The organism is Nocardioides sp. Kera G14 (assembly GCF_020715565.1).
Classification (GTDB): domain Bacteria; phylum Actinomycetota; class Actinomycetes; order Propionibacteriales; family Nocardioidaceae; genus Nocardioides.
This window is the reverse complement of record NZ_CP085839.1, coordinates 1-226580: the sequence shown is the minus strand read 5'-3', so window position 1 is coordinate 226580 and position 226580 is coordinate 1. Positions and strand designations below refer to the sequence as shown.

Annotated in this window: 219 protein-coding genes, 2 tRNA genes, 1 other RNA gene, 4 pseudogenes and 1 riboswitch (1 of these 227 running past the window's edge); of the genes and pseudogenes, 63 read left to right on the top strand and 163 right to left on the bottom strand. The window is 69.7% G+C overall.

The window, feature by feature from the left end:
* The 11 genes in view from LH076_RS01130 to LH076_RS01080 are tightly spaced (at most 56 nt apart) and all read left to right on the top strand, a layout consistent with a single transcriptional unit that may run on beyond the window.
* Positions 1 to 408 carry the 3' portion of an SRPBCC domain-containing protein gene (locus LH076_RS01130; protein ID WP_415753138.1) on the top strand. 192 nt of this gene lie to the left of the window's left edge, so the window shows 408 of its 600 coding nt (coding positions 193-600); its start codon lies off the left edge, out of view; it ends in the stop codon at positions 406 to 408.
* Complete coding sequence (locus tag LH076_RS01125) at positions 405 to 1253, top strand: HpcH/HpaI aldolase family protein (RefSeq protein WP_227782137.1); 849 nt, start codon at positions 405 to 407, stop codon at positions 1251 to 1253. Before LH076_RS01130 ends, LH076_RS01125 begins: the two co-directional genes overlap by 4 nt.
* Before the next feature lie 25 nt (positions 1254 to 1278).
* On the top strand, positions 1279 to 2349 hold the full coding sequence (locus tag LH076_RS01120) for an amidohydrolase family protein (protein ID WP_227782136.1): 1071 nt from the start codon (positions 1279 to 1281) through the stop codon (positions 2347 to 2349).
* Between the two features lie 56 nt (positions 2350 to 2405).
* Positions 2406 to 4058: a thiamine pyrophosphate-binding protein gene (locus tag LH076_RS01115; protein WP_227782135.1), complete on the top strand. Its 1653-nt coding sequence runs from the start codon at positions 2406 to 2408 to the stop codon at positions 4056 to 4058.
* 50 nt (positions 4059 to 4108) lie between these two features.
* Positions 4109 to 5023, top strand: a complete 915-nt coding sequence (locus LH076_RS01110) for a hypothetical protein (RefSeq protein ID WP_227782134.1) — start codon at positions 4109 to 4111, stop codon at positions 5021 to 5023.
* A complete protein-coding gene (locus LH076_RS01105) occupies positions 5020 to 5940 on the top strand; it encodes a hypothetical protein (protein WP_227782133.1) in 921 nt (306 codons plus the stop codon). Before LH076_RS01110 ends, LH076_RS01105 begins: the two co-directional genes overlap by 4 nt.
* Entirely contained in the window at positions 5940 to 6803 is an 864-nt protein-coding gene (locus tag LH076_RS01100; protein ID WP_227782132.1) for an amidohydrolase family protein, read from the top strand. The genes LH076_RS01105 and LH076_RS01100 overlap by 1 nt, the downstream gene beginning before the upstream one ends.
* Positions 6804 to 6856: 53 nt before the next feature.
* Positions 6857 to 7936, top strand: coding sequence for an ABC transporter substrate-binding protein (locus LH076_RS01095; RefSeq protein ID WP_227782131.1), 1080 nt, complete (start codon positions 6857 to 6859; stop codon positions 7934 to 7936).
* Positions 7937 to 7976: 40 nt separating this feature from the next.
* A complete protein-coding gene (locus LH076_RS01090) occupies positions 7977 to 9749 on the top strand; it encodes an ABC transporter permease (RefSeq protein ID WP_227782130.1) in 1773 nt (590 codons plus the stop codon).
* A gap of 29 nt (positions 9750 to 9778) precedes the next feature.
* Entirely contained in the window at positions 9779 to 10924 is a 1146-nt protein-coding gene (locus LH076_RS01085; protein ID WP_227782129.1) for an ABC transporter ATP-binding protein, read from the top strand.
* Positions 10921 to 12210 (top strand): MFS transporter, encoded by a 1290-nt coding sequence (locus LH076_RS01080; protein ID WP_227782128.1) that lies wholly within the window; start codon positions 10921 to 10923, stop codon positions 12208 to 12210. The genes LH076_RS01085 and LH076_RS01080 overlap by 4 nt, the downstream gene beginning before the upstream one ends.
* Here LH076_RS01080 and LH076_RS01075 read toward each other — a convergent pair.
* A complete protein-coding gene (locus LH076_RS01075) occupies positions 12180 to 12866 on the bottom strand; it encodes a GntR family transcriptional regulator (protein ID WP_227782127.1) in 687 nt (228 codons plus the stop codon). The genes LH076_RS01080 and LH076_RS01075 overlap by 31 nt on opposite strands.
* Before the next feature lie 157 nt (positions 12867 to 13023).
* Here LH076_RS01075 and LH076_RS01070 point away from each other — a divergent pair, with 157 nt between their 5' ends.
* Positions 13024 to 13482: an RrF2 family transcriptional regulator gene (locus LH076_RS01070; RefSeq protein ID WP_227782126.1), complete on the top strand. Its 459-nt coding sequence runs from the start codon at positions 13024 to 13026 to the stop codon at positions 13480 to 13482.
* Between the two features lie 96 nt (positions 13483 to 13578).
* Here the strand turns inward: LH076_RS01070 and LH076_RS01065 are convergent, their stop codons facing one another.
* The 29 genes and pseudogenes from LH076_RS01065 to LH076_RS00925 all read right to left on the bottom strand — a co-directional run bounded on the left by LH076_RS01065 (position 13579) and on the right by LH076_RS00925 (position 41651).
* Positions 13579 to 14529 (bottom strand): sulfate/molybdate ABC transporter ATP-binding protein, encoded by a 951-nt coding sequence (locus LH076_RS01065; RefSeq protein ID WP_227782125.1) that lies wholly within the window; start codon positions 14527 to 14529, stop codon positions 13579 to 13581.
* A gap of 5 nt (positions 14530 to 14534) precedes the next feature.
* Positions 14535 to 15350, bottom strand: a complete 816-nt coding sequence (locus LH076_RS01060) for a sulfate ABC transporter permease (RefSeq protein WP_227782124.1) — start codon at positions 15348 to 15350, stop codon at positions 14535 to 14537.
* Positions 15343 to 16134, bottom strand: coding sequence for a sulfate ABC transporter permease subunit CysT (cysT, locus tag LH076_RS01055; RefSeq protein WP_227782123.1), 792 nt, complete (start codon positions 16132 to 16134; stop codon positions 15343 to 15345). Before cysT ends, LH076_RS01060 begins: the two co-directional genes overlap by 8 nt.
* Complete coding sequence (locus LH076_RS01050; protein ID WP_227782122.1) at positions 16131 to 17171, bottom strand: sulfate ABC transporter substrate-binding protein; 1041 nt, start codon at positions 17169 to 17171, stop codon at positions 16131 to 16133. Before LH076_RS01050 ends, cysT begins: the two co-directional genes overlap by 4 nt.
* A 20-nt stretch (positions 17172 to 17191) precedes the next feature.
* A complete protein-coding gene (gene rarD / locus LH076_RS01045; RefSeq protein ID WP_227782121.1) occupies positions 17192 to 18100 on the bottom strand; it encodes an EamA family transporter RarD in 909 nt (302 codons plus the stop codon).
* Positions 18097 to 19104: a polyprenyl synthetase family protein gene (locus tag LH076_RS01040; RefSeq protein WP_227782120.1), complete on the bottom strand. Its 1008-nt coding sequence runs from the start codon at positions 19102 to 19104 to the stop codon at positions 18097 to 18099. Before LH076_RS01040 ends, rarD begins: the two co-directional genes overlap by 4 nt.
* 15 nt (positions 19105 to 19119) lie before the next feature.
* Positions 19120 to 20700, bottom strand: coding sequence for an NADH-quinone oxidoreductase subunit NuoN (gene nuoN, locus LH076_RS01035; protein WP_227782119.1), 1581 nt, complete (start codon positions 20698 to 20700; stop codon positions 19120 to 19122).
* Positions 20697 to 22184, bottom strand: coding sequence for an NADH-quinone oxidoreductase subunit M (locus LH076_RS01030; protein WP_227782118.1), 1488 nt, complete (start codon positions 22182 to 22184; stop codon positions 20697 to 20699). Before LH076_RS01030 ends, nuoN begins: the two co-directional genes overlap by 4 nt.
* A complete protein-coding gene (gene nuoL / locus LH076_RS01025) occupies positions 22181 to 24043 on the bottom strand; it encodes an NADH-quinone oxidoreductase subunit L (RefSeq protein WP_227782117.1) in 1863 nt (620 codons plus the stop codon). The genes LH076_RS01030 and nuoL overlap by 4 nt, the downstream gene beginning before the upstream one ends.
* Before the next feature lie 12 nt (positions 24044 to 24055).
* Complete coding sequence (gene nuoK, locus LH076_RS01020; RefSeq protein ID WP_227782116.1) at positions 24056 to 24349, bottom strand: NADH-quinone oxidoreductase subunit NuoK; 294 nt, start codon at positions 24347 to 24349, stop codon at positions 24056 to 24058.
* Complete coding sequence (locus LH076_RS01015; protein ID WP_227782115.1) at positions 24346 to 25035, bottom strand: NADH-quinone oxidoreductase subunit J; 690 nt, start codon at positions 25033 to 25035, stop codon at positions 24346 to 24348. Before LH076_RS01015 ends, nuoK begins: the two co-directional genes overlap by 4 nt.
* A gap of 32 nt (positions 25036 to 25067) precedes the next feature.
* Positions 25068 to 25514, bottom strand: a pseudogene (gene nuoI / locus LH076_RS01010) (NADH-quinone oxidoreductase subunit NuoI); the annotation flags it as partial.
* Positions 25512 to 26618, bottom strand: a pseudogene (gene nuoH / locus LH076_RS01005) (NADH-quinone oxidoreductase subunit NuoH); the annotation flags it as partial. The pseudogenes nuoH and nuoI, both read right to left, overlap by 3 nt.
* Positions 26615 to 28870: an NADH-quinone oxidoreductase subunit NuoG gene (gene nuoG, locus LH076_RS01000; protein ID WP_227782114.1), complete on the bottom strand. Its 2256-nt coding sequence runs from the start codon at positions 28868 to 28870 to the stop codon at positions 26615 to 26617. The pseudogene nuoH and the gene nuoG, both read right to left, overlap by 4 nt.
* Complete coding sequence (gene nuoF, locus LH076_RS00995) at positions 28867 to 30210, bottom strand: NADH-quinone oxidoreductase subunit NuoF (RefSeq protein ID WP_227782113.1); 1344 nt, start codon at positions 30208 to 30210, stop codon at positions 28867 to 28869. The genes nuoG and nuoF overlap by 4 nt, the downstream gene beginning before the upstream one ends.
* A complete protein-coding gene (gene nuoE / locus LH076_RS00990) occupies positions 30207 to 30818 on the bottom strand; it encodes an NADH-quinone oxidoreductase subunit NuoE (protein WP_227782112.1) in 612 nt (203 codons plus the stop codon). The genes nuoF and nuoE overlap by 4 nt, the downstream gene beginning before the upstream one ends.
* Positions 30815 to 32158, bottom strand: coding sequence for an NADH-quinone oxidoreductase subunit D (locus LH076_RS00985; protein ID WP_227782111.1), 1344 nt, complete (start codon positions 32156 to 32158; stop codon positions 30815 to 30817). The genes nuoE and LH076_RS00985 overlap by 4 nt, the downstream gene beginning before the upstream one ends.
* Positions 32155 to 32577 (bottom strand): annotated as a pseudogene (locus LH076_RS00980) (NADH-quinone oxidoreductase subunit C); the annotation flags it as partial. The gene LH076_RS00985 and the pseudogene LH076_RS00980, both read right to left, overlap by 4 nt.
* 71 nt (positions 32578 to 32648) lie before the next feature.
* Complete coding sequence (locus LH076_RS00975; protein ID WP_227782110.1) at positions 32649 to 33203, bottom strand: NuoB/complex I 20 kDa subunit family protein; 555 nt, start codon at positions 33201 to 33203, stop codon at positions 32649 to 32651.
* 4 nt (positions 33204 to 33207) lie between these two features.
* Positions 33208 to 33567: an NADH-quinone oxidoreductase subunit A gene (locus LH076_RS00970; RefSeq protein WP_227782109.1), complete on the bottom strand. Its 360-nt coding sequence runs from the start codon at positions 33565 to 33567 to the stop codon at positions 33208 to 33210.
* 196 nt (positions 33568 to 33763) lie between these two features.
* A complete protein-coding gene (locus LH076_RS00965; protein ID WP_227782108.1) occupies positions 33764 to 34453 on the bottom strand; it encodes a demethylmenaquinone methyltransferase in 690 nt (229 codons plus the stop codon).
* A gap of 2 nt (positions 34454 to 34455) precedes the next feature.
* A complete protein-coding gene (locus LH076_RS00960) occupies positions 34456 to 35052 on the bottom strand; it encodes a hypothetical protein (protein WP_227782107.1) in 597 nt (198 codons plus the stop codon).
* 16 nt (positions 35053 to 35068) lie between these two features.
* Positions 35069 to 36319, bottom strand: a complete 1251-nt coding sequence (locus LH076_RS00955) for an isochorismate synthase MenF (RefSeq protein ID WP_227782106.1) — start codon at positions 36317 to 36319, stop codon at positions 35069 to 35071.
* A 23-nt stretch (positions 36320 to 36342) separates the two neighbouring features.
* Positions 36343 to 36627 carry a YciI family protein gene (locus LH076_RS00950; protein WP_227782105.1) on the bottom strand — a complete coding sequence of 95 codons (285 nt, stop codon included), beginning with the start codon at positions 36625 to 36627 and terminating at the stop codon, positions 36343 to 36345.
* A gap of 38 nt (positions 36628 to 36665) precedes the next feature.
* Positions 36666 to 37304 (bottom strand): MBL fold metallo-hydrolase, encoded by a 639-nt coding sequence (locus tag LH076_RS00945; RefSeq protein ID WP_227782104.1) that lies wholly within the window; start codon positions 37302 to 37304, stop codon positions 36666 to 36668.
* A 36-nt stretch (positions 37305 to 37340) separates the two neighbouring features.
* Positions 37341 to 37982 (bottom strand): hypothetical protein, encoded by a 642-nt coding sequence (locus LH076_RS00940; protein ID WP_227782103.1) that lies wholly within the window; start codon positions 37980 to 37982, stop codon positions 37341 to 37343.
* Positions 37979 to 39607 (bottom strand): 2-succinyl-5-enolpyruvyl-6-hydroxy-3-cyclohexene-1-carboxylic-acid synthase, encoded by a 1629-nt coding sequence (menD, locus tag LH076_RS00935; RefSeq protein WP_227782102.1) that lies wholly within the window; start codon positions 39605 to 39607, stop codon positions 37979 to 37981. The genes LH076_RS00940 and menD overlap by 4 nt, the downstream gene beginning before the upstream one ends.
* Entirely contained in the window at positions 39604 to 40539 is a 936-nt protein-coding gene (locus LH076_RS00930) for an o-succinylbenzoate synthase (RefSeq protein WP_227782101.1), read from the bottom strand. The genes menD and LH076_RS00930 overlap by 4 nt, the downstream gene beginning before the upstream one ends.
* Entirely contained in the window at positions 40536 to 41651 is a 1116-nt protein-coding gene (locus tag LH076_RS00925; protein ID WP_227782100.1) for an AMP-binding protein, read from the bottom strand. Before LH076_RS00925 ends, LH076_RS00930 begins: the two co-directional genes overlap by 4 nt.
* Before the next feature lie 85 nt (positions 41652 to 41736).
* Between LH076_RS00925 and LH076_RS00920 the strand changes: the two genes are divergently transcribed.
* Positions 41737 to 42609, top strand: a complete 873-nt coding sequence (locus tag LH076_RS00920) for a 1,4-dihydroxy-2-naphthoate polyprenyltransferase (RefSeq protein WP_227782099.1) — start codon at positions 41737 to 41739, stop codon at positions 42607 to 42609.
* Between the two features lie 70 nt (positions 42610 to 42679).
* On the opposite strand, the gene LH076_RS00915 is transcribed toward LH076_RS00920, so the two are convergent.
* The 14 genes from LH076_RS00915 to LH076_RS00850 form a co-directional block, all read right to left on the bottom strand.
* Positions 42680 to 42934 (bottom strand): DUF4229 domain-containing protein, encoded by a 255-nt coding sequence (locus LH076_RS00915; protein WP_227782098.1) that lies wholly within the window; start codon positions 42932 to 42934, stop codon positions 42680 to 42682.
* A complete protein-coding gene (ccsB, locus tag LH076_RS00910) occupies positions 42931 to 43953 on the bottom strand; it encodes a c-type cytochrome biogenesis protein CcsB (protein ID WP_227782097.1) in 1023 nt (340 codons plus the stop codon). The genes LH076_RS00915 and ccsB overlap by 4 nt, the downstream gene beginning before the upstream one ends.
* Positions 43950 to 45557, bottom strand: coding sequence for a cytochrome c biogenesis protein ResB (locus LH076_RS00905; RefSeq protein ID WP_227782096.1), 1608 nt, complete (start codon positions 45555 to 45557; stop codon positions 43950 to 43952). Before LH076_RS00905 ends, ccsB begins: the two co-directional genes overlap by 4 nt.
* Positions 45539 to 46297, bottom strand: coding sequence for a cytochrome c biogenesis CcdA family protein (locus LH076_RS00900; RefSeq protein ID WP_227782095.1), 759 nt, complete (start codon positions 46295 to 46297; stop codon positions 45539 to 45541). Before LH076_RS00900 ends, LH076_RS00905 begins: the two co-directional genes overlap by 19 nt.
* The gene (locus LH076_RS00895) at positions 46294 to 46884 is read right to left on the bottom strand and encodes a TlpA disulfide reductase family protein (RefSeq protein ID WP_227782094.1); all 591 of its coding nucleotides are present in this window, start codon (positions 46882 to 46884) and stop codon (positions 46294 to 46296) included. Before LH076_RS00895 ends, LH076_RS00900 begins: the two co-directional genes overlap by 4 nt.
* 11 nt (positions 46885 to 46895) lie before the next feature.
* Positions 46896 to 47561: a histidine phosphatase family protein gene (locus LH076_RS00890; RefSeq protein WP_227782093.1), complete on the bottom strand. Its 666-nt coding sequence runs from the start codon at positions 47559 to 47561 to the stop codon at positions 46896 to 46898.
* Entirely contained in the window at positions 47558 to 48892 is a 1335-nt protein-coding gene (hemL, locus tag LH076_RS00885) for a glutamate-1-semialdehyde 2,1-aminomutase (protein WP_227782092.1), read from the bottom strand. Before hemL ends, LH076_RS00890 begins: the two co-directional genes overlap by 4 nt.
* Before the next feature lie 78 nt (positions 48893 to 48970).
* A complete protein-coding gene (locus LH076_RS00880) occupies positions 48971 to 50215 on the bottom strand; it encodes a lytic transglycosylase domain-containing protein (protein WP_227782091.1) in 1245 nt (414 codons plus the stop codon).
* Positions 50216 to 50332: 117 nt separating this feature from the next.
* Entirely contained in the window at positions 50333 to 51337 is a 1005-nt protein-coding gene (gene hemB, locus LH076_RS00875) for a porphobilinogen synthase (RefSeq protein WP_227782090.1), read from the bottom strand.
* A gap of 13 nt (positions 51338 to 51350) precedes the next feature.
* A complete protein-coding gene (locus LH076_RS00870) occupies positions 51351 to 52946 on the bottom strand; it encodes a uroporphyrinogen-III synthase (RefSeq protein ID WP_227782089.1) in 1596 nt (531 codons plus the stop codon).
* Between the two features lie 16 nt (positions 52947 to 52962).
* Positions 52963 to 53898 carry a hydroxymethylbilane synthase gene (hemC, locus tag LH076_RS00865; RefSeq protein WP_227782088.1) on the bottom strand — a complete coding sequence of 312 codons (936 nt, stop codon included), beginning with the start codon at positions 53896 to 53898 and terminating at the stop codon, positions 52963 to 52965.
* Positions 53895 to 55214 (bottom strand): glutamyl-tRNA reductase, encoded by a 1320-nt coding sequence (locus tag LH076_RS00860; protein ID WP_227782087.1) that lies wholly within the window; start codon positions 55212 to 55214, stop codon positions 53895 to 53897. The genes hemC and LH076_RS00860 overlap by 4 nt, the downstream gene beginning before the upstream one ends.
* Entirely contained in the window at positions 55211 to 55873 is a 663-nt protein-coding gene (locus tag LH076_RS00855; RefSeq protein WP_227782086.1) for a redox-sensing transcriptional repressor Rex, read from the bottom strand. The genes LH076_RS00860 and LH076_RS00855 overlap by 4 nt, the downstream gene beginning before the upstream one ends.
* 62 nt (positions 55874 to 55935) lie before the next feature.
* Positions 55936 to 56187 (bottom strand): glutaredoxin family protein, encoded by a 252-nt coding sequence (locus LH076_RS00850; protein ID WP_227782085.1) that lies wholly within the window; start codon positions 56185 to 56187, stop codon positions 55936 to 55938.
* A gap of 119 nt (positions 56188 to 56306) precedes the next feature.
* On the opposite strand from LH076_RS00850, the gene LH076_RS00845 reads away from it, so the two are divergent.
* The 3 genes from LH076_RS00845 to LH076_RS00835 all read left to right on the top strand — a co-directional run bounded on the left by LH076_RS00845 (position 56307) and on the right by LH076_RS00835 (position 59350).
* The gene (locus LH076_RS00845) at positions 56307 to 57185 is read left to right on the top strand and encodes an HAD family hydrolase (protein WP_227782084.1); all 879 of its coding nucleotides are present in this window, start codon (positions 56307 to 56309) and stop codon (positions 57183 to 57185) included.
* A 118-nt stretch (positions 57186 to 57303) separates the two neighbouring features.
* On the top strand, positions 57304 to 58080 hold the full coding sequence (locus LH076_RS00840) for a sigma-70 family RNA polymerase sigma factor (protein ID WP_227782083.1): 777 nt from the start codon (positions 57304 to 57306) through the stop codon (positions 58078 to 58080).
* A 130-nt stretch (positions 58081 to 58210) separates the two neighbouring features.
* Positions 58211 to 59350, top strand: a complete 1140-nt coding sequence (locus tag LH076_RS00835; protein ID WP_227782082.1) for a DUF5667 domain-containing protein — start codon at positions 58211 to 58213, stop codon at positions 59348 to 59350.
* 4 nt (positions 59351 to 59354) lie between these two features.
* On the opposite strand, the gene LH076_RS00830 is transcribed toward LH076_RS00835, so the two are convergent.
* The 10 genes from LH076_RS00830 to LH076_RS00785 all read right to left on the bottom strand — a co-directional run bounded on the left by LH076_RS00830 (position 59355) and on the right by LH076_RS00785 (position 67425).
* Positions 59355 to 60569, bottom strand: coding sequence for a lysophospholipid acyltransferase family protein (locus tag LH076_RS00830; protein ID WP_227782081.1), 1215 nt, complete (start codon positions 60567 to 60569; stop codon positions 59355 to 59357).
* A complete protein-coding gene (locus LH076_RS00825; protein WP_227782080.1) occupies positions 60566 to 61633 on the bottom strand; it encodes an NAD-dependent epimerase/dehydratase family protein in 1068 nt (355 codons plus the stop codon). The genes LH076_RS00830 and LH076_RS00825 overlap by 4 nt, the downstream gene beginning before the upstream one ends.
* A gap of 84 nt (positions 61634 to 61717) precedes the next feature.
* On the bottom strand, positions 61718 to 61819 hold the full coding sequence (locus tag LH076_RS00820; RefSeq protein ID WP_017933175.1) for a 30S ribosomal protein bS22: 102 nt from the start codon (positions 61817 to 61819) through the stop codon (positions 61718 to 61720).
* 17 nt (positions 61820 to 61836) lie between these two features.
* On the bottom strand, positions 61837 to 62037 hold the full coding sequence (locus LH076_RS00815) for a helix-turn-helix domain-containing protein (protein WP_227782079.1): 201 nt from the start codon (positions 62035 to 62037) through the stop codon (positions 61837 to 61839).
* 168 nt (positions 62038 to 62205) lie between these two features.
* Complete coding sequence (locus tag LH076_RS00810; RefSeq protein ID WP_227782078.1) at positions 62206 to 63408, bottom strand: acetoin utilization protein AcuC; 1203 nt, start codon at positions 63406 to 63408, stop codon at positions 62206 to 62208.
* A gap of 9 nt (positions 63409 to 63417) precedes the next feature.
* Complete coding sequence (proC, locus tag LH076_RS00805) at positions 63418 to 64203, bottom strand: pyrroline-5-carboxylate reductase (RefSeq protein ID WP_227782077.1); 786 nt, start codon at positions 64201 to 64203, stop codon at positions 63418 to 63420.
* Positions 64204 to 64219: 16 nt separating this feature from the next.
* Positions 64220 to 64957, bottom strand: coding sequence for an ABC transporter permease (locus LH076_RS00800; RefSeq protein WP_227782076.1), 738 nt, complete (start codon positions 64955 to 64957; stop codon positions 64220 to 64222).
* Positions 64954 to 65667 carry an ABC transporter ATP-binding protein gene (locus LH076_RS00795; RefSeq protein WP_227782075.1) on the bottom strand — a complete coding sequence of 238 codons (714 nt, stop codon included), beginning with the start codon at positions 65665 to 65667 and terminating at the stop codon, positions 64954 to 64956. Before LH076_RS00795 ends, LH076_RS00800 begins: the two co-directional genes overlap by 4 nt.
* A gap of 5 nt (positions 65668 to 65672) precedes the next feature.
* Complete coding sequence (locus tag LH076_RS00790; protein ID WP_227782074.1) at positions 65673 to 66479, bottom strand: sugar phosphate isomerase/epimerase family protein; 807 nt, start codon at positions 66477 to 66479, stop codon at positions 65673 to 65675.
* A gap of 7 nt (positions 66480 to 66486) precedes the next feature.
* Entirely contained in the window at positions 66487 to 67425 is a 939-nt protein-coding gene (locus LH076_RS00785) for a Ppx/GppA phosphatase family protein (protein WP_227782073.1), read from the bottom strand.
* 54 nt (positions 67426 to 67479) lie between these two features.
* Between LH076_RS00785 and LH076_RS00780 the strand changes: the two genes are divergently transcribed.
* Positions 67480 to 67887, top strand: coding sequence for a TIGR03618 family F420-dependent PPOX class oxidoreductase (locus LH076_RS00780; RefSeq protein ID WP_227782072.1), 408 nt, complete (start codon positions 67480 to 67482; stop codon positions 67885 to 67887).
* On the opposite strand, the gene LH076_RS00775 is transcribed toward LH076_RS00780, so the two are convergent.
* Positions 67888 to 68661, bottom strand: coding sequence for a hypothetical protein (locus tag LH076_RS00775; RefSeq protein ID WP_227782071.1), 774 nt, complete (start codon positions 68659 to 68661; stop codon positions 67888 to 67890).
* 118 nt (positions 68662 to 68779) lie between these two features.
* Between LH076_RS00775 and LH076_RS00770 the strand changes: the two genes are divergently transcribed.
* Both LH076_RS00770 and LH076_RS00765 read left to right on the top strand, forming a co-directional pair.
* Entirely contained in the window at positions 68780 to 69436 is a 657-nt protein-coding gene (locus tag LH076_RS00770) for a VOC family protein (protein ID WP_227782070.1), read from the top strand.
* A 10-nt stretch (positions 69437 to 69446) separates the two neighbouring features.
* Positions 69447 to 70163 carry a class I SAM-dependent methyltransferase gene (locus LH076_RS00765; RefSeq protein WP_227782069.1) on the top strand — a complete coding sequence of 239 codons (717 nt, stop codon included), beginning with the start codon at positions 69447 to 69449 and terminating at the stop codon, positions 70161 to 70163.
* Between the two features lie 9 nt (positions 70164 to 70172).
* Here the strand turns inward: LH076_RS00765 and LH076_RS00760 are convergent, their stop codons facing one another.
* Entirely contained in the window at positions 70173 to 71192 is a 1020-nt protein-coding gene (locus LH076_RS00760; protein WP_227782068.1) for a LacI family DNA-binding transcriptional regulator, read from the bottom strand.
* 127 nt (positions 71193 to 71319) lie between these two features.
* Here LH076_RS00760 and radA point away from each other — a divergent pair, with 127 nt between their 5' ends.
* On the top strand, positions 71320 to 72771 hold the full coding sequence (gene radA / locus LH076_RS00755) for a DNA repair protein RadA (protein ID WP_227782067.1): 1452 nt from the start codon (positions 71320 to 71322) through the stop codon (positions 72769 to 72771).
* Positions 72772 to 72791: 20 nt separating this feature from the next.
* Here radA and disA read toward each other — a convergent pair whose 3' ends face one another.
* Both disA and LH076_RS00745 read right to left on the bottom strand, forming a co-directional pair.
* The gene (gene disA / locus LH076_RS00750; protein ID WP_227782066.1) at positions 72792 to 73868 is read right to left on the bottom strand and encodes a DNA integrity scanning diadenylate cyclase DisA; all 1077 of its coding nucleotides are present in this window, start codon (positions 73866 to 73868) and stop codon (positions 72792 to 72794) included.
* Between the two features lie 28 nt (positions 73869 to 73896).
* Positions 73897 to 74772, bottom strand: coding sequence for a hypothetical protein (locus LH076_RS00745; RefSeq protein WP_227782065.1), 876 nt, complete (start codon positions 74770 to 74772; stop codon positions 73897 to 73899).
* An 82-nt stretch (positions 74773 to 74854) separates the two neighbouring features.
* Between LH076_RS00745 and LH076_RS00740 the strand changes: the two genes are divergently transcribed.
* Positions 74855 to 75715 (top strand): A/G-specific adenine glycosylase, encoded by an 861-nt coding sequence (locus LH076_RS00740; protein WP_227782064.1) that lies wholly within the window; start codon positions 74855 to 74857, stop codon positions 75713 to 75715.
* Between the two features lie 3 nt (positions 75716 to 75718).
* Here the strand turns inward: LH076_RS00740 and LH076_RS00735 are convergent, their stop codons facing one another.
* From LH076_RS00735 to folP, 12 genes are all read right to left on the bottom strand, one after another.
* Positions 75719 to 78301 carry an ATP-dependent Clp protease ATP-binding subunit gene (locus tag LH076_RS00735; RefSeq protein ID WP_227782063.1) on the bottom strand — a complete coding sequence of 861 codons (2583 nt, stop codon included), beginning with the start codon at positions 78299 to 78301 and terminating at the stop codon, positions 75719 to 75721.
* A 120-nt stretch (positions 78302 to 78421) separates the two neighbouring features.
* Complete coding sequence (locus LH076_RS00730; protein WP_227782062.1) at positions 78422 to 78748, bottom strand: histone-like nucleoid-structuring protein Lsr2; 327 nt, start codon at positions 78746 to 78748, stop codon at positions 78422 to 78424.
* Positions 78749 to 78799: 51 nt separating this feature from the next.
* Positions 78800 to 79582, bottom strand: a complete 783-nt coding sequence (locus LH076_RS00725) for a type III pantothenate kinase (RefSeq protein WP_227782061.1) — start codon at positions 79580 to 79582, stop codon at positions 78800 to 78802.
* Positions 79583 to 79590: 8 nt separating this feature from the next.
* The gene (nadC, locus tag LH076_RS00720; protein WP_227782060.1) at positions 79591 to 80496 is read right to left on the bottom strand and encodes a carboxylating nicotinate-nucleotide diphosphorylase; all 906 of its coding nucleotides are present in this window, start codon (positions 80494 to 80496) and stop codon (positions 79591 to 79593) included.
* On the bottom strand, positions 80493 to 82151 hold the full coding sequence (locus tag LH076_RS00715; RefSeq protein WP_227782059.1) for an L-aspartate oxidase: 1659 nt from the start codon (positions 82149 to 82151) through the stop codon (positions 80493 to 80495). Before LH076_RS00715 ends, nadC begins: the two co-directional genes overlap by 4 nt.
* Positions 82152 to 82179: 28 nt before the next feature.
* Complete coding sequence (gene panC / locus LH076_RS00710) at positions 82180 to 83061, bottom strand: pantoate--beta-alanine ligase (RefSeq protein WP_227782058.1); 882 nt, start codon at positions 83059 to 83061, stop codon at positions 82180 to 82182.
* A complete protein-coding gene (locus LH076_RS00705; protein ID WP_227782057.1) occupies positions 83058 to 83972 on the bottom strand; it encodes a Rossmann-like and DUF2520 domain-containing protein in 915 nt (304 codons plus the stop codon). Before LH076_RS00705 ends, panC begins: the two co-directional genes overlap by 4 nt.
* A gap of 176 nt (positions 83973 to 84148) precedes the next feature.
* Positions 84149 to 84706, bottom strand: coding sequence for a hypothetical protein (locus LH076_RS00700; RefSeq protein WP_227782056.1), 558 nt, complete (start codon positions 84704 to 84706; stop codon positions 84149 to 84151).
* A gap of 52 nt (positions 84707 to 84758) precedes the next feature.
* A complete protein-coding gene (locus LH076_RS00695) occupies positions 84759 to 85241 on the bottom strand; it encodes a DUF3180 domain-containing protein (RefSeq protein ID WP_227782055.1) in 483 nt (160 codons plus the stop codon).
* A 6-nt stretch (positions 85242 to 85247) separates the two neighbouring features.
* Positions 85248 to 85817 (bottom strand): 2-amino-4-hydroxy-6-hydroxymethyldihydropteridine diphosphokinase, encoded by a 570-nt coding sequence (gene folK, locus LH076_RS00690; protein WP_227782054.1) that lies wholly within the window; start codon positions 85815 to 85817, stop codon positions 85248 to 85250.
* Positions 85810 to 86193: a dihydroneopterin aldolase gene (gene folB, locus LH076_RS00685; RefSeq protein WP_227782053.1), complete on the bottom strand. Its 384-nt coding sequence runs from the start codon at positions 86191 to 86193 to the stop codon at positions 85810 to 85812. Before folB ends, folK begins: the two co-directional genes overlap by 8 nt.
* Positions 86190 to 87017 (bottom strand): dihydropteroate synthase, encoded by an 828-nt coding sequence (gene folP, locus LH076_RS00680; RefSeq protein ID WP_227782052.1) that lies wholly within the window; start codon positions 87015 to 87017, stop codon positions 86190 to 86192. The genes folB and folP overlap by 4 nt, the downstream gene beginning before the upstream one ends.
* A 143-nt stretch (positions 87018 to 87160) precedes the next feature.
* On the opposite strand from folP, the gene LH076_RS00675 reads away from it, so the two are divergent.
* The gene (locus LH076_RS00675) at positions 87161 to 89404 is read left to right on the top strand and encodes a methyl-accepting chemotaxis protein (protein ID WP_227782051.1); all 2244 of its coding nucleotides are present in this window, start codon (positions 87161 to 87163) and stop codon (positions 89402 to 89404) included.
* Between the two features lie 54 nt (positions 89405 to 89458).
* Here LH076_RS00675 and folE read toward each other — a convergent pair whose 3' ends face one another.
* From folE to LH076_RS00645, 6 genes are read right to left on the bottom strand one after another with little or no spacing between them, the layout of a single operon-like run.
* Positions 89459 to 90073 (bottom strand): GTP cyclohydrolase I FolE, encoded by a 615-nt coding sequence (folE, locus tag LH076_RS00670; protein ID WP_227782050.1) that lies wholly within the window; start codon positions 90071 to 90073, stop codon positions 89459 to 89461.
* Positions 90074 to 90076: 3 nt separating this feature from the next.
* Positions 90077 to 92113: an ATP-dependent zinc metalloprotease FtsH gene (gene ftsH / locus LH076_RS00665; protein WP_227782049.1), complete on the bottom strand. Its 2037-nt coding sequence runs from the start codon at positions 92111 to 92113 to the stop codon at positions 90077 to 90079.
* Positions 92114 to 92148: 35 nt separating this feature from the next.
* Positions 92149 to 92700 carry a hypoxanthine phosphoribosyltransferase gene (gene hpt, locus LH076_RS00660; RefSeq protein WP_227782048.1) on the bottom strand — a complete coding sequence of 184 codons (552 nt, stop codon included), beginning with the start codon at positions 92698 to 92700 and terminating at the stop codon, positions 92149 to 92151.
* The gene (gene tilS, locus LH076_RS00655; RefSeq protein WP_227782047.1) at positions 92682 to 93662 is read right to left on the bottom strand and encodes a tRNA lysidine(34) synthetase TilS; all 981 of its coding nucleotides are present in this window, start codon (positions 93660 to 93662) and stop codon (positions 92682 to 92684) included. The genes hpt and tilS overlap by 19 nt, the downstream gene beginning before the upstream one ends.
* Positions 93659 to 94699: a zinc-dependent metalloprotease gene (locus LH076_RS00650; RefSeq protein ID WP_227782046.1), complete on the bottom strand. Its 1041-nt coding sequence runs from the start codon at positions 94697 to 94699 to the stop codon at positions 93659 to 93661. The genes tilS and LH076_RS00650 overlap by 4 nt, the downstream gene beginning before the upstream one ends.
* A gap of 33 nt (positions 94700 to 94732) precedes the next feature.
* Positions 94733 to 95224 carry an inorganic diphosphatase gene (locus LH076_RS00645; protein ID WP_321573723.1) on the bottom strand — a complete coding sequence of 164 codons (492 nt, stop codon included), beginning with the start codon at positions 95222 to 95224 and terminating at the stop codon, positions 94733 to 94735.
* Positions 95225 to 95282: 58 nt separating this feature from the next.
* Between LH076_RS00645 and dacB the strand changes: the two genes are divergently transcribed.
* Positions 95283 to 96662, top strand: a complete 1380-nt coding sequence (gene dacB, locus LH076_RS00640) for a D-alanyl-D-alanine carboxypeptidase/D-alanyl-D-alanine-endopeptidase (RefSeq protein WP_227782045.1) — start codon at positions 95283 to 95285, stop codon at positions 96660 to 96662.
* A 3-nt stretch (positions 96663 to 96665) separates the two neighbouring features.
* Here the strand turns inward: dacB and LH076_RS00635 are convergent, their stop codons facing one another.
* The 6 genes from LH076_RS00635 to LH076_RS00610 all read right to left on the bottom strand — a co-directional run bounded on the left by LH076_RS00635 (position 96666) and on the right by LH076_RS00610 (position 104713).
* Positions 96666 to 98630 carry an acyl-CoA dehydrogenase gene (locus LH076_RS00635; RefSeq protein WP_227782044.1) on the bottom strand — a complete coding sequence of 655 codons (1965 nt, stop codon included), beginning with the start codon at positions 98628 to 98630 and terminating at the stop codon, positions 96666 to 96668.
* A 14-nt stretch (positions 98631 to 98644) separates the two neighbouring features.
* The gene (locus LH076_RS00630; protein ID WP_227782043.1) at positions 98645 to 99694 is read right to left on the bottom strand and encodes a phosphatase PAP2 family protein; all 1050 of its coding nucleotides are present in this window, start codon (positions 99692 to 99694) and stop codon (positions 98645 to 98647) included.
* Between the two features lie 10 nt (positions 99695 to 99704).
* Positions 99705 to 101285: an ABC transporter permease gene (locus tag LH076_RS00625; RefSeq protein ID WP_227782042.1), complete on the bottom strand. Its 1581-nt coding sequence runs from the start codon at positions 101283 to 101285 to the stop codon at positions 99705 to 99707.
* Between the two features lie 10 nt (positions 101286 to 101295).
* On the bottom strand, positions 101296 to 102348 hold the full coding sequence (locus tag LH076_RS00620; RefSeq protein ID WP_227782041.1) for a thiamine ABC transporter substrate binding subunit: 1053 nt from the start codon (positions 102346 to 102348) through the stop codon (positions 101296 to 101298).
* A riboswitch (TPP riboswitch) is annotated at positions 102339 to 102445 on the bottom strand. (Overlaps the previous gene by 10 nt.)
* 6 nt (positions 102446 to 102451) lie before the next feature.
* A complete protein-coding gene (locus LH076_RS00615) occupies positions 102452 to 103519 on the bottom strand; it encodes an MBL fold metallo-hydrolase (protein WP_227782040.1) in 1068 nt (355 codons plus the stop codon).
* Between the two features lie 138 nt (positions 103520 to 103657).
* A complete protein-coding gene (locus tag LH076_RS00610) occupies positions 103658 to 104713 on the bottom strand; it encodes a PLP-dependent cysteine synthase family protein (RefSeq protein ID WP_227782039.1) in 1056 nt (351 codons plus the stop codon).
* 22 nt (positions 104714 to 104735) lie between these two features.
* Between LH076_RS00610 and mqo the strand changes: the two genes are divergently transcribed.
* Together mqo and LH076_RS00600 are read left to right on the top strand one after the other, a co-directional pair.
* The gene (gene mqo, locus LH076_RS00605; protein ID WP_227782038.1) at positions 104736 to 106199 is read left to right on the top strand and encodes a malate dehydrogenase (quinone); all 1464 of its coding nucleotides are present in this window, start codon (positions 104736 to 104738) and stop codon (positions 106197 to 106199) included.
* A gap of 66 nt (positions 106200 to 106265) precedes the next feature.
* The gene (locus tag LH076_RS00600) at positions 106266 to 106712 is read left to right on the top strand and encodes a DUF2231 domain-containing protein (protein ID WP_227782037.1); all 447 of its coding nucleotides are present in this window, start codon (positions 106266 to 106268) and stop codon (positions 106710 to 106712) included.
* 90 nt (positions 106713 to 106802) lie between these two features.
* Here LH076_RS00600 and LH076_RS00595 read toward each other — a convergent pair whose 3' ends face one another.
* The 6 genes from LH076_RS00595 to LH076_RS00570 all read right to left on the bottom strand — a co-directional run bounded on the left by LH076_RS00595 (position 106803) and on the right by LH076_RS00570 (position 113099).
* Entirely contained in the window at positions 106803 to 107732 is a 930-nt protein-coding gene (locus tag LH076_RS00595; RefSeq protein WP_227782036.1) for an aldo/keto reductase, read from the bottom strand.
* A gap of 53 nt (positions 107733 to 107785) precedes the next feature.
* Positions 107786 to 109411, bottom strand: coding sequence for a PucR family transcriptional regulator (locus LH076_RS00590; protein ID WP_227782035.1), 1626 nt, complete (start codon positions 109409 to 109411; stop codon positions 107786 to 107788).
* A 32-nt stretch (positions 109412 to 109443) separates the two neighbouring features.
* Positions 109444 to 110568: an o-succinylbenzoate synthase gene (menC, locus tag LH076_RS00585; RefSeq protein WP_227782034.1), complete on the bottom strand. Its 1125-nt coding sequence runs from the start codon at positions 110566 to 110568 to the stop codon at positions 109444 to 109446.
* Positions 110565 to 111398: a GNAT family N-acetyltransferase gene (locus LH076_RS00580; protein ID WP_227782033.1), complete on the bottom strand. Its 834-nt coding sequence runs from the start codon at positions 111396 to 111398 to the stop codon at positions 110565 to 110567. The genes menC and LH076_RS00580 overlap by 4 nt, the downstream gene beginning before the upstream one ends.
* Positions 111389 to 112525, bottom strand: coding sequence for a M20 family metallopeptidase (locus tag LH076_RS00575; RefSeq protein ID WP_227782032.1), 1137 nt, complete (start codon positions 112523 to 112525; stop codon positions 111389 to 111391). The genes LH076_RS00580 and LH076_RS00575 overlap by 10 nt, the downstream gene beginning before the upstream one ends.
* A gap of 97 nt (positions 112526 to 112622) precedes the next feature.
* A complete protein-coding gene (locus LH076_RS00570) occupies positions 112623 to 113099 on the bottom strand; it encodes a GNAT family N-acetyltransferase (protein ID WP_227782031.1) in 477 nt (158 codons plus the stop codon).
* Between the two features lie 71 nt (positions 113100 to 113170).
* Between LH076_RS00570 and LH076_RS00565 the strand changes: the two genes are divergently transcribed.
* A complete protein-coding gene (locus LH076_RS00565; protein ID WP_227782030.1) occupies positions 113171 to 114115 on the top strand; it encodes a GGDEF domain-containing protein in 945 nt (314 codons plus the stop codon).
* 26 nt (positions 114116 to 114141) lie between these two features.
* On the opposite strand, the gene LH076_RS00560 is transcribed toward LH076_RS00565, so the two are convergent.
* Together LH076_RS00560 and LH076_RS00555 are read right to left on the bottom strand one after the other, a co-directional pair.
* A complete protein-coding gene (locus LH076_RS00560; RefSeq protein WP_227782029.1) occupies positions 114142 to 115236 on the bottom strand; it encodes a sensor histidine kinase in 1095 nt (364 codons plus the stop codon).
* Positions 115229 to 115894 carry a response regulator transcription factor gene (locus tag LH076_RS00555; protein ID WP_227782028.1) on the bottom strand — a complete coding sequence of 222 codons (666 nt, stop codon included), beginning with the start codon at positions 115892 to 115894 and terminating at the stop codon, positions 115229 to 115231. Before LH076_RS00555 ends, LH076_RS00560 begins: the two co-directional genes overlap by 8 nt.
* Before the next feature lie 90 nt (positions 115895 to 115984).
* On the opposite strand from LH076_RS00555, the gene LH076_RS00550 reads away from it, so the two are divergent.
* The gene (locus LH076_RS00550) at positions 115985 to 116632 is read left to right on the top strand and encodes a VanZ family protein (protein WP_227782027.1); all 648 of its coding nucleotides are present in this window, start codon (positions 115985 to 115987) and stop codon (positions 116630 to 116632) included.
* Here LH076_RS00550 and LH076_RS00545 read toward each other — a convergent pair.
* The 7 genes from LH076_RS00545 to topA form a co-directional block, all read right to left on the bottom strand.
* Entirely contained in the window at positions 116596 to 116883 is a 288-nt protein-coding gene (locus LH076_RS00545; RefSeq protein WP_227782026.1) for a hypothetical protein, read from the bottom strand. The two genes, LH076_RS00550 and LH076_RS00545, sit on opposite strands and share 37 nt — an antisense overlap.
* Positions 116884 to 116948: 65 nt before the next feature.
* Positions 116949 to 117021: transfer RNA gene (locus LH076_RS00540), tRNA-Thr, on the bottom strand.
* Positions 117022 to 117138: 117 nt separating this feature from the next.
* Positions 117139 to 118734, bottom strand: coding sequence for an alpha/beta hydrolase (locus tag LH076_RS00535; protein WP_227782025.1), 1596 nt, complete (start codon positions 118732 to 118734; stop codon positions 117139 to 117141).
* A complete protein-coding gene (locus LH076_RS00530) occupies positions 118731 to 119888 on the bottom strand; it encodes a DNA polymerase III subunit delta' (RefSeq protein ID WP_227782024.1) in 1158 nt (385 codons plus the stop codon). Before LH076_RS00530 ends, LH076_RS00535 begins: the two co-directional genes overlap by 4 nt.
* An 82-nt stretch (positions 119889 to 119970) precedes the next feature.
* A complete protein-coding gene (gene tmk, locus LH076_RS00525; protein WP_227782023.1) occupies positions 119971 to 120621 on the bottom strand; it encodes a dTMP kinase in 651 nt (216 codons plus the stop codon).
* Positions 120622 to 120631: 10 nt separating this feature from the next.
* The gene (locus LH076_RS00520) at positions 120632 to 121471 is read right to left on the bottom strand and encodes an alpha/beta fold hydrolase (protein ID WP_227782022.1); all 840 of its coding nucleotides are present in this window, start codon (positions 121469 to 121471) and stop codon (positions 120632 to 120634) included.
* Positions 121468 to 124167, bottom strand: coding sequence for a type I DNA topoisomerase (gene topA, locus LH076_RS00515; protein ID WP_227782021.1), 2700 nt, complete (start codon positions 124165 to 124167; stop codon positions 121468 to 121470). Before topA ends, LH076_RS00520 begins: the two co-directional genes overlap by 4 nt.
* A gap of 86 nt (positions 124168 to 124253) precedes the next feature.
* Between topA and LH076_RS00510 the strand changes: the two genes are divergently transcribed.
* Positions 124254 to 125009, top strand: coding sequence for a hypothetical protein (locus LH076_RS00510; RefSeq protein WP_227782020.1), 756 nt, complete (start codon positions 124254 to 124256; stop codon positions 125007 to 125009).
* Between the two features lie 16 nt (positions 125010 to 125025).
* Here the strand turns inward: LH076_RS00510 and LH076_RS00505 are convergent, their stop codons facing one another.
* Complete coding sequence (locus tag LH076_RS00505; protein ID WP_227782019.1) at positions 125026 to 126495, bottom strand: methyltransferase; 1470 nt, start codon at positions 126493 to 126495, stop codon at positions 125026 to 125028.
* Between the two features lie 38 nt (positions 126496 to 126533).
* Positions 126534 to 126863: an STAS domain-containing protein gene (locus tag LH076_RS00500; RefSeq protein ID WP_227782018.1), complete on the bottom strand. Its 330-nt coding sequence runs from the start codon at positions 126861 to 126863 to the stop codon at positions 126534 to 126536.
* A gap of 22 nt (positions 126864 to 126885) precedes the next feature.
* Here LH076_RS00500 and LH076_RS00495 point away from each other — a divergent pair, with 22 nt between their 5' ends.
* Positions 126886 to 129189 carry a DEAD/DEAH box helicase gene (locus LH076_RS00495; protein ID WP_321573722.1) on the top strand — a complete coding sequence of 768 codons (2304 nt, stop codon included), beginning with the start codon at positions 126886 to 126888 and terminating at the stop codon, positions 129187 to 129189.
* Between the two features lie 9 nt (positions 129190 to 129198).
* Positions 129199 to 129480 carry a hypothetical protein gene (locus tag LH076_RS00490; RefSeq protein ID WP_227782017.1) on the top strand — a complete coding sequence of 94 codons (282 nt, stop codon included), beginning with the start codon at positions 129199 to 129201 and terminating at the stop codon, positions 129478 to 129480.
* A 16-nt stretch (positions 129481 to 129496) separates the two neighbouring features.
* Here the strand turns inward: LH076_RS00490 and LH076_RS00485 are convergent, their stop codons facing one another.
* From LH076_RS00485 to ssd, 7 genes are read right to left on the bottom strand one after another with little or no spacing between them, the layout of a single operon-like run.
* Positions 129497 to 129811 carry an Rv3654c family TadE-like protein gene (locus LH076_RS00485; protein WP_265333826.1) on the bottom strand — a complete coding sequence of 105 codons (315 nt, stop codon included), beginning with the start codon at positions 129809 to 129811 and terminating at the stop codon, positions 129497 to 129499.
* Between the two features lie 16 nt (positions 129812 to 129827).
* The gene (locus tag LH076_RS00480) at positions 129828 to 130169 is read right to left on the bottom strand and encodes a TadE family type IV pilus minor pilin (protein ID WP_415753305.1); all 342 of its coding nucleotides are present in this window, start codon (positions 130167 to 130169) and stop codon (positions 129828 to 129830) included.
* Between the two features lie 11 nt (positions 130170 to 130180).
* Complete coding sequence (locus LH076_RS00475; protein WP_227782014.1) at positions 130181 to 130345, bottom strand: DUF4244 domain-containing protein; 165 nt, start codon at positions 130343 to 130345, stop codon at positions 130181 to 130183.
* Between the two features lie 51 nt (positions 130346 to 130396).
* On the bottom strand, positions 130397 to 131134 hold the full coding sequence (locus LH076_RS00470; protein WP_227782013.1) for a type II secretion system F family protein: 738 nt from the start codon (positions 131132 to 131134) through the stop codon (positions 130397 to 130399).
* Complete coding sequence (locus tag LH076_RS00465; RefSeq protein ID WP_227782012.1) at positions 131131 to 131919, bottom strand: type II secretion system F family protein; 789 nt, start codon at positions 131917 to 131919, stop codon at positions 131131 to 131133. The genes LH076_RS00470 and LH076_RS00465 overlap by 4 nt, the downstream gene beginning before the upstream one ends.
* Positions 131916 to 133064, bottom strand: a complete 1149-nt coding sequence (locus tag LH076_RS00460; protein WP_227782011.1) for a TadA family conjugal transfer-associated ATPase — start codon at positions 133062 to 133064, stop codon at positions 131916 to 131918. Before LH076_RS00460 ends, LH076_RS00465 begins: the two co-directional genes overlap by 4 nt.
* Positions 133061 to 134086 (bottom strand): septum site-determining protein Ssd, encoded by a 1026-nt coding sequence (gene ssd, locus LH076_RS00455; RefSeq protein WP_227782010.1) that lies wholly within the window; start codon positions 134084 to 134086, stop codon positions 133061 to 133063. The genes LH076_RS00460 and ssd overlap by 4 nt, the downstream gene beginning before the upstream one ends.
* A gap of 114 nt (positions 134087 to 134200) precedes the next feature.
* Between ssd and LH076_RS00450 the strand changes: the two genes are divergently transcribed.
* The gene (locus tag LH076_RS00450) at positions 134201 to 135004 is read left to right on the top strand and encodes an HAD family hydrolase (protein WP_227782009.1); all 804 of its coding nucleotides are present in this window, start codon (positions 134201 to 134203) and stop codon (positions 135002 to 135004) included.
* Positions 135005 to 135304: 300 nt separating this feature from the next.
* On the opposite strand, the gene LH076_RS00445 is transcribed toward LH076_RS00450, so the two are convergent.
* Entirely contained in the window at positions 135305 to 136021 is a 717-nt protein-coding gene (locus LH076_RS00445; RefSeq protein WP_227782008.1) for an oxidoreductase, read from the bottom strand.
* Between the two features lie 25 nt (positions 136022 to 136046).
* On the opposite strand from LH076_RS00445, the gene LH076_RS00440 reads away from it, so the two are divergent.
* Positions 136047 to 136934 carry a class I SAM-dependent methyltransferase gene (locus LH076_RS00440; RefSeq protein ID WP_227782007.1) on the top strand — a complete coding sequence of 296 codons (888 nt, stop codon included), beginning with the start codon at positions 136047 to 136049 and terminating at the stop codon, positions 136932 to 136934.
* Positions 136935 to 137042: 108 nt separating this feature from the next.
* On the opposite strand, the gene LH076_RS00435 is transcribed toward LH076_RS00440, so the two are convergent.
* The 13 genes from LH076_RS00435 to LH076_RS00375 form a co-directional block, all read right to left on the bottom strand.
* The gene (locus tag LH076_RS00435) at positions 137043 to 137471 is read right to left on the bottom strand and encodes a globin domain-containing protein (RefSeq protein WP_227782006.1); all 429 of its coding nucleotides are present in this window, start codon (positions 137469 to 137471) and stop codon (positions 137043 to 137045) included.
* Positions 137472 to 137539: 68 nt separating this feature from the next.
* Positions 137540 to 138259, bottom strand: coding sequence for a sirohydrochlorin chelatase (locus LH076_RS00430; RefSeq protein WP_227782005.1), 720 nt, complete (start codon positions 138257 to 138259; stop codon positions 137540 to 137542).
* Positions 138256 to 139374 (bottom strand): uroporphyrinogen-III synthase, encoded by a 1119-nt coding sequence (locus LH076_RS00425; RefSeq protein ID WP_227782004.1) that lies wholly within the window; start codon positions 139372 to 139374, stop codon positions 138256 to 138258. Before LH076_RS00425 ends, LH076_RS00430 begins: the two co-directional genes overlap by 4 nt.
* Complete coding sequence (gene nirD / locus LH076_RS00420) at positions 139367 to 139702, bottom strand: nitrite reductase small subunit NirD (protein ID WP_227782003.1); 336 nt, start codon at positions 139700 to 139702, stop codon at positions 139367 to 139369. Before nirD ends, LH076_RS00425 begins: the two co-directional genes overlap by 8 nt.
* Positions 139699 to 142305 (bottom strand): nitrite reductase large subunit NirB, encoded by a 2607-nt coding sequence (nirB, locus tag LH076_RS00415; RefSeq protein WP_227782002.1) that lies wholly within the window; start codon positions 142303 to 142305, stop codon positions 139699 to 139701. Before nirB ends, nirD begins: the two co-directional genes overlap by 4 nt.
* Complete coding sequence (locus tag LH076_RS00410; protein ID WP_227782001.1) at positions 142305 to 143753, bottom strand: FAD-dependent oxidoreductase; 1449 nt, start codon at positions 143751 to 143753, stop codon at positions 142305 to 142307. Before LH076_RS00410 ends, nirB begins: the two co-directional genes overlap by 1 nt.
* A gap of 67 nt (positions 143754 to 143820) precedes the next feature.
* Positions 143821 to 145875 (bottom strand): molybdopterin oxidoreductase family protein, encoded by a 2055-nt coding sequence (locus tag LH076_RS00405; RefSeq protein ID WP_227782000.1) that lies wholly within the window; start codon positions 145873 to 145875, stop codon positions 143821 to 143823.
* Between the two features lie 76 nt (positions 145876 to 145951).
* Positions 145952 to 147214 carry an HNH endonuclease signature motif containing protein gene (locus tag LH076_RS00400; protein ID WP_227781999.1) on the bottom strand — a complete coding sequence of 421 codons (1263 nt, stop codon included), beginning with the start codon at positions 147212 to 147214 and terminating at the stop codon, positions 145952 to 145954.
* Positions 147215 to 147331: 117 nt separating this feature from the next.
* Complete coding sequence (locus tag LH076_RS00395) at positions 147332 to 148870, bottom strand: MFS transporter (RefSeq protein ID WP_227781998.1); 1539 nt, start codon at positions 148868 to 148870, stop codon at positions 147332 to 147334.
* A gap of 97 nt (positions 148871 to 148967) precedes the next feature.
* Positions 148968 to 150689 (bottom strand): monocarboxylate uptake permease MctP, encoded by a 1722-nt coding sequence (mctP, locus tag LH076_RS00390; protein WP_321573721.1) that lies wholly within the window; start codon positions 150687 to 150689, stop codon positions 148968 to 148970.
* Positions 150686 to 150949, bottom strand: coding sequence for a DUF3311 domain-containing protein (locus LH076_RS00385; RefSeq protein WP_227781997.1), 264 nt, complete (start codon positions 150947 to 150949; stop codon positions 150686 to 150688). The genes mctP and LH076_RS00385 overlap by 4 nt, the downstream gene beginning before the upstream one ends.
* A 51-nt stretch (positions 150950 to 151000) precedes the next feature.
* Positions 151001 to 151510 carry a VTT domain-containing protein gene (locus tag LH076_RS00380; RefSeq protein WP_227781996.1) on the bottom strand — a complete coding sequence of 170 codons (510 nt, stop codon included), beginning with the start codon at positions 151508 to 151510 and terminating at the stop codon, positions 151001 to 151003.
* On the bottom strand, positions 151503 to 152120 hold the full coding sequence (locus LH076_RS00375; protein ID WP_227781995.1) for a CDP-alcohol phosphatidyltransferase family protein: 618 nt from the start codon (positions 152118 to 152120) through the stop codon (positions 151503 to 151505). Before LH076_RS00375 ends, LH076_RS00380 begins: the two co-directional genes overlap by 8 nt.
* A 38-nt stretch (positions 152121 to 152158) precedes the next feature.
* Here LH076_RS00375 and LH076_RS00370 point away from each other — a divergent pair, with 38 nt between their 5' ends.
* The 6 genes from LH076_RS00370 (at position 152159) to acs (ending at position 158671) form a co-directional block, all read left to right on the top strand.
* Positions 152159 to 153247, top strand: a complete 1089-nt coding sequence (locus LH076_RS00370) for a sensor histidine kinase (RefSeq protein ID WP_227781994.1) — start codon at positions 152159 to 152161, stop codon at positions 153245 to 153247.
* On the top strand, positions 153244 to 153978 hold the full coding sequence (locus LH076_RS00365) for a LytR/AlgR family response regulator transcription factor (protein ID WP_227781993.1): 735 nt from the start codon (positions 153244 to 153246) through the stop codon (positions 153976 to 153978). Before LH076_RS00370 ends, LH076_RS00365 begins: the two co-directional genes overlap by 4 nt.
* A complete protein-coding gene (locus tag LH076_RS00360) occupies positions 153975 to 154331 on the top strand; it encodes a hypothetical protein (RefSeq protein WP_227781992.1) in 357 nt (118 codons plus the stop codon). The genes LH076_RS00365 and LH076_RS00360 overlap by 4 nt, the downstream gene beginning before the upstream one ends.
* Positions 154332 to 154338: 7 nt before the next feature.
* Positions 154339 to 155862 (top strand): cation acetate symporter, encoded by a 1524-nt coding sequence (locus tag LH076_RS00355; RefSeq protein WP_227781991.1) that lies wholly within the window; start codon positions 154339 to 154341, stop codon positions 155860 to 155862.
* 174 nt (positions 155863 to 156036) lie between these two features.
* Positions 156037 to 156669: an acetate uptake transporter gene (locus tag LH076_RS00350; RefSeq protein ID WP_227781990.1), complete on the top strand. Its 633-nt coding sequence runs from the start codon at positions 156037 to 156039 to the stop codon at positions 156667 to 156669.
* Between the two features lie 13 nt (positions 156670 to 156682).
* A complete protein-coding gene (gene acs, locus LH076_RS00345) occupies positions 156683 to 158671 on the top strand; it encodes an acetate--CoA ligase (RefSeq protein ID WP_227781989.1) in 1989 nt (662 codons plus the stop codon).
* A 61-nt stretch (positions 158672 to 158732) separates the two neighbouring features.
* Here acs and LH076_RS00340 read toward each other — a convergent pair whose 3' ends face one another.
* Entirely contained in the window at positions 158733 to 159332 is a 600-nt protein-coding gene (locus tag LH076_RS00340; protein WP_227781988.1) for a hypothetical protein, read from the bottom strand.
* A gap of 123 nt (positions 159333 to 159455) precedes the next feature.
* Between LH076_RS00340 and LH076_RS00335 the strand changes: the two genes are divergently transcribed.
* On the top strand, positions 159456 to 160073 hold the full coding sequence (locus LH076_RS00335; protein ID WP_227781987.1) for an SRPBCC family protein: 618 nt from the start codon (positions 159456 to 159458) through the stop codon (positions 160071 to 160073).
* Positions 160074 to 160124: 51 nt separating this feature from the next.
* On the opposite strand, the gene LH076_RS00330 is transcribed toward LH076_RS00335, so the two are convergent.
* Complete coding sequence (locus tag LH076_RS00330) at positions 160125 to 160898, bottom strand: nucleoside phosphorylase (RefSeq protein ID WP_227781986.1); 774 nt, start codon at positions 160896 to 160898, stop codon at positions 160125 to 160127.
* A gap of 201 nt (positions 160899 to 161099) precedes the next feature.
* Here LH076_RS00330 and LH076_RS00325 point away from each other — a divergent pair, with 201 nt between their 5' ends.
* Complete coding sequence (locus tag LH076_RS00325; protein ID WP_227781985.1) at positions 161100 to 162236, top strand: sensor domain-containing diguanylate cyclase; 1137 nt, start codon at positions 161100 to 161102, stop codon at positions 162234 to 162236.
* Here LH076_RS00325 and LH076_RS00320 read toward each other — a convergent pair.
* The gene (locus LH076_RS00320; protein ID WP_227781984.1) at positions 162202 to 163209 is read right to left on the bottom strand and encodes an agmatine/peptidylarginine deiminase; all 1008 of its coding nucleotides are present in this window, start codon (positions 163207 to 163209) and stop codon (positions 162202 to 162204) included. The two genes, LH076_RS00325 and LH076_RS00320, sit on opposite strands and share 35 nt — an antisense overlap.
* A gap of 87 nt (positions 163210 to 163296) precedes the next feature.
* Between LH076_RS00320 and nhaA the strand changes: the two genes are divergently transcribed.
* Positions 163297 to 164577 carry a Na+/H+ antiporter NhaA gene (gene nhaA / locus LH076_RS00315; RefSeq protein ID WP_227781983.1) on the top strand — a complete coding sequence of 427 codons (1281 nt, stop codon included), beginning with the start codon at positions 163297 to 163299 and terminating at the stop codon, positions 164575 to 164577.
* Between the two features lie 16 nt (positions 164578 to 164593).
* Positions 164594 to 164785 (top strand): hypothetical protein, encoded by a 192-nt coding sequence (locus tag LH076_RS00310; protein ID WP_227781982.1) that lies wholly within the window; start codon positions 164594 to 164596, stop codon positions 164783 to 164785.
* On the opposite strand, the gene LH076_RS00305 is transcribed toward LH076_RS00310, so the two are convergent.
* Together LH076_RS00305 and LH076_RS00300 are read right to left on the bottom strand one after the other, a co-directional pair.
* The gene (locus LH076_RS00305) at positions 164751 to 166613 is read right to left on the bottom strand and encodes a vWA domain-containing protein (protein ID WP_227781981.1); all 1863 of its coding nucleotides are present in this window, start codon (positions 166611 to 166613) and stop codon (positions 164751 to 164753) included. The two genes, LH076_RS00310 and LH076_RS00305, sit on opposite strands and share 35 nt — an antisense overlap.
* 50 nt (positions 166614 to 166663) lie before the next feature.
* Positions 166664 to 167029: a DUF192 domain-containing protein gene (locus LH076_RS00300; RefSeq protein ID WP_227781980.1), complete on the bottom strand. Its 366-nt coding sequence runs from the start codon at positions 167027 to 167029 to the stop codon at positions 166664 to 166666.
* A gap of 59 nt (positions 167030 to 167088) precedes the next feature.
* Between LH076_RS00300 and LH076_RS00295 the strand changes: the two genes are divergently transcribed.
* The 4 genes from LH076_RS00295 to LH076_RS00280 all read left to right on the top strand — a co-directional run bounded on the left by LH076_RS00295 (position 167089) and on the right by LH076_RS00280 (position 170180).
* Complete coding sequence (locus LH076_RS00295; protein WP_227781979.1) at positions 167089 to 167490, top strand: hypothetical protein; 402 nt, start codon at positions 167089 to 167091, stop codon at positions 167488 to 167490.
* Positions 167491 to 167677: 187 nt separating this feature from the next.
* On the top strand, positions 167678 to 168997 hold the full coding sequence (locus LH076_RS00290; protein ID WP_227781978.1) for a hypothetical protein: 1320 nt from the start codon (positions 167678 to 167680) through the stop codon (positions 168995 to 168997).
* Entirely contained in the window at positions 168994 to 169554 is a 561-nt protein-coding gene (locus LH076_RS00285; RefSeq protein ID WP_227781977.1) for a hypothetical protein, read from the top strand. Before LH076_RS00290 ends, LH076_RS00285 begins: the two co-directional genes overlap by 4 nt.
* On the top strand, positions 169551 to 170180 hold the full coding sequence (locus LH076_RS00280; protein WP_227781976.1) for a hypothetical protein: 630 nt from the start codon (positions 169551 to 169553) through the stop codon (positions 170178 to 170180). Before LH076_RS00285 ends, LH076_RS00280 begins: the two co-directional genes overlap by 4 nt.
* Positions 170181 to 170193: 13 nt before the next feature.
* Here LH076_RS00280 and LH076_RS00275 read toward each other — a convergent pair whose 3' ends face one another.
* The 11 genes from LH076_RS00275 to LH076_RS00225 form a co-directional block, all read right to left on the bottom strand.
* On the bottom strand, positions 170194 to 170832 hold the full coding sequence (locus tag LH076_RS00275; protein ID WP_227781975.1) for a pilus assembly protein TadG-related protein: 639 nt from the start codon (positions 170830 to 170832) through the stop codon (positions 170194 to 170196).
* An 83-nt stretch (positions 170833 to 170915) separates the two neighbouring features.
* On the bottom strand, positions 170916 to 171119 hold the full coding sequence (locus LH076_RS00270) for a hypothetical protein (RefSeq protein WP_227781974.1): 204 nt from the start codon (positions 171117 to 171119) through the stop codon (positions 170916 to 170918).
* A 115-nt stretch (positions 171120 to 171234) separates the two neighbouring features.
* On the bottom strand, positions 171235 to 171909 hold the full coding sequence (locus LH076_RS00265; protein WP_227781973.1) for a response regulator: 675 nt from the start codon (positions 171907 to 171909) through the stop codon (positions 171235 to 171237).
* Positions 171906 to 173063 (bottom strand): sensor histidine kinase, encoded by a 1158-nt coding sequence (locus tag LH076_RS00260; RefSeq protein ID WP_227783555.1) that lies wholly within the window; start codon positions 173061 to 173063, stop codon positions 171906 to 171908. The genes LH076_RS00265 and LH076_RS00260 overlap by 4 nt, the downstream gene beginning before the upstream one ends.
* Positions 173063 to 173971, bottom strand: a complete 909-nt coding sequence (locus tag LH076_RS00255; protein WP_227781972.1) for a type II secretion system F family protein — start codon at positions 173969 to 173971, stop codon at positions 173063 to 173065. Before LH076_RS00255 ends, LH076_RS00260 begins: the two co-directional genes overlap by 1 nt.
* On the bottom strand, positions 173968 to 174888 hold the full coding sequence (locus tag LH076_RS00250; RefSeq protein WP_227781971.1) for a type II secretion system F family protein: 921 nt from the start codon (positions 174886 to 174888) through the stop codon (positions 173968 to 173970). The genes LH076_RS00255 and LH076_RS00250 overlap by 4 nt, the downstream gene beginning before the upstream one ends.
* Positions 174879 to 176252, bottom strand: coding sequence for a CpaF family protein (locus tag LH076_RS00245; RefSeq protein ID WP_227781970.1), 1374 nt, complete (start codon positions 176250 to 176252; stop codon positions 174879 to 174881). The genes LH076_RS00250 and LH076_RS00245 overlap by 10 nt, the downstream gene beginning before the upstream one ends.
* Complete coding sequence (locus LH076_RS00240; protein ID WP_227781969.1) at positions 176249 to 176584, bottom strand: TadE/TadG family type IV pilus assembly protein; 336 nt, start codon at positions 176582 to 176584, stop codon at positions 176249 to 176251. The genes LH076_RS00245 and LH076_RS00240 overlap by 4 nt, the downstream gene beginning before the upstream one ends.
* The gene (locus tag LH076_RS00235) at positions 176581 to 178176 is read right to left on the bottom strand and encodes an AAA family ATPase (RefSeq protein ID WP_227781968.1); all 1596 of its coding nucleotides are present in this window, start codon (positions 178174 to 178176) and stop codon (positions 176581 to 176583) included. The genes LH076_RS00240 and LH076_RS00235 overlap by 4 nt, the downstream gene beginning before the upstream one ends.
* On the bottom strand, positions 178173 to 178892 hold the full coding sequence (gene cpaB, locus LH076_RS00230; RefSeq protein ID WP_227781967.1) for a Flp pilus assembly protein CpaB: 720 nt from the start codon (positions 178890 to 178892) through the stop codon (positions 178173 to 178175). The genes LH076_RS00235 and cpaB overlap by 4 nt, the downstream gene beginning before the upstream one ends.
* The gene (locus LH076_RS00225; protein WP_227781966.1) at positions 178889 to 179611 is read right to left on the bottom strand and encodes a hypothetical protein; all 723 of its coding nucleotides are present in this window, start codon (positions 179609 to 179611) and stop codon (positions 178889 to 178891) included. The genes cpaB and LH076_RS00225 overlap by 4 nt, the downstream gene beginning before the upstream one ends.
* Before the next feature lie 174 nt (positions 179612 to 179785).
* Between LH076_RS00225 and LH076_RS00220 the strand changes: the two genes are divergently transcribed.
* Positions 179786 to 180382 (top strand): hypothetical protein, encoded by a 597-nt coding sequence (locus LH076_RS00220; RefSeq protein ID WP_227781965.1) that lies wholly within the window; start codon positions 179786 to 179788, stop codon positions 180380 to 180382.
* Here the strand turns inward: LH076_RS00220 and LH076_RS00215 are convergent.
* On the bottom strand, positions 180356 to 182242 hold the full coding sequence (locus LH076_RS00215) for a vWA domain-containing protein (RefSeq protein WP_227781964.1): 1887 nt from the start codon (positions 182240 to 182242) through the stop codon (positions 180356 to 180358). The genes LH076_RS00220 and LH076_RS00215 overlap by 27 nt on opposite strands.
* Positions 182243 to 182300: 58 nt before the next feature.
* Here LH076_RS00215 and LH076_RS00210 point away from each other — a divergent pair, with 58 nt between their 5' ends.
* Positions 182301 to 182705 carry a phage holin family protein gene (locus LH076_RS00210; RefSeq protein WP_227781963.1) on the top strand — a complete coding sequence of 135 codons (405 nt, stop codon included), beginning with the start codon at positions 182301 to 182303 and terminating at the stop codon, positions 182703 to 182705.
* A 9-nt stretch (positions 182706 to 182714) separates the two neighbouring features.
* A complete protein-coding gene (locus tag LH076_RS00205) occupies positions 182715 to 184403 on the top strand; it encodes an amidase (protein WP_227781962.1) in 1689 nt (562 codons plus the stop codon).
* Here the strand turns inward: LH076_RS00205 and LH076_RS00200 are convergent, their stop codons facing one another.
* Genes LH076_RS00200 through nth form a run of 4 tightly spaced genes read right to left on the bottom strand, consistent with a single transcriptional unit; the run spans position 184404 to position 187592 of the window.
* Positions 184404 to 185576: a MarP family serine protease gene (locus LH076_RS00200; protein WP_227781961.1), complete on the bottom strand. Its 1173-nt coding sequence runs from the start codon at positions 185574 to 185576 to the stop codon at positions 184404 to 184406.
* Positions 185573 to 186286 carry an NUDIX hydrolase gene (locus LH076_RS00195; RefSeq protein ID WP_227781960.1) on the bottom strand — a complete coding sequence of 238 codons (714 nt, stop codon included), beginning with the start codon at positions 186284 to 186286 and terminating at the stop codon, positions 185573 to 185575. The genes LH076_RS00200 and LH076_RS00195 overlap by 4 nt, the downstream gene beginning before the upstream one ends.
* The gene (locus LH076_RS00190) at positions 186283 to 186885 is read right to left on the bottom strand and encodes a TlpA family protein disulfide reductase (protein ID WP_227781959.1); all 603 of its coding nucleotides are present in this window, start codon (positions 186883 to 186885) and stop codon (positions 186283 to 186285) included. Before LH076_RS00190 ends, LH076_RS00195 begins: the two co-directional genes overlap by 4 nt.
* Positions 186885 to 187592, bottom strand: coding sequence for an endonuclease III (gene nth / locus LH076_RS00185; protein ID WP_227781958.1), 708 nt, complete (start codon positions 187590 to 187592; stop codon positions 186885 to 186887). Before nth ends, LH076_RS00190 begins: the two co-directional genes overlap by 1 nt.
* Positions 187593 to 187667: 75 nt before the next feature.
* Here nth and LH076_RS00180 point away from each other — a divergent pair, with 75 nt between their 5' ends.
* A complete protein-coding gene (locus LH076_RS00180; RefSeq protein ID WP_227781957.1) occupies positions 187668 to 188390 on the top strand; it encodes a Crp/Fnr family transcriptional regulator in 723 nt (240 codons plus the stop codon).
* A gap of 48 nt (positions 188391 to 188438) precedes the next feature.
* On the opposite strand, the gene LH076_RS00175 is transcribed toward LH076_RS00180, so the two are convergent.
* Genes LH076_RS00175 through LH076_RS00160 form a run of 4 tightly spaced genes read right to left on the bottom strand, consistent with a single transcriptional unit; the run spans position 188439 to position 190543 of the window.
* Positions 188439 to 189242 (bottom strand): MBL fold metallo-hydrolase, encoded by an 804-nt coding sequence (locus LH076_RS00175; protein WP_227781956.1) that lies wholly within the window; start codon positions 189240 to 189242, stop codon positions 188439 to 188441.
* Positions 189239 to 189928: an NUDIX hydrolase gene (locus tag LH076_RS00170; RefSeq protein ID WP_227781955.1), complete on the bottom strand. Its 690-nt coding sequence runs from the start codon at positions 189926 to 189928 to the stop codon at positions 189239 to 189241. Before LH076_RS00170 ends, LH076_RS00175 begins: the two co-directional genes overlap by 4 nt.
* A 4-nt stretch (positions 189929 to 189932) precedes the next feature.
* Positions 189933 to 190391, bottom strand: coding sequence for a RidA family protein (locus LH076_RS00165; protein ID WP_227781954.1), 459 nt, complete (start codon positions 190389 to 190391; stop codon positions 189933 to 189935).
* Entirely contained in the window at positions 190388 to 190543 is a 156-nt protein-coding gene (locus LH076_RS00160; protein ID WP_227781953.1) for a DUF4177 domain-containing protein, read from the bottom strand. The genes LH076_RS00165 and LH076_RS00160 overlap by 4 nt, the downstream gene beginning before the upstream one ends.
* A gap of 34 nt (positions 190544 to 190577) precedes the next feature.
* Here LH076_RS00160 and LH076_RS00155 point away from each other — a divergent pair, with 34 nt between their 5' ends.
* From LH076_RS00155 to LH076_RS00145, 3 genes are read left to right on the top strand one after another with little or no spacing between them, the layout of a single operon-like run.
* Entirely contained in the window at positions 190578 to 191033 is a 456-nt protein-coding gene (locus tag LH076_RS00155; RefSeq protein ID WP_227781952.1) for a nuclear transport factor 2 family protein, read from the top strand.
* Positions 191030 to 192031, top strand: coding sequence for an ArsA-related P-loop ATPase (locus LH076_RS00150; RefSeq protein WP_227781951.1), 1002 nt, complete (start codon positions 191030 to 191032; stop codon positions 192029 to 192031). Before LH076_RS00155 ends, LH076_RS00150 begins: the two co-directional genes overlap by 4 nt.
* Positions 192028 to 193182, top strand: coding sequence for an ArsA family ATPase (locus LH076_RS00145; protein ID WP_227781950.1), 1155 nt, complete (start codon positions 192028 to 192030; stop codon positions 193180 to 193182). Before LH076_RS00150 ends, LH076_RS00145 begins: the two co-directional genes overlap by 4 nt.
* A gap of 25 nt (positions 193183 to 193207) precedes the next feature.
* On the opposite strand, the gene LH076_RS00140 is transcribed toward LH076_RS00145, so the two are convergent.
* Positions 193208 to 193510 carry a WhiB family transcriptional regulator gene (locus LH076_RS00140; protein WP_227781949.1) on the bottom strand — a complete coding sequence of 101 codons (303 nt, stop codon included), beginning with the start codon at positions 193508 to 193510 and terminating at the stop codon, positions 193208 to 193210.
* Positions 193511 to 193691: 181 nt separating this feature from the next.
* Here LH076_RS00140 and LH076_RS00135 point away from each other — a divergent pair, with 181 nt between their 5' ends.
* Positions 193692 to 195923 carry a transglycosylase domain-containing protein gene (locus LH076_RS00135; RefSeq protein ID WP_227781948.1) on the top strand — a complete coding sequence of 744 codons (2232 nt, stop codon included), beginning with the start codon at positions 193692 to 193694 and terminating at the stop codon, positions 195921 to 195923.
* On the opposite strand, the gene LH076_RS00130 is transcribed toward LH076_RS00135, so the two are convergent.
* Complete coding sequence (locus LH076_RS00130; RefSeq protein ID WP_227781947.1) at positions 195920 to 196378, bottom strand: GatB/YqeY domain-containing protein; 459 nt, start codon at positions 196376 to 196378, stop codon at positions 195920 to 195922. The genes LH076_RS00135 and LH076_RS00130 overlap by 4 nt on opposite strands.
* Before the next feature lie 26 nt (positions 196379 to 196404).
* Between LH076_RS00130 and LH076_RS00125 the strand changes: the two genes are divergently transcribed.
* The 5 genes from LH076_RS00125 to LH076_RS00105 all read left to right on the top strand — a co-directional run bounded on the left by LH076_RS00125 (position 196405) and on the right by LH076_RS00105 (position 199303).
* Positions 196405 to 197334 carry a metallophosphoesterase gene (locus LH076_RS00125; RefSeq protein ID WP_227781946.1) on the top strand — a complete coding sequence of 310 codons (930 nt, stop codon included), beginning with the start codon at positions 196405 to 196407 and terminating at the stop codon, positions 197332 to 197334.
* Positions 197335 to 197367: 33 nt separating this feature from the next.
* Positions 197368 to 197441: transfer RNA gene (locus tag LH076_RS00120), tRNA-Pro, on the top strand.
* A gap of 76 nt (positions 197442 to 197517) precedes the next feature.
* The gene (locus tag LH076_RS00115; protein WP_321573720.1) at positions 197518 to 197889 is read left to right on the top strand and encodes an FAD-dependent oxidoreductase; all 372 of its coding nucleotides are present in this window, start codon (positions 197518 to 197520) and stop codon (positions 197887 to 197889) included.
* Complete coding sequence (locus LH076_RS00110; RefSeq protein WP_227781945.1) at positions 197790 to 198926, top strand: flavin monoamine oxidase family protein; 1137 nt, start codon at positions 197790 to 197792, stop codon at positions 198924 to 198926. Before LH076_RS00115 ends, LH076_RS00110 begins: the two co-directional genes overlap by 100 nt.
* Positions 198923 to 199303, top strand: a complete 381-nt coding sequence (locus LH076_RS00105) for a nitroreductase family deazaflavin-dependent oxidoreductase (RefSeq protein ID WP_227781944.1) — start codon at positions 198923 to 198925, stop codon at positions 199301 to 199303. Before LH076_RS00110 ends, LH076_RS00105 begins: the two co-directional genes overlap by 4 nt.
* A 25-nt stretch (positions 199304 to 199328) precedes the next feature.
* Here the strand turns inward: LH076_RS00105 and LH076_RS00100 are convergent, their stop codons facing one another.
* The gene (locus LH076_RS00100; protein ID WP_227781943.1) at positions 199329 to 200777 is read right to left on the bottom strand and encodes an MDR family MFS transporter; all 1449 of its coding nucleotides are present in this window, start codon (positions 200775 to 200777) and stop codon (positions 199329 to 199331) included.
* Between the two features lie 35 nt (positions 200778 to 200812).
* Between LH076_RS00100 and LH076_RS00095 the strand changes: the two genes are divergently transcribed.
* Complete coding sequence (locus LH076_RS00095; RefSeq protein ID WP_227781942.1) at positions 200813 to 201412, top strand: TetR/AcrR family transcriptional regulator; 600 nt, start codon at positions 200813 to 200815, stop codon at positions 201410 to 201412.
* On the opposite strand, the gene LH076_RS00090 is transcribed toward LH076_RS00095, so the two are convergent.
* Positions 201402 to 201944 carry a C40 family peptidase gene (locus tag LH076_RS00090; RefSeq protein WP_227781941.1) on the bottom strand — a complete coding sequence of 181 codons (543 nt, stop codon included), beginning with the start codon at positions 201942 to 201944 and terminating at the stop codon, positions 201402 to 201404. The two genes, LH076_RS00095 and LH076_RS00090, sit on opposite strands and share 11 nt — an antisense overlap.
* 309 nt (positions 201945 to 202253) lie before the next feature.
* The gene (locus LH076_RS00085; protein ID WP_227781940.1) at positions 202254 to 203426 is read right to left on the bottom strand and encodes an alpha-hydroxy-acid oxidizing protein; all 1173 of its coding nucleotides are present in this window, start codon (positions 203424 to 203426) and stop codon (positions 202254 to 202256) included.
* A 174-nt stretch (positions 203427 to 203600) separates the two neighbouring features.
* Between LH076_RS00085 and LH076_RS00080 the strand changes: the two genes are divergently transcribed.
* Positions 203601 to 205022, top strand: coding sequence for a hypothetical protein (locus LH076_RS00080; RefSeq protein ID WP_227781939.1), 1422 nt, complete (start codon positions 203601 to 203603; stop codon positions 205020 to 205022).
* Positions 205023 to 205353: 331 nt separating this feature from the next.
* On the top strand, positions 205354 to 206676 hold the full coding sequence (locus LH076_RS00075) for a HEAT repeat domain-containing protein (RefSeq protein ID WP_227781938.1): 1323 nt from the start codon (positions 205354 to 205356) through the stop codon (positions 206674 to 206676).
* Here LH076_RS00075 and LH076_RS00070 read toward each other — a convergent pair.
* The 3 genes from LH076_RS00070 to LH076_RS00060 all read right to left on the bottom strand — a co-directional run bounded on the left by LH076_RS00070 (position 206666) and on the right by LH076_RS00060 (position 217115).
* Entirely contained in the window at positions 206666 to 210496 is a 3831-nt protein-coding gene (locus LH076_RS00070) for a helix-turn-helix domain-containing protein (protein ID WP_227781937.1), read from the bottom strand. The two genes, LH076_RS00075 and LH076_RS00070, sit on opposite strands and share 11 nt — an antisense overlap.
* 283 nt (positions 210497 to 210779) lie before the next feature.
* Positions 210780 to 213212, bottom strand: a complete 2433-nt coding sequence (locus tag LH076_RS00065; RefSeq protein ID WP_227781936.1) for a beta strand repeat-containing protein — start codon at positions 213210 to 213212, stop codon at positions 210780 to 210782.
* 282 nt (positions 213213 to 213494) lie between these two features.
* Positions 213495 to 217115 (bottom strand): carboxypeptidase regulatory-like domain-containing protein, encoded by a 3621-nt coding sequence (locus LH076_RS00060; RefSeq protein ID WP_227781935.1) that lies wholly within the window; start codon positions 217113 to 217115, stop codon positions 213495 to 213497.
* 134 nt (positions 217116 to 217249) lie between these two features.
* Between LH076_RS00060 and LH076_RS00055 the strand changes: the two genes are divergently transcribed.
* Positions 217250 to 217930: a hypothetical protein gene (locus LH076_RS00055; protein WP_227781934.1), complete on the top strand. Its 681-nt coding sequence runs from the start codon at positions 217250 to 217252 to the stop codon at positions 217928 to 217930.
* 100 nt (positions 217931 to 218030) lie between these two features.
* On the opposite strand, the gene LH076_RS00050 is transcribed toward LH076_RS00055, so the two are convergent.
* From LH076_RS00050 to LH076_RS00005, 10 genes and pseudogenes are all read right to left on the bottom strand, one after another.
* Entirely contained in the window at positions 218031 to 219083 is a 1053-nt protein-coding gene (locus LH076_RS00050; protein WP_227781933.1) for an aspartate-semialdehyde dehydrogenase, read from the bottom strand.
* 1 nt (position 219084) lies between these two features.
* Positions 219085 to 220380 carry an aspartate kinase gene (locus tag LH076_RS00045; protein ID WP_227781932.1) on the bottom strand — a complete coding sequence of 432 codons (1296 nt, stop codon included), beginning with the start codon at positions 220378 to 220380 and terminating at the stop codon, positions 219085 to 219087.
* A gap of 11 nt (positions 220381 to 220391) precedes the next feature.
* On the bottom strand, positions 220392 to 220994 hold the full coding sequence (locus LH076_RS00040) for a DUF5063 domain-containing protein (protein WP_227781931.1): 603 nt from the start codon (positions 220992 to 220994) through the stop codon (positions 220392 to 220394).
* 19 nt (positions 220995 to 221013) lie between these two features.
* On the bottom strand, positions 221014 to 221610 hold the full coding sequence (recR, locus tag LH076_RS00035; protein ID WP_227781930.1) for a recombination mediator RecR: 597 nt from the start codon (positions 221608 to 221610) through the stop codon (positions 221014 to 221016).
* Positions 221611 to 221621: 11 nt separating this feature from the next.
* Positions 221622 to 222002, bottom strand: a complete 381-nt coding sequence (locus LH076_RS00030) for a YbaB/EbfC family nucleoid-associated protein (protein WP_227781929.1) — start codon at positions 222000 to 222002, stop codon at positions 221622 to 221624.
* 141 nt (positions 222003 to 222143) lie between these two features.
* A pseudogene (locus LH076_RS00025) lies at positions 222144 to 224117 on the bottom strand (DNA polymerase III subunit gamma and tau); the annotation flags it as partial.
* A 9-nt stretch (positions 224118 to 224126) separates the two neighbouring features.
* The gene (locus LH076_RS00020; RefSeq protein WP_227781927.1) at positions 224127 to 224477 is read right to left on the bottom strand and encodes a winged helix-turn-helix transcriptional regulator; all 351 of its coding nucleotides are present in this window, start codon (positions 224475 to 224477) and stop codon (positions 224127 to 224129) included.
* Between the two features lie 72 nt (positions 224478 to 224549).
* Entirely contained in the window at positions 224550 to 225206 is a 657-nt protein-coding gene (locus tag LH076_RS00015) for an FMN-dependent NADH-azoreductase (protein ID WP_227781926.1), read from the bottom strand.
* Positions 225207 to 225307: 101 nt separating this feature from the next.
* An RNA gene (ffs, locus tag LH076_RS00010) (signal recognition particle sRNA small type) lies at positions 225308 to 225398 on the bottom strand.
* A 9-nt stretch (positions 225399 to 225407) separates the two neighbouring features.
* Positions 225408 to 226580, bottom strand: coding sequence for a cation:proton antiporter (locus LH076_RS00005; RefSeq protein ID WP_227781925.1), 1173 nt, complete (start codon positions 226578 to 226580; stop codon positions 225408 to 225410).

Below are 226580 nucleotides of genomic sequence, written 5' to 3'. Positions count from 1 at the left end.
TCGTTGGACCTGGATGAGGCCGAGCGGACCGGACGGATGGAGGCGCGAGGCGCCGACTCCCGCGGGTCCACACGAGTCCAGGGGAACGCGGCCTTCGCCGTGAGCCCCACGGCGACCGGCTCGGAGGTCGCTCTCGACGGCGTCATCGAACTGAACGGACAGCTGGCGTCCTTGGTCACCACGGGTGCGGCAGTCGTCGTTGACCGGATGACCCGGACGTTCAGCGAGAAACTCGAGGCGACCTGCGCCGAACGGGACCCCGCGACCGCCGGCCGGGGCGCCGCTCTGGTTCCGCACACCCCAGCAGCGCAGCGCCTCACCGCCTGGCTCGGTCGCGTGTGGCGGCGCGTCCGCGATCTACGAGCCTCTCGTCAGGCCCGAACCCACGCGAGGAAGTCGGGCGCATGACTCGCCTCAACCGTGTCATCGCGCTCCTCGAGCAGGGTGCGACTGTCTTCGGCGGCTTTGCCGCACCCGAGCCGGCCGCGGCTGTCTCTGTGCGCGACGTCGCCTACGACCTGGTCCTCTTCGAAGCGGAGCACAAGCCGTGGGATGCCCCATTGCTCAAGGACGCCCTGCAGTACCTGCTCGACCGGCGTCAGCTCGTCGGCGCCGAGACGGTCACTGCTCCCATCACACCCATCGTGCGAATTCCGGCCAACGGCGGGGAGCGCTCGCAGTGGCACGCCAAGCAGGCTCTCGATCTCGGAGCCTTCGGCGTCGTCTGGCCCCACATCGACACCGTGGAGGACGCGCGCAATGCGGTGTCCGCCTGTCGCTATCCCCGGCTGGACCGGCCCAAGGAAGAACCGCCGGGGCTCCGCGGAGACAGCCCGGCGTGGGCGGCCCGGTACTGGGGCATCCCCACCTCGGAGTACTACCAGCGGGCCGATGTCTGGCCCCTCGCCCCCTCCGGGGAGATCCTCGTCGTCCTGATGATCGAGAGCGTCCAGGCGATCGAGAACCTCGACGACATCCTGGGCGAAGTTCCCGGCATCGGCCTGATCATGATCGGCGAGGGCGACCTCAGCCAGGAGCTCGGGCTCCCTCGCGAGTATGAGCATCCGACCGTCCTGGAGCTGAAGCGACGGGTTCTCGCGACGTGCGCCGCACATGGCGTCGCGGTCGCCCACCCGCATGTCACGCAGGCGAACGTCGAGCAGGTTCTTGCCGACGGCTACCGAGTGCTCCTGACCGCCCCTGTCGTGAAGTACCCCGGTCTCGACCGCGGCCGTGCCCTCGCCGGTCGCTGATTCCCGTCCCCCTGAGGAGGCATCCATGTACATCGACTGCCACACGCACTTCACCACCGTCCCCGACGCCCTCAAGGAGTGGCGCGACCGCCAGATCGCGGAATATGAGGAGCACGGCGGGCACCTCTCACCCGACGGCATCGAGATCTCAGACGACGAGCTGGTCCAGGCGCTCACGAGTGGCCAACTGGCTCTGCAGGCGGAACACGGCATCGACCTCTCCCTCCTGTCGCCGATCGCAGGAAAGATGGCGCACCACTACGGCGATCAGGAGACCAGCACCACCTGGTCGCGTCTCGCCAACGACACGGTGTACCGGGCGGTCCAGCTCTTCCCACAGAGCTTCGTCGGAGTGGCGCAGCTGCCGCAGTCGCCGGGATCGCCGATCGACGCCTGTGTCGAGGAGCTGCACCGATGTGTCGAGGACCTCGGCTTCGTCGGCTGCAATCTCAACCCCGATCCCTCGGACGGGAGCTGGGCGGCGCCCCCGATCACGGACCGCTCCTACTACCCCCTCTACGAGGCGATGGTCGAGCTCGGCGTGCCTGCGATGGTGCATGCGTCGATGTCGGCGAACCCGGCTGTGCACGGCACCTGCGCCCACTACCTGAACGGTGACACCACCGCCTTCATGCAACTGTGCCTCTCCGATCTCTTCCGGGACTTCCCCGACCTGAAGTTGATCATCCCGCACGGCGGCGGCGCAGTGCCCTACCACTGGGGCCGTTACCAGGGCGTCATGCTGGACCAGGGCCGCGGTGATCTCATCGAGCTCATCGGGCGCAACGTCTTCTTCGACACCTGCGTCTACTGGCAGCGCGGAATGCAGCTCCTCGTCGACACGGTGCCCTCCTCCAACATCCTCTTCGCCTCCGAGATGATCGGCGCCGTCCGCGGCATCGACCCGTCGCGAGGGCGGCGATACGACGACACCAGGTCGCTGCTGGAGTCCTTGGACGGAGTGAGCCAGGACGACCTCTCGGCGATCTCGTCGGGCAATGCGCTGCGGGTCTTCCCCCGGCTCGCGGCCGCCCTCGACGAGCGCGGGATCACCCTGCCCGAGACAGCGCTCTCCATCCCGGTCGCCGTCTCCTGACGCGGCCGACCTGCCAGCAGCAACGACAAGACGAACACAGGAGAGGACAACCGATCGTGAAGGTCTATGAGGCAATGGCGGAGGCGTTCGTCGCCGAGGGTGCCACCACCGTTTACGGGATGATGGGCGACGCCAACATGCACTGGATGAATGCGATGGCCGAGCGGGGCGTCGAACTCCTCGAGGCGCGCCATGAGGGCTCCGGCCTCGCCATGGCTGACGGATGGGCGCGAGGGGCCGGGAAGGTTGGGGTCGCCACCACCACGAGTGGTCCCGGCGTCACCCAACTCGCCACCAGCCTGGTGTGTGCCAGCCGCGCCCGGACCCCGATGGTGCTCTTCTGTGGCGAGTCCGCCCGTGGTGACCTCACCGCGACGCAGTACTTGGACCAGCAGAAGTTCGCCGAAGGCGTCGAGTGCGAGTTCGTCCACGTGTTGACGGCCACCAAGGCCCAGGACGCGGTTCGGCGGGCATTCTGGCTGGCCCGGACCAAGTCCCGGCCGGTCATGGTGAGCGCACCCTTCGACGTCCAGCTCGAGGAGTTCGATGGTGCACCCTTCTATCTGACGTCGACCGAGCTGGTCGACGCCGCTCCCCGGATCCCCGACCCGGCAAGGATCCGGGAGGCGGCGGCGATCATCGAGGAGAGCAAGCGGGTCGTCGTCCTGATCGGGCGGGGTGCACGGACCGCCGACGCAGGCGACCAGGTCGTCGAGCTGGCCGAGCTGACCCGGGCGCTCGTCGCAACGACCCTGCAGGTGAAGAACTGGCTTCGGGACCGCACGCCCTACTACGCCGGGATCTCGGGCCTCTACGGCACTCAGGCGGCACACGAGCTGCTCCAGGAGGCCGACTGTGTGATTGCCGTCGGGGCGAGCCTCAACCAGTTCACCACCGAACACGGCTACCTCTACCCGGCGGCGCGGATGATCCAGCTCGATCACGCCGACCAGGTCGTCACTGGCACCGGTCAGCCGGTCGACTGCTACGTCCGCGGCGACGCTCGCGCTTCGCTCGACCGGCTGCTCGAGGTCCTCCGCAACAACCCAACTCGAAGCGAGGGCTTCCACGACGAGGACATCGCCGCCCGGCTGCGGGAGGCCGACACCTTGCGCGAGTCGTTCCACCGCGAGGAAGGGCGCCTCGACCCTCGCGAGGTCGTCCTGGCTCTCGACGAGCTGATGCCGCAAGAGCTTCCACTCGTGCTCGGCAGCGGGCACCAGGTCGACTTCGGCACCATGCTCTTCACGCGTCCGCGGGAGATCGTCAGCAACTACGGCATGTTCGGCGCCATCGGACAGGCACCGCTCATCACGATGGGCTGGAGCTTGGGCCGGGGCCGTCAGCCCACCGTCGTCATCGAGGGTGACGCGAGCTTCATCATGCACCTGGCCGAGTTCGACACCGCCGTCCGCTACGGCTGGCCCGTCCTCATCGTCGTGATGAACGACGAGGCACTCGGCGCCGAGTTCCACAAGTCTGCTGCCCACGGGCTGCGCCCGGAGCTCTCGGCCATTCCGTCACCCGACCTGGGGGCGATCGCTCTCGCCATGGGCGGCAGCGGAGCCACCGTTCGCACGATGGCCGACCTGCAGCAAGCGGTCGGAAGGTACCTCGCCAACCCGGGTCCGACGGTGATCGACGTGCGTATCAGCCGGGAGGTGCTCAGCGTCCCCTACCGACGGCTGCACTTCGCCGAGGACGTCTGAGCGCCCATGTCCCCCCAGCCCCATCCCAGCCCTGAAAGGAAGGCCCTGTCATGACCTCCACCGATATCGACATGGCGCTCGACCTGCTGATCAATGACCCCGCGCTTGCCGAGATCGCGGCGGCAGCTCTGGCTTCCGACGATGGCGTCGGCCCCGTCGTGGCCTCGCCGCTCCGCCCTGTACACAAGGGATTCCGCGCCTTCGTGGACCAGACGAGCTTCGACGTCAGCGAGATCGCCATCGTCACTCTGCTCCAGGCCGTGGCCTTCGACAAGGATGTCCTCTTCCTTCCCCTCACGGCGCTCGGCCGCCAGCAGCACCAGACCCTGATCAGCGCAGAGCCGCTGGACGTGACCGACCTCGCCGGCCGGACCGGCGGGGTGCGAGCCTGGAGCCAGACGACCGGCGTGTGGGTACGAGGGATCCTCGCCGAGCAGCACGGCGTCGACCTCAGCTCCATCACGTGGCGGACCTACAGCAGGGGCCATGTGCCGGAGCAGGCCGAGCCGCCCTTCGTGACCCCTGCCGAGGAGGGCGCCTCCCTCGCCGACGATCTGCTGAGCGGGCGTGTCGACTTCGCGATCATGGGCAACGACCGTCCCGACGACGCTCGAATCAGGAGCATCATCCCGGAGCCGGCCGCCGCAGCGGCTGCGTGGTCGGTCCGGACTGGCTTCGTACCGGTGAACCACGTGATCGCCGCCCGCGGCTCGACCGCACGCGCCGTCCCGGGAGCCATCCTTGCGATGTACGACGCGCTTGCCGCGGACCTCGAGGCCCGCAACGCCGACAGGACCGGCCCGCCGCTCAACCCCGTCGGGTTCGCGGCGCTGCGCCCCGCCGTGGAGTCCGCCGCGCGCTTCGCCGAGGCCCAGGGCCTGCTCCCACGACCCGTCGTCTACGACGAGCTGGTCGAGCGCACGTCGGTGGCACTCGGCGTCAGCTCCGACCGGTTGGGAGCGTGAGCACCGTGTCGTCGCCGCTGACGATCGCGCTGCGCGAATACCCGCACACGGCCCCGTTGCTGGACGGAAGCATTCCCGTCGAGGGCTACGAGGTCGAGTACGCCGAGGTCGAACCGATCAACCGCGCCTTCGCCCCCATGGTGCGCGAGCTGCGTTACGACGTCTGCGAGCTCGCGATCGCGACGCTCTTCCAGGCGCTGGAGGCCGGTGTGCCGATCGTCCCCCTGCCGGTGGTCCTCCACGGCAACTTCCACCACCGCTCCCTCTGGGGATGGGGTGAGCAGCATCTGCGTCCTGAGGATCTCCGTGGACGGCGAGTGGGGGTCCGGGCCTACAGCCAGACCACGGGCCTGTGGGTCCGGGGTGTCCTGAGCGACACCTATGGTGTGCGAGCCGAGGAGGTCACCTGGGTGACGACCGAAGGGGCACACGTCCCGACGTATCAGGAGCCGACCAATGTCGAGCGCACCGACTCCAGACTCGTCGACGCACTGCGCGCCGGTGAGGTGGAAGCAGTCGTGATGGGCACCCGGTCCGCCGACCACGTCGAAGGGCTGGCTCCGCTCATCAACAACTGGAGCGAACAGCAGCAGAGCTGGCTCGCGCAGCACCACTGGGTGCCGATCAACCACCTCGCCGTCGTCCGACGCGACCTCCTGGAGAACGACCCGGCCGCAGCGGCGGCCGTCTACCGCGCCCTCGCCGCCGGCATCGATGCCGCCCGGCCGGCCGAGCCCGGCGGCACCACGCGCGAGCTCGTCGTGGACCACGGCATCACCGACTCCCTGATCGGCGCCTTGGAGACCGCGATCCGTTACGCCCGTGAGCAGGAGGTCATCCGGACCGAACTCGATGCGCGTGAGCTCTTCGCCCCCTTTGAGAAGCACGTCGGCACCTACACACCTGAGGAGCGTTGATGGACTACTTCGACACCCACACTCACGCCATCTCCCCTGACACCGCCACCTATCCGCACTCCCCTCTGGGGGGCACACACTCGGAGTGGTCACAGGTGCGGCCGGTCGACGTCGATGGGCTCATCCGAGCGCTCGATGACGCCGGCGTGCAACGGGCCGCCCTCGTGCACGCCTCGACGGTCTATGGATTCGACAGTTCGTACGCCGCCGATGCCCTCGCCCGCTACCCCGACCGACTGATCGGTGTCTGCTCCGTCGACTTCCTCGCCGACACGGCGGTGGCGGACCTGCGCCACTGGATCGAGGAGCGCGGCTTCTCAGGAGTTCGCATCCGCGTCTCCGACGGCACCACCAAGGTGCCCACCCCCGGCTCCGGCGTGGCCGACGAGCGGATGGCCGGCGTGTGGGAGTACGTCGCCGCACAGGAGGTTCCGGTCTGCATCCAGATGCACTCCAAGGACACGGACAAGCTCCTCCAGGTCCTCGGATCGCATCCAGGCCTGACGGTCCTGCTGGACCACCTGGGCCGGCCCAATGCGGCCGGCGGGCCGCCGTACGCCCTGCTCGATGAGTTGGGCCAACTGGCGAAGTACGACGGCGTCCACCTCAAGATCACGCCACCGGCACTCAACCGGCTCGACGCCGAGCCCGGCGCCGACACGACCGAGGTGCTCAAGCGCCTGGTCGAGACCTTCGGAGCCCACAAGGTGATGTGGGGGTCCAACTTCCCGGCCTCCGAGGGCTCGCTGCGTGAACTGCGCGACGGCATCGAGGAGCGCCTCCACTGGCTCGACGAGGACGCGCTCTCCGCGGTCCTCAGCGGCAACGCCACCCGCGTCTACGGCCCCCCGGCCACCCGATGAGCACACGCTCGACGGCACTGAACGACAGTTCGACAGGTTCCAAAGGAGGAACAATGAACAACATGCAATGGCGCAGTCGACCGCTCGCCCTGGCGGCTGCGCTGCTGGTGACCGGAGCAGGTCTCACGGCCTGCGGCGGCAGTACGTCGTCGGCAGCAGATCTGCCCACGTCCATGGACAAGCTCATCAGCCAGGCCGAGGACGACGGCGTGGTCAACTGGTCAGCACCGAAGCCGATCGAGCAGATGCAGCCGGCCATCGACCTGTTCGAGAAGAAGTACCCCGGTATCAAGGTGAAGTACACCAACACCAAGGCTCCTGACCAGGTGAGTCAGATCAAGGTCGAGCAGGCGGCCCACAAGGTCTCTGTCGACGTTGCCAATGCCGGAGGGCTCACGGTCGTTCCGTCGGCGCCCCTCGCCGACGACGTCGACTGGACGAAGTACGGCATCGGGAGTGACGACATCTTCGAGAAGAAGTTCGTCTACATCTGGGCCGTGCCGAAGGTCTGGGCCTACAACACCGACAAGGTCTCCGCCGCCGACGTACCGAAGAGCTGGGACGACCTGCTCGACCCGAAGTGGTCCGGCGGGAAGATCTCGGCAGAGGCACGTGCGTCCTTCATGACCGCCTGGGACCTCGACCCGGATCTCGGGGCGGCCAAGGCCACCGCCTGGGCGACGAAGTTCGCCGCCCAGAAGCCGCACTACACCCCGACGACGACGGAGTCGGAGGCGCCGATCGAGTCCGGACAGGTGAGCATCGGCACCAGCCTGATCAACCTCGTGCTCGACGCGCAGGCGAAGGGCGCCCCGGTCGCGGTCGCCCCGATCTCGCCGACCAACGCGAACGAGAGCTACCTGTACGTGCCCACGGGCGCACCGCATCCCGCCGCGGCCGTCCTCCTGACCTCCTTCCTCTCCAGTGACGAGGCGCAGGCGGCCCTGGCCAAGACCTACAACTCACGGATCCCGGCGAGCACCGACTGCTCAGACCCCGGTCAGAACGCGGTGCTCACAGCGATCTGTGCTGCCCACCTCGAGTGGTTCCCGACGCCCGACATCGCGGCGTACAACCAGCTCACGGACTTCTTCCCCCAGGCGGAGAAGGCCCTCGGGACCGACGTCGGCTAGACGTCGACCATCACGAACGGAGAGATGAGGACACATGGGCATGACGACGACCGAACCGGTGGTCGCAGCAACGGATCCTCCTCGTCGAGGAAGCGGTCACACGCCGAGAAGGCGGAGCAGAGCAGGATCCCTGCTCGGCCCGCTGGTGAACCTCGCGATGATCATCCTGGTCAGCTACCTCGTGCTGGTGCCGCTGGCGATCCTGATCTACAGCAGCCTGAAGCCCACCACCACGGAGCTTCCGTTCCAAGTGCCCGGCCTCTCCCTCTCCAACTTCCAGGCAGTCTTCTCCTCATCCAGGATCGGCTCGGTCACGCTGAACACGGCGATCTACGTCGTCGGCTCACTCGCCGTCGCTCTGGCACTCAGCCTCAGCCTGGCGTACCTGTTCGAGCGCACCGACCTTCCCGGAAGGCGACTCCTCGGACCGGCAGCGCTTGCGCCAATGGCCATTCCCGTGACGGTCACTGCGATCGCTTGGGCGCTGGCGGCCAACCCTGCCAACGGTCCGCTGGCCGTGATGCTCCGCCAGCTCCTCGGTCTGCAGCTGAACATCTACTCGTTGCCGGGGATGATCATGGTGACCGGGATCTTCGGCATGCCGAGCATGTACCTGATGCTCGCGCCGGCTTTCGCACGGCTCAATCCTGAGCTCGAAGAGGCCGCCGCCACCGCGGGCGCCTCACTGACTCGGCGCCTGCGTCTGATCGTCTTCCCGCTCGTCGTCCCTGCCGTGGCAGCAGCATCCATGCTCATGGTCGTCGTGGTGCTCGAAGGCTTCGCCATCCCGGCCATCCTCGGCCTTCCGCACCAGATCTTCGTCTACAGCAGCCTGATCCAGTACTCGCTCCAGCCTCCGAGCGGTGTCGCCAACTACGGCCAGGCCAGCGCGTACGGCGTCCTGGTCCTCGTGCTCTCGATGGTGATGCTGCTGGTCTACCGTCGGAGGGTCCGCGATGCCGACCGCTTCAAGGTGGTCTCGGGCAAGGGCTACCGCGCCAACCGGACCTCTCTCGGCCGCTGGCGCCTGCCACTGGTCGCACTGGTCCTGGTCTACATGGCGATCGCCGTCGTCCTTCCGATCCTTGCGCTGCTGTGGACCAGCCTCTCCCCTCACAGCCGGCCGATGAGCCTGTCGGGCCTGAACAGCATGACCCTGGCGCCGTACCGGAACGTGTTCACCAGCAGCGAGTTCGGACAGGTCCTGATCAACACCGCCGAAGTGGTCCTGGTGACCGCCACGGTGACCACGGCGATCTCGATCTGGCTGGCGCTTGCCGCGGCACGGCGCCAGTTTCCCGGGAGCACCTTCCTGTTCGAGTCGACCTTCCTCGTCTTCGGCATTCCGAGCGTGGTCCTGGGAGTCTCAGTGCTCTTCGTCTACCTCTTCGTTCCCGTCGGCATCTATGGAACGGTGTGGATCATCGTCGTCGCCCTGGTGACTCGGTTCCTGCCCCGCGGATCACGCGTGGTCCACACGGCCCTCATGCAACTCGACGACGGGTTGGTGGAGGCGGCGAGGGTCGCCGGCGCCTCGCGTCTCACCGTGACCCGCACGGTCGTGCTGCCACTGCTCAGGCCCGCACTGGTCACCTGTTGGTTCTGGGTCTTCGCCCACGCCCTCGGCGAGCTGCCGATCGCGCTGCTGCTGACCGGCTCGGACAACAAGACGCTCGTGGTGCTCCTGTGGGACAGCTTCACCTCGAGTGTCAACTACCCGGAGGCGAGCGCCCTGGCGGTGACTCTCCTCGTCGTCTCGATGATCACCATGTGGTTGGTCAACCGCCGCGGCGGAGTGGAGGAAGCAGCATGACCGTGTTAAGCAACCGGAGGGCGAACGACATGAAGGCGACAACGCCAAGTCCGTCGGGGAGCGTCCTGATCGAAGGGCTGCGGAAGTCCTACGACCGGGCCGTCAAGAAGGGGTCGGCCTACGCCATCGACGGCGTCTCCTTCGAGATTCCACAAGGATCCCTGGTCACCCTGCTCGGGCCGAGCGGCTGCGGCAAGACCACGACACTGCGCTGCGTGGCCGGGCTGGAGCAGGCGACGGAGGGGCGGATCACCATGGGCGGCAAGGTCGTCTTCGACTCCGCCGGAGGACGCATCGTCCGGACCGAGGACCGGCCCATCGCGATGGTGCCCCAGTCCTACGGCATCTGGCCCCACATGACGGTGCTGGACAACGCCGCCTTCCCCCTGCGCCACGGCCGCCACCGGATGCCGAGGCGCGACGCCCGCACCCGGACGCTCGAGGTGCTCGAGCAGGTGGGCCTGGCCGGTATGGCCGACCGCTGGGCAACGCAGCTGAGCGGCGGACAACAGCAACGCCTGGCCCTGGCCCGGGCGCTCCTCGGCGACCCGGAGGTGCTCCTGCTCGACGAGCCACTGTCGAACCTGGACGCGAAGCTCCGGGTCCGGTTGCGGCACGAGCTCCGCGAGTTCCAGCAGCGATTCGGGATCACCGCGCTCTTCGTCACCCACGACCAGACCGAGGCACTGACGATGTCCGACACGGTGGTGGTGATGAACAGCGGCGTGGTGGAGCAGATCGGAACTCCCGAAGAGGTCTACGACTTCCCGCGCACCGCCTTCGTGGCGGACTTCATCGGCAGTGCGAACCTGGTGCCGGTGGAGCTGGCGTCCCAGGACACCGCGGGTGATGTGCTTGCGAGCACGGCAGTCGGCACCCTGCACTGTGGGCGGCGGACTGCCGGATCGACGGGGACCCAGGGCGAGGGAGGGTTCGTCTTCGTCCGCCCGGAGAACGTGGAGGTACGCCGCCTGGAGGCGACCGACGATCCAGGCGACTGCGACTTCACCGCCGTGGTCGAGTCCGCCGAGTTCCTCGGCGACCGGCTGGAGGTCGTCGTGGGCGCCGCAGAGGTGCGGATCACCGCATTCGCCCGATCAGGCTCCGGTGTGAGGCCCGGCGACAGGGTGGGAGTCCGACTCGACCCGGCGAGCACCAGCTACCTCGCCAGTTGACGAGGTTGCTCGGCGCAGGCGAGCTCCACCTCCCCGCGCTCGTGGCCCGCTTCCGGCGGGCTGGCGCGTCCTTGCGGGTGCGGAACTATCGGCTCTACTTCCTCGGCCAGACGGTCTCGGTGGTCGGCAACCAGATGCAGCTGGTCGCCGTCGCCTTCCTGGTCCTCGATCTCACCCACAGCGGCGCGGCGCTCGGGACCGCCATCGCAGCCAGGCTCGCGCCACTCTTCGTTCTCGGACCCTGGGGTGGCCTGGTCGCCGACCGGAGCAACAAGCGCAAGGTCCTGTACGTCACCCAAGCCCTTTCGTCGGTGGGGGCACTGATCCTTGCCGTGCTCACCCACACCGATCGGGCGTCCTACCCCGTTGTCCTGGTCGTCCTCCTCGTCATGGGGTCGTTGCTGGTGCTCGACAATCCGGCACGGCAAGGCCTGATCGGCGAACTGGTCGAGCGCGACGTACTCGCCAATGCCGTGGTGCTCAACTCGGTATCCGTCAATGTGGCGCGCGCGGTGGGCGCGCTGCTCGGAGGCGCCCTGGTCGCAACGCTGGGCGCATCCACGGCGCTGCTGGTCAACGCGGCGACGTTCCTCGTCGTCATCCTGAGCCTCGCGATGATGAGCGGATCCCAGATCCGGGCCTCCACTCCCGTGGCGAAGCAGCGAGGACAACTCCGGGAAGGCTGGCGGTACACGGCGCGGACCCCCGAGATCGCGCTGCCGTTGTTGATGCTGGCGGTCACCGGCACCTTCGCCTACGAGTACCCGACGACGCTGCCGCTCCTCGCCGTCGACGCCTTCTCCGGCGATGCTCGCACCTATGGGTGGATGGCAGCCGCAATGGCGGTGGGCTCCGTCGTGGCGGGGATCAACGTGGCCGGGAGCGACACCCCTCCCAGCCATCGCACGCTGCCTGTCACCTGCCTGTGCTGGGGCGTAGCGAGCCTCGCCGCGGCACTGGCTCCGACCCTCCTCACCGAGCTCGCCCTGCTGGCCGTCGTCGGCTACGCGAGCATGAGCCTCAACGCCACCGCCAAATCCGTCATGCAGCTCGCGGCGCGGCCGGACATGCGAGGAAGGGTGATGTCACTCTGGGCCATCAGCTGGACCGGCAGCGCGGTCGTGGGAGGGCCGCTGGTCGGCGCCATCGGCGAGCACGCCGGCAGTCGATGGGCACTCGTCGCCGGGGCGATTCCGACGCTTCTCCTCGGTGCCGCACTCAGTCGCCGGCTCCGAGGCGCGCCCCTCCACCCGACCTACTCAACCGGGTCATCTCGATCCGACTGAACGCTCTTGAGGAGCGATCGGCGGGCCGACGCCGTGTGGTGCCGCATGGCTGCGGCAGCAGCGTCAGTGTTCCGCGTCTGCAGAGCCGACAGGATGGCCCGGTGCTCGATCCGCGCCATCTGCCGCGGACTCGTATGCGTCAGGTCGCGGTACTGGCGCATCACCAGCGGGTAGACGAGCGAGTCGGCGAAGGTCGTGAGGATCGGTTGCCGTGCTGAGTCCCTGATCAACTGATGGAACCGCCGGTTCAGTCGCGAGTACACGGCCTCCGACTCGACGTACTCAGAAGCACTCATCTCGTCGCAGACCTCGACCAGCTCGTCGAGCTCCTCGTCTGTGGCGCGCTCGGCGGCCTTCTCGGCCAGCGCAGACTCGAGCGTCTCGCGCGCCTCCAGGATCGCGAGTGCCTCGGGGATCGAGATGAAGCGCGTGCGTACGCCGACGTTCGGCTCGCTCGTCAGGTACCCCTCCTGAACCAGCCGGACGAGAACTGCCCGCACCGTTCCACGCGAGACCTCGAGCATGTCCGTCAGCTCAGCCTCGGTGAGCCGTGTGTTCGGCGGAAATCGCCCAGCGAGCAGCAGATCCCGAAGATCCTCGTAGGCCTGGCTGGATCTGCTCGACATCGGAGAGGCGCCCGCGGAGTCCTGCCCCATCGCGTCACGCTCCTCGCTCGTCTTCCGTCACGCCGCCCGGAGACGCATCCGTGCGCAGCAGGGTCATCCTCTCAGCATCCGTTGCGCTGCTGCACCATTCCACCGACGCGATGGCTGTGGAGCACGAAGTCAGTCGACAATCTGACAAACTGACTCTGTGCGTGTCTCTGCGAAGTCCGACTATGCCCTGCGTGCCCTCATCGAGATGGTCGCGCGCGAGGACGGCAAGGCGGTGAGCGCGGAGGAGCTCGGCCGCCTTCAGGAGATCCCGCACGGCTTCCTCCAGGCGATCCTGGCCGACCTGCGGAAGGCCGACATCGTGATCAGCCAGCGCGGTCCCTCCGGCGGCTGGCGCCTGGCCCGTCCCGCGAGCGGCGTGACGGTGGCTGACGTGATCCGTGCGGTCGACGGACCTCTGGTGTCGGTCTACGGCCTGCGGCCCGAGTCGGTCACCTACAACGACCGCGCCGAGGGCCTCCAGCAGGTCTGGGTCGCCGCCCGGGACTCGCTGCGCGAGGTGCTCGAGTTCGTCACGATCGAGCAGCTCTCCCTGGGCAAGCTCCCCAGCGCGGTCACGAAGCGCACCGCGAGCGACGAGGCCTGGCAGCCGCACTGAGCCAAAGGGTCACCGTGATGCTTCGCGCTGTCGGTGACCTTTCGCAAGGGTCACGCACAGCGGCAAGGGTCACGGTGACCCTTTCGGCGGGTGCGGTCAGACGGTGGTCGCGCCCGGAGCGGCCGAGAGCCAGACCGTCGCGCCCTCGACCACGCCGAGTGAGCGCGCGTGGGTGCGGGTGAGCTCGACCAGCACCTCCTCACCGGCCACGGTGAGGACGGTGACGCGGACCTCGAAACCGACGCGCAGGACCCGCGTGACCGTGCCCTCGTAACCCCCGGACGGCGTGGGAGAGATGACCACGTCGTGCGGCCGCAGCAGCGAGCCGCCCAAGCGGGTGACGTCGCCCAGGAAGCCCATCACGAAGTCGTTGGCCGGCTCGTCGTAGAGCGAGTCGGGCGAGCCGATCTGCTCCACGTGACCGTCGTTGATCACGACGATCTCGTCGGCGACCTCGAGGGCCTCCTCCTGGTCGTGCGTCACGAAGACCGTCGTCACGTGGACCTCGTCGTGCAGCCGGCGCAGCCAGTCGCGAAGCTCCTTGCGCACCTTCGCATCCAGGGCACCGAAGGGCTCGTCGAGCAGGAGCACCTTCGGCTCGACGGCGAGGGCCCGGGCGAGCGCCATGCGCTGGCGCTGACCGCCCGAGAGCTGGGCCGGCAGGCGATCGGCGAACTGCGAGAGGTGGACGAGCTCGAGCAGCTCCCCCACCCGCTGCTTGATCTCGGGCTTGGAGCGCTTGCGGATCTCAAGGCCGAAGGCGACGTTCTTCGCGACCGACATGTGCTTGAAGACGGCGTAGTGCTGGAAGACGAAGCCGACGTTGCGCTTCTGCGGCGGCAGCTTCGTGGCGTCCACGCCCTCGATCGAGACCGAGCCGGAGTCGGCGCTGTCGAGGCCGGCGATGATGCGGAGGAGCGTGGACTTCCCGCCGCCCGACGGGCCGAGCAGGGCGGTCAGCTGCCCGGTCGGGATGGAGACGGAGACGTCGTTGAGGGCGTAGAAGTCGCCGTACTGCTTGGTGACGTTGCGGACATCAATAGACATGGGTGTCAGTGCTCCTTCTCGGCGCGGGGCCGGAGGAAGGCGACGACCACCAGACAGGCGATCGACACGAGGACGAGGAGGAAGGCGATGGCGTACGCCGTCGGCTGGGCGAAGCCCTGGTACTTGGCTTCCACCGCGAGCGTGGCGGTCTGGGTGTCACCCGTGATGTTGCCGGAGACCACCTTGACCGCGCCGAACTCGCCGACGGACCGGGCCAGCGAGAGCACGACGCCGTAGACGACGGCCCACTTGATGCTCGGCAGGGTGATCCGCCAGAAGGTCTGCGGACCGGAGGCGCCCAGCGAGCGCGCGGCCTGCTCCTGGTCGTCGCCGATCTCGGTGAGGACCGGCACGACCTCGCGGATCACCAGCGGCAGCGCGACGAAGCAGGTCGCCATCACCAAAGCCGGGGAGGAGAACATCAGCCGGATGCCGGCACCGTCGAGGGGCTCACCGAGCCAGCCTGAACGGCTGTTGTAGACCAGCAGCAGCGCGAGACCGACCACGACGGGCGAGACCGACAGCGGCAGGTCGACGAGTGCGGAGAGCACCCGCTTGCCGGGGAAGTCGAAGCGGACCAGCAGCAGCGAGATCGTCACACCGAAGACCAGGTTGATCAGCACGGCGACCACGGCGATCCAGGCCGTGAGCTGCAGCGCGCTGACCACGTTCTCGTCCTCGAAGACGGAACGCAGCGCGTCGAGGCCGGAGGAGAACGTCTCGCGCACAAGCATTCCGACGGGCCAGACGACCAGCATGATGACGTACCCGATGGCGATGATCCGCAAGGTCCAGTTCCACCAGCGCGGGAGCTTAACCACGGCGGGCCACCCTTCGCTGTACGACGTCGAGGGCGATGATCACGACGAGCGCGACCGCCAGCATCAGACTCGCGACGGCTGCCGCCGAGGCGTTGGAGCCGTTCTCGATGAAGCTCAGCACCCGGACCGAGACGACCTCGGTGTGGAAGGGCTTGTTGCCGCTGAGCAGCACGAGGGAGCCGTACTCGGAGATCGCGCGGGCGAAGGAGAGCGCAGCTCCGGCGGCAATGGCCGGCACGAGCGAGGGCAGGATGATCCGCCGCAGGATGACGCCACGACCGGCACCGAGCGAGGCGGCGGCCTCCTCGACGTCGGTGTCGAGCTCCTCGAGCACCGGCTGCACGGTGCGGACGATGAAGGGCAGCGTGACGAAGGCGAAGGCGAGCGTCACCGCCGACGGGGTGAAGGCCGCATGCACGCCGACGGGCGATTCGGGCCCGTAGAGCGAGAGCAGCACGAGCCCTGCGACGACGGTCGGCAGGGCGAAGGGGACGTCGATGACGACGCCGAGGATCGACTTGCCCCAGAACCGGTCACGGACCAGTACCCAGGCGATGATCGTGCCGATCACGATGTTGACCACGGTGACGAGCCCAGCCTGCTCCACGGTCAGTCTGACCGCGGACCAGGTCTGGGGTTCGGTGATGACGTCGGCGTAGTTGCTCCACCCGCCCTCTGCTGCGGCGGCGATGATCGCCGCCAGCGGCAGGAGGACGAGCAGGCTGAACCAGAGGACAGCGACACCGAGACTCAGGCCCGCACCGGCACTGAGTTTCTGGCTCACTGGTCGTCGACACCCTTTCCGGTGGCCTGCTGGATGGCGGTGATGATGCCGAGCGGCTTGCCCTCGGTGCCGTCACCGAAGAACTTGTCGGCCGCGACGCTCCAGCCACCGAAGATCGGGTCGGCGATCGTGAAGAGCTTCTCCGGCGTAGGGAACGGGTCAGACGGGTCGTTGGCGCCCTTCACCTCACCGACGTCCACACCGTCGATCACGGGGCGGAAGCCGGACTGCGCGTAGGCCTTCTGGCCCTCGGCGCTGGTCTGGAAGGCGAGGAAGTCCTTGGCTGCCTGGGGCGCGGTCTTGGTGACGGCGCCCGTGTTCTCGATCTTGAGCGTGTCGGACGGGATGACGTAGTCGACGTCGGCGCCGGAGGCCTTGGCGAGGATCGCCTCGTTCTCGTAGGAGATGAGGACGTCGCCGGAGCCGGAGGTGAAGGCGGTGGTCGCCTCACGACCCGAGCCGGGCAGCGCGATGGTGTTGTCGAGGAGCTTCGTCACGAACGCCTTGGCCTGGGCGTCCGTGCCGCCGTTGCCGGCGATGTGCGCCCACGCGGCGAGGATGTTCCAGCGGGCCGAGCCCGAGGAGCCGGGGTTGGGCGTGATGATCTTGACGCCGGGCTTGATCAGGTCGTCCCAGCCCGTGATGTTCAGCGGGTTGCCCTTGCGGACCGTCAGAACGACGACGCTGGACGTGAGGACGCCCTTGGTGGGACCGGTGTTCCAGTCCTCGGCGACGATGCCGTCCTTCACCAGGCGCGTGACGTCGGTCTCGAGCGAGTAGTGGACGACGTCGGCCTTGTTGCCCGACTCCACTCCGCGGGACTGGTCGCCGCTGGCGCCGTACGACGTCTTGAACTCGACATCCTTGCCGGCGTCCGTCTTCTGGAAGTCCTTGAAGACGGCCTGGTTGGCCTGCTCCAGGATGGAGAAGCCGTTGACGTTGATCGTGGTCGTGTCCGAGGACGACGAGGACCCGCTGCCGCAGGCCGTGAGGGCCAAGGCCCCGGCAACAAGAAGCGCACCCAACTTGATGTTCATAGTCGAGCAGATTAGTGCAATTAAGTAAGTTCGCCGTAATTGGCCACATTGTGGGCGCGGCGCCGCGTCCACAGGCCATCGGCCGTGAAGACGCACAGCGCCAACCAGACGAGGACGAAGCCGACCCAACGCCCCGCCGACATGTCCTCGTGGAAGTGCAGGATCCCCAGCGCGAACTGGAAGAGCGGCGCCAGGTACTGCAGCAGACCGAGCAGCACCAGCGGCACGCGCGTCGCCGCGGCGCCGAAACAGATGAGCGGCACGGCGGTGACGACACCGCAGAGGATGAAGAGGGCCGTGTGGCCCGGACCCTCGGACGTGAAGTGGCCGTCCCCTTGGAACGTCAGCCAGACGACGTACGCCAGGGCGATCGGCGTCATCACGGAGGTCTCCACGGCGAGCGACTCGAAGGCGCCGGCGTTGGCCTTCTTCTTGAGCAGGCCGTAGCTGCCGAAGCTGAAGGCGAGGACGAGCGCGATCCACGGCGGGTGGCCGTAGTCGACCGCGATCACCAGCACGGCCACCGCGCCGATGCCGATCGCCACCCACTGCAGCGGCCGCATCCGCTCGCCGAGGATCAGCACACCCATCAGGACCGTGACGAGCGGGTTGATGAAGTAGCCGAGGCTGGTTTCGACGACGTAGTGGTGGTTGACACCCCAGATGTACGTCGCCCAGTTGATGCTCACCGCGACGGCCGCCGTGCTCAGGAGTGCGAGGCTCCGGGGCGTGGTGACCAGCTGCTTGACGTGCCGCGCTCGGCCGAGGGCGACGACGAGGCCGCCCATGACGACCAGCGACCAGATGATCCGGTGGGCGAGGATCTCGAACGCGCCCGCCGGCTGCAGCAGCGGCCAGTAGAGGGGAAACGCTCCCCACATCACATAGGCAGCGATCCCGGCGAGGACGCCGGTGCGCTGCTCGTTCACGCGGTGCGGGTGGCGACGAGGTCCGCAAAAGCTTCCAGCGCTTCGCGGACCGGGCCCTCGGGCACGACTGCCAGGTGGGCCTTGGCCTTGGCGGCCTCGTTGAGCACGTAGGCCCGAGCCTCGTCCATCGCCGGGTTGGCGCGCAGGAGGGCGAGGGTCTCCGCGAGGGCGTCGTCGTTGGCGTTGAGGTCCGAGGCGAGCAGCTCGAGCAGTCGCGCGTCCTCCGGGCGGTTGGCCCGACGGGCGAGGAGTACGGGCAGCGTCGGCACGCCCTCCTTGAGGTCGGTGCCGGGCGTCTTGCCGGACACGTCGCCCTCGGAGGCGATATCGAGGATGTCGTCGGAGATCTGGAAGGCGGCACCGACGATGTCGCCGTACGCCGTGAGGGCCTCGATCACCTCGGGGGCCGCGCCTCCGAAGAGGGCGCCGTACCGGGCGGAGGTGGCGATCAGGATGCCGGTCTTGCCGGCGATGACGTCGAGGTGGTGCGCGACCGGGTCCTCGCCGTCGGCGGGGGCGCGCGTCTCCATGATCTGGCCCTCGACGAGGCGGGCGAAGGCCTTCGCCTGGATGCCGACCGCCTCGGGACCGAGCTCGGCCGTGAGCTCCGAGGAGCGGGCGAAGAGGAAGTCGCCGGTGAGGATGGCGACGTGGTTGTCCCATCGGGCGTTGGCGCTCGGGGTGCCGCGGCGCACGGCCGCCTCGTCCATCACGTCGTCGTGGTAGAGGCTGGCGAGGTGGGTCAGCTCGACCACGCAGGCGGCGGTGAGTACGTCGTCGCTGTCGGCCCGGTCGCCGCATTCGGCCGCGAGCAGGACGAGGAGCGGGCGGAAGCGCTTGCCGCCGGCCTCGAGCAGGTGGGCGGCGGCCTCGGTGATGAACGGCGCGCGACTCTGGACGTGGCCCTGGAGCTGCTTCTCGATCAGGGCGAGCCGGGTCTTCAGGCGAGCCTCCAGCGCGGGATCGGAGACGGGCAGCGCAAGGGACGAGCTCACGTCAGGCATCCTCCCACAGGGGTGTCAGCCGATGAACGAACCTGTCTTCACGACGAGGTCCAGCAGCGGCCCGGGAAGTACGCCGAGGACGACCGTCGCGACGGCGCAGACGGTGATGACCCCGCTCGTGAGGAGCGACCCGCGGCCGACCGTCGCGGTGGTGGGGCCGGGGTCGCGGAAGAAGAGGACGAGCAGCATCCGGACGTAGGAGACGATCGCGATCAGGCTGGCGAGGATCGCGACGATGACGACGGGCCACGCCTCGGCGTCCGCGGCCGCAGCGATCACCGTCCACTTCGCGATGAAGCCGGCGGTGGGCGGGATCCCGGCCAGGGAGAGCATGAAGAGCGTCATCACGGCGCCGAGCAGCGGGCTGCGGCGGCCCAAGCCGGTCCAGGCGGCGAATCCGGTCGCCTCTCCCCCGGCATCGCGGACGAGGCCGGCAAGGGCGAAGGAGCCGAGGACCGCGGCGGCGTACGCCGTCAGGTAGAAGAGGACCGCGCCGGTACTGCTCAGCACGCCGCTGTCATGTCCTGCGTGACCCTGCAGGCCGATCATTCCGGTCAGGACAAAACCCGAGTGGGCGACGGCGGAGTAGCCGAGCATGCGCTTGACGTCGGTCTGCACGAGGGCGACGACCGCGCCGACCAGCATGGTGGCGATGGCGACGGCCCAGAGCAGGGGGCGCCATTCGTCGAGCTGCGCGCCGAAGGCGACGTAGAAGAGGCGCAGCAGCGCACCGAACGCCGCGATCTTGGTGCCGGCCGCCATGAAGGCGACAAGCGGGGTGGGCGCCCCCTGGTAGACATCGGGCGTCCATGCCTGGAAGGGAACGGCACCGACCTTGAAGAGCAGGCCGACGGCCATGAGCGCGATGCCGGCGACGAGCAGGGTGTGGTCACTGCTCTTCGCGGCGGTCCGCTCGATGTCGGCGAAGCGGATCGCCCCGGTGGCGCCGTAGACCAGGGCGGCGCCGTACAGGAAGAAGGCCGAGGAGAACGCGCCGAGGAGGAAGTACTTGAGCGCCGCCTCCTGGGAGAGGAGGCGACGTCGGCGGGCGAGGCCGGCGAGGAGGTAGAGCGGAAGGCTCAGCACCTCAAGGGCGACGAAGAGGAGGAGCAGGTCGTTGGCGGCCGGGAACAGCATCATGCCGCCGACGGCGAAGAGGAGGAGCGGGAAGACCTCGGTGTGCTCGAGGTCGGCCGCCCGCCTCTCGGCCGAGCTGCCCGGGAGCGCTGCGGCCTGGCCGGCGAAGGCAGTCACTCCGCCACCGATGCGGCGCTCGGCGAAGAGGAGTACGCCGCCGAGGGCACAGACGAGGACGAGGGCCTGGAGGTAGATCGCCGGGCCGTCGATGACCAGCGCCCCGGCAGAGGTGATGAGGCCGTGACTGCTGCGGCCGACCCGTGGCAGGTCCGCCGCCACGACGATCGTGCCGACCAGCGCCACGATGACCGCGGCACCGGCGAGGCTGACCTGGAGCACGTAGCGCTGGGCTCGCGCCACGAACGCCTCGACCACGACCCCGGCGCAGGCGGCGCCGAAGACGACGAGAAGGGGCCAGAGCTGGGCATAGCCGAGGTCGGGCTGCGTGAACGTGTTCATCGGCCTTCCCCTGCCTGGAGGATCGTCGTCACGGTCGGGTTGGCGACGTGGAAGAGCGGGCCGGGCACGAAGCCGAAGAGGACGAGTGCCCCCAACAGCGGGGCCATCACGGCGACCTCGCGCTTGGTGAGGTCGCGGTAGGGGCTCTGGCTCACGTGGCGCGTCTCGGCAGCCTCGGGCTCCCGTGGCGGACCGGTGAAGATCCGCTGGTAGGCCCACAGGATGTAGACGGCGGCGAGCACGATGGCGGGCAGTGCGAGGGCGCCGACGTACCAGTGCCAGGCGAAGGCGCTGACGATCACCATCACCTCGGAGACGAACTGCGCGAGCCCGGGGAGGCCGAGCGCGGCGAGGCCCGCGACGAGGAAGAGCCCAGCCAGCACTGGGGTCTGACGCTCGAGACCGGCCAGCTCGCGGATCGAGACCGTGCCGTGCCGCTTGAGCAGGAAACCGGCCGCGAAGAGCAGCGCGCCGGTGGAGAGCCCGTGGTTGACCATGTAGAGGATCGCCGCCGAACCGCCGTCCTGGCTGATCACGAAGATACCGAGCGTGATGAAGCCGAAGTGCGAGAGGGAGGTGAGACCGATCAGGCGCAGCAGATCGTCCTGTCCGATCGCCAGCAGGGCGCCGTAGATGATCGAGATCAGCGCGAGCGCGACCACGACCGGGGTGGCCCAGCGGCTCGCCTCGGGCAGCAGGCCGAGGCAGAAGCGGAGCATCCCGAAGGTGCCGATCTTGTCGAGGATGCAGACCAGCAGCACGCTCGTGGACGGCGTCGCCTGCTCGGTCGTGTCGGCCAACCAGGTGTGCACCGGGAAGAGCGGCGCCTTGACCGCGAAGGCCGCGAAGAAGGCGACGAAGATCCACCGGCCCGCGGTGGTGCCGACGTCCAGCTGCCGTAGGTCACCGAGCAGCAGGGACGGTCCGCCGCTCTGGTCGGCGCTGATCACCCACAGGCCGATCACACCGGCGAGGAGGACGAGTCCTCCGCCGAGTTGGAAGAGCAGGAACTTCAACGCTGCTTGGGCTCTCGCGCTCCTGCCCCAGCCGCCGATGAGGAAGTAGGCGGGGATGAGCGTGGCCTCGAAGGCGATGTAGAAGAGCAGCAGGTCGTCGGCGAGGAAGACCGTGAGGGCGAGTCCCTCGAGGGCCAGCGCCCAGGAGAAGTACGCCGCCCGGCTGGTGTCGCGCCAGGACGCCGCGATCGCGATCGGCGTGATGACGGTGGTCAGCAGCACCAGCAGCAGTCCGAGCCCGTCGAGGCTGAGCGCGTAGTGCGCGCCGAGCGGCTTGATCCACTCCGCGTCCTCGGTGAACTGGCCGCCGTCGTGGGGGTGGAACTGGACGGCGACGCCGATCGTGAACGCCAGTGTGGCAAGGGAGAAGGCCGCCGCGACTCGCTGCGGGAGTGTGCCGCCGGACGGCGTGAGTGCCGTGGCGAAGGCGCCGACGAGCGGCAGCAGGATGAGAAGGGTGAGCGTCATGACCAGTTCACCGCCAGCATCGCGATCACGAGGAGGAAGCTGCCGCCGACGACTCCGGCGGCGTAGGAGCGGACATAGCCGCTCTGGGCGTACCTGAGCACGGTGGCGAAAGTCTCGACTCCGAGGCTTGCGCCGGTGAAGATCCCGCCGACGACAGTCCGGTCGGCGACGACACTGCCGCGGGCCAGGAGGCCGACGGGCTTGGTCACGACCGCATCGGCGATCGCATCACCGTAGAGCTCGTGGCGCGCGGCGACGATGGGCCACGACGCACGCGGAGCCGTCTTCGGGACGGGCTTCTGGCCGACGTACCTCCAGGCGAGGGCCACGCCACAGGCGACCACCGCGACGGTGAGGACCGAGACGAGCCAGGCGGGCATGCCGCCGTGATTCTCGGGCTCCTTGCCGACCACCGGGGTGAGCCACTCGGTGATCCAGCCTCCGGCCAGCAGCGTGCCACCGCCGATCGAGAGTGCGGCGAGGACGTAGAGCGGGATCGTCATCGATGGTGGCGCCTCGTGCGGGTGCACCTTGCGCGGCCAGCGCTTCTTGCCGACGAAGGTCATCAGCATGATGCGGGTCATGTAGAAGCCGGTGAGGCCGGCGCCGAGGAGGGCGAGGACGCCGAAGAGCGGGCGCTCGTGGAAGGCGGCCTCGATCAGCTTGTCCTTGCTCCAGAAGCCCGAGAAGCCCGGGAATCCGATGATCGCGAGGTAGCCCATCGCGAAGGTGCCGAAGGTGACCGGCATGGCGGCTCGGAGCGCGCCGTAGTGCCGCATGTCGACGTCGTCGTCCATCGCGTGCATGACCGAGCCCGCGCCGAGGAACATCGTGGCCTTGAAGAAACCGTGCATCAGCAGGTGGAAGATCGCGAAGGCGTAGCCGGCCGGGCCGAGGCCGGCGCCGAGCATCATGTAGCCGATCTGGCTCATCGTGGAGCCGGCGAGCGCCTTCTTGATGTCGTCCTTGGCCGTTCCGATGATCGCTCCCCATAGAACGCTGACGATCGCAACGACGCAGACGGCGGTCTGCGCTCCTGGGGCGGAGTCGAAGATCCCGTGGCTGCGGACGATGAGGTAGACGCCAGCCGTCACCATCGTGGCGGCGTGGATCAGCGCACTGACGGGGGTGGGGCCCTCCATGGCGTCAAGCAACCAGGTGTGCAGCGGGACCTGGGCCGACTTGCCGCACGCACCGAGCAGGAGCAGGAGGCCAAGAACGGTCGCGTCGTGCTCGCTGAAGGTCTTGCTGCTCAGGGCGTGGAGGTCGATCGTGCCCTGCCACTTCAGCAGCAACGCGACCGCGGCGGCGAGACCGAGGTCGCCGATGCGGTTGACGACGAAGGCCTTCTTGGCGGCGCGGGCGGCCGAGACCTTGTGCTGCCAGAAGCCGATCAGGAGGTACGACGCCAGGCCGACGCCCTCCCAGCCGAGGAAGAGCACGAGGTAGTTGGCCGCGAGGACGAGTGTGAGCATCGCCGCGACGAAGAGGTTGAGATAGGCGAAGAAGCGCCGCTTCCGGTCGTCGTGGGCCATGTAGCCGAGTGAGTAGACGTGGATGAGCGTCCCCACGCCGGTGATCAGCAGGAGGAAGAGGATCGTGAGCTGGTCGGCGGCCAGGTCGGCGCCGATCCTCAGGTGACCGGTGTCGATCCAGGTCCAGAGATGCTGGGTGAAGGTGCGGTCATCGTCGCCCCTGCCGAGCGCCTCGACGAGGAGGGCGACGGAGAGCCCGAAGGAGCCCGCCGGCAGGAGGGTGGCGAGCAGCGGACCCCAGCGGTCGGTGAGGTGTCCGCCGATCAGGAGGAGCGCCGCGCCGAGCGCGGGCAGGGCGATGATCAGCCAGAGCAGGTTCTCCATGGCGTGCTCCCCTCAGCCCTTGAGCAGGCTCGGGGCGTCGACCGAGATGGTCCGGCGCGTGCGGTTGATGGTCATGATGATCGCCAGGCCGATGACGACCTCGGCAGCCGCGACGACCATCACGAAGAAGGCCATCACCTGCCCGTCGAGCGTGCCGTGCTGGTGGCTGAACGCGACGAGCGCAAGGTTCGAGGCGTTGAGCATCAGCTCGATGCACATGAAGACCACGATGGCGTCACGCCTGATCAGCACGCCGAGGGCACCGATGCCGAAGAGGATCGTGGAGAGGACGACGTACTGGCTCATGAGCGCACCTCCTTCAGGGGCTTGCCCGTCTCCAGGTGGGAGCCGTCCGGGAGCAGCGCGGGCGTCTCGACGGAGTTGCTGGTCGCGAGCGTCCCGGGTGCGGCGGCCGGCCCGAGGTGGAGGCCGCGCTCCTTCCAGTCCTTGACCCGCTGGGCGGCCAGCTCCGCCTGCGTACGTCGTGGGGTCAGTCGCTCCTGATGGGCGAGGACCATCGCGCCGATGGCGGCAGTGATCAGCAGGGCACTCGTGACCTCGAAGGCGAGCACGTAGCGGGAGAAGATCAGGTCGGCGATCGCGTTGATGTTGCCGCCCTGGTTGGCATCCGCGAGACCGGTGTCGAGGCTGGCGACACCTTGGGTGACAGCAGTGATCAGCGTGGCGCCGAGGGCGACGGAGACCACGATCGCCGACAGCCGCTGACCCTTGATCGTCTCCTTCACCGTGTCGACGGCGTCCGCACCGACGAGCATGAGGACGAAGAGGAAGAGCATCAGGATCGCACCGGTGTAGACGACGATCTGGACGGCGAAGAGGAACGGCGCATCGAGGGCGGCGTACTGCACCGCGAGGCTGATCATCACCACCGCCAGGAGGAGAGCGGCGTGGACCGGCTTGCGGACGACGAGGATGCCGAGCGCTGCCACGACCATGACGGGGGCGAGGATCCAGAAGGCTGCGTCGCTCATCGCGGCACGTCCGTCAGCGAGAAGGGCGCGACCAGGAGGTCGGACTTCTCGTAGATCAGGTCGCGCCGGTTGTCGTCGGCGAGCTCGTACTCGTTGGTCATCGTGAGGGCCCGCGTCGGGCAGGCCTCGATGCAGAGTCCGCAGAGGATGCAGCGCAGATAGTTGATCTGGTAGACGCGGCCGTAGCGCTCGCCGGGGCTGTAGCGCTCGCCCTCCGGTCCGTCGGTGTTCTGCGCGCCCTCGACGTAGATCGCATCGGCCGGGCAGGCCCACGCGCAGAGCTCGCAACCCACACACTTCTCCAGCCCGGCGTGCGGTCCGTCCTCGTAGCGGTTGAGCTGGTGCCGGCCGTGGAAGCGCGGCGCGGTCGGCTCCTTGACGAAGGGGTACTGCTCGGTCACCGGTTTCTTGAACATCGTCCGGAAGGTGACCCAGAAGCCCGCGAACTGCGGTCCGAGCGGGCCGGTGCGCGCCCGCACGACGCCGAAGAAGACGGCGGTGAGCGCGAGTCCGGCGAGGCAGACGACGAGCTTGGCGTTGATGTCGGCGTCGTCGCTGATCACGCGGACGGCGGCCACGACGAGCACCCAGACGAGGCTGACGGGGATGAGGATCTTCCAGCCCAGTGCCATGAACTGGTCGTAGCGCAGTCGCGGCAGCGAGCCTCGCAGCCAGATGAAGACGAAGATGAAGGCCATCACCTTGGCGAAGAACCAGACAACCGGGAAGGCTCCGTGGTTGAAGCCGCTCCACAGCTGGTCGATCCAGAACGGTGCCCGCCAACCGCCGAGGAAGAGCGTGGTCGCGAGCGCGCTGACCGTCGCCATGTTGATGTACTCGGCGAGGAAGAAGAGCGCGAACTTCAGGCTGCTGTACTCCGTGTGGAACCCGCCGACGAGCTCGCCTTCGGCCTCGGGCAGGTCGAACGGCGCACGGTTGGTCTCGCCGACCATCGAGGTCGCATAGATCAGGAAGCTCGGCAGCAGGAGCAGCCCGAACCACACCTTCTCCTGCGCCGAGACGATCTCGCTGGTCGAGAGGCTCCCGGCGTAGAGGAAGACGGCGATCAGGCTCAGCCCCATCGAGACCTCGTACGAGATCATCTGGGCGCTGCTTCGCAGGCCCCCGAGGAGGGAGTACGTCGACCCGCTGGCCCAGCCGCCCAGGACGATGCCATAGATGCCGATGGACGCGATCGCCATCACGAAGAGGACTGCCATCGGCAGATCGGTGAGCTGCAGGGCGGTGCGGTGGCCGAAGAGCGTCGTCTCCGGACCGAAGGGGATCACCGAGAACGTGACGAAGGCGGGAACCGCCACCAGGACCGGCGCGAGGATGTAGACGACCCTGTCGGCCGCCGCCGGGATGATGTCCTCCTTCAGCGCGAGCTTCACGCCATCGGCGAGGCTCTGCAGCAGACCGAACGGCCCGTGCACGTTGGGCCCGATGCGGTGCTGCATCCGCGCCACCACTCGGCGCTCGGCCCAGATGTTGAAGAGGGTGAGGACGACCAGGATCGCGAAGATCGCGACCACCTTGATCGCGATGAGCCACCAGGGGTCCGTGCCGAACGTCGTGCTCATGCCGTGACCTCCACGGTGCTGCCGGGGCTGGCCAGATCTGCCAGGACGCCGTTGCCGAACGAATTGGCCGGCACCCAGACCACGTCGTCGTCCAGGTCGGCGACCTCGGCAGGCAGCGTGATCGCTCCTCGGTCACCCGTGATCGTCACGCTGGCGCCGAGCCGTGCCGCCGATGCGGCGCTCAGCCGTGCGACAGCAGAACGTGCCGTCGCTGCAAGGTCCTTGTCGCCGCGCTGCATGATGCCGTTGTCGAGCATCAACTTCCACGTGGCGAGGTGGAATCTCCCGCGGGCTTGGACCTCGTCCGCGAGGACGCCGCCCGCCCCCGGAAATCCATGCCTGCCCACGTCTGCAGCGCCGGCGGACGCCGGCCCTGCAGACGTGCCAACCCGGGGGCGGGCGGGATCCTCGCTCCCGACACCCAACTCGTGGGCGATCCCGTCTAGGACTCTGGCATCTGACAGGGCGTGGGTGTTCAACGCTGCGTCGAAGCTTCGCGCGCGGCCCTCCCAGTTGAGGAACGTGCCGCTCTTCTCCGTCACTGGAGCAACAGGGAAGACCACGTCGGCCAACTCTGAGACCTCCGAGAGGCGCTGCTCGAGGCTGATCACAAAGCCCGCCTTCTCGATCGAGGCCCTTGCCACGGCAGGATCGGCGAGGTCGCGGAGCTGGACTCCCCCGACGATGAGGGCCTCGATTTCGCCACTGGCTGCGGCGGCGAGGATTGCGTCGGTGTTGCGGCCACCGTCGGCCGGGAGCAGTCCGGCCTCCACCGCTCCTCGGTCGCCTGCTCGGCGGGGCACCCACGCCCAGCGCGCCGTTTGGGTGAGAGCAGTGAGAGCAGTGAGCGCGCCAGGCGACTGCGCCAGGCGCTCGCCGGCGAGCACGATCGCTCCGTCTGGAATCTCCAGCGCTGCAAGGGCTGCGGCCTCGTCCCCCGGCTTGGTGCGGATGAGCTCGGCCTGGAGCTTCGCCGATCCGGGCGAGGTGAACGGCGCGATCGTGATCACCTTGGTGTGACCGAGGGTCACGGCCTTGCGGAGCCAGAGGAAGATGGTGCCGGCCTCGTCCTCGGGCTCCAGGCCGGCGAGTACGACGACAGGAGCCGTCGTGAGGTCGTTGTAGGTCACCTCGAGGCCGCGGCCGACGACGTGCTCGCGCAGGAAGGACGTCTCCTCGTCGGAGACAGGACGCGAGCGGAAGTCGACGTCGGCGCCGAGCGTGCGGGCGAAGTCGGCCCAGGCCCGGGCGTCTTCGAGGGTCAGCCGCCCGCCGGGCAGGAGGCCTGCCGTACGACCGGAAAGACCCTGCGCCGCAAGGGCGAACGCCTCGGTCCACGCAGCCTCGCGCAGCTCACCGGTGTGGGCGTCGCGGACCAGCGGAGTCGTGATCCGGTCGTCGAGGTAGCGGAAGGCGAAGCGGTCCTTGTCGGAGATCCACTCCTCGTTGACTAACGTGTCCTCGTCGGCTTGGCGACGCAGCACCTTGCCGCGACGTACGTCCGTCCGGATCGCCGCACCGCACGCGTCGTGCTCGCCGACACCGTGGATCGAGACGAGGTCGAAGGGACGGCCCCGGAAGCGGTACTCCGTCGACGTCAGTGCTCCGACCGGGCAGATCTGGATGACGTTTCCGGAGAAGTACGACGAGAACGGGACACCGTCGGCGATGCCGATCTGCTGTCGTGCGCCGCGCTCGACCAGCGCGATGCCGGGATCGCCGGGGATCTCCTCGGCGAAGCGGGTGCAACGCTGGCAGAGCACGCACCGCTCCCGGTCGAGCAGGATGTTGGGCGAGAGCGGGATCGGCTTCGGGTAGGTCCGCTTCACCCCTCCGCTGACGGCGAAGCGGGACTCGACGCCGCCCGCGGACATCGCCTGGTTCTGCAGCGGGCACTCGCCGCCCTTGTCGCACACCGGGCAGTCGAGCGGGTGGTTGATCAGCAGGAACTCCATGACGCCGGCCCGCGCCTTGGTCGAGACCGGGTCGACCGTCTCGACGACCATGCCGTCGGCGACCGGGATGGTGCACGACGCCTGCGGCTTGGGGAAGCCGCGGCCGTTGCCAGCATCGCTGATGTTGACCAGGCACTGCCGGCATGCGCCCGCAGGGGCGAGCAGCGCGTGGTCGCAGAAGCGCGGGATCTCGATGCCGAGCTGCTCGGCCGCACGGATCAGGAGCGTGCCCTCGGGCACGGTGACCTGGCGGCCGTCGATGGTGAGGGTGACAGTGGTGACGGGTGCGGTCGTCATGCCAGGCTCCCGAGCTCTGTGTTGGATCGTCCGCTCGCTTCGCTCGCGAACAGGGTGGAAGCCACCGGGTCGAAGGGACAGCCGCCGTGGGTGAAGTGGTCGATGTACTCCTGGCGGAAGTACGTGATCGAGCTGACCACCGGACTCGTCGCGCCGTCGCCGAGTGCGCAGAAGGAACGACCGGCGATGTTGTCGCACTGGTCGAGGAGCAACTCGAGGTCGGCCTCGCTGCCCTCACCCCGCTCGAGGCGGGCGAGCACCTGGACGAGCCAGTAGGTGCCCTCGCGACAGGGCGTGCACTTGCCGCACGACTCGTGCTTGTAGAACTCGCTCCAGCGCAGCACCGCCCGCACGACGCACGTGGTCTCGTCGAAGATCTGCAGCGCTCGCGTGCCGAGCATCGACCCGGCCGCGCCGACGGACTCGAAGTCGAGGGGTACGTCGAGGTGCTCGGCGGTGAAGATCGGCGTCGAGGAACCCCCCGGAGTCCAGAACTTCAGCTCGTGGCCCGCACGCACGCCACCGGCGTACTCGAGCAGCTCGCGCAGGGTGATGCCCAGCCCTGCCTCGTACTGCCCCGGTCGCGTGACGTGCCCGGAGAGCGAGAAGATCCCATGCCCTGCTGACTTCTCGGTGCCCATCGAGGTGAACCACGCCGCGCCGTTGCGCACGATGCCGGGCACCGACGCGATCGACTCGGCGTTGTTGATCACGGTCGGGCTGGCGTAGAGGCCGGCCACCGCGGGGAACGGCGGCCGCAGGCGCGGCTGGCCACGGAAACCCTCGAGCGAGTCGAGCAGCGCCGTCTCCTCACCGCAGATGTAGGCGCCCGCACCGGCGTGGACCACCAGGTCCAGGTCGTAGCCGGAGCCGTGGATGTCGTGACCGAGGTGGCCGGCGGTGTACGCCTCCTGCACGGCGGCCTGGAGCCGGCGGATGACGTGGAGCACCTCACCGCGGACGTAGATGAAGGCGTGGTTGGCACGGATGGCGTACGACGACAGGATGACGCCCTCGACGAGCGTGTGCGGCGTCGCCATCATCATCGGGATGTCCTTGCAGGTGCCCGGCTCGGACTCGTCGGCGTTGACCACGAGATAGCGCGGCTTGGGGTTGTCCGGGTCGAGCTGCGGTAGGAAGCCCCACTTCATCCCCGTCGGGAAGCCCGCTCCCCCACGGCCGCGCAGGCCGGAGTCCTTGACCAGCTGGACGACGTCCTCGGGCTGCATCGCGAACGCCTTGTCCAGCGCCGCATAGCCACCCCGGCTCGCGTAGACCGGCAGCGTCCACGACCGCTCGGTCGCCCAGTCGGCAGTCAGGACAGGGGTCAGCGCGCTCATTCCGTCACCTCGAGGCCCGCCAGGGAGGCCGGCCCGGCAGCAGGACCGGCATCGACGAGCCCGTCCGGGAAGCCGGCGAGCACCCGCTCAGCCTGCTTCCAGGTGCAGAGCTGCGGCCCGCGGGTCGACGAGCGCGGGACCCCGGCGCGGAGATCGTCCACCAACTGCTCGGCGGAGGCCGGCGTCTGGTTGTCGACGAACTCCCAGTTGACCATGACCACCGGCGCGTAGTCGCACGCAGCATTGCACTCGACGCGCTCCAAGGTGATCCGCTCGTCAGGAGGCATGGCGCTGAGCCGCTCCCAGATCGCGTCGCCACCCATGACCGCGCAGAGCGTGTTGGTGCAGACACCGACGAGGTAGTCGCCGACCGGCTCATGCTTGTACATCGAGTAGAAGGTCGCCACGGCGGTCACCTCCGCCGGCGTGATGCCGAGGACCTCGGCGCACGCCTCGATCCCGGCCGGCGTCACGCAGCCCTCGACCGACTGCACGAGGTGGAGCATCGGCAGCAGACCGCTGCGCGGACTGGGGTAACGCTCGGTGATCGCGCGCAGTTCGTCGTACGTCGTCGCCTCAATGGTCCGCACCTCATTCGCTCCGCTCATCGGTCGACGCCTCCCATCACGGGGTCGATGGACGCGATCGCGACGATGACGTCGGCCACCTGGCCGCCCTCGCTCATCACGCTCGTGGCCTGCAGGTTGGTGAAGCTGGGGTCGCGGAAGTGCACGCGATACGGACGGGTGTCCCCCATCGACACCACGTGCGCGCCGAGCTCGCCGCGCGGGCCCTCGATCGGCACGTACGCCTGGCCGGGCGGGACGCGGAAGCCCTCGGTGACGAGCTTGAAGTGGTGGATCAACGCCTCCATCGACTCCTCCATGATGTGGCGGATGTGATCCAGCGAGTTGCCCATGCCGTCCGAGCCGATGGCCAACTGCGCGGGCCACGCGATCTTCTTGTCGGCGACCATGACGGGCTCGCCCTCACTCGCCGCGAGGCGGTCGACGCACTGCGACACGATCTTCAGCGACTCCCACATCTCGGCGAGCCGGATCCGGAAGCGGCCGTAGGAGTCGCCGGCCTCCGGGTCATCGTCCGTGCCGGGCCAGGTCATCACGTCGAAGTCGTAGGTCTCGTAGCCGCAGTAGGGCTGCGACTTGCGCAGGTCCCACGGCAGGCCGGTCGAGCGCAGCACCGGGCCGGTGATACCGAGCGCGAGGCAGCCCTCGCGGTTGAGCACCCCGACATCGACGAGGCGGGACCTGAAGATCGGGTTGGCGTTGCAGAGGTCGGCGTACTCAGGAAGGCGCTTCTTCATCAGCTCCACGAAGCCACGGACCTCGTCGAGGGCTCCGGCGGGGAGGTCCTGCGCGACTCCGCCGGGCCGGACGTAGGCGTGGTTCATCCGCAGGCCCGTGATCAGCTCGAAGAGGTCGAGGACCAGCTCCCGCTCCCGGAAGCCGATCGTCATAACCGTCAGGGCGCCGATCTCCATGCCGCCCGTCGCGATGGCCACGAGGTGCGACGAGATCCGGTTGAGCTCCATCATCATCACCCGGATCACCGAGGCGCGCTCCGGGATGTCGTCCTCGATGCCCAACAGCCGCTCCACGGAGAGGCAGTACGCCGTCTCGTTGAAGATCGGCGAGAGGTAGTCCATCCGCGTGCAGAACGTGACGCCCTGCGTCCAGGTGCGGAACTCCATCGACTTCTCGATGCCGGTGTGGAGGTAGCCGATCCCGCAGCGCGCCTGCATGACCGTCTCGCCCTCGAGCTCGAGGATCAGCCGCAGCACGCCGTGGGTCGACGGATGCTGCGGGCCCATATTCACAGTAAGGCGCCCGGTGGCTCCTTCTTCGCCGTCATCGAGGGCGTCGACGAGCTCGTTCCAGTCCTGGCCGGTGACGGTGAAGACCCGGCCCTCATCTTCGGTGGTGGTCACCTCTCGTGCCTCCGCTCGTCGGGCGGCGGGATGGTGGCGCCGTGATAGTCGACCTCGATGCCGCCGAGTGGGTAGTCCTTGCGCTGCGGATGGCCGGGCCAGTCGTCCGGCATGAGGATCCGCGTGAGCGACGGGTGACCGTCGAAGATGATCCCGAACATGTCCCAGGTCTCGCGCTCGTGCCAGTCCAGCGTCGGCCAGAGGCCCACCAGGCTTGGGATGTGGGGGTCGGAGTCCGGTGCGGTCGTTTCCAGGCGGATGCGGTGGTTCCGGCTGATCGACAGCAGGTGGTAGACCGCGTGCAGCTCGGCACCGACGTCCTCGAGGTAGTGCACCCCCATCACGCCGAGGCACATCTCGAAGGCATAGGTGTCGCGCAGTGCCCGCGCGATCGCAGGCAGGTCCTCGCGACGTACGTGCAGCGCCTCCAGGGTGGTGATGTCGGTCGGCAGCGACTCCAGGCTCGTGGTGCCCTGGTCGGCGGAGGTCGTCATCGCAGCAGCCCCCGGTCCTCGATCAACGGCAGCATCCGCCGCTGCCGGGTCTCGAGCTCCTCGATCTCCTCGGTGCGGTGGGCGCCGAGCTTCGTGTGCTGAACCTTGTCGTGCAGCTTGAGAATGGCGTCGATCAGCATCTCGGGGCGGGGCGGGCAGCCGGGGAGGTACATGTCGACGGGTACGACGTGGTCGACCCCCTGCACGATGGCGTAGTTGTTGAACATCCCGCCCGACGAGGCGCAGACGCCCATCGCCAGCACCCACTTGGGCTCCGGCATCTGGTCGTAGATCTGGCGCAGGACCGGTGCCATCTTCTGCGAGACCCGGCCGGCGACGATCATCAGATCCGCCTGCCGCGGGCTGGCGCGGAAGACCTCCATGCCGAAGCGGGCGAGGTCGTACTTCGGGCCGCCCGACGTCATCATCTCGATCGCGCAACAGGCCAGGCCGAACGTGGCAGGCCAGAAGGAGGCCTTGCGCATGTAGCCCGCAAGGCCCTCGACGGTGGTCAGCAGGACGCCGGACGGAAGCTTCTCCTCGAGACCCATGGTGTCAGTCCCACTCCAGGCCGCCGCGACGCCAGGCATAGGCGTAGGCGACGAAGACGGTGCCGACGAAGAGAAGCATCTCGACAAGTCCGAACATCCCCATCGCGTCGAAGTGCACGGCCCACGGGATCAGGAAGATGATCTCGACGTCGAAGAGGATGAAGAGCATCGCGATGACGTAGTACTTCACCGGGAAGCGGCCGCCGCCGAGTGGCTGCGGTGTCGGGTCGATGCCGCACTCGTAGGCGTCGAGCTTCGCCCGGTTCGCCCGCCGCGGCCCGACCATCGAGCTCATGATCACCGAGCCCACGGCAAAGGCGGTCGCCAGTGCCACCAGCACCAGGATCGGCACGTAGGGATGCATAGCCTGCCTCCTGAGTTTGTGAGCTTGTGATCTGAATCACAAACCCCTCAGGGACCGTTCTACTCCTCCTTGTGATCCATGTCACTAGGTTTCGAGCATCCGTGTAAAGGCGCGTGCGGCGCCAAGGCGCCGTCGCGAAGACGACCTTGGAGCGAAGCGGTCGTCGAGCGTCGGCAACGCCGGCGACGCTCCGCCTTTACGCGGAGGCGCGGTGGAGGGCGACGATGCCGCCAGAGAGGTTCTTCCACTGCGGACGCGCCCAGCCCGCCGACCGGATCAGGCGGGCGAGACCCTCCTGGTCGGGCCACGCGCGAATCGACTCGGCGAGATAGACGTAGGCGTCGGGCGAGGAGGAGACGGCGCGCGAGACGGCAGGGAGGGCCTTCATGAGGTACTCCATGTAGACCGTCCGGAAGAGCGTGTTGGTCGGGTGCGAGAACTCGCAGACCACGAGCCGCCCACCCGGCTTGGTCACGCGACGCAGCTCGGCCAGGCCGGCCTCGGGGTCGACGATGTTGCGCAGCCCGAAGCTGATCGTGACGGCGTCGAAGGTCGCATCCCGATAGGGCAGGCGGGTGCCGTCGCCGGCTGTGAAGGGCAGGGCCGGGCGGGCCTTCTTGCCGACCTTCAGCATGCCGACGCTGAAGTCCGTCGGGACCACCACAGCCCCCGCGTCGGAGAACGGCTGCGACGACGTACCGGTGCCGGCAGCGAGGTCGAGGACCATCTCACCGGGCTTGGCGTCCACGGAAGCGACGACCTCACGCCGCCACCGCCTGTCCTGCCCCATCGACAGGACGTCGTTGGTCAGGTCATAGCGACGCGCGACGGCGTCGAACATGCGCCGGACATCGGCGGGCTGCTTGTCGAGGTCGGCGCGGGCCATCGTCAGGCGACGTCGTCCCAGATGGCGTCGATCAGCTTGCCGACGGCACTGATCGAGTTCTGGGTGGTGACCTGCAGGGTGAGGCCGTCCTCGCTCTTCTGGCACTCGATCACCGACTGCTGCACCTTGCCGGCGCCGTCGGAGGTGCCCGTCTCGATGCAGGTCGCGTCGCCGGCCTTCACGTAGTGGTCGAGCTGGGTGCCCTGCTCGGCGGTCTTCGGGTCGGTGAAGAGGAACGGCGAGATCGCACCGCCCTGGGCGCGGATCAGCTGGACCGCGACGAACTGCTGGCCGTCCTTGGTGAGGTAGTTGCGGGAGACACCCTCGACGCCCATCGCCTTGTAGGACTTCGCCGCGAACTTGCCGGCGTTGACCTGGCTCGTGACGTAGTTCGCCTTGTCGGCGTCGGTGGCGGACGTCAGCGACTCGTACGCCTCACGACGGTCGGCGGCGACGTAGCCGCCGGGTAGCGTCGCCGGCAGGGTGAGGTCACCGGTCTTGCCCTCGACCTTCGGCAGGAAGATCGCGAACACCGCGACCAGGGCCAGCAGCAGCGCTCCGACGATGAGGCCGGGCAGGACCACGCGATGCTTGTTCACGCCTCCGCACGCTACCTCAGAGGCCGAGGGCGGATCTCACCGGTACGAGCTTGGCGTTCGACTCGGCCAGCTCCGCGTCCGGGTCGCTGGACCCGACCACGCCGCAGCCGGCGAAGAGGCGCACCGTCCGGCCCTCGATCTGGGCAGACCTCAGGGCGATGCCCCACTCGCCGTCGCCACCCGCATCCATCCACCCGACGGGGGCCGCATACCGCCCACGGTCCATGCCCTCGAGCTCCTCGATCAGCGCCAGCGCAGCCGCGCGTGGGGTGCCACCGACCGCCGCGCTGGGGTGCAGCGCCGCGGCGAGCTCGAGGCTCGTGATCCCGTCACGGGCCACCCCCGTCACGTCCGTGGCCAGGTGCATGACGTTGGGCAGGTGGAGGACGTACGGCGCCTCCGGCACGTTCATGGAGGAGCAGTGCGGTTCCAGGGCGTCGGCCACCGAGCGGACGGCGTACTCGTGCTCCTCGAGGTCCTTGCTGGACCGCGACAGCTCGCCGGCGAGGGTCTCGGGGTGCGCCTCGCCCGTCGGGCCCGCATCGATCGAGCTCAGCGTGCCGGCCAGGACGCGGGAGGTGACCAGGCCCCGCTCGCGGCGGACGAGGAGCTCCGGCGTCGCGCCGAAGAGGCCGTCGACGTGGAAGGTCCAGCACATCGGGTAGTGCTCGGCCAGGAACGCGAGCGGCCGGCGGGGGTCGATCGGGCCGTCGCTGGTGGCGGTGATGTCGCGGGCGAGGACGACCTTCTCGAGCTCACCGTGGTTGATCCGGGCCGTGGCCTCGGCGACGACCTCGGTCCACCGGCCCGGCGTGAGGGAGCCCGGCCCCTCGGTGAACGTGGGCGGCGGCGCGACGCTGAGCGTGACGGTGCTCGACTCGTCGATCCGCTGTGGCTCCGGCCCCACCGTGATGTCGGTGCGCCAGGCCTCCTCGCCACGGCGCCCGATGAGCACCGCGGGAACGATGAGCACCGAGTCCACACCGTTGTCGGCGAAGGCGAAGGAGCCGAAGCTGACCAGCCCCGAGCCGGGCTCGTGGACGGTGTCGACGACGTCGGCCTGGGCGGCCACTTCAGCCCACCACTTCGCGGCGTCGGCGAAACGGGTCGGACCCGACGTACGGACGGACGCGGCAACGCCCCAGCCGACGAGGCCCTCGCCGCGGCGGACCCACGAGAGCGGTCCCTCAGCGGGCAGGCGACAGATCAGATCCGTTGCCTCGTCCAGCTCGATCGGACGGGAGGTCACGACGAGGGACGGCGGCACCCTCTCAGGGTAGTGGGGCACCCTCAGTCGAGGCCGAGCGGCTCGAGCCAGGGACCGGACTTGGGCTCGAAGCCGACGATGTTGCGCTCGACGATCAGCCCCTCGGTCCAGAAGGGGTCGTCGTCGAGGACGGTCTCGACCTCACCGGCGTCCTTGCCCTCCCAGAGGAGGAGCGCCCCGTTGTCGTCGGTCGGGCCCGACAGGAGCAGGCCGTCCTGGCTGATCAGGAAGTCGCGGTGGGTGGGACGCAGCTCGGCGAGGCCCTCGGGGTTGTTCTCGTAGACGTAGGTGACGGCGAAGATCGGCATGGCAGGTCCTGTCAGGCTCGAGGTGGGGGAGGCAGGGGTCAGAGATCGGCGCCGTCGGCGAGCCGGGACCAGGCCTGGCCCTCACCGATGAGGCCGTTCATCTGCTGGTCGAAGATGGCCGCGCCGACGTCGGAGTAGATCCGGTCGTGGATCGCGAGGTTGCGGGCGGCGCCGACCGAGCGGACGAAGTCGATCAGCTCGGAGCTGCGTGCCCACGGAGCCGACGAGGGTGCCAGGAGGACGCCCGGTGTGACGCCCTCAGGCGCCGTGAGCGCGTCACCCGGGTGGAAGACCGACGTACCGTCGGCGTCGACGAGGTAGCCGGAGTTGAAGAAGCGCGGCATCTCGGGGTGGATCACCGCGTGCAGCTCACCGACCGCGGTGACCTGGACGCCAGCAGCCTCGAAGCCCTGGCCGGGCGTGACGATCGTGGTGCGTTCCCGGACCTCCGGAGCCTCGTCGTTGATCTTCGCCGCGACGGCGTCGATGGTGAAGACCGGTGCGTCAGTCGACGTCAGCAGGTCGGGGAGGTAGTGGTCGGGGTGCTCGTGGGTGATGAGCACGGCGTCGACGCCGTCGAAGACCTCCGGCGTGACGAACATGCCGGGGTCGAAGAGGAGGGTGCCGCTCTCGGTCTCGACACGCACGCAGGCGTGCCCGAACTTCGTGATCCGCATGGGATCACCCTAGTCATCCCCGTGGTCATCCCGTGGTCACTGCACGGGGAGCTGGGGACCTGCGCTCCAGTCACCGTTCGCGGGCTCCCCCGGATGCGCGCGGTACGCCGACGACTGGACCGTGGCGGTCATCGCCAGTGGTCGCTCGAGCAGCTCCTTCGGAGTCGCGGGGTCGACGTAGATCGCGACAGCGAGCGGATACTCCTCGAGCCCTGCGGCCTCGCTCTCATCCGCGCCGTTGAGAACCATGGGCGGGTTGGCGAGTCGCGGGACATCGGCGGTGCCGACGTACCCGGGGAAGGTGACGGTGTCGGTGACGTCGACGGCGGCCTTGAGCCCGACGCCGGTGGGGAGCGGGCCGTCGTAGACGTACAGGTGCTTGGCCAGCTCCGGATCGGTGCCCGAGAAGTCCAGCGCCGTCCGCATCCACTGCGACGCCGAGCCAGTCGTGGTGACGTCGGCGTGGAGGGTGATCAGGTCACCAGCACGCAGCGGGGTCACGGCACTGCTGCGGACACCGTTGACCCGGATCCGGACGCGCTCGGCCCTGATCTGACCGGCGCTCACGACGTCATCGGCCTCAGAGGAGTCGGTGTGGTCGGGCAGGCGTGTGGCGATGAGGACGGCCGCGATCAGGATCACCACCATTGCGACGATGGCGAGGGCGAGGCGCTTCATGCGCGCAACTCCCGGATCTGTTCGTCGAGCTCTCGGCGGGCTGTGCGGGAGATGACCGCCTCAACCACCTCGACGCCGCCGTTGGGGCTCTGCAGGATCTGGGCCAGCTCTCCGGGCGTCGTGACGCGGGCGTACGGCGTCCGCGTGGCAGCGCAGAGCTGCTCGATGCTCGTGCCGTGCGGGGTGCCGAAGACACGTTCGAACCTCTGCTGGCGCTCGGGTGCACCCTGCTCGAGCGTCGCGAAGATCGAGCCTCCGTCGTCGTTGGCGACGACGATCGTGAGGCTCTCCGGCCGCGGCTCGCCTGGTCCGATGATCAGGCCGTTGGCGTCGTGCAGGAACGTGAGATCACCCATCAGAGCGTACGTCGGCGCCTCGGTGCGCCCGAGTGCCGCGCCGATCGCCGTGGAGACGACGCCGTCGATGCCGGCCAGGCCCCTGTTGCTCAGGATCTTGCGGCGTTCGCCCACGGGAGTGGGGCGGTGCATGAGGTCGAGGTCGCGGATCGGGTTGCTGGGTCCGACCACCAACTGGCTGCCGGGTGGGATCGCTGCGGCGACCGCGGCGGCGACCTGGTGGCCGGTCATCTCCTGCTGCTCGGCGAGGAGGGCGTCGAGCTGGCGGGAGACAGCCCGGTCGGCGGCCTGCCACTCGGCCAGCCACTCGAGTCCGGGGTTTCCTGAGGGCGAGTCGGGGACTGGGTTCACCTGGAGCTCGGTCCGGAAGGTGCGGGCGACGGGGAAGGACCGCTCGCCCCATGCCGTACGCCGGGCCTCCGCCCAGACCTCGACACTCCGGTCCGACAGGAGGCGCGAGACCGGGCGCGACAACGTGGGGTGGCCGTAGACGACGACCCGCTCGATGCCCTTGCGGAGACTGTCGTCGGCGAGCAGGAGGCGGTAGGCCCGGAGGGCGTGGGCTCCTGTGCGCGAACCGCTCGAGGGCTCGGCGAGGAGCGGCCAGCCGGCGGCCTCGGCGAGTCGGCGGGCGGCGGGGCCGGCGTCATCGCCGGCCACGACGACCGTCCGGGGCGAGCCAAGGCCGGCGTCGATGGACTCCAGGATCCGCGGCGTCGGCCACTGATGCGCGGGTCGCGGGGAGGCCGTCGAGGTCCAGACCTCGTCGACGTCCTCGGGCAGGAGCGGCTCGTCGAACTGGACGTTCCAGTGGGTCGGGCCGGTCGCCTCCCAGACCGGCGTACTGTCCACGTCGACAGCGGACGCGAGGTCGTCGGTCGGGATCAGCGGACCGAAGACGCCGACCTGGTCGGTCGTCTGGTTGGCATCAGTCCCCCGCAGCCGCGCCGGTCGATCGGCCGTGACCGCCACCAGGGCGACCCCGGCGTGTGCGGCCTCGAGCAGTGCGGGGTGGAGGTTGGTGACGGCGGTGCCGCTCGTGCACATGACGGCCGCACGGCTGCCGGTCTTGGTGAGGCCGAGTGCGAGGAAGGCGGCGCTGCGCTCGTCCACCCGGACGTGGAGGCGGATCAGTCCGGCGGCGTCGGCGTCGTGGACGGCGTACGAGAGGGGGGCGTTGCGCGAACCCGGGGCGAGCACGACCTCGCGGACGCCGGCCTCGATGAGGGCCGTCACGACCGCGCGGGCCAGCTCAGTGGAGGGGTTCACGACCCAAGATCATCCACCGCGAGGCGGCGGGCCTTCCAATGCGCGACGCGGTCGGGCGTGGCGGCGAGGCGCTCGAGGGCGACCTCGTCGACGACAGGATGCGTGACCCGGAGGAACCCGTCGACCGGCAGCAACGGCTCCACGACGACGTCGTCCGTCAGCAGCTGGACGGTCGCGAGCCCGCAGGCGTGGGGCAGCTCCGGGAGCGCTGCCGCCAGGGCGACGCCGGCCGCGATCCCGACACTGGTCTCCAGCGCGCTGGAGACCACGACGGGCAGGCCGATCCGCTCGGCGATCTCGAGGCACGCCCGCACTCCTCCCAGCGGCTGGACCTTGAGGACCGCGATGTCGGCGGCCTCCAGGGCCTTGACCCGATAGGGGTCCTCGGCCCGCCGGATGGACTCATCAGCGGCGATCGGGACGTCGACTCGTCGGCGTACGACGGCGAGGTCCTCGACCGAGGCGACGGGCTGCTCGACATATTCGAGGCCGCCGGCGGCGCGGTCGAGAAGTCCGATGGCCTCGACCGCATGGTCGACGTCCCACAGTCCGTTGACGTCGATCCTGATCCGGCCGTCGGGGCCGAGCGCGTCCCGCACCGCCTCCAGGCGGGCCTGGTCCTCGGCGAGCGTCGACTCGCCGACCTTGACCTTGGCCGTGCGGCAGCCGCCGTTGCGGACGATCTCCTGCGCCTTCTCAGGCGGGACGACCGGGACGGTCACGTTGACCGGGACCCTGTCACGCAACGGCGTCGGCCAGCCGAGGACCGCACTCTCCTTGGCCGCGGCCAGCCAGGGCCGAACCTCGGCCGGGTCGGTGTAGTCCAGGAACGGGCTCCACTCCCCCCAGCCCACCTCACCGCGGATCAGGACACCCTCGCGCACCGTGATGCCCCGAAATCTCGTCCGCATCGCGATCGAGAAGACGTTCACCGAATCCCGCCTCCCCTGCGGCCGAGTCCGGGCTCTCCTGCGACGAGTTGGGGGTTTCCTGACTCGACCAGGGCCTTGAGCCGCTGGCGGTCGATCTTGCCGTTGGGGAGCAACGGAATCTCAGGGAGTACGACGACCTGCCGCGGTGCCCACGATCGCGGACGCTCGGCCGCGACCCAGTCGCGGATCTCGGAGAGGAACTCCGGACTCGGCGTCAGGAAAGCCCCGATTCGGCGGGAGGAAAGGCCGGATTCGGCGAGGGTGACGAAGGCGACGAGGCGGTTGCCCCACTCCTCATCGGGGACACCGAGCACCTCGGCCTCGGCGACCTCGGGATGCTGGCGGAGGCGGGCGGCGACGGCGGGAGCCGGGACGTTCACGCCGCCGGTGATGACCATGTCGTCGATCCGCCCGAACACCTGCAGCCGCCCGTCCTCGACCCGGCCCGCGTCCGAGGTGAGGAACCAGCCGTCGACGAAGGACTCGGCCGTCAATGCCGGGTCGGAGTAGCCGTCGGCCAGCGTGGGCCCGGAGATGCGCACCCGGCCGTCGTCGGCGATGGCGACGGAGACCTCGTCGAGGGGTACCCCGTCATAGACGCAGCCACCGCAGGTCTCTGCCGAGCCGTAGGTCGCCACCACGTTGACGCCGACATCGGCTGCGCGGACCCGCAGGGCAGGGTCGATCGGCCCGCCGCCGAGCAGCACGGTGTGCAGCGTCGCGAGCTCCCGCGGGTGCGAGGGGAGCAGACGGGCGAGCTGCGTCGGCACCACCGAGAGGAACGCCCCAGGCCCGGCCTCGCGCACTGCCTCCCCGAAGTCGCGGTCGCCGAGGATGACGGGGGCCGACCCGGCCAGCAGTGAGCGGGCAATGACGTTCAGCCCGGCGACGTACGACGGCGGCAGCGCCAGGATCCAGCGGCCGGAGCCGCCCAGACGCGCGGCCGAGAGCGCGGCCGAGGCCCGGACCGCACGCCGAGAGAGCAGCACCTGCTTAGGCGTGCCCGTCGATCCGGACGTCTCGACCACCCACGGCTCGGGCTCACCGTCGACCGCCAACCACGCCTCCACGCGCCCGACCACCTCCGAGGCGGTGGGGCTGGCGTTATCCATGTGACTCACCGTATCCGGAGGTCGAGTTCCGGCTTTCCTGCGGTCGAATCGGGGCTCGCGTCCCCGAGGTGTTGAATGAACCCTCGTGGCAACCCCCTCGCAGTGGATCGAAGGCGCACGTCCGCGCACCCTCCCGGCAGCGCTGAGTCCCGTCATTGCCGGCACCGCCCTGGCGACGTACGACGACGAACTGGTGTGGTGGAAGGCGCTGCTCGCCCTCGTCGTGGCCCTCGCGCTGCAGGTGGGGGTCAACTACGCCAACGACTACTCCGACGGGATCCGTGGGACGGACGACGAGCGGGTCGGACCACTCCGACTGACGGCCACCCGACTTGCAACGCCGAACGCCGTCAAGCGCGCGGCCTTCCTCGCGCTGGGTGTCGCCGGTGTGGCCGGACTGGTGCTCGCCGCGACCACCGCGTGGTGGCTGGTGGCCGTCGGTCTCGCCTGCATGCTCGCCGCATGGTTCTACACCGGCGGCTCCAAGCCATACGGCTACGCGGGCTTGGGCGAGGTCGCCGTCTTCGTCTTCTTCGGACTGGTCGCCGTGATCGGCACCTATGACGTCCAGGCCGAGGCGTGGTCCTGGACAGCGCTCGTGATCGCAGTCGCCCTCGGCGCGATCATCTGCGCGATCAACCTGACGAACAACCTCCGCGACATCCCGACCGACACTGCCAGTGGCAAGCGCACCCTCGCCGTGATCCTCGGGGACCACAGCACCCGACTGCTCTACGCCGGGCTGATCGCGGTGGCCGCGGTCGCCGTCGTGCCGCTCGCCGCGGCCACCACCTGGTGGGTGCTGGTCGCGCTGCTCTTCACCGTGGTCGCTCGGCCCGCTCTGCGTGCGGTGCTCGGCGGTGCGGTCGGGCCGGCGCTCATCCCGGCTCTGGGTGCGACCGGCAAGGCCACGCTGGCCTGGGCGGTTCTGGTCGCCGTACCGCTGGTGCTGGCCTGACCCCGGACTGGGCATGAGGAAACCCCGGACTCGAGGGTAGGAAACCCCGGATTCGGCGGTGCGGGACTGCCTATTCGGTGTCCTCGCGGGTGCGGGCCCGCTCGAGGGCGGCCTCGGCACGGGCACCGACCTTGGCGGCGAACTCCTGGCGCTGGCGGTTGAGCAGAGGGACGGAGACGATCATCGACACGATCGCGGCGATCACCACGGCGGGAAGCCACGGGACACTGCCGTGGTTGAAGATCGCCCAGAGACCCGCGACGATCGCGAACGAAGCGAGGAAGACGGCGAGACGCATCACCGTGTAGAGGGCGAATTCCTTCACAGCGCTGCCTTTCCGGCGACATGGCTCGTCGCTGGCAAGGCGTACGAGTGCTGCGACGTCGAGCTGAAGTAGTTGATGCCGATGAAGTTGAACCACAGCGTGGCGACACCGACGAGCGCGAGGATCGCGGCGTTGCGGCCCTTCCAACCCGCGGTAGCGCGGGCGTGGAGGTAACCGGCGTAGACGACCCACGTGATGAACGCCCACACCTCCTTGGGATCCCAGTTCCAGTACGACGACCAGGCCTGGTGCGCCCAGATCGGTCCCGTGATCAGGACCGCGAACGTCCAGACGGGGAAGGCGAAGGCGTGGATCCGGTAGGCCACGCGGTCGAGCACCGGGAGCTCCGGGACGCGGGAGAGCCAGCCGCCCCAGAAGCCCTTCACCTCGCGGGAGCCGACGCGACGCTTCACGAGGTACACCGCCGAGGCCATGCCACCAAGGGTGAAGGCGCCGGTCGCGAGGATCGCGGAGACGACGTGGATCACGAGCCAGTAGGAGTTGAGCGCCTCGGTCAGCGGAGCGACCGGCTCGTAGAGCCAGATGCCACCGACCATGAGGACCACCAGCACGAAGGTCAGGACCAGCGGCGCCATCCAGGCGAGGGTGAGGCGGCGGTAGAGCAGCACGTAGGCCGCGGCCACGACGAACGTGCCCGACATCGTGAACTCGTACATGTTGCCCCACGGCACGCGGTGCGGGTCGGCGGCCATGCCGCGCGAGACCAGCGCCGCCAGGTGCACCAGCACCGCGAGGACGGTCAACAGGATGCCGAGTCGCGCGGAGAACTCACGGCGGAACTCGCGCTTCTCGTCACGCGCGGCCTCCCCGTCGACCCAGGTGACGCCGCCCGCGGCAGCCGACCCGTCGGGAGTGACGAGCTCGCGACGTACGGCCTGCGACCGGGTGCCGGCGAGGGCGGCCCACTCGGCGAGATGGCAGAGCAGGGCGAGGAAGTAGAGGACACCGGCCGCGCCGATCGCGTGGCTCGAGAGTGAGTCCCACTGGGGGGAGGTCATGCCTGCTCCTTCTGCTGCAGCCGGGAGACGAGATCGGAGATGACGGCGGCGGTGTCGTCACCACCGGACCGATCGAGCCCGGCGATCTCGACCAGTGTGCCCTCCTCGGACGCGGTGGCGCGAACCCAGAGCCGGCGGGGACGGATGAAGAGCGACCCGAGCAGCCCCAGCAGGCAGAGCAGGACGCCGCCGAGTGCGAGGTACTTGCCGGGCTGCTGGCTGATCTGGATCTTGTTCCAGCGCACGACACCGTCGAAGCTGACGGAACCGAGACCGTTGGGAAGCGTGACCGTCTGTCCGACCTGCATGTCCAGGCGCAGCGGCTTCGCCTTGCCGGTGGTCGGATCGGTGGTCATGACCTGCTTCGACTTGGAGGTGTCGAGGGAGTAGACCGACTGCGGTCCGGCGTCGAGGTTGAGGTCACCAGCCCAGACCTGCATGGAGATCAGCGGGTTGAGGTCGTTGCCCATCAGCGTCGTGGGATTGCCGGCGTCGTCCATGATGAACGTCGGGTAGAAGACGCCCTGCAGGCCGATCTGGTCCTTCACGTTCGGGGTGTTGCTCCCCTTCACGACACCGAAGGAGAAGAACGTGGCGTTCTCCGGCAGGAAGACCTGCGGCCCGGTGAAGAGGATCTTGCCCTTGGCGTCGCGGATCGTGATCTCCGGCGCATAGCCGTGGCCGATGAGGAAGAGCTCGGTCGACCCGATCGTCAGGGGGTGGTTGACCCGCAGGTTGTAGCTCTTCTCCTCCGCCGCCGTGCAGCTCGACTGCGGGCAGTAGGAGAGCTTCGAGTCGAAGGCGCGGGCCATCCCCTTGCGCGGCCCGCTGGTGAGCCAGTCGACGTCGAACTTGTCGATGTGGAACGTGAACGGGTCCATCCGGGACGAGTCGAAGAGCGAGCCGGGGTCGAGGTCGTCGTACTGCTGCGGGGTGTTGGAGAAGCCGTAGTCCTTGCCGACCACGACGATCACACCGCCCTTGTAGCCCAGCAGCGAGCCCATCGCGAAGCCCACCAGCACGAGGATCACCGAGAGGTGGAAGAGCAGGTTGCCGGCCTCGCGGAGGTAGCCCTTCTCGGCCGAGACATAGTCCTCGGCGTCGCGTCGGAGCCGGTAGCGCTTCTTCCGCAGGACCACGCGAGCGCGGTCGAGCACGTCCGCGGGCACCTCCGTCGTGACGTACGACGACGAGTCGGCCATCCGCGTCAGGTGCCGTGGCGCGACGGGAGGCTGGGCGCGAAGCCCCCGCCAGTAGACGAAGAGCCGCGGGATGATGCAGCCGATCAGGCTGATCATCAACAGGATGTAGATCGCGCCGAACCACGGCGAGGAGTAGACGTCGAAGAGCCCGAGCCGCTTGTAGATCGGCGTGAGGTGCGTGTGCGCCTCCTGCCACTGGGAGGTCTTGAGCGAGTCGACGCCGGACTGCGGGATGAGCGAACCGGGTACGGCGGCCAGGGCCAGCAGGAGCAGCAGGATCAGGGCCGTGCGCATCGACGTGAGCTGGCGCCACGACCAGCGGGCGAGCTCGCGCGCGTTGAGCTCGCCCGGGCGGCGATCGTCCGGAGCGGGTTGCGTGTGTGTCACAGGCTTGTCGACCACCAGTCGCTGACGAGATGTCCCTGGATCCACTCCACCGCGTAGTCCCACCAGCCGGTGAGGAGCGCGAGGCCGATCAGGATGAAGAGAAGGCCGCCGAGGCGGGTGACCCACGCGATGTGGCGGCGGATGAAGCTGAGCGCACCCAGGGCACGACGCCACAGCAGCGCGAACCCGACGAAGGGCAGGCCGAGGCCGGCGCTGTAGAGCGCGAGCAGCAGGCCACCGCGCACGGCGGTGCCCGACGTGCCGGCGAGGTTGAACATCACGCCGAGGGTCGGCCCCATGCACGGTGTCCAGCCGACGGCGAAGAGCACGCCCAGCAGCGGCGCGGCGATCAGGCCGACGGCAGGTATCCGGTGGAAGCGCACGTCGCGCTGGAGGATCGGCATCGCGCCGAGGAACGCCAGGCCGAGGATGATCGTGAAGACACCCAGCACGATCTGAAGCTGGTCCTCGTGCGAGGAGAACCAGAAGCCGACCGTTCCGGCCGCGACGCCACCGGCGACGAAGACGACGGTGAAGCCGAGGACGAACAGCAGGGACCCGAGGAGCATCCGGCCACGACGTACGTTTCCCGACGCGACATCGGCACCCGACAGGCCCGTGGCGTAGGAGAGGTAGCCGGGCAGCAGCGGCAGCACGCACGGCGAGAGGAACGAGATCAGGCCGAGCAGGATGGCGATCGGGGCGGCCAGCGCGAAGGAGCCGTCACCCGTCGTCTGCTTGATCCACTCGGTCACGACTTCACCTTGCAGTCGTCGCTCGCCTGGTCGTCGGCGATACAGCCGACGAGCTCGGTGAGCGTGAGCTTGGAGGGCAACTGACCCGAGACGGTGGCCGCGATCCGGCCGTCGGCGTCCAGCACGACGGTCGAGGGCAGGGCGCGCGGCAGGCCGGGCAGGGCGAGCAGCGCGGCACCGTCGGGTGAGTAGAGAGACGGATAGCTGACGCCGATCGACCGCTCGAAGGAGATGCCGTTGTCGGCGGAGTTGTCACGGGTGTTGACGCCGATGAAGGTCGCCTTGCCCTCGAGGTCCGCGGCGGCGGCCTGGAGCATCGGCATCTCCTTGCGGCAGGGGCCACAGTTGCTCCACCACACGTTGACCACCACCGGCTTGCCGCGGTTGTCCTTGGCACTCCAGGTGCCGCCGTCGAGGGTGTCTCCGGTGAGGTCGACAGGCTCGCCGCGCTTCGCCGTCGGCCAGACCTTGATCTGCCCGTCGCCCGTGACGTAGGCGCCGCCCTGCGTGCCCGACAGGTCGCTGCACCCCGCCACCAGGGCGAGGATGGCGAGCAGAGGTACGACGAGGAGCCGGCGAGATTGCATGACCGAGTGCATCAGGGGCGCTGACCGCCGGCGCTGAAGGGGTCGTCGCGCTGCTCGACGGGGATCATGTTGAGCACCGGCTCGCTGTAGGAGACCTGCTGGAACTCCTCGCCGACGAAGTGGAAGGACGTGAGCGAGCAGAGCGTGCACTGCCGGTTGCGCGGGTTGTGGATGTAGGAGCGTCCCTCGACGAAGAGGCGCACCGTCCAGATCGGCAACTGGTGGCTGACGATGACCGCCTCGTGGCCTTCGGCGGCCGCGCGCGCGTCGCCGATCGCCTCGAGCATCCGGGTGGTGATCTCCTTGAACGGCTCACCCCACGACGGTCGGGCGGGGTTCCACAGCTTGGGCCAGATCCGCGGGTTCTTCAGCGCGTTGTTCGGACCCTTGAAGACCATGCCCTCGAAGTCGTTGGCCGACTCGATGACGCGCTCGTCGATCTGGACCTCGAGCCCTCGCGCGGCGGCGAGCGGCGCGGCGGTCTCCTGCGCACGCTCCAGCGGACTGGACACCATGTGCGTGATGTCGCGGTCCTTGATCGCACCGGCGACGTGCTCGGCCATCGCACGACCGCGCTCGGAGAGGTGGAAGCCGTCACGGCGTCCGTAGAGGATGCCGTCGGGGTTGTAGACCTCACCGTGCCGGAGCAGGTGGACGATCGTGTCAGGCGTCGTCATCGCTGCACCGCCGCGGCTGCGCGGGCTGCCTTGGGCAGCGCGTTGACGATGTGGTCGAGCGCCTCGTCGTCGTGCGCGGCGCTGAGGAACCACACCTCGTAGGCGCTCGGCGGCAGGTAGACCCCATCCGCCAGCATCGAATGGAAGAAGGCCTTGTACGCCGTCTCGTCTGTCGTCTTCGCCTCGTCGAAGTTCGTCACCGGAGCCTCGGTGAGGAAGATCGAGAACATCGTGCCGGTGCTCTGGACCTGATGGGCCACACCGGCCGCATCGAGTGCGCCGGAGGCGGCCTGCTTCACGACGTCTGCGGCACGCGCGATGTGGCCGTAGACCTCCTCGGTCGCGAGGCGTAGCGTCGTGAGTCCGGCGGTCGTCGCGACCGGGTTCCCGCTCAACGTGCCGGCCTGGTAGACCGGACCGACCGGCGAGAGCGTCCGCATCACGTCGGCGCGGCCGCCGAACGCCGCGGCCGGGAAGCCGCCGCCCATCACCTTGCCGAAGGTGATCAGGTCGGGGCGCCAGCCCTCGACCTTGCCGTCGAGGCCCCAGTGCCCGTCGCGAGTCGCCCGGAAGCCGGTCATCACCTCGTCGGAGATGAAGAGCGCGCCGTGCTTCGCGCAGAGGGTCGAGATCAGCTGGTTGAAGCCGGGCGCCGGTGGGACGACGCCCATGTTGCCGGGGCCGGCCTCGGTGATCACGGCCGCGATCCGCGGGCCGTGCTCGGCGAAGGCCGCCTCGAGAGCGGTGGTGTCGTTGTACGGCAGCACCAGTGTGAGCTCGGTGGACGACGCCGGGACGCCCGGAGTCCCAGGCACCGCGAAGGTCACCAGGCCCGAGCCGGCAGAGGCCAGCAGCGAGTCGACGTGCCCGTGGTAGCAGCCGGCGAACTTGATGATCACGTCACGGCCGGTGAAGCCGCGGGCGAGACGGATCGCCGACATCGTCGCCTCGGTGCCGGACGACACGAAGCGGACCTCGTCGACGGGCGTGCGCCCGACGATCTCCTCCGCGAGCTCGACCTCGGGGGTCGTGGGCGTGCCGTACGACGTCCCCCGCTGGATCGCCGCCGTGACCGCGGCCTCGACCTCCGGGTGCCGGTGGCCGAGGAGCATCGGCCCCCAGGAGCAGATGAGGTCGACGTACCGGTTGCCGTCGACGTCGGTGAGCCAGGCACCCTCCGCCGACGCGATGAAGCGCGGCGTCCCGCCCACGGCGTTGAAGGCACGGACCGGCGAGTTCACCCCGCCAGGTGTGACCGCCTGGGCCCGCGCGAAGAGCGCCTCCGAGGCAGGTGCGGACCCGGTGTCGATCGAGCTGTCGATGTCAGGCACCCGGTCATTCTCCCCGCGATGTCCCACCTGAGCATCTTCGGGGCGGCTTCTCAGGATTCCACGGGCCTTCGTCGGGTATCAGCTGGTGAGCTTGGCGACGCAGGTGTTCAGGGTGGCGAGCGCCTTCACCGATCCCAGCGGGTTCGCGGCCAGGAGGTCGTTGACGCTGTCGAAGCCCATGTCGGCCAGGCACTGCACGGTGGCCTGTGCCTTGGTCAGCGTCTTGTCGAGCGGGTCCACACCCGTGGAGGGCAGCGCGGGAAGCGTCGGCTTCGGCAGCTTGACCGACGGCGTCGACGGCGCGTCCGAGGTGGACGGCGTCGAGGGCTCGTCGCTCGAGTCGGTGGTCGACGGAGCGGTCGGCTTCGTCGCGACACCGCCGCTGGGCGGCGCCGAGGCGAGCGTGGTCGCCTTCTTCTTGGTCTTCTGGGTCTTCGGCGCGGCCGGTGCGGGCTCGAAGTAGCTGGCCGGGAGGACGTAGTTCGGGATGGCGCTGAAGTCGCCGGCGAGGTAGTCGCGGTAGACCGACATGACGGTCATGACGTACGACTCGGAGTGGTTGTACCGCAGCACCGCGGCCTCCTGGCCGGCGTCGGTGGAGAGGTCCTCGTCGCCGGAGCAGAGGTAGACGGCCGCCGCGAGGGCGGCGTCGTTGATGTCCTGCGGGTCGCGCTTGCCGTCGCCGTCAGCGTCCACACCGACCGTCGACCACGTCGAGGGGATGAACTGCATCGGGCCGACCGCGCGGTCGACGGCCGTGTCGCCGTCGTACTGCCCGGCGTCGGTGTCGGCGATGCGGGCTGTGCCGGCGGTGCCGTTGAGCGGCAGGCCGAAGATGCCCGGGGTCACGGTGCCGGTGTCACTGAGGGTGTTGCCCTGGGCGCGGCCGTGGTTGGACTCGACACGACCGATCGCACCGAGGAGCTGCCACGGCAGGTGGCAGCTGGGGTCGGCCTTGTTGATGACGGTCTCGGCACGCTGGTAGGCGGCGAGCGCAGCGGCGGGGATCTCGGAGGCCGAGGCAGTGGAGATGATCTGCTGGGCGCTCTCCCCGGTGACGCCCGCCGTGGCGGAGTCGGTGGTGAGGCTGGCCGGGACGAGGAGCGCCTTGCCGGGCACCTGAGTGCCGTCCGGGAGGTTCTGCTGGTCGTCGGCAAGCGCCGTCGAGGCGCCCGAGGTGCTGATCGAGATCGTCCAAGCGGCGGAGAGCATGGCGAGCGGCACGAGGGTCGCGATCCGCTTGGTGCGGCCCGACACGATCCGTGTGCGCCCGTCCGCGCGGTGTGCGCGCGTCTGCTCGTCAATCCCGTTCGGCGTGGTCATCATCGACTCCGTTGTTCCTGCTCCCAGTGTGACGTAGACCTCAACGAGGCCTACGTTGACGAGGTTACGCGCGGGTGTGACGCCGCGTTGCAGATAGGAGAACTCCGAGCACGGGAGTCAGCGCGCGAGAAGCGAAGCGGCTTCGACGGCCCAGTAGGTGAGGATCATGTCCGCACCGGCCCGCCGGAAGGCGGTCAGCGTCTCGAGGATCGCGGCCTCGCGGTCGATCCAGCCGTTCGCCGCGGCCGCCTCGACCATCGAGTACTCGCCGGAGATGTTGTACGCCGCCACGGGGATGTCGACGGCGTCCTTCACCTGGCGCAGCACGTCGAGGTAGGGCAGTCCCGGCTTCACCATGACGATGTCGGCGCCCTGTTCGACGTCGAGCAGTGCCTCGCGGACGCCCTCGAGGCCGTTCGCGGGGTCCTGCTGATACGTGCGACGGTCACCCTGGAGGGAGGAGCCGACCGCCTCGCGGAACGGCCCGTAGAACGCGGAGGCGTACTTGGCGCCATACGCGAGGATGGCGACGTCCTGGTGGCCGGCTCCGTCGAGTGCGTCGCGGATGACGGCGACCTGGCCGTCCATCATCCCGCTCGGACCGACCATGTGGACGCCAGCCTCGGCCTGGGCCAGGCCCATGGCGGCGTAGAGCTCGAGGGTGCGGTCGTTGTCGATGACGAGGGCGCCGGCCGACGTCTCGGTCAGGACGCCGCAGTGGCCGTGCGAGGTGAACTCGTCGAGGCACAGGTCGCTCATCACCGTGAGCGCATCGCCGACCTCGGCGACCGCGTCGGCGATCGCCACGTTGAGGATGCCGGACGGGTCGAGCGCCTGGGAGCCCTCGGCGTCCTTGTGCTCGTCGGTGGGGACACCGAAGAGCATCACGCCTCCGATGCCGGCCTCCGCAGCGTCCGCGACGGCGGCACGGGCGGAGTCCCGGCTGTGCTGCACGACGCCGGGCATCGAGGAGATCGGTCGGGGCTCATCGAGGCCCTCGGCGACGAACATCGGCAGGATCAGCTGCCGCGCCTCGACCGACGTCTCGGCCACCATCCGGCGTAGCGCCGGCGTCCGCCGCAGGCGACGCGGACGGATGACGGGCCGCTCGATCTCGCTCATCGCTCGGGGAGCCTCAGCTGCTGGTCGCGCGACGACGGGCGGCCGGCTTGCGGTCGCTGGGCTTCGTCACCGGCTGGCCGGCCTCGAGGAGCCCGGCACGACGTGACGACCCGAAGTCCGCCAGTGCGTCGGCAAGTGCCTCGATCGACGGCTCCTGCGCCAGTACGTCGACCCGCAGTCCGTGCTCCTCGGCGGTCTTGGCCGTGGCCGGCCCGATGACGGCGATCACCGTCGACGGGTGTGGCTTGCCGGCGATGCCGACGAGGTTGCGGACGGTGGAGGAGGACGTGAAGACGACGGCGTCGAACTTGCCGGTCTTGATCGCGTCGCGCGTCGGCGCGGGCGGCGGGGCGGCCCGGACGGTGCGGTAGGCGGTGACGTCGTCACACTCCCAGCCGAGCTCGGTGAGGCCGGCGATGAGGTTCTCGGTGGCGATGTCCGCACGCGGCAGGAAGACGCGGTTGATCGGGTCGAGGTCCGCGTCGAACTCGGGCCACACCTCGAGCAGACCGGCCGCGGACTGGTCGGAGGCGGCGGGCACCAGGTCGGGGCGCAGGCCCATCTCGAGCAGTGCGGATGCGGTCTTGTCGCCGACGGCGGCGATCTTGAGACCCGAGAAGGCACGGGCGTCCAAGCCGTACTCGTCGAACTTCTCGCGCACGGCGCGCACCGCGTTGACGGAGGTGAAGGCCACCCACTCGTAGCGGCCCTCGACGAGGCCGCGGATGGCCTTGTCCATCTGCTGCGGGTTGCGCGGCGGCTCGACGGAGATCGTGGGGACCTCCTCGGGCACCGCGCCGGCCGAGCGCAGGCGGGTGGACAGGGCGGGCGCCTGCTCCTTCGTGCGCGGCACGAGGACACGCCAGCCGAAGAGCGGCTTGGTCTCGAACCAGGAGAGCGTCTCGCGCAGCGACACGACCTTGCCGACCACGATGACGGCGGGAGGAGCCATCCGGGCCGCGCGGGCGTCGGCGGCGATGTGCGCGAGGTCGGAGGTGACGGTCTGCTGCTCGGTCGTGGTGCCGACGCGGGTCATGGCGACCGGCGTCTCGGCGGAGCGACCGGCGGCGATCAACGCCTTGGCGATGTCACCGATCAGGCCGACGCCGGACAGCAACACCAGGGTGCGGTCGTCGGCGTACTGGCTCCAGTCGATCTTGCTGTCGCCACAGGTGACGACGGCGACCTCACGGTGGTCCTTCGTGGTGAGCGGGATGCCGGCGTACGCAGGGACCGCGGCGACGGACGAGACGCCCGGCACGATCTCGAAGCCCAGGCCCGCCTTGGCGACGGCGGCCGCCTCCTCGGGGCCCGACGCGTAGACGAACGGGTCACCGGTCATGAGGCGCACGACGCGCAGCCGGCGCTTGGCCTGCTTGACGACGACCTTGGCGCGGGCGGCGTGGGTGAGCGGCTGCCCATCCTCGCCGAATCCGCCGTCGACGAACTCGACGGCCGCAGCCGTCGGACCGCGCAGCGCGGCCACGAGGGCCTCGTGCTCCGGCGCCTCGGTGATCACCACATCGGCCTGACGGATCAGGTCAGCAGCGCGGACGGTCAACAGCTCCGGGTCTCCCGGACCACTGCCGACGAACGACACCCAACTCATGCTTGTGCCTGTCTAGCTAGCTCTCGTCGCCCGCCAGGGTGCCTGCACCCTCGCTGAGCATCTCCTCTGCCAATCGAGTCCCGACGCCGGCGGCATCGGCGGGGCTGCCACTTGCCGATCGCCGGATCGCGACCGCCCCATCGGGTGAGAGCACCACGGCTCGCACCCACAACTCATCTCCGTCCTCACCCTCGACAACGTCGGCGAGGGTGCCGATCGGTGCTGCACAACCACCTTCAAGCGTGGCGAGCAACGCCCGCTCCGCCGTCACAGCGGCGCGGGTCGGACCATGGTCCAAGGCCCGCAGGGTCTGGCCCAGCTCATCGTCCGCACGGCACTCGATGCCGAGTGCACCCTGCCCGGGGGCGGGGAGCATCTGCAGCGGGTCCAGCATCTCGGTCACCTCGTCGAGGCGGCCGATCCGACTGAGGCCGGCACGGGCGAGTACGACTGCGTCGAACTCTCCGGACCGAACTTTGCCGATCCGGGTGTCGATGTTTCCACGCACGCCGGTCAGTTCCAAACTCAAGCCGAGTGCGGCCAGCTGGGCGACCCGTCGCGGGGACCCCGTGCCGACCTTCGAACCCGCCGGAAGCTCGCCCAGCGTGAGCCCGTCACGGGCCACGATGACGTCCCTCGGGTCCTCGCGGACAGGGATGGCGATGAGATCGATGCCCTCGGCGGCGTACGTCGGGAGGTCCTTGAGTGAGTGGACGGCGACGTCCACCTCGCCGGCCAGGAGTGCGTCGCGCAGGGCGCTGACATAGATGCCGGTCGGGGTCGCGCTGGTCACGGGCGTGCCGGCCGCCTGGCTGCGATCGCCCTCGGTGACGATCTCGACGAGCTCGACCTCGAGGCCGAGCTGATCGCGGATCATGTCGGCCACCTGGCCGGACTGGGTCCTGGCGAGGAGCGAGCGGCGGGTGCCGAGTCGCACCGTCTGTCGAGTCACTGGTCAGTGGCTCCCGAGGTCTCCGCGCCGTCGACCACCGAGGTCACGACGGAGCTGGTGACGGCGGCCACCGCGCCGGCGTCGAGGGCGAAGAGCTCGGCGAGCGCACGCTCGTAGGTGATCGCACCCTCGTTGGCGAGCTCACGCACACGCACGGTCGGCTCGTGGAGGAGCTTGTCGGCGACACGGCGGACGGTCTTGAGCACCTCGGCGCGCACGCGCGGGTCGAGATCGGGGACCACGTGGTCGAGACGCTCGACCTCGGCGTCGACGACCTGCGTCGCCATCGATCGGAGCGCGACGACGGTCGGGGTGACAGAGGCCTGACGGCGCGCGGCGAGGAAGGCCTGCACCTCCTGGCTGACGATGTTCCGGACGGCGGCGACCTCTCCGGCGGCCTCGGTGCCGTGGAGGCTCTCAGCGAGCTCCTCCAGGCCGACGAGTGTCACACCGGGGAGCGACGCCACGGCGGGGTCCACGTCGCGCGGCAGGGCGAGGTCGATCAGGGCGAGCGGCCGGCTGACGGGGCGCTCGACGAGCGTCTCGAGACCGAGCAGGTAGCCCCGCGCGCCGGCGCAGGTGATGACGACGTCCGCGTCGGCGATCGACGCGGCGAGCTCGTCGAGACCGCGCGCCACCCCGCCGTACTCGCTAGCGAGGCGCACGGCGCTGGCGAAGGTGCGGTTGACGACCGTGAGGTCGGTGGCGCCCAGTCGGCTGACGGTGGCGGTCGCGAGCCCGGCCATCGCTCCCGCACCCACGACGACGACCCGCTTGCCCTCGACGCCGTCCGGGGCGGCCTGCGAGAGCGCAGCGGTGACGAGCGTCGGGGCGGCGCTGTCGATGTCGGTCTCGGCGCGAGTGCGCTTGCCGACCCGGAGGGCCTGCTGGAAGAGCGTGTTGAGGGCCGGGCCGACGGTGCCGAGCTCCTGGCCCAAGCGGAGCGCCTCGCGGGCCTGGCCGAGGATCTGGCCCTCGCCGACGGCCATCGAGTCGAGGCCGGCCGCGACGCGGAAGAGGTGGGTGACCGCACCGTCGTCGTAGTGGACGTAGAGGTGCGGGAGCAGGGCCTCGACGGACTCGTCGGCACGCTCGACGAGGAGGCGGGAGAGGCCCTCGACGGAGCCGTGGAAGCGGTCGACCTCGGTGTAGATCTCGAGCCGGTTGCACGTCGAGATGACCGTCGCCTCAGTGACGTGCTCGGTGCCGGTGATCTCGTTGATCAGCTTGACGACGCCGTCACCGTCCAGGCTGACCTTCTCCAGCAGGCTCACCGGTGCGGTGTTGTGACTGATACCGACGACGAGAACACTCATGCGCTTTCACCGTGCGCTTTCCGCTGCTCGTGATACGCGAGGATCTGCAGCTCGATGGACAGGTCGACCTTCCGTACGTCGACACCGGGGGGCACCGACAACACGGTCGGGGCGAAGTTGAGGATGCTGCTGATGCCGGCCGCGACCATCCGATCGGCGACGTCCTGCGCCGCATGAGCCGGGACGGAGATCACACCGATGGCCACGTTGTGCTCGGCCGCGATGGTGTCGAGGTCGGTGAAGGGCAGCACCGGCACTCCGCCGACCTCCTTGTCCTGCAGCGTCGGGTCGGCGTCGAGCAGGGCGACGATGCGGAAGCCACGGCTTCGGAAGCCGGAGAAGTTGGCCAGTGCCTGGCCCAGGTTGCCAATGCCGACGATGACGACGGGCCAGTCCTGCTCGACCCCGATCTCACGGGCGATCTGGTAGCGCAGGTAGTCGACGTCGTAGCCGACACCGCGGGTGCCGTAGGAGCCCAGGTAGGAGAGGTCCTTGCGCAGCTTGGCGCTGTTGACGCCGGCCGCAGTGGCGAGCTCCTCACTGGAGCAGCTCCGGACGTCGGAGTCGGCCAGCGCGTTGAGTGCCCGGAGGTACACCGGCAGACGCGCCACGGTCGCCTCGGGGATGTCCCGAGCGTCCGCAGTGGTCGCCTTCGTCACGCCTAGCACGGTACGCCGCTTGTGAACGTGAGAACAAACCCGAGAACGCTCCACGGGGCCTCTCAGGAGGTGAGCGCGGCCCGGAGACGAGCGGGGTCGACCCGCCAGAAGTCGTGCTGTCGGCCGTCGACGTACGTGACGGGGACCTCGTCGGTGAAGCGCTCCCGCAGGGCCGGGTCGAAGCCGTCGCCGTCGACGTCGAGTTCGGCGTACTCCTCACCGAGCTCGGCACAGACCGCTTCGACGACAGACCTCGCCTCGTCGCAGAGGTGGCAGCCGGGGCGGGTGTAGAGCGTGACGCGCGGTTCGGACACGTCTCGATCTTCCCACTCGATCCCACGAGCCGCCCTGCGGGCGACTGGCTTACTCGCTCGGCGCGTGTCGCACACCTCCGGCGGCGACACGACCTCACTCGATCGCCTACCTTGGCCGGGTGGCCGCACCACGCAAGGACCCCAAGCCGCTGCACCGGCGCTCGACGCTCGCCGGCGAGGCCTCGCGCGCGGTGAGCGAGCTGGAGGCCGCCCTCGCCACCCCCGAGCGTGCCGACTCCGCAGCCTTCTTCGACGTCGACAACACGATCATGCAGGGCGCCTCGATCTTCCACCTGGCGTGGGGGCTCTACCAGCGGAAGTTCTTCACCACGCGCGAGATCGCCGGCGCGGTCTGGAAGCAGACCTACTTCCGGCTCGTCGGCGTCGAGGATCCCGAGCACATCGCCGAGGCCCGCAACTCGGCGTTGGCCTTCATCGCCGGCCACACCGTCGCCGAGCTGCGGGCGGTGGGACAGGAGATCTTCGAGGAGCGGATGGCCGACCGGATCTGGCCCGGCACCAAGGCGCTGGCCCAGATGCACCGCGATCAGGGGCAGCGGGTCTGGCTGGTGACCGCGGCGCCGCAGGAGATCGCCGACGTGATCGCCGCCCGGCTCGGGCTCACCGGGGCCATGGGGACCCAGGTCGAGTCGGTCGACGGCGTCTACACCGGTCGGCTGGTCGGCGACCTTTTGCACGGGCCCGAGAAGGCGGTGGCCGTGGCGGCGCTCGCCGAGGCCGAGGGGCTCGACCTCTCCCAGTGCTCGGCGTACTCCGACTCCTACAACGACCTCCCCATGCTCTCCATGGTCGGCGACGCCTGCGCGATCAATCCGGACCATCGCCTCCGAGCGCACGCCCGAGCCCAGGGATGGCGGATCCGGGACTACCGGACCGGCCGCAAGGCAGCCCGTGCCGGCCTCCTGACCGGTGCCGTGGGCGGAGCGGTGGCGGGAGCCGTCACCGCCGGCATCGCGCTGCGTGGGCGACGCCACTGAGCCACCCCGTAAGCAGCGATGTTGCCGTCCTGTACCGAATTGTGGATCGGCTGACAGGTTGCCGACGCCCGGGTTAGAGTGACGCTGCTTTTCACGGGGAGCATCGGGAGGATGTTTCATGCGCACGTCTGTCGGCGACTTGTCGCGAGGGTTCGACGCCCTTCGCGATGCTGTCGCCACGGCACTCTGCGCAGGTGCTGTGCCCGCGACGGCCGGCGGCATACGTACGTCGTCGCACTGGCTCCTCACCGAGATGGCGAACAACTGGGCCGACGCCGTACCTGTCCCGGACGGTCCCAGCCAGGACGACCGTGATCTCGCCGCCTCCTCCGAGGAGTCCGAAGCCGACCGCACCCGCCTGATCGCGCTCGTGGAGCTGGCCCGCAAGGGTGACACCGACGCCTTCGGGATGCTCTACGACCACTACAACGGCGCGGTCTACCGCTTCCTCTACTACCGGACGCGTTCACAGTCCCTCGCCGAGGACCTCACCTCCGAGACCTTCTTCCGCGCGCTGCGGTCGATGACGAGCTTCCGCTGGCAGGGCAAGGACTTCGGCGCCTGGCTCATGACCATCGCGCGCAACCTCGCCACCGACCACTTCAAGGCCGGGCGCACCCGGTTGGAGCTCACCACCGAGGACATGGGGGCCCACGACGACGAGACCGAGTCGCCGGAGGCCGAGGTGCTCGCCGGGCTGACGAACGAGATCCTGATGGCGGCCCTCACCAAGCTCCCCGACGAGCAGCGCGACTGCGTCGTGATGCGCTTCCTCCAAGGCATGTCGATCGCCGAGACCGCCACGATCCTGGGCCGCTCCGAGGGTGCGATCAAGCAGCTCCAGCTGCGCGGCGTGCGCAACCTCGCCAAGCTGATGCCGGAGGGGCTCCGATGACAGCGCGGGAGCGTGACCGGATCGGGTCCTTGGTCACCTCGGTTGTGGACGTTCGTGCCATAACCTGCCTGCCTCCGGCCTCGTTGAACCTCGTGGTGATCCCCCTGGATCACTGCACAGGAGGAGTCCGATGATCACCACGCCGTCCGGGCGGCGCGCCGCCCAGCAGTTCGACGACCTGCTCGAGGGTCGCATCACCGATGCCCCTGCCGAGCTGACCGCGCTGATCGAGTTCGCCGAGCGCGCCTGGGCCGTTCCCGCCCCGACGCCGCGAGCTGACTTCACCGCCTCCCTGCGCGAGCGCCTGATGGCCGAGGCGCCCTCCGCCCTGGCCGACGCTCCCACGGACAACCGCCTCGCGGTCTCCCTTCCGACCGGCCTCCGCAAGGGTCCGCGGCGTGTGGCGGCGGCCGTCGCCGTACTGTCCGTGGCGGGTGCCGCCACCGGTACCGCCTTCGCGGCCGAGAGCGCCCTGCCCGGCGACACGCTCTACCCGATCAAGCAGCTCGTCGAGTCGACCCACGCGGCGATCTCCTTCGGTGATGACGCCAAGGGCGGCGTCGAGCTCCACCGGGCCGCGACCCGCCTCGAGGAGGCGACCACCCTCGCCCAGGCCGGCGACTCCGCCGGCGCCACGGACGTGCTCAAGGACTTCGTCGAGCAGGCCACGAAGGGCGCCGACCTCCTGATGGCCGCGGGCGAACCCGCCGACATCCACGCCTTCACCCTCTCGGGTGTCTCGGGTCTTGCCGGCCTCAGCGGCCTGCTCCCGACGGACGTGCTCGCCCCGGTCCTGCAGACGCTTCTCGGCATCGACAAGGCCGTCACCGCCTCGTTCCCCGACGCCGGCGATGGCATCACCCAGCTGCCCACGACCCTCAACGCCATCCTGACGGCCGCGGTCACCGCTCCGTCCAAGGCGGCGCACCCCGGCAGTACGCCGGCCAAGCCCGTCGCCCGGTCCTCCGCGGGCACGAATGCCAGCACCCCCCCCAAGCCGTCCACGGCGCCATCCACCTCCACGAGCACGAAGACCTCCAAGCCGAAGCCCACCAGCGTCGGTGACGCGGTCGGTGACCTCGGCGACACCGTCGGCGGAGACGTCCTCGGTGGCGTCGGCGGCGCGGTCAGTGGCGTCGGCAGCGCCCTCCCCAGCCCTCTCGGTGACGTCGTGGGTGGGGTCGGCGACACGGTCAGCGGCGTCGGTGGCGCCGTCGGCGACACGCTGGACGGCGTCGGCGGCCTCCTCAACGGCGGCACCGGCAACTAGCCCGTCAGCGGAAGACTGATTGGCGCTTCTGGAGAAGGTGGAAGAGCGTCTGCTGGATGGTCTCGCGGACCTGGTCGGTGACGTTGAAGACCAGCATGGGGTCGTCGGCGGCGCCTGACTCGTAGGAGTCGGTGCGGATGGGCTCGCCGAACTCGATCAGCCACTTGCTCGGCAGCGGGATCGCGCCGAGCGGGCCGAGGAGCGGGAAGAACGGCGTGATCGGCAGGTAGGGCAGGCCGAGGATCCGGGCGAGCGCGGGGACATTGCCGACGAGCGGGTAGATCTCCTCCGCCCCGACGACCGAGACCGGCACGATCGGGACGCCGGTGCGGATCGCCGCGGAGACGAAGCCGCCGCGGCCGAAGCGCTGCAGCTTGTAGCGCTCGCTGAACGGCTTGCCGATGCCCTTGAAGCCCTCGGGCCACACGCCGACCAGCTCGCCCGCGCAGAGCATCCGCTCGGCGTCCTCGTTGCAGGCCAGGGTCGCCCCGCCCTTGCGGGCGATGGAGCTGACGAACGGCATCTTGAAGACCAGGTCGGCGCCGAGCGGGCGCAGGAAGCGTCCGCTGTGGTCGTGCACCTGCACCATCGTCATCAGCGCGTCGAGCGGGATCGTGCCGGAGTGGTTGGAGACGACGAGCGCTCCCCCGGTCGTCGGGATGTTCTCGGCGCCGACGACCTCGATCCGGAACCACTTCTCGGCGATCGGGCGCAGCGCGGCGAGGAAGAAGTTCCGCGTGATCTCCTCGTCGAAGCCGTAGGGGTCGACGCAGAAGTCGCCCGTCACGCGTCGCCGCAGGAAGGCGAGGAAGCGCGCGAGCTGCGGCTCCCACTCCTCGCCGAAGACCTCATGGGCGGCGTGGGTGAGCGCAGAGAGCCAGTCACTGATCGGGATCCCGGCCAGAGGGCCACCGCGTGACTCGCTGACCTCGAGGGTCGGCCGTCGGTCGTCGTACGTCGGCGACGACTGGGACGGCGCGGCGGCAGGCTCCCGAGGCGGAGTCGGTGCTGCGGCCTCGGCGGCGGGTGGAGTCGGCTCGACCTTCGCCGGCTCCCCCTTCTTCGGCGCGGGTTTCTTGGCGCCGGCCGCGAGGCTGCGGGCCGCCGAGGACGGGCGCTGGCCTGTGCCGCGCCCGGGACGGCCGCGGGTTCCGATCGGGATGACCTCGGCCTCGTCGGGCTTCCCGTCGCCGGGCTGCTCGGGACGCGGGGCGCTCATCGGGTGCCCGCTTCCGTGAGCGGCGCAGGAGCCGGCTGCGAGGAGGCCGGGACTGACGCGGCAGATAGGCGGGCCTCGAGGGAGGCGAGGGCGGCGTCGAGTCGGTGGATTCCGGGCTCGAGGCTGCTGGCGAAGTCCTCGATGGCGGTCTGCGTCGTGTACCGCGGCTCGAAGCCGAGCTGTTCGCGCATGCGCGTGGTGTCGACGCCGCGACCGTAGGTGAGGAAGGCGCGGAGCTCGGGCGAGAAGTCGGTGAGGCGGGCTGAGCGCAGCACGTTGCCGATGCCACCGATGGCGAAGCCGGGCATGGGCAGGGTCGGCCGCGCCAGGCGCCGCGTGATCTGGCTGAGCGTCAGCAGGCCGTCGCCCGCGATGTTGTAGGTGCCGGGCCGCTCGGCGGCCACCGCGTGACCGAGGGCGCCCAGCAGGTCCTCCTCGTGCAGGAACTGCACGCGCGGGTCGAAGCCCAGCACCGTGGGCAGCACGGGCATCCGGAGGTAGGACGTGATCGGGCTGTTGACCGTCGGGCCGACGACGTTGGCGCAGCGCAGCACGGTGACGTTGAGGTCGGGCCGGCGGCGGGCGAGACCGCGGACGTAGCCCTCGATCTCGGCGACGTCCTTGCCGTAGCCGCTGCGGGGCGTGCGGCGCGGCTCCATCTCCTCGGTGAACATCGCCGGGTCGCGGTGGCTCGCGCCGTACACGGTGGTCGTCGACTTCACCACGAGGTGCCGCACCGTCTCAGAGCGCTGGATGGCGGCGAGGAGCTGCATCGTCCCGATGACGTTGAGCTCCTTCATCGTCGTACGCCCACCGGCAGGGCCGGGGGTGGAGATGATGCTCATGTGGACGACGGTGTCGACGTCCTCCTTCGCCAGGATCTTGGCGATCACCGGGTTGCGGATGTCGGCACGGACGAAGCTCACGCCTCCGACGTCGCCGCGGGGCGGGACGACGTCGACGCCGATCACACGCTCGACGTGGGGGTGCTCGGCCGCGGCGACCGCGAACTTGCGGCCGAGGTCGCGCGAGACCCCGGTAACAAGAACGACGCGACCAGCCACTCGCTCACCCTAGCGGGGAGTAGGTGGGGTCGCGTCAGACGGACTGGATGTGGACGGTCCCGTGACGGGACCGACCACGTCGGATCACTTGCCGAGCTTGCGGCGAGCGACGCGCGTCTTCTTGAGCAGCTTGCGGTGCTTCTTCTTGGCCATCCGCTTGCGACGCTTCTTGATCACAGAACCCATAGGGAGGGAGCCTACCGTCAGCCTGCGTTGTAATAAGAATTCTGGAGGTACGCATTGGCGTCCTCCTCACGGACACGGAAGGAACGACCGACGCGGACGGCAGGCATCTCGCCGCTGTGCACGAGGCGGTACACCGTCATCTTCGAGACGCGCATCATCGCGGCGACCTCGGCAACGGTCAGGAACTTCGCCTCAGCGAGTTCGGGCTTGCCGGCCATCTCATCGTTCCTGTCTGTGCAGATTCGTGCTGCGCCGTCAGCGGCTTCCCGCCGCTATACACCCGGAGCAGGCGTGTGAACATTAGAGCCTGCTGTGACTGGTGGGGAAGAGGAAACCAGCGGGATTTTTCTTTGGTTCGGCGTGTCGGCTTGAAATCGCTCTAAACGTTACCAAGCAGAGGGATCGAGACCGTGGTGCGGGAACACCACGCGGCGGGTCTCGTCGATCTGCCGATCGAGCCAGGAGTCAGGGTCGTAGCCCTCACGCCAATCCCTCCACTGTGGAACCCTCCCGTCGGTCATGTGCCCCGGCGCGACGCGTCCCATCCGTTGCTGGATGTGCTCGCGCCAACCGCCCGGCGTCTCGACGGCCGGATCCAGCGGGGAGCCGCCGACGATCGCGAGCAGATGGGTCCATGCCCGCGGGACGACGTCGACGACGGCGTACCCGCCACCGCCGAAGGCGACCCACTTCCCGCCGGCGACCTCGTGCGCGAGCTCGTGCAGGGCGAGGTACGTCGCCCGCTGCCCGTCCACGGACAGCATGAGGTGTGCGAGCGGGTCCTCGAAGTGCGAGTCGCAGCCCTGCTGTGTCACGAGGATCTCCGGCTCGAAGTTGCGGACGAGCTCCGGGACGATGGCGTGGAAGGCACGCAGCCAGCCGGAGTCGGCGGTGCCCGGCGGGAGCGCGACGTTGACGACGCTGCCCTGGGCGTCGGGGCCGCCGATCTCGGTGGCGAAGCCGGTGCCGGGAAAGAGCATCTGGCCGGTCTCGTGCAGCGAGATGGTCAGGACACGCGGGTCGTCCCAGAAGGCGCGTTCGACCCCGTCACCGTGGTGCACGTCGACGTCGACGTAGGCGATCCGTGTCGCGCCGTGGTCGAGGAGCCACTGGATGCCGGCGGCGACGTCGTTGTAGACGCAGAAGCCGCTCGCGCGGTTGCGCATGGCGTGGTGCAGGCCGCCGATGACGTTGGCGGCGTGGAGGCACTCCCCCTCCCAGACCTGCCGGCAGGCCTCGACGCTCGCGCCGACGATGTGCGCACTGGCCTCGTGCATGTGGTCGAAGACCGGGTCGTCCTCGGTGCCGAGGCCGAAGGCCAAATCGGGCTCGTGGGTCTTGCCCGCCCGCATGACGGCCTCGATGTAGGCATCGCCGTGCACGGTCGCCAGCAGATCGAGGTCCGCCATGGGCGCGGGGACGACCGCGAGTCGTCCGGCGCTCCCCGGACCCGCCAGCACGCCGAGCTCGTCGGCGAGCCGCATGGTGAGGTCGATCCGGACCGGGCTCATCGGGTGTGTCGGCCCGAAGTCGTAGTCGGTCAGGTCGGGTGAGAAGACGACACTCGCCGGGCCCTGGCACTCCACCATGACGGGGATCTAGCCCTCGCGCGCGATCTCGCGGCTGCGGTCGCGGTTGGCCCGGGTCGCCTTGAGGAACGTGCTGCGCAGGCCGTCGGCCTCCAAGACGGCGAGTGCGGCCGCCGTGGTGCCGCCGGGGCTCGTCACCTGCTCGCGCAGCACGGCGGGGTGCTCGTCGCTCTGCTGCAGGAGCAGGCTGGAGCCGACCAGCGTCTGCTCGACCAGCTGCGTCGCGACGGCCCGGGTGAGACCCAGGTGCACGCCGGCCTCGATCAGCGCCTCGGCGATGTGGAAGACGTACGCCGGCCCGGAGCCGCTCAGCGCGGTGGCCGCGTCGAGCTGCTTCTCGGGGATCGTGACGGTCGCTCCCACCGCGGCCATGACCTGCTCGGCCATGGTGACCTGCTCCGGGGTCGCGCTGGTGCCGGCGCTGATGATCGACATGCCCTGGCCGAGGACGGCGGGGGTGTTGGGCATGACCCGCACGACGCCGACGCCGTCGGGCGCCGCCCCCTCCATCTGCTCGGTCGTGATGCCGGCAGCGAGGGAGATGAGGAGCTGTCCCCGACTCAGGGGCAGCTCGCCGATGATGCGCAGGATGTCGTAGGGCTTCACGCCGAGGATCACGACGTCTGCGCCGTCGACGACGTCCGGTGCGGAGCCGTGGGTGACGCCGTACTGCTCGGCGAGCTCCTCGCCACGCTCGGGCCGACGGACACCCGCACGCACCTCGTGGCCGGCCTTGGCCAGTCCCGCAAGGACGGCTCCGCCCATGTTGCCGACACCGACGATCGCGATCTTCACGCGCCCAGACTAGGGGTTACGGCGTGCGGCGACGGAGGGTTGCTGCTCCGAGCACCAGGGCGGCGAGGGCGAAGGCGGCCACGATCCCGAGGTCCCGCCAGACCTCGCCGGTCGACGTCTGGGTGACGAGGTGCTGCATCGCGTCGACGGCGTACGACAGCGGCAGGACCCTGCTGGCATCCTCGAGTACCGACGGCAGTTGCTCCCGGGGGACGAAGAGGCCGCAGACCAGGATCTGCGGCACGATGACCACCGGCATGAACTGCACAGCCTGGAACTCGGTGGTCGCGAACGCGCTCACGAGCAGGCCGAGCGCCGTGCCCAGGATGGCGTCGACGATGGCGATGACGCAGAGCAGGACAGGCGACCCGGCCAGGCTGAGATCGAGCGGGCCGATGCAGATCCCGACCGCGATGAGAGCCTGCACGGCGGCGATCAGCCCGAAGGCAGCCGCGTAACCGGCGAGGAAGTCGAGCTTGCCGGTCGGCATCGCGAGCAGTCGCTCGAGGGTGCCCGACGAGCGCTCCCGAAGCGTCGTCACCGAGGTCACGAGGAACATGACGAACAAGGGGAAGATGGCGAGCAGCGCGGGGCCGAGCCGGTCGAACGGTGAGACCGGCACGTCCTTGAACATCCACCAGAGCAGCACCATGAGCGCGGCCGGGACGACGAGCAGCATCGCCAGCGTGCGGGGGTCGCGACGGATCTGGGTGAGGACGCGGGCGGCGATCGCGACCGCGATCCGGGGGCTCATGCCGCACGCACCAGGGCGAGGAATGCCTGCTCGATGTCGTCGGCCCCCGCCTGGGCCTTGATCTCCGCGGGTGTGCCGCTGGCGAGGAAGACACCATCACGCATGAGGAGCAGGCGGTCGCACCGGTCGGCCTCGTCCATGACATGACTCGAGACCAGCAGTGCGGCACCGTCCGCTGCCAGGCGGTGGAACGTGGTCCACAGGTCCTCGCGGAGCACCGGGTCGAGGCCGACCGTCGGCTCGTCGAGGACGAGGAGGTCGGGCTGGCCCAGCAGCGCCACGGCGAGCGAGACCCTGGAGCGCTGCCCTCCGGACAGGTCCCGTACGACGGCACCCGCCTGCGCCTCGAGGTCGACCGTGGTCACGACCTGATCGACGTCCTGGTTCGAGACGCCCAGGACGCGGGCGAAGAAGCGGAGGTTCTCCGCCACCGTCAGGTCGGCGTAGATGCTGGAGGCTTGGGTGACATAGCCGATGCGGCTCCTCAGCGCCGGGCTCCCGGCCGGCTCCCCCAGCACCTCGCAGGTGCCTGTGATACCTGCCTGGACGCCGACGACCGCGCGCATCAGCGTGGACTTGCCACATCCCGACGGTCCGAGGAGACCGGTGATCTGGCCGGCCGGAACCTCGAAGTCCAACCCGTGCAGCACCTCATGATCACCGCGCGTGACATGAAGCCCCGCAGCCCGGATCGCCGTCGACGTACTCACTCGGCTCAGGTTGTCAGATGCTTCCGGGCGAAGGCGAGGGACTCGGCGAGCATCTCCCTGCGCGCCTCGCGGGAGCCGGCCTTGCGAGTGGTGATCTCGACGATGATCTCGCCGTCGAAGCCGGTGCGGGCCAGGTGCTGCAGGAAGCGGTCGGCGCCCATCGTGCCGCGGCCGGGGACGAGGTGCTCGTCCTTGGCCGAGCCGGTGCCGTCCGTGAGGTGGATGTGCGCGAGCCGGTCTCCCCAGCGCTCGGCCATCTCGATGACGTCGTCCCCGCCGATGGCGGCGTGGCTGACGTCGATCGTGCCGTGGGCGAAGTCCCCGATGCTCGGGTCGCGGTCGGGGAGGTACATCGCGACCGGCCCGCTGGCACGACCGGTGGAGCGGGCCTTCCACGGGTACATGTTCTCGACCGCATAGCGCAGGCCGGTCTCGCGCTCGAGGCGCTTGATGCCCTCGACGAAGTAGCGGGCGTAGTCGCGCTGCCAGCGGAACGGCGGGTGTACGACGACCGTCTCTGCTCCGACGGCGTGCGCCATCTCCGCAGAGCGCTCGAGCTTGCCCCACGGCTCGGTCCCCCAGACGCGCTGGGTGAAGAGCAGGCAGGGCGAGTGGATCGCCGAGACGGCGATCCCGTGGCCCTCGGCGAGCTGGCGCACGGACTCGATGTTGGTCGAGTCGCGGTCGATGCCGACCATCACCTCGACCGCGTCGTAGCCGAGCTGGACCGCCCAGTCGAAACCTGCCGCCGTCGACTCGGGATAGACCGAGACGGTCGAGAGCCCAATGCGGACTGGGGATTCTCCACTCACGCCCGGCTCACTCCGTGCCCAGGAAGCTGAGGTGGTCGAGTCGTTCGAGGATCACGCCCTCGCGCAGTGCCCAGGGGCAGATCTCCAGCTCGGCGAGGTCGAAGATGTCCATGCAGGCCTCCGCGACGAGAGCACCCGGGACGATCTGGTGAGCACGGCTGGCGCTCACTCCCGGGAGCGAGCTCAGCTCCTCGAGGCTCATCCCGACCAGCTTCGGGATCCACTCGCGCAGCTCGACGAGCGGGAGGGCCCGGCGTACGAGCGCACCGTCACCGCTGGGCGCAGCACCGGTGATGCGGGCCAGGCTTCGGAAGGTCTTGGAGGTCGCCACCGCCCGGTCGGGGGCGCCGGCGCGGAGCAGCTGCCCGGCGTTCGCGGCGATGTCCGCGCGGATCTGGCGACGGAGCGCCTTGAGCTCGACATCCGTGGGGCGCTGGCTCAACGTGGTGCGCGCCAGGCGTGCGGCACCGAGCGGCAGGGACCAGGCCACGTCGGGCGCCTCGTCCGCGCCGCCGGCGAGCTCGAGGGATCCTCCGCCGATGTCGAAGACGACGAGGCGGCCGGCGCTCCAGCCGAACCACCGGCGCACCGCGAGGAAGGTCAGCCGGGCCTCGTCCTCCCCACTGAGGACCTCCAGCGTGATGCCCGTGCGCTCCTGCACGTGCGCGAGGACGGCGTCGGAGTTGCCGGCGTCACGGACGGCACTGGTGGCGAAGGCCATCACCTCCGCACACCCCTTCTCGTCTGCGACCTGGGCCGCCTCGCGGACGAAGTCCGTCAGCGCGTCGATGCCCACCTGGGAGACGTCACCGGTCGGACCCAGGTGCTCGGCGAGGCGCAGCGGCTGCTTGAAGGAGTACGCCGGCAGCGGCGCGGCGCCCGCGTGAGCGTCGACGACGAGCAGGTGACCCGTGTTGGAGCCGATGTCGAGGACGCCCAGACGCATGGCTCCAGCCTAGAGGGAGCGGAATAGGCGAGGACGCCGGGCGATTCTCCTTCCATGACCTCGATCAAGGACGTAGTCCCCGCCTCCCACCACGACCTGCTCGACGTGGCCGGCACCGCCATCCTCACGACGATCGACTCCGCCGGTCGCCCGCAGACCACGGCCGTCTGGTTCCGCGTCGACGAGGAGGGCCGCCTGGCCACCTCCATCACCGCGGAGCGCCAGAAGTTCAAGAACATGTCGGCCAACCCCGAGATCGACTTCTTCTTCATCGATCCGGCCAACCCGTTCCACACGCTCGAGGTGCGCGGCACCGTCGAGCTGGTCAAGGACGACGAGAACCACTCCGGGATCGCGGCCGTCGGCGAGCGCTACGGCATGCCGCTCGAGGAGCTGCTGAAGATGGGCTCGGACCGTTACAACGTGATCGTGACGCCGCGGAAGGTCGTCACGAACGGCTGATCAGCGCGGGTCGGCGGGGTGCAGCGCGAGCAGCGAGCGGGACCGGACGTGCGCCTCGGCGTGCCTCGCCAGCTCGGCATAGCCGTTCGGACCGATCAGCGCGACCAGCTCGTCGCGTGAGGTGACGAAGAGTGGCTCGACGGCCTGGTGGGCGATCGGGTTGCCGGTGCAGTACCAGTCGAGGTCGTGACCGCCCGGACCCCAGCCGCGGCGGTCGTACTCGGTGATCGTCACCTCGGTGTAGGTCGTGCCGTCGGTGCGCTCGATCTCGCGGAAGAGTCGGCGGATCGGCAGCTGCCAGCACACGTCGGGCTTCGTCTCGACGTGGGTCGTACCGAGCTTGGCCGCCAGGATGTGCAGCGCGCAGCCCTCACCGCCCACGAAACCCGGGCGGTTGGCGAAGATGCAGGCCTGCTCGCCGTTGACGACGTGCGTCTTCGTCTTGCGGCTGCCCTCGTCGTCCTTCTCGACCCAGTCCTTGGTCTTGATCCTCGAGCGGCCGGGGCGGAACTGCCACTCCGCACTGGTCAACTGGTCGACGTACGTGCGGGTGCGCTCCTCGTCGTCCTCGTCGGCGAAGTGGGCGCCGAGGGTGCAACAGCCGACCGAGGGGGCGTCGGCGTAGATGCCCGCACAGCCCTGCCCGAAGATGCAGGAGTACGCCGACGTCAGCCAGGTCAGGTCGGCCTTGACGACCTCCGTCGGATCATCGGGATTCGTGAACTCGACCCATGCACGAGGGAAGTCGAGCGGGACCTCGGTGCCGACAGACATGGCCGCAAGCGTAGGCGACCTGGAGCGTCCCTCACCGCGGCACGGAGAGAACGTCTCGATGTCAAGAGATGTGGACCCCCGTGTCGGAGACCTCTCAGTCGTTGTTAAGAATCTCTGCATGCGCCTGGACCATCTTTCTTACGCCGCCGGCCCTGACGGGCTCGTGGCAACTGCGAAGCGCATCGGCGAACTCTTGGGACAGGAGTTCGAGGACGGTGGCGTCCACCCCCGATTCGGCACCCGCAACTACACGCTTCCGCTTCGCGGAGGCCTCTACCTCGAGGTCGTCGAGGCACTCGAGCACCCCGCCTCCGACAAGGCTCCGTTCGGCCAGGCCGTCAAGGCCCGCTCCGCCCTCGGCGGCGGCTGGATGGGCTGGGTCGTGCGCGCCGGCAACATGGCCAAGATCTCTGCCCGCCTGGGTCGCGACTGGGTCGACGGCAACCGGCACAAGCCCGACGGCACGGAGCTGCGCTGGAAGCAGATCGGCATCAACGACCTGCTGGTCGACCCGCAGCTCCCCTACTTCATCCACTGGGAGACCGAGGACATCCACCCCGGCAACGCCGGCTCGGACGTGACGCTCGCGTCGCTCGAGATCTCCGGTGACCCGCAGCGCGTCCGCGACTGGCTCGGCGAGGAGCTCGACGAGCGCGTCGACCCCTACACCGGCAAGCCGGCCGAGGACGTCGAGGTCAAGTGGGTCGCCGAGCACGGCACTCCTGGCCTGCTGGCCGCGAACTTCCGCGGCCCGGCGGGCGAGGTCCGCATCTGAGCCGGTCCCGATGAGCCGTCTCGACGGCTCGATCCGGTCGCCGAACATCTGGGACCACCCGGCGACGTACGAGATCGAGAACCGCGCCGTCGATCCTGACGGGCGTCTCTGGGAGGCGTTGCGTACGGCGGCGGGCCCGTCCGGCTGGTCCGGCCGTGACGTCCTGGACCTCGGCTGCGGGACGGGGTTCCACCTGCCGCTCTTCGCCTCCACGGCGCGCTCCGTAGTCGGTGTCGAGCCGCACGCATCCCTTGCGGCACTGGCCCGTCGGCGTTCTCGGCGCCTGCCGAACGTGAGCGTGCTCGAGGGTGTCGCACAGGCCCTGCCGTTGCCTCCCGCCTCGGTGGATGTGGTGCATGTGCGCTGGGCGTACTTCTTCGGGCCGGGCGCCGAACCGGGCCTGGCTGAGCTCGCGCGGGTGGCGCGTCGCGGCGGCACCGCGATGGTGATCGACAACGACGCCACCCGCTCGACCTTCGGTGCGTGGTTCCGCCGCGGGTATCCGACGGTCGACCCTGAGGCGGTCGAGGCGTGGTGGTCACGCCACGGCTGGAGTCGGCAGTCGATCGACATGGGCTGGCGCTTCACCTCGCGTGAGGACCTCGAGGCGGTGGTGCGGATCGAGTTCGCGCCGGCTGTCGCCGAGGAGATCCTCAACGAGCACTGGGGATCCGGCGGCGGCCTCGAAGTCGACTATGCCGTGAACCTCTGGTCCCGCGACTTCTGACCGGCGTCCTCAGATCAGGTCAGGGCCCGAGGTGCCACGGACCTCGAGGGTGGGCGTGAGCATCACGCCGGGGTGCGGCTTCGAGGGCGTGGAGAGCAGGCCCTCGAGCTGGCGGACGAGCTGGATGGCCGCCTCCTCCAACGGCTGGCGGACCGAGGAGAGTCCGGGCCAGACGGTCTGGGCGACCTGGGAGTCGTCGAAGCCGACGACGGCGATGTCGTCACCCGCCTGGAGCTTGCGCTCGGCGAGGGTGTGCATGACACCGATGGCGAGGGTGTCGCTCGCGCAGACGAAGGCGGTGGGGCGGGCCTCGTCGAGCAGCACCTCGGCGGCGCTGCGGCCGGACACGATGGTGTCCTCCACGCGGCTCGCCAGGCCGGTCGTGGGAAGGCCCGCGGTGTGCATGGCGTGCAGCCAGCCGGAGCGGCGTTCCTCCCCGAGGACGGAGTCCTTCTTCCAGCCGATCCACGCGATCCGGGTGTGGCCCTTGTCGATCAGGTGCTGGGTGGCGAGCTCGGCACCGGCGGAGCTGTCGATGTCGACCCACGGGTGCCGCGCGTCGGAGTCACCCCAGGGCCGGCCGAAGCTGACGAAGGGAGCACGGCGCTCGCGGAGCCACGACGCAGCCCGGTTGCCCTGATACGTGTCGGTCAGCACGAACGCGTCCACCGCGGTGGAACGGAGGAGGTCGTCGTACCCCTCGAGCGGGTCCTCGTGCGAGCCGGTGAAGAGGAGGATGTGATAGCCCGCCTCGCGACTGGTCTCGACGAGCGAGTGCACGAAGCGGTCCATGATCGCGCTGGCCGTGCCCTCCTGGACCGGGCCCATCCGCAGGCCGATCAGGTGCGAGGTGCGCGTGCGCAGGTTGCGGGCCGCGCGGTTGGGCTTGTAGCCCAGCTCGTCGATGGCCTCCTGGACGCGCACGAGGGTGTCGGGACGCAGCAGCTCGGGGTTGTTGACCGCGTTGGAGACGGTCTGGCGGGAGACACCGGCGAGCTCAGCCACGTCCGCGAGCGTCGGCGCAGCCATCGGATACCTCGCCATCCGGCGTGCACCTCCTCGCGTCGTCCGTGGATCGTTCCAAGGACGAAGCATATCCGCCCCGATCCGTGCGCCGGACCCGGTCTCGTCGGTGCACTCCTCTAGCGTTTCCGGCATGGCCGCCAAGACCCGCTCGACGTTCCGCTGCACCGAGTGCGGGTGGGAGACGGCGAAGTGGGTCGGACGGTGCGGCGAGTGCCAGGCGTGGGGCTCCGTCGCCGAGGTGGCCGTCGCCTCCGCAGGCGTCAGCCGTACGGCGCCCGCAGCCGTCACGTCGAAGGCGGTGCCCATCGGCGAGGTGCCCGTGTCGGAGTCGGCGTACGTCGGCTCCGGGGTGCCCGAGCTCGACCGGGTGCTCGGCGGTGGCCTGGTGCCCGGTGCGGTGATCCTGCTCGCCGGCGAGCCCGGCGTCGGCAAGTCGACCCTCCTGCTCGAGGTGGCCGCCCAGACCGCGCGGACGTCGCGGCGTGCGCTCTACGTGTCGGGTGAGGAGTCGGCGTCGCAGGTGCGGCTGCGCGCGGACCGGACCTCCGCCGTGCAGCAGACGCTCTACCTGGCCGCCGAGACCGACCTCGGTGCCGTGCTCACGCACATCGAGGACGTCCGGCCCGACCTCCTCGTCGTCGACTCGGTCCAGACGATCAACGCCGCCGGGATCGAGGGCGTGCCCGGCGGCGTCTCGCAGGTCAAGGAGGTCGCCGCCGCACTCGTGCGCACGGCCAAGACCCGCAACATCACCACGATCATCGTCGGCCACGTGACGAAGGACGGCTCCATCGCCGGGCCACGGGTGCTGGAGCACCTCGTCGACGTGGTGCTGGGCTTCGAGGGTGACCGCAACTCCCGCTTCCGGATGGTGCGCGCGGTCAAGAACCGCTTCGGGCCGGTCGACGAGGTCGGCTGCTTCGAGCTCGGCGCCGACGGCATCTCCGCGGTCGCCGACCCGACCGGCCTCTTCGTCGAGTCCCATCAGACGCCTGTGCCGGGCACGTGCGTGGCCGTGACGATGGAGGGCCGCCGGCCGATGCTCGCCGAGGTCCAGGCCCTAGTGACGCGCACCGCGCAGGACCGTCCCCGCCGGACCACCTCAGGCCTGGACGGCTCACGCCTGGCGATGGTCCTGGCGGTGCTCGATCGACACTGCGGCGTGCCTCTGCAGACCTACGACGTCTTCGCCGCAACGGTCGGTGGCGCGAAGCTGACCGAACCGGCCGCCGATCTCGCGGTGGCGGTGGCGTTGGCGTCGGCGGCCTCGGCTGTGCCGGCGCCCCGCGGCGTCGTCGCGATGGGAGAGATCGGCCTCGCCGGCGAGCTCCGTCGCGTCCGCGACCTGCCCCAGAGACTCGCCGAGGCCGCCCGGCTGGGCTTCTCCACCGCCGTCGTGCCCGTCGAGCCCGGCGGTCGCGTCGGACGCCGTAAGGTCGACGGCCTCGAGGTGCTGTCGGTCGACAACGTCCAGTCGGCGTTGTCCCTGTTGGGCGTCACCCGCTCCGGCGGCTCCCGCAACCCGAGCGGCCGTGAGGAGTCCCGCAGCCGCGCGAAGCTCCACGCCGTCGACGACGAGTAGCGCCGAGCGCCCTTTCGGCGTCAGACGTAGCGCTCGAGGATGGTCGACTCGGCCAGACGGGAGAGGCCCTCGCGGACCGAACGGGCGCGGAGCTCGCCGACGCCCTCGACCGCCTGGAGGTCGTCGATGCCGGCGGAGAGCAGCTTCTGCAGGGTGCTGAAGTGGTCGACCAGTCGGTCGATGACGGTCGCCGGCAGGCGCGGGACCTTCGCCAGCAGCCGGAAGCCACGTGGAGTGACGGCACCGTCGAGGTGCTCCGGTCCGCCGAGGCCGAGCACGCGCGCAGCGGAGGCGGGGTCGACGAGCTCGGTCGGCGACAGGCCGGCGAGCTCCTCGAGCAGGTCGTCGGTCGAGCGCACCTTGCGCGAGCGCGGCAGGTAGTCACGGATGACCAGCTCCCGTTCGGCGTCGACGCCCGTGACGAGCTCCTCGAGCTGCAGGGCGAGCAGGCGGCCGTCGGTGCCGAGCTCCACGATGTAGCCCTCGACCTCGCGGGCGATGCGGGTGACCATCTCCAGACGCTGCGCCACGACTGCGACGTCGCGGACGGTCACGAGGTCCTCGATCTCCAGCGCGGAGAGGGTCGATGACACCTCGTCGAGACGCATCTTGTAGCGCTCGAGCGTCGCCAGCGCCTGGTTGGCCCGGGACAGGATCGAGGCCGAGTCCTCCAGCACGTGGCGGGTGTCGCCGACGTACGCCGCGATGATCTGCATCGACTGGGACACCGAGATCACGGGGAACCCGGTCTGCTTCGCGACGCGGTCGGCCGTGCGGTGGCGGGTGCCGGTCTCGGTCGTCGGGATGGTGTGGTCCGGCATCAGGTGCACGGCGGCCTTGACGATCTTCGTCAGGGACGAGTCGATGATGATCGCGCCGTCCATCTTGGCGAGCTCGCGCAGACCGGTGGACGTGAACGGCACGTCCATCTGGAAGCCACCGGTCGAGATCGATTCGACGAGGCGGTCGTGGCCCAGCACGATCAGCGCACCGGTGCGGCCACGCAGGATCCGTTCGAGACCGTCGCGCAGCGGCATACCCGGCGCGATCAGCGACAGCGTCTCGCGCAGCGACGGTTCCGGACGGTCAGTGGCCACGCGCGCACTCTATCCGGCGGCAGCCGGCTCAGTCGGACACGACTGGCGAGCCCGTCGGCTCCGAACGGGTGCTCTTGCGCTTGGGGTTCTTCTTGGTGGTCGTCGGTTGGCCGCCCGGGCCGAGGGTGGCGGTCGCACTCGCGCTCGGCGCCGCAGGCTTGACCGGCGTGGCAGACGCCGTGGCGGTGGCCTTCGGCGTCGGCGCCACCGGGACCGGCTTGGTGAGATGGAACTGGATGTCGGTCGGCTCACCACCGAGCGCGGCGACCTGCACGTGGTAGTAACCCGGCAGCGCCCATTGCGTGTGGTCCGAGCAGGTGTCGTCGGACCGGCGGCTGTTCCACTTCACGGCCACCACGACAGGCGTGTCGCGGCGCAGCGTGAGCTCCTGGGTCGGGACAGCCTTCGGGCAGTCGAGGGTCGTCCAGATCCGGTCGGAGCCGGACGTGACCTGGACCTGGACCGCCTTCGGGCCGATCTGCCACAGGCAGGCCGCCTGAACGTTGGTCTTCACCGAGAGCGCGAAGTACACGCGCTTGGTGGCCTCGGCCTTGCCGACCGTGGCCGAGACGCTGACGTCGTCATCGGAGCAACGGCCGGTCGGCGTCGGGAGCACCGCCGAGGGAGTCGGCAGCGCGGCGGGGCTGGTCACCGGTGCGGCCGCGGCCGGACTGGCGGAGGGCGAGGCGGCCGGCGTCCCCGTCGGGGCGCCGACGTTCTCGGGAACGACCGACGTCGGGGTGCGCGTCGTCGCCGAGGCGTTCCGAGCGGCCGCATCGGAGTCGTCCGACCCGCCGAACATCCGCGTGAAGCCGATGAAGAGAAGCAGCAGGACGCCGAGCACCGCCGCACGCCGGCGCCAGTACACCGACGCCGGAAGCGATCCACGGGTCAGCGAAGCCATGGGACCCACGTTATTGGTGGGACAGGCGTGAGTGGGGGTGCCACACCGCGTGCCGGCCGATCCGGGGCAGAATCGTCCCGCCATGAGCCCTCTCCACGACGCCGTCCTCAGCTGGTACGCCGACCACCAGCGTGACCTGCCCTGGCGCCGTCCCGAGACCAGCCCGTGGGGCGTCATGGTAAGCGAGTTCATGCTCCAGCAGACGCCCGTCACGCGCGTCCTCCCGATGTGGGAGGCATGGATGGAGCGCTGGCCGACTCCCGCGGACCTTGCCGCCGACGAGCCCGGCGAGGCGGTGCGCGCCTGGGGCCGACTCGGCTACCCGCGGCGGGCGCAGCGCCTGCACGCCGCAGCCGTGGCCATCGTCGAGGTCCACGGCGGTGAGGTCCCCGCCACCTACGCTGAGCTCCTCGAGTTGCCCGGCGTGGGCGACTACACCGCCAGTGCGATCGCCTCCTTCGCCCATCAGCAACGGCACGTCGTGCTCGACACCAACGTCAGGCGGGTCTTCGCGCGGGTCGAGTCAGGCGTGGAGTTCCCGCCGGCCTCGATCACCCGCGCCGAGCGCTCGTTGGCGGAGGACCTGCTCCCCCACGACGACACGGCGCCGGTCTGGGGAGTCGCCGTCATGGAGCTCGGTGCCCTGGTCTGCACCGCCGCGAACCCGACGTGCGACGTATGTCCCGTCGCAGGGCTCTGCGCCTGGCGGCTGGCCGGCTACCCGGCGTACGACGGGCCGGTGCGCCGGGTGCAGACGTGGGCGGGCACGGATCGCCAGTGCCGTGGACGACTCCTCGCCGTCCTGCGCGATGCGGACGGCCCCGTCCACCGCAGCAGCCTGGAGGCCACATGGGAGAAGGCCGACCAACGCGAGCGTGCGTTGGCCGGCCTTCTCACCGACGGACTGGTGCGTCAGGTCGGACCTGACACCTTCAGTCTCTGAGCCTCACTCCTCCGTCGGAGGGTTGTCGAGCTCATCGAGCGGGTCGGACAGCGGGTCCTTCGAGAGGTCGATCCGGCCGGCCGTCTCGAGCGGCGGGGCATCCGGCACCGGGGAGTGCTTCTGCCCGGTGAAGGTGAACTCCGCCGTCGGGCCCTCGCCCTTCACGTCGACGAGGATGAGCTCGCCGGCGCTGACCTCGCCGAACAGCATCTTCTCGCTCAACGGGTCCTCGATCTCGCGCTGGATCGTGCGACGCAGCGGTCGCGCACCCAGGTCGGGGTCGAAGCCACGCTCGGCGAGGAGGTCCTTCGCCGCCGTGGTGAGCTCGATGCCCATGTCGCGGTCCTTCAGGCGCTTGTCGATCGCGCCGACGAAGTTGTCGACCATGGCGAGGATCTGCTTCTTCACCAGCTTCGGGAAGACGATGACCTCGTCGACACGGTTGAGGAACTCGGGACGGAAGTGCTTCTTGAGCTCGTCCGTCACCTTCGCCTTCATCTTGTCGTAGTCGCCCGCGGCGTCGGAGTTGCCGAAGCCGAGTGCCACCGACTTGTTGATCTCGTGCGCACCGAGGTTGGTGGTCATGATGATCACGGTGTTCTTGAAGTCGACGACCCGGCCCTGCGAGTCGGTGAGTCGACCCTCCTCGAGGATCTGCAACAGCGAGTTGAAGATGTCGGGGTGGGCCTTCTCGACCTCGTCGAAGAGGACGACGGAGAACGGCTTGCGGCGCACCTTCTCGGTGAGCTGGCCGCCCTCCTCGTAACCGACGTAGCCGGGAGGCGAGCCGAAGAGACGCGAGGCGGTGTGCTTCTCACCGAACTCGCTCATGTCGAGCGAGATGAGGGCGTCGTCGGAGCCGAAGAGGAACTCGGCCAGGGCCTTGGAGAGCTCGGTCTTACCGACACCGGACGGGCCGGCGAAGATGAACGAGCCACCGGGACGCTTCGGGTCCTTGAGGCCGGCACGCGTGCGACGGATGGCGCGGGCGACGGCCTTGACGGCCTCGTCCTGGCCGATGACGCGCTTGTGCAGGTCCTCCTCCATCGTGAGGAGCCGCGCGGACTCCTCGGCGGAGAAGTTGCCCAGCGGGATACCGGTCGCGACGGCAAGCACCTCGGCGATGAGCGCCTCGTCCACCTCGGCGACCTGGTCGACGTCGCCGGACCGCCACGACTTCTCACGCTCGGACTTGGCGAGGATGAGCTGCTTCTCCTCGTCGCGCAGGCGGGCGGCGGCCTCGAAGTCCTGACCGTCGATCGCCCCCTCCTTGCGGGCACGGACGTCGGCGATCTTGTCGTCGAACTCGCGCAGGTCGGCCGGGGCCGTCATGCGGCGGATCCGCAGGCGGGAGCCTGCCTCGTCGATCAGGTCGATCGCCTTGTCGGGCAGGAACCGGTCGCTGATGTAGCGGTCGGCCAGCGTGGCCGCCGAGACGAGCGCCTCGTCGGTGATGGTCACCCGGTGGTGGGCCTCGTAACGGTCGCGGACGCCCTTGAGCATCTCGACGGTCTCCGCGATCGACGGCTCCGGCACCTGGATGGGCTGGAAGCGGCGCTCGAGCGCGGCGTCCTTCTCGAGGTACTTGCGGTACTCGTCGAGCGTCGTGGCACCGATGGTCTGAAGCTCGCCACGGGCCAGCATCGGCTTGAGGATGCTCGCCGCGTCGATCGCGCCCTCGGCCGCGCCCGCACCGACGAGGGTGTGGATCTCGTCGATGAAGAGCACGATGTCGCCACGCGTGCGGATCTCCTTGAGCACCTTCTTCAGACGCTCCTCGAAGTCACCGCGGTAGCGGGAACCGGCGACGAGCGCACCCAGGTCGAGCGTGTAGATCTGCTTGTCCTTGAGCGTCTCGGGCACGTTCCCCTTGACGATGTCCTGGGCCAGGCCCTCGACGATGGACGTCTTGCCGACGCCCGGCTCGCCGATGAGGACCGGGTTGTTCTTGGTACGCCGGCTCAGCACCTGCATCACGCGCTCGATCTGCGGCTCGCGGCCGATGATCGGGTCCAGCTTGCCCTCGCGTGCGTCCTGCGTGAGATTTCGGCCGAACTGGTCGAGGACCAGCGACGAGGTCGGGGCCTCGGAGCCGCCGACGCCGGCCGCCTGCGGCTGACCGCTCTGGCCGCCCTGGCCCTCCTTGCCCTGGAAGCCGGAGAGCAGCTGGATGACCTGCTGCCGGACGCGGTTGAGGTCGGCGCCGAGCTTCTGCAGCACCTGGGCGGCGACACCCTCGCCCTCCCGGATCAGGCCGAGCAGGATGTGCTCGGTGCCGATGTAGGAGTGGCCGAGCTGGAGCGCCTCGCGCAGGGAGAGCTCCAGCACCTTCTTGGCGCGCGGCGTGAAGGGGATGTGGCCGGAGGGCGCCTGCTGGCCCTGACCGATGATCTCCTCGACCTGGGCGCGCACCGCCTCCAGCGAGATGTCGAGCGACTCCAGCGCCTTGGCGGCGACGCCCTCGCCCTCGTGAATGAGGCCGAGCAGGATGTGCTCAGTGCCGATGTAGTTGTGGGAGAGCATGCGGGCCTCTTCCTGGGCCAGCACGACCACCCGACGGGCTCGGTCGGTGAATCTCTCGAACATTCGCTCCTCCTTCGCACCACGCCTCCAAAGACGAAGGCTGGTCACGGGGTCTAACCCCGCAACCAGCCTACGCGTTCCGCGTTTCCGCGAAATCTCATTCGCCCAGAGCGAACACAGGCCCTAGTTCGCCGCGTCGAAGGCTTCCTTGACGTTGGCCGGGATGCGGCCACGCTCGGGGACGTCGTACCCGTTCGACTTGGCCCACGCGCGGATCTCGGCCGGGCTCGTGCCGCCGTTGGAGCTGGCCTTGCGGGCGGGCCGGCCACCGGCACGGCCGACCTTGCGGCCGTGGCCGACGTAGGGAGCCAGGGCGTCGCGCAGCTTCTCGGCGTTGGCCGAGGTCAGGTCGATCTCGTACGTCGTCCCGTCGAGGCCGAACGTCACCGTCTCGTCGGCGGCGCCGCCATCGAGATCGTCCTCGAGAATGATCTGCACCTTCTGAGCCATCGATATTCCTTTGCTGTTCGGAGTGGAATATCGCCAGAATGTCATAAAGGCTCAAGAATTGCGAAGATAGATCAATTCGAGACCTTGGAGTGTCAGCCACGGGGCAGACTCGGTGAATATTCCGGAATCGCTCATCACGTCGACCACGAATGACGCGAGATGTCCGGTCGCGATGACCTCGACGTCCGTGCGGGGAACACCGAGCTCGGCGATCATCCGGAGGACCAGGCCCTCCACCTGCGCCGCGACGCCGAAGACGATGCCCGATTGCAGCGCCTCCACGGTGTTCTTGGCGATGGCGGTGCGTGGCCGGCCCAGTTCGACCTCGCGCAGTTGGGCGTTACGGCGGCCGAGCCCGGAGAGGGCGAGCTCGATTCCGGGAGCGATCGCGCCGCCGACGTACGCCCCGCCTGCATTGACGACGTCGAAAGTCGTCGCGGTGCCACCGAAGTCGACGACGAGGCACGGTCCGCCATATCGGGTGGACGCGGCGAGGGCATTGCAGATGCGGTCGGTGCCGACCTCACGGGGATTGTCCATCTGGATGGCGACGCCGGTGCGCACACCCGGCTCGACAATCACGTGCGGACGTTCGGGAAAATGTCCGGTGAGCATTTCCCGCCATTCGGAGAGGACGGCGGGAACGGTGGAGCAGACGGCAATTCCCGTGACCTCGGCGAGGCGTTCGAGCAGAAGGCCGCGCAGCATGATCGCCCACTCGTCGGCGGTGCGGCGCTCGTCGGTGGACACCCTCCAGTCGGCCAGGACGTCACCGTCGCGCAGCAACCCGAGCTGGGTGTGCGCGTTGCCGATGTCGACGGCCAGCAGGGTCATGGGTCGTCCTACAGGTCTTCCAGGTCGAAGCCGATGTCGAAGACCTTCACCGAGTGGGTCAGTGCACCGACCGAGACGAAGTCGACGCCGGTCTCCCCCACCTGGCGGGCGCGGTCGAGTGTCATGCCACCGCTGGCCTCGAGCGTCGCCCTGCCCGCAGTGAGCGCCACCGCCTCCCGAAGGGTCGCGTCGTCCATGTTGTCGAGGAGCACCCGGTCGCAGCCGGCGTCGAGGAGCTCGCGGAGCTCGTCGAGCGTGGTCACCTCGACCTCGACCGGCAGCTCGGGGTAGTCGCGACGTACCGCCTCGTAGGCAGGGACGACGCCACCCGCGGCGATGACGTGGTTGTCCTTGATCAGCGCCATGTCGGCGAGCGAGAAGCGGTGGTTGACGCCGCCGGCGACCCGGACGGCGTACTTCTGCAGGTTGCGGAATCCGGGCAGGGTCTTGCGGGTGTCCAGCACGCGCGCCGAGGTGCCCTCGAGGGCGTCGACCCATCGCGCGGTGGCGGTGGAGACGCCGGAGAGGTGGGAGGCGAAGTTGAGGGCGGTCCGCTCCGCGGTGAGCAGTCCCCGGGTCGGGCCCTCGACCACCATGAGGACGTCGCCCGGCTGCACGCGGGTGCCGTCGGGCACCCGGCCGCTGATCTGGACCTCCGCGCCGAGCACGATCCGGAAGGCGAGCTCGGCGACGCCGAGGCCGGAGACCACGCCGGCCTCGCGGACGGCGAAGTCGCCGCGCGCACGCGCCTCCACCGCGATGGTCGCGGCCGAGGTGACGTCGACGTCGCCGTCGTTCGGCAGGTCCTCGCTCAGGGCGCGGAGGATGTCGTCGACGAGCGCGTCGTAGTCGATGCCGGCGGCGGTGAGCTCGTCGCGGAGCTCTGTCGGGACGGCGCTGGTGTGGAGTCTCATCGGGGGTCCGTTGCGGGTGCGGGGGTGAAGGTGACCGTCGCCGTGCCGGCGGCGGTGTCGAGGGCGGCGTCGAAGTGGCCGGCCCACTGGGCATCGTCCCGCTCGGGGAAGTCCTCGCGCCAGTGCGAGCCGCGGGTCTCCTCGCGACCGGTGGCGGCCGCCGTGAGGAGACGCGAGATGGTGAGCAGGTTGGTGTTCTCCCACGCGGTCACGTCAACCTCCTCCTCACCGCCGTCGGTCGGGATGGCGTCGAGTGACGCCGCCGCCTCCTTGAGCCCCTGAGCGCCGCGGAGCACGCCGACCTTGCCCGTCATCGTCTCCTGCAGCGTCCGGCGTACGTCGCCGCTCGCCAGTCCCACCGGCCGCCGGTCGGCCGCGGGGTCGGACCAGGGGCGGAGCTCGCCGGGCAGCACCTCGGCGATGCGGCGGCTGAAGACGAGGCCCTCGAGGAGGCTGTTGGAGGCGAGCCGGTTGGCACCGTGGACGCCGGAGCAGGCGACCTCGCCCGTGGCGTAGAGGCCCGGCAGGCTGGAGCGGCCCCAGAGGTCGGTCGCGACGCCGCCGGAGGCGTAGTGGCAGGCCGGTGCGACGGGGATGAGGTCGACGAGCGGGTCGACCCCGTGGCTTCGGCAGGACGCGAGGATGTTGGGGAACCGCTTCTCCCATTCGTCCTTGCCGAGATGGCGCGCGTCGAGCCACATGTTGGGGTGCCCGGTCTCGAGCATGCGCGCCATGATCGCCTTGGCGACGATGTCGCGCGGAGCGAGGTCGGCGAGTTCGTGGACGCCCTCCATGAAACGGACACCGTCCCAGTCGACGAGGAAGGCGCCCTCGCCGCGGACGGCCTCACTGATGAGCGGCTGCTGGCCGCGGGAGTCGGGGCCGAGGTACATCACGGTCGGGTGGAACTGGACGAACTCGAGGTCGCGCAGCGTCGCGCCGGCGCGGAAGGCGAGGGCCATCCCGTCGGCGGTGCTCACGGCCGGGTTGGTCGTCTGGGAGAAGACCTGTCCGAGGCCGCCACTGGCGAGGATGACCGCGCGGGTCATCACCAGGCCGACGCCGTCGGCGTCCCCCTCCCCCACGACGTGCAGCGTCAGGCCGGCGATGCCGCCGTCGGCCGCAGGGACGAGGTCGACGACCATCGCGTGCTCGAACACATGGATCTCGGGGGCGGCCCGGACCGCCTCGATCAGCGCCCGCTGGATCTCGGCGCCGGTCGCGTCGCCGTTGGCGTGGGCGATGCGGTGGCGGTGGTGACCGCCCTCCATGCCGAGCGAGAGGGTGCCGTCGTCCTCCTTGTCGAAGTCCGCACCCCAGCTGATGAGCTCCTCGACGGCCTCCTTGCCCTCACCCACGAGGATGCGCACGGCGTCGAGATCGCAGGCACCGGCGCCGGCGACGAGGGTGTCGACCTCGTGCTGGTCGGGAGTGTCGCCCTCACCCAGGGCGGCCGCGATGCCGCCCTGCGCCCAGTTGGTGGAACCGGCCGCGAGCACATCCTTGGTGACGACCGCGATGGTGTCGACCTGGTTGCGCAGCCGGAGTGCTGCCGTCAGTCCCGCGATGCCCGAGCCGACGATCACGACGTCGGCCTGGGCGGTCCAGCCGGGCTCGGGTGCGTTCAGCCTGCCCGGCAGGTGGATCTGGGTCACCGGGGAACCCTATCGCCGCACGTCGTGCTCAGAACTCGAGCGGGAGGTTGTCGATCAGGCGGGTCGTCCCGACCTTCGCCGCGACGAGGATCCGGCCCTCCGCGCCCTTCTCGGGCCGGTCCCGGAGCTCGCTGAGGTCCTTCGCCCGCACGGCGAGGTAGTCGAGCTCGATCCCCTCGGTCGCCTCGAGGACCTCCTGCGCCGCGTGGCGCGCCGCCTCGACGCCGTACGCCGCCTGCGACTGCGCCGCGCGGAGGGCCCGGCTCAACGCGAGAGCCGTGTCGTGCTGGGCGGGGCTGAGGTAGCGGTTGCGGCTGGAGAGCGCGAGGCCGTCGGGCTCACGCATCGTCTCGGCACCGATGACGTCGATGCCGAGGCAGAGGTCGTCGGCCATCCTCGTGATGAGGGCGAGCTGCTGGTAGTCCTTCTGCCCGAAGACCGCGACGTCGGGCTTCACCAGGCCGAAGAGCTTGGCGACGACGGTGAGCACGCCGCGGAAGTGCCCGGGACGGCTGGCGCCCTCGAGGATGTCGGCGAGGCCGGGGGCCGGCTCGACGGTCACGCCCTGCGGCGCCTGGTCGGCGGCGGGGACGCCGTGGGGGTACATCTCCTCGACGCTCGGCGCGAAGGCGACATCGACGCCGCTCTGCGCGCAGACAGCGAGGTCGGCCTCGAGGGTGCGGGGGTAGCGATCGAGGTCCTCACTCGCCCCGAACTGCATCGGGTTGACGAAGATGCTGACCACCACGCGGCCGTCCGGGCCGACCTGCTCGCGAGCCAGGCGCATCAGGCTGGCGTGGCCGTCGTGCAGCGCGCCCATCGTCGGCACGAGCGCGATCCTGTGTCCGCTACGGCGCGTCTGGGCGAGCTGGTTGACGAGCTCGTCCCGCGTCGAGGTCAGTCGCGTCACGCGTCGACGGTCAGCGGGAGACCGAACTGAGCGGCGTCGAGGAGACGGCCGATCTTGAGCGCACGGATCGGGAGGAGGCGGCCGTCGGAGACAGCACGGCCGAGGGTGGCACGCGCGAGTGCGAGGTAGCTGGGGAGCGTCTGCGGCGCGTTGTCGCGGATGTCCTCGAGGTGGGCGGCGACCGTGCCGGCGTCGCCGCGGACGATCGGGCCGGTCAGGGCGGCATCGCCCTGGGCGAGCGCGTTGTCGAGGGCGGCGGTGAGGAGCGGACGCAGCGTGCCGGCGGGGTCGGTGGCTCCGGCCGCGGAGAGGATCTCCATCGCCTCGGTCACGAGTGTGACGAGGTGGTTGGCGCCGTGCGCGAGACCCGCGTGGTAGAGCGTGCGCATCTCCTCGGGCACCCACATCGGCTTCCCCCCGAGGTCGCGGACGAGCTGCTCGGCGACGTCGTGGTCGGCCGGCTCCGCGGTCAGGCCGAAGACACAGCCGGAGAGTCGGTCGAGGTCGACGGCGGTGCCGGTGAAGGTCATCGCGGGGTGAAGGGCGAGCACGTGCGCGCCGAGCTCTCGGGCCGGCTCGAGCACGGCGAGGCCGTGGCGACCAGAGGTGTGGACGACGTACTGACCCTCGCGGAGGGCGCCGGACGCGGCGAGCTGCGTGACGACGTTGCCCAGCATGTCGTCGGGGACCGTGAGGAGGACCAGGTCAGCGGCGCGGGCAACCGTGGTCGGCTTCGCAGTGCGGGCTCCGGGCAGGAGGTCGGCGATGCGTGCGCGGGAGGCGTCGGACTCACCGGCGACTGCGGTGATCTCGTGGCCCGCGCGGCGGAGTGCCGCTGCGAGGACGGCGCCGACACGGCCGGCACCGATGACTCCCACGCGGAGCGTGGGGCGGGGAGCAGCACTGCTCACGTCTCTCAACCTTTCGTTCCAGCCCCGCCGCCCACTCCGAAGAGCCGGTAAGGGTGCCGGACGTCGTGTCCAGGATTTCCTGCCCTCGACGGTACGCGTGGGTTACAACAGTGTGAACACGTCGAGGACGTGACCTGGGTCACGTCCTCGACGGTTGTTCGGTGTGAGCGGGTCGGTCAGGCGGAGCGGCGGTTCCCCAGACCGGGGACGGCGGCGAGCTCCGCCCGGGCTGCGTCGAGCTCGAGCTCCAACTCGTGGACTCGGAGGATCGCCTCGGCGGCACGGCCCTCGGCGTCCTCGAGACGCTGCTCGGCCTCGGCGAGCCACTCGTCGGCGTTGCGGGTGGCGTCAGCGCGCTGCTTCATGGCGTCGGCGGCGCGCTGGTGGGCGGCGGTGAGGGCGCCCTCGAGATCGGCGATGGCCTGCTCGTGGGTGCGGATCCGCGCCTCGAGGCGACGGGTGAAGGTCGCCTGCTCGGCGATCCGGGCCTCGGTGATCGCGACATAGCCCTTGGCCTGCTCGGCCCGGTCGCGGGCGGCCTCCACGCGGGAGTCGAGCAGCTCGAGATGGACGAGACGGGTGGCGGCGGCCCCGAGGAGGACGGCACCGCCTGCTGCGACGGCCACCGCGGGGTGGGAGCCGCTGAGGACCGCGCCGGCGACAGCCAACGCGGCGAGCACAACCAGGCCGGTGGCGAGCGAGACGCGCAGGGAGCGCGCACGACGCCGAGTCACGTGTGTGACTGGAGTGGCCGATGTTGCAGATGGGGAAGACATGCCGTCGAGACTAGGCGTCGGTGTCGTCGTCGCTGATGCGACACGCCCTTTCGAGGAGCAGGCTCGCCGCGACGACCAGCGCGCCCGCAACGGCGGCGACGAGGGACCTGACGAGTCGTTGGTGGGCGAGCTCGACGTCGATGCCGAGCCAGCTGACGGCGTACCCGAGGTAGAAGCCGGCGGCCAGGGCACCGACGACGGCGCAGGCACGGGCGAGGACGAGCCGGTTGACCGCCTGGTGGGGCTCGATCCGGGCCTCGGCAGACTGGCGTGAGCGGTACGTCGACCACCCGACCCACGCGAGGATCACCGCGATCACCACGAGGAGCAGAGGCTGTCCCCAGCTGATGACCGGCGCGTGGCCGACCCACGCGTCGGTGATCCGGTGCATGAGCCAGCCGGCGACGAGCGCCACCACGAACGCCCCCGTGAGCAGGGCGGCCGAGGTCGGCCGGAGCTCATGCCGCGGCGAGGGGTCAGGCGAGTCGGTCAAGCGGGGTCAGTCGTCGGCGAGGGTGATGTCCGTGCGCACGACGCTCTGCTCACCGACGGCGGCGAGCAGGTCGGCGACCGTGCCGAAGCCGGGAAGCTCCGCGTCGGGCTCGATGTCGTGCCATGGCTTGAGCACGAACGCCCGCTGGGCGGCGCGCGGGTGCGGCAGGCGGAGGTCCGGCTCGTCGCTCACCTTGTCACCGACCGTGATCAGGTCGACGTCGATCGTGCGCGGCTCGTTGACGGCACCCGGAGTCCGCTGGCGGTCGAAGGCCTCCTCGATCGCGAGGGCGCGCTCGAGGAGGGTGTGCGGCGTCAGCGTGGTGTCCACAAGAACGACGGCGTTGAGGTAGTCGGCAGAGCCCTCGGGCGACTCGAGGGGAGCGGTCTCGTAGACCGGCGAGACTCCGGTGATCCAGACGTCGGGGGTGTCGGCCAGCTGGGCGACGGCGCCCTGCAGGTTGGCCTCACGGTCCCCGAGGTTCGACCCGAGCGCGAGGACCGCGCGACGGATCGGCAACATGTCACCGGTGAGGGTGTCGGAGTCGATGGCGAAGGGATTGGGCGACTCAGTCACGCTCTGTGCCTCCATTGGCTCGGGTGATAGTCAGGGCGACATCGCGGAATGTCGCTTGGATGGGGGCGTCGGGCTTGTGGACCGTGACCGTCACCCATTCAACACGCTGCGCCAAGAGCACCACGTCCGCGATGCGCTGGGCGAGCGTCTCGATGAGGTCGACCGGATCACGCTCCACTGCGGCCTTCACGTCGTCCACGAGCGTTCCGTAGTGCACCGTCTCGCGCAAGTCGTCCGTGGCGGCCGCGCGCGAGGTGTCCAGACCCAGGACGAGGTCGATCACGAAGGTCTGCCCCTCGCGCCGCTCGAAGTCGAAGACGCCGTGGTAGCCGTAACACTCCACGCCCGAGATGGTCAGCTGGTCGAGCTGTGTCATGGCTGCATCCTCTCGGTCGCACGTACGGCGTCGCGGGCCGCCCTCACGTCATGGACCCTGAGGCCCCAGACTCCCCGCTGTGCCAGGAGCGTGACGATGGCGAGGTGGCCCGACTCGCGATCGTCGACCGGGCGCGGCGCACCCGCCTCGTCGGCCAGCAGGCGGCCGAGGAAGCCCTTGCGGCTGGCCCCGATCAGGAGCGGGAGGCCGAGGGCGTCGAAGTCTGCACCGTGGAGCAGGCCGCGGAGGAGCTCCCAGTTCTGGTCGGCCGTCTTGGAGAAGCCCAGGCCCGGGTCGAGGACCAGCTGCTCGGTGCTGAGGCCGGCGGCGAGCGCGGCGTCGATCCGCTCACGGAGCTCGGCGATGACGGTGGTGACCACGCCGTCGGCGTACGTGGTGAAGGCCTGCTGCTGCATGGCGGTGGAGTGGGCGCGCCAGTGCATGCAGACGTAACGCGCCCCGGAGTCGGCGACGACCTCGAGGATCCGCGGGTCGGCGAGGCCACCGGAGACGTCGTTGACGATCGCGGCGCCGGCCCCGATGGCGGCGGCGGCCACCTCGGCCCGCATCGTGTCGACGGAGACGGTCGCGCCGTCGGCCGCGAGGGCCTCGATGACCGGGATGACCCGGGCAAGCTCCTCGGTCACCACCGGTCGGGTGGCCCCCGGCCGGGTCGACTCACCGCCGATGTCGAGGATGTCCGCGCCGTCGGCCTGCAGCTCGAAGCCGTGGGCGATGGCCGCATCGGTGGCAAGGAAGCGTCCCCCGTCGCTGAACGAATCGGGGGTCACGTTGACGACTCCCATCAGGAGCGGCGCAGCCATGGCGACACGGTAGCGAGCTTGGTGTTCCGCTCACACTGTGGACAAACCGGGCCTGTTATGAGCACGTGCCTCAGTCACGGCGCTTTCGGGCCGATGACGGCGGCATGACCCTCGTCGAGCCTCCAGCGACTCAGAATCCCACCGTGGTGATCCCGCGACCCAGCGCTCCCGCCGACCCGCTCATGGACGCTGCGGGTCCGTCGGAGGACCAGGCGGTCGACGTACGCCGGGAGGTGCCGTTCCACAAGCGCATCACCATCACGCAGAAGCTGTGGGCGATGGTGGCCCTCACCGTCGTCGTGCTGGCGATCGTGACGTTCGTGGGCGCCACGAACGTCGCCAAGGTCAAGTCGCTCACCTCGGCCAGCAAGACGGACTACTCGATCTCGAGCAAACTCAACGCCGGCTACTCGGAGTGGCTCCTCCAGCGGGTGAGCACCGGACGGTTCGTCGGCTCCGCCGTCACGGACGGACCCGACAGCGCCGGCGCCACCACGGCCAGGCGGGAAGCTGACGAGCACTACAAGACCGCGCTCGACAAGTTCCAGGTGGCCATCCAACTCGACACGTCCGGGTTCGCGACGTCACGGTTGAAGACGCTGATCAGCCAGGTCACGGCGTACCACACCTATCTCGACCAGATGGACAAGGCGGCCGCGAGCGGCAACCTCGGCAAGGTCCCGCAGCTCGACGGCGCCGCCAACGGTCCCGACGCCACGGCGATCGACGGAACGTTCAACGACGCGGATGACTTCGTGGACGGCGTGGTCGACGGGCATGCCGACGCCATCTCGGAGGCGGTCAGCTCGCTGCAGACCACCACGATCGTCGTCTCGCTGACGGGCCTGATCCTCCTGCTGCTGGCCGGCTGGTTCCTGGTGCGCGGGATCTCGGGCCCGCTCAGCAAGGTGATGCGCTCGCTTCGGGCGATCGCGGCCGGCGACAGGAGCGTGCGGGTCGAGCATGACAATGCCGACGAGATCGGCGCGATCGCCGTGGCCGTCGACCAGGTCATCACCGCCCTCGACGCCGCTGATGAGGCGACGCGGACCGCCGAGGCGGAGCGGGTCGCTCGCGCCGAGGCCGAGAAGCGCGCGATCCAGGAGCGCGCCGAGGAGGAGCGTCAACGCCAGGCCGAGAAGCTCGAGGCCGAGGAGGCCGAGCGCAAGCGTGAGGCCGCTCGCCTCGCCGCGGAGGCCGCCCGTGAGCGCGAGCTCGCCGACGAGCGTGCCGCCGCCGAGCTCGAGCGGGTCGAGGCCCAGCGTGCCGCCGAGGCGCGGGAGCGGGAGCGGGTCGCGGCCGAAGAGAGGCGCGAGCGGGAGCTCGCCGAGGAGCGCGCCTCAGAGGAGCGCGCGCGACTCGAGGAGGAGCAGGCTCGCCAGCGTGCCGAGGCCGAAGCCGACGCCGCCCGGGCCCGGGAGGCTGCGGCTGCCGCCGCCGAGACGGCCGCCCGTGTCGAGGTGATCAGGGACTACCTCGCTGCGGTGGCGGTCGGGGACCTCACCCGTCCGCTCGAGCTGACCGGTTCGGACAATGTCGGGCAGATGGCGGACTCCGTCCGTGCGCTCGTCACGTCGTTGCGTACGTCGATGGCGCAGATCGGCCAGACGGCGACCTCTGTCGCGTCGGCGGCCGAGGAGCTGACCGCCGTCAGCGCCGACATGGGTCGCTCGGCCGACGACGCAGCCGCGCGCGTCGGGGACGTCTCCGCGACGTCGGAGCAGGTCTCGTCGTCGGTCCAGACCGTCGCGAGCGCCGCTGAGGAGATGTCCGCGTCCATCCGCGAGATCGCCCGCAACGCCACGGATGCCGCCGGCGTCGCCTCGCGCGCCGTCTCCCAGGCACGGTCGGCCACCGCCGCGGTCGAGGCCCTGGGGCTCTCCTCCTCGGAGATCGGGCAGGCGGTGAAGGTGATCTCCACGATCGCCCAGCAGACCAACCTGCTCGCGCTCAACGCGACCATCGAAGCCGCTCGGGCCGGCGAGATGGGCAAGGGATTCGCGGTCGTCGCCAACGAGGTCAAGGAGCTCGCCACCCAGACGGCACGGGCCACCGACGACATCGGCCGCCTCGTCGAGGCGATCCAGAACGACTCCCAGGGCGCGGCCACGGCGATCACGGAGATCGGTGAGGTCATCACCACCATCTACGAGACCCAGGGCACGATCGCTGCGGCCGTCGAGCAGCAGACCGCGACCACCAACGAGATCTCCCGCTCCGTGACCGAGGCTGCCTCGGGCACCACCGGGATCGCGTCGGACGCGGTCCAGGCCGCTCGCGCCGCTGCCGCCACCCAGACCGGTGCCGCCGGCACCGCCGAGTCCGCGGTCGCGCTCGCCGGCCTGGCGACGGAGCTCGACGGACTGCTGCGTCGGTTCAGCTACTGACGCCGGAGGGGCGCTCGCTCACCCTCTCGGGGATGAGCGAGCGCCCTTTCGCGTTCAGGGCTTGGCGTTGATCAGGGCCATCGCCTCGGAGCGAGTGGTCGAGTTCGACCGCATCGTGCCGCGCACGGCGGAGGTGATCGTGCGGGCGCCGGCCTTGCGGACGCCTCGCATCGTCATGCAGAGATGCTCGGCCTCCATGACGACGATGACGCCCTGCGGCTCGAGGATCTCCATGAGCGCGTCGGCGATCTGCGTGGTGAGCCGCTCCTGCACCTGCGGGCGCTTGGCGTAGACGTCGACCAGTCGAGCAAGCTTGGAGAGCCCGGTGATCCGGCCCTCGGCGTGCGGGATGTAGCCCACGTGCGCCACCCCGCTGAACGGCACGAGATGGTGCTCGCACATCGACCAGAACTCGATGTCGCGCACGAGCACGAGCTCGTCGTGGGAGCCGATGTCGAAGGTCGTCGTCAGGACGTCCTCCGGCCGCTGGCGCAGACCCTGGGTGACCTCGGCGTACGCCCTCGCCACCCGGGCCGGGGTGTCGAGCAGACCCTCACGGTCCGGGTCCTCGCCGATGGCGAAGAGCAGTTCGCGGACCGCCGCCTCGGCGCGGGCATGGTCGAACTCGGGCCGCTCCCCTTGGTCGGGGAGGCTGATCGGATCGGTCATGGGTCAGGCGTTGTCGGGTGCGGGCAGCGGCTTCTCCGGCACGTCGGTGACGCCGCCGGGAGGGGTCTGGCCGTTGCCGCCGACCTTGGCGTGGGCCGCAGCGGCCGCCGCGACGTCACGCTCACGGATCCATTGTGGGATCTCCACGGCCGGCACGTCGGAGGGACGACGCGTGTCAGAGCCGGTCCACGCGGGACGCAGCGGACGACGACGCAGCGGCTCGAAGATCTCCGCGATCTCCTCCTTGCCGAGCGTCTCCTTGTCGAGGAGCGCGAGGACGAGGGCGTCGAGGACGTCGCGGTTCTCGTTGAGGACGTCGAAGGCCTCCTGGTGCGCCGTCGTAAGGAGCTTCTTGACCTCCTCGTCGACGATGCCCGCGATCTCCTCGGAGTAGTCGCGCTGGTGGCCCATGTCGCGACCGAGGAAGGGCTCCCCGCCCGACGAGCCGAGCTTGATCGCGCCGAGCCGCTCCGTCATGCCGTACTGCGTCACCATCGCGCGGGCCAGGTTGGTGGCCTTCTCGATGTCGTTGCCGGCACCGGTGGTCGGGTCGTGGAAGATCAGCTCCTCGGCGGCACGGCCGCCGAGCATGTGCGCGAGCTTGTCGAGCATCTCGCTTCGGGTCTGGCTGTACTTGTCCTCGTCGGGCATCACCATCGTGTAGCCCAGCGCGCGCCCGCGGGGAAGGATCGTGACCTTCTGCACCGGGTCGTTGTGCGGCATTGCCGCGGCGACGAGCGCGTGGCCGCCCTCGTGGTAGGCCGTGATGAGCTTCTCCTGCTCGCTCATCAGGCGGGTGCGGCGCTGCGGGCCGGCGATGACGCGGTCGATCGCCTCGTCGAGGTTGGCCCTGGTGATCTGCTTCTGGTTGCCACGAGCCGTGAGCAGCGCGGCCTCGTTGAGCACGTTGGCCAGGTCGGCGCCGGTGAAGCCGGGGGTACGACGTGCGACGCTCGCGAGGTCGACGTCCGCGGCGAGGGGCTTGCCGCGCGAGTGGACGTTGAGGATCTTCTCGCGGCCGGCCATGTCGGGGGCGTCGACCTGGATCTGGCGGTCGAAGCGGCCCGGGCGCAGCAGCGCCGGGTCCAGGACGTCGGGCCGGTTGGTGGCCGCGATCAGGATGACGCCGCCGCGGACGTCGAAGCCGTCCATCTCGACGAGGAGCTGGTTGAGCGTCTGCTCACGCTCGTCGTGACCGCCGCCCATGCCGGTGCCGCGGTGGCGGCCGACGGCGTCGATCTCGTCGATGAAGACGATGGCCGGAGCGTTCTCCTTGGCCTGCTCGAAGAGGTCACGGACGCGGGAGGCGCCGACACCGACGAACATCTCGACGAAGTCCGAGCCGGAGATCGAGAAGAACGGGACGCCCGCCTCACCCGCGACCGCGCGGGCGAGCAGGGTCTTGCCGGTGCCGGGGTTGCCGTAGAGCAGTACGCCCTTGGGGATCTTGGCGCCCACCGCCTGGAACTTCGCCGGCTCCTGGAGGAACTCCTTGATCTCCTGCAGCTCCTCGACCGCCTCGTCGGCACCTGCGATATCGCCGAACGTCGTCTTGGGCATGTCCTTGGTGATCAGCTTCGCCTTGGACTTGGCGAACTGCATCACGCCGCGTCCGCCGCCGCCCTGCACGGAGTTCATCAGGAACATGAAGAGCACGACGATGAGCACGAAGGGCAGCAGGAAGCTGATGATCTGGCCGAACAGGCTGGGCCTGGCGACCTCGGAGTTGGACTTCTCAATCGTGCCCTTGTCGACCTGGGCCTGCACCTTGTCGAGGATGGCCTGCTGGCCGCCGTCGACCCAGTGCGAGGTGACCTCGTCACCGCCCGAGCGCGTGCCCTTGTCGAGGGTCGCCTTGATCTGCTGGTCGCCGTCGACGAAGGTGATCGACTCGACCTTCCCCTGGTCGATGTACTTGACCATCTGGGAGGTCGGAATCTCATCCCCGCCGCTCCGGGGCGCGAGGTACTGCAGGCCCAGGAGCACCGCGATGACCGCGACGATGATCCAGAGCAGGGGGCTCTTGGCGAAACGCTTCACAGGCTTCCTAACGAACGATGTCCGTCTATTGTCCCTCAGCTGTACACATGCGGCGCGAGGGTCCCGATATCGCGCAGATTCCGGTAGCGCTCGCGGTAGTCCAGGCCGTAGCCGACGACGAACTCGTTGGGGATGTCCCAGCCGACGTACTTCACCTCGACGGGCATGGACTGGGCCTCCGGCTTGCGCAGCAGCGTCGCCACCTGGATCGACTCCGGGCTGCGGCTGGAGAGGTTCGCGACGAGCCAGCTGAGCGTGAGGCCGGTGTCGATGATCTCGTCGACGATGAGCACGTGGCGGCCGTGCAGGTCGGTGTCGAGGTCCTTGAGGATGCGGACGACCCCGGAGCTCTTGGTCCCCGAGCCGTAGGAGGAGACGGCCATCCAGTCGATCTCGACGTGCCGGTTGATCGAGCGGGTCAGGTCGGCGATCACCCACGTGGCGCCGCGGAGGACGCCGACGATCAGGAGGTCCTTGCCCTCGTAGTCCGCCTCGATCTCGCTCGCCATCTCGGCCAGCCGCTCCTGGATCTGCGCCTCGGTGAAGAGGATGTTGGCCAGGTCGTCCTTCACGTGTTCCGCGTCCACGGGAGGAGCCTAATCTCCCCGTCGCTGCGGGTGGCCCGCAGGTGGCCGGGGAGATCGATCCACCTCTGGCCGTGCCAGTCGGTGAGAAGCGCGTCGAGGGCCTCGATGTGGCCGTACGTCAGCTCATCCCCCGGCGCGCCCGCCTCGAGCGCGGCCAGGCGCAGGAGGCGGGTCCGGATGGCGCCGGGAAACCGCGTGAGTACGTCGACCCGCAGGCTCCCGCCGAGGCCCTGCCACTCGTTGACAGCGATGTCGTCGAGCAGGTCGACGTCCTGCCTGACCTGGTCCGCCGTGCGGGCCAGCGTCTCGGCGATCCCGGGGCCGAGCTGCTGCTCGAGTGTGGGGAGGACCGCCTGCCGGACCCGGACGCGGGCATAGCCGGGATCGTCGTTGTGCGGGTCATGCCAGGTCTCGATCCCCTCGACCTGACAGGCGGTGACCGTGTCGTCGCGGGTCACGTCGAGCAGGGGCCTCCGGAAGCGCCCGAAGGTCCGGCGCATGCCGGCGATGCTCCGCGGGCCGCTGCCGCGCGCAAGGCCGAGCAGGACGGTTTCGGCCTGGTCGTCGCGGGTGTGGCCGAGGAGGACCGCCGTGGCACCGACGTGGTCGGCGTACTGCTCGAGGGCGGCGTAGCGGGCGGAGCGGGCCGCTGACTCGGGGCCGGCACGGTCGGGGTCCTCGACCCGGACCCTGATGGTCGCGGTCTCGTCGATGCCCCTCGCCCTGAGGCGCTCGGCGGTCTGGGCGGCGACCTTGTCGGAGTCGAGTTGGAGGTCGTGGTCGACGGTCGCGCCGATGATCGTCAGGCCGAGCTTGTGGCCCTCGAAGATGGCGGCGCTGGCCAGGGCCATGGAGTCAGGCCCGCCACTGACCGCGACGACCACCGTGTCGCCGGCGGCAGAGTCAGCCAGCGTCTGACGGACTCCCCGGCGTACGGCTGCGATGGAGGGATGGAGCGTCACAGTCCGGGGACGCGCTGGATCCAGGCCTCGGGGTCGTGGATCTCGGCGAGGGTCGGGAGGGTGTCGGGGCCGGTCCAGATCGTGTTGAACCGCTCCATGCCGAGGGCGTCGACGACGTGGCGGACGAACGTCGCGCCGTCGCGGTACTGCGCCATCTTGGCGTCGAGGCCGAGGAGGCGACGGAGGATGCGGTCGAGGGTGCCGACCCCCTTGCGGCGCTCGGTGAACTTCGAGCGGATGTGCTCGACGCTGGGGATGACCTTCGGCCCGACACCGTCCATGACGACGTCGGCATGACCCTCGAGCAGGCTCATCACGGCGGTGAGGCGGTCGAAGATCTCGCGCTGCTCCGGAGTGCTGACGAGGTCGATCAGGCTGCCGGTGGGGCCGTCGCCCCTCACCACCTGGGCGATGCGGCCGACCAGGTCGTCGAGCAGCGAGCCGGCGTCGGTGAGCCCGGCGAGCTGGCCGACCTGGTCGAAGAGGTGGTCGCGCAGCCACGGGTTGGCCGTGAACTGCACGCGGTGGGTCTCCTCGTGCAGGCAGACCCAGAGGCGGAAGTCCGTCGGGTCGACCCCGAGCTCACGCTCGATGTGGACGATGTTCGGGGCGACGAGCAGCAGTCGGCCGGCGGGAGAGAAGAACGGGTCGAACTGGCCCAGCACCTTGGTGCAGAGGAAGCCGAGCAGTCCGCCCACCTCGGCGCCGGTGATCTTGCGGCCGATCACCTTGGCCGCCCCGCTCGGCGGCCGCTTCTCGGTGAGCTTGTCGACCAGCGGGGCGAGGACCGTCTTGAAGCCGTCGGCGTTGGCCTGGACCCAGCCCTTCCGGTCGATGACGAGGACCGGCGCGGTGCCGTCGGGAGCCTCGAGACCGGTGAAGTCGCGGACCAGCTGCGTGGAGCGCGCAGCGTCGTCGCGCAGCTCCTCGACCGCGGCCTCAGCCTCCTCGCGGGTGACCTTCGGCCCGTCCGTGGCGATCCGGCTGCCCAGCCTGACGGCGAGGTCCCAGTCGATCATGTCGGACGCCCCAGTCATGGGTGCGACCGTATCCGACCCCGCCGAATCGGCTCAGTGACCCTGCTGCTTCAGGCGCTCGATCGACTCTGCGATCTCCTTCTCGGCGGCCTCGCGGCCGACCCAGTCGGAGCCCTTGACGGACTTGCCGGGCTCGAGGTCCTTGTAGCGCTCGAAGAAGTGCTTGATCTCGCCGAGCAGGAACTCGTCGATGTCGCCGAGGTCCTGGATGTGGTCGAAGCGGGGGTCGACGGGGACGCAGAGGACCTTCTCGTCCTGACCCTTCTCGTCCTCCATGACGTACATGGCAACGGGGCGGGCCTCGACGAGGACGTTCGGGATCAGCGGGAAGGGCGTGATGACGAGGGCGTCGAGCGGGTCGCCGTCGCCGCCGAGGGTGTCCTCGATGTAGCCGTAGTCGGCCGGGTAGACCATCGAGGTGAAGAGCACGCGGTCCAGGCGCAGCTTGCCGGTCTCGTGGTCGACCTCGTACTTGTTGCGCGAGCCCTTGGGGACCTCGATCAGCACATCGAACGTCAAAGTCATGGCGGTAGTGTCCCCGACAACCGTCCCAGATGCGATTTGAGGTCCGAGGGCATGTCCTGTGCGTAAGAAGCGGAGACTCCGCTGGGTCGCACCACTCCTCATCGTGCTGGTGCTGCTCGTCGGAGCGGGCGCGGCAGGTGTGCAGCGCGGTTGGGTCGATGACCTGCGGATGAGGATCGAGGGTCACGACGCCGCGGCACCGGCCGCGGCAGCTGAGCCGTGGGAGTCGCCGGTCCCCTCCCCCACCGCCCTCGCCGGTACGCCGACACCTGACCCGGCCAAGGTGCGCGCCGCCTTGACAGGACAGCTCACCAAGGCCGACCTCGGCCCGCATGTCCTGGTCGAGGTGGCCGGTCTGAGCGGCGACCCGATCGTGACGTCGGGCAGTGGGTCGGCCGTGCCTGCCTCGACCAACAAGCTCCTCACCACCGCGGCCGGGCTGCACGTCCTCGGACCCGAGCACCGCTTCACGACGACCGTCGTCTCGCCCAAGCCCGGAGTCATCGTGCTCGTCGGTGGCGGTGACCCGATGCTCGCCTCCGCTCCGGTCCACTCCACCTCGCTGCCACGCGCCGACCTCGTCACGCTCGCGAAGTCGACGGCCACCACACTCCTCGGCGACGGCACCACCAGCGTCCGGCTGGCGTATGACGACTCGCTCTTCACCGGCCCTGCGACCAGCCCGGCGTGGCCCGCCTCCTACGTCACCGAGGACGTCGTCTCGCCGGTCGCCGCGCTCCGCGTCGACGAGGGCCGGCTGCCCCAGGGCGGCCGCGACCTCAGCCCGGGTCTGACCGCGGCCCAGCGCTTCGCGGCCGCACTGAGGACTGCCGGAGTCGAGGTGGCTCCGCGGATCCGCCACGGCAAGGGTTCCGGCACTGAACTCGCCCATGTCGAGAGCGCGCCGCTGCGGCAGATCGTCGAGCACACCCTGGAGACCAGCGACAACGACGCGGCCGAGGTCCTGGCCCACCAGGTCGGCGCCGAGGACGGGGATGGTTCCTTCGACGGCGGGGTCGCCGGCGTACGGAAGGCCCTGACCGACCTGGAGGTGCCGCTCGACGGCGTCACCCTGCACGACGGCTCCGGCCTCTCGCGCTCAGATGTCGCCACCCCGGCCGCGCTCACGGCGGTGCTGCGGCTGGCGGCCACCGACCCCGACCTCCAGGTGCTCTCCTACGGCCTGCCGGTCGCCGGCTTCAGCGGCTCGCTCGCCGGCCGGTACACCGACAACACCTCGGACGCCGGCCTCGGCGTCGTACGCGCGAAGACGGGCACGCTCACCGGGGTGAGCTCGCTGGCCGGCTTCATCACCACCGCGTCCGGCGCCGCGCTCACCTACGTCGTGATGGCCGACAAGGTCCCCGTCGCCAACACGTTGAAGGCTCGCGAGTCCCTCGACGACGCGGCCGCCGCCCTCGCCGCCTGCCCCTGCTGACCGTCAGGAAAGGGCGGATTCGGCGACGAGGTCCTCGGCGCGGAGGAAGGCGTCGGGGATGCCGAAGGCGTCGACGAGGGTGCGGGCCTCGGGCCGGAGCTCACGGCAGAGGCTGTTGATCTCCGACGTGATCGCCTTGGAACGCTGGACGGTGAGCCGGCCGTGCTCCATCCACCAGGCGCGATCGGCCTCGATGGCGGACAGCGCCGCGAGGTCGGCGACCTTGGCGAGCAGCTCACGGGTGGGTCCCTCCGGCAGCGACTCGAGCTTGTCGACGAAGGCCTCGTGGACGACCCGCTCGACGTGGGCGCGGCCGAGTGCGATCACGTGGTCCTGCACGTGGGAGAAGACGATGCCGGGCGCGGTGCCCCGGTCGATGCCACCCTTCAGGCGTCGGGCGACGCCCGCCAGGATGTGCTCCTCGCGGAAGGTGAGCATCTCCAGGTGGTACTCGGGATCCCGAATGTCCGCATCCTCCTCGTTCCCTCCCGGGAGCAGGTCGCGGATCCGCTCGCGGAGCTTGTGCACGTTCGCCCGCTCCACGACCGTCTCGACCGCCTGCCCGGCCACGAAGCGGACCAGGTCGAGCTGGTCCATCGACGAGAACTCCGAGGAGTAGTCGGTGAGCAGCCCCTTCGCGACGAGCTGCAGCAGCACCGTGTTGTCACCCTCGAACGTGGTGAAGACGTCCGTGTCGGCCTTGAGCGCGGTGAAGCGGTTCTCCGCGAGATAACCCGCACCACCGCAGGCCTCGCGGCACTCCTGGATCGTCCGGGTGGCGTGCCAGGTCGCGAGCGCCTTCGTGCCGGCGGCCCGGGACTCGAGCTCGCGGCGGAAGACCTCCGCCTCCTCGTCCGGGACCTCCCCGCTGAAGCTGCGGTGCAGCTGGTCGACCAGCGTCTCCTGGGCGAAGGTCAGCGCGTACGAGCGCGCGATCAGCGGCAGCAGCCGACGCTGGTGCTGGCCGTAGTCGAGCAGCCGGGTTTCGAGATCGTTCTCGCCGCTCTCGCTGTCGAACTGTCGGCGCTGGAGGGCGTAGCGGGTGGCGATCGTCAGGGCGACCTTGGCCGCGGTGAGTCCGGCACCACCGACGCTGACCCGGCCCTGGATGAGCGTGCCGAGCATCGTGAAGAAGCGGCGGTTCACCGAGTCGATCTCACTGCGGTAGGTGCCGTCGGCATCGACGTCGGCGAAGCGGTTGAGCAGGTTCTCCCGCGGGATGCGGAGCCCGTCGAACCAGATCCGGCCGTTGTCGACACCGTTGAGGCCCATCTTGCGCCCGTCATCGGCGATCCGTACGCCGACGACCGGCTGCCCGTCCTCCCGGATCCGCGCCACGAAGGCATGCACACCCTGCGATTCGCCGTCGATCTCCAGCTGCGCGAAGACCACGGCCAGCTCGGCATGGCGTGCCGCGTTGCCGATGTAGTCCTTGAAGGCGTCCTCCCGCGTGGTGGTGAGGACGAACTCCTCCGTCTCCTTGTCGTAGGTCGCGACCGTCTCGAGCGCGGCGACGTTGGAGCCGTGGCGGTGCTCGGTCATGGCGAAGCAGCCGAGCACCCGCGCCGAGACGAGGTCGGCGAGATAGGCCTCGTGGTGGCGTTCCGTGCCGAGCTGGAGGATCGCGCCGCCGAAGAGGCCGAACTGCACGCCGACCTTGACCAGCACCGAGAGGTCGCCGTGGGCCAGCGTCTCGAAGGCAGCGATCGAGGCGCCGAGGTCCGCGCCGCCGCCGTACTCCTTCGGGAAGCCGAGGCCGGTGAGACCGGAGCCCGCGAGCTCGACCACCACGTCGCGGACCCGGTCGCGGAACTCGTCGAGGCCGAGGGTCTCGGCCTCCTCGAGCAGTCCGGCGTAGGGCTCGAGCCCGGCGAGGACGGTCGCACGGGTGGAGGCGTGCGGCCCCGCGAGCAGGTCGCGCAGCTCCCCTGTGACGCTCTCGATGTCTTCGGTGCTGTCGGTGCTCAACGGGCCCTCCGATGTCAGACGGTGGTGACTTCCTGGTCGGGGCGCATCTTGAGCGCCTCACGACGTGCGTACCCCTTCCGGCGGAATTTCTGATGGCTGACCAGGCCACCGAAGTAGAAGGAGCTCAACGCGATCATCACACCGGCGACGTCGTCGCTGATGTAGTGCCAGCCGAAGTAGAGCGTCGCGCACACGGTGAAGCCGTGGTTGATCCAGAACGCGATCCTGAGCGGCTTGTACTCGACCGTGTACTGCACCATCAGCGCGACGAGCAGCGTGATCGCGACGTGGAGCGAGGCGAAGCCCGCGACGGTCTGGGCAGCGTTGGCCTGCTGGTCCCAGAGCGCGGTGTGGCGCGCGTTGACGAGCGAGTCCATCAGGTCGCTCGTGGGCGTGTGGGCCAGGGTCGCGTAGATCTGCGGGTACTGCAGGCCCGGGCCGATCGTCGGAAGGGCGTAGTAGGAGATCGTGCCGAGCGTCCACGCAAGGGTCTGGGAGGCGACGAACCAGTAGCCGTAGGCGAGATTCTTCGACCACACCACCCAACACGTCACGGCGATCGGGACCAGCGGCAGGAACCAGAGGTAGACGTAGCTGAAGAGGAACGCCATCACGTTGGTGCCGAAGACGTCCTGCAGCAGGATGCCCGGCTCGTGGCCGAAGAGGATCGCGCGGTCGATGAGGTGGAGCTCGTGGTCGTACTGCGCGGTGATGAGGGCCGGGAGCGCCGACTTCAGGTTCCGGTAGGAGACGTAGACGATGTAGAAGGAGAGGATGCCGACCACCACGAGGGTGAGTCGCTCCCTGTTCCAGTGCGTGCGCAGACGGGCCTGGGCGAAGGGCCACATCGCGGTCGGCTTGAACTTCGAGAGCCAGAGCGTCCGGGGCAGCAGGTCGAGCAGGATCGCGCCGCCCAGAAGCAGCGGCAGGCGCAGCCACGTCGGGCCGAGGAAGCTGCCGTCCGGGTCGACGAGCGGACGACCGGTGACGATCGCGACGATGATCGCGGCGACACCGATCCCCACTGCGTTGATGAGCAGGAAGATCTGGGCGCGCCGGTACACGAAGGGCACCCTACCGCCGTGTCGTTCGGGGCGCGCGGCTCGCCAGCTCGCCGGCGAGCAGGACGAGGGTGGTGATCGCGGCGAGCACGACCGAGGCGGCAAGGGCCCCTCCGAGGTTGTCCGCGCCGGGGTGGCTCAGCAACCGGTAGATCAGGACCGGCAGGGTGAGGTGGTCCTCGCGGGCGAGGAAGCTGGTGGCCCCGAACTCACCGAGGGAGACCGCCGCAGCGAGGCCCGCGGCGCCGAGGAGCGCGCCCCTGATCGCCGGCAGGTCGATCTCTCGCAGGACCCTGCCCGGACCGGCGCCGAGGGTGGCAGCGGCGTCACGCAGGAGCGGGTCGATCCCGCTCCAGACCGGCACGAGCGTGCGCACGACGAGCGGGAGCGCGACGAGTGCCTGGGCGAGCGGGACGAGCCACGGGCTGTCACGGAAGCTGCCCAGCGTCAGGAGGAAGCCGAAGCCGAGCGTCACGGCCGAGACGCCGAGCGGCAGCATGAAGACACCGTCCAGGAGGCGACGTACGCGCGCCTCGAGCGGCGAGGCGGAGGGCCGGCTGACGAGGAACGCGACCAGCGTCCCGAACCCCAGCGCGATCGCGGTGGCGATGACCGCCGTGAGGAGGCTGTTGCCGACGGCGTCGCCGGCCACGGTGCCCAGGTGTCGGTAGTTGAGGAGGGTCCATGCGCCCTCGCGCCGGAGGGAGCCGGCCACGAGGGTGGCGATCGGGAGCAGGATCGCGGCGGCCACGGCCGCGGTCGTGAGCAACGCCGGTACGTCGGTGCGGGTGAGGTGGCGGGGCTGGGCGGTGCTCCGCTCGGTCGGGACCGAGCGCTGCACACGGCCCGCCACGAGGAGCAGGACGATCACGACGACGAGTTGGAGCAGCGACAGGGCGGCCGCGCCCTGCAGGTCGAGCAGGTTGGTGGTGAGGAGGTAGATCTCCGTCTCCACCGACGAGTAGCGGAGGCCGCCGAGCATGAGCACGACACCGAAGGCCGTGGCGCAGAAGAGGAAGACGACGGCGGCCGAGCCGGCGATCGCGGGCCGGAGGGTCGGGAGCGTGACACGGGTGAAGACCTGCCACGGACTCGCGCCCAGCACCGTCGCCGACTCGGCCGGCTCGGGGTCGAGCCCCTCCCAGACGAGCCCGACGGTGCGGACGACCATCGGCACGTTGAAGAAGACCAGCCCGGCGATGATCGCCGCCGCGGAGTGGTCCAGGCCCAGGCTGCCCAGGAGCCCGCCGGACGTGGTGAGCTGGCGGAACGCGATGCCGACCACGACGGTCGGCATGACGAACGGCGCGAGTACCAAGGCCCTCACGACCCGACTGCCGGGCCACCGGAGCCGGTAGAGGACCGACGCCGCCGGCACGCCGAGGACGACGGCGATCGCCGTCGCGACCGTGCTCGACCACAGGGTGAACCAGAGGACCCGGTGGACCCGCGGGCGCTGCAGGACGTCGAGGACCGGCGCGAGGCCGCCGTCGAAGCCGCGCGACACCATCCCGCTCACCGGGAGGACGAAGAGGACGCCCAGAACGGCGAGCGGGACGGCGGCGAGCGCGACCAGCGCACTGAGTCGTCTCATGGGAGGCGCCTCATTGCGAGGTGACGTCACTCCACTGCTGCAACCAGGTGTCGCGGTTCTTGTCGATGTCGGACGGGAAGAGCGTCCAGGGCTTCGTCGGCCGCTTGGCGAACTTCGCCCAGTCGGCCGGCAGCGGCGTGTTCGGCACGACGGGGAAGACGTACATCGCGTCGGGGAGCGCCTTCTGCACCTCGGGACTCAGCAGGAAGTCGACGAACGCCTGGGCGCCGGCCGGGTTCTTCGCGTGGGCGAGGACGCCGGCATATTCGATCTGGGTGAAGCACGTGCCGAGCAGCGCCTGCGTCGACGTCTTCCCGTCCTTGACGGTGAAGGCCGGGCTCGAGTCGTAGCTGAGCACGATCGGGCGCTTGCCGTTGCCGCCCCCGGCGGTGAAGTCGACCTCGTAGGCGTCCGACCAGCCCTGCGTGATCTCGGCACCGTTGGCCATGAGCGCCTTCCAGTACGCCGGCCAGTCGTCGCCCTTCGCGGCGATCGTGGTCAGCAGGAACGCCAGGCCGGGACTCGAGGTGGCCGCACCGGGCAGGACCGTGAGGTCCTTGTACGCCGGCTTGGTCAGGTCGTCCAGGGTGACCGGCGGCGCGACCTTGTGCGCCGCGAACCAGTCGGTGTCGATGTTGAGGCAGACGTTGCCGGTGTCGATCGGGGTGAGCTTCGATCCCGAGTCGTCCGGAAGGTCGAACTGGCTCAGGCCGTCGGGCAGGTCCGCCGGCGTGTAGTCGGCGAAGACGCCGTTCTTCAGGGCGCGCGAGCCGAAGGTGTTGTCGACGCCGAAGGCGACGTCACCGAGCGGGGCGTCCTTGGTGAGCACCAGCTTGTTGGTGAGCTGGCCGGCGTCGCCGTTGGAGAGGACCTTGAGCGTGTAGCCCGACTCCTTCTCGAACTCCGCCTGGAGCTCCTTGGGGAGCGCGAACGAGTCGTGCGTGACGACGGTGACCGTCGTGGGCTTGTCGCCCGTCGACGTACTGTCGCTGCTGCCGCAGGCAGCGAGTGCGGGAATGAGGGACAGTGCGGCTGCCGCCGCGGAAATGGCGCGCAAGAACATCTGCGACTCCCTTCGCCGGTACTAACCGGTGCAGGTTCGGAGGGTCTGCGGACTACCGCACTCTCAGCCCTTGACGCGGGCTCCCCTGTCTGACCTGCTGAGGCTAGCGCAGCGCGGAGAAGGTGACGCCGTCGGGCGTCAGAGTGCGAGACGCCTGGCCGCGGGCGACGAGGAGCTCGAGGTGGGCCTTGGTCTCCATCACGGCGAGGGCGCCGTTGAAGACGTCGAGCTGGGAGAACCGGTGCTCGTGGCGGGTCCAGGGCAGGTCACCGGCGACGTCGAGCGACGTCTTCGGCGCGCTGCCCTCGAGGGACCGCAGGCACAGGTCCAGACGCTCCTCGTGGTGGGCGAGGAGCTCGTCGATGCGGGCGTAGGTCGACGGCGCGATCGGGCCGTGCGCCGGCAGCAGCCGCAGGTCGGGCAGCTGGCGCACCCGGGTGAGCGAGTCCATGAAGTCACGCAGCGGCTGGTCGACGACCGCCGGCTCGAAACCGATCGAGGGCGTGATCGTCGGCAGCACGTGGTCCCCCGCGAAGAGCAGGCCGGCGGACTGGTCGGCGAAGACGAAGTGCCCCTGCGTGTGGCCCGGCGTGTGTACGGCGTCGAGGACCCGCTCGCCCACGGCGATCTGCTGGTCACCGGTCAGCCAGGTGTCGGGATAGCGGTGGGACCGGTCGTCGCGGCCGTCGTCGGCGTCGAACGTCTCGAACTCGGCGGCGATGTCGTGTGCGCCGGCGGCGCGCAGCTGGTCGATCATGTTCGGTCCGGTCGCGTCTTCGGGCTCGAAGAGCATGTCCATGGTCGGCTTCTCGCCGATGCCGAGCGTCACCTCGGCGCCGAACTCCGTGCCGAGCGTCGCCGCCAGGGAGTAGTGGTCGCGGTGCACGTGGGTGACCAGGAAACGACGGATGTCGCCGAAGCCCCTGCCGATCTGCTTCAGCCCAGCCTCGAGTGCGGCGCGACCCTCCGTGATCGCCCAGCCACCGTCGACCAGCGTGAGTCCCTCCTCGCTCTCGAGGACGTAGACGTTGACCGCCCGCAGCCCGTCCATCGGCAGCGGGAGCGGGATCCGGTGGAGGCCGGGGGCGACCTCCCATGCGCCGGGTGCGCTCCAGTGCTCACCGGAGTCGGGCGAGATCGCCTTGCTGGTCGAGACGGCGGGATCGGACATGCGGCTCATGCTGCCGTAACCCGGGGTGAAGGTCGTCCACCCCCCCACCGGTGGACGACCTTCGGGGATGGAACGGAGCTCCGCAGATCCCATGACGCGGAACGGCGAAAATGGGGTGCGGCTGGTCTGGACCAGCTGTCAGACGCGTGGGATTGCGACGCGCGGGTCGATGCCCTGCTGGGCGAGCCAGGCGTCGTCGTAGTACGAGGTCGCATAGCGTTCGCCGCCGTCGCAGAGCAGCGTCACGACGCTGCCCGTCTCCCCTGCAGCGATCATCCGCTCGATGACCGTCATGGCTGCCCAGACGTTGGTGCCCGTCGACGGGCCGACCGGGCGACCGAGCTGCTCGGAGACCCAGCGCATCGTCGCCACCGAGGCGCCGTCGGGGACGCGGAGCATGTCATCGACGACACCGCCGACGAAGGACGGCTCGATCCGCGGACGGCCGATGCCCTCGATCCGCGAGCCCGGCCCGGTCGCGTCCGAGGTGTCGGCCGCCCAGCCGTCGAGGAACGCCGAGCCCTCGGGGTCGGCGACCATCAGTTTGGTCGAGTGCCGGCAGTAGTGGAGGTAGCGACCGATGGTGGCCGACGTACCGCCGGTGCCGGCCGAGACCACTATCCACGCCGGGATCGGGTGCTCCTCGGCGGCCATCTGGCTGAAGATCGATTCGGCGATGTTGTTGTTGCCCCGCCAGTCGGTGGCCCGCTCGGCGTAGGTGAACTGGTCCATGTAGTGGCCGCCCGTCGAGGCGGCGATGCGCCGGGCCTCGTCGTAGACCTGACCTGCGGAGTCGACGAACGCGCAGGTGCCGCCGTACCACTCGATGAGCTTGATCTTGGCCGGGCTGGTGGAGCGCGGCATGACCGCGACGAAGGGCAGGCCGATCAACCGGGCGAAATAGGCCTCGGAGACGGCGGTCGATCCCGAGGAGGCCTCCACGACGGTGGATCCGGAGTGCAGCCAGCCGTTGCACAGCGCATAGAGGAAGAGCGAGCGCGCGAGCCGGTGCTTCAGCGATCCCGTCGGGTGCACCGACTCGTCCTTGAGGTAGAGCGCGATGCCGGCCTCGGCCACGGCGGGCGGCAGCGGGAAGAGGTGAAGGTGGGTGTCGGCGCTGCGGTTGGAGTCGGCCTCGACCCGGCGAACCGCCTCGTCGATCCACGCTCGATGGGCGGATGTGAGGATCGGCATGGGCGCATCTTAGGATTCACCCATGCCCTCTTCCTCTCCGAAGGACATCGTGCTGGTCGGCGGCGGCATCATGAGCGCCACACTCGGCACCCTGCTGCAGCAGCTCGAGCCGACGTGGAACATCCGCATCCTCGAGCGCCTCGACGTCCTCGCCGAGGAGTCGTCGGGCCCGTGGAACAACGCCGGAACCGGGCACTCCGCGCTCTGCGAGCTCAACTACACCCCGGAGCGGGCGGACGGCACGATCGACATCTCCAAGGCGGTCGTGGTCAACGAGCAGTTCCAGCTCACCCGGCAACTGTGGGCCTTCCTCGTCGAGAACGGCGACATCCCGGAGCCGGCGTCGTTCATCCGCACGACTCCGCACATGTCCTTCGTCTGGGGCGCCGACAACGTCGACTACCTGCGCCGCCGCTACGAGGCGCTCAAGGACCACCCGCTCTTCGCCGGCATGGAGTTCAGCGAGGACTACGACGTCATCAAGCGCTGGGCCCCGCTGCTGGTCGAGGGCCGCGACCGGAGCGACGTCATTGCGGCGACCTTCCACCCGGCCGGCACGGACGTCGACTTCGGCACGCTGACCAACACGCTGGTCCAGAACCTGGTCGCCAAGGGCGCCACGCTCGAGTTCGGTGCCGACGTCCGACTCGTCCACCGCACGATGGACGGCACCTGGCACGTGATGGGCAAGAACCACCACACCAAGCAGAAGTTCCACTACACGGCCGACTTCGTCTTCGTCGGCGCCGGCGGCCGCGCGCTGCCCCTGCTGCAGAAGTCCCGCATCCGCGAGATCAAGGGCTTCGGCGGCTTCCCGGTCTCCGGTCAGTTCATCCGGAGCTCGAAGCCCGAGCTCGTCTCGCGGCACCTTGCGAAGGCCTACGGCAAGGCACCCGTCGGCGCGCCGCCGTTCTCGGTGCCGCACCTCGACGCCCGCGTGATCGGCGGCACCGGCCACCTGCTCTTCGGCCCGTACGCCGGCTGGACGCCCAAGTTCCTCAAGAAGGGCTCGTGGCTCGACCTCTTCCGGTCGATCAAGGGGGACAACCTGCCGTCCTACCTCAAGGTCGCCGTGCACAACGTGCCGCTGACGATCTACCTGATCAAGACGATCTTCCAGAGCGGCTCCAGCAAGTTCGGCGATCTCCGCGAGTTCTTCCCCGACGCCAAGCCGGCCGACTGGGAGAAGGTGATCGCCGGCCAGCGCGTGCAGGTGATCCGCCCCGACGGCACCCTGCAGTTCGGCACCGAGATCATCGTCGGCGACCAGGGCACGATCGCCGGTCTCCTCGGCGCCTCGCCCGGTGCCTCCACGGCCACGCCGATCATGCTCGACATCCTCGCGCGGTGCTTCCCGGATCAGGCCCAGACCTGGGCGCCGAAGCTGGCCGAGATCGTGCCGACGTACGGCACGAAGCTGGGCGACGACGCGGAGCTCGCCGCCGCCACGCTCGAGCGCACCGCGAAGACCCTGCAGATCTCCTGACCTGCGCGGCCCATCGGGGCCCGATGTACTCAGGCAACCGTCAGGTTGAAAGATCATGCTGACCGCATGTTCGACACCATCGATGGTCTGCCCGTGCACCCGCTCGTCGTGCACGCGGTCGTCGTGCTGCTCCCCCTCGCCGTGCTGGGCACGGTCGCGGTGGTGCTCAAGCCGTCGTGGCGACTCCGCTACGGCTGGCTCCTGGTCGCGTGTACGGCGGTCGCGACCGCCCTTGTCCCCGTGGCGACCTCCAGCGGCGAGGCCTTCGAGAAGCACGTCGGCGACCCCGGCCGCCACGCGGAGCTCGGCGACCAGCTGATCTGGTTCGCCGTTCCGCTACTGGTGCTCGTCGTGGCGCTGGTGCTGGTCTCGCGCAGCCGGTCGCTGTCGAAGGTGGTGACGACCGGCGTCGCCATGCTCGCGCTCATCGCCGCCGTCGGCACGGCGGTGCAGGTCTACCGCGTCGGTGAGTCCGGCGCGCGGGCCGCCTGGGCCGGCGCGGTCCAGAGCTGAGTCGCGCAAAGTGTCACCGTGACCGTTTGCGGTGCGGGTGACCCTTCGGAAGCGTCACCCACACCGCAAAGCATCACGGTGACCCTTTGGTCACGCGAGCGCAGCGAGCTCGGAGGCGCTGAGCTCGAGGGTCATGCTCGCCAGCAGGTCGGGGAGCTGCTCGGGGCGGCTCGCGCTGGCGATCGGGGCGACGACGGTCGGCTGCTGGCGCAGCCAGGCCAGGGCGACCGTTGTGACGGACTCGCCACGGGCGGCGGCGATCTCGCTGAGGGCCTCGAGCGCGGCGACGGCGTCGGGGTTGTCGAGGTACTTCGCCATGCCGCCGGCGCGCGGGGAGTCGGCGGGGGTGGCGCCGGGGCGGTACTTGCCGGTGAGGAATCCGGACGCGAGGGCGTAGTAGGGCAGGACGCCGAGGCCGTGACGCTCGGCGGCGTCGCACAGGCCGTTGGTCTCGAAGTCGCGCTCGATCAGGTTGTAGTGCGGCTGCAGCGCGACTGGCGCATGCAGGCCGTCGGCCTCGACGACGGCCATCCAGCCGTCGATCCGCTCGGGCGCCAGGTTCGAGATGGCGGAGTGACGGATCTTGCCCGCGTCGACGAGCTCGCTGAAGACGCCGGCGACCTCGGCGATCGGGACCTCGGTGTCGTCGAAGTGGGCGTAGTAGAGGTCGATGCGGTCGGTGCGCAGGCGCGCGAGCGAGTCGTCGACGGCGGCGCGGACGTTGTCCGGGCGCAGGCCCTGGCGGGCGGGGCGGCGGCTGACCTTGGTGGCGATGACGACCTCGTCGCGGCGGGCAGGGTCGCCCGCGAGCCACTCACCGATCATCGTCTCGGACTCACCGCCGGCGTGGCCCGGAACCCAGGCGGAGTAGGAGTCCGCGGTGTCGATGAAGTTGCCGCCTCCTTCTCGATAGGCGTCGAGGATCGCGAAGCTCGCCTGGCGGTCGGCGGTCCAGCCGAAGACGTTGCCGCCGAGGTTGAGGCCGGAGACCTCGAGGTCACTGCTGCCGATGCGGGTCATGTCCCCACGCTAACCGGAGCGTGTGTCCGCCTCGCGTCGGGGTCGAGCGTCACTCAGCGCGGTGCGAGCACGCGCAACTGGAGCATGGCGGCGAAGCGCTGCTCCGGGTCGGTGAGGTCCAGGCCGGTGATTGCCGTAATCCGACGAAGCCGGTAACGCAGGGTGTTCTGGTGGATGAAGAGGGCGCCGGCCGCCTTCGCGACATCTCCCTGGGCGTCGAGCCAGGCCTCGAGACTCTCCACGAGGCCACCGGCGCTGCGCTCGTCGTACTCGATCAGCGCAGCGACCGGACCGGTCAGCTTTTCGCCGCGGGAGGTCGCGAGGTCGCGGAGCTCGAGCAGGAGCGACTGGGTCTGGACATCGGCCAGGCGAGCAACCCGGGCAGAGAGGTGACCCTCGCGCAGCACCCGCAGGACCCGGTCAGCCACCGCACGGGAGTGGACGATGTCGCCGACCTGCGCCGAGGTGGGACCGACCGAGCCGACGGCGACGACGGCGGGGAGATTGGCGCCGACGCGCTCGCGGAAGTCCTCGCTGAGCCGCAGTGCCCGCTCCTCCGGATCACCGGCCCCGGAGGGGACCGGGACGAGGGCGTAGACCACGCCGCCGATGGGAGCGACGGCCGCCCCGGGGACGGTCGCCGTGAGGTGGACAGCCATCGCGTCGGCGAGGCGGTCGAGCTCGGCCGCTCGTTCGGTCACGCGCTCGTCGTCGGGTGGCAGCGAGGCTGCGAGCACGATGACGGCCCTGCCGCTCAGGCCCAGGCGGACCAGCGCATCGCTCGCGCCCGCTCCTCGCTCCAGCGCCGTGGAGACGAGGTCGGTCCGCAGTCGCCGCCGTACGTCGGCACCGGCCCGCACGCGTAACAGGTGCAGCGCGACCAGCTGTGCCGCCTCGGTCAGGGCGGCGGTGCGCTCGGGCGTGAGCTCGCCGTCCATCACGGCCCAGATGGAGCCCAGCACCTCGTCGCCGGCTCGCACGGCGATCGCGACCCGCTGCCGGGTGATCGCGTCGGTGTCCATTGACCTCGGGTCGATGACCACCGGCCGGTGCTGCCGATACAGCTCGCGGAAGACGCCGAGCTCGGTGAGGAGACGGGCGTAGCGCTCGGGCACCTGGCGACCGATGACGGTCTCGACGCGCGACGGGTCGGCCTCCTCCTGCCGGCCGGAGAAGGCGAGGACCCGCGAGTTGCGGTCCTCGATCGTGATGGGGGCGTCGAGCAGGGCCGCGACCGCGTTCGCGACGGCGAAGAGGTCGCCCGACGGCAGCCCGCCGAGCGACTCGTCATCGCCGGTCCCGAGGTCGTCGTACGCGAGCACCGAGCGGAGCAGCGCGGTGAGCTGTGCCCACGTCGCACCACGCCGCAGGCCGAGCACCGCCAGACCTGACGCGTCGGCCTGACGGCGTACGACGTCGGCGACCTCCATCGAGCGGACGACCACGCCCGCGACGCCGTGACCGGCCATCCGCGCGACGAAGTCGGCAAGTCCGTCGGCCGTGACGCCCACGCCCAGCGCAATGGCCTGGGGTGGGAAGGCAGGCTCGTCGACCGGGTCGTCGATGACGACCCCGCCGATCTCGCCCGGATGCTCCGGGTCACCGCAGAGCAGCTCGAGGAGCGTGTCGCCCAGGTCGTCGAGCACCCGGCCGAGGCTCGCCCGAGGTCGCTGGTTCACGGCTCGGAGCATACGGTGGCCGGGCTCCCTCCTCAGAGCTCGATGAACTCCACGCTCGTCGTGAACTCCTCGAGGATCTCGGGGATCGGCGTGACGCCGAGGCCGGGGCCGGTGGGCACCCGGATGTGCCCGTCCTCGAGGACGAACGGCTCGGTGATGTCGGTGTGGAAGAAGCGGCTCGAGGCCGAGACGTCACCGGGCAGCGTGAAGCCGGGGAGCGAGGCGAGCGCCATGTTGGCCGCACGACCGATGCCGGTCTCGAGCATGCCGCCGCACCAGACCGCGAGGCCGTGGGCCTGGGCGAGGTCGTGGATCTTCACCGACTCCAGGTAGCCGCCGACGCGACCGGGCTTGATGTTGATGATGCTGCAGGCCTCGAGCCGGATCGCGGCCGCCGCGGTCTGGGCCGAGACGATCGACTCGTCGAGGCAGATCGGCGTCTTCACGATCTTCGCGAGGTCGGCGTGCCCGACGACGTCCTCCTCCTCGAGCGGCTGCTCGATGAGGAGCAGGTCGAAGTCGTCGAGCTTGGCGAGGTGGCGGGCGTCGCGGAGCGTGTAGGCGGTGTTGGCGTCGACCTGCAGGAGGAGGTCGTCGCCGAAGCGCTCACGGACGGCGCGGACGGGCTCGATGTCCCAGCCCGGCTCGATCTTGAGCTTGATCCGGACGTAGCCCTCGGCGAGGTAGCCGCCGACGACGTCGAGCAGCTGCGGGATGGTGTCGAAGATGCCGACGCTCACGCCGCTCGGGACGGTCTCGCGGACACCGCCGAGCTCGCGGCCGAAGCTGCGGCCCTCGGCGCGCAGCTCGGCGTCGAGGATCGCCATCTCGAGGGCGGCCTTGGCCATCCGGTGGCCCTTGAACGGGTGTAGCAACTGGGTCACCGCGTGCGCGCCGTGCGCCCCGAGCGCGGCCTGACCGCGCTCGCCGGCCAGGGTCGGCAGGAACCAGTCCTTGAGCACGGCGGTCTCGCTGGCGAGCACCTCCGGGGAGTACGACGGCTCCGCCATCGCCACGCACTCGCCCCAGCCCTCGGCGTCGTCGGTGACGGCCTTGAGCAGCAGCACGTCGCGGTCGTTCTGGGTGCCGAAGGACGTCCGGAACGGGCCGACCAGCGGAATGCCGATCCGGCGCAGCTCGATGCCGCGAAGCTTCATTGCGTGTCTCCTGGGGTCTGGGTGTTCTGGGCGTTCTGGGTGGTCCGGGTGTTCTGGATGAGGTAGCCGCGCTCGCGGTCGAAGCCGACGACGGCGCCACCGGAGGCGAGCAGCGGCTGAAGGCCCTCACGGACGCGCAGCCGCCACTCGCGCGCGGCGTCCGGGTCGGTGAGGCGCAGCGCCTCGATGTCCTCCGGTACGCCGACGGCGACCGTGTCCACGCCCGCGACCGCGGCGGCGGGCGGGTCCACGAGGTCCCAGCGGATGAGGACCCGGTCGGACTCGTCGACGCCGTTGATCGTGTCGTTCATCGAGCCGTAGAAGTTGGCGAGGTACTCGACCGGGCGGGCGCCGAGCTTCTCGATGTTGAAGTAGGCGTTGCGCGCGACGAGCGGGTCGTAGGTCCACTCGATGGCGGTGACGCCGCGTTGCAGGGCCCAGACGCGCTGGTGCAGCTTGAGCGCGACGCCGAGCTTGCGGCCGATCAGCTCGGGCCGGACCCCAGCGATGTGGCTGTGCAGCGCACGCTTCTCGGGCTGCTCGTGGAAGCCGACGCAGCCGCCGACCATCTCGCCGTCGACGTACGCGGCGGCGACGTAGCTGCCGGCCTTGCTCAGGGCACGGAGCAGGTTGGTGTTCATCAGCGGCTCGGGGGCGCCCCAGATCTCGTCGAGGAGGTCGGAGAGCTCCGTGAGCTCATCGATCGTCTCGAGCTCGCGCAGGTCGCAGCCGGCGGCGGCGATCGCCTTGGCCGCTTCCGCCTCCGCCTCGGCCAGCACGGCGGCGTCGATCGCGACGGGTTCGGTCCCGGCGGCGTGGTTCAGAGGCATGCCGGCTCCTTGAGCAGGTCCTGGATGAGGCCGTGGAGCAGCTGGGTGCGGTCGACCAGGCGGTCGACGTACAGGTGCTCGGAGGTGGTGTGGGCGCCGCCGCCGACGGCGCCGAGGCCGTCGAGTGTCGGGATGCCGAGGCCCGCGGTGAAGTTGCCGTCGCTCGCTCCGCCGACCTGCGCGTGAGCCAGCGGCGGGAGGCCGAGCTTCTCGGCGACCGTGAGAGCCCTGGTGTAGAGCGGTGCGGCGAGCTCCTGCTCCAGCGGCGGCCGGTTGATGCCGCCCCTGATCTCCAGGGTCGCCCCGGGCAGGGCGGGCGTGAGCGCACGGATCGCCGTGTCGACCCGCTCCTGTTCGGCGGTCGTCCACGCGCGTACGTCGACGCTCAGCACAGCCGACCCCGGGACGGTGTTCGTCGTGGTGCCCGCCGAGATGACGGTGGGCGTCACCGACGTCCCGGCCGCCGGATCACCCAGGGAAGCGATCGCCAGCACCTGCTGGGAGATCTCGATCGTCGCGTTGACGCCCTTCTCCGGCTCGAGGCCGGCGTGGGCGGCACGACCGGTGACGACGACGTCGTACATCGAGGCGCCCTTGCGTGCGGTCTTGAGCGCGCCGCCGTCGGCGGACGCCTCGAGCACCAGTACGGCAGACGACTCCTGGGCGGTCTCCTCGATGAGGGCACGTGACGAGATCGAGCCGAGCTCCTCGTCACCCGTCACCAGGAGGGTCACCCCGTCCGTCGAGGCCAGGGCGGCGACGGCGTGGAAGGCCATCACGAGTCCGGCGAGCATGTCGAAGCAGCCGGGTCCGCGCAGGACACCGTCGGTGACGTCGTACGGCATCGTCTCCAGCGTCCCGAGGGGATGGACGGTGTCGTGGTGGCAGAGCACCAGTACGCGGCCTCCGGTGTCGCGGTCACGGCTGCCGAGGCGCCAGCGCAGGTGCGAGACACCGTCGACGGTGATCCGCTCCGGCTCGACACCGAGGTGCTTGGCTCCGAGCGAGGCCACGAGATCGGCCGAGCGGGCGACCGCGCCGAGGTCGGCCGACGGCGACTCGCACTCGATGAGCTGCCGCAGGTCGGCGAGCAGCCCATCGACGGTGAAGAGAGTCGGTGTGGTCATGGGGAACGACCCTAGGGCCGCAGCCGTCCCCTTCACGCTGTCGGTCTCACCAGATCAGCGTGTCTTCAGTTGTCCTGTTCGACAAGACCCACCTGGGTCAGAGCTCCTTGACCATCATCACGTTGTCGTGGCCGTCGCAGGTGAAGCGGCCGACCTCGACGTACCCCCGCTGACCGTGGAAGGCGAGCGAGCCGTGGTTGTCGTCGACGGCCTCGAGCGTCATCCGGCCGTGCGGCCTGGCGAGTGACTCGAGCTCCTCATAGGCCGCGCTCGCCAGCCCACGACGACGGAACTGCGGGTCGAGGGCGATCCGGTCGAGGTAGACGAAGTCGTCGTAGCGCTCCTTGAACCAGGCGAAGTTCGGCGACCAGTACGTCGACCCCGGCCCATAGACCACGACGAACCCGGCCACCTGCCCGTCGGCCACGATCACATCGAAGCGCTCCGCGATGGCGGCCTTGCGCCGAAGCTTCTCCTCGTCCATCGGGGCGAGCACCTCGACGTTCTCGAGGTTGATCCGGAGCACGGTCTCGAGCTCGCCGTGGTCCTCGAGGTTGATCGATCGCAGCAACATGGCCCCACGAGGCTAGCGGCGCAGTAAAGTCGTGCACGACCTCGGGCTCCCACCAGCGACCGGATCACCCCATGCCACGACTGCTTCCTCTCTCGCGCGAGACCCGCTCTCTGCCGCCGCTGACGGTGGCGTCCACGCTGATCTATTCCTTGGCGGCGCTCGCGTTGCTGATCGCGACCGTCTGGTACCAACCGGGCAAGAATCCGCGCTGGGTCCTGGGCTGTCTGGCCCTCGTGGCTGTGCTGTTCGCCGTCGGCACCTTCGCGCGCGGCCGGCGGTTCACCACGTCGGAGGCGACCGCACTGCTCGCGGTCTACCTCGGCGTGGTCGCCGCGCTGACCTGGACCAGCAACCTGGACCTCGCCGCCTTCGGCAACGGGCTCGCACTGCCGCTGCTGGGCATCTACACGAGCTGGCTGCTCCCCCGGCGCGCGGTGATCGTCTTCTACGCCGGCCTCGTCGCCTGGGTCGCAAGCGTGACCCACCGCGGCGACGACGTGCTGACGAGCATGGCGTTCATCATCGCGGCGGAGGCCGTGGTGATGTCCGAGGTGGTCCGCATCCTGGTGGTCAGGATCTCCCGCCTGATGTACACCGACTCCCTCACGGGTGCGCACAACCGCGCGGGCCTCATCAGGCGCGCGGACCGGCTGATCGACGTGGCCCGGCGCAGGGACGAGCCGATCAGCATCGCGCTGATCGACCTCGACGGACTTCGGGAGGTCAACAACGCAGGCGGCCACCGGGCCGGGGACGAACTGCTCACCCGCGCCACGCACGAGTGGCTCACCACCTTTGACGGCGATGTTGTGGGCAGGCTCGGAGGCGACGAGTTCGTCGTCGTCCTCGCCGGCCTCGATGAGTGCGCGGCCGCGCGCCGGCTGGCGGAGGCACGTGCCTCGGCGTCCGTGCCGTGGACGTGGGGCGTTGCGCAACTACGGCCCGAGGACACCCTCGCCACCCTGCTGGACCGGGCCGACCTACGGATGTACGAGGGCAAGTCCGGCCGCCTCTGAGGAACCCGGATCGGCCCCCTCCTCCCCTACTGACGCGGCGCCGCCGGAAGTCGTACGTCGACCCGCAGGCCACCCTCGGAACGCGGTGCAAGGACGAGTGAGCCGTCGTGCGCCTCGGCGATGCTCTTCACGATCGCCAGGCCGAGCCCCACGCCGGCATGGTCGGAGCGAGTGCGCTCGTTGCCCCGCTGGAAGGGCTCGGTGAGCGTCGCGACGAGACCGGGGTCGAGGTGGCTGCCGGAGTTCTCAACGGTGAGGACGGCCTCCGCGTGATCGATGCCGGTCGTCACGTGCACGGACCCGGCCGAGGGCAGGTTGTGGACGATCGCGTTGTGGACGAGGTTCGTCGTCATCTGGAGCAGCAGCGCATGCGAGCCGGTCGTCACCGCGGCGTCGCCGGAGACCTCGATCGCGAGACCGCGCTGCTCGGCGTACGGAAGGAGGGTCTCCACCGCCTCCTCGGCCAGAAGGGAGAGGTCAACCGATTCGCGGGTGAAGCTGCGGCGCTCGGCGCGGCTGAGCAGGAGCAGCGCCTCGGTGAGATCGATGGCGCGGGTGTTGACCTCGTGCAGGCGCTCGACGAGCTCGGCGGGGTCGCGCTCCGGATCGCGCCGGGCGACGTCGAGAAGCGCCTGCGTGATGGCGAGCGGCGTCCGCAGCTCGTGCGAGGCGTTGGCGGCGAAGCGCTTCTGCTCCTCGACGTGTGCCTCGAGCTGGTCGAGCATCGTGTCGAAGGCGTCGGCGAGCTCCCGGAACTCGTCGCGCCGGCCGTCGAGCTGGATCCGGTGCGAGAGCGAGCCGGCCGCGACGCGACGGGCGGCGGCCGTGATCCGCGAGAGGGGAGCGAGCATCCGACCGGCGAGGACCCAACCACCGACGAGCCCGAAGACCAGCAGCGCCGCCATCGCCTGCAGGGCTCGCGGCGTGAAGGCCCGCTGCAGGTCACTGCGGTTGGGCGTGTGCGGTCCCGGCCCGAGGATCTGCTGGTCGGGCACGTAGCGCAGCAGGAAGACCCAGACGACGGCGAGCAGCAGCCCGCCGGCGACCATGAGGAAGGCGGCGTAGCTCAGGGTCAGCTTGAGCCGGACACTCAGGCCCGGCAGTCGGGTCGTCCTAGGCATGCACGTCGATCCGGTAGCCCACGCCGGGCACCGTGGCGATGATCCCCGGGTCGCCGAGCCGCTTGCGCAGCGCCGAGACGGTGATGCGGACGGCGTTGGTGAACGGGTCGGCGTTCTCGTCCCATGCCCGCTCGAGCAGCTCCTCGGCACTGACCACGCCGCCCTCCGCCGCGACGAGGACGTCGAGCACGGCGAACTGCTTGCGGGTCAGCGCGACATAGCGTCCGTCGCGGAAGACCTCGCGCCGGAAGGGGTCGATCCGGAGCCCGGCCAGCTCGCGGACCGGCGGCCGATGATGCGCCCGGCGTCGCTGCAGGGCGCGTAGTCGCAGCACGAGCTCGCGCAGCTCGAAGGGCTTGGTGAGGTAGTCGTCGGCTCCCAGCTCGAAGCCGCTCGCCTTGTCGTCGAGCCGGTCCGCCGCAGTGAGCATCAGGATCGGCATGCCGGTGCCGGAGGCGACGATCCGCTGGGCGACCTCGTCGCCCGATGGGCCGGGGATGTCGCGGTCGAGCACGGCGATGTCGTACTCGTTCACGGCGAGAAGCTCGAGCGCGGTGTCGCCGTCGCCCGCGATGTCGGCGGCGATCGCCTCGAGCCGCAGGCCGTCACGGACGGCCACGGCCATCAGGGGCTCGTCCTCGACGATCAGCACGCGCATAACCCGTTGATCGTAGGAGGCGGGACCTATCGCGGGTGTATCGAAAATCGGATACGCCGTGGCAACGCAGGCCTCTCAAGGCTTTGGTGCATGAACCAACGCACCACACTTCTCGTCCTCGTCCTGCTGGCTGCGGAAGCGCTCGGATTCGTCGCCTGCGAGACGATCCCGTCGACGATGCCGCGTCTCGAACGGTGGCACTACTGGCTCGGGACCTCCACGGGCGTGGTGGAGCTGGCTCTCCTCGCGGTGCCGGTGTCGCTGCTCGCGATCGCCCTCCTGGCATGGCACCGGCGTGGCTGGCGGACGGCGGTCGCCGACGTCGCCATGATCCATGGGACGCTGCCCTCGCTGGTGCTCACGATGAAGCCCGGCAGTCACGCCGGCGAGGTGGCGGGCAGGACCAGCTTCGTGCCGTTCCAGGACATGGTGACGACGGGGCCGGTGGAGATCGTCGGCAACCTGCTCCTCCTTGCCGCGCTGGGCTTCTTCGCACCGATCCGTTGGTCATCCGTCTCGACGCTTCCGCGCGTCCTCGGTCTCGCGGCAGGATGCTCGGCGCTGATCGAGACGGCTCAGTACGTCCTGCGCCTCGACCGTGTCACCTCCGTCGACGACGTCATCCTCAACACCACCGGCGCCTGCGTCGCGGCACTGCTCTCGCGTCCGTGGTGGCGGCGCCGTCCTCGTCCTGTCGCGGCTCAGCCGGTGTCGCCGAAGACGGCGGCGATCCGCTGACGCAGCGCCTCGGAGAGCTTCTCCCCGCGCCGCTTCGCCTCGGCCTGCGCCGCCTCAAGTACGTCGCCGTCGATCCGGAACGGGACGCGGACCCAGTCCTCGGGCTGCGTCGTCGGCGCCCCGTCGGCGTAATCCTTCAGGAGCTCCTCGACGAGCCTGTCCCGCGACACTCCACGCTCCTCGGCCAGACGCGCGAGCTGACCCCGCGCCGTCTCGGTGATCGAGGTGTTGAACTGCTTCCGCTCCGCCACTGTCCCAACCTAGCGATCGCCGGAGACAGCAACGGCCCCGAAGATCCGGGGCCGTTCTGTGTCGGAGCCGCCTGTCAGAATCGAACTGACGACATCTTCATTACGAGTGAAGTGCTCTACCGACTGAGCTAAGGCGGCGTGCTGTCGACGTACGGGACGACGACAACGCGGGAAAGCATAGCGACGACCGGCTGGACGACGAAAACGGCAGGCAACCCCCGACTCGGAGTCAGGAAACCCCGGACTCGGCGAGGATCAGCAGGAGGTGTTGTCCTTGGGGACGACATCCTTGATGAGGTAGTCCTCGACGGCGGAGTCGACGCAGTCGTTGCCGGCGTTGTAACCGGTGTGGCCGTCACCGTCGCGGGTCAACAACACTCCGGAGTCGAGCTGGGAGGCCAGCGCCTTGGCCCACTGCAGCGGCGTGGCCGGGTCCCGCGTCGTGCCGATGACGAGGATCGGGGCGGCGCCCTTGGCGTGCAACTCGTGCGGCACGTTGTCGGTCTTCTCTTGAGAGCCGGCGCAGGCGGTGTCCATCCAGGCGAAGGCACGCCCGAAGGTCGGCGAGGCCGCCAGGAACTGGGGCGTCACGGCCTTCACCTCGGCCGCCGTGTGGAGCGCCCACGAGTCGTCGAGGCAGTTGATCGCGAAGATCGCCTCCATCGAGTTGTCGGTGAAGTGGTCGCCCTCGCGGCTGGCGTAGGCGTCGGCGAGGAGCAGGAGCGTGTCGCCCGAGCCGCCGAAGGCCTCCTTGAGCGCCTGGCTCAGGTAGACCCAGTAGTCGCGCGAGTAGAGCGGCAGCGCGATGCCGAGGAACGCCTCGCCCTCCGTGACCTTCTCCCCGGTGGACGTCGGCAACGGCTTCGAGTCGAGCGACGCGAGCAGGTCGGAGATCCGCTTCTCGCCGGCCTCGCGGGTCGAACCGAGGAAGCAGCTCTTCGACGTGGAGAGGCAGTTGTCGACGTACGCGTCGAGGGCGGTCTGGAAGCCCTTGGCCTGCTCGATGTTCATCTCGGCAGCCGGGAGCGAGGGGTCGATGGCCCCGTCGAGGACGAAGCGACCCACGTTGGAGGGGAAGAGGTCGGCGTACGTCGCGCCGAGCTTGGTGCCGTAGGAGGCGCCGAAGTAGGTCAGCTTGGACTCGCCCAGGGCCGAGCGGAGCACGTCCATGTCGCGTGCGGCCTCCTCGGTGGAGACGTGGGCGGCGAGCTCGCCGGACTTGGCGACGCAGCCCTTGCCGAACTCCTGACCGACCTTGAACGACTCGGCCTCCTCAGCGGCCGTGTCGGGGTCGGGGTCGAGGTCGATGTACGCGTTGAGCTGGTCATCGGACAGGCAATCGATCGGCGCACTGTCACCGGTGCCGCGCGGGTCGAAGCCGACGATGTCGAAGCTCTTGTGGAGCGGGCTGCCGAACGCGTCCTCGTACTGCGCCGCGTAGTCCGTGCCGGGCGCGCCGGGGCCACCGGGATTGACGACGAGCGAGCCGACGCGCTTGCCGCTGGCCGGCACCTTGAGCAGTGCGAGCTTGATCGACTCACCGTCCGGGTGGGTGTAGTCGAGCGGCACCTCGATGGTGGCGCACTGGAAGCTCTTGCGGCACGACGTCCAGTCCGGCTTCTGCCCGTAGAACTTCGCGAGGTCCGGGTCGGGGGCAACGCTTGACCCGGGGTCGGGCGTCGCCGACGCCGACGCCGACGCCGACGGCACGCTCCCCTCGGTGGCCGTGCTGCTCGTGTCGTCGTGGGTGTTGCTGACCACCTGCGCGATGATCGCGCCGAGCCCGCCGAGGACGAGGGCCGCGATGAGCACCCAGACCATGATCCTGTTGCCCTTGGACATAGCGCTCATACGATTGCTCCTTCTGCGCTGGCGGTGTCGCGCAGGGCGACCATCAGTGACTCCAGCGCGAGGGCCGGCGGGACGTTGAACTCGAGCATCTGCTCGCGGGCGGCGAAGACGGCGTTGATCCGCTGGAGGTTGAGCTCGGGGCTCGCAGACCCGGCGAGCGCCTCCACCTCGCCCCGCATCTCCTCGTTGACCAGCTTCGTCGGTACGCCGGCGGCGACCGCAATCGCATCCCGGTAGACGCTCACGAGGTCCATGAGACCGCGGTCGATCACGTCGAGGACGCGACGCTTGGCGCGGGTCTTCTGCCCCTCCTCGAGGCGCCTGAGCGCGGGGGCGTACTCACGAGGCCGTCGTCCTCTGTCGACCACGCCGTAACCGGCGTCGAGGTCGGCCCGCTCGCGTGCGTCGAGCTCGGAGGTGATCGCGTCGGCCTCCTCCTTGGCGAGCTCGACCATCTCGCTCGCCGCGCGCATGCAGGCGCCGAGGTTACGCAGCTTGGTCGGGATCGCGACGACGTCACGGCGGCGGTTGCGGGTGGCCTCGTCACGGGCGAGCGCACGCGCGCGGCCGATGTGGCCCTGGCTGGCGCGGGCCGCGTAGTCCGCGAGAGCCGGGTTGATGCCATCGTGGGTTGCGAGGAAGGTGGCGACCTCGGCCGTGGTCGGCGTGCTGAGCGTGACGAGCCGGCAGCGTGACCTGATGGTGGGCAGCAGATCCTCGACCGTCGGCGCGCAGAGGATCCAGACCGTGCGGTCGTTGGGCTCCTCGATCGCCTTGAGCAGGGCGTTGTTGGCCTGCTCGGTGAGGCGGTCGGCGTCCTCGACGATGAGAATCTGCCACCGTCCTCGGGCCGGCGCGAGGGCACTGCGGCGAACCAGGTCGCGGACCTCGTCGACGCCGATGGAGAGCTTCTCGGTGCGGATCAGGCTGACGTCGGCGTGGGAGCCGGCCAGCACGGTGTGGCACTCGTGGCACGCCCCGCAGCCGTTGTTCGGGCACTGCAGTGCGGCCGCGAAGGCCACGGCCGCGTTGGAGCGGCCGGAGCCCGGTGGGCCGGTGAAGAGCCATGACTGCGTCATGCCCTTGCCGTCCGCCGCGCCGGCGAGGGTTCCGATCACGTGCTTCTGGCCGACGAGGCTGTCCCAGACCGTCACGAAGCCACCGCCGGAGGACACGAGCGAGCGCCAGCGAGCGAGGCCCGGATGGCGGTGCGCGAGGGACGAGACAGTGCCGTCATCAGCTGTGGACCGCCTGGGTCAGGAGGGGCATGACGCGGGCGAGGATCTCGCGGTGGATCTCGTCGATCGGTGCGCGGGCGTCGATCACGACGTAGTGCTCCGGTGACGCCGACGCCATCGCGACGAAGGCCTCGCGGACCCGCTGGTGGAACTCCAGCGACTCGCCCTCGATCCGGTCGCGGCCCTCGAACCGGTCCAGTCCGGCGGACGGCTCGAGGTCGAGCACGACCGTGAGATGCGGGCGGAGGTCTCCGGTGGCCCAGCGGGCCACCTGCTCGACCTCGTCGACCGGCAGCGTGCGACCTGCGCCCTGGTAGGCGAGGGTGCTGTCGACGTACCTGTCCATGATGACGACCTCGCCGCGCTGCAGGGCGGGGAGGACGAGGGTCTCGATGTGCTCGGCCTTGTCGGCGGCGTAGAGGAGGGCCTCGGTCTTGTCGGCCAGCGCCCCGGTGGAGGGCGAGAGGACGATCTCACGGATCGTCTGGCCGACCGGCGTCCCGCCCGGCTCGCGGGTCAGGAGCGGCGTGAAGCCCAGCCCGATCAGCGCCTCGGCCAGCAGCGTCGACTGGGTCGACTTCCCGGACCCCTCGCCGCCCTCGAAACAGACGAAGACGCCCGTCTCGGTGTAGACGCCGGGAGAAGCCATGCGCCAGACCCTACGCGGGGTCGCCGACGAGGGCGCCGGCCCAGGCGGTGATCTGTGGCAGCACGGAGTCGGGGCGACGGGCCCACTTGAAGTGGTCGATGCCCTCGATGTCGAGGTGCTGCCAGTCGACCTCAGCGGCGGGCAGTTGGGCGACGAGCCCCTGCACCGACTCGTCCGGGGCCAGGCTGTCGCCGGCGATGGTGAAGGCCAGCACCGGAAGCGAGGAAGCGTCGAGCTGTGCGCGCGTGGCACCGGTCAGCCGGTTGGTCAGGGCGAGCTTCGCCCAGTCACGGATCAACCCCTTGGACTCGCGCCCGGCGAACTTGAACCGCTCGCCCGGGAAGTGACCGAGCACCTGTCCCATCAGCACGGCGAGCGGGGCGCCGCCGAGCATCCACCGGCCGAAGGCCTTCCAGTACGGTGTCCCGGCCCCGATCAGGATGAGGCCGGCGACCCGCCCCGGGTGCGAGGCGACATACGCGGTGCCGACCTGCCCGCCCATCGAGTGGCCGAGCAGCACCACAGGCACGTCCGGGAACTGGCGCTGCGCCTCGTCCATCGCCACCGACAGGTCGTCGACCATGTCCTGGTAGCCGAAGTCGTAGCGGTGGCTGGGGATCCGGCCACCTTCGGCCTCATGGCCGCGGAGCTCGGTGAGGGCGACGTGGAAGCCGGCCTTCGCCGCCTGCTCACCGAAGCGGTGGTAGTACGTCGCCGGCATGCCCATCGCCGGGTGGAGGAAGAGCAGCGGTGCTGACGCGTCCGCGGCGCGCCACGTCATGAGCGTCCAGCTGGTGCCCTCGGATCGGGTGAGGACGGTCGCTGAAGGCTGGGAAGCCGGCGTACTCATGCCTTCTTGGAGGCGGCCTTCTTGGCCGTCGTCTTCTTGGCGGTGCTCTTCTTCGCAGCCGTCTTCTTGGTGGCCGTCTTCTTGGCGCCCTTCTTGGCAGCCTTCTTCGCCGGACCCTTGGCCCGCCGCTCGGCGAGCAGCTCGGCCGCGCGCTCGAGCGTCATGGTGGCGAGGTCGTCGTCCTTGCGGAGGGTGGCGTTGTACTCACCGTCGGTGACGTAGTCGCCGAAGCGGCCGGACTTCGCGACGATCGGCTGACCGGAGACGGGGTCGTTGCCGAACTCCTTGAGCGGCGCGGCAGCAGCGGCACGCCCGCGGGCCTTCGGCTGGGCGTAGATCGCCAGGGCCTCCGGCAGCGTGATGGTGAGGAGCTGCTCCTCCGACGCCAACGTGCGGGAGTCCGAGCCCTTCTTGAGGTAGGGCCCGTAGCGGCCGTTCTGCGCGGTGATCTCCTCGCCGTCCTCGGCCACGCCGACGATGCGGGGCAGGGTCAGCAGCTTGACCGCGTCGTCGAGGGTGATCGACTCGAGCGTCTGGTTCTTGAAGAGGCTGGCGGTCCGCGGCTTGGCGCTCTTGGGCGCGTCCTCGGGGAGCACCTCGGTGACGTAAGGGCCGTAGCGGCCGGCCTTCGCGACGATCGGCAGGCCGGACTCGGGGTGGTTGCCGAGCTCGATGTCGACGCCGGTCGGGTTGGCCAGGAGCTCCTTGGCCTTGTCGACCGTCAGCTCGTCGGGCGGCAGGTCGTCGGGCACGTTGGCGCGCTTGCCGAGCGGCGTGCCGTCGTCGTCCGGGCCCTCGAGGTAGGGGCCGAACTTGCCGACGCGCAGCTGGATGCCCGACTCCTCGCCACCGATCGGGAACGTGGCGTTCTCGCGGGCGTCGATGTCGCCGAGGCCGTCGACCAGCGGCTTCAGGCCGCCCTGGCGGTCGGAGCCGAAGTAGAACTCGCCGAGCTCGCTCTCACGGGTCGCGTTGCCGTTCGCGATCTCGTCGAGGACCCGCTCCATGCTCGCGGTGAAGTCGTAGTCGATGAACCGGTCGAAGTACTCCTCGAGCAGCCGGGTCGCCGAGAAGGCGATCCAGGCGGGCACCAACGCGGTGCCCTTCTTGAAGACGTAGCCGCGGTTGATGATGGTGCTGATGATCGAGGCGTACGTCGACGGGCGACCGATCTCGCGCTCCTCGAGCTCCTTGATCAGGGTCGCCTCGGTGTAGCGCGCCGGAGGCTTCGTCTCGTGGCCGTTGGCGCTCAGGCTCGCCGCGCTCACGGCGTCGCCCTGGGTGAGGTTCGGCAGCCGGGTCTCGGCGTCGTCCTTCTCGGAGTCGGCGGAGTCCGTGCCCTCGACGTACGCCTTGAGGAAGCCGTGGAAGGTGATGACACGGCCCGAGGTGCCGAAGACGACATCCTCGCCGGTGCTCGCCGGGCCGCCGAGGCGGATCGAGACCGTGTTGCCGACGGCGTCCTTCATCTGGGAGGCGACGGTGCGCATCCAGATCAGCTCGTAGAGGCGGAACTGGTCGCCGGTCAGGCCGGTCTGTGCAGGGGTGCGGAAGGTGTCGCCCGACGGGCGGATGGCCTCGTGCGCCTCCTGGGCGTTCTTGACCTTGGACGCGTAGACCCGCGGGGCGTCGGGCAGGTAGTCGGCGCCGTACAGCTCCTGAACCTGGCGGCGTGCGGCGGTGATCGCGGTGTCCGACAGACTCGTGGAGTCCGTACGCATGTAGGTGATGAAGCCGTTCTCGTAGAGCCGCTGGGCGACGGACATCGTCACCGAGCTGCTCATGCCGAGCTTGCGGCTCGCCTCCTGCTGGAGGGTGGTGGTGCGGAACGGCGCATACGGACTGCGGCGGTAGGGCTTCGACTCGACCGAGCGGACCTCGAAGCTGGTGTCTGCGAGGGCGGTGACGAGGGCCTCGGCACGACGACGATCGAGGTGAACGACGTTGCCGGTGAGCTGGCCGTCATGGTTGAAGTGGGAGCCGCCGGCGACGCGCTTGTCGTCGATCGAGTGCAGCTTGGCCGGGAACATCCGGGTGCCCTGCTCGGCCTTGCTGCCGGCGTCGAAGGTGCCCTCGAGGTCCCAGTAGGAGGCGACCTTGAAGGACATCCGCGACCGCTCGCGGTCGACGACGAGTCGCGTGGCCACGGACTGCACGCGACCGGCGCTGAGGCCGGACATGACCTTGCGCCACAGGACCGGGCTGACCTCATAGCCGTAGAGGCGGTCGAGGATGCGTCGCGTCTCCTGCGCCTCGACGAGGTCGTTGTTGATCTCCCGGGTGTTGGCCGCGGCCTCCTGGATCGCCGACTTCGTGATCTCGTGGAAGACCATCCGCTTCACGGGGATGTTCTTCGGCTTGAGCTCGTCGAGGAGGTGCCACGCGATGGCCTCACCCTCGCGGTCCTCATCGGTGGCGAGGTAGAGCTCGTCGGCGTCCTTCAGCAGGCCCTTGAGCTTGGTGATGTGGCTCTTCTTGTCCCGGGGGACGACGTAGTAGGGCTCGAAGCCGTTCTCCGTGTCGACGCCGAGGCGGCCCCACGGCTTGTCCTTGATCTTCGCCGGGGTATCCGCGGCCGACTGCGGGAGGTCGCGGATGTGGCCGATCGACGACTCCACGACGAAGCCGTCCCCGAGATAGCCGCCGATCGTGCGTGCTTTCGCCGGGGACTCGACGATCACCAACTTGTGTGCCACGGACGGAACGGTACATGCGGTTCTGTCGGCACCTCGTGCTGGAGTAGGTCTGGGACGACGACCTCCATGTTGACTGGAGGACCCTGATGTACGACTACGGCGAGCCTGCGGGCACCGTTCATCTCTGCCCCGAGTGCCGCGATCTGATGTACGACGTGCTCTCGGCGCAGCGCCGAGTGCTGGACACCCCCGCCCGGATCGATCCGCCCGACTGGGTGGCCGCGATGAACTGGCTCGACGCCCACTGCGGCGGCCGTCAGGCAGTCCTCACGCTGACCGCGGCTCCGCTGTCCGGGCCGCTCCCCGGGCTGCCCGGCGGGCTCGAGCAGGCGGAGCTGGAGCGGTATCTAGCCGTGGCTGAGCTGCTCGACGCGGCCGCCGAGCGCTTCTTCGGCGGTAGCGGGGGCGAGGTCCACCTCGCCCTGCGACGGGCACTGGTCCTGCTCGCCGAGCGTCGTTCTGCGGTGCTCACGGCCGAGCGGGCTGTCCGGACGGCCCTCGGCGTGGTCTGGACCGTCGCCAAGGCCAACGGGCTGCTGCACCCGACCACCGCGCTGACGGAGAAGACGGTGCGCGAGTTCCTCGGCTCCGACGCGGCGGCCAGCCCGGTGGGGCAGAAGATCCGCACGGCCCTTCGGAGCGCATACTCCTGGGCCGACGGCGACCGACCGACCTGGCGGTGGCCGTCGATGGAGCGGCCGGCGGACGCCCTCACACCGTTGGGCCAGCCCGGGTTACTCACCGCCCACACCCGGTCGCGGCTGCTCGAGGTGCGTGAGCGTGCCCTCCAGGCCGCCGGCACGGAGCCGTGGCCGCTGCCCGCCGCCGAGGTGGCGGCGTGAGAGAGCGGCCCGAGCCTCAGGCGACGGTGAGGAAGCCCTGGTCGACGAGGTCCCGGGCGACCTGGAGATAGGTCTCCCGGGTCCCGGCGACGTCGCGCTCCAGGAGTGAGCTGACCGCGTCGAGGATCTGGCCGAGGGAGAGATCGCCGTCGCAGGCGCCGACCAGGGCGGCCGTCACGGTGTCGGCCTGGTGGGCGCGGCGGAGTCCGCGCTGCTGGCGCAGCAGGATCGCGCCGGGGTCCTCGGCGCCCGGGGCCCCGACGGTCTCCTGGACGAGGTCGTCGGGTGCGACCAGCCGGGAGTCCAGCGTGACGTCGGCCCGGACGGCCTCGCCCCACGCGGCGATGGCCGGCGCGATCGGCTGCTCGACGTCGTACGGCCACTCGAGCAGCTCGCGCTTCGCATTGCCGGCACCGGTCCGGTGCAGGTTGATCCAGCCGAAGCCGATGCCCTCGATGCCCTGGTTCTCCATCCAGGTCAGCCAGGTGTCGTAGCGGAAGAGGTAGTCGGTGAGTGACCCGCCGTTGGCGGGGTGGTGGCCGGCGTCCTTGAGCCAGAGCTCGACGTACGCCGACGGCTCGAGGATCTCGCGCTGGACGATGAGGCTGTCCGTCTCGTCCGTGAGCCAGGTCGCGAGGCGCTCATCCCACGGCCGGTCCTTGCTGATCACCCAGTTGGCGAGGATCTGGCACCAGCCGCCCTCGTTGAGCAGGTCGGGTGCCGCGCGGACGATGTCCTCGACGACACGGTCGCCGGGCAGGCCGGAGTCGCGGTAGACGAGTCGCTCACCGGTGGCGGGCGAGATGACGAACGGCGGGTTGGTGGCCACCAGGTCGAAGGTCTCGCCCGCCACCGGCTCGAAGAACGACCCGTTGCGTACGTCGACCCGGTCCGCGACCTCGTTGAGCTCGGCGTTGAAGGAGGTCATCCAGAGGGCGCGCGTATTGACGTCCGTCGCGACCACGGTGCCCGAGTGCTGCGCCAGGTGAAGGGCCTGGACCCCACAGCCGGTGCCGAGGTCGAGGCTGCGGCCGACCTCGTGGCGGATGGTCAGCTGGGCCAGTGAGGTCGAGGCCGGACTGATGCCGAGGACGTAGTTGGCACCGACGTTCTGAGGGGCTCCGTCGAGGCCGGGGGTGAGGTCGGAGACGACCCAGAGATGTTGGTCATCGGTCGCGTACGGCCGCACGTCCATGCGCGCGGCGACCTCGCCGATCGACTGCTCGACGAGACCGTTCGTGGCGAGCTCGTCGACGAGCCCCGGCAGTGCGGCCTCGGCCGCGCTCAGGTCGACCGGCACCTGCAGCAGGAAGAGCCGGATCAGCGTCTCGAGCGGGCTCCGGCCCTGCGTGCGCTGGCGCCCCGGCACCGTCTCGTTGCGACCGAGCGCCGCGTGGGCCTGTGGCCCGAGCTGCTCGGCGACGGCGTCGTAGGTGAATCCGGCGTCGAGCAGCGCGTCACGGAGGCGGCGGGGAAGGTCTGACACAGAGCCAGCCTAGTGACCCGGCAGGGTCGGCCGACGGGTCAGACCGCGGCGGCCGGCGTGGGGACGATGTCGAAGACCTTCGACAGCCCGGTGATGCGGAAGATCTTCAGCAGTCGCTCGTTGGTGCAGACGATCTTGAGGCTTCCGTCGTGCGCGCGGACCTTCTTGAGCCCGCCGACGAGCACGCCCAGACCGGTCGAGTCGAGGAAGTCGACGGCCTCGAGATCGACGACCAGACGGTAGGCACCGCCGTCGACGAGCTCAGTCAGCTTGTCGCGCAGGCGCGGTGCCGTGTAGACGTCGATCTCACCGCCGACGGCCACCACGGTGGCTCCGGAGAGTTCGGAGGTCGAGAGACTGAGATCCACGGTCCTATGTAACCATGCCGGCGTGAGTTCAGTGGCAGAGCTGGTGAACCGGCTCAGCACTGCGCCCGGTCGCGAGGGCCGGCTCACCCATCTGGAGCATCTGCCCCCTCGCGAGGCCGATGTCGTCGACTGGCCCGGGTGGGCCTCGCCCACCGTCATCGAGGCCTTCCGGGCGCGAGGGATCGAGCGACCGTGGCGTCATCAGGTCGTCGCCGCGGACGCTGCGGTCTCGGGTGCCCACGTCGCGCTCTCCACCGGTACGGCGTCGGGCAAATCGCTCGCCTACCAGTTGCCTGCCCTCAGCCGGATCCTCGAGGCCCGGGGCGAGCGCGGCCAACGGGGTGCGACGGTCCTCTACATCGCACCGACGAAGGCACTCGCGCAGGACCAGCTCGCCCGTGTCGAGGCACTCGGGGTCGACGTACGGGTGACGACGCATGACGGGGACGCGTCGCGTGAGCAGCGCGAGTGGACGCGGGCCTTCGGGGAGTACGTGCTGACCAATCCCGACATGCTCCACCGCTCGATGCTGCCGGGACACACGCGGTGGGCGTCCTTCTGGCGTTCGCTCAGTTATGTGGTGATCGACGAGTGCCACCACTACCGCGGTGTCTTCGGTGCCCACGTCGCCCACGTGCTGCGCCGGCTGAGGCGGGTCGCCGCGTCGTACGGTGCCTCGCCGACCTTCATCCTGGCGTCCGCGACGGTGGCCGAGCCCGAGGTGACGGGCCGACGCCTGACCGGCCTCGACGTCGTCCCGGTGACCCGTGACGGATCGCCGCGAGGCCGGTTGACGCTCGGACTGTGGCAGCCACCGCTGACGGCGTTCGCCGGCGAGAACGGTGCGCCGCTGCGACGGGCAGCCTCCTCCGAGACGGCCGACCTGCTGACCGACCTCGTGGTCTCCGGCGTGCGCACGTTGGCCTTCGTGCGTTCGCGGGTCGGGGTCGAGCAGGTCGCACTGACGGCACAACAGCACCTGGCGGAGGTCGACCCGGCCCTGCCCTCGCGGGTCGCGGCCTATCGCGGCGGCTACCTGCCGGAGGAGCGACGCGAGATCGAGCAGGCGATCCGGTCGGGTGCGCTGTGGGGCGTGGCTGCGACCAACGCCCTCGAGCTGGGCATCGACGTGACCGGCCTGGACGCCGTGCTCATCGCGGGCTATCCCGGCACGCGCGCGGCGCTGTGGCAACAGGTCGGCCGCGCCGGGCGGGGAGCGCAGGACGCGCTCGGCATCCTCGTCGCGCGGGACGACCCACTCGACACCTACCTCGTCACCCACCCCGAGGCGCTGCTGGGACAGCCGGTCGAGGCGACCGTCTTCGATCCCTCGAATCCCTATGTCCTCGGACCACACCTGTGTGCGGCGGCGCAGGAGCTGCCGATCACGACGGTGGACTTCGAGCTCTTCGGGTCGACGACCCCCGATGTGCTCGCGCAACTCACGGCGGCAGGAGTGCTGCGGCACCGGCCCCGCGGCTGGTTCTGGACCGACCACCGCCGCGCCGCGGACCTGGTCGACATCCGCGGCACCGACGGGGGCAACGTCCAGCTCATCGAGGGCTCGTCGGGTCGCGTCGTGGGGACGGTCGACATCGGCCGGGCGCACTCGACCGCCCACACGGGCGCCGTCTACGTGCACATGGGAGAGACGTGGGTGGTCTCGTCCCTGGACCTCGGAGATCGGGTCGCGGTGATGGAGCAGGCGTCGCCGCCGTACTCCACCACGGCACGCGAGGTCACCGAGATCAGCATCGTCGCCGAGCGCGAGCACCAGGGATGGAGCGACTGTCGGCTGTCGTGGGGCGACGTCGACGTGTCGCACCAGGTCGTCTCCTTCCTGAAGCGACGGGTGCCGAGCGGCGAGATCATCGGCGAGGAACCGCTGGACCTGCCGGTGCGGACGCTGCGGACATCCGCGGTGTGGTGGACGGTGCCGGAGGGCGTGCTGGAGGCGGCCGGCCTCGAGCAGGCCGACCTGCCCGGCTCGGCGCATGCCGCCGAACACTGCTCGATCGGCCTCCTCCCGCTCTTCGCGACGTGTGACCGCTGGGACATCGGCGGCGTCTCCACCGCCGTCCATCCCGACACCGGCCAGCTCACCGTCTTCGTGTACGACGGCCAGCCCGGGGGCGCGGGCTTCGCCGAGCGCGGCTTCCGCGCCGCCCGCGAGTGGCTCGGCGCGACCCTCGAGACGATCGAGGCGTGCGAGTGTGACGAGGGCTGCCCGTCCTGCATCCAGTCCCCCAAGTGCGGCAACGGCAACAACCCGCTCGACAAAGCCGGGGCCGCTCGACTGCTGCGCGCGCTGCTCTCCGCCTACTAGGGTCGAGACATGCTCGCTCTCGGCCTCGTCATGGTCCTGCTCGGTGCGCTGCTCGTGGTGATCGGCCTCTTCACCGGTGGCCACGCGGACAACGGCACCGCCACTCTGCTCGGCCTGCACATCGGGACCAACGGAGTCTTCATCGCCGGCATCATCGCGGCCCTCCTGATCCTCGTCGGCCTGAGCTTCACCCGCTGGGGAGCCGCCCTGGGGTGGCGCCGCCGCAAGGAGCGCAAGCAGTACTCCGTCATGGCCAAGCAGTTCGAGCGCGAGGCCAACGACGACGACTGAGCCCGAGTGGGCGGCGTCAGGTCCACCCGGCACGTGACACGGCCGCGACGTCGGCGTACTGCCCGAGCCAGTGCGGCCCGGCGACCTCGACGCTGATCCGCACGTCCGTCGCCGACACGGCGCAGGTGAGGAGCCGGGAGCCGTTGGCTGACGCGAGCCCGGCCGCCACAGCACAGGCGTCCTCTCCCCTGCTCAGGGCGTGAGCGCCGGCGAGCGCCGCGAGGTCGGCGGCCGACTGGGCCCGACGATGGTCCACCACGAGGGCCGCACAGACCGCACAGGCCGCCCCGAGCAGGGTCAGTACGCCGACGCAGGCCACCACCATCGGCACCGCCGATCCCCGAGCGCTACTCCTCATGGGCGGCGACCGCGGTGGCGTGCAGGGTGATGGCGACGAGGCGGAGCACACCTCCGGGCCCACTGACCCGGGCACTGGCCGTCACCCGCACGTCGGATCCCCCGGAGACGGAGAGTGTCGTGCCGTCCGGTCCGACGTCGCGGCCGCGAGCGACGGCGGCGGCGCGGTCGTCACCGCGGGCGAGGGCACGGGCCGTCTCCCGCGCCGCATCGACCACGCGCACCTGCGCCAGCCCCAGCGAGACGAACCACGCCATCGCGATCGTGAGCGCGACGAGGACGGGAAGGGCCACCACCAGCTCGGCGGTGGCCGCTCCCCTCACCCCTCGCATCCTCGGGCGGCTCACAGCCCCAGCAGCGACAGCACGTGGTTGTAGAGCTTCTGCAGCAGCTCGTCACCGAAGCCGCCTGTCAGCATCTTGAACAGCAGCCCCGCCAGGCCGGCTCCTGCGGCCGTCCCGACGGCATACTCCGCCGTGGTGATGCCGCGTTCGGTGATCCTCTTCATGCTTCTCTCCTTCTCCCCGGCCGCCCGATGCGCCCGGACATCCCTGCGGGCTCAGAGCCCGAGTGAGCCGATCAGTCCACCGACGACCGGCACGATCCCGAGGAGGAGGAACGCGGGGAGCAGGCACACACCGAGCGGTACGGCGGCCTTCACCCCCACACGACGCGCCTGGTCCTCGACGTCTCCCCGGGCCTCGCGGGCCAGCTCGTCCGCGAGCCGGTCGATCACCGCAGCGACCGACGAGCCCGACTCATGGGCCCGCAACAGCGAGCGCCCCAGCGGTGCCAGCCCTGGCTCGACACTCATCCGCCGCCACACCTCCGCCGGATCACCACCGAGCCTCAGCGGAGCGAGCAACGTCCCAAGAGTCGAACCGGCAGCACCCGGAAGCGCAGCGGCAGCCGCCAGCGCCGCGTCACTCGCCGCCAGACCGGACCGCAGTCCACTCGCGATCAGCCGCACCAGCACCGGCAGATCCGCCCGCACCTCCGCCCGGCGACGCCGCACCGACTCCGGCTCCGCCCGCCCGATGAAGACCCAGCACGCCACAGCCCCGAGCAGCGCCAGCACCGTGCCGACCGGTCCCCCGAAGAACACCCAGACACCGACCCCGGCGGCGCCGCTGAGACCCAGCCGGAACCGCACCATCCAGGAGGAGGCCGTGGGGTCGTCCGCCCGCGCCGCGTCTACGGTGGGACAGGTCGGGGTAGCGAGGGCCGACGACGGTCCCACCGGTGGCACCAGTGCTGCAGCGGAGCCAGCCAGGAGAGCCACCGTGAGGATGCTCATCCCGACACCCCTCGCGCGATCGCCTCGATCCACCACACACCCAGCCCGCCGAGCGCCAGACCACCGGCGAGACACATCAACCCCACGGGCGTGCCGAACAGGAAGTGCCACGGGCTCCCGCCGACTCCCGACCCCACCAGCAGGGCCGCGACCGGCAACCCCGCGACCAGCCGAGCCGTGGCGCGTGCCGAGGCGAGCTCCCCGTCGACGACCCGCCTGGTCCGGGCCTCCTCACGGAGGTCGACGGCCACGGCATCCAGTGCCTCGGCCAGCCCCTGCCCGGTGTGCGCCGCCACCTGCCAGGCCGCCGCGACCACGCGGAGCCTGCTCGCGCCGGGGACGGAGGCACCGAGCGCCCGCAACACGGTCGGTACGTCGCCACCCACCCGCTCCGCCTCGGCGACCTCCTGCAGGACGGGCCATTCGCGTGCCACCCGGGCAAGGGCGCTCGCAGGAGGCTGCCCCGACGCCAACTCGCCGGCCAGCTGCTCGCACGACTCGATGAGACGCGCCGACGTGACCGCGGCCAGACGCGCCTCACGGCGTCGTCCGAGCATCCGCCACCCCACCAGCACGACGGCAGCACCGAGCACCACGAGGACACCCACGCGTGGCGCGACCACCAACGCGAAGGCTCCGACGGGCACGACGAGCCACAGCCTGAACCGTCCTGAACCAGGACCCGTACGAGTGACGGTGCCGAGCCCGACCGCCACCGGAACCCGCACGAGCAGCGCGCCGGCACAGGCTGCCGCGACCACCGCCACCAGGAGAGCAGGGCTCATCGCTCCAGCACCTCGGCCAGCACGCCGGAGCCGGCCCCCTCGACCACGCCCCCGTCGTCGCCGACGGAGAGAGCCAGCGACATCGCCACCAGTCCGTCACGACCGCGCACCGGCACGGCCACCTGCGACACCTGCCGCGTCGCTCGCGAGACGTGCAGCACGACGTCGAGCCCGGCGGCCAGTTGCGAGTGCGCCGCCTCCCGCCCGAGACCGGCGGCCAAGGCCAGAGCCTCGACCCGCGCCGGCACCTCCAGGGCCGAGTTGGCGTGCAGCGTCCCGCAGCCGCCCTCGTGTCCGGTGTTCAGCGAGGCGAGCAGGTCGACGATCTCCGCTCCGCGCACTTCGCCGATCACCAGGCGATCAGGACGCATCCGCAGCGCCTGCCGGACCAGGGTCTGCACGGTGACGAGTCCGGCACCCTCGATGTTCGCCGGCCGAGCCTCGAGCCCGACGACATGGGGGTGCACCGGCCGTAGCTCCGAGGCATCCTCCACGATCACGAGCCGCTCCGAGGCGGGAACCAACCCGAGCATGGAGGACAGCAGCGTCGTCTTCCCCGACCCCGTGCCCCCGCTCACGAGGAAGGCGAGGCGCCGCGAGACCAGCGCCGAGACCACCGGCATCAGCGCGGCCGGCACCGACGACGACAGTGGCAAGGCACGACGCGACGGGACGCGCAGCGAGATCACCGTCCCCGGACGGGCCAGGGGAGACAGGACGGCATGGAGCCGAGTCCCGTCACCCAGTCGCACGTCGACGTACGGAGACGCATCATCGAGCCGGCGACCAGCCCCAGCCGCAAGACGCTGGGCGAGCCTGCGCACGGCAGCCTCGTCCGGCAACACGACCTCGGTCTCCTCGAGGCCGGAGCCGCGGTCGACGTACACGGCGTCGGGTCCGTTGACCAGCACGTCCGTGACGCCCGGGAGTCGCAGCAGCGGCTCCAGCACACCGGCGCCGACGATCTCGCGACGCAGCTCCTCGTAGACCATCAGCACCGTGGCATCGCCGACGGGACGTCCCGAGGCACGCAGCGCCGCAGCCACCCGGTGTGGCGTCAGCTCTCCGGGCGAGCGCGCCAGCCAGTTGCGCACCTCGTCGATCACCTCGGCGGCGAGCTCCCGCCCGACTGCGGAGACGCTCACGCCGCGACCTCGCTGAGGATCCCCCGCATCGCCCGGGCGATCCGCTCGCTGCGTGAGCGGACCGGCCCGAAGCCCAGGTCGATCGACTCGCCGACCCGTTTGTACGTCGGCAGCACGGCCACGCACGAGACATCCAGCGCCCGCGCCACGGCGTCCGGCGAGATTCCGCCGGACCGGACGACCAGCCGCGCCCGGCCCCGATCGGGCAGAGCAGCGACCACACGCGAGGCCGAGGCCACACCGGTCACCGTGGGCTCCACCACGACGAGCACCACGCCACACCGAGGCACCACCTCGTCCCACATCTCACCTCCTGTGCGAGGCAGGTCGATGACGACGGTGTCGTGGCCCCGGCGTACGGCCGCGAGGCACTCACGCACGGCGACCCGGTCCACGCCCCCTTCGGTACCGCGGAAGGTCAGCACCGCCAGCCCGTCGCGATGCGGCATCGCCTCGCGCAGCGCGCGGGCGTTGAGGCGACCGCTGCTCGTGCCCAGATCGGCCCACCGGATCCCGCCGAGCTCCTCCATGCCGAGCACACGGTCCAGGCCGGGCCCCAGCGGATCGAGGTCCACGACCGCCGACGGCCGTCCGGCCATCTGCCCCAGAGCGCACGCCACCGTGGTCGCACCCACCCCGCCGGAGCCGCCCACCACACCGAGGACGAGACCCCGCGCCGGTCGGTCCTCACCGAGGTCGCCCATCAGCTCCGTCAGCCACCCGGCGCCCTCGGGGAGCTCGATGACGCTCTCGGCACCGAGGTCGACGGCAGCACGGAAGAGCCCGTCGGGCTGGGCGCCCCACGTCACCAGACCAACCCGCGAGCGACGCGGCGGAGCAGCCGCCGCGACCTCCGAGGCGAGGTCACCACCGACCAGCACCAAGCCGGCCGCGCCCCAGGCCCGCAACGCGGCGCCACTGTCCGGCGCAGAGACGACGGGCGCGCCGGCCGCAGCGGCGAGGCGCGTGAGCTCCTCACGCAGGGAGGAGTCGCGGGTGACGAGAAGGGCCTGTCCGGTCATGGCCGGAAGACTCCCGGGGTCCACCGATCGGTTGCCGGGCCTCACCCGAACGTTGGGGATAACCGTGACCGAAGTCCCGGCTGTGGAGAAGCGCCGGCCCCTTACGATGCTGATGTGGGCAACGCACCCGGAGCAGCGTTCTTCGACCTCGACAAGACGATCATCGCCAAGTCGAGCACGCTCGCGTTCTCACGCCCCTTCCAGGCCGGTGGCCTGATCAGCCGGAGCGCCCTCCTGCGCAGTGCCTACACCCAGTTCATGTACGTCCTGGGCGGTGCCGACCACGACAAGATGGAGGAGATGCGCCAGTTCATGAGTGAGCTGGTGACCGGCTGGGACGTCGCCACCGTCACGGAGATCGTCGCCGAGACGCTCCACCACATCGTCGACCCGCTCGTCTACGACGAGGCCGTGCAGCTGATCGAGGACCACAAGGCGGCCGGCCGCGACGTCGTCATCGTCTCCGCCTCCGGCACCGAGGTCGTCGAGCCGATCGGCGAGATGCTCGGCGCCGACCACGTCATCGCCACCCGCGTGGGCATCGACGAGCACGGCCGCTACACCGGTGAGATCACCTTCTACGCGTACGCCGAGAACAAGGCCACCGCCATCCGGGCCCTTGCGGAGACGAACGGATACGACCTCGCAGAGTCCTTCGCCTACTCCGACTCGATGACCGATCTCGCCATGCTCGAGGAGGTCGGGCATCCCTTCGCGGTCAACCCCGACAAGGAGCTGCGCCGGATCGCGAACGAGAAGGGCTGGCCGATCCTCGTCTTCACCAAGCCGGTCGCACTGCGCTCCACCCTGCCGATGCCGCCCGCCAAGCCGACCCTCGCGGCGCTCGCCGTCGGCGGCGTGGTCGTGGCCGGCGGAGTGCTCTGGGCCAACGCCCGCCGGCGGCGCATAGGCGCCTGATGGACCCGGTCGGGGCAACCCATCCACCTTCCTCCGCCGCAAGGGGAAGATCAACCCTTGTTCTCCCCCGCGCAGAGGCGTAGACCTGTTCCTGCAGACAGAAAAGTCAACAGGCCACACGCGGTCAGGTACCCACGCGGTGATCGTTCCTTCTTTGAGGACGCTGCGGCGATGCGGACAGACAACTGCACAGCAGCAATAGGACAAGTGCACGCTTGGTAACCCGATGGACGCGTGAAGTGAAGGTGGCACCCGGCTCATGAGCCGGGTGCCACCGGCTCATTTCGGGACCTCGTGCTCTCAGGCTCTGAGCGGGCTCGCCTCGGCCCCTGCCGCGAACGCCTCGGCGCCATAGAGCAGCCACGCGTGTATGCCGGCCTGGCCACCGCTCGCATAGCCCCGGAGGTTGCTCTCATACTCCGCCCGATGCGTCAGATGGCCCGCCTCCGGCACGGTGAGCGACTTCTCGTCGACGCCACGGGCGACCATGACGAGCCGCTCAGCCGCGCGGGCGACGAGCCCGTTGTGGGAGCCGAAGGGCGCGACCGTCATGAGGTCGGCGTGGACGATCGCGGCGACGACGAGCGCCGGTGCCGTGGTCGGGGCGAGCAGGAGCTCTGAGAGACCGCGGAGTCGTCCTGCCGCCTCGGCGGAGCGTGGCCGGCCGAGCTCCTCGTCGGCGAGCGTGCCCTTGGCGGCCAGGGCGTGCAGGCGCGCGAAGGCCTGCAACGGCGCGGTCCTGAGCACCGGCACCAGGGCGAGCAGTTCCGTCGACACCCTGACGGCATCGCGGGCCACCGCATCACCAGCCCCGTCACGCACCTCGTCCAGCGTCGACTCGGAGTCCTCGAGGGCCGCGGACGCCTGCGCTCCGCGCAGCAGCGACTCGGCCGTCTGCTCGGGCGTCGTCCTCCGCAGGCCACGGTCCCGAAGCATCACGTCGATGCCGTCACGGGTGGCGGCGTACGCACTCGCCACTCCCTCGAGAGACACGAGTCGCGCCAGCGGATCAGTCACGGTGCGCAAGGCTAACCTGATCCACATGGCTGACCCCGCGCGCTCGTTCGGTTCGGTCGCCGACGCCTACGACCACGGCCGACCCGACTATCCCGCCGACGCGGTGACCTGGCTCGTCGGTCGCCCCGGCACCGAGTTCGTCTCCGTGCTCGAGCTCGGCGCCGGCACGGGCAAGCTCACCCGCGCCCTGGTCGAGCAGCGCTATCACGTCTTCGCGACCGACCCCGACGACGCGATGCTCGACCGCCTGTCCGCCCACCTGCCCGACGTACGCGCGACCAAGGCCGTCGCCGAGCAGCTCCCCGTGCCCGACCAGTCCGTCGATGTCGTCATGGCGGCCCAGGCGTTCCACTGGTTCGACCTCGAGCGTGCGCTGCCGGAGATCGCTCGCGTGCTGCGCTCCGGCGGCCATCTCGCGCTCGCCTGGAACGAGTTCGACCGCTCGATCCCCTGGGTGCGGAAGTTCGCCACGATCATCGGCAACACGGCTCACGACGACCCGTCGGAGCTGCTCGAGGAGTCGGGCTACTTCGCCGGCACCCTGCACGAGACCTTCAACTTCTGGCACGAGGTCGACAAGGAGATGCTCGTCTCCCTCGCCCTGAGCCGTTCGGCCCAGGCCACCGCCACGGACGAGGACCGCGCTGCGGTCCGCAGCCAGGTCGAGAGCCTGTACAACGACTACGGCCGTGGCACCGGCGGCATGCGCCTGCCCTACATCTGCCACGCCTACCGAGCCGCCGTCACCGAGAAGCGACCCGTCACGCCGCCGATGCCCACGACGCTGATCTCCTCCTCAGCTCCCCAGCCGGTCGAGGAGGAGCCCGACAACACCGCCGTCGCCCTCCCCCGCGTGCTGACCGGCTACGACGACCCCGACACCGGCGAGGTCAAGCTCTTCACCTGGCACTGAGCCGCGCGGCGTTGCGCGACGTCGGCGTCACTGCAGAACCCGCGGTGGTGCCGCTTGAGGCAGAGCAGCCCGAGCAGGCTGCCCTTGGAGTCGACGACGGCACGCACGTCAGGCGACACCTTCGGCATCCGGCTCGGCGACGCCTTCGGCGCCGGCCAGCATGAGCGAGGCGACGGCGCCGAGGGCACCGGTCCACTCCGCGGTCATCGCCGGCGTCCACGCCGAGCCACCGAGCTCCTCCATGGCGGCGATCATGCACTCGGCGACGGCGTCGTACATCGGGGGCGTGACGCCCCAGCCGGAGTGTTTCGCACCGAGGGCACCGAGGGTGTCGGTGAGCCAGACGGAGTCGTCGAGGTTGTCGAGGACCGCGAGCACGGCGCTGCGAAGCATCTTGGCCTGCGGGGCGATGTCAGCAGAGAACATCGGACGCACCTGGGGGTAGCGCGTGAAGAGGATCTCGTAGAAGCGGGGCGTCAGCGCCTCTTCCTGGCCATCGACCAGGACGAGGCTTTCGGTGAGAAGTTCCTTGTCCATGGCCTCACGTTCCGCGCGGGCTGTTGCCGGCGCTCGGCGGATGCAGACCCGGCACGGTGAACTTGTTCTCACAACCTCACTGGCTGGGCCTTGGTCGCCCGCTCGCAGATGAGCTCGACGACGAGCGGGTGCACACCGAGCACGTCGGCGACGATGGTGGCACCGGAGGCACGGGCCTCCTCGGCGGCGCGGGTGGCGAAGTGACCGGGGCTGAGCAGGTAGGTGGAGACGACGTCGCCGGGCTCGATCACCTCGGCCGGACGGCCGCCCTCACCGCTGAGCACGGCGACCCGAACGCGAGCGCCCCAGATCCCGGTGAGCAGGTCGGCGGCGACAGCGAGGTCCTCGGCCGCACGCGGGTCACGCGAGCCGGCGGCGATCATCACCACCGACTCCCCGGGCGTGGCGCCGGCCTCGATCAGGCGTGACGCCTGGGCGCGGGCCAGGAGCGGGTGCGGTCCGAGCGGCGGCGCCAGCACCACCGAATCGGGGCTTTCCTCCCGCCGAGTCCGGGCTTTCCTGCCGTCGAGTCCGGTGTTTCCTGCCGCGAGAACCGCCGCCGGGAGGTCGACGGCCACGTGATAGCCGCGCGAGAGCAGCAGCGGCACCGCGACCACATCCCCGGACGCGCCCGCCATCACATCCGCGAAGAGAGGCGCGCAGAGCTCGACGTACGACGACGTCGACTCCATCGCGAGCCGCTCGCCCGCCAGCCGGGCAAGCTCCGACGCGATCTGGTTGCCGGTCGCATGCCGGGTGCCGTGGGCGACGGTGATGAGCTGGGTCACGGCGCCACGGCCAACCGGTAGCCGCGCTTCACCACCGTCTGGATCGCCCGCGTCCCGAGAGCGGAGCGGAGGCGGGCCACCGCCATCTCGACGGCGTGCTCGGAGCCGGCCGTCCCGCTGGGCAGCATCGCCAGCAGGGCAGGCCGGGAGACCACGTTGCCGGGGTTGGCGACCAGCGCGTTGAGCACGGCGAGTGGTGCGGCGGAGAGCTTCACCTCGGCGCCGTCGAGCAGCACCTCCTCGCCGTGGAGCAGCAGCTGATGGCCGCCGAGGAGCTCGATGGAGAGGCCGGCGCGACGTGAGGGCAGCTCGGCCTCCAGCTGGTTGACCATCGCCACCAGGCGATAACGGTCGGGGGGCCAGATCGTCGGTACGCCCCACAGGTCGAAGGCGGCCGCTGCGACCGGCCCCACGCAGGAGGCGACCACGTCGGCCTGGAAGGCCGCGACGACCTCGTCGCGCAGGCCCATCGAGCCGGCGACCTGCATCAGCGCGGCGATCGCGGGCGCGGAGGTGAAGGTGACGGCGTCGAGCTCACGGCCGGCGATCAGCTCGACGAGCCCGAACATCGGCCCGGGGTCCGCAGCGGGCTCGACCCGGTAGACGACGACGGAGACGACCTCGGCACCTTGGCGCCGCAGCGCGTGCGCGACCATCGAGAGCGACTGGCCGTGCTCCTGCACCACGATCCGCTTGCCGGTCAGGTCGCGGCCGCGCAGGTGCTCGAGGACGTCGTCGAAGGATTCGGATGACGGCGCCCACAGCTCGCGCAGGCCGAAACGACGCAGTGCGCCGACCGACTTGGGGCCGCGGGCGAGGATCTCGGCCTCGTTGAGATGGGCGGTCAGGCGCTCGGCGAGGCCCCACTCCTCGGCCTTCGCGAACCACGCCTTCATGCCGATCCCCGTCGTCACCAGGAGCATGTCGACCCGCTGGCCGAGCACCTCCTCGGTGCTCTCCCGGAGTGCGGCATCGTCGACCCGGTTGGGGTCCATCGACAGCGCCGGCGCGCACACCACCGACGCTCCGCGGCGCTCCAGCAGCGCGACCTGTTCCTCCGCCTTGCGGGCTGCGGTCACGCCGATCCGGAAGCCCTCGAGGGGGCGATCAGCCAACTCTGTCTCCGACCAGCACGAGGCCGTCGCTCACCACGACGTCGTACGTCGGCACGGTGACCGCCGGGTCGTCCAGGCAGACGCCCGTACGCAGGTCGAAGGCCTGCTTGAGCAGCGGCGAAGCCACGAAGGGCACCTCCTCATCACCCACGGTGCGTGTCCCGACGATGCCGCGCGACAGGACTGAGGCGCGACCGAACGGATCGTAGTTGGAGATGGCGTAGAAGTGGTCGTCCTTCGTCCGGAAGACGGCGACCGCCTCGCCCCCGACGAGCGCGGCGACGCCCGACTCGGGATCGATCGCCTCGACCGGGCAGACCGAGGTCATCGCTCTGCTCCTGCCGGTGCGCCGACGAAGCCGGCGGGGGCTCCGACGGGAATCGCGGTGCCGAGGTTCACCTGGCCGTCGGAGTCGACGGGGACGATCTGGTCCCGCAGCGTGCCGAAGGAGATCGAGGGGTCGGGCGTCTCGGTCGCGTTGACGAAGGAGACGAAGCGACGCAGCTTGTCGGGGTCCTCGAGGGTGGCGGCCCACTCGTCGAAGTAGGAGTCGACGTGCTGCGCCATCGCCGCCTCGAGCTCGGACCCGAGACCCAACGCATCGTCGATGACGACCTCACGCACCCGGTCGAGGCCACCGTCGAGGGAGTCGATCCAGGTGGAGGTGCGCTGGAGTCGGTCGCCGGTGCGGATGTAGTACATGAGGAACCGGTCGAGATAGCGCACAAGCTCCTCGGTGGAGAGGTCGCCCGCCAGCAGCTGCGCGTGGGCCGGGATGGCGCCACCGTTGCCGCCGACGTACAGGTTCCAGCCCTTCTCCGTGGCGATGACGCCGAAGTCCTTGCCGCGCGCCTCGGCGCACTCGCGGGCACACCCGGAGACGCCGCCCTTGAGCTTGTGCGGGCTGCGCAGCCCGCGGTAGCGGAGCTCGAGCATGATGGCGAGGCCGACCGAGTCCTGGACGCCGTACCGGCACCAGGTCGAGCCGACGCAGGACTTCACCGTGCGCAGCGACTTGCCGTAGGCGTGGCCGGACTCCATGCCCGCATCGACCAACCGCCGCCAAATAAGGGGAAGCTGCTCGAGGCGCGCGCCGAAGAGGTCGATCCGCTGCCCGCCGGTGATCTTCGTGTAGAGCCCGAAGTCGCGCGCGACCTCACCGATGACGATCAGCTTCTCCGGCGTGATCTCGCCGCCCGGGATGCGCGGGACGACGGAGTAAGTGCCGTTGCGCTGCATGTTGGCGAGCGCGAAGTCGTTGGTGTCCTGCAGCGTCCGGTTCTCGCGGGCGAGGACGTGCCCGTTGAGCTGGCTCGCGAGGATCGAGGCGACGGTGGGCTTGCAGATGTCGCAGCCGCGGCCGCGGCCGTGCGCCTCGATGATCTGGTCGAAGGTCGTGTAGCCGTGGATGAGCACGACGTCGAAGAGCTCGGCACGAGTGATGGGGAAGTGCTGGCAGAGGCTCTTGTCGACCGTCTTGCCCTGCGCCGCGAAGTGGTCCTCGACGATCTTCTTGACCTGGACCTTGCAGGAGCCGCACGTGGCGCCGGCCTTGGTCTCACGGGTGACATCACCGGCGGTCTCGCAGCCGTTGTCGACAGCGTGCTTGATGTCGCCCTTGCTGACGTCGTTGCAGGAGCAGACCTGCGCCTCGTCGGGCAGCTCGATGTGGGCGCCGGCTCCGGTGGAGGCGGGCAGGATCAGCTCCTCGGGGTTCTCCGGCAGCGCGAGGCCACTGGAGACCATGGGACGCAGGAGGCCGTACGCCGACGCGTCGCCGACCAGCACGCCGCCGAGCAGACGGTAGGAACCGTCGGAGTTCTCCGTGACGACGAGCTTCTTGTAGATGCCGGCCACGGCGTCGTGGAAGACGAGCTCGAGCGAGTCGGGCGTGGTGCCGTGGGCGTCACCGAAGGAGGCGACGTCGACGCCGAGAAGCTTGAGCTTCGTGGACATGTCGGCGCCGGTGAAGGCGGCCTCCGTGTCGCCACCCCGGACCAGTGCGTCGACCGCGACCTCGGCCATCGAGTAGCCGGGAGCGACCAGGCCGTACATCACACCGCCGGGTGCGGCGCACTCACCGATCGCCCAGATGTGCTCGTCGGAGATCGTGCGGCACTGCTCGTCGACGAGGATGCCGCCGCGCTCGGCCACCTGAAGGTCGGCGGCGCGGGCGAGGGCGTCACGCGGCCGGATGCCGGCAGAGAAGACGACGATGTCGACGTCGAGGGCGTTGCGGTCCTTGAGCGCCAGGCTGCCGACCCGCGTGCCCGACCTGTCAGCGAGGATCGCCTCGGTCATCGCTCCGGTGTGGGTGGTGATGCCGAGCTTCTCGATGTGCCGGGTCAGCGTCCTGCCGCCGGTGTCGTCGACCTGGACGGCCATCAGCCGCGGCGCGAGCTCCACGACGTGAGTCTCAAGACCCAGCTGGTGCAGGGCATTCGCGGCCTCGAGGCCGAGGAGGCCACCACCGATGACCGCACCCGTCCTGGCCTTGCGCGCTGCCTTACGGATGGCGTCGAGGTCGTCGATCGTGCGGTAGACGAAGACGTTCCCCAGCTCGCGGCCCGGCACGGGCGGCACGAACGGCGCCGCACCGGTGGCCATCACGAGCTCGTCGTAGGAGAGGTCCTCACCGTTGGCCAGCGTCACGATGCGGTGCCTCGGGCTGATGGCGACCACTTCGGCGTTGAGCCTCAAGGAGACACGCGGGTCGTCGTACTCCCCCTCGGGAAGGAAGGAGAGGGCCTTGTCGCCGACCTCGAACCACGAGGTGAGCGCGACGCGGTCGTACGCCGGCCGCGGCTCCTCCCCGAGGATGACGATGTCGTGGGTCTCGGTCAGACCACGCTCGATGGCGGCCTGGACGAAGCGGTGTCCGACCATGCCGTGTCCGATGACGACGATGCGCTTGCGGTACTCAGGGCTCATCACGCGATCTCTTTCACTCGTGCGGGGGCGAGGAGTTGCTCGACGACCGAGCGGCACCCGCCGCACCCGGTGGTCGCTCGGGTCTGCTCACGCGCGTCGTCGAGCGAGGAGCAGGCCCGGATCCGGCCGGCACTGACACCGGCGCAGGCACAGATCTCGGCGTCGTCGGGCAACGACTGCACCGGCGACGCGTCCGAAGACCCCGCGATGCTGCGGGGACCCGTGAGAAGGAGTCCCGGCTCGCCCTCCGCGAGCCGGGTTCCGCGGTCGAACGCCTGGGTGATCAGGCCGACCTGGGAGAGGTCGCCGACGAGCGTGGCGGCGGTGATCACGCCGTCGTCGAGGACGAGGAGCTTGTGGGTGCCCTTGATCGGGTTGGAGACCTTGACGACCTCGGCGCCGGGCTCCGTCGCGGCGTGCTGCGGGTCGCCGAGGACGGCGACGTCGAGGTCGGTGGCGCGGAGGCGCGCGACGATCCGGTGGCCGTCGTACTGCTTCTCGCCGCCGGTGAGCCTCGCCGCAAGGATCGCGGCCTGCTCCCAGGCCGGCGGGACGAAGCCGGTCGTCCGACCGTCGTGCTGCGCACAGTCGCCGATGGCGAAGATGTCTTCATCCGTCGTTGCCAAGGTGTCGTCGATGACGATGCCCCGGCGGATCTCGAGGCCGGCGCGGCGGGCGAGGTTGACGCTCGGACGACCGCCGGCGGTGAGGACGAAGAGGTCCGCGTCGAGCGTGAAGCCGTTGTCGAGCTGGAGGCCGTTGTCGTCGATCCGGATGGCTCGCGCACCGGTGTAGACCTCGGTGCCGAGCTTCGTGAGGCTGCGCTTGAGCACGGCGCCGGCGGCCTCGTCGACGTGGGAGTGGAGCAGCGACTCGGCGCCCTCGATGATCTCGACTCGAAGTCCGCGGATGGAGAGGGCACGCGCGACCTGCAGGCCGAGCAGGCCGCCGCCGATGACGATCGCCGTCTGAGGTCCCCTGTTGGTTGAGCTTGTCGAAACCTCAGCGAGGAGTCGGCCGCAGTCGTCGAGGCTGCGGAACGCGTGCACCTTCGGGTGCAGGTTGCCGTCGCGCTGCACCAGCCCGCGGATCGGCGGCAGTGTGGGGATCGCACCGGTGGCGAGGACGAGCTTGTCGTAGGGAATCTCGCTGCGGTCGGCGAGCTCGATCACCTTGCGGTCACGGTGGATGTCGACCACCCGCATGCCGAGTCGTAGGTCGATCCCGTGGGCCGCGAACCAGTTGCCGTTGCGCAGCGTGATCGCCTCGGGCCGGTGCGTCCCCTCCAGCACGGCGCTGAGCAGGATCCGGTTGTACGGCGCGTGCGGCTCGTCCCCCACGACAGTGATCTGCAGGTCGCGCCGGCTCGCGTCGCGCCTCGAGACCAACCGCTCCGCAAGGCGCACGGCAGCCATGCCGTTGCCCACGATCACGATCCGCTCAGTCACAACTCCATGGTGTGCGGCCGTCGTAACACTCCCGACCCGTAGGTGTCAGGGGTGTGTCACTTTCTGCTCACGCCCTCACAGCAGCCGCGCAGACCTTGAACTCGGGCATGCGGGAGCTGGGGTCGAGGGTGTCGAGGGTGAGCTTGTTGGCGCCGATCCAGTGGAAGGGGACGAAGATCGTGTCTGGGCGGATGGTGTCGACGATCTTGGCGGGTGCCTGCATCGTGCCGCGTCTCGTGCTGAGCGTGAGGGGCTCGCCGTCATGCGCGCCGAGGCGCAGGGCGAGCATCGGGTGGAGCTCGACGAAGGCGCCCTCGTCGGGGAGGTCGCGGATCCGGCGGGTCTGGGCGCCCGACTGGTACTGCGACAGGACGCGGCCGGTCGTCAGGTGGAGCGGGAAGTCGGCGTCGATCTCCTCAGCGACGCCGTGCCACTCGACCGGCACGAAGCGGGCGCGACCGTCGGCGTGGAAGAACGACTCGGCGAAGAGCCGCTCGGTGCCGGGATGGTCCCCGTCATCAAGCGTCGGGACCGGCCAGAAGAGGCCGTTCTCCGTGCGGATCCGGTCGTAGGTGACGCCGCTGTAGTCGGCCTTGCCGCCCTTGCTCGCCAACCGGAGCTCGTCGAAGACCACCTCCGGCTCGACCGACCAGGCACCCGGCGCCTTCAGCCTCTCGGCCAGGCCGGCCATGATGTCGAGGTCGGACCTCACCCCCGCCGGGGGTGTGATCGCCTTCTGGCGAAGGATGATCCGCCCTTCGAGGTTCGTCATCGTGCCGCTCTCCTCGGCCCACTGCGTGATCGGGAGTACGACGTCAGCGAGTGCCGCGGTCTCTGACATGACGATGTCCGCGACCACCAACAGGTCGAGCGCCTGCAGCCGCTCCGTCACGGCGAGGGCGTTCGGGGCGGAGACGACCGGGTTCGAGCCGAAGACCATCAGCGACTTCGGGCCCTGCTCGGTGCCCAGCGCGGAGAGCAGCTCGTAGGCCGACAACCCCTTGCCGGGAAGGGATTCCGGCGCGACGCCCCACACCGAGGCGACATGCGCGCGTGCCGCGGGATCGTCGATCATCCGGTAACCGGGAAGCTGGTCGGCCTTCTGGCCGTGCTCGCGACCACCCTGTCCGTTGCCCTGGCCGGTGAGGCAGCCGTAGCCGGCGTACGGCCTCCCGGGGAGCCCCAGGGCGAGCACGACGTTGATCCAGGCCAGCACGGTGGCCGTGCCGTCGGCATGCTGCTCGGCACCGCGGGCGGTCAGCACCATCACGCGTTTCGACGACATCATCAGCTCGGCGAGCTGGCGCACCTCCGAGGCGAGGATGCCGGTGACCCGCTCGACGCGTTCCTCCCACCACTCAGCGGCGGCCGTGCGGGCCTCGTCGAACCCCACAGCCCGGGAGGCGACATAGGCCTCGTCAACCCCTCCTGCAGCGTCGATCAAGTGGAGTATCCCCAGTGCCAGTGGGAGATCCGTGCCCGGCACGGGTTGCAGGAAGAGGTCGGCACGGTCGCCGGTCGGCGTACGACGAGGGTCGATGACCACGACCTTGCCGCCACGCTCCCGGAGGCGGTCGAGGTGCCGCGCGGCCGGTGGCATCGTCTCGGCGAGGTTGGAGCCGACGAGCACCACGACATCCGCCTGCTCGACGTCGGCCAGGGGGAAGGGCAGGCCGCGGTCCACGCCGAAGGCCTGGTTGCCCGCCGACGCCGCGGACGACATGCACCAACGGCCGTTGTAGTCGATCATCGCCGTGCCCAGTGCAATGCGGGCGAACTTGCCGAGCTGGTAGGCCTTCTCGTTGGTCAGACCACCGCCACCGAAGATCGCGTTGGCATCAGCGCCGTGCTCAGACCTCAACGTCATAAGGCGGTCCGCGATCAGGTCGAGCGCCTCGTCCCATGACGCTGCACTCCACTCACCCGTCGAACGCGAGCGCACCATTGGCGAGGTGATCCGCTCGCGCGACCCGCGAAGACCAGCGGCGGTCCAGCCCTTCCGACACAGCGCCCCCTCGTTGACGGGGAAGTCCGGCCGCGCCGCCACCTCCAGCGCGAGGCCCTTGCGCTGCAGGGACATCCCGCACTGGAGCGAGCAGTAGGGGCAGTGTGTGTCAACCATCGACCCCATCCTCGCCTCGCCATCGACGGCGCGGGTTAGCGATGGGTCTCCGGACCGTCACCGACTCCTCACAGCCTCACCGGAGCGTGTTCGTGCCCGCCGGTGTGCGTAGGTAGTGCCTGCCTTCAGGAGATCGCCAAAGGTAGTAGCCGGGTTCGAGTTTGGTGTAGGTCCAGTCGGTGAAGGTCTTCATCCGGTGGTGGTACCGGCACAGGCAGCCGAGGTTCTCCGACGATGTGGGTCCGCCGCGGTCCGGATGATCTTTGTCATAGGGCTCGATGTGATCCAGATCGGCTGACCGGGCGTTGCGTTCGCAGTTCGGCGCCACGCACGTCTTGTCGATCAGGATCGCCTGCTCGCGCAGGGTCTCGCTGGGGGCGTAGCCGGCGCGCCGGAGGTTGGTGTTGAGGTCGATCACGGGGCGGACGGCCATCTTGGTGTTGGAGGCGGTGCACCACTCGCGGACCTGGGTGAGGGTGGTGAGGCCGGTGCCGCCTTCGGTGGTGAACTGCCCCTGGCTGTCGGCGTGGACGTAGAGGTTCACGGTCCGTGTGACGGCACCGGCCGTCGTGCCTGCGAGGTAGTGGCGGGCGATCACACCGAGTGCCTTCGAGCGGCGGACGTCCAACGACTCGTCGGAGCCTTGCTCCTTGAGGTCGGCGGCGGCTTGTTGGAGGGCTGCTTCGAGGTCGAGGCCGTCGGCGGTGTCCATGGATCCGAATACGTCGGTGGTGCCGTGGTCTTGGGGGTGGAGGTTGATCTTGCGGTTCTCGGCGGCTGCGTCGGCGCGCCTGGCTGCCTCTGTGGGGTCGAAGCGGTCGATGGCATGGGCGATGAACCGCTTCAACGCGGTGGGGCCGATCTTCTCGAACCGCATGTGCAGTTCTTTGTCGAGCCACGCGGCACCCTCGGCGGTGAGGACGCGGCTCGCCTGGGCGACGAGGCGTGCTTTCCAGACGGGGAGTTGTTCGTCGTAGAGGCGGAAGAAGAGTTTCGGCAACCGGTGGTGGAGCTCCAGCGCATCACCGACCCAGGAGCGTGCCTGGTGGTCGTTCATGCCGGTCTCGGCGGCGAGGTCCATGAGGGCGGATTCGTCGATCCAGGGTGTGCCGTCGCCGGCCAGGGGGATGTCGTGGACACGGTCACCGGAGGCTGCGTGCGCGGGGTCGTTGGTCTGGTGCTGCTGGGTCCAGTCGAGGGTGTGCAACAGCGAGGCGATTTCGGCCATGTTCGCGGAGTGTTTGGTGAGGGCGATCATGGCGAGGGGGTTGTCGATGGGCATGCCGCTGCTGGGGCCGAGGATGTTCTCGGTGGATCCGGCGTCTACAGCTTGCGACATGCGCCTACCTTATCTGTTCGAGCAATCGAACGCAAGGGCTATCGGTGGTACGGGCATACAAAATCACCCGGAGGGAGCGGCCGAAGCCACTCCCTCCGGGTAAAGAAACCGGCAGGCTCAGATGCCCGCGTGCTTGCCGTTCCTGCGGACGTAGAACGCCCAGGTGACGACCGCGCAGAGCACGTAGAAGGCGGTGAAGATCCAGAACGCCGACTTCGTCGCAGCCAGCGGGTCGGTGACCCACGGGCTGTTGAAGGTGATCGGGATCAGGAAGCCACCGATGGCACCGATGGCACCGATCAGGCCGGCGGAGGCCGACGCCTTCTTGGCCGCGGTGATCAGTGAGAGCTCCCGCTCAGGCGTGCCTTGGCCGGTCGAGTCGATCGCCTCGTTGCGGAAGACGGCAGGAATGATCTTGTAGAGCGACCCGTTGCCTGCACCGCTGAAGAAGAAGAGGCAGATGAACAGGGCCAGGAAGAGCGGGAAGACGTCGTGGTTGTTGGCCACCGCGTCGACCGCAGCCTGCGGGAACGTGAAGGCCTTCGGATCGGCGGCGATCTTGGCGAGCGCGTCACCTGTGGGCGCCGGTGGCAGCGTCTGCAACTTCGAGAGCGAGAAGAGGATGCCGAGCGTCGAGGCGATCATGCCGACGAAGCAGGCGAGGCTGATCCTGCCGCCACCGTACTTGTCGGCGAGCCAGCCACCGAGCGGTCGGGCGAGCGAGCCGACCAAAGCGCCGAGGAAGGCGTAGAAGGCGAAGTTGATCCCGATCCCCACCACAGCAGGGACGGGCTGGCGCCAGAAGTTGACCTTGATCAGCAGCGGCATGGCCGACGAGTAGCCGATGAAGGAGCCGAAGGTGCCGACGTACAGCAGTGAGAGCACCTGAACGTGGCGGTGCTTCAGCACAGCGAGCTGCTCGCGAGGATGCGACTCGATGCCCTCGATGTCGTCCATGAAGAAGAAGGCACCGATCACGCCGCACACCGCGAGGGCGGCGTACAGGAAGGCGGCACGCTCGAGGTGGATGCCACCGGCCGAGGCCTTGACCAGGCCGAAGATGCCCGCGCCACCGACGATGACGGGTAGCAGGAACTGGATGAGCGCGACGCCGATGTTGCCGCCGGCGGCGTTCATGCCGAGCGCCTTGCCCTTCTCCTTGGCGGGGTAGAAGAAGTTGATGTTGGCCATCGACGAGGCGAAGTTGCCGCCACCGAGACCGGCCGTCGCGGCGATGAGGCAGAAGGCCCAGTACGGCGTCCCCGGCTGCGTGACCGCATACGCGAACAACAGCGTCGGGACGAGCAGCAGCCCGGCCGAGATCATCGTCCACGTCCGACCCCCGAACTTCGGCACGGCGAACGTGTAGGGCACCCGCAGCAGCGAGCCCACGAGGTTCGGGATCGCGACGAGGAAGAAGAGCTGCTTCGGCGTGAAGCTGAAGCCCTGGGAGAGCAGGAACGCCGAGGAGACGCTCCAGATCACCCAGACGGAGAAGCCGAGGTGCTCGGAGAAGATCGACCACGTCAGGTTGCGGCGGGCGATCGTACGGCCGGTCGACTCCCAGAACTCGGGGTCCTCGGGTCGCCAGTTGGTCAGCAGGTGCTTCTTGGCCGGCGTGTCCTCGGCCGTCGGGGTGTTCAGCACGGTGGTCATGGTGACCACCCTCAGCGCGCTGCGTGACACCCCAGATATGGCGGCGTCAGGTGTGCGTCACGTTCCCCTCACGGCCTCACGGACCTCACGGGCTCACTTACGGCGACGGCCGGCGTACCGCCCCCTCGGGGTCGATGAAGGGGTCGTCGATCGCGGCGTGCGCGGCGAGGTCCTCGTCGACCCGCGGGTCACCGGCGTCGGCGTGGTAGTCGCCGACCGACGTGGCATCGACGCCGTTGGAGACGTGGACGGCGTTGAGGATGGCCGAGCCCACGACTGCGACGACGACGTTGAGCACGAAGGACGTGAGCGCGATGTAGCCCATGTCGCCGATGCCCGGGATCTCCGCGAGCGAGCCGCCGAAGTGGCCGCCGGTGGTCGGGTTGATCACGCGGTAGGCGGCGATCGTGCCGTAGACCATCGCGACCGCCCAGCCGGCGAGCAGCGCCCAGCGGTGGAACCAGCGGGTGTAGAGGCTGAAGACCACCGACGGGAAGATCTGCAGGATCCAGATGCCGCCGAGCAGTTGGAAGTTCAGAGCGTTCTGCTTGTCCATCGTCAGCACGAAGCCGAGCGCGAAGACCTTGACGATCAGTGACATCAGCTTGGAGACCTTCGCCTCCTCGGTCACGGTCGCGTTCGGCTTCAGCCACTCCTTGTAGATGTTGCGGCTGAACGTGTTGGCCGCGGCGATCGACATGATCGCGGCCGGGACGAGCGCACCGATCGCGATCGCGGCGAAGGCGACGCCGGAGAACCACGACGGGAACATGTCCTCGAAGAGCTGCGGGATCACGAGCTGGGCGTTGGGCTTGCCGTCGAGGCCGATCGGCTTCGTGCCGGCCGCGATCGCCACCCAGCCGAGCAGCGCGAGCAGGCCCAGCAGGAAGGAGTACGCCGGCAGGATGGCCGCATTGCGACGGACGGTGTTCCGGCTCTTGGACGACAGCGAGGCCGTCACCGAGTGCGGATACATGAAGAGTGCGAGGGCCGAGCCGAGCGCCAGCGTCGCATAGGCCCAGTGCGTCCCGTCGACCGAGAAGAACGTGCCGGCCGGCTTGCCCGTCGCCGGATTGGCAGTGGACATCTTCTGCTGCGCCGAGTCGAAGATGTGCGACCAGCCGCCGACGTGGTGGGGCAGGTAGATCACCGCGACGATGATGACCAGGTAGATCAGCAGGTCCTTGACCACCGCGATCACGGCGGGCGCGCGCAGCCCGGCGGTGTAGGTGTAGGCCGCGAGCAGCGCGAAGGCCACGAAGAGGGGCAGGTCCTTGACGAACCAGTTGCCGCCGCCGCCCAGGCCGGCGACCTCGAGGACCGCCTGGATGCCGACGAGCTGCAGCGCGATGTAGGGCATGGTGGCCAGGAAGCCGGTGACCGCGACGGCGAGGGAGAGCGGGCGGGCGTCGTACCGGCCGCGGACGAAGTCGGCGGTCGTGACATAGCCGTGGCGGTGGCTCACCGACCACAGTCGCGCCATGAAGACGAAGACGATCGGGTAGAGGATGATCGTGTAGGGCACGGCGAAGAAGCCCGCGACCGCGCCGGTCGCGAACATCGCGGCCGGGACGGCGACGAACGTGTAGGCCGTGTAGAGGTCGCCGCCCAACAGGAACCACGTGACGACCGTGCCGAACGAGCGGCCACCCAGGCCCCACTCCTCGAGGGAGTCCATCGACGCGGGCCGGCGCCAGCGCGTCGCCATGAAGCCGGCGACGGTCACGAGCGCGAAGAGCACGATCAGGACGGTGAGAGCCGCGCCGTTGACGCCGTGATCCGCGGTCAGCGGCAGGACCTGCGGCACGGACCCGCTCATCGGCCGGCCCTCTCACGGTTGGCGGAGAGGACGAGCCGGTAGGCGGCGTACGTCATCCCGGAGCAGATGAAGACCCAGAGGAACTGGTACCAGAAGAAGAAGGGGAAGCCCCACAGCCGCGGGCTGTCCTTCGCGTACGTCGGCACCGCGAGCAGCGCCACGATCGGAATGAGGATCAGGACGCCGGCGGCGATCAGCTTCGCCGTCCGCGCGCCGCTCGAGGGAGGAGTCGACGAGGGTTCATGGTTCCCGAGTGCCATGAGCCGGATCTTTACACATGTGACTCAGGTCACGCGAGAGGCTGGGCCGCCTCAGTGATGGAAGGCGAGGGCCGCCGGGATCGCGATCACGAGGAAGCGGATCCAGCGGCCGGTGAAGACCGCGATCGCGAACGGCACGATCCGCATCTGCGACAGACCGGCCACGGAGGCGGTGATGAAGAGCGGCGGGATGCCGACCGAGCCGCCGATGAAGACCACGAGCGGGCCGCGCCACGGGTGGTCGAGGTTCTCCATCAAGAGGTCACGGAGCTTGGCCCACCGACCGCGCGGCGCGTCCTTGTCCCGATGCTCGATCTCCTCCTCGGCCTCCATCGCGCGCTTGCGTGCGACGGCGTTCTTGCCGGTGCGGACGCCGAGGAAGAGCGTGCACTTACCGAAGACCGTGCCGATCGCGAGGGCCAGTGTCACGAAGATCGCGCCGTGGACGGAGGTGACCGCACCACCCGCCAGCGCCAGGGCCTCCGCGTTGATCACCGGGATGACGGCCGAGGCCCACCCCGTGCCCACCGCGATGAGGCACGCGATCAGGATTTCACGCACTGACCCTCTCCAGGGCCTCACTGCGCTCGAGCTCGGTGATGAGCCCGTACACGCGCCTGGCCGAGACGACCTTCACCACGAGCTGCAGGACGGCGACCACCGAGACCACCCAGACGGGCAGCCCCCACTGGTCGCTCGCCAGCAGCAGGAGGATGAGCAGGGTGGTGTTGGCGGTCTTGGCCGGCACCGACCAGTTCCACGTGTAGACCGTGCGGTCGACGCGGTAGAAGTGGTTCGGCGATACCAGCGGCCAGTACAGGAAGCTCAGGGTGAGCAGCAGGTCGATCACCATGAACTGGCAGAAGTAGATGCCCAGCGGCCACGCGAACTCGTGGTGCATGCCGAGCAGTCCCACCAGCAGCAGGCTCGAGTTCGCACGGTCCGAGAGGATGTCGAAGGTGGCACCGAACCGCGTCTCCTGCTTGAGGATCCGCGCCGCATTGCCGTCTGCGGAGTCGCCGACCCAGTAGACGCCGTACGCGATCGCGAGCATCGCCACCGAGTCCTGTCCGATGGCGACGACACCGAGCACGATGGCGGCGACCGTCCGGACGAGGGTGATGAGGTTGGCCCAGGTGCGCCACTGCACGCGAGCTCCGACGAGCGTCATGGTGCAAGACTCTCATCGTGCGGCGCGGACGGAGGCATTTGGGGTCCGAAGCCGACCGCGCCACCTTCCGCACCCTCCACACCGCCTCCTTGGCGGCTCCCGCGCTGCGTGAAGGCCTCTCCGAGACGACGGCGGAGAAGGCCGCGCGCCACCTCCGCACCCTCCTCGGTACGCCGGCCCTGGCCCTGACCGACACCGACCGTCTCCTGGCGTGGGACGGGGCCGCCCACCACCACGCGCCCCATGCGGCCGACCTCGCCGCGGTGGCGATCGAACGTGGCGAGACGCTGGTCTTCGACCGCAAGGACCTCGTCTGCACCCAGCCCGGCTGCACGCTGCGGGCAGCGATCGTGACGCCCCTGGTCTCCGACGACCGTGTTCTCGGCACGCTGCAGGCCTATGCGTCTGAGAGCAGCGCCGGCCTGGCGCGCGCCACGGACGAGGTCGCGACGTGGGCGAGCGGCCAGCTCGAGTTGGGCGAACTGGACGCCAGTCGTCGCCGGCTGATGGAGGCGGAGGTCCGGGCGCTCCGCGCGCAGATCAGCCCGCACTTCGTCTACAACTCCCTCACCGCGATCGCCTCCTTCGTCCGCACCGACCCAGACCGGGCGCGTGAGCTGCTGCTCGACTTCGCCGACTACACGCGGCACTCCTTCCGCCGCCTCGGCGACTACACGACGATCGAGGAGGAGCTCGGCTCGATCCGTCGCTACCTCGTCCTGGAGCAGGCGCGCTTCGGCGACCGTCTCGGCGTCGAGCTGCGGATCGCGCCGGAGACCCTTCCCATCTCGATTCCGGTGCTCTCCCTGCAGCCCCTCGTCGAGAACGCCGTGCGCCACGGCCTCGCGCCCAAGCCGGAGGGCGGCACGGTCACCATCAGCGCCCGCGATCTCGATCGCGAGGCGCTCCTCGTCGTCGAGGACGACGGCGTCGGCGAGGACCCGGAGCGGATCCGTCGCGTCCTTGCCGGGGACACGAGCCTCGACTCCGTCGGCCTCTTCAACGTCGACGAGCGGCTGCGCTCCACCTTCGGCGACGACTACGGTCTGGTCGTGGAGACCGCACCCCAGGCGGGCACCAAGGTGACCGTCCGCGTACCCAAGTTCGCCAGCGGAGTCCGGCCGTGAGCGGCCTGACGGTCCTGGTGGTCGACGACGAGGAGCCCAACCTCGCCGAGCTCTCCTGGCTGCTCTCGCGTGACGCCCGCATCGCTTCCGTCCTCACCGCCGCGTCGGGGACCGCGGCCCTCGAGATCCTCCGCGGCGCCGCGGTCGACGCCGTCTTCCTCGACATCGCGATGCCCGGCCTGTCCGGCCTGGACCTCGCCGCGGTCCTGGGCCGCTTCAAGGAGCCTCCGGCGATCGTCTTCGTCACCGCCCACAGCGAGCATGCGATCGAGGCCTTCGACCTGCACGCGGTCGACTACCTGCTCAAGCCCGTCCGCGAGGAGCGCCTCCGTGAGGCCGTACGTCGCCTCGCCGACGCTGCGCCCGCCGCGCTCGGTCCGGCGGAGGACGTGATCGCCGTCGAGCTCGGCGGTGTGACCCGCCTCGTCAGTCGTGCCGACGTCACCTGGGTCGAGGCGCAGGGCGACTACTCCCGCCTCCACACCGGCCCGGATGCCCAGGACTCCCATCTGGTCCGGTTGCCGATCAGCCAGCTGGAGGAGCGCTGGCGCGAGGCAGGGTTCCTCCGCATCCACCGCTCGGTCCTCGTTCCTCTGGGCCGCATCGACGAGGTCCGCGAGGCCGATGGCCGGCTCTCCGTCGTCGTCGGTGGCCGCGAGCTCCCGGTCAGTCGGCGCCACACCGCCGCGCTGCGCGAGCAGCTCCGCCGCACCCGCCAGACGCCCTCATGAGCGACCTCGGACCTTCGCCACGGGTCAGGGTCACGGCGCCTGCGACGGCTCGTCGTCGGCGTACGACCGTGGTCAGCGAGCTCGACGCCCAGTCCCCCATCGGGGAGGTCTACCTGCGCTCCCTGCTTCGCTCGCAGCTGAGGCTGGCCCTCGGCATCACCGCGATCCTCGTCCTCACCGTCGGCGCCCTGCCCCTCGCGTTCGCGCTGATCCCGTCGCTCCGGCACGCGCACGTCCTCGCCTGGATCCTCCTCGGCGGCTGCTGCTATCCGGTCCTGATCGGGCTCGGGATCGCCTACGTCCGCAGGGCGGAGCGCAACGAGCAGCACTTCCACGAGCTGGTGGACAGATGAGGCGCGGATGACCACCGGCTCCGCGCTCGCCCTGGCAGGCGTGCTCGTCATCGTCGCCCTCACCCTCGTCGTCGGCGCGATCGGCCTGCGGGTGTCGAGGACGACGAGCGACTTCTACGTCGCCTCGCGGACCGTCGGCCCGGGCGTCAACGCGGCGGCCATCTCCGGCGAATACCTCAGTGCCGCCAGCTTCCTCGGCGTCGCCGGCCTGATCCTCGTCCGTGGCATCGACATGGTCTGGTACCCCGTCGGCTGGACCGCCGGCTACCTCCTGCTCCTCCTCTTCGTCGCCGCCCCTCTCCGTCGCAGCAGGGCCTACACGCTGCCCGATTTCGCCGAGTTCCGGCTCGAGTCCAGCGCCGCCCGCGGCGTCTCCAGCGCACTGGTCGTGATGATCGCGGTGCTCTACCTGATCCCCCAGTTCCGCGGCGCGGGGCTGACCCTCCACCTCGTCACCGGCGCACCGTCCTGGCTCGGGAGCGCACTGGTCGCCGTCGTCGTCCTCCTCGGTGTCGCGGCCGGAGGCATGCGCTCGATCACCCTCGGCCAGGCCGTCCAGTACTGGGTGAAGCTCGCCGCGCTCCTCACCCCGCTGGTCTTCCTGCTGATCAGCGCCCACGGCGGCTCGACCCGCGTGTGGCACCGCATCGACGACACCGCGTGGCTCGAGCCCCTCTCGGGCGACCACGCGCTCTACCTCACCTACTCCCTGATCGTCGCGACCTTCCTCGGCACGATGGGGCTGCCGCACGTCGTGGTCCGCTTCTACACGAACCGCGACGGCGCGGCCGCGCGCCGCACGACCGTCAACGTCCTCGCCCTGCTGAGCCTCTTCTACCTCCTCCCTCCTGCGTACGGCGTCCTCGGCCGACGTCTCCTCGGTGGCTCTGCCGATCCGGACTCCGCGCTGCTCTCCCTGCCGGACCGTGCCTTCGGCGGCATGGGCGCCGACCTCCTCACCGCGGTCCTGGCGTCGGGGGCGTTCGCGGCCTTCCTCTCGACCTCGTCCGGCCTGGTCCTGTCGCTGACGGGAGTGCTCAGCCAGGACGTCGTCAGCCGTGGCTCCCACCGACTCGGGCCGGTCGCCTCGTTCCGCGTCGCGGCCGTCGGAGGTGCGCTCGTGACGCTGGTCCTGACCTGGCTGACCGCCAACCTGGCGGTCGCCCACGCGGTGGAACTGGCCTTCGCCGTGAGCGCCTCGACGTTCGCACCCCTGCTCATCCTCGGCATCTGGTGGCGCGGCCTCACCTCCGTCGGCGCGATCGCCGGCCTGGTGGTCGGAGGCCTCGCCTCGGGCGTCGCGGTCGTCGCCGCGATGGCCGGCTATGCGCCGACCGGTCTCTCTGGTGCCGTGCTCGCGCAGCCAGCGAGCCTCACGGTGCCGCTCACGTTCCTCGTCATGGTCGGCGTCTCACTCGTCACGCCGAGGTCGCTCCCGCCGCACGTCGTACGCACCATGGTCCGACTGCACATGCCCGAGTCCGTAGCCGTCGACCGCTCGGGGTTCCGGACCCGCGTCCCCGAGGACTGACCCGCCGCTCGTCGCGCAGGTGCGACCGTTCGTCGCAGTCGACACGCCCTCTCGTCGCACGTATCCGCTCGTCCGGCGCCACCCGTCGCGCTGCCTCTGTGAGCCGGGTCACACCGGTTCTAGCGTCCTGTCACCGGCCTCATCGGCGAGGCCCCAGCCACACAGGAGCAAGAGATGACCGCAGTGCACCCCGCCGTGCCGACCTCCCGGGTCAGCCCGGAGACAACGCCCACCACCACGCTCGGGCTCGCCTCGATCGCCGATCCCGGTCCGCTCGGCCTGGCGGCCTTCGCGATGACCACCTTCGTCCTCAGCTTCGCCAACACCGGCCTCTTCGCCGCCGAGCCGGTCGTCTTCGGCCTGGCCTTCTTCTACGGCGGCATCGCCCAGCTGCTCGCCGGCATGTGGGAGTTCGTGAAGGGCAACACCTTCGGCGCCACCGCCTTCACGTCGTACGGCGCCTTCTGGCTCTCCTTCTGGTACCTCACGAACCACACCGACCTCACCGGCGTCAGCGCGAGTGAGGCCAGCCACGGCATCGGCCTCTACCTCCTCGCCTGGACGATCTTCACCGCCTACATGCTGGTCGCCTCGCTGCGCACCAACGCGGCTCTCATGACCGTCTTCGGCCTGCTGACGCTCACCTTCCTGGCCCTTGCGCTCGGCGACCTCACCACGACCGACGGCCTGCACAAGCTGGGCGGCTGGCTCGGTCTCGCCACCGCGATCGCCGCCTGGTACACCTCCTTCGCCGTCGTGACGAACTCGACGTACAAGAGGGTTGTTCTCCCCGTTGGCGCCCGGTGAGAGGATCGGGACTGTGACCCAGAGCACCCTCGACAACCTGTCGCGCGAGGACCGGCGCTTTCCGCCGCCCGATGACCTCGCCGCCCACGCCAACGTCACCGCCGACGCCTACGACCATGCGGAGAAGGACCGCCTCGGCTTCTGGGCCGAGGCGGCCTCACGCCTGACCTGGGCGACCGAGCCGAAGACGGTGCTGGACGACTCCCGCGCCCCGTTCTACCGGTGGTTCCCCGACGGGGAGCTCAACGTCTCCTACAACTGCATCGACCGCCACGTCGAGGCCGGGAACGGCGACCGGGTGGCGATCCACTGGGTCGGCGAGCCGCTCGACACTGGGTCGAACGAACACCGCCGCGACCTGACCTACGCGCAGCTCAAGGACGAGGTCTCCCGCGCCGCCAACGCCCTGATCTCCTTGGGCGTCCAGGACGGTGACCGGGTCGCGATCTACATGCCGATGATCCCCGAGGCCGTCATCGCGATGCAGGCCTGCGCCCGCATCGGCGCTGTCCACACCGTGGTCTTCGGCGGCTTCTCCGCCGAGGCACTCGCGGCCCGGATCGAGGACTGCCAGGCGAAGGTCGTCATCACCTCCGACGGCGGCTACCGTCGCGGCGCACCGGCGGCGCTCAAGCCCGCCGTCGACGAGGCCGTGACCAAGGTCGGCGGCGCGGTGGAGCACGTGGTCGTCGTACGGCGGACCGGGCAGGACGTCACATGGAACGACGACGTGGACGTGTGGTGGCACGACGTGGTCGACAGCCAGTCGACCGAGCATGAGCCCCAGCCGTTCAACGCCGAGCACCCGCTCTTCGTGATGTACACGTCGGGAACGACCGGCAAGCCGAAGGGCATCCTGCACACGACGGGTGGCTACCTCACCCAGGCGTCCTGGACCCACCACGCGGTCTTCGACCTCAAGCCGGAGACCGACGTCTACTGGTGCACCGCCGACGTCGGGTGGATCACCGGGCACTCCTACATCGCCTACGGGCCGCTGGCCAACGGCGTCTCGCAGGTGCTCTACGAGGGCACGCCCGACTCCCCCGAGCGCGGCCGCTGGTGGAAGATCATCCAGGACCTCAAGGTCACGATCTTCTACACCGCCCCGACCGCGATCCGTGCCTGCATGAAGCAGGGCGATGCCATCCCCGGCGGCTTCGATCTCACCTCGCTGCGGATCCTGGGCAGCGTGGGCGAGCCGATCAACCCGGAGGCCTACGTCTGGTACCGCCGCGTCATCGGCGGGGACCGTGCCCCGGTGGTCGACACGTGGTGGCAGACCGAGACCGGCGCGATCATGATCAGCCCGCTGCCGGGCGTCACGCACGGCAAGCCCGGATCGGCCATGACACCGCTCCCGGGCATCAGCGCCGACGTCGTCGACGACAAGGGCGAGTCGGTGCCCAACGGCTCCGGCGGATATCTCGTCGTCACCGAGCCGTGGCCGTCGATGCTCCGCACCATCTGGGGCGACGACGACCGGTACGTCGACACCTACTGGTCCATGTTCAAAGCCACCGAGGATCGGGCGGCCTTCTACTTCGCCGGCGACGGTGCCAAGAAGGACGAGGACGGCGACCTGTGGGTGCTCGGGCGTGTCGATGACGTGATGAACGTGTCCGGCCACCGACTCTCCACGACCGAGATCGAGTCCGCGCTCGTCTCGCACCCGGCAGTGGCTGAGTCCGCCGTTGTCGGGGCGACGGACGTCGACACCGGCCAGGCGGTCGTCGCGTTCGTGATCCTCAAGGAGGGCGTGGACGCTGAGGGCATCGAGCGGAAGCTGTCCGACCACGTCAGGAGCGAGATCGGCCCGATCGCCAAGCCGCGCGAGATCATGATCGTCCCCGAGCTGCCCAAGACCCGCTCGGGCAAGATCATGCGCCGCCTCCTCCGCGACGTCGCGGAGAAGCGCGACGTGGGCGACACGACCACGCTGGCCGACGCCTCGATCATGCAGCTCATCTCGGCGGGTCAGTCCACGAACACCGGCGACTGAACCACCTCGCAGATGAACCTCGGTAACTCGGAGTCACCTGGTGACTCTGGGTTACCGAGGTTCACTCCAGTACGTCGGGCATCGGTCCGGCCAGCAATCCGAGGGTCTCTTCGTAGCCGCCGCCGATCTCGAATCGTGTGATGTCGTCGAGGTCGTAACGGGTGGACCTCCGGCCCCATACGGCTTGCGTTCCGATCTCGAGCATCGTGAGCTCGTCATCGTCCGTGGCCACGGGTGCCCCGATCCAGCAGACGTCCGGTCGCTCGAACTCGCAATGGACGGTCAAGAGCGGGCTGACGTCAGTCGCGTCCATGATCAACCTCGCCGTGTCATCGAGGTCGACCGCGACCTGCTGAGGCGGCCACTCGCCCCGCAACTTCAATGCGCGAATCGTGAAGGTCTCCGGATCGGGATAGATCTTCACTGCCTGGACGTCCTTGAGCCGCACCAGACTCCAGCCGTCCGACCTGACCCAATCAGCCACGTCAGCCAGCGCGACCCACTGACCACCGACACCGACGACAAACCCGAAGATCCGGTCGGCCTCAGGAATCCATCGGGTCAGACGCACAAGGAGTTGCTCCCCCAACGCGCGCTCAAGCCGACGACGTACCTCATCCCCGTCGATCGGGGGCTGCTTCGCCTTCTTCTTTCCCGACATGCGGCAAGCATGCCGGGCCGCCGGAGGCCGCCGTGATTTAGGTCGCGCTTCCCGGATGCTTCCGCGCCAGATGGCTACTCCTCTTTCGACCGAGAGAGTTCACAACCCATCGAAGGAGATGACGTGAGCACCATCGAGAAGAGCATCACTGTCGATATCCCTGTGACCACGGCGTACAACCAGTGGACGCAGTTCGAGACGTTCCCGAAGTTCATGGACGGCGTCGAGCGCGTCGAGCAGCTGGACGACAAGCACCTGCACTGGAAGGCGAAGATCGCCGGCGTGTCCCGCGAGTGGGACGCCGAGATCGTCGACCAGACGCCTGACGAGCGGATCAGCTGGCGAGCCACCGACGGTACGACCAACGTCGGCACCGTCTCGTTCGCCTCGTCCGACCCGTCCACGACGCAGGTCACCCTGCGCCTCGAGGTGGAGCCCGAGGGCTTCGTGGAGAAGGTCGGCGACGCGCTGCACCTGATCGACCACGAGGTCGAGAAGGATCTCGCGAACTTCAAGGAGTTCGTCGAGGCACACGGCTATGAGACCGGCGCGTGGCGCGGCGACATCAATCCTGGTGACGCCGGCACGAGCACGACCGGCTTCACCGATCCGCTGCTGGGAGGCGGCGCCGGTGCTGCGAGCACCGAGGGCGGTCTCGCCCCCGCTCCGACCGACCCGCTCCTCGGCGGCACCGACCTCGGTGCCGGCGTGAAGCGCGAGGATGACGACCCGCGCATCTGACGCACGAACGTCGATCGGCCCCGGACCCATGGGTCCGGGGCCGCTCGTCTGTCACAGCTCGAGCTCGACCGCCGTCTCCAACGCCGCCTCGATGCTCAGCCGCCATCCGTTCGCGAGGCGGTCGTGCGTGTCGCCGTAGAGGCTCTGCCCCGCCACCAGGTTGGACGACGCGCTGCAGACCATGCCGGCCCTGAGGCCGCGCAGTCGGGCGACGACGTACATCGCCGACGACTCCATCTCGACGTTGAGCACCCCCTGGCGGTTGAGCAGGGCGATCCACTCCGGCGTCTCGGCGTAGAACGCGTCGTCGGTGGCGTTGATCCCGCTGTGCATCCCGACGCCGGCCCGGGCCGCGATCGCGGCCGCGTGTCGCTTCAGGGCCACGGTCAGCTCGAGGTCCGGCACCGCGGGATAGCCCGGGTGGACGTACGCCGCCGTGGTGCCGTCGTTGCGCAGCGACCCCTCGCTCACCAGCAGGTCCCCGGGCTCGACGAAGGGCTGCAGGCCCGCCGACGACCCGACCCGGATGAACGACGTGACGCCCACGCGGGCGAGCTCCTCGACCGCGATCGCCGTCGAGGGACAGCCCATCCCGGTGGAGGTGACGGTGATCCGGCGGCCCTTGTAGTCGCCGACGAGCGTGCGGTGCTCACGGTGGTGCGCCACCTCGATGACGTCGGTGAGGAACTCGCCGACCAAGGGCACACGGCCGGGATCACCGGGCAGGAGTGCGACGGTCGAGACCTCGCCGGGCGCGACCCGGATGTGGAACTGGCGCTCCTCGGCACCGGCGGATGACTTGTCGACGAAGGTCAGGTCGCTCATGGCGTGCTCCTTGCAGGGTGTGGTCCCCGCCCGAGCCGATCTCTGGTGTTAGGACACGCGTGGGTCGATCCTAGGCGACCCGTCCGTGGGCGTTTCGCGTACTGACCCGAGGGTCCCAACCACGGTCCCGGGACGGTCCCGCACCTAAGATGCTTCGCAGATTCCGCAGCACTCGGGGGCGTGCCGCGAAGGGGGACAAGCATGGTCGTGCTCGGCTGGCTCGTCGCTGCCCTCTGCCTGCTCGTCGCAGCCCTGGTCGTCGTACGCCGACGGCGGGATGTGGATTCAGTGCTGATGGTCGTCGCCTGCCTCGGCGTGGCCTGCTGGAACGTGATCTTCGGCTACTACGCGGAGCATCCGATCGGATGCCGGTGGAGCGCGCTCTACCTCACCTCGATCTCGGTCGCCATGACGGGCTGGGCGCTGCTCGCGAGGCGCGCCGTGGACCCCACCTGGCGCCCCAGGAACCCCCTGCTCGCCCTCATGGTGGCCGAGCCACTCGTCGTCCTCCTCTGCGGCGTCTTCCTCGACGACCCCACGTGGGGCCACCTCTTCTGGCCGAAGCATCCCTTGCATCACGAGCCGTCCGGGATCCTCTACGAGGCCCACTGCGTCTGGGGTCTCGTGCTGCTCGCCGTCGGCGCCTCCGCCCTGCTGAAGCGGGTCGAGCAGCGTCAGGCGGGCGACGAACGGGAACGTGCCCTCGCGTTCGCAGCCCTGGGTGCCGCGCTGGTCGGCGTCGCCTGTCAGGTGGCGAGCGTGCGCGCGATGCCCTATGTCGCCGTGATCACGGGCCTGCTGGTCATCTGGATGAGGTCACGCCAGGCCGACGATGCGGTCTCCGCGCTCGCCTCCGTCGTCGAGCGTGACCCCGTCACGGGTGTGATGGCGCGGGCCGGCCTCGACGCCGTCCTCCGGCTCGCGGTCGACGTCGCACGCAAACAGGCGGCGCCACTGTCGGTGATGGTCATCGACATCGACGACTTCAAGGCGGTCAACGACCGCCAGGGCCACGTCGTCGGCGACGTCGCCCTGCGCCACGTCACGAGCGCGATCCGGGCGACGGCCGGTGGGATCGTCGGCCGCTTCGGGGGCGACGAGTTCGTCGCCGTCCTTCCGGGCATCGACATCGTGGACGCCCATCACCTCGCCCAACGCGTCGTCCGGGCCGTCAGCCGGCCGTTCGAGGCCCATGGCGAGGAATGCCGGGTGACCGTCTCGGCGGGCGTCGCCGACTACGACCCCGAGACCCACACGACACCCGACGCGCTGCTCGGCCTCGCCGACCGAGCGATGTACACCGCTAAGCGCTCCGGGGGCTCGGCTGCTGCTGGGTGATGCAGTGGATCCCACCACCGCGATCGAAGATCGCTCGTGCGTCCACGGTGACCACGCGGCGCCCGGGGTAGGCCTGCTCGAGGATCGCGACCGCGGCGGCATCGTGGGCGTCGTCGAAGCTGCACGCGATCACGCCACCATTGACGACGAGGTGGTTCACGTACGACCAGTCCACCCAGCCCTCCTCGTCGCGCAGCGTGGCGGGTGCCGGGAGGCGTGTGACCTCGAAGCGTGAGGTGAGGATCGCCTCGATCTCGCGACTGACCTCGTAGTCGGGATGCGCCGGGTCGTCCTGCCAGTGCAGGAGGACCTTCCCGGGCGCCGTGAAGGTCGCGACGATGTCGACGTGCCCGCGGGTGCCGTAGATCTCATAGTCGCGGGTCAGCCCACGGGGCAGCCAGACGACGTCCGTCGTGCCGATGGTGCGGGCGAGCTCCGTCTCGACCTGCTCCTTCGTCCACGTCGAGTTGCGACCCTTGCCGAGCTGGACCGTCTCCGTGACCAGCACGGTCCCCGTGCCATCGACGTGGATGCCTCCACCCTCGTTGATCATCGGGGAGTCGACGCGACTCACGCCGGCTGCCGAGCAGACGACCTCGCCGATCTTCTCGTCCAGGTCCCACTGCGCCCAGTCGGCTGCGCCCCACCCGTTGAAGACCCAGTCGACACCGGCCACCCCGCCACCAGGCAGGTGGACGAACGTCGGCCCCATGTCACGCATCCAGGCGTCGTTGAGCGGTGCCTCGACGAGCTCCACACGGGGGTCCAAGAAGTCGCGCGCCCGCGCCGTCTCCGACGGGTCGACGACCACCGTGACCGGCTCGAAGTCGATGATCGCGTTGGCCACGGCCGCCCACGCCGTACGCGCCTCGTCGGCCTCCTCCTCAGTCTCACCGAGCGAGTAGCCCGGCGCCGGAAAGGCCATCCAGACACGGTCCTGGCGCGCCCACTCGGGCGGCATGAGGTTGCCCATGGCCAGACCCTAGCCCCGTAGGATGACGCCCAGGTGAGCCGGGAAGTCTGGTCGGCGTCTCACTCCCGACCCCCGAAAGGGCCACTCATGCCTGATCGCTCCGGACGCCTCTTCCAGCGCGGCTCCTGGCTCGAGACCTCGCGCACCGCAGAGGTCCTCCGCGGCGAGACCACCGGCGGTCTCCTCCTGATCGCCGGCGCCGTGATCGCCCTGGTCTGGGCCAACACCGGCTGGCACTCGTCGTACGACGACCTCCGCTCCTTCCGCATCGGGCCACAGCACCTCCACCTGCACCTCACGCTCGGTGAGTGGGCGGCCGACGGCCTGCTGGCGATCTTCTTCTTCGTCGCGGGGCTCGAGCTCAAGCGGGAGTTCGTCGCCGGCGACCTGCGCGATCCCCGTCGTGCCGCCCTGCCGGTCGCGGCGGCCGTGGGCGGGATGATCGCGCCCGCGCTGATCTTCACCCTCCTCAACCTCGGAGGGCACGGCAGCCTGCGCGGCTGGGCGATCCCCACGGCGACGGACATCGCCTTCGCCGTGGCGATCCTCGCCGTCATCTCGACCCACCTGCCCAGCGGACTACGGACCTTCCTGCTGACGCTGGCCGTGGTCGACGACCTGCTCGCGATCGTCGTGATCGCCCTCTTCTACACGTCGTCCCTGCACCCGGGCTGGCTGCTGCTTGCGGTCGTCCCGATCATCGCCTTCGCCGTGCTGGTGCAGCGCCGCATCTTCCCTGCATGGCTGCTCATCCCGCTTGCGCTCCTGGCTTGGGGCCTGGTCCACGCCAGCGGGATCCATGCGACCGTGGCCGGAGTCCTGCTCGGCTTCACCGTGCCTGTGCGGCGCCGTGACGGTGACGAGGACAAGCCCGGCCTGGCCGAGCACATCGAGCACCTGGTCCGGCCGCTCAGCGCAGGCGTGGCCGTGCCGGTCTTCGCCTTCTTCGCGGCCGGCGTGACCGTCGGTGGGTGGGACGGTCTGGGCGACGCCCTCTCCGACCGCGTGGCGCTGGGCATCATCGCGGGCCTCGTGGTCGGGAAGACCGTCGGCATCAGCGCGGCCACCTGGCTCCTCGCAACCTTCACCCGCGCCCAGCTCGACGACGAACTGAGCTGGATCGACGTGCTCGGGATGGCCATGCTCGGCGGAATCGGCTTCACGGTCTCGCTGCTGATCGGCGAGTTGGCGTTCGGGCCCGACTCGGTGCGCGACGAGCACGTCAAGGTCGGTGTGTTGGCCGGATCGGTCCTCGCCGGCGTACTGGCGGCGTCGGTGCTGCGCGCGCGCAACCGGACCTACCGCCGGATGGCGGCACTGGAGTCCGAGGACGCGGACGGCGACGGCATCCCCGACGCCTTCGCCTGATCGGACGACCGACGACATGGGAACCCCACGGAACATGGACCTCACCGTACGCATGCGCACCCTCGCGACCGCCGGCTCGCACGGCCCGCTCGCCGAGCTCGTCAGGTACGGCGCCTTCTTCTGCGCCGCCGTGGCATTCCTCTTCGGACTGGCCTGCGGGCTCTTCGCGCTGCTCAGCCGGCAGCGCCGCGCCCCCGGCGTCGGCTGACCAGCCAGGCGCCGACGCCGGCGATCACCACGAGAGCCGCGACCCCGCCACCGATGAGCGGCGCCTTGGAGTCGGTGGCCTTGGTGCTGCCCTCTCCCGGACGGGTGTCGCCGGACTGCTGACCGGCGGAAGGATCGAGGCCGTCGGCCAGCGTCCACGTCTCGCCGTCGGCGTACGTGGGCCCGGGCTGCGCCTCGCCGTCGATCTCCAACGTGATGGTGAACGGGAACTCGTAGGACGCGTCGGCGGTCCCCGAACCGACGCCGAGGTAGTAGTCACCGCTGAGGCTCGTCCCCGCCTGCATCGACGAGCCGATGTGCGCCGCGCTGACGGGCAGGGTGCCGAGCAACAACGGGTCGTTGTCGCCTTGGCCCAGGTACTCCGCCTGGGTGCGGCTGTCGAGGTTGGGCAGCTCGCCGTACATCGGTGAGAAGAGTGAAGCGGTGACGGAGAGTTCATCCACGCTGACCTTCGACTGCAGCGCATCGCTGAGCTTCGGCACCACCACCGAGACCCGAGCCGACTGGCCGTAGTCGAGGTGGAAGCGGAACACGTCGAACTCGCCAGGGACGATCGTGCTGCTCCACGTGCCCGGCATGATCTCAGGCGCGTCACTGAAGCCCGAGGCGCCGACGACCGGCGTCGCGGTGGCTGCCGGAGGGAGGGCAGTGAGAGTCGGCGTGGGCTCGGGGGACGCGCTGGCCGTCGACGTCGACGTGTCCGCCAGCGGCGGCTCCTCGACGACCCGGAGACCGTAGGGCCGATCAGCGGCCTCGGCGCTGCCGAAGTCGATGTCGATCCGGTAGTCGCCCGGCCCGTCGCAGGCCTTGACGGCCCCCGGACCGCCGAAGCCGTTCTCGGCCGCCAGCGGTGCCCGGAAGTCGAGGTTGTGGCCGCTCATCCCGACGCCCCATTCGCAGCGGGTGCCGTCCGGCCCTACGACGTGGATCGTCGTGAGCCTGATGCCCTCACCGGCCATCTGGTGGTAGACCGCGACCCGCACGGCCGAGCCCGCCTTCTTCCGGGTGAAGACGTAGTGCTGGCTGACCTCGCCGGCCGGGACCTTCGAGCTCCAGTCGCCCACCGTCACGGGCGTGGGGGTGGACTCCGTGCCGCCCACGATCGGCTGGCCCGTGATGGTGAACGGCCGCATCGCACGGGTCGCCACATGCTCGAGCGTCGACTCGATGTCGGCCGCGGAGTCCGCGTCGTAGTAGGTGCCGTTGCCCGCGTCGGCGATGCACTGGAGCTGCTGCCGCGCCTTGCCCGTGACGGCGAGACCGACCACGTTGATCGTCAGATCGATGCCCGTCCTGGCCAGGTCCTTCGCCACCGGGCACGGGTCACCGCAGGTCGACTCACCGTCGGAGACGAGCATGATCGACCGGCTCCCCTCGTCGCCCAGGTCTCCCGCCGCCGCCTTGAGGGCCGCCGGGATGGGCGTCTCACCCCACGGCTTGTACGCCGGCACCGCGGCGCTCAGCGCGTCCCGATTGTCCGTGCCCACCGGGACGACGAGCTGCGTGTCCTCGCAGGCTCCGGGGTCGGTGCGCTTGAAGACCTTCGCGCCGAAGACCCGCAGGCCGACCGGCGCGTCCTCCGGCAACCCACCGATGACCTGGGTCAGTGCGCGACGGGCTGCGCCGATCTTGGTGCCGCCCGCCGCCGCTTCCTTCATCGATCCCGAGGAGTCGAGCAGGAGGATCAGGCGCGTGGGCTCGCCGGCGCCTGTGTCGGAGCTGTCGTCGGCGTACGCGCGAAGGGTCGGTGCGAGGGCGAGGCATGCCACGGCAATCGCCATCAGGACAGGACGGACGATGATCCCCATGATCGAACTCCCGAGAAGAAAGGGCGGGCTGGTGCTACGCACACTAGTGATCAGGCGCCGGCGGCGAGGCGACTGCCGGGCCTGACGCCCCACTCGGCCATCGCTCCCGCGGCCGCCTCGACGCACGCAGACGCACGAAGCCGGGGCAGGGTGAGGCCGGTCCACGGCCTCAGCGTGCGGACCTCGAGCACGATCCCGTCACGATCGACGACGGCGACATCGATGGGATAGCGCATCCCGATCATGTGCACGCTCGGACAACGCGTCAGCCACAGCGCGCCGTCGACGCCCGACGTGCCGAGCAGCCCGCGTCGCCGGCTACGCACCGTGTCCGCCACGGCAAGAGGCGCAACCGGCCGGTCGTCGCAGAGCAGCTGCTGGGCGCCGGGCCCGAAGACCGGTCTGCTGCGTCCCATGGCTTCCCCTTCAATGGCAGACTGCCTGCAGACCTGAACGATCATGGGGGTTCTCGGGCATGGGCAATCTGGTGAAACTGGCGCTGAGCCTACTCATCCTCGTCTTCGTCGCGTGGTTCGTCGCGACGCTGATCGGCATCGGTCTGGGGAGCGTGCCGGTGACCGCCGTGCTGCGCACCCTCGCGTCCCTGCTCGTGATCGCCCTCGTCGTACGTCGTCACGTCAGCCGGCCGCGCGAGGCGCCTGAGCCCGCGTGGGCGGTCCCCGTCGCCGCACTGGTCGCCTATGCCCTCACGCCCGCCGCCTGGGTCGGTCGTGCCCTGATCGGCCAGGTCGCGCTGGACCCCGGCCCCCTCACCGTCGTGATCGACCTCGTCGTGTGGGTGGGCATGGCGGTCCTCGTCGCACGCAGTACGCCGACCACGACCGCAGAGCCGCGCCGGCCCTACCAAGCGGCATGACCATGGGACCACGCTCGGGCCCACGGGCCCATGCACGCATGTCTGTCCGCCGATTGACTCTGGCCTAGACGTGGCCGGTATCTCGGGTCCGACCACGCACACGGCGAAAGGCACGGGGATGCGAGCTCGGGGACAGCTCATCCTTCGCCCCTCTCAGCGAGGGACGGGGACACTGGAGACCGTCGGCATGTGGACGGTCGCGTCACTCATCGTCGTGGCCGTCATCCTGGCGATGGTGCCGCAGGGCCCTCGGATCGCGCAGAAGCTCTCCTACGAGGTCTGCCAGGTCCTGACGTTGGGCCAGGGCGGCTGCACGCCTCCGGCGACCACGGCCGAGGACCACAAGCCGACCGAACCCTGCGTCACCGACCAGGGAGGCACCAACGTCGACCTCGGCGTCGACATCGTCTTCGTGACGCTCAAGGACGGCCGACGGGTCCAGATCCAGCACATGAGCGACGGCACCGTCCGGGTGCAGGTGACCGAGGGCGGCGGCGCCGGTGTCACCGCAGGCGTCGGCGCCGGCTTCAGCGTCACCGTCAACGACACCACGGTCGGCGCGAACGCGGATGCCAGCGCCAGCGCGTCGCTGACCTTCAACTCCGGGAAGGTCTACTACACCGACGAAGCCGGGCTCGACCACCTCATGACCCAGATCGTCCAGGACCAGGTCAAGGGCGTCGTCAGCGACACCGTGCCGGTCGTCGGCGGGGTGCTGGGCTGGGCGAGTGACCATGTCGGACTGACCGACCCCCTTCCCGATCCCGACGAGTGGTACGCCGAGGGCGGCGTCAGCGCGGAGGCGTCGGCCGAGCTCACCGGCGGGCCGTTGTCACTCCAGGGCGGGGTCGACGTCGCGGGAGTGCTCGGCGTACGTCACGGCAAGGACGGGTCGACGACCGTCTACCTGAAGAACCACGTGGCAGGCCAGGCCGGCATCCAGGTCGTCGGCAACGGCGAGGGCGGCTCGGTCGAGGCGCAGGGCTCGGCGGCCACGGGCTCCGCGGATGTGATCACCGCCGTCACCTTCGACAGCAAGTGGAACATGACCGAGGTGTCGACCAACTCACTGGCCTCGGGCACCGGGCAGGGCTATCTCGCCCAGCTCTTCGGCGGGTCACCCACGAACTCGTGGTCGACCTCAAACGGGCTGGCCACCAGCTACACGGCCACCCTGCCGATCAGGTCCGACGAGGACAGGATGACGGCCGCCCAGTACCTCGCCATGACCGGCGTCAGCGGCCTCGGCAACTGGGTCAACCCGTGGACCGACTCGGCCATCAACCCGCTGCAGCAGGGCTTCATGGACGCGGCCGGCGATCGCGGCACGATCACGAAGCAGCAGTTCAGCCTCGACCAGAGCACGAACTTCGGGCTCAACGTCGGTCTCGGGGCGATCGCGGAGGGCGGCGGGAGCCTGTCAGTCACCAGTGACTCGATGAAGAGCCAGGCCGCGCAGTACTGGGACGGATCCCAGTGGGTGGATTGGCAGGGCTGCGGCGCGTGAGGCAGTTCCGCACGATCCTTCTTCCTGCCGCGGTACTCATGCTCCTCGCCGGTGTGGTTGCGGGCGTCATCGGCTTCAGGGCGGCGCTTCACGGCAGCAGGCCGTCCCACGTCACCGTCGTCGACGACGTACGACAGGCCCGCCTCCCCGATCCCGGCTTCTTCGGCACCACGGTCGTGGTCTACGGACGCGCCGATCATCCCGGAGTCGACGGCGACGACCTCGGCTGCACCGTGCGCACGAGCCAGGGGGACGACGAGCGCAAGATCCTCCTCGGGGACTCCGTGGCGCTCGGCCGCACCAAGGCCGTCTCCGTCGACGGCCAGCAGCTCCAGCCTCTCTTCAAGGTCAACCGTTACTCGCAGGGGTCGTACCTGTCGTGCGAGAACGCGGACTCGTCACTCCCGCTCGCCCTCGGGGCCGGCAGCGGCATCGCCATGGCGGGGCCGTTCGCCTGGCTGGGGATACTCTTCGGCGCCGTGGTCTTCATCGGACTCGGATCGATCGGCCTCCTGCTCGCGCTTCTCGACAGACGAACTCGGAAGGAAAGCCCATGAACGGCTCAGCCCTCAAGCTCGGTCTCGCACTGGCGGCGGTCACGCTCGCGACCGCCGCCTGCGGCGGTTCGGACTCCAGCAAGGCCGACACCGGTCCCTATGCCGCAACGGCCTCCCCCGCGGCCGGCACCTCGATGACGAAGGCCCCGGCGGACTTCCACGAGATCCACGGGGAGGGCTTCACGATCTGGGCCCCCGCGGGCTTCCAGGAGGAGCGCAAGAAGAGCTCCAACGGCGAGCCGATGCTCACCCTGCAGGCGCCCTCCTCGGAGAAGGCGATCCCGCAACAGGTCGGAGTGATCCGCGACGTGAATCCTGACGCTGCGGCCGACGAGCAGTCGTTCACGCTCGAGTCGGTCCAGTCGATCGGCGGGGAGAAGGCGGTGCGTACCGAGGTACCTGCTCCGACCGGCCAGAGGGCCTTCCTCGTGACGTGGACGCAGTCGCGGCCGTCAGCCGCCGGCAGCACCGCGACCGTCGACACGACGTACTGGCAGCTGATGTGGCAGGTCGACAAGGACCTGATCCTCAACGTGGTCGCGGTCGCGCCCAGCGCCGACTGGGCGACGAGCGACGTCAGTCGGATCCTGCGTTCCTTCACGGTCGACGAGGGCTCCCACGCCTGAGCGTGGGAGCTCCTCAGCCGACGAGGTGGGGCTTGAGGTCGTCGGTGTCCACGTCACCGTCGAGCGTGAGGTTCCAAGCCGTGCCGTCCCACTTCCAGAGGTAGTTCACCACCAGCTCACCGCAGGTGAGGCTCGTTGGGACGGGGTCCGGGGAAGGCGTCTCCGTAGGCGTCGCAGACGCGGTCGGCGTTCCGGTTGCCGTCGCCGTAGGGGCCTCCGTCGGCGGCGGGGTGGGCGTATCTGATGAATCCCAGTGGCAGTCGTTGAGGTCGAGCCCGGTCGTCGCCGTGGCTGACGCCTTGGCGGGACCGAGATCCGCACTGACGTCGTGGTCGAGCGTGACGCTGACGCTCACCTCGCCGCTGGCGGAGTCGAAGCAGTAGTCCGTCAGGCTGGCGCCGTTCTTCTCCGCATAGTCGCTGGCCCGGGCCTTGCCGTCGTTGCAGTTGCCGATGCCACCGAGGTCCGTCTTGTCGGTCAGGCCCTGGAGGAGGGTCTTCACATTGCCGACCAGGTCCTGCGCGCCGGCCAGAGCAGCGGCGTCGGCAGCCGTCTGCGCCTCCGTCTTGTCGTTGACGCCGCGGCCCATCAGGAAGATCCCGAACACGGCGAAGGCCACGACCATGACGATCGTGATCGAGAGGAGGGACATCGCGATCTGTCCCCGTTGCGACAAATGCCGCAATGGGCTCCGGGGGGAACCCGGAGCCCACAGCGGCGTTGCTGGACGGAGCATCAGTGGTTGATGACGTCGTCGACCTTCTCCTTCAGCTTGCTGGCGATGCTGCTCGCAAGGTCAAGGTTGAGGACGGCGACGATGATGAGCGCGGCGACGATGACCATGCCGACGTACTCCAGCGTGCCCTGCCCGCGCTGGTCGTCGGTCTTGGCGGTCATCCGAGCCATGAAGTTGCAGTAGAACCCGAGAATCTTGTCCATTGTCCATTCCTCTGTGTGTGTCGGCCCCCGCTGGGCCCCCGCTTGGTGACACGTATAAATCTAGGTTCGGCAGGAGCTCGACCAGCAGGCCCAGGGGCCCAACCTCGGGCCCATCTCAGGACCCGTTCGTGCCCAGCCACAGCGCGATCGCCTCGGCCCGGCTGGCGACACCGAGCCGCGCGAAGATGGCGTTGATGTGGTTCTTCACGGTCTTCTCCGCGAGGAAGAGCTCACCTGCGATGTCGCCGTTGCTGTGGCCCTTCGCGATCAGGTCCATCAACTCCGCCTGCCGCTCACTCAGGCCGAACGACTTCCGGTCGACCGCCGGCCGCGCCGCAGGGCCGGGGTCCCGCAACGCCGCCAGGGCCTGCGCCGAGAACGCGCCGGCGCCGAGGAGCACGCTGCGGATCGTGTGGGCCAGCGTGTTGGCGTCGAAGGATCCGTGCACGAGGTAACCGCTCGCGCCCGCCGACAGGGCGGCTCGGATGTGGTCGGGCTCGTCGGTGAAGGTCATCATGATCACCGTGGTCTCCGCCGCGATGGCGCGGGCGGTCTGGATCCCGTCCTGGCGCGGCATGCGTACGTCGAGCAGCACCACGTCCGGATGGAGGGTGCGGACCATCGACTCGGCCAGGACGCCGTCGCTCGCCTCGCCCACGACCTCGATGCCGTCGGAGATCTCCAGGAGGCTGCGCAGGCCCCGTCGTACGACGGTGTTGTCGTCGACGATCAGGACCGACACCGGCCCCTCGGAGATCACGGGCAATGGCAGGGCGAGGTCGTCGGTCACGCGAGGCTCCTCACCATGCCGGGAAGGACGAAGTGGACCGTGGTGCCCTCGCCCGCGCGGGTCTGGACATCGGCATGGCCGCCCACGAGCGCGAGTCGCTCGCTGAACCCGCGGACTCCGAAGTGGCCCTCCCGCTCACGATCGGGGAGGACACTGGGATCGAAGCCGGTTCCGATGTCGCGGACCTCGAGGTGCACGTCGCCGTGCAGCTGGCGCAGTTCGAGCCATATCCGGGTCGTGCCTGAGTGGGTCAACGCGTTCATCAGCGCCTCCTTGGCGGCGGCGAGCAGCTCGTAGCGGGCACCGGGTGCGGAGACGTCCACCGGCTCGATGTGGGTGACCAGCTCGACGTCGTACCGGCGGCAGAGATCGGCGGCCATCCCGCACAGCGCCTTGTGGAACGGCAGCGCCAGGTCGTCCTGGCGCAGCATCGAGAGCAGCTCGCGGAGCTGCTGGACGGCGTCGTCGGCCGCCTCGGCGATCTCGTGGGCGACGAGGGCGGCCCGGGGAGGGTCACGGTCTATCCAGACGTCGAGCGAGCTGGCCGAGAGGGAGAGGCCCTGCAGCGTCTTGGCCGTGGAGTCATGCAGCTCGCGGGCGAGGCGTGCGCGTTCGGCGGAGGCGGCGGCGCTGGTGAGCGCGTGGTTGAGGGCCTGCTCGGAGCGCCGTGCGCGGGTCGCGAGCATGCGATAGACCTCGCACAGCCCCATCACGCAGACGAGGGTGAAGGGGAAGCTGAACAAGGTGGTGAAGCTGCGGCTGTCACCGCCGGAGGCCCAGGTAGCCGTGACGTAACCGGTCACGAGGACGAGACCCGCCAGGCCCGCGGACACGGGCGGCAGGGTCACCCCGATGATCACGCTCGTGCTGAGAGCCACGAGCACCAACGGGGTGTCGGTACCGATGGCCACCATGGTCGCCGTCATGACCGCCGCGTCGAGCGCGACCAGGATGGGGTGACTCTCGAGGATGGCCGGGGCCGACGCGGAGATGAGGCCGACCAGCCCGACTCCGAGCAGGACCGTGATCGCCACGGCCGTGGTCACGGTGAGCTGCCGGTCGCTGAAGGCGAAGAGGCTGGCCAGGATCGTGACGAGGCGGAGTACGAAGGCGTAGCGGACGAGCGTGCTGAGCTCGTGGGCGTCCTGGCGCATCACGACCCCCCGAAGACGTCGCCGACGTTGATGCCGCTGCCGAGGAACATGCCGACCATCAAGGGGATCAGGGTGCCGGGAACGAGGATGAGACTGGTCACGAGGGTGACCCGCGGCGCCACGCGAGCCGCTTTGCGGCGCATCCGCTGGGCCGACTCGCGTCGCATGTCCAGGGCGATCTGGTTCAGCGCCTCGACGAGGGGGGCGCCGAGCTCGTCGGTCTGGAGGAAGGCGGTGACGAACTGGGCGAGCGCCTCGGAGTCACTGCGGTCACGAAGGCTCTCGAAGGCGCTGCGCACCGAGGCACCGTGCTGCACCTGGCTCAGCGCCAGCGTCATCTCGACGGCGAGCGGGCCGCCGAAGCGCTCCGAGACGCGCCGCAGCGCGGGGCGGAAGCCGACGCCGGCGCCGACGGTGACGGCCAGGACGTCGAGGAAGTCGGGCAGGTCCCGATCGAGTGCCTCGCGGCGCAGCCGTTGGAACCGGCTCACGCGCGCCAACGGCATGATCACCGGAACAGCGAGCGCCAGGACGAGCAGCAGCAGGCTGCCGCTGAACAGCTCGATGAAGAGCAGCGGCGACACGATCAGGAACCACATCAGCATCATCCGCAGGACGGAGTCCACGGACATCCCGTCGGGGCGGCCGGCGAGGTCGACCTGTCGCTGCAGCCACTCCGTCGCGGGGGTGGGCAGGCGTCGACGTACGCTCGGGGCCAGCCGGCTCGCGAGGCGTCCCACCGGGCCCTCACCGGCGGCGTTGCGACGCTGTTCCGGGCGGAGCACCCGGAGGTCGTCGAGTCCCAGCCCCTCGGCCGTGTCGGCTCGCATCTGGCGGTAGCCGACGCAGGCGAGTACGGCGGCGACGGCGACCGCCAGCCCGGGAACGAGGAGCATCACGTTGGTCATACGTCGATCCGTGTCATGCGTCGGATCATCATGAAGCCGCCGACGAAGAGTCCGGCGGAGACCAGCAGGGCGATCTGCCCGATCGGGTTGACGGTCATCGCTCTGACCGACCCCGGCTGGAGCGCATTGAGCAGGAAGAGGATCCCGATGCCCAGGACGATCACGGTGTAGCCGGTGGCGACCGACTGGGCGAGCGTGGTGCGGACCTCGCGCCGGGTCTCCTTGCGCTCCTCGAGCGTCTCGGCGATGTCCCGCAGTGACGTGACCAAGGAGCCACCCGAGCGGGCACAGACGATCATCGTGGACACCAGGACGGCCACCTCGCGCGACGGGAGCCGCTCGCCCATGGTGTCGAGAGCCGATTCGAGGTCGGTGCCGAAGCGGAGCGCGTCGGCGACGTGCTGCAGCTCGACCTTGGCCGGCGGCGCCAGCTCGTCGGCGGCGAGGCTGATCGCGGTCTGGATCGAGAGGCCGGCGTTCGTGGCATTGGCAAGGACCCGCGCGAGCTCGGGCATCTGGAGGATGAAGGCCTGCAGGCGCCGATCCTTGGCCCGCTCGAGGAAGGCGCGCAGGCCGAAGACGCCGGCCGCGAGGCCGAAGACCGAGAGGAGCGGGGCCAGAGCTGTCCACAGGATGTAGGCGGCGACGACCGCCACCGCGACGGCGATGAGGAAGAGGGCCAACGGGCGCCGATCGATGCCCGCCAGGGCCAGCTCGCGCTCGATGAGGCGGCCGACCCTGGTACGCCGGAACCGCCGGTCGGCACGGACGAAGGCTCGCGTCGTCGTCTCGGCGGTGTAGTCGGCCGCATGGGCCGCCGATCGACGCCGCTCAGCGGAGAAGGCAACGAGAGCGCGGATGCCGACCAGCGCCAGGACCGCAGCGCCGACCGAGCCGAGCAGCGTGATCAGGACCATGCCACCCCTCCCCCGCTGTCACCCGGATGCGCCGCATCCATCTCGGCGAAACCGGCCGGCAGTGGCTCACCGGCATCCCGGAGGCGCTCCACCATCCGCGGCGGCAACGGATGCCGGACGAAGCCACCCTTGTGGCCCCGCGCATCCAGGAGATGCGGGTCCCAGTGCACGATGCGGCTCAGCTGGAACTCGTTGCGACCGCGCGAGGCGAGGAAGCCGATCTCGACGATCCGTCGCGTGCCGTCGGGACTGCGGACCAGCTGGACGACGATGTCGATGGCTGAATTGACCTGCTCACGCAGTGCGTGGAACGGGATCTCCACCTCCGACATCGAGGCCATCGTCTCCAGCCGGGAGAGCGCGTCGTCCGTCGTGTTGGCGTGCACCGTGGTGAGCGAGCCCTCGTGACCCGTGTTCATCGCCTGCAGCATGTCGAGCGCCTCACCACCACGGCACTCACCGACGATGATGCGGTCGGGCCGCATACGGAGTGCGTTCCGGACGAGATCACGGATGGTCACCTGGCCGCGACCCTCCACGTTGGGCGGGCGGGTCTCGAGCTGGACCACGTGCTCCTGCGGCAGCGCGAGCTCGGCGGCGTCCTCGATCGTCACGATGCGCTCGTGACCCGGCACGAAGGCACCCATCGCGTTGAGCATGGTCGTCTTGCCCGACGCCGTACCGCCGGAGACGACGATGTTGAGGCGTGCCCGGACACAGGCTGCCATCAGCTCGGCCGTCGGCTCGTCCATCGCGCCCCGGGCGCGGAGCTCGTCCATGCCGAGCGCCTTCGGGAAGAGCCGGATCGTCACGGTCGGCCCGCGCAGGGCCAGCGGCGGCAGGATGACATTGACACGGGCGCCGCGAGGCAGGCGCGAGTCGGCAGGGAGACGCGCATCGACCATCGGGCTCGACTCGTCGACCCGGCGGTTGACCGTCGACACGATGCGGTCGATCGTCTGCATCAGCTGCTCGTCGTTGGTGAATCCCGACGCGATCCGCTCGAGCACGCCTTGGCGTTCGACGTAGATCGTGTCGTGCCCATTGATCATGATCTCGCTGACGGTCGGGTCGGCGAGGATCGGTTCGAGGACGCCGAGACCGACGGCTTCGTCGACGACGCGCCGCACGAGGCTGGTGCGCTCGCGAGTGCTGAGGATGATGCCCTCGCGCGAGACGAGGTGGTTGAGCACACGTTCGAGACGGCCACGGCGGGACGCCTCGTCGAGCCGACCGACCTCCTGGAGGTCGACCTCCTCGAGCAGCAGGCGCTTGAGCCGGCGAACGAGCAGCTCGTCCGAGCTCTCGCGGTCGACGTCCTTCGGACCGGTCGCCCCGACACCGGAGAAGCCGCGGTAGCTCATGGCTGCTCCGGCATCGTCGCGTCGCGGGTCACGGTGAAGACGGGCAGCGGCGAGACCCGCGGCACCTGCACCTGCAGCGTCACCGTCTCCCCCGAGACACCGATCGAGGCCACCGACAGCGCGCCGGGCAGGGCATCCTCCGCCGCGCTGGAGGCCGACTCACCGAGGCTCTTCGCACGCGCCGCCTGCCGAGCGGCCTCCTGGGCCTCGGCCGCTGTCCAGGCGGCGACGCCGAGCTGCAGCACCACCAGTGCCACGACGAGCAGGATCGGAACCATCGCCACCAGCTCGATGCTGGCCGAGCCGCGTCCACCCCGAGATCGCCTGCTCACGGCTCCTGCACCACCTTGGTGCTCTGGCTGATCGAGGCCGGCAGGGCACCGCAGCGCAGACACAGGAGCGGGACCTGAGTGCTCACCGTCACCGTGCCCCCGGCGATGCTCACGTCGACCCGCGACCCCCAACCCGAGGGGGCGGCATCACGGGCCGCCTCGCGGACCTCCGCATCCGAGGCGCCCATCGAGTAGGTGCGCGCAGCGACATTGGAGGCGTGGTCCGCCCAGGTGAACGTGAAGGCCGTCAGGCCGAGTTGCCAGACCAAGAGGACGATCACCAGGACGAGCGGCATGACGGCGACCGTCTCGACCGCCGCCTGGCCGCCCTGCTTGTCCCGGTTGCGGCGGCCTCCTCGCGCGGAGCGGGCGGGCCGCGCCGCGGACCTGCGCCTGCCGGGCTCGGACCCGACTGCTGCAGGCGGTTGGGCGGCAGTGACGACGCCGATCTCGGCACCGATCTTCTCCAGTGCATCCCACCAGACCGACTCCCGGACCTCCTCCGGGTTGCGTGCGTTCACCCCCCGCTCCAGACGGCGGAACATCGCGGGCAGGCTGGTGGAGACCAGCGGGGCGCTGGTCAACTTCGCGATGGCGTCGACGTTGAGGACGTCGTCACGCGAGACGCGGTTCACCAGCACCCGGAGGTCGGCCTCGGTGCGGACGCCGAGCCCCTCCCAGTCCGTCACGGCGCGACGGAAGGCGCGCATGGCGAGCACGTCCGGCGTCACGAGCACGATCGCCTCGTCCGCGATCTCCACCGCGGCGGCCTGCGCCGGTGTCACGTGGGCACCGCCGTCCACGATGATCGCGTCGAACTCACGGCGCAGCATCCCGAGGATGGCGCGCACGGACGTGGGCGTCACGAACTCACTGTCGGCGACCTGGGGTGGTGCCAGGAGCAGGGAGACGCCGGACTCGTGCTCGACCAGCGCGTCGAGGACGGTGGCCGGCGAGAGGTCCTCGGCGACCTTCGCGACGTCGGCGATGGAGACCCGCTGGCGTGCTTCGAGGATCCCTGCGACGTCGCCGGCCTGGAGGTCAAGGTCGACGATGCAGACCTTCGTGCCGGGAACACGTCGCTTGAGGTCGAGCGCGAGGTGGGTCGCGACTGTCGTCGTACCGACGCCGCCCTTCGCGCCGGTGAAGGCGGTCACCCGGCCATGACGGCCGAGCTCGCGCTCGGTGTCCACCGTGGCGCCGGAGAGCAGGGACCCCATCCGACCGGACCATTCGGCCGCGGCGGTCACCTTGGACACGATGTCCTCGTGCAGCATGGGCCAGGAGATCACGCCCTTGGCGCCGGCCTCCATCGTGGCGAGCGCACTGGCCACGTCGCCGCTGGAGTTCACCACCAGGACAGCGGTGGCCGGCGTACGGGAGACGATGTCGCGTACGACGTCGGGGGCGCTTTCGGGCCCGAGCGCGTCGTGCAGGATCACGACCTCGGCCTGGAGGCGCATCGCGAGGGCGGACACCTCAGGCGTGGACTCGCCGATACCGGCGATGTCCGCGTCCGGCACCTCGTTGAGTGCTCGTCGCAGTTCCGAGACGACGGCCTGATCCGTTGCTCCCAGGACGATGGTGGTCACTTGGCCTCCTCCGGAATCGCCTTGCCGCCGAGATCGCCGGCGTCGTAGTCCTGCACGTCCTGGGACCGGTTGGCGCCCACGTCCCCGGGGAGGGCCACGAGTCGGACCTCCTGGGCGAAGGCCGACGCATAGGTGACGGCGAGCATGTCCTTGGGCTCGAGGGCAAGGGTCACGGGGATGACGTCGTTGTCGTTGCCCTTGTCGTCGGAGACGGTCTGCGAGCCGCCGATGGAGACGATCCGGACGTTCTGCACCAGCTCGCGCACCTGCTTGGGCAGGCCGGGGACCTCGGCGAACACGGCCACGACGTCCACGCGGTCACCCGGCCGGATCCGTCCTGCGACGCCGGTCACCGAGTCGACGTTGATGGCGATCTCACGCTCGGTCGGGCTGAGGTCGGTCGGCGGGATGAGCATGTCCGACGTGACGACCGTGCCGCTGGAGAGCGGGAAGCCCACGCGCCGGCCCTCGAGCTCCTTCAGGTCACCGACGGCCGTCGGCGCGGCCCACCGCTTCGGCACCTCGATGGCCTCGAGGTTGTCCGCACCGAGTGGGCTGTAGGCGGTGATGGGCTTCGAGACCCGGTAGACCGTGATCTTCGGGCCGACCTGGCTGTCGACCTGTGCGACGTACCGGTTGACGGCGAAGAAGACCGCGAGGGCAAGGGCCCCAGCGGCGAGGAGGAAGAGGACACCGCGCCGTTGGCGTGGATTCACTGGAGGGCTCCCGAGGAGGTCGTCGGGGCTGCGCCCCTGAGGCCGGCATGACAGAAGGGACAGGTGCGTTCCCAGACGGGATCGCCGCAGACTGCGCAGGTCCCGAGTCGGGGCCGCGAGACGACGGGGGCGCGCAGCACGAACTCGACCGCCTCGGCCGAACCCCACTCCCCCGCGACATCGGGCAACGAGTCGACCCGGGTGGGCCGTTGCGTCAGGCCGAAGCCGAAGAGGGCAGAGATGGCGGGCTCGGGAAGCTCACCGAAGCACACGGCGTCACCCTCGGCGAGGTGCGAGATTCGATGGCTGGCCTGCTGCTTCAGCGGAAGCTGCGCCACCCATGCCGGATCGTCGCGCAGGGCGATGAAGCCAGCGCCTCGCGCCACCAGCGAACGGATGTGAAGGCCCATGCCGGGGTTCGGGTTGGCGAGCTTGGTGACGCTGGGGAGCCACGCTCCGCTGATGCTCGCGAGCAGGCGCCGGCGTACGGTCTCGCGCACCTCTGCCGCCGACGAGGCGATGTCCGGCACGGCCTGCACCGCCGAGACCAGCGCGCCCACGGAGCGGACGGACGTGTCCACGTTGAGGGCAAGGTCGGGACGTACGGCACCGACGGCCGTCGCGGCGAGTCGTGCCTCCGCGGCCAGCTCGGCAGGAGCGAGGACCAGGACGTGGGAGACGTCACTCGACCGCAAGGACGGGTCGGTGGCGAGCGCCACCGGATCGTCCGCGGGCAGGAACCCCCATGTTCCCCACGACGCGAATCCGCGTCGATCATCTCCGCCCCTGCACATCAGACTGATGTGCAGGGTCATGTAGGCCCCCCTTTGCCAGATCCCGAGTGTCCAGGCGCGACCGGTTCCACATCCCGGCTGGGGCTAGGTTAAGGGACTATGGACCTGCTGCCAATGCGGTCGGGGAGATTGCTGCCGCCACGTCGTCGCAACTCCGCGCTCGTACGCCGACGGCGAGCCTTTGCCGGGCTGCTCATCTCGGTCGTCGGCGCAGCCCTGATCGGCTTCGGAACCTGGGCCAACACGGTCGACGAACCAGACCCGGTCCGGGTCACCGTGCCGGGCCGGACCGCTCTCCCGGAGATCCACTTCTTCCAGAACACCTGGGTCCTCTACGCCGCGATCCCCGACCGGCGGCACCCCCCGAGCCTGTCGGCGTTGGGCTGCTCGCTCCGCGGCGCCACGCTGCCGCCCCACCCGGCGGACATGTCGGTCTACGGCTCACGGGTCGTCGACGGCGGTCCGATCCTGCCGGCCGTCTTCCTGGGTCGGCCCAGCAGGGCTTCGCTGCTGTGCACCGACGCGACGACGTACGGGCCACTGTGGGCGATGCCGTCGACGACCGTCCCGCCCTTCACGGCGACGGCCATGATCATCCTCGGCATCCTGTTCCTGGTCGCGGCCGCGCTGCTGCATCCCGCCGTGGGCGACCTGCCCGAGCGGATCACCTCATGGCGCCGGCGGGCCACCGACTGACGCGTTGCGCCGGCTCCACCACCAACTGCCGCCACCGAGCACGGCGACGATGACCACCGCGAGCAGGATCAACAGGCCCGCGGGGGCGCCGCCCTCATCCTTCGCGGCCGGCGTGGGGGCCGCGTCACCGGGATCGGCACTCGTGGTGGCCGAGGCCGACGGCGAGGCTGAGCCGCCACCGTCTGCGAACATGGGGCCCTGCTGGGCGGTCCCCTCGACCGCGATGGTCAACGTGAAGGGGTACTCCACCGAGTTGTCAGCAGACGCCATCGAGACACCGACGAAGTAGTCACCTGCACGCGACGTGCTGCCGCCCGTGCTGGTGAAGGAGTCATCGGCGGCCGCGGTGACGGGCGAGGTGGCGTCGTACAGCGCAGTCGCCTCCGGCTTGCTGGAGGTGTTGATCCCCGCGAGATCGCTGGACTTCGCGTCCGAGGCGGGAGGGAGCTGCGACCAGGTCGGGTCGTAGAGGACGACCCGGGCCTGGCTGTCCCAGATGGTGCCGGCGTCCAGCGCCTTCGCCATGGCGGCAGTGACCGCAGGAAAGGCGATGCCCACCTTGAGCGACTGGCCGTAGTCGAGATGGACGCGGACGAGGTCGGACTCTCCGGCAACGATCGTGCCGGAGTACGAGCCCGGCTCGACCAGCGGCGCGTTCAGGAAGGACTGGCCTCCGGTGAGTGGCGACGCCGCGCCTGCGGCAGCGGGCGCCGGTTGAGCAGTGGCCTTGAGGTCGGGGGTGGTCCAGCCGGGATCGTCCACCGTGGGCTCCTCGAGGACGCGCAGGCCGATCGGCACCTCGGAGGTCGCAGCATTGTCACGGTAGACCTCGAAACGGTAGGTGCCCGGTTCGTCACAGTCCTTGGAGAGGCCGCCGATCCGGGCCTGAGCCGACATGACGTCGCGGACGTCGAAGGTCCGCTGGGACATGGTGGACACGGAGTCGCACTCCGTGCCGTCGGGGGCGTAGGCCTTCACGTACATCGCCGCGCTCGTGCGGTGTTCGTCCTGCAGGTAGAAGACGAAGCGGACGTCGGTGCCGGGGTCCTTGAGCTCGTAGGCGTAGCTCTTCTTCGCGCCCTGCCCTGCCAGGGTGTCCGTCCACTCGCCGGCCGTGATCGGGGTCGGTGACTGCTCCGAGCCGCCGACGATCGGCGTTCCCTGATAGGTGAAGGGCCGCAGGGAGCGTGTGGCCACATGCTCGAGAGTCGACTCGATCTCCGCCGCCGAATCCGCGTCGTAGTAGGTGCCGCCGCCGTTGTCGGCGATGCACTTGAGCTGCTCGCGCGCCTTGCCGGAGACGGCGAGACCGACCACATTGATGGTCAGGTCGACGCCGGACTTCGAGACCTGCTTGGCGACCGGGCACGGGTCACCACACGTCGACTCCCCGTCCGAGACGAGGACGATCGAGCGCGCGCCGTCGCTGCCGAGGTCCTTGGCAGCCTCCTTGAGGGCCACCGGGATCGGCGTCTCTCCGTAGGGCTTGTAGGCGGTCGCGGCGCTCGAGAGCGCGTCGCGGTTGTCGGTGCCGATCGGCACGACCAACTCGGTGTCGTTGCAGGCGCCCGGATCGGTACGGCTGAAGACCTTCGAGCCGAAGACCCGCATGCCGACCTCCGCCTCGTCCGGCAGGCCACTGATCACCTTGGCCAGCGCCTTGCGGGCCGCCTGGATCTTGGTGCCGCCGGCGGCCTGCTCCTTCATCGAGCCCGAGGAGTCGAGCACCAGGAGCATCCGGCTCTGGCCCTGGTCGTCCCCGCCGGTGCCCTCGGCGGCGTACGACGGCACGACGAGCGCGGCAGGCGCCAGCATCATCGTGGTGACGGCCGCGAGCAGCAGCCGAACAACAAACCCCATGTGATCTCCCGAGCAGAAGAGGGACGGTCCCGGAGCACACCCTAGTAATGTCGCCCACATGACGCACCAGAGCGCGCCCGAGGCCGAGCCCACCATCGGCCGTCTCGTCGCCGATGCCAGCCGTGACATCTCGACGCTGATCTCGAAGGAGATCGAGCTGGCGAAGTCCGAGATCAAGGTCAGTGTCACCAACGGTGGCGTCGGCGCGGCGCTCTTCGCCGTCGCCGGCTTCCTGCTGGTGCTGGCGATCATCATGTTCTCGATCGCGGTCGCCTTCCTGATCCACTGGAACGGTTCGGGCCTGGACCTCCAGTGGGCCTTCCTGATCGTCTTCGGCTTCTATGTCCTGCTCGCCGTGATCTGCGTCCTCATCGGCATCCGCAAGGTCAAGCGGGTCAAGGCACCCGAGCGCGCGATCGCGCAGGGCAAGGAGATCCCGAAGGCGCTCAAGGGCAAGGCCTGACCGCTCCCCATGGCCCGGGCGTACGACGTCGTCGAAGCCTCCGTTCCTCAGCTCCGCTCCGCCCTTGCCTCCGGCGAGGTGACGGCCGTCGAGCTCGTCACCGCCTACCAGTCGCGCATCGCTGCACTCGACGGGGAGCTGAACTCGGTGGTCGTGCCGAACCCGTCGGCGCTGAGCGAGGCGGCGGCCTCCGATGCCCGTCGCGCTCGCGGTGAGGTGCTGGGGCCGCTGGATGGGATTCCCTACACCGCCAAGGACTCCTACCTCGTTGAAGGACTGACCGCAGCGTCCGGGTCCCCAGCATTCGCCGGGCTCGTGGCGCAGTGGGACGCGTTCGCCGTTGCCCGACTCCGGGCCGGCGGGGCGATCTGCCTGGGCAAGACGAACATGCCACCGATGGCCAACGGCGGGATGCAGCGCGGCCTCTACGGTCGCGCCGAGTCGCCCTACAACCGCGACTACCTGACGGCGCCGTTCGCCTCAGGGTCGTCCAACGGTTCCGGCACGGCCACGGCTGCCTCCCTCTGTGCCTTCGGACTCGGAGAGGAGACGTGGTCGTCGGGTCGCGGGCCGGCGACCAACAACGCGCTGTGCGCCTACACGCCGTCACGCGGCGTGATCTCCGTGCGGGGCAACTGGCCCCTCGTGCCGACGATGGATGTCGTCGTACCCCAGACGCGGTCGATGGTCGACCTGCTCGAGGTGCTCGACGTCATCGTTGCTCCCGATCCCGAGACCCGCGGCGACTTCTGGCGGGCGCAGCCATGGGTCACGCTGCCGTCCGTCCCGGACGTCCGCCCCTCGTCGTACGTCGACCTCCCCTCCTCCGCCTCGCTCGAGGGCGTCGTGCTGGGTGTCCCCCGGATGTACCTCAACGCCGACCCTTCGGCCGGTGTGGGGGCGACGGGGATCGGTGGTCCGACGGGCCAGGCGATCTCGACCCGCCCGTCCGTCATCGCCCTCTGGGAAGCACTGCGAGCCGATCTCGAGGCCGCCGGCGCTCAGGTGGTCGAGGTGGACTTCCCCGTGGTGTCCAACTACGAGGGCGACCGCGCGGGCGCACCCACGATCAGGACACGCGGATTGGTCTCGCCGGAGTTCCTGAGGTCGGAGATCTGGGACCTGTCGGCCTGGGCATGGGACGACTTCCTCGCCGCCAACGGCGACTCCTCGCTCTCGACGCTCGTCGGTGTCGACGGCGCCACGATCTTTCCCGCCCCGCCCGGCGCGCTGGCGGATCGCTACACCGGCTTCGAGGACGACATCGCCGACTACCCCCGCCACGTCGAGGCGCATCCCTATGCGTCCTTCACCGAGATCCCTGACCTGGCGGACGGGGTGCGCGGTCTGGAGGAGACCCGGCGGATCGACCTCGAGGAGTGGATGGACTCGCTCGGCCTGGACGCCGTGGTCTTCCCCGCCGTCGCCGACGTCGGCCCGGCCGACATGGACGTCAACGAGGTGTCAGCCGATGCGGGCTGGCGCAACGGCGTCTGGGTCGCCAACGGCAACCTCGTCCCGCGTCACCTCGGCATCCCCACCGTCACGGTTCCGATGGGGGTCATGGACGACATCGGCATGCCCGTCGGCCTCACGATCGCGGGGAAGGCCTACAGGGACACGGAGCTGCTCCGCTTGGGAGTCGCGATCGAGGCCACCGCCGAGACAGGCACCCGCCGGCTGCCGCCTCCGCTCTGATCAGGCGCAGCCGCCGGTGGAGACGCGAGTAGTTCTCTGCTTCCCCTCCTCGGCGAGACGCGAGACCTGGTTGGCGGTGAGCGCGTAGCCGGTGTCCTTGTCCGTGACGGAGGCGGCGAAGACGACCCCTGCGACCTGTCCTGCGGAGTCGACGATTGGACCTCCGGAGTTGCCGGGACGGATGAGGCCGCGCAGCGAGTAGACGTCGCGGATGACGGTGCCCGAGCCGTAGATGTCGGGCGAGCGCAGGCGCTGCTGGGCGCGGATGCGGCCGGGCTCGATGTCGAAGGGGCCGTCCTGCGGGTAGCCCAGGATGGCGACGCCGTCACCCGGCTTGGCCGAGCTGGCGAGGTCCAGCGGGGTCGCCGAGCCGCTGTCGAAGGCCACCACCGCGATGTCCACGCCGGGGTCGTAGAGGACGACCTTGCCGTCAGCCTCGTCGTTCCCGCGGGAGACGACCGGCTCCGAGACACCGGCGACCACATGGGCGTTGGTCATCAGGTAGCCCGGCGCGATGAGGAAGCCGGTGCCCTCCACGCCGCGTCCACAGGAGTTCGCGCCGCGGACCTTGAAGACCGAGGCCTCGGCCCGTACGACGTCAGGGTCCTTCTTCAGCCGTGCCGGCCCGGGCCCGACCCGGACGATGCGCTCGGGTGCGAAAGGCTCCAGATAACGCGGGAAGAACGACGTGCCGACGACGTTGTTGAACCGGTCGAGTGCCTTGGCCGCGCTGAGCGGCATCACGTCGTCGACGCGGGAGAGCACGGTCGAGCCGCGCACGGCCGAGGTGATCGGGCCGATGTGGGCCCCCGAGATCGCCACGCCCAGCGCCCAGGCCACGACGAGCACTGCCGCGGCCGAGAGCACCGCGCCCCCACACGCGTCGAGGGCTCTCACCGGACGCCAGCTGATCGAGTTGCGCACCCGCGTGCCGACGTACTGCAGGATGCCCTGACCCAGGGAGGCGGCCAGGATGACGACGAAGAGCGCGCCGAGGGAGACCCAGACGGACGGGGAGGCGTCGCCGAGAAGTTTGGGCGCCGCCCAGACGCCGATGAACCCGCCGAGCAGCAGGCCGACGGTCGCGAAGGCACCGCTGATGAAGCCCTGCCAGTAGCCGGAGAGGGCGTAGGCCGCGACCAGGAGGACGAGGCACCAGTCGAGCCAGTTCACTCCGATACCTCGGGCGACACCTCAGGCAGGTCCCGGCCGCGAGCCCGCTCGCGCCCGGCCAGCATGTAGGCGGGCAGCTCGACCTCGCGCGCATCAGGCATGGGCTCGATCCAACCGAGATACGTGAGGAAACGCTCGACGACACCCCCGGTGAAGCCCCAGAGGATCACATCCTTCTCCGGCCCGATCAGGAAACCCGGCGACCTCCACCCATGGGACGGCGAGATGACGGTGATGCGGTGCGTCGGGTCGCGCAACTCGGCGATCGGCACCCGATAGATCGCGTGCACCTCGTCCGGCGACGCGGGGATGGGCTCGTGCTGCTGCTCCCACCAGCCGATGACCGTCGTGACGGCGAAGTTGCTGGGCGGCAGCCAGAGCTCGGGCAGGTGCCCGACGATCTCGACGTCGTACGGCGAGATGCCTGCCTCCTCCTCGGCCTCACGCAGCGCGGCCTGGTCGATGGACTCGCCCTCGTCGAGCGATCCGCCCGGGAAGGAGACCTGGCCCGGGTGCGAGCGCATGGTGTGCGACCGCTCGGTGAGGACCAGGTCGGGTCCGGAGGCGCCTTCGCCGAAGAGCATCAGCACCGCCGACTGCCGCGCGTTCGAGCCCTCGGGCACCGTGAAGGAGGAGATCCTGTCCGGCGTGATCGTCTTCGAGGCGGCGATGACCTCGTGGAGCCAGTCCGGCCTGTGCTGGGACGTCATGAGAGCTGCATCCCGAGCTGCGTGTTGACCATGTCGACGACCTCGTCCAGAGACTCGAGACCGCCCGCCTGCTTCGTGACGGTGCCGTCGGCATGGAGGAAGAAGAATGTCGGCAACCCCGTCAGATGCAGCGTCTTGGTCTTGTCGATGTGCCCGTTGTAGTCGAAGAGCTGCGGGTAGGACGCCTTGCGCTTGGCTGCCTGCTTCAGCGCGACCCCGGGATACGTGTCCTCGATGTCGATGCCCAACAGGGGCACCTGGCTGCCGTACTTCCGGTGGAACTCACCCAGTGCCGGCATCTCCTGCCGGCACGGCCCACATGTGCTCGACCAGACGTTGATGACGAGCGGACCCTTGAGCGTCGACAGGTCGACGTCGGCGCCGCCGCCGAGGCACTTCAGCGTCACGTCGGGGAGTCCACCCCTCGAGGTCTGCGAGGTCGGGCATGATTCGATGCCGGCCGCCTTCTTGAGGGCGACCAGCTCGGGCGTGTCGACGCGGATGTCCTTCTCCTTCGGCGCCGTGATCGATGGTCCGCCACAGCCGACGAGGGTCAGTAGGAGTACGGCGGCGCCCGCCGCCATGCGTACGCGACCCATCAGTTGGGTCCCTCGTCACGCAGCAGCTTCGCCGCGACCTCCGGATCGGTCGGCCCCTCGCCGAAGCTCGGGCAGAGCTTGGCGACCACGCAGGCGCCGCAGGCCGGCTTCTTGGCGTGACAGCAGCGCCGGCCGTGCCAGATCAGGTGGTGCGAGAGCATCGTCCAGTCGCGCTTCTCGAAGAGCGCGCCCACGGCGTGCTCGACCTTCACCGGGTCGGTCTCGTCGGTGAAGCCCAGTCGCCGGGAGAGGCGACCGAAGTGCGTGTCGACGGTGATGCCCGGAAGCCCGAACGCGTTGCCCAGCACGACGTTGGCGGTCTTGCGGCCCACACCGGGCAGCTTGACGAGCGCGTCCAGCGAAGCCGGCACCTCGCCGCCGTACTCCTCCACCAAGGCTGCACTCAGCCGGAGGAGAGAGTCGGTCTTGGCCCGGAAGAAACCCAGCGGACCGATGATGCCCTCGAGCACGGTGCGGTCGGCAGCGGCCATCGCGCGGGCGTCGGGGTAGGCGGCGAAGAGGGTCGGGCGGACAGCATTGACCCGCTTGTCCGTCGTCTGCGCGGACAGCACCGTGACGACGAGGCACTGATAAGAATTGTCGAAGTCCAGCTCCGCCTTGGCGTCGGGATAGGTGACGGCCAGGACCCGGTCGATCTTCCGAGCACGGCGGACGAGTCCGGTCCGGGTCTCGTCCTGCCTGCGCACGCCGCAAGAGTACGGGGCCTGCTGCGGGAGGTTGTGCCGCGGTGTGAGGCACTCCGCGGCTAGGATTCAGGTCACATGCCCGCTCTCGTGGGTTTGACGGTGGTGATCACGGAGGTTCTGGTGGACAACGACGTGCTGCGACAGGCGCCGCTCTTCAGCGCGCTCGACGACGAGGCGGCCACGGCGCTGCTGTCGTCGCTCGCTGAGACGAAGCTTCGCCGCGGCGAGGTGCTGTTCCACGAGGGCGACTCGGGCGACAAGCTCTATGTCGTCGTCGACGGCAAGGTGAAGCTCGGCCGGACGTCGTCCGATGGCCGTGAGAACCTGCTGGCGATCCTCGGCCCGGGCCAGATGTTCGGCGAGCTGTCGCTCTTCGACCCCGGCCCCCGCTCGGCCACCGTCACCGCGGTCACCGACTCCACGTTCGCGTCCCTGTCCCACGAGGACCTGCTCTCGTGGCTCGAGGGGCGGCCGAAGATCGCCTCGAGCCTGCTCGGTCAGCTCGCGGGCCGACTCCGCAAGGCCAACGACGTCGTCGCGGACCTTGTCTTCTCCGACGTGCCCGGCCGCGTCGCCAAGGCGCTGCTCGACCTCGCCGAGCGCTTCGGCCGCACTGCCGACGACGGCGTGCACGTTCACCACGACCTCACCCAGGAGGAGCTCGCCCAGCTGGTCGGCGCCTCCCGCGAGACGGTCAACAAGGCGCTCGCTGACTTCGTCTCCCGCGGCTGGCTGCGGCTCGAGCCGCGCTCGGTCGTCATCCTCGACGTAGACCGCATGACCCGCCGCGCCCGCTGACCCGGCCCAAGAGAGGGCCCTCCCTCACCGCCGAATCCGGATCCGGGCTCAGGAAGGGCGGGACTCGTCGAGGTGAGCGAGCTGCGCCCGGACCGAGAGCTCGGCAGCGCCCCACAGGACCGGGTCGACGTCGGCGTAGACGATCTCGACGACCGCGCGCGGCACATCGTCGGGCAGCGTGTCGGGCGGCACCAGAACGAGGGCCGTGGCGACCTGCTCGAGGCGGGAGTGACGGTGCGCGATGTAGTAGTCCAGGGTCGCGAGCGCGTCAGCGATGGCCGGGCCGTGACCCGGCCAGATCCAGGACACGTCTCGCGATTCGGCCAGCGCACGCAGGCGATCCAGCGACGACAGATAGGCGCCCAGCTGCCCGTCCGGATGGGCCACGACCGTCGTGCCACGGCCCAGCACGGTGTCACCGGTCAGCACGGCGGAGGCCGAGGGCACCCAGAAGGAGAGCGAGTCGGCCGTGTGGCCGGGCGTGGCGACGACCTCGATCTCCAGCTCCGAGCCGACCGAGACGACGTCCCCGGCCCGCAGCCCCTCGGCACCGAGCACAAGCGCGGGGTCCAGCGCGCGGACCGGAGCGCCCACCCTCTCCCCGAAGGCCCGAGCGCTCTCGGAGTGGTCGAAATGATGATGCGTGAGGAGGACCTCGACCACGTCGCCGGCCGCCTCGGCAACGGCGTCGAGGTGGGAGTCGCTGAGCGGGCCCGGATCGACCACCACCGACCGCGTGCCCGCCCGCAGGATCCAGGTGTTGGTGCCGTCGAGTGTCATCAGGCCGGGGTTGGGTGCGAGGACGCACTCGTGGTCGCCGTACGACCCTCCGGTCCAGGCCTCGCCGCTCATGACCAGCGCGCCCTGTCGCCGCGCGCCGCGGCCAGCTCCTGCGCCCACACCGGCAGCCGGAGGGACGCATCGGTCCAGTCCGGCAGGAACATCTCGACCGACGCGTCGACGGTCGCGGCCATCACCTCTCCTGCCGAGGCGAAGGTCGCGAGACGCAGCATGGCGGCGTACGTCGGCGGCATCATGTCCCACTCGCCGGCATCGACCTTGTCCAGAGCCTCCGCGGGCGTCACCCACGACACCGACGACGACTCGGTCGAGAGCTCCCGCGCCTCCTGGCCCGGCGGCAGCAGAGCGGTGAAGAACCAGGTGCGATAGCGCTTCGGCATCACGACGGGCGTGGTCCAGGCGTCCCACAGGCCCAGCGCATCGGGTGACAGCACGACACCGGTCTCCTCAGCCACCTCGCGGACCGCGGCACCCAGCACCGACGCCGCGTGGGAGAGGTCGGTCGCCCCCATCCGAGCGGCCCAGACGTCGTGACCGTCCCGGGATTCGTCGGTGAGAAGGGCGGAGTCCGACGGAGAGTCGGCGGCATCGACGCCGCCGCCGGGGAAGACGACCACGCCCGCGGCGAACTCCATCGTGGTGCGCCGCACCATGACGAAGACCTCGAGCGGCGCCTCAGCGGTTGACCGCAGCAACAGGACCGTGGCCGCGTCGCGCGGCTCCGCCACCTCGGACATCAGCTCAGAGCTCGACGATGATCTCCACCTCGACGGAGACGTCGAGAGGAAGCGCCGCCACACCGACGGCGGAACGGGCGTGCGGGCCGTCGAAGGCCGTGGCGAGCAACTCCGAGGCGCCGTTCGCCACGGCCGGCTGGCCTGTGAAGGACGGGTCGGAGGCGACGAAGACGACCGCCTTCACCACCTGCTTGACCTGGTCGAGGTCACCGATCAGCGCCATCACGGCAGCGATCGCGTTGAGCGCACACTGCTGAGCGGCCTCGGTCGCGAGCTCGGCCGACGGACCGTCCGGAGCACCGACCTTGCCGACCGCCACCGGCGACCCGCCGCGCATCGGGATCTGCCCGGAGCTGAACACCAGGTTCCCGGAGCGAACGGCCGGGATGTAGGCCGCCACAGGCGGCACGACCTCGGGGACGGTCAGGCCGAGCTCAGCCAGCCGGTCCTCGACCGCGCTCACGAGGACACCGGACGCTTGAAGTACCCGACGAGATTGCCGGAGCCGTTATCGGTGATCGTGACGAGCTCCCAGCCGTCCTGACCGAAGTTGTTGAGGATCTGCCCGGCGACATGGTTGAGGATCGGGGCGACCTGGTACTCCCACTGAGTCATGCCAGAACCCTACCGCCGGGCCTAGAGTCGCCTCATGGTGGAACAGGTTCCAGATCTGGAGCAGATCAAGCAGCTCAAGTACCGCTACGTCCGGCTCCTCGACACCAAGGACTGGGACGGCTTCAGCGAGTGCTTCACCGAGGACGCCACGGGCGACTACGCCGGTCTCGTCTTCGCCAACCGGTCCGATCTCGTCGACTACATGCGCACCAACCTGCCCGCCGGCATCCTCACGATGCACCAGGTCCACCACCCCGAGATCACCGTCTCCGGCGACGAGGCGACCGGCCGCTGGTACCTCCAGGACAAGGTCCTCTCCGACGCCTTCCGCTTCGCCCTCGAGGGCGCCGCCTTCTACGAGGACAGGTACACCCGTACGCCGACGGGCTGGCGCATCGCGCACACCGGCTACATCCGCACCTTCGAGACGACCTACTCGCTGGATGACCTCCCCAGCCTGAAGATCAGCGGCTACAGTCCGACCCCATGAGTAACGGGGCTGACGACGGTGTGCGGCTGCACGTCGTCAGCGGCAAGGGCGGCACCGGCAAGTCGACCGTCGCCGCGGCACTGGCGCTGGGCCTCGCGAGCGAGGGCAAGAACGTCCTGCTCTGCGAGGTCGAGGGACGTCAGGGCATCGCCCGGATGTTCGACGTCGACCCGCTCCCCTACGCCGAGACCCGAGTCGCCACGGGCCTCACCGTCGACGGCCGACGCCCGGGCAACGTCTACGCGTTGCACATCGACGCGGAGTCGGCACTGCTCGAGTACCTCGCGATGTACTACAAGCTCGGCCGCGCCGGGAAGGCGCTCGACCGCTTCGGCGTGATCGAGTTCGCCACCACGGTCGCCCCCGGCGTCCGCGACGTCCTCCTCACCGGCAAGGTCTTCGAGGCCGTCCACCGCAACAGCCGCAACCGCGGCGCCAGGACGTACGACGCCGTCGTGCTCGATGCGCCCCCGACCGGCCGGATCACGCAGTTCCTCAACGTGAGCGACCAGGTGGCGGGTCTCGCGAAGGTGGGCCCGATCCGGCACCAGGCCGACACGATGATGACGCTCTTCCGCTCCCCGCAGACCGCGGTGCACCTCGTCACCCTGCTGGAGGAGATGCCCGTGCAGGAGACCGCGGACGGGATCGCCGAGCTGCGCAGGGCACAGCTGCCGACCGGCACCGTCATCGTCAACCTGGTGCGACCGCGTGACCTCGACGACGAGGAGCTGGCCGCGGCCACCTCCGACCAGGTCGACCGTGCGGGCATCGTCGAGCAGCTGAAGAGCGTCGGGATCGACGCGACCGACAGCCTCGTCGACGGCCTCCTCGCCGACGCCGGGGATCACGCCGAGCGCCGGGCGCTGGAGGATGCGCAGCGCGCGAAGGTGGCGGGACTCGACGTACCGTCGGTGGAGCTTCCGCGCCTGGCCGCCGGCGTCGACCTCGGCAGCCTCTACCACCTGGCCGCGATCCTGAAGGACCACATCAGATGAGCGCACGGCTGCGGGTCGGCCCGCTCGCGCACCACCCCTCGACGGCGCCCCACCTCGACATGGATCGCCTGCTCGACGATCCGAGCACGCGGATCGTCGTCTGCTGCGGCTCCGGCGGAGTCGGCAAGACCACCACCAGCGCCGCGCTGGCGCTGCGGGCCGCCGAGCGCGGCCGACGTGTCGTGGTGCTCACCATCGATCCCGCACGGCGCCTCGCACAGTCGCTCGGCATCGAGCGCCTCGACAACACCCCGCGGCGCGTGGACGTCGGAGGCACCGGTCACCTCGAGGCGATGATGCTCGACATGAAGAGCACCTTCGACGAGGTGGTGCTCAGCCAGGCGTCGCCGGAGAAGGCCGAGGCGATCCTCAATAACCCCTTCTACATCGCCCTCAGCTCGAGCTTCGCGGGCACGCAGGAGTACATGGCGATGGAGAAGCTCGGCCAGCTCCACCGCACCGGTGACTACGACCTGATCGTCGTCGACACCCCACCGAGTCGCAACGCCCTGGACTTCCTCGACGCGCCCGACCGGTTGAGCAGCTTCCTCGACGGACGGCTGATCAAGCTGCTCCTGCTGCCGGCCAAGGGCCCGGCCCGGATCATGAGCGCGGGTTTCGGGCTGATCACCAACGCACTGAGCAAGATCCTCGGCGGCCAGCTCCTGGGTGACCTGCAGACCTTCGTGGCGGCACTCGACACCGTCTTCGGCGGGTTCCGCGCCCGGGCGCAGCAGACCTATGCCCTGCTCAAGGCGCCGGGCACGGCCTTCCTCGTGGTAGCGGCTCCCGAACCGGACGCCCTGCGCGAGGCGGCGTACTTCGTCGAGCGATTGAGCGGCGACCGGATGCCGCTGGCCGGGCTCATCGTCAACCGAGCGACGACGCTGCCCGCCGGCGAGCTGAGCGCGGCCGGCGCGATCTCGGGCGCCGAGCAGCTGGAGCAGCGCGAGGGCGCGCTCGCCTCGCTCACTGCCGGACTGCTGCGACTCCACGCCGACCGCGCGATCCGGGTCGAGCGCGAACGAGCGCTGACCGACCGGTTCAGCGCGGCGCACCCCCGCGTGCCGGTCGCCGTCGTTCCGGCACTCGCCGGCGACGTACACGACCTCGACGGACTCCGTGAGGTCGGTGAGCTGCTTCAGGCCTGAGGTCAGGCCGGGAGCAGAGTTCGACTCAGGCCTGGACCTCGACCGCGGCGGGCGCGAGCGCAGAGCCGTTGGTCTTGGCGGTCTCGAGGAGAGCTCGCCACGAGGCGTTGGGCTTGCGGCGGAGCAGAGCACGACGCTCACGCTCGGTCATGCCGCCCCACACGCCCCACTCGATCTGGTTGTCGAGCGCCTCGGCGAGACACTCCGTGCGGACGGGGCATCCGCCGCAGACCTGCTTGGCCTTGTTCTGCTCGGCTCCCTTGACGAACAGTTGATCTGGTTGTGCCTCCCGGCACGCAGCCCGAGGGGCCCAGTCATCAACCCACATAACGTGTCCTTTGTGCATGAAGCCGCCGCTGTCGTCCCCACGACTACAGCAACAACCTCCCCGTGAGCTTTTACCTTAAGCTCAGGATCGGCGGGCTCACAGTCCCATCTGACCCAAGTTGCATAGTCCGATCTGACTAGACCGTTCGGGCCGATCTGGCCAATCCCGTACCCTTTGCCGCATGTCGAGGCCAGCAGAACACCGTGAACTCGTCCTGACCCGGCTGGCGGTCATGGCAGCGGTCGCGGTGATCCTCGGCGTGGTGATCGCGCTGCTCGTGATCCCGTTCGCCGGGGTCGCCGGCATCGGTGCGCGCAACGTCGCGCGGAGCATGACGAACCTGCCTGCCTCCCTCGAGACGGGCGAGCTGTCGCAGCGCTCGCGCATCGTGGATGCCAACGGCAAGCTGATCACGACGATGTACGACGAGAACCGGATCACTCGCCCCCTGAGCCAGATCAGCCGGACGATGGTGCAGGCCATCGTGTCGATCGAGGACTACCGCTTCTACCAGCACGGCGCGCTCGACCTCAAGGGCACGCTGCGCGCCTTCGTCACCAACCAGGCCAACAGCGGTGTGGTGCAGGGCGGCTCCTCCATCACCCAGCAGCTGGTCAAGCTGACCCTCCTCTCCCAGGCGCAGGCGACCGGTGACGAGGCCAAGATCAAGGCCGCCACCGACGACACCTACGCCCGCAAGCTGCAGGAGCTGCGCTACGCCATCGCGCTGGAGCAGACCCACACCAAGGACTGGATTCTCGAGCGCTACCTCAACACCGCCTACTTCGGCGACGGGGCCTTCGGCGTGCAGGCGGCGGCCAAGCACTACTTCAACGTCAACTCCGACAAGCTCTCGCTGACGCAGGCGGCGACACTGGCCGGTCTGGTGAAGAACCCCACCGGCTACGACCCCACGAACTCGCCCGACCGCGCAGTGGCCCGGCGCAACGTCGTCCTCGACCGGATGGCCCAGCTCAACGTCATCACCGATGACGAGGCCAAGACCGCCAAGGACGCGCCGCTCGGGCTCGAGGTGCAGAAGGCCCAGAACGGCTGCGTCAACGCCTCGGCGCCGTTCTTCTGCGACTACGTCCTGCGTCGGCTGCTCGACGACCCGGCGCTCGGCAAGACCGTCGAGGAGCGCCGCAAGCTGCTCAACAACGGTGGCCTGACGATCAAGACCACACTCAACCTCTCGAACCAGAAGGCCGCCGACAACTCCACCTCGGGTCACGTCGGCGCCACCGACCAGGCGATCGGAGCGATCGCCGAGGTCGAGCCCGGCACCGGCAACGTCCTCGCGCTCTCGCAGTCGCGTCCGATGGGCCGGAGCAAGAAGAAGGGCGAGACCTACCTCAACTACACCGTCCCCAAGGAGTACGGCGACGCCAACGGCTTCCAGGCCGGGTCGACCTTCAAGGCGTTCGTCCTGGCCACGGCCATCCGCGACGGTGTCGGCCTCAACACCACCATCAGCGCCCGGTCACCGATGGAGTTCCCGGTCAGCGCCTACAAGAACTGTGAGGGCGCCCCGGCCTTCGCCGGTGAGGACTGGAAGGTCGGCAACTCGACCACGAGCGGCAACATGACGCTCTACACCGGCACCCGCCTCTCGGTGAACACCTTCTTCGCCCAGCTCGAGCAGGTCACCGGCGTCTGTGACCCCTTCAACCTCGCGAAGTCGATGGGCCTCTTCCTCACCAACCCGAAGTACGAGCGGCTGCCCTCCTTCACGCTCGGCGTCGTCGACGTGAGCCCGCTCGAGATGGCCGGCGCCTACGCCACCTTCGGCGCCCGCGGCCTCTACTGCAGCCCGCGCCCGGTGACCGAGATCGACGACGCCGCCGGCAACCCGATCAAGAGCTACCCGACCGACTGCAAGCAGGTGCTGCCGAAGGAGGTCGCCGACGGCGTCAACGACGTGCTGCGCGGCGTCCAGGAGCCCGGCGGATTCGGCTACGACCTCGGTCACACCAACCTGCAGACCGCCGACGGCACCGTGATCCCCAGCGCCGGCAAGACTGGAACCACGCAGGACGGCAAGTCGGTGTGGTTCATGGGCTTCACGCCGCAGATCGCCACCGCCGCGATGATCGCCGGCGCCAACAGCCTCGGGTCACCGATCCCGCTCGGTGGCCAGACCATCCATGGCAACTACATCTCCGGCAGCGCGGTCTCCGGCTCCGGTTTCGCCGGGCCGATGTGGGCCGATGCGATGCACCCGATCCAGGACGAGCTCGAGCCGCAGGACTTCACGGCGCCGCCCGAGACGATGAAGGCCGCCACCCAGGACAAGCTCAGTGACATCAAGGTCAGCTACACCCCGCCTGTCTCGCGCTCGTCCAGCAGCAGCAGTGGCGGAGGCGGCGGCAGCAGCAATAAGCACGGCCGCAGCCGCGGCCGCGGTCACTAGGCCAGCTGCTTCTTGACCTCCGCCGAGACGACGCCACCGTCGGCCCGGCCCCTGATCTTCGGCGTGAGCGTGCCCATCACCTTGCCCATGGCACGCATCCCGTCACCCGCGACGCCGAGCTCGGCGATGGTGTCGGTGACGAGCGTCGCGATCTCCTCGGGACTCAGCTGCTCGGGCAGGTAGTCCGCGATCACCGCGGCCTCGGCCAGCTCCTTGTCGGCACTCTCCTCGCGACCACCGCCGCGGAAGGCGACAGCGGCCTCGCGGCGCTTCTTCGCCTCACTCGCGAGGACGGTCGTGACCTCCTCGTCGCTCAGCTCGCGCGCCTCCTTGCCCGCGACCTCCGCGTTCGTGATCGCGGTGAGCACCATCCGCAGCGTCGAGGACCGGACCTCGTCACGTGCCTTCATGGCAGTCGTGAGGTCGGCGCGCAGCTGCTGCTTCAAAGTGCTCATGCCCGCCATTGTGGCAGCCTTGGCCCATGGGCACCGCGCGCATTCTCGGCCGTACGGCGGCAGCGACCGCTGCATTCGGCGCCGGTGCGATCGCCTACGCCCACTGGGAGGCGCGGCAGTACACGCTGCGCCGCCTCGAGCTCCCGATCCTGCCCGCAGGTGCTGACCCCGTGCGGGTGCTGCACCTCTCGGACATCCACCTCGTGCCGACCCAGCAGCGCAAGCTCGACTGGCTCTCCGGGCTGTCACTGCTCCGCCCCGACCTCGTGATCAACACCGGCGACAACCTCTCCCACCGCGAGGCGATCAGTCCGCTCGTCGACGCCCTCGGCCCGTTGCTCGAGGTGCCGGGCGTCTTCGTGCTGGGCTCCAACGACTACTTCGAGCCGGGCATGCGCAACCCGCTGCGCTACCTCCTCCCCGACGACGGGTGGCGCGCCACGCATCTGCCTGCACTGCCCTGGGGCGAACTCGTCGACCGCTTCTCCAAGCATGGCTGGCTCGACCTCACCAACCGGTTCGGAGCGCTCGACGTCGCGGGGTTGTCCTTCGCGTTCGCAGGGGTCGACGACCCGCATCTCTCCTACGACCGGCTCGAGGATGTATCCGGTCCAGCCGACCCGCAGGCCGACGTACGACTGGGAGTGACCCACGCTCCCTACGTGCGGGTGCTCGACCAGTTCGCGGCCGACGGCTACGACGCGATCATCGCGGGCCACACCCACGGCGGACAGTGGCGGGTGCCGCTGCTCGGCGGTGGTGGCGACAGCCGCGCACTGACCACCAACTGCGATCTCGACACGGGGAGGGCTCGCGGGCTCAGCCGGCATCCGGCCGGATCCGACGGCGCCTGGCTGCACGTCTCGGCGGGCCTCGGCACCAACCCGTACATCCGGATGCGCTTCGCCTGCCGTCCCGAGGCCAGTCTCCTGACCCTCACCCCGATTGGGACCTGAGTCCGCGCACGCACTATGCTCGCGGAGGTCAATCGGGGTGTGGCGCAGCTTGGTAGCGCGCTTCGTTCGGGACGAAGAGGCCGCAGGTTCAAATCCTGTCACCCCGACCCGTGAGATGGGCCGGATCCGCAAGGGTCCGGCCCATTCGCATTTCCGCGGCCGGTGCGTGCGAGCATGACTCGCGTGAGCAGCCACGCCTTCTCCGACGGCTCACCCGCCGTGCCACTCGCCGTGCCGGGTGTGGTCGAGCGGGTGATCGTGGTCGGCGCCGGCATGGCCGGACTCACCGTGGCCAACGCCCTTCTCACCGCCGGGGTCGAGTGTGTCGTCGTCGAGGCACGCGACCGGATCGGCGGGCGGCTGCACACGGTCGACGTCGACGGCCACCCGGCCGACCTCGGAGGCGCCTGGATCCACCACCCCCACACGGCGAACACAGCGACACCCCGCACAACGTGCTGGCCCAGTGGGTCGACGCTGCGGGAATCCCGTGGATCGTCGACCCGACCGGCACGCGGTTCACCGGCGCCGACCTGGGAGAGGGCCGCCGGCTGAGGCCCGAGGAGCTCGAGGGCGTCAGCTATGCGTCCTTCGAGCCGGTCGCCGCCCGCTTCGAGGCGGAGCTCGCCGCAGGCGGGGCCGACCGCTCGACGGCAGAGGTGGTCGACGACTTCCTGGCCACCACGGACCTGCCCGAGGGCGAGCGGGCGAGACTGCGTCAGCTCATGGCCGCCGCTGTCGAGCAGGACGGCGCCGGCCCCTTCGATGAGATCTCCGCCCGGTGGGCCCTCACCGAGGGCATGTTCGTCGGAGACGTCGTCGACCACGTTCCCGTCGACGGCTACCGCAGCGTGCTCGCGCCGCTGGCCGCCGGCAGCGAGGTCCGGCTCGGCCAACCGGTGCGCCGCATCACGATGACCGCGCACGGCGTCACCGTCGAGGGCGACGACTGGACGGAATCGGGCACCCATGTCGTGGTCACGGTGCCGCTCGGCGTACTCAAGGCGGGGAGCATCGAGTTCGAGCCTCCGCTCCCGCCGGAGCGGCAGGCGGTGATCGACCGCACCGGTTTCGGCACGATGGAGAAGGTCTTCCTCGCTTTCGACGAGCCCTTCTGGCGCGGGAAGGACCCCGGGTTGCAGCACGGGATCATCTACCCCGCCGACCGGGCCGAGGCGGCGACGTGGACGTGGGACTGCGGGCTGGCCCCGATGATGATGCTCCTCGTCGCCCAGAGTGCGGTGGGCTCGATGCAGGCCGATCCGCTCGGCTGGGCGCTCGAGCAGCTCGAGGCGCTCTACGGAGAGCCGCTGCCGGCCATGCCGTCGGACTGGACCGCCACCGACTGGGCGAACGACGGGTTCGCGCAGGGTGCCTACGCCCACATCCGGCCCGGCGAGGACTCCGCCGACTTCGCCACGCTGGGCGAGCCGGTCGGCCGGATCTGTTTCGCAGGCGAGCACACCTCGGTCGAGCGCCAGGGCTACGCCGACGGTGCGATGGAGAGCGGCCTGCGTGAGGCCAAGCGGCTGCTCCAGCGGCGTTCCGTCGAGCTCGCTGCCGGAGAGGGCCGACGTACGCTGGCGAGGTGAAGCGCGCCTGGCTCCGCCTGATCTCGTCGACGCTCAACCCGGTCACCCGCCGGATCGCGGCGAGCGAGCACGGGCCGTTCTCACTGGTGCGCCACGTCGGCCGGAAGACCGGCACCGTGCGTGAGACGCCGATCGTCGCGGCGCCGATCCCCGGCGGCTTCATGATCGAGCTGACCTACGGCCGCGGTGTGCAGTGGTGGCGCAACGTCCAGGCGGCGGGCGAGTTCGAGCTCGTCCGCCACCGGATCGAGCACCACATCACGGGATGGCAGTACGTCGACGCGGAGCACGGTCGCGCCGCCTTCCCGCTGCCCGCCCGGGTGGTCCTGCGCGCGCTCCGCCGCCGCGACTTCGTCCAGCTGACCGAGGCCGCCTGACCTCCGATCCCCGGGATGGCGGCGCTCAGGCGCCCGGCGCCTCGACCGGGATCTCGGCGGGTGCGGCCTCGGGCTGTGTCAGCGAACGCGGAAGCAGGAAGGAGAGCACCACGGCGACGGCGACGAAGCCGACGGTCCACCAGAAGGAGACCTGGAAGCCGTGCACCGGGCCGGCGCCACTGGTGACGGCGGCCTCGAGGATCACGGCGAGGATCGCGGTGCCGAACGAGCCGCCGAGCTGCTGCGCGACGCGGGTGAAGACCGACGCGTCGGGCATCTCGTGCCGCTGCAGCCCCAGGAAGGCGACGCTCATCAGCGGCGTGAAGGCGATGCCGAGCCCGAGGCCGCGGACGAAGAGCACCAGGCCGAGACACCACATCGACGTGTTCGCGTCCGCGAACGCGAAGGGCACCGTCGCGATGGTGAGGATGCCGAAGCCGACGAGCGCGGCGATCTGCGGACCGACGTCGTCGGTGAGCCGGCCACCGAACGTGCGCGAGAGGAGCGTTCCGACGCCCTGGGGGATGAGCAGCAGGCCGGCGGTGAGTGCCGTGCTCCCACGCAGCTCCTGGAAGTAGAGGGGAAGCAGCAGCATCGAGCCGTAGAGTGCCGCACCCGTGAGGAGCAGCAGCCCGGTGCCGAGGGCCAGCGGGCGGTGGCGGAGCAGGTGTACGTCGAGCAGCGCCCGCTCGCGACGCGGGGCCGCCCACACGACGAACGCCACGACGAGCGCGACGCCGATCACCGCAGGGATCCAGACGTCACCGCGGCCGAATCCGCCGTCCTTGCTGACATTGGAGAGGCCGAAGAGGATCGCCACGACGCCGGGGGTGAGCAGCCCGAAGCCGATCGCGTCGAAGACCGGCCGCGCAGAGCCCGGAGCGGGCCGGTCGGCCGGCAGCATCCGCCACGCGAGCCACATCCCGACGAGGCACACCGGCACGTTGACCAGGAAGAGCCACTGCCAGCTGAGCCAGTTGAGGATGATGCCGCCGAGGATCGGGCCGAGGATGGGGCCGAGCGATGCGGGCAGGCCGACGATCGACATCAGCCGGCCGAGGTTCTGCCCGCCGGCGGCCTGCAGCAGCAGGGTCGTCATCAGCGGCATCATGATGCCGCCGCCGAGACCCTGGATCACGCGGAAGCCGATCAGGCTGGTGGCGTCCCACGCCGTCGCGCAGAGCACCGAGCCGAGGAGGAAGAGCGCGATCGAGGCGATCCAGAGGTTCTTGCCTCCGACCCGCGCCTGCAACCAGCCCGTGGCAGGGATCGCCACGAACATCGCCAACAGGTAGCCGGTGGAGACCCACTGGATCGTCGAGACGCTCGTGTGCAGGTCGTCCCCGAGGTCGTGGATCGCGACCGAGACGATCGTCGTGTCGAAGATGACTGCGATGATGCCCGCGATCAGCGCCAGCGCGACCCGGATGACGTGCGGATCGAGCTTGGGCTGGTCGGACTTGGATACGCTCATGTATCTAAACTACGAGCATCGGTTAAGGTACGCAAATGGATCTTGAGTCAGCCCCGGCGGAGGCGCAGCAGCGCCGTCGCGGGCAGGCCCTCCAGGAGGCGCTCCTCGACGCGGCCTGGACCGAGCTGCTCGAGCACGGCTACGCCGGCTTCACGTACGACGGCGTGGCGAAACGTGCCGGGACGAGCCGGCCGGTGCTCTACCGCCGCTGGCCCACGAAGCCGGAGATGCTCCGCGCGACGATCGCCCACTTCGCCCGCACGCAGGAGATCAGAGCGCGGGACACCGGCTCATTGCGCGGCGACGTGATCTGGCTGCTCTCACAGATGAGTCTCGAGCGCGCCCAGGTCATGACGCTGATCATGACCGGGCTCGCCGGCTACTTCGAGGAGACCGGTGAGACGTTCGCCGACATCCGCAACCACATGAAGCAGGGGCGCACCAGCGTGATGACCGAGGTGATCGAGCGTGCGGCCGCGCGGGGCGAGCTCGACCCCGCCAAGGTGAGCGACCGGATCGCGCACCTGCCCTTCGACCTGGTGCGCAACGAGCTGATGATGACGCTCAAGCCGGTGTCGAGGAGGACGATCGAGGAGATCGTCGACACGATCTTCCTGCCGTTGGTCAGGCCGTAGCCGCCGCAGCGCGGGCGCGCCGGGCCGTGATCTTCCGGGCCTGCTTGGCGACCGCCTTGCGCATGCCCTTCACGTGGCCGTAGAAGACCGCACCCGTCCAGATGCGCTCCTTGCGCACACGGGTGCCGCTGTAGGGCGCGTGCCAGATCGAGTGGTGCCCGGCGTAGATCGCCACGTGGTAGACGTGGCCGCCGTGGGAGAAGAAGACCAGGTCCCCCACGCGCGGATGCCGGGTGCGGGTGGTGCTGCCGACCTGCGAGGCGGACGTGCGCGGCAGGTGGATGCCGAGGCGGTTGAACACCCAGCGGGTGTAGCCGGAGCAGTCGAAGCCACCGTTACCGGTGCCGCCGTACCGGTACGGCGTGCCCTTGCGGGAGGCGGCGACCCTCATGATGTGGTGCTCGACCTTCTTGAGGGCGAGGACCTGGACGCTGGCCGAGCGTCGGGCCGAGGTGGCCGCCTGGGCCTGAGCAGGAAGGAGAAGGCCGACGAAGAGCGCGCAGAAGAGCGCGGCAATAGACACACGGGTCACAGAAGTACTTCCACAGCGACGCCTGCGAAGGTTGGCCTGTCGGGCTCGGACTGCTGGTGTCCGGCCTCTCCTCGTATCGATCGAAGGTGATCGGAGGAAGAGACTTAGCCCCTAGCCGCTCCTGCGGCGTCGTGCGTGTGGTGCCCCCGCGCCCATGACTCACATCAGGATTCGATGTCTCCTCCGGCCGTCATGGGCCTCAGCGCGAACCGGAGCGATCGCTCCTCTTTCCTAAGAGCGACCTGTGGACTATGCCATTTGGGACCATGGTCCCCTAATTGGCACGCGCCGGAGTGGACGCGATCTGGGTCACAGTCGGAAGACCGCGCCGGCCTCGCGCAGTGCCGCGATCGAGGCATAACCGTTGAGCCCCATGGTGAGGTCGGCCTCGGCGAGCACCCACCGCAGCAGGTGCTCGATGCCGCCGGCCGCGTCCCCGCTGGCCGCAGCGGCGGCATAGGCATAGGGCCGGCCGATGCCCACCGCAGTGGCGCCGAGGGCGAGCGCCTTCACCACGTCGACCCCCGAGCGGATGCCCGAGTCGAAGAGCACGGGGAGATCGCCGGCGGCAGCCACCACGCTGGGCAGGAATTCGAGCGCGGGAGCCGACGCCGCCTGCCGGCCGCCGTGGTTGGAGCAGTAGATGCCATCAACACCTGCGTCGACGGCACGCCTCACGTCGTCGGGAGAGCAGATGCCCTTGAGCACCAGCGGCAGGTCGGTGAGACCGCGCAGCCACGCCACGTCCTCCCACGTGAGGGTCGGGTTGCCGAATGTCATCGCCCAGTGCGCGACGAAGCCCATCGGGTCCTCCTCGGGCGTCTTCGGCAGGCGTGAGCGGAAGACGGGATCGCTCGCGTAGTTGGCGAGGCAGGCGCCCTTGAGCTGCGGGAAGATCCCGTGCTGCAGGTCGCGGGGCCGGTAGCCGAGCGTCCAGGTGTCGAGGGTGACGACCAGCGCGCGGTAGCCCGCCGCCTCGGCTCGGTGGGCGAGACTCTCCGCGACCTCGCGATCGTTGGGCGTGTACAGCTGGAAGAAACCCGGCGTCTCCCCCAGCTGGCGCGCCACCTCCTCGAGCGGGTCCTGCATGAGCGTGCTCCCGACGAGAGGTACGCCGACCGCAGCCGCTGCACGCGCCGCAGCCAGGTCTCCGTGCTGGTCGGCGGCGCAGAGCCCGATGACCCCGACCGGCGCCATGAAGACCGGACTGGCGAGCTCGATGCCCCAGAGCGTCGTGGAGAGGTCACGAGCGGCGGCGCCCGAGAGCATCCGCGGCATGAGGCCGTAGCGCCCGAACGCCTCGACGTTGGCGTCCTGGGTGGCTTCGTCACCGGCGCCGCCCACGACGTAGTCCCAGAGCTGCCGGTCCATCGCTGCCTCCGCGCGGGCGGCCAGCTCGCGCGAGGTGAAGGGGTGTTCGGGCACCGCCCCGCCGAGACCTGCGAAGTAGGTGTTGAGCTGCCAGTCAGCGAAGTTGGCCACGTCCCGACGGTAGCGCTCCTGAGCGTTCGGGACCCGTCTCCCCATTTCTTGCCACCAGTGTCGGAGATCGGCAAGAACGGGATGCGCGAGACGGGTGATGACGACAGTGTGACGGTGACCACCCCCTTCTCGTTGGCGGCCCCGCGTCAGCGTGGGCGCCGCTACCGGCCACCGGTGGACACCTCCCCTCTGAGCGACCCGCACGGTGGCGAACTCACCCGACTGGCGTGGCTGCTCGGCACGCACCGCCTCACCACCCAGGACGGCCTCTACGCCTCCCGCACGCGGTTCCTCCCCGATCTGTCGAAGGTATGTCCGGGACTCTCCTGTGACGACTCAGGCGTCAGCCGCTGGGAGTCAGGAGCTCGTCAGCCGAGTGCTGTCGCCCTGGCGGGGTACGAGAAGGTCCTTGCGCTTCCCGACCGGAGCCTGCGCGCCATCGCCGTGCTCCTCCAGCCCAATGCGCCCAGCCTGCCCGGACCCCGTGTCGCGAGCGGGTACGACGGCCGGCTGGGCGACCTCATCGACCTGGTGGTCGACGGCCAGGCCCGGGGTGCCGACTGGCTGGAGTTCGCCGAGGAGCTCCTCCGGCACGGCCCGATCTTCATGCGACCGGGCGTCTGGGAGGGCCCCTGTGCGCGGCTGATCGAGGAGACCGCCCGGTCGCTCCACGCCGGATATCTCACCCGCCGTGCCGCCGTACGACTGCTGCTGGCCCACCCCACGCTCCGCGCCCACGTCCTTGAGGCGATCAACGGCTACCTGGCTCGTCCGGGCGCACCGCGCCGGGCCGACATCGCCTCACTCCTCCGCTTCGCCCCGCCCGTCGAGGGGTCGCGGCGCAGTGTCGAGAAGGCACGCTCCGACGATGCGGCCTCCGCACGAGGCGCCACCCGGGCGGCCGCTGCCCTCCTCGCGCACGGGCTCTTCGACGACGCCGCGCTGCCGGAGCTGACCGACCACGTCGCCGTAGCCTTGGGCACGTCCCCCGAGGACATCCACGTCACCGACCTCTTCAACCGGCTTCCACCTGCCGCGCGCGACGAGGTCTCGGGCCGCCTCGGACCGGCCGGTCCGCCGGCGACCGGTGAGCTGGTTCCGGTCGAGATCGCTGGCTCGGTGGCCATCTCGATCGCGGCCGAGGCCCAGGCGGCGGCGCCCGTCCAGGTGCGGAGCGAGCCGGATCGGATGTTTCAGCGGCTGCTCCGCGAGGCGCTCTTCCATCCGCATGCTGAGCGCCGCGCCGAGAGTGCATCCCTGCTGATGATGAGCCCGTACCAGCCCGGTCTAGGCCACGCGCTCGCATCCGCCCTCGAGAAGGCGACCGACGAGACGCTTCCGCGGATCGCCTCACTGCTCCGTTGCTGCCTGACCAACGCACAGGCGCCGGTGCTGTTCGGACTCCTCGGATCGGAAACTCCGAACATCCGCGCTCACGCCCTCACAGCGCTCGGGAACTGCCCGAAGCCGCTCTCCGAGCGTGAGATCACGCTCCTGCGGGGGATGGACTGGTCCACCGCGCGCCAGCAGGAGTCGGCGGACTACGCCATCGAAATGCATGCGCCGGAGACGGGCCGGGAGCTCCTCACCGCCTGATTCCTGCCAGCACCCCATCTGACCCGTGCGCTGTCCGGTCGGCGCGCTCGTGTACGAGTTTGTCCGAATCTGTGCGAAGTCTGTGATCCGATGGGCGGGACAGCCGCCCCTCCGCCACAGTGGTTGCCGTGTTTCAGCCATGGTTCAGGGGCACAACGTCGTGACCCCTCCCTCCCAAGCGACCATTCGAGCCGGCCGCCCTTACCGTCCACCCGAAGGTGCCACCAGCCTTTCCGATCCCCGCCCCGAGGCGGCGCCGCGGATCGCATGGTTGCTCGGCACGTCCCGGATGTTGGCCGGCCCGTCGGCAGTGACACACCGACGTTCGTTCGTGACCGCACTCAACGCCGCGGGCATCGCATGTGACGAGACGCGTGTCAGCCGTTGGGAGTCCGGTGCGGCAAGCGCGCCGCAATCGGTGGTCCGGGCCTACGAGAAGATCCTCGGCCTCGAGCGCGGCTCACTCGCCGTTCCGATCGACTCGGTGCACAGCGTCGATCGCCACGACCTCCGAGTCGCGACCGTCGTCCTGGACGGGCAGGCCGAGCTCGAGAACCTTCTCGAGAAGACCTTCCACGGCTCCGCCGAGGGTGAGGAGTGGCTCCATCTCGTCCGGCTGATCAACGTCAGCGGTTCGGTCTTCCTCCGTGAGTCGGAGTGGCTCTGCCTCGCCCGCAAGCTCGCGACCGAGCAGTGCCGAGCGTTCGGGCTCGCGCAGCTGACCCGCGTCAACGCACTCCGCGAACTCATCCAGCACCCGCGCGCCCAGCGGCACGTGCTGAAGGCGATCGGCGAGCTGATCCTCGACGAGCGCGTCGAGCGTCGCGTCGACCTCATCCAGCTGGTCGCGCTGGTGAGCGACCCGCACGCCTCGGCACTCATCCTGCGTCTGCTCAACAGCGACGACGCCCGGATCCGCATGGGTGCCGCGACGGCGGCCGCCGCCATGGTCGTCGACGGCACCTTCACCCCGTCCCTCCGCGAGGAGCTCGCCGAGGCCTCCCAGCGCCTCACCCGCAGTTCGCCGGAGTCCAGCGCGGCGCTCGACCTCTCTGTGCGGGTCGCTGGGACATCGGTGTCACCCGATCGCCACGAGCTCGTGGAGCGTGACATCGCTCGGGCCGTCACCAGGACCGTCTCTGAGATCGCCAACCCTCCCGCGCTCCAAGCCCGGGTCGAGGCCGACAGCATGCTCAACCAGCTCATCCGGGACGCCCTCTTCCACAGCCACTTCCGCCGCCGACAGGCTGCCCTCACGCTCCTGGCGGCCAGTCCGTACGCCGACGGCGTGGCCAAGGCCTGCTCGATGCTGCTCGGCCACCAGGACGTCACCGTCGCCATACGCGCCGCCCGTGTCCTCACGACCCTGGCCCGTGACGAGGAGGCGGTCCAGCTGGCCGGCTACGCCGCCGGCGCGGGTGCCGGGGCGCTGCGTCCCGAGGCACTCCGTGCTCTGGCGCACCTGCCGTCGAGGCTGGACGGCGAGGTCGCCGAGATCGCCCTCGAATGCCTCCACGACGTCTCGCCGAGCGTCCGCTCCGCCGCTGCCTACGCCTGCGGCATGCACGGCCTGCTGCCTGAGCTCGCCGACGGACATCCCCTCGCCGTCACCGCCGCATGGTGGGCGGAGCAGGGCGGCCGGGTCATCGCCTGAGACAGGGGTCGCGGTAGGGCACGCCCGGAATCAGCATGGCCCACTCGTCGCGGCTCAGCGGGGTGCCGAGCGTTCGGCACGCCTCGGTCATGACCGCGGTCGGGTCGATCGACCAGAGGCCCGCGCGACCGGAGGCGCCAGCGGCGGCGAGCACCGGATTGTGGGGATCGAAGGCCACGGCGTAGATCGGATCGTCGGGCGTCAGGTTCCCGAGTCGCGCGAAGCTGTGCGCGGAGCCCTTCGCGTCGACGGTCCACAGCCAGGCGGCTCCGTCACCCGACGCCGCCGCCAGGTGGTGCCCTGTGCCGTCGAAGACGAGGCTGTAGAGCGTCCCGCGCGGACCGCGGACCGCCGCTCCGACCCGTGCCGGATGCGAGCGGTCGTGCACGTCCCACATCCGGATCGTGCGGTCGGCCGAGGCGGCGGCGAGCAGCCGACCGTCGGGAGAGAACGCCAGTCCGTAGACGTAGTTGTCGAATCCCTTCATCGTGGCGACCGGATCGAGGGACTGGGCGTCCACGAGGGTGACGGTGTGGTCGTCGCTGCCCACGGCGATCGTGTCGCCGTCAGGGCTGAAGGCGATGCCGAGCGGCAGGGCCGGCATCGCCAGGCGGCCGTCGAGCGCGGCATGTCCGGTGGCGTCGAGGCTCCAGACGTCGAGCTGGTTGCTGTCCGTCACGGCCGCGAATCTCCGGCCATCACGGCTGAAGGCCATGTTCTCAGTGAGCGCTCCGTCGTCGGTGAGCACCTGAGTCGGCGCCACACTGCCAGTGCCCGTTGCAGGGGCGCTGGTGTCCCAGAGGAGGATCTCGCCACTGCTGGTGCCGCCCACCAACGTCCGTCCGTCCGGTGAGATCGCCGAGACGCCGTCACTGACGGCTGACTCCGTGCCGACGTACTGCCGGCCGACGGAGGCCGGCTGGAGCGGCCGCTCGACGTCGACCTCACTCACCCGATGGGCGTCGCGGCTGACGCCGACATAGAGATGCCTACCGGAGTCGGGGTAGGTGAGGCTCCAGACAGCGCCGCCCACATCGGGGAGCCGCGCCGAGGAGAGCTTCACGAGTCGGACCGTCCCGTCGACGGCACCGGTCGCGAGCGAGCGCCCGTCCGGAGCGAAGTCGACCGAGGTCACGTTGGCCGTGGACGGGAGATCGGCTCGCGGCGCCCAGGTGCCGGTGTCCCAAACCTTGGTGACGCCACCCGAGGCGCCGGCGGCGAGCATGCCGCCGTCATGGGAGAAGGCCACGGAGTTCACCCAGGAGGGGAAGCCATCGAGGTTGCGGACCGCCGTGGCGGTGGTGCCCTTCAACGCCCAGACGTGGACCGTGGCGTCCTTGCCGCCGGCGGCGAGGAGGCGGCCGTCGGGACTGACGGAGACGCTCTGCACGGAGGCGATATCGGCTTCGCCCACCTGAAGGGTGCGAGCCACGACGAGCCGTCCGCCCGGGCCCGCGCGCCAGAGCCGGACCGCGCCGTCCGCCGAGCCGGTGACCAGCGTCCCGTCCGGCGCATAGGCGACACTCTGGACCGAACCGGCGAACGGCTTCGTCACCGCCGGAAGCGGTGTCGCGTCGGCGTCCGACAGGGACCAGCGCAGCAGCGCTGGGTCGCTCGTCGCCGCGGCCAGCTCGCGGCCGTCCGGTGAGAAGGCCAGCCCCTGGATGGCTGACGTCGCTCCGGTCAAGGTCGTCGTGGTCGGGGTGGCAGGGTCTGTCAGGTCGACCAGCGTGACGACGCCGGAGGTCCCGCCTGCGGCGAAGTGACTGCCGTCAGGGCTGAATGCGCTCGCGTAGACCTGCTCCCGCTCGTCACCCGAACTGTCGACCGGTGCCGTCCTGACGCCCTCGTCGATCCGACTGAGGGCGGTCGCGGACGACCCGTCCCGGCTGTTGAAGTGGATCTCGCCGTCGGCGCCGGCCACCGCGACGGTCCCACCTGCGGGGCTGAAGACGGCACGGGTGGTGCCGGGTGACCCGAGGAGCCGGGTGACCTGGGGCAGCAGCGACGTCTCGAGGAGCGCCGAGCGCGCTTCGACCGTCGGGCTGGTCCGGTAGGCCGCGACGGCGAGCGCACGGGCGACCTCCGGACTGTCGACCGCGACGCTCTGAGCCTGCAGCGCGATCTGGCGCGACCGCGCCTGGTCGCGGACGCGCTGTGCCTCGTGCTCGCTGGTGCGGAGGTGTCGGATCGCCGTGACGAGCACGAGGGCGAGCACCGCGAGTGCGACGCAGAGACCGGTGACACCCGCGAGCGCCCACTTCTGTCGACGTACGGCGCGCCGCTTCCGCTCCAGGTGGGCCCGCTGCCGGGCGAGGCTGGCGTCGACGAACGCCTCCTCGTCGGCGCTGAGGACGAGCTGGTCGGAGCGAGCGGCCTCGTCCGCTGCGGCGACTACGCGCAGCAGCATGCCGCGCGCGAGGAGCTCGTCGGGCCGGCCGCTCGCGGTCCACGTCTGGGCCGCATGGCGCAACTGCCCCATCTGGTGGAGCGTCTCGCGGTCCTCCTCCGTCCAGGCCTGCAGGCGCGGCCATGCGGCGAAGAGCGACTCGTGGGCGACGGAGAGCTCCTCGTCCTTCACCGTGAGGATTCGGTAGTCGACGAAGGTCTCGACGACCGCGGCGCCAGGAGCGCCGTGCCACGCGGCGAGGCGTTCGATCGGGATCGGTTGCCGGGTGACCTGGCCGTCCGCGCTGACGACGGTCAGAGCACGGAAGATCTTGCGGGCCAGGCCCCGATCCGTGTCGCTGAGCTGGCCCCAGGCGGCATCGGCCGCGGTCTGGATGGCATGGTCGATCCGGCCGGTGGCCAGGTAGTCCGAGGCCGTGATCCGCGCGCCGCTCGCGCGCTCCCACGTCGCACGGAGCGCCTCCGACACGAGGGGAAGCACCGGCGACTGGTCGAAGTAGGGCTTGGCGTCGGTCAGGACGAGGTCGACGAGATGCGGGTCGACCGTGCGGCCACGCAACTCGGCCGGCCGGGTGATCGCCTCCTCGAGCTCGTCGCGCGTCATCGGGCCGACGATGACCACATTCTCCTGAAGCAGGGGGACGAGGCTCGGCTCGGCGATGCTCCGCGCGAAGAAGTCCGCGCGGAGCGTGGCGATCACAAGGACGTCGGACCGCTCGGCCAAGGCGGTCAGTCGACTCAGGAAGACGGCCCGCGTCGTCTCGTCGACGATCGGCGAGAAGAGCTCCTCGAGCTGGTCGACGCCGAGGCTCAACGGCCCCTCGTGGCTCCCGAGAACGTGCTCGACCGCGTCCAGTGCCCGGAGTGGGTCGGCGCCGGGCATCAGCACATGGGTGGTGTCACCGGTCGCCTTCCGGTCGGCCAGGATCCCGGCCCGCATCAGGGAGGACTTGCCGCTTCCGGAGGCGCCGACGAGGGTCATCCAATGCGGACCGGACCGCTCGACGAGGGCGGTGGCGAGCTCACAGCACCGCTCCATGAGGGTCGTGCGACCGAAGAAGATGTCCCGGTCGTCGATGTCGAAACCGGAGAGGCCGCGATAGGGATTGGTGCCGGGTGCGGAGGCGCGACTGGAGGACTGGGCACTCGCACGTCGCGCCCGGCCCAGCGCGTCGTGCCACTCGGGGAGCTGCTCGGCCTCGACACCGAGGGCGACGAGGAGCGCGTCCAGCGACTGGACCTGGCTGATTGCGGGGAGATGACGGCCGCTGAAATACCCGCCGAGGGTGGCCGTCGGGATGCCGGTGCGCTGGCTGACTGCTCGGACCGTCAAACCTTGGCGGGCACGGAGCGCGGCGAGCGCTGACGTGAAGGACTCCTGGGAGGAGACAGCGGCGGGGTCGACTGGCACAGATCAGCTTCAAAGAGTGGTGGAGAGCGGCGTAGACCGCCGACTCATCCTAATCGGCATAAGACGTCATTAATGCCAAGTCAAGAGACTTGGTCCTCTAGGGTGAAAGGGCGGTCCGGACCGGTCTCACGCAGCGGCAAACTGTTCGAACGGTCCGGACCGCGTCCTTGGTCCCGGTGTATTCACTTGGATGGGGAGATCCGGGAGAAGGCTCTCCCCATACGTGGCAGTGCGAGACGACTGGGGCCCCGGCGTCTCAGCGCAGGGCCCCAGCCGCCTTAGATCACTTGATCTTCTTCGTGACGGACGTGGAGCCGACGACCGCCTTGTAGGTGGTCTTCTTCTTGCCGTTCTTGTCCTTGATCCGGAAGACGGCCTTGCCGCCCGCGAGGACCTTGCTGCCGACCTTCTTGCCCTTCTTGTAGAGCGACACAGCGGCGCCGTTGGTACCGGTGACCGTGATGACGTCCTTCTTGCCCTTCGAGTGACCCGAGAGGCCGGAAACCTTCGCAGCAGCCGGCTTCGGGGTGGACGGGGTCGACGGGGTCGACGGGGCGGTCTTGACCGGAGCGGCAACCGTGTAAGCCACGTCGACCGTACCGGTCTCGAAGGCGGAGACGGTGGCGTAGTCGTCCTTCGTGACAGTGTTGGACACGATCGTCACCTTGCCGGAGCCAGCGGTGGTACCGCCCGCGACGGTGAAGGAGACGGTGCCGTCGGCGGCGGTGAGGCCCTGGACCGACGAGACGCCGCCGGCGAAGGAGCCGACACCGGTCTGCGTGGCGAGAACGTTCTGGAACGCCACCGGGTTGCCGAACCGGTCAGTCGCAGTCGCCGTGACCTTGCCGGTGCCGCCATTGGCGATGGTGCCGATGCTGCTCACGGTCAGACCGTAGAAGCTGTCCGCAACGTAGGTCTGCTTCTTGAAGGAGACCGGGGCGGCAGCGCCGTCGGTGACGGTGAGGATCTGGTCACCGACCTTCTCCGAGCCGACGTAGACCTCCGCATAGCCGTCGCCGTCGGTCGTGACGGTGACGGTGGACAGGCCGGCGCCCGGCTTGATCTTGTCACCGGTCTTGGAGACGAAGCCGTTGGTCACAGTGAAAGTCACCGGGCTGTTGCTCAGGGCGTCGCCGGTGGCGTTGGTCACCTTGACCTCGTAGTAGTACGAGTCGTCCTCGTCGACCGTGCTGGTCGTGCTGGCACCGGGCTGGCTCGTGGGCGTGATGGTCGCCGGGGTGACCGTGGCGAGGTAGTCGACCGTGGCGGTGCCGTCACCGACAGAGTTGCTGGTCGAGTCCACGAAGGTGATCGTGTCATCGGCCGTACCCACGGCGGTGTACGTCGTGGCAGCGTCGGTGTAGGTGAGGGTCGCCTGGCCGGCGCTGTTGGTCGTGATCTGAATCGGGCCACCGCTCGTCTTCGCAGCGTTGCCACCCGCGATGGTGACGTTGAGGATGTGGCCGCTGGCAACCTTGCCGAACTGGTCGGCGACCACCACGGGAACGTTGACCGTGCCACCCTTCACCGCCTGCAGCGGGTCCGTGACCTGCGGCTTGACGGAGGTGGCACGAGCAGTGAAGGTCGCAATCGTGTCGCTGCCGATGTAGTCACCCGAGGTGGCCTCCGGCGCCTTGGAGGCGTACGCCTCGACATCGAAGTCACCGGTCGCGTCAGCCGCGTCGACTGCGAAGGAGACGGAGGCCAGGCCGCTGCTGTCGGTCGTGCCGAAAGCGCTCTTGGTCTTGCCGTGGTAGTAGGCGTCGACACGGACGCTCACGCCGGCCGCCGGCTTGTCGTCGGAGTCGTTGAGCACCTTGACGGTGACGGGGACGGCGATGCCCTCGCCCGCGGGGAGCTCCGGCGTGCCGGCGACCTCGGTGACGGCCGACGAGGTGAACGCGTCCGCGTAGGTGTCCGGCGTGGCGACCACCGTGTAGGTGATCGACTGCGTCGGCTCACCGGAGTCGAGACCCGGCGTGGTCTGCGCGCCGGTGGTCTGGTTGGCCCAGATCTTGACGGTGTGGGTGCCGACCGTCGTCGGGAGGCCGGAGATGGTCTTGTCGTACGAACCGGTGCTGGTCGCGCCGACGGGCTGCGTGGCGCCGTTGTCGACCGTGTAGCTCAGGTTCGCGCCAGGCACGCCATAACCGGAAGCGTCGAGGGGACGGACCTTGATGGTCACGTCGTCGGCGTCGTAGATGGCGGTTGCCGACGGAACGGCGGTGATGGACTTGACCGCGTCGAGACCGGTGGTGGCGCCGCCGCCGACGGTGAAGCTCGAGTTGGCGCCTGCGCCGTGGGCGCTGGCGTGCACCGCGACAGAGCCGGTGAGGGTCGAGTCGACGGTGAAGGTCGCCTTACCGTCGGTCAGGGTGACCGTGCCCGCGTAGGTGTAGGACTTGTCCGTAGCGGTGCCCGTCTCGGCGAACCCGGTAACGGAGGAGTCGATCGGGTCGAGCGCCTCAGTGGTCTCCGTGGTCGGCTCAGCGAAGGTGATGTTGACGTCACCTGTGGCGTTTCCGCCCGCAGCGGTCTTGGCGACCACGGTGTACGTCACGTTCTCGCCGGTGGAGACCGAGCTGACGCTGGGGGTAAGGGTGATCGAGTAAGCGTCGCCCGACTCGACCGCGTGAGCGGTGCCGGCCAGGCCGGTGACCGCGAGTGCGGAGACGGCGGAAACCGCCAGGCCCCGCTTGATGCCGCTGCTGTTCATGCTCATTCCTTCCGAATGTGGAATCCGTCCGAGACGCTCCCCGGGCGGCGACGGTTCGGGTCGGTCCCGGCGCGCCGTGGCGTGGACTTTTCCCACGCTTCGCTCGGAAGGTTATGAACGCGCGGCGAACCCCCCTGTGTTCTTGTCGTCATCAAGTCACGCTTGGCAAGAATGCCTAGTCATACGTGGGACTTCCGCTGATCGCACGGGACGATCGACCTACAGAGAATGGCGGGGGCACCCCGAGTGAGGGCACCCCCGCCAGTTAGCGGTCGAGCTCAATCACTTGATCTTGCCGAACCTCACGGTGGTGGCGGCCGGGAGGTGACCGCGGCTGGTCGCCGTGATGACCACCCACACCCGCTTGCCCCTGAAGCGTTTGGTGAGCTTGAGCTTCGCCTTGGTCGCACCCCTGATCGCCTTGCCGCCGGCGTACCAGCGGTAGGTGAACGTGGCCTGGGAGGACCAACCACCGGTCGAGACTGAGAGCGTCCGGCCGACCTTGGCCCGGCCCTTGTGCGTCGGCTTGCTGACCAGGAGGACCGCGGTCGGCGGCTTCGCCGTGGCCGTGGCCGTCGGGGTCGGCGTACCGGACGGGGACGGCGAGCCGCTCGGCGACGGGGACGTCGACGGGGTCGGACTCGGCTGCGTCACCGTGCCACCGCCGCTGGAGCCGCCGGGCACCTGGGCGGTCTGTGCCGAGCTGAGCACCAGCGTGTCGAAGCTGACCGTGTCCGTGGTGAGCGGGTCGAGCAGCTCGTCGGCGTGCTTGATGCTCACCTTGACGCTGAGCTTCGCACCCGCGTCGGCCGAGGTGACGCCGTACGTCGTCCCGGTGGCGCCCTGGATGGGCGTCGTGCCGCGGTACCACTGGCGGGAGACCTCGCTGAAGCCAGCAGGCAGGTTTCCGATCACCGACGTCAGCTGGTGACCGACGTCAGCCGTGCCCGTGACGGTCGGCGTCGGAGCCGTGCCTGCCGGGGCACCCGAGATGCTCGGCACCTTGACGATGAGGTCGAGACGGGCCGGCGGGACCGGCATGCCGGTGGTCGTCGTGGTCGTGTAGCCGGCCTTGCTGATCTCCACCTTGTAGTAGCCCGCCAAGACGTCCCAACCGAAGTGGCCGGAGTCGTCCGTGGTCTCGGGGTTGGTCGCCGTGTTCGGGTCGAGGAACTGGGAGTGGCTCGGCACCGGGTCGTACGGGCCGCCGAAGGTGTCAGACCGCAGGATTTTCGCCGTCGCGCCGGAGATCGGGAACCCGTACTGGTCCACGACCGTGCCGCTCGGGTCGATGTAGAGATCGACAGCGACGTTCTGGGCCGTGCCGCCAGCGGGCGTGTAGCTGATCACCAAGGTCGCCTGGCCGTGGTGCGGGTAGAGCGCCGGGATGGTCCCGGTGTAGTCCCCGTCCCCGTCGCCGTCGGTCAGCAGGCCGTTCTGCCACTCATCGCCGGAGGGATCGACGATCGCCCAAGACACGGTGCCGCCCGCGTCGGCATCGTACGTCAGGTCCGTGGTGTCCTCGTAGTAGACCGTCGGCGTGGTGCCCGTCTCGGCGTCACCGAAGGTGTCGCTCGAGATCCCCACCGTCTCCGGCAGGGTTGCCGGAGGCTGGAGGACCAGGTCGTCGACCGACGTCGGGTCACCTGCCACGACCGTGGCAGTCGTCGCGGCCTGACGTGAGTTGTCCGTCGGCCAGGCGGTGATCGTGTAGTCGCCGGCTGCCACGCCACTGAAGGTGTAGGTGCCATCGGCAGCAGTCGTCCTCCAGTAGAAGTGGGTACCGCTGACGGCCTCGACTGAGACATCCACTGCCGGCGTGCCGTCGGACTGGAGGATCTTGCCCGTGAGGCCTCCGAGGGTGGTGGTGACGCCCGCGTTCTTGACCTGCCAGATGTAGCGACCGTCCTGGCTGGAGTTCAACTTGTCGCCGATCAGCGCGTGCGCTCCGCCGTCCAAGAAGTCGCCGTTCTGCAGCGATCCAGGCAGCTGGAAGTAGGTGCCCTCCTCCCCGGTGCCTGCCGCGAAACCTGCGACCGCGGACACGGTGCCGGAGACGTCACCGGTGTCCCACTGGATCTCGTCGTAGTTGAAGGTGATGTCGAAGTCGCCCTCGGAACGCCCCGGGTCGTCCTGGGTGCTGGTGAGGATCAGCTGGAAGGTGTTGACCGGGTTGCCGTCCCGCGGCTCGGTGGCGTCGTACGGCGCGACGTCGGACCAGTCGACCGCGAACTGCTTGCCGTCGGGCGAGGCACCGTAGGTCACGATGTTCTGCGCCTCGTTGTCGACGGCGGCACGGGTGTCCACGTCCGCGAAGAAGGGGGCGATGATCGGCTCGGAGGTGCCCCCATCGAGCGCGTCCGGGGTGTACTGCCACTGCGGGCCGTCGAAGGTGACGTTGCCGTTGTTGTTGACCCACAGCTGCGTGTAGGTGTTGCCGAAGTAAGTGACCGGGAACGGCAGGGTGATGGCGTCCGTCGACTCGTCGTCGTTGGGGTAGAGCTCGTTGGCCGTGCCCCAGTCGAGCTTCTGACCCGCCACGTCACCGAGGTGCGTGTCGCGGAGGACCAGGCTGATCCCGGCAACGGCGGTGTTGCCACCGACTGCGACCGAGACGCTGTGCTCGGCCGGGCCGTCGGTCGCGTTGAAGTCGACACCACCGAGGAAGCCGACCTTGTACCGCTGTCGACTCGCGCGGATCGCATACTCACCTACGGGCAGGTCGTCGAACTGGTAGGTGCCGTCGCCGGTGGTTTCGGTGTTCGTGACCTTGTTGAAGACGTGGTCGTCGGCGTCCCATGCGTAGGCCTGGACGTCGACGCCGTCGAGTCCATGGCCAGCGGTGCTGATCGTGCCGTGGGCCATGCCTGCCTGGTAGCTGTAGTTGAGCGTGATCGGGGTGGTGTCCGAGACGTCGAAGGAGTCGCTCTCGGTCTGGTCGGGCCACGTGATCCGGTACTGCCCGCCGGTCGGTGCGGACAGCGTGTAGGAGCCGTCGTCGTCGGTCGTCGTCGAATCGGCGTAGCTCCAGGAACCGTCGTCGGAGTCCGCCTCGTCGTCGTACGGCTGCCAGACCTCGAGCTGGAGACTCTTGGACGCCGCCGGTGTGCCATTTCTGGTGACTACGCCGCTGACCGGGGCGACCTGCGCGTCGAGCGCCAGTGTCGGGATGGCATCACCGTCGAGTGCCTCGGGGTCGACCAGGATCGTGCCCTCGTCGAATGCGTTGGAGGTGCCGCCCAAGTAGTACTCCTGGTCGTCCAGGTACGCCGCGACCGTGAACAGCCCGGTGGCCGGAACCGGCACGTCGTACTGGCCGCCGGCGTCTGAGGTGGCATATCCGAAGGGGATGCTCTCGGTCACCGTGCCGTCCGTGGCCTGAATGGCGTAAAGGTTGAGGTCCACCGACGCAGCCGGGATCTCTCCGCGCGACACCGCGCCCGTCAGCACCCTGAAGGGAGAGACAAGGTCGGGAATCTGCCCTGCAGTCAGATCAGCCGCGGTGAAGATCGTCATGTCGGGATCGCCGGTCGTGTAGGCGCCCCCCAAGAAGACCCGCGCGTAACCGCCTGCGCTCGAAACCGTCGCTTGCACGGTGTAGCTGCTCTCGGTGTCCGGAAGCGTGAAGGCATAGGTGCCGTTCTCGTCCGTGGTCGTACCGTCCACCAAGGCGGTGCTCTCAATGGCCCGGACGCCGTCCTCCTCGCTGTACGTGACGCTGTAGAGGTCGATCTCGACCGCCGACAGCGGTGCGTCGTCGAGGTCGACGACCGTGCCGGAGACGGCGAGAACGGGAGGCTCCGCATGGGCTGGAACAAGCGAGATGAACGAGAGGGACGTCGCGACGGTGGCGACGAAGGCGACGGCGAGGCGGCGACCTCGCTGGAGACGGTGGGATCTCAACGGACCTGTCCTTCGGTTGCGAAGCGGGCCCCGAGACGGACTCAGGCACCGTAGAACCGCCGCAGATGCGCCTTCACGAACTTGAACGACTCGGGGGCCCAGCGCAAGAAAGGGTCACGTGGCACACTCACGCCATGGGGTCAGACGGTTCCGAGGATCGCGAACGACCGTCGCTCGAGGTCGCGTTCGGTCGTAAGAAACGTGAGGCCAAGCGCGAGGAGCGCGTGATCGAGCGCTTCGTCAGTCGTGTCGACGAGGAACCGGTCGAGACGGCCGACGCGTCGCCCGTTCCTGCGGCGATCGAGGCCGACACGCCGACGCCTTCGGCGAGTCTCCCTGATGAGGCGCAAGAACGGACGCGCACCCGACGTACCAAGGTGGCAAAGCTCCGCCGGGCTCCTCGCGCTCCCCGTCCCCCACGCGCGCCGTGGGCCGTCGTCCCCGCCTCGGTCGTCACAGGGCTCGTGGTCGGACTGGTGATGGTCGGCGTCGGCGCCGTTGCGCTCAAGGGCTGCGCGTCGATCCGCGGCACGGCCAGCTGCGGTGGCGCCGGACTCCCCGTGCTCCTGGTGATCATGGCTCTCGGCGTGATTCTCGGAAGCGCGTTGCTCCGATTTCTCTCCCGCGCACCAAGCGCCACGTCGACGAGCTTCCTCGCGGTCGCCTTCGTGGCTGTGATCGGCGGACTCTTCCTGCTTGACGCCATCGACGGCTGGCCGGCCGTCGTGATCGTGCCGGTCCTCTGCGTGCTCGGCTACCTCGGCAGCCATTGGGTGATGACGCACTACATCGAGCCCGCCGACGAAACCGGCTGATCAACCGAGTCCAGCCGCAAGAACCCCACCTCGGTGGGGTTCTTGCCGTTCTGGAGCGGGGTCCGGGCGCAACGTCCCCACCTGGGTGGGAAAGTTGCGCTCAGGTGCGAGCTGCAGCGACCAGATCGGCGATCTGGACGGTGTTCAGCGCGGCACCCTTGCGGAGGTTGTCGCCGGAGATGAACATCGCCAGCCCCTTGTTGCCGGGCACGCCCTCGTCGGTGCGGATGCGGCCGACGTACGACGGGTCCTTGCCGGCCGCCTGGAGCGGGTTCGGGATGTCGGACAGGGCGACACCGGGGGCGTTCGAGAGCAGCTCGGTGGCGCGCTCGGGCGTCAGCTCCTGCGCGAACTCGGCGTTGATCGACAGCGAGTGACCGGTGAAGACGGGGACGCGGACGCAGATGCCGGAGACCCGCAGCTCCGGGATCTCGAGGATCTTGCGGGACTCGTTACGGAGCTTCTGCTCCTCGTCGGTCTCGTTGCTGCCGTCCTCGACCAGGTTGCCGGCGAAGGGAAGCACGTTGTAGGCGATGTTCCGCTTGTAGACGGCGGGCTCGGGGAACGCGACGGCCTCGCCGTCGTACGCGAGCTCACGGGCCTTGTCACCCGCGAAGGCGACCTCGTCGGCGAGGGAGGCGACTCCGGCGATGCCGGAGCCGGACACCGCTTGGTACGTCGACACGATGAGCCGCTCCAGGCCGGCCTCCTCGTGCAGCACCTTGAGGACCGGCATCGCGGCCATGGTGGTGCAGTTCGGGTTGGCGATGATGCCGCGGCCGGCCTCGATCACCGCGGCGGCGGCGTGCGGGTTGACCTCGCTGACGACGAGCGGGATCGAGGGGTCCTTGCGGAAGGCGCTGGAGTTGTCGACGACGATCACGCCGGCGTCGACGAACTTCTGTGCGAGTGCGCGGGAGGCGGTGGCGCCGGCGGAGAACAGCGCGATGTCGAGCCCGGTCGGGTCGGCGGTGTTCGCGTCCTCAACGGTGATGTCACGACCCTCATAGGGCAGGACCGTGCCGGCGGACTTCGGGCTGGAGAAGAAGCGGATCTCGCCGACCGGGAAGTTCCGCTCGGCGAGGATCTGCCGCATCGCGACACCGACCTGACCGGTCGCGCCGACGATGCCGATGTTGATCAGCTTGCTCATCTCAGCGGCCCGTCCCGCCGTACACGACGGCCTCAACCTCGTCGGAGCCGAGCTCGAACGCAGCGTGCGCAGCGTTGACGGCGTCCTGGACCTGGGTCTCGGAGACGACGACCGAGACGCGGATCTCGGAGGTGGAGATCATCTCGATGTTCACCCCGGCCTCCGAGAGCGCCTCGAAGAAGCGCGCGGAGATGCCCGGTGCGCTCGACATGCCGGCGCCGATGATCGAGACCTTGCCGACGGAGTCGTCGTACTGGAGGCGCTCGTAGCCCACGGTGGCCTGCAGCTTGGAGAGCGCCGACATCGCGGTCTGCCCCTCGTTGCGCGGGAGCGTGAAGGAGATGTCGGTCAGGCCCGTCGCCGCGGCGGAGACGTTCTGGACGATCATGTCGATGTTCGACTGCGCCTCGGCGACCGCGCGGAAGATCGCCGCGGCCTCGCCCGGCTTGTCGGGTACGCCGACCACCGTGATCTTGGCCTGGCTGCGGTCGTGGGCGACGCCGGTGATGATGGCGGCTTCCATATTCTGCTCCGTCTTCTCCTTGGCGACGCTCGCAACATCTGCGGCCTTCACGACCCAGGTGCCCTCCTTCTCACTGAAGGAGGAGCGGACGTGGATCGGCATGTCGTAGCGGCGGGCGTACTCGACGCACCGCAGGTGCAGGATCTTGGCGCCCTGCGCGGCCATTTCCAGGCACTCCTCGTAGGAGATCCGCGGCACCTTGCGGGCGCGCGGCTCGATCCTCGGGTCGGCGGTGAAGATGCCGTCGACGTCGGAGTAGATCTCGCAGACCTCCGCGCCCAGCGCCACGGCCAGGGCGACGGCGGTGGTGTCGGAGCCACCGCGGCCGAGCGTGGTGATGTCCTTGGTCGTCTGGCTGACGCCCTGGAAGCCGGCGACGATCGCGATCGCGCCCTCCTGAAGGGCTGCGGTGATCCGGCTCGGCGCGACGTCGATGATCTTGGCGCGACCGTGCTCGGCGTCGGTGATCACGCCGGCCTGGGAGCCGGTGAAGCTGCGGGCCTCATGACCGAGGCTCTGGATCGCCATGGCGAGGACCGCCATCGAGATCCGCTCGCCGGCGGTGAGCAGCATGTCGAGCTCGCGGGGCGGCGGCAACGGCGTGACCTCGTTGGCGAGGTCGATCAACTCGTCGGTGGTGTCGCCCATGGCGGAGACGACCACGACGACGTCGTGGCCCTCACGCTTCGTGTTGATGATCCGTTGCGCGACGCGCTTGACACCTGCGGCGTCAGCGACGGACGAGCCACCGAACTTCTGGACGACGATTCCCACGTCGGGAAAGTCTAGGCGTCAGCGCTAGTCAGTTTCTCATCGGCGACTACTGGCGAGACGTCGAGGACTTCCTCGGCCACGGCGAGGTCCTCGTCCTCGCCTGTGAACGGCTCTGCGTCGAGCCGGTTGTGGGCGACGACCGCGAGGAGCGCGTTGAGCGCCGCGCCGGCGAGGTTGCCCCAGTTGTTGACGTAGGAGAACTGCCACCACCACAGCGCCTCGGCCAGGTCGCCGCGGCGGAAGTGCCGCAGCCCGTTCTCCAAGTCGGCCGCGATCGAGGTCAGGTCGTCGGAGAGCTGGCTGTCGACCACCTCGGGCGCGTAGGGGTCGAAGACGAAGCTGTAGGTGTCGAGGTCGCCGAGGATGTCGGCCAGCCGCAACCGCAGCCCGTCGACGTCCGCCTCCGGGCCGACGTCGGGCTGGAACTCCTCGCGGGGCTCGAAGTCCTGCTGTACGCCGAGCCGCGCCCCTGCGAGCAGGACCTGGCTGATCTCCAGCAGGAGCAACGGGATGCCGCGGCCGGCATCGGCCTCGTTCCCGACCGCCCGGAGCGCCAGCAGGAACGACTCGACCTGGTCGGCGATCTCCGCGGCGAAGTCTTCGGTGTCGGTCATCGTCGTGCCCTCCTGTGCGTCATTCGGCGGTACGCCGACCGGCGAATGCTCTGCCGAGGGTGACCTCGTCGGCGTACTCCAGGTCACCACCCACCGGCAGTCCACTCGCAAGACGCGTGACGCGCAACCCCAGGGGGCTGAGCTGTCTCGTGAGGTAGGTCGCCGTGGCCTCGCCCTCGAGGTTCGGGTCGGTCGCGAGGATGATCTCGGTGATGGTGGTGTCGTTGAGACGCTGCATGAGCTCGCGGATGTGGAGCTGCTCCGGGCCGATGCCGTCGATCGGGCTGATCGCCCCACCCAGCACGTGATAGCGGCCCTTGAACTCCCGCGTCCGTTCGATCGCGACGACGTCCTTGTACTCCTCCACGACGCAGAGCACGCTCGGGTCACGCCGGGGGTCACGGCAGATCCGGCAGGTGTCCTCCTCGGACACGTTGAAGCAGAGGGAGCAGAACTTCACCCGCCGCTTCACCTCGGTGAGTGTCTGCGCGAGCCGCTCGACGTCGTGCGGGTCGGCCTGGAGCAGGTGGAACGCGATCCGCTGGGCAGACTTCGGACCCACGCCCGGTAGCCGGCCGAGCTCGTCGATGAGGTCCTGGACGACGCCTTCGTACACGTATCTACTCTCTAGAAGCCGAGCTTGCGCGGAGGCGCCTGCGGGTCGTCGTTGCCGCCGAGGAGGCCGCCCGGACCACCGGTGATCGGGCCGAGGCTCTGGCTCGCGAGCGCGTCGGCCTGCGCCTTGGCGTCGCGGTAGGCGGCGACTATCAGGTCGCCGAGGTCGGCCAGGGCGTCGGGGTCGGAGCCGTCGAACTCGCCGGTCTTGAGGTCGACCTTGACCAGCTCCCCCACACCGCTGACCGTGACCGTGACAGCGCCGCCGGCCACGGTGCCGGTGACGGTGGACTCGGCCAGGCGCTCCTGCGCCTCGGCGAGGTTGGCCTGCATCGCCTGCGCCTGCCCGAGCAGGGCGTTGAGGTCGAGGTTGCCGAACGGGTTCTCACTCATGGTCGAAGCCTCTCACTGCTGGTGCGGGATCTCTTCGATGACGGTCGCGCCGAGCTCGCGCGCGAGCAGCTCCGCCCCGCCGAGGCTGTCGTCGTCGGTCACCTCGTCGTCGAAGCCGGCCGCGTTGTCAGGGCTGGACCAGTCGGGCGCAGGGGGCTCCCCCGGGCCGGCCGACGGAGCCGCAGGCTCCGAGGTCGCCCACGGCGGCGCCTCCGCCGAGTTCGGAGTTTCCTGCGGTCGAGTCGCGTCTTGCGCTCCTGCGGGCTGCGCGGCCCCCGAGCCCGACGGCCCTGCGGAGACGACCCCGGGCTGGGCACCGGGCGCGACGATGGCGTTGATCTTCCACTGCGCACCGATGACGTCGACGACGGCCTGGGCGACGATCGCGTCGGAGCCGCTGTTGGCGAAGGAGTCCCGTGCGCCCTGGTTGACGAAGCCGAGCGTGAGTACGTCGCCCTCGAGCCCCATCACCTGGCTGTTCTGGGTGAGGTGCATCCACGCCAGCCGCTTCTTGGACTTGGTCGACTCCACGATGTCGGGCCAGACCCGGCGTACGTCGACGGTCCCGAACCCTGCGGGCGCACCGCCGCTCGCCGGAGCCGCCGGCGTGTCGCTCAGATCGGGCGCAGGAACTGACGTCGGGGAAGCGGCCGGCGGGACGCTCCAGTCCGGAGGCTCGGTCGTCGGTGGCGACGGGGGCGCAACCTCGTGGCTCGGCGGGGCCGGAGGCTGCGCGGGCGGGGTCTCCCGCGGGGGCGAACCGGCGTCAGCCGCGTCGCGGGCGATCGCGGCGCGGGCGGCAGCAGGACCACCGACACCGGGCGCCGGAGGCGTGGGCTGGGCGTCGGGGGCACCGACGGAAGGAGCCCGCTCAGGCCGGTCCTGCGCGGGCGCGACGGGGGCAGCGGGAGCAGGAGCCTCGGAGATCGATCCACCGACGGCGAGCCGCCGCTCGAGGCGGTCGACCCGAGCGCCCAGACCGGCGGCACCGTCGGCACCGGGAAGGAGCACCCGCGCACAGATCAGCTCGAGCAGCAGACGCGGAGCGGTCGCACCCCGCATCTCGGTGAGACCCGTGGCGACCAGGTCGGCCGCACGCGACAGCTCCGAGGCGCCGAAGCGACGGGCCTGGGCCTCGAGCCGCTCGGCGGCGTCGGAGGCCACATCGATGAGGCCCGAGGCGGTCGCCTCGGGAACGGCCGAGATGATCACGAGATCGCGCAGCCGACGCAGCAGGTCCTCGGTGAAGCGGCGCGGGTCCTGTCCGGTCTCGATCACCTTGTCGACGACGCCGAAGACGGAGGCGCCGTCACCGGCGGCGAACGCGTCGACGGCCTCGTCGAGCAGCGTGTCCGGGGTGTAGCCCAGGAGCCCTGCGGCGAGCTCGTAGGTCACACCCTCAGGACCGGCACCTCCGAGGAGCTGGTCCATCACCGAAAGCGTGTCACGGGCCGACCCGGCACCGGCACGGACGACGAGGGGCAGCGCCGCCGGTTCGACGGCGACACCCTCCGACGTACAGATCTCGGAGAGGTAGCCGGAGAGCAGCTTCGGCGGGATGAGGCGGAAGGGGTAGTGGTGGGTGCGCGAGCGGATGGTCGGGATGACCTTCTCGGGCTCGGTGGTCGCGAAGATGAAGCGGAGGTGCTCCGGGGGCTCCTCGACAAGCTTGAGCAGAGCGTTGAAGCCCTGCGTCGAGACCATGTGGGCCTCATCGATGATGTAGACCTTGTAGCGCGACTTCACCGGCGCGAAGAAGGCCTTCTCACGCAGGTCGCGGGCGTCGTCGACACCACCGTGCGAGGCGGCGTCGATCTCGATCACGTCGATCGAGCCGGGGCCGCCGCGGGCGAGGTCTCGGCAGGACTCGCACTCACCGCAGGGGTCTGCGATCGGCGCCTTCTCGCAGTTCAGGGCACGGGCGAGGATGCGGGCCGAGGTGGTCTTGCCGCAGCCGCGCGGACCGCTGAAGAGGTAGGCGTGGTTGACCCGGTTGTTCGCCAGCGCAGCGCGCAGCGGCGTCGTCACGTGGTCCTGGCCGATCACCTCGGCGAAGGTCTCGGGACGGTAGCGGCGATAGAGGGCCAGAGGCCCCGGAGATCCGGCAGAGTCCACGCGACGAGACTAGTCGGAGGCGGGGACAGGAGCCCCGGCCGGCTCCAGGTGGAGCTTGGCCCAGCCGGCGAGCGCGTCGAGCGCGGGGATGAGCGCTCGACCGGACTCGGTCAGCGAGTAGTGCACCGACACCGGCGGGCCTGCGGTGACCTCGCGCGAGATCAGCCCGAGCTCGCTCAGCTCGGTCAGCCGTGAGGAGAGCACCGAGTCGCTGATCTGGGAGCCGAGCCCGCGGGAGAGGTCGGCGAAGCCCGCGTCGCCCTCGGCGAGGACGCCGATGATGACGCCGTTCCAGCGCTTGCCCAGGATGCCGAAGGCAGCGCTCAGCGACGCGTCGCACTGCGGTGCGCTGTGCTCCATGCTTCAGCCTCCCTCGGGTTGTGAGCGCCCCACCACGTCAGAGCGTGGCGAGGCACTCACAACCCTCACACATCAGGCGGACTTGCGCTCGGCGTACGCCGACGCGAGCTCCTTGCCGACGACCTCGGCCTTGACCTGGGCGGCCTCCTTGAGCGCCGCGCCCTGCTCCTTGAACGCGTCGAGGGCCGGGTTGACGCCGACGAGGGTGAAGTCGCGGTCGACGATCCGCACATTCGCGCCCCAGACCTCGCCGAAGATGCGGACGAGGTAGTCGATGCTGTGGTCCCAACCGGCCTTCGGGCCGTCCTCGCCGTAGTAGCCGCCACGGGCGATGACGATCGCGACGTCCTTGCCCTTGAGGAACTCGCCGGCCTCGATGCCGCCGCCGACGATGACCTGGTCGATGTAGGCCTTGAGGAGCTGGTTGACGCCCCAGTTGTAGAGGCCGGTGGCGACGACGATGGTCTCGGCCGACTTCAGCTCGGTGAAGAGCTCGTCGGCGAGGGCGAGCGCAGCGGCCTGCTCGGGTGTGCGCTGGTCGGCCGGGGTCTGGTTGCCGGAGACGGCCGCGATCCAGTCGGTCGCGAGGACGGGCTTGGCGGCGAGGTCGCGGGTGACGACGGTCTCCCCGGCGTGCTCGGCCTTCCAGTTGTCGACGACGGTGTCGGCCAGGGCGCGGCTCGAGGAGTACGGGCCGAGGACGGAGGAGTCGATGCGAAGAAGGGACATGTGGTGTCTCCTGGTCAGGTGAGAGGAACTTCGTTATTAGAAGGAACCACTACTTTCGCAGATCCATTCCTCAAACCTGAAATTTCAAGTCATCGGACATGAAAAGGCCCCCTCGTACCCGACAGAGCTCACGTATCCTTGCTGCCTTCCGGCCCTGGGGAGGTTCGGCGAGATGCCGCCACGAGGGGGTTGCCGGAGAGTCTAGGCGGCCGACGTCGGGCCTTCCAATCGGCCCGTCAATCGTCCAGCACGCTCCTCGCGCGCAGACCAGGCCCCGCCCAGTACGGCGACCCCAACCGTGACGAGCGCGCCGAGCATCAGCGCCGATCCCTCACCGGGTCGGAGCAGCCCCTGCTCCGTGCCGACCGTGACCGCGGCGCTGGGTACACCGAGCTGCGCGGCGGCCATCAGCCCGAGCGGCGCCGGCTGTCCGAGCAGCTTCGGGACGAGATGGGTCACGATCGCGCCTGCGCCCAGCAGGACACCGAGCCCGAGCATCTCCGGGTGGTCGGCGAAGCTGCGCAGCTGCAGCGAGGCGCCGAGCCAGACGAAGAAGAGCGGTGAGAAGACGCCCTCGGTCAGCGCGAAGAGCTGCTTCGCCAGCCGCCGCGGCTCCCCCACCGCGTTGACGGCGATGCCGAAGGCGAAACCGGCGAGCATGATCGAGATGCCGGTCGCCACGGCGAGCGCGGCCATGGCGGAGAGGATGACGAGCTGGACCCGCAGCTCGGTGGCGAAGAGCCGCTCCTCGGAGACGTCGTGCACGCGCTTGCGGACGCCCTCGCGCTCGAGCCACCAGAGGACGGCGAAGACCACGGCGGCGGCGCCGATGACGGCGAGCGCCCCGAGTGCCGCATGGCCGGCGCGGTCGGGCTCGATCGCGAGCGGGAGGGCCACGATGCAGACGGCATCGGCGACCGCGACCTGGGGCAGCAGCTCGATGATCCTCGGCCCGCTCAGGTGGAGCTCGTCGATCACCGGGAGGACGAGTGCGGCGCTCGAGGAGGCCATCAGGACGGCGTACAGACTCCAGTGGGGAATGTCGAAGACCCTGTCCAGGGCGAGGCCGGCGGCGACAGCTGCCACGCCCACCAGGATCGCGCGGACGAGGCCGCGACCGAGGGCGTCCCGCAGGCGGGGGTCGCGGACCGGGACATGGGTGCCGGCCACGAACATGACGAGCGCGAAGCCCATGTCCGCAAGGAAGTTGAGGGTCGGCTCCCTGGCGTCGAGGTAGCCGAAGCCGGTCGGGCCGAGCACGATGCCGCCGAGCAGCTCGCCGAGGACGACGGGGAGATGCCACGCCCTCGGGAGGGCGAGGAGGGGACCGAGCAGTCCGACCGCACCGATGACGGCCAGCTCGACGAACCCCAC

Excerpts from the sequence above, each read along its gene's own strand:
- nuoF (WP_227782113.1), bottom strand. The coding sequence starts at position 30,210 with ATGAGCGCGCTGACCCCTGTCCTGACTGCCGACTGGGCGACCGAGCGG.
- LH076_RS00360 (WP_227781992.1), top strand. The coding sequence starts at position 153,975 with ATGAGCGACCTCGGACCTTCGCCACGGGTCAGGGTCACGGCGCCTGCG.
- nadC (WP_227782060.1), bottom strand. The coding sequence starts at position 80,496 with ATGAGACTCCACACCAGCGCCGTCCCGACAGAGCTCCGCGACGAGCTC.
- LH076_RS00770 (WP_227782070.1), top strand. The coding sequence starts at position 68,780 with ATGCGCCTGGACCATCTTTCTTACGCCGCCGGCCCTGACGGGCTCGTG.
- radA (WP_227782067.1), top strand. The coding sequence starts at position 71,320 with ATGGCCGCCAAGACCCGCTCGACGTTCCGCTGCACCGAGTGCGGGTGG.
- LH076_RS00395 (WP_227781998.1), bottom strand. The coding sequence starts at position 148,870 with ATGACCACCGTGCTGAACACCCCGACGGCCGAGGACACGCCGGCCAAG.
- LH076_RS00260 (WP_227783555.1), bottom strand. The coding sequence starts at position 173,063 with ATGCGCCAGGACGCCCACGAGCTCAGCACGCTCGTCCGCTACGCCTTC.
- LH076_RS00310 (WP_227781982.1), top strand. The coding sequence starts at position 164,594 with ATGGGAACCCCACGGAACATGGACCTCACCGTACGCATGCGCACCCTC.
- nuoK (WP_227782116.1), bottom strand. The coding sequence starts at position 24,349 with ATGAGCCAGTACGTCGTCCTCTCCACGATCCTCTTCGGCATCGGTGCC.
- LH076_RS00895 (WP_227782094.1), bottom strand. The coding sequence starts at position 46,884 with ATGCAATCTCGCCGGCTCCTCGTCGTACCTCTGCTCGCCATCCTCGCC.
- LH076_RS00280 (WP_227781976.1), top strand. The coding sequence starts at position 169,551 with ATGAACGGCTCAGCCCTCAAGCTCGGTCTCGCACTGGCGGCGGTCACG.
- LH076_RS00470 (WP_227782013.1), bottom strand. The coding sequence starts at position 131,134 with ATGAGCATCCTCACGGTGGCTCTCCTGGCTGGCTCCGCTGCAGCACTG.
- LH076_RS00015 (WP_227781926.1), bottom strand. The coding sequence starts at position 225,206 with ATGTCCCTTCTTCGCATCGACTCCTCCGTCCTCGGCCCGTACTCCTCG.
- LH076_RS00325 (WP_227781985.1), top strand. The coding sequence starts at position 161,100 with ATGGTCGTGCTCGGCTGGCTCGTCGCTGCCCTCTGCCTGCTCGTCGCA.
- LH076_RS00195 (WP_227781960.1), bottom strand. The coding sequence starts at position 186,286 with ATGACGTCCCAGCACAGGCCGGACTGGCTCCACGAGGTCATCGCCGCC.
- LH076_RS00030 (WP_227781929.1), bottom strand. The coding sequence starts at position 222,002 with ATGAGTGAGAACCCGTTCGGCAACCTCGACCTCAACGCCCTGCTCGGG.
- LH076_RS01075 (WP_227782127.1), bottom strand. The coding sequence starts at position 12,866 with ATGGGGCAGGACTCCGCGGGCGCCTCTCCGATGTCGAGCAGATCCAGC.
- LH076_RS00620 (WP_227782041.1), bottom strand. The coding sequence starts at position 102,348 with ATGTTCTTGCGCGCCATTTCCGCGGCGGCAGCCGCACTGTCCCTCATT.
- LH076_RS00735 (WP_227782063.1), bottom strand. The coding sequence starts at position 78,301 with ATGTTCGAGAGATTCACCGACCGAGCCCGTCGGGTGGTCGTGCTGGCC.
- LH076_RS00150 (WP_227781951.1), top strand. The coding sequence starts at position 191,030 with ATGAGTAACGGGGCTGACGACGGTGTGCGGCTGCACGTCGTCAGCGGC.
- LH076_RS00625 (WP_227782042.1), bottom strand. The coding sequence starts at position 101,285 with ATGAGACGACTCAGTGCGCTGGTCGCGCTCGCCGCCGTCCCGCTCGCC.
- LH076_RS00020 (WP_227781927.1), bottom strand. The coding sequence starts at position 224,477 with ATGGAGCACAGCGCACCGCAGTGCGACGCGTCGCTGAGCGCTGCCTTC.
- ccsB (WP_227782097.1), bottom strand. The coding sequence starts at position 43,953 with ATGACCTCCCCCCAGTGGGACTCACTCTCGAGCCACGCGATCGGCGCG.
- LH076_RS00760 (WP_227782068.1), bottom strand. The coding sequence starts at position 71,192 with ATGGCTGCGCCGACGCTCGCGGACGTGGCTGAGCTCGCCGGTGTCTCC.
- LH076_RS00400 (WP_227781999.1), bottom strand. The coding sequence starts at position 147,214 with ATGTCGCAAGCTGTAGACGCCGGATCCACCGAGAACATCCTCGGCCCC.
- LH076_RS00725 (WP_227782061.1), bottom strand. The coding sequence starts at position 79,582 with ATGACCCTGCTGGCCGTCGACATCGGCAACGCGCACACCCAGCTCGGG.
- LH076_RS00300 (WP_227781980.1), bottom strand. The coding sequence starts at position 167,029 with ATGGGACGCAGCAGACCGGTCTTCGGGCCCGGCGCCCAGCAGCTGCTC.
- LH076_RS01120 (WP_227782136.1), top strand. The coding sequence starts at position 1,279 with ATGTACATCGACTGCCACACGCACTTCACCACCGTCCCCGACGCCCTC.
- LH076_RS00190 (WP_227781959.1), bottom strand. The coding sequence starts at position 186,885 with ATGGGTCGCGTACGCATGGCGGCGGGCGCCGCCGTACTCCTACTGACC.
- LH076_RS00180 (WP_227781957.1), top strand. The coding sequence starts at position 187,668 with ATGCCCGCTCTCGTGGGTTTGACGGTGGTGATCACGGAGGTTCTGGTG.
- LH076_RS00580 (WP_227782033.1), bottom strand. The coding sequence starts at position 111,398 with ATGCCTCTGAACCACGCCGCCGGGACCGAACCCGTCGCGATCGACGCC.
- LH076_RS00615 (WP_227782040.1), bottom strand. The coding sequence starts at position 103,519 with ATGTCCGATCCCGCCGTCTCGACCAGCAAGGCGATCTCGCCCGACTCC.
- LH076_RS00320 (WP_227781984.1), bottom strand. The coding sequence starts at position 163,209 with ATGGGCAACCTCATGCCGCCCGAGTGGGCGCGCCAGGACCGTGTCTGG.
- LH076_RS01015 (WP_227782115.1), bottom strand. The coding sequence starts at position 25,035 with ATGAGCGACGCAGCCTTCTGGATCCTCGCCCCCGTCATGGTCGTGGCA.
- LH076_RS00220 (WP_227781965.1), top strand. The coding sequence starts at position 179,786 with ATGGACCTGCTGCCAATGCGGTCGGGGAGATTGCTGCCGCCACGTCGT.
- LH076_RS00405 (WP_227782000.1), bottom strand. The coding sequence starts at position 145,875 with ATGGTTGACACACACTGCCCCTACTGCTCGCTCCAGTGCGGGATGTCC.
- nhaA (WP_227781983.1), top strand. The coding sequence starts at position 163,297 with ATGCCTGATCGCTCCGGACGCCTCTTCCAGCGCGGCTCCTGGCTCGAG.
- LH076_RS00970 (WP_227782109.1), bottom strand. The coding sequence starts at position 33,567 with ATGCATCCCTACGTGCCGATCCTGGTGCTGGTGGCACTGGCGACCGCC.
- LH076_RS00745 (WP_227782065.1), bottom strand. The coding sequence starts at position 74,772 with ATGGCTTCGCTGACCCGTGGATCGCTTCCGGCGTCGGTGTACTGGCGC.
- LH076_RS01125 (WP_227782137.1), top strand. The coding sequence starts at position 405 with ATGACTCGCCTCAACCGTGTCATCGCGCTCCTCGAGCAGGGTGCGACT.
- LH076_RS01100 (WP_227782132.1), top strand. The coding sequence starts at position 5,940 with ATGGACTACTTCGACACCCACACTCACGCCATCTCCCCTGACACCGCC.
- nuoN (WP_227782119.1), bottom strand. The coding sequence starts at position 20,700 with ATGAACACGTTCACGCAGCCCGACCTCGGCTATGCCCAGCTCTGGCCC.
- nirD (WP_227782003.1), bottom strand. The coding sequence starts at position 139,702 with ATGACCTCGGTCTGCCCGGTCGAGGCGATCGATCCCGAGTCGGGCGTC.
- LH076_RS01065 (WP_227782125.1), bottom strand. The coding sequence starts at position 14,529 with ATGTCTATTGATGTCCGCAACGTCACCAAGCAGTACGGCGACTTCTAC.
- LH076_RS00250 (WP_227781971.1), bottom strand. The coding sequence starts at position 174,888 with ATGGTCCTGATCACGCTGCTCGGCTCGGTCGGCGCTGCGGTCCTGGCG.
- LH076_RS01110 (WP_227782134.1), top strand. The coding sequence starts at position 4,109 with ATGACCTCCACCGATATCGACATGGCGCTCGACCTGCTGATCAATGAC.
- LH076_RS00775 (WP_227782071.1), bottom strand. The coding sequence starts at position 68,661 with ATGTCTGTCGGCACCGAGGTCCCGCTCGACTTCCCTCGTGCATGGGTC.
- folP (WP_227782052.1), bottom strand. The coding sequence starts at position 87,017 with ATGGCTGCGCCGCTCCTGATGGGAGTCGTCAACGTGACCCCCGATTCG.
- LH076_RS00595 (WP_227782036.1), bottom strand. The coding sequence starts at position 107,732 with ATGACCCGCATCGGCAGCAGTGACCTCGAGGTCTCCGGCCTCAACCTC.
- LH076_RS00245 (WP_227781970.1), bottom strand. The coding sequence starts at position 176,252 with ATGAGCTACCGCGGCTTCTCCGGTGTCGGGGCGACCGGTCCGAAGGAC.
- LH076_RS01040 (WP_227782120.1), bottom strand. The coding sequence starts at position 19,104 with ATGCCTGACGTGAGCTCGTCCCTTGCGCTGCCCGTCTCCGATCCCGCG.
- LH076_RS00480 (WP_415753305.1), bottom strand. The coding sequence starts at position 130,169 with ATGCGAGGGGTGAGGGGAGCGGCCACCGCCGAGCTGGTGGTGGCCCTT.
- LH076_RS00305 (WP_227781981.1), bottom strand. The coding sequence starts at position 166,613 with ATGGGGATCATCGTCCGTCCTGTCCTGATGGCGATTGCCGTGGCATGC.
- LH076_RS00610 (WP_227782039.1), bottom strand. The coding sequence starts at position 104,713 with ATGCCGATCCTCACATCCGCCCATCGAGCGTGGATCGACGAGGCGGTT.
- LH076_RS00125 (WP_227781946.1), top strand. The coding sequence starts at position 196,405 with ATGGGCACCGCGCGCATTCTCGGCCGTACGGCGGCAGCGACCGCTGCA.
- nuoG (WP_227782114.1), bottom strand. The coding sequence starts at position 28,870 with ATGACGACCGCACCCGTCACCACTGTCACCCTCACCATCGACGGCCGC.
- LH076_RS00650 (WP_227782046.1), bottom strand. The coding sequence starts at position 94,699 with ATGACTGGGGCGTCCGACATGATCGACTGGGACCTCGCCGTCAGGCTG.
- LH076_RS00210 (WP_227781963.1), top strand. The coding sequence starts at position 182,301 with ATGACGCACCAGAGCGCGCCCGAGGCCGAGCCCACCATCGGCCGTCTC.
- LH076_RS00295 (WP_227781979.1), top strand. The coding sequence starts at position 167,089 with ATGGGCAATCTGGTGAAACTGGCGCTGAGCCTACTCATCCTCGTCTTC.
- menC (WP_227782034.1), bottom strand. The coding sequence starts at position 110,568 with ATGAAGCTTCGCGGCATCGAGCTGCGCCGGATCGGCATTCCGCTGGTC.
- LH076_RS00140 (WP_227781949.1), bottom strand. The coding sequence starts at position 193,510 with ATGTGGGTTGATGACTGGGCCCCTCGGGCTGCGTGCCGGGAGGCACAA.
- LH076_RS01095 (WP_227782131.1), top strand. The coding sequence starts at position 6,857 with ATGAACAACATGCAATGGCGCAGTCGACCGCTCGCCCTGGCGGCTGCG.
- LH076_RS00175 (WP_227781956.1), bottom strand. The coding sequence starts at position 189,242 with ATGAGCGGCGAGGCCTGGACCGGAGGGTCGTACGGCGACCACGAGTGC.
- folE (WP_227782050.1), bottom strand. The coding sequence starts at position 90,073 with ATGACCGATCCGATCAGCCTCCCCGACCAAGGGGAGCGGCCCGAGTTC.
- LH076_RS00330 (WP_227781986.1), bottom strand. The coding sequence starts at position 160,898 with ATGAGCGACCTGACCTTCGTCGACAAGTCATCCGCCGGTGCCGAGGAG.
- LH076_RS00560 (WP_227782029.1), bottom strand. The coding sequence starts at position 115,236 with ATGCCTAGGACGACCCGACTGCCGGGCCTGAGTGTCCGGCTCAAGCTG.
- LH076_RS00835 (WP_227782082.1), top strand. The coding sequence starts at position 58,211 with ATGATCACCACGCCGTCCGGGCGGCGCGCCGCCCAGCAGTTCGACGAC.
- LH076_RS00810 (WP_227782078.1), bottom strand. The coding sequence starts at position 63,408 with ATGGTGGAGTGCCAGGGCCCGGCGAGTGTCGTCTTCTCACCCGACCTG.
- LH076_RS00815 (WP_227782079.1), bottom strand. The coding sequence starts at position 62,037 with ATGGCCGGCAAGCCCGAACTCGCTGAGGCGAAGTTCCTGACCGTTGCC.
- LH076_RS00155 (WP_227781952.1), top strand. The coding sequence starts at position 190,578 with ATGGTGGAACAGGTTCCAGATCTGGAGCAGATCAAGCAGCTCAAGTAC.
- LH076_RS00270 (WP_227781974.1), bottom strand. The coding sequence starts at position 171,119 with ATGGACAAGATTCTCGGGTTCTACTGCAACTTCATGGCTCGGATGACC.
- LH076_RS00435 (WP_227782006.1), bottom strand. The coding sequence starts at position 137,471 with ATGGACAAGGAACTTCTCACCGAAAGCCTCGTCCTGGTCGATGGCCAG.
- LH076_RS00840 (WP_227782083.1), top strand. The coding sequence starts at position 57,304 with ATGCGCACGTCTGTCGGCGACTTGTCGCGAGGGTTCGACGCCCTTCGC.
- LH076_RS00475 (WP_227782014.1), bottom strand. The coding sequence starts at position 130,345 with ATGAAGAGGATCACCGAACGCGGCATCACCACGGCGGAGTATGCCGTC.
- LH076_RS00740 (WP_227782064.1), top strand. The coding sequence starts at position 74,855 with ATGAGCCCTCTCCACGACGCCGTCCTCAGCTGGTACGCCGACCACCAG.
- LH076_RS00040 (WP_227781931.1), bottom strand. The coding sequence starts at position 220,994 with ATGACCGACACCGAAGACTTCGCCGCGGAGATCGCCGACCAGGTCGAG.
- LH076_RS00375 (WP_227781995.1), bottom strand. The coding sequence starts at position 152,120 with ATGACGCTCGTCGGAGCTCGCGTGCAGTGGCGCACCTGGGCCAACCTC.
- LH076_RS01090 (WP_227782130.1), top strand. The coding sequence starts at position 7,977 with ATGACGACGACCGAACCGGTGGTCGCAGCAACGGATCCTCCTCGTCGA.
- nuoE (WP_227782112.1), bottom strand. The coding sequence starts at position 30,818 with ATGAGCGGAGCGAATGAGGTGCGGACCATTGAGGCGACGACGTACGAC.
- LH076_RS00785 (WP_227782073.1), bottom strand. The coding sequence starts at position 67,425 with ATGCGTCTGGGCGTCCTCGACATCGGCTCCAACACGGGTCACCTGCTC.
- mctP (WP_321573721.1), bottom strand. The coding sequence starts at position 150,689 with ATGAGCGGGTCCGTGCCGCAGGTCCTGCCGCTGACCGCGGATCACGGC.
- LH076_RS00350 (WP_227781990.1), top strand. The coding sequence starts at position 156,037 with ATGACCGCAGTGCACCCCGCCGTGCCGACCTCCCGGGTCAGCCCGGAG.
- LH076_RS00860 (WP_227782087.1), bottom strand. The coding sequence starts at position 55,214 with ATGAGTGTTCTCGTCGTCGGTATCAGTCACAACACCGCACCGGTGAGC.
- LH076_RS00830 (WP_227782081.1), bottom strand. The coding sequence starts at position 60,569 with ATGAGCGCCCCGCGTCCCGAGCAGCCCGGCGACGGGAAGCCCGACGAG.
- LH076_RS00100 (WP_227781943.1), bottom strand. The coding sequence starts at position 200,777 with ATGAGCGTATCCAAGTCCGACCAGCCCAAGCTCGATCCGCACGTCATC.
- LH076_RS00055 (WP_227781934.1), top strand. The coding sequence starts at position 217,250 with ATGGGGTCAGACGGTTCCGAGGATCGCGAACGACCGTCGCTCGAGGTC.
- LH076_RS00355 (WP_227781991.1), top strand. The coding sequence starts at position 154,339 with ATGACCACCGGCTCCGCGCTCGCCCTGGCAGGCGTGCTCGTCATCGTC.
- LH076_RS00065 (WP_227781936.1), bottom strand. The coding sequence starts at position 213,212 with ATGAACAGCAGCGGCATCAAGCGGGGCCTGGCGGTTTCCGCCGTCTCC.
- LH076_RS00490 (WP_227782017.1), top strand. The coding sequence starts at position 129,199 with ATGCTCGCTCTCGGCCTCGTCATGGTCCTGCTCGGTGCGCTGCTCGTG.
- hemB (WP_227782090.1), bottom strand. The coding sequence starts at position 51,337 with ATGAGCGAGATCGAGCGGCCCGTCATCCGTCCGCGTCGCCTGCGGCGG.
- LH076_RS00800 (WP_227782076.1), bottom strand. The coding sequence starts at position 64,957 with ATGAGCCCCCGGATCGCGGTCGCGATCGCCGCCCGCGTCCTCACCCAG.
- folB (WP_227782053.1), bottom strand. The coding sequence starts at position 86,193 with ATGACACAGCTCGACCAGCTGACCATCTCGGGCGTGGAGTGTTACGGC.
- mqo (WP_227782038.1), top strand. The coding sequence starts at position 104,736 with ATGCCCTCTTCCTCTCCGAAGGACATCGTGCTGGTCGGCGGCGGCATC.
- LH076_RS00575 (WP_227782032.1), bottom strand. The coding sequence starts at position 112,525 with ATGACCACACCGACTCTCTTCACCGTCGATGGGCTGCTCGCCGACCTG.
- LH076_RS00130 (WP_227781947.1), bottom strand. The coding sequence starts at position 196,378 with ATGAGCACTTTGAAGCAGCAGCTGCGCGCCGACCTCACGACTGCCATG.
- LH076_RS00890 (WP_227782093.1), bottom strand. The coding sequence starts at position 47,561 with ATGACGACGCCTGACACGATCGTCCACCTGCTCCGGCACGGTGAGGTC.
- LH076_RS00050 (WP_227781933.1), bottom strand. The coding sequence starts at position 219,083 with ATGAGCAAGCTGATCAACATCGGCATCGTCGGCGCGACCGGTCAGGTC.
- LH076_RS00570 (WP_227782031.1), bottom strand. The coding sequence starts at position 113,099 with ATGTTGCTGCGATCGATCAACCTCGAGGACCACGGCGAGCTCGAGACC.
- LH076_RS00465 (WP_227782012.1), bottom strand. The coding sequence starts at position 131,919 with ATGAGCCCTGCTCTCCTGGTGGCGGTGGTCGCGGCAGCCTGTGCCGGC.
- nirB (WP_227782002.1), bottom strand. The coding sequence starts at position 142,305 with ATGAGCCCTGAGTACCGCAAGCGCATCGTCGTCATCGGACACGGCATG.
- tmk (WP_227782023.1), bottom strand. The coding sequence starts at position 120,621 with ATGGCTTCTCCCGGCGTCTACACCGAGACGGGCGTCTTCGTCTGTTTC.
- LH076_RS00255 (WP_227781972.1), bottom strand. The coding sequence starts at position 173,971 with ATGACCAACGTGATGCTCCTCGTTCCCGGGCTGGCGGTCGCCGTCGCC.
- LH076_RS00945 (WP_227782104.1), bottom strand. The coding sequence starts at position 37,304 with ATGCGGATCACGAAGTTCGGGCACGCCTGCGTGCGTGTCGAGACCGAG.
- LH076_RS00385 (WP_227781997.1), bottom strand. The coding sequence starts at position 150,949 with ATGGCACTCGGGAACCATGAACCCTCGTCGACTCCTCCCTCGAGCGGC.
- LH076_RS00145 (WP_227781950.1), top strand. The coding sequence starts at position 192,028 with ATGAGCGCACGGCTGCGGGTCGGCCCGCTCGCGCACCACCCCTCGACG.
- LH076_RS00275 (WP_227781975.1), bottom strand. The coding sequence starts at position 170,832 with ATGTCCCTCCTCTCGATCACGATCGTCATGGTCGTGGCCTTCGCCGTG.
- LH076_RS00095 (WP_227781942.1), top strand. The coding sequence starts at position 200,813 with ATGGATCTTGAGTCAGCCCCGGCGGAGGCGCAGCAGCGCCGTCGCGGG.
- LH076_RS01050 (WP_227782122.1), bottom strand. The coding sequence starts at position 17,171 with ATGAACATCAAGTTGGGTGCGCTTCTTGTTGCCGGGGCCTTGGCCCTC.
- LH076_RS00965 (WP_227782108.1), bottom strand. The coding sequence starts at position 34,453 with ATGGCCCGCGCCGACCTCGACAAGCAGCCCGCCGATGTCCGGCGCATG.
- LH076_RS00880 (WP_227782091.1), bottom strand. The coding sequence starts at position 50,215 with ATGACCACGCCGAACGGGATTGACGAGCAGACGCGCGCACACCGCGCG.
- LH076_RS00950 (WP_227782105.1), bottom strand. The coding sequence starts at position 36,627 with ATGCCGATCTTCGCCGTCACCTACGTCTACGAGAACAACCCCGAGGGC.
- LH076_RS00565 (WP_227782030.1), top strand. The coding sequence starts at position 113,171 with ATGCCACGACTGCTTCCTCTCTCGCGCGAGACCCGCTCTCTGCCGCCG.
- LH076_RS00215 (WP_227781964.1), bottom strand. The coding sequence starts at position 182,242 with ATGGGGTTTGTTGTTCGGCTGCTGCTCGCGGCCGTCACCACGATGATG.
- LH076_RS00600 (WP_227782037.1), top strand. The coding sequence starts at position 106,266 with ATGTTCGACACCATCGATGGTCTGCCCGTGCACCCGCTCGTCGTGCAC.
- LH076_RS00555 (WP_227782028.1), bottom strand. The coding sequence starts at position 115,894 with ATGCGCGTGCTGATCGTCGAGGACGAGCCCCTGATGGCCGTGGCCGTC.
- ssd (WP_227782010.1), bottom strand. The coding sequence starts at position 134,086 with ATGACCGGACAGGCCCTTCTCGTCACCCGCGACTCCTCCCTGCGTGAG.
- LH076_RS00510 (WP_227782020.1), top strand. The coding sequence starts at position 124,254 with ATGTACGACTACGGCGAGCCTGCGGGCACCGTTCATCTCTGCCCCGAG.
- LH076_RS00205 (WP_227781962.1), top strand. The coding sequence starts at position 182,715 with ATGGCCCGGGCGTACGACGTCGTCGAAGCCTCCGTTCCTCAGCTCCGC.
- LH076_RS00550 (WP_227782027.1), top strand. The coding sequence starts at position 115,985 with ATGAACCAACGCACCACACTTCTCGTCCTCGTCCTGCTGGCTGCGGAA.
- LH076_RS00135 (WP_227781948.1), top strand. The coding sequence starts at position 193,692 with ATGTCGAGGCCAGCAGAACACCGTGAACTCGTCCTGACCCGGCTGGCG.
- LH076_RS00975 (WP_227782110.1), bottom strand. The coding sequence starts at position 33,203 with ATGGGTCTCGAGGAGAAGCTTCCGTCCGGCGTCCTGCTGACCACCGTC.
- LH076_RS00170 (WP_227781955.1), bottom strand. The coding sequence starts at position 189,928 with ATGTCCGAGGTGGCGGAGCCGCGCGACGCGGCCACGGTCCTGTTGCTG.
- LH076_RS00645 (WP_321573723.1), bottom strand. The coding sequence starts at position 95,224 with ATGACTTTGACGTTCGATGTGCTGATCGAGGTCCCCAAGGGCTCGCGC.
- LH076_RS00940 (WP_227782103.1), bottom strand. The coding sequence starts at position 37,982 with ATGAAGCGCCTCGCCCTCGCCATCGTCGCAATGGTGGTGATCCTGATC.
- LH076_RS00290 (WP_227781978.1), top strand. The coding sequence starts at position 167,678 with ATGTGGACGGTCGCGTCACTCATCGTCGTGGCCGTCATCCTGGCGATG.
- LH076_RS00535 (WP_227782025.1), bottom strand. The coding sequence starts at position 118,734 with ATGAGCGCTATGTCCAAGGGCAACAGGATCATGGTCTGGGTGCTCATC.
- nuoL (WP_227782117.1), bottom strand. The coding sequence starts at position 24,043 with ATGGAGAACCTGCTCTGGCTGATCATCGCCCTGCCCGCGCTCGGCGCG.
- LH076_RS00780 (WP_227782072.1), top strand. The coding sequence starts at position 67,480 with ATGACCTCGATCAAGGACGTAGTCCCCGCCTCCCACCACGACCTGCTC.
- LH076_RS00520 (WP_227782022.1), bottom strand. The coding sequence starts at position 121,471 with ATGAGTACGCCGGCTTCCCAGCCTTCAGCGACCGTCCTCACCCGATCC.
- LH076_RS00730 (WP_227782062.1), bottom strand. The coding sequence starts at position 78,748 with ATGGCTCAGAAGGTGCAGATCATTCTCGAGGACGATCTCGATGGCGGC.
- LH076_RS01085 (WP_227782129.1), top strand. The coding sequence starts at position 9,779 with ATGAAGGCGACAACGCCAAGTCCGTCGGGGAGCGTCCTGATCGAAGGG.
- LH076_RS00870 (WP_227782089.1), bottom strand. The coding sequence starts at position 52,946 with ATGAGTTGGGTGTCGTTCGTCGGCAGTGGTCCGGGAGACCCGGAGCTG.
- LH076_RS00160 (WP_227781953.1), bottom strand. The coding sequence starts at position 190,543 with ATGACTCAGTGGGAGTACCAGGTCGCCCCGATCCTCAACCATGTCGCC.
- LH076_RS00340 (WP_227781988.1), bottom strand. The coding sequence starts at position 159,332 with ATGTCGGGAAAGAAGAAGGCGAAGCAGCCCCCGATCGACGGGGATGAG.
- LH076_RS00440 (WP_227782007.1), top strand. The coding sequence starts at position 136,047 with ATGGCTGACCCCGCGCGCTCGTTCGGTTCGGTCGCCGACGCCTACGAC.
- LH076_RS00820 (WP_017933175.1), bottom strand. The coding sequence starts at position 61,819 with ATGGGTTCTGTGATCAAGAAGCGTCGCAAGCGGATGGCCAAGAAGAAG.
- LH076_RS01030 (WP_227782118.1), bottom strand. The coding sequence starts at position 22,184 with ATGACGCTCACCCTTCTCATCCTGCTGCCGCTCGTCGGCGCCTTCGCC.
- LH076_RS00765 (WP_227782069.1), top strand. The coding sequence starts at position 69,447 with ATGAGCCGTCTCGACGGCTCGATCCGGTCGCCGAACATCTGGGACCAC.
- LH076_RS00925 (WP_227782100.1), bottom strand. The coding sequence starts at position 41,651 with ATGGATAACGCCAGCCCCACCGCCTCGGAGGTGGTCGGGCGCGTGGAG.